191 protein-coding genes, 2 tRNA genes and 1 pseudogene (1 of these 194 cut by a window edge) are annotated in these 230,686 nt (G+C 58.8%); 84 read left to right on the top strand and 110 right to left on the bottom strand.

The window, feature by feature from the left end; translation table 11 throughout:
* Both XX99_RS27970 and XX99_RS06610 read right to left on the bottom strand, forming a co-directional pair.
* A protein-coding gene (locus XX99_RS27970) for a hypothetical protein (protein WP_231581177.1) crosses the window boundary here: on the bottom strand, positions 1 to 121 show its 5' portion. 422 nt of this gene lie to the left of the window's left edge; the window shows 121 of its 543 coding nt (coding positions 1-121); it begins with the start codon at positions 119 to 121; its stop codon lies off the left edge, out of view.
* 126 nt (positions 122 to 247) lie between these two features.
* Positions 248 to 946, bottom strand: a complete 699-nt coding sequence (locus tag XX99_RS06610; RefSeq protein ID WP_050058603.1) for a Crp/Fnr family transcriptional regulator — start codon at positions 944 to 946, stop codon at positions 248 to 250.
* Positions 947 to 1,324: 378 nt separating this feature from the next.
* On the opposite strand from XX99_RS06610, the gene XX99_RS06605 reads away from it, so the two are divergent.
* Positions 1,325 to 1,786 (top strand): hypothetical protein, encoded by a 462-nt coding sequence (locus tag XX99_RS06605; protein ID WP_050058602.1) that lies wholly within the window; start codon positions 1,325 to 1,327, stop codon positions 1,784 to 1,786.
* A 368-nt stretch (positions 1,787 to 2,154) separates the two neighbouring features.
* Positions 2,155 to 3,513, top strand: a complete 1,359-nt coding sequence (locus XX99_RS06600; protein WP_050058601.1) for an SAM-dependent methyltransferase — start codon at positions 2,155 to 2,157, stop codon at positions 3,511 to 3,513.
* Between the two features lie 145 nt (positions 3,514 to 3,658).
* On the opposite strand, the gene XX99_RS06595 is transcribed toward XX99_RS06600, so the two are convergent.
* The 3 genes from XX99_RS06595 to XX99_RS06585 all read right to left on the bottom strand — a co-directional run bounded on the left by XX99_RS06595 (position 3,659) and on the right by XX99_RS06585 (position 6,863).
* Positions 3,659 to 4,714, bottom strand: coding sequence for a HoxN/HupN/NixA family nickel/cobalt transporter (locus XX99_RS06595; RefSeq protein ID WP_050058600.1), 1,056 nt, complete (start codon positions 4,712 to 4,714; stop codon positions 3,659 to 3,661).
* 124 nt (positions 4,715 to 4,838) lie between these two features.
* On the bottom strand, positions 4,839 to 5,636 hold the full coding sequence (gene cybH, locus XX99_RS06590; protein WP_082125311.1) for a Ni/Fe-hydrogenase, b-type cytochrome subunit: 798 nt from the start codon (positions 5,634 to 5,636) through the stop codon (positions 4,839 to 4,841).
* Between the two features lie 93 nt (positions 5,637 to 5,729).
* The gene (locus tag XX99_RS06585; protein ID WP_050058598.1) at positions 5,730 to 6,863 is read right to left on the bottom strand and encodes a hydrogenase small subunit; all 1,134 of its coding nucleotides are present in this window, start codon (positions 6,861 to 6,863) and stop codon (positions 5,730 to 5,732) included.
* 737 nt (positions 6,864 to 7,600) lie between these two features.
* Between XX99_RS06585 and XX99_RS06575 the strand changes: the two genes are divergently transcribed.
* The 10 genes from XX99_RS06575 to hypF all read left to right on the top strand — a co-directional run bounded on the left by XX99_RS06575 (position 7,601) and on the right by hypF (position 17,133).
* Positions 7,601 to 8,341, top strand: a complete 741-nt coding sequence (locus XX99_RS06575; RefSeq protein ID WP_197081837.1) for a fatty acid desaturase family protein — start codon at positions 7,601 to 7,603, stop codon at positions 8,339 to 8,341.
* Between the two features lie 54 nt (positions 8,342 to 8,395).
* Complete coding sequence (locus XX99_RS06570; RefSeq protein ID WP_184084718.1) at positions 8,396 to 8,755, top strand: DoxX family protein; 360 nt, start codon at positions 8,396 to 8,398, stop codon at positions 8,753 to 8,755.
* Positions 8,756 to 9,012: 257 nt separating this feature from the next.
* On the top strand, positions 9,013 to 10,728 hold the full coding sequence (locus tag XX99_RS06565; RefSeq protein WP_050058595.1) for a nickel-dependent hydrogenase large subunit: 1,716 nt from the start codon (positions 9,013 to 9,015) through the stop codon (positions 10,726 to 10,728).
* 145 nt (positions 10,729 to 10,873) lie between these two features.
* Positions 10,874 to 11,392 (top strand): HyaD/HybD family hydrogenase maturation endopeptidase, encoded by a 519-nt coding sequence (locus XX99_RS06560; protein ID WP_050058594.1) that lies wholly within the window; start codon positions 10,874 to 10,876, stop codon positions 11,390 to 11,392.
* Positions 11,393 to 11,407: 15 nt separating this feature from the next.
* Positions 11,408 to 11,686 (top strand): HypC/HybG/HupF family hydrogenase formation chaperone, encoded by a 279-nt coding sequence (locus XX99_RS06555; protein WP_050058593.1) that lies wholly within the window; start codon positions 11,408 to 11,410, stop codon positions 11,684 to 11,686.
* The gene (gene hypD, locus XX99_RS06550; protein WP_050058592.1) at positions 11,683 to 12,786 is read left to right on the top strand and encodes a hydrogenase formation protein HypD; all 1,104 of its coding nucleotides are present in this window, start codon (positions 11,683 to 11,685) and stop codon (positions 12,784 to 12,786) included. The genes XX99_RS06555 and hypD overlap by 4 nt, the downstream gene beginning before the upstream one ends.
* Positions 12,783 to 13,823: a hydrogenase expression/formation protein HypE gene (gene hypE, locus XX99_RS06545; RefSeq protein ID WP_050058591.1), complete on the top strand. Its 1,041-nt coding sequence runs from the start codon at positions 12,783 to 12,785 to the stop codon at positions 13,821 to 13,823. Before hypD ends, hypE begins: the two co-directional genes overlap by 4 nt.
* Positions 13,824 to 13,827: 4 nt before the next feature.
* Positions 13,828 to 14,175, top strand: coding sequence for a hydrogenase maturation nickel metallochaperone HypA/HybF (locus XX99_RS06540; protein WP_050058590.1), 348 nt, complete (start codon positions 13,828 to 13,830; stop codon positions 14,173 to 14,175).
* Entirely contained in the window at positions 14,172 to 14,852 is a 681-nt protein-coding gene (gene hypB / locus XX99_RS06535) for a hydrogenase nickel incorporation protein HypB (protein ID WP_050058589.1), read from the top strand. The genes XX99_RS06540 and hypB overlap by 4 nt, the downstream gene beginning before the upstream one ends.
* Before the next feature lies 1 nt (position 14,853).
* Positions 14,854 to 17,133: a carbamoyltransferase HypF gene (gene hypF, locus XX99_RS06530; protein ID WP_050058588.1), complete on the top strand. Its 2,280-nt coding sequence runs from the start codon at positions 14,854 to 14,856 to the stop codon at positions 17,131 to 17,133.
* Positions 17,134 to 17,202: 69 nt separating this feature from the next.
* On the opposite strand, the gene XX99_RS06525 is transcribed toward hypF, so the two are convergent.
* From XX99_RS06525 to XX99_RS06510, 4 genes are read right to left on the bottom strand one after another with little or no spacing between them, the layout of a single operon-like run.
* Entirely contained in the window at positions 17,203 to 18,537 is a 1,335-nt protein-coding gene (locus XX99_RS06525; protein WP_050058587.1) for a two-component system sensor histidine kinase NtrB, read from the bottom strand.
* Positions 18,509 to 20,023, bottom strand: a complete 1,515-nt coding sequence (locus XX99_RS06520) for an ATPase domain-containing protein (RefSeq protein ID WP_050058586.1) — start codon at positions 20,021 to 20,023, stop codon at positions 18,509 to 18,511. The genes XX99_RS06525 and XX99_RS06520 overlap by 29 nt, the downstream gene beginning before the upstream one ends.
* Positions 20,020 to 20,580, bottom strand: coding sequence for a hypothetical protein (locus XX99_RS06515; protein ID WP_156185829.1), 561 nt, complete (start codon positions 20,578 to 20,580; stop codon positions 20,020 to 20,022). The genes XX99_RS06520 and XX99_RS06515 overlap by 4 nt, the downstream gene beginning before the upstream one ends.
* A gap of 46 nt (positions 20,581 to 20,626) precedes the next feature.
* Positions 20,627 to 21,349 (bottom strand): hypothetical protein, encoded by a 723-nt coding sequence (locus tag XX99_RS06510; RefSeq protein WP_156185828.1) that lies wholly within the window; start codon positions 21,347 to 21,349, stop codon positions 20,627 to 20,629.
* 827 nt (positions 21,350 to 22,176) lie between these two features.
* Between XX99_RS06510 and XX99_RS06500 the strand changes: the two genes are divergently transcribed.
* From XX99_RS06500 to XX99_RS06450, 10 genes are all read left to right on the top strand, one after another.
* The gene (locus XX99_RS06500) at positions 22,177 to 22,356 is read left to right on the top strand and encodes a CsbD family protein (RefSeq protein WP_050058582.1); all 180 of its coding nucleotides are present in this window, start codon (positions 22,177 to 22,179) and stop codon (positions 22,354 to 22,356) included.
* Between the two features lie 578 nt (positions 22,357 to 22,934).
* Positions 22,935 to 23,861 (top strand): DmsE family decaheme c-type cytochrome, encoded by a 927-nt coding sequence (locus XX99_RS06490; RefSeq protein ID WP_050058580.1) that lies wholly within the window; start codon positions 22,935 to 22,937, stop codon positions 23,859 to 23,861.
* 52 nt (positions 23,862 to 23,913) lie between these two features.
* On the top strand, positions 23,914 to 26,511 hold the full coding sequence (locus XX99_RS06485) for a hypothetical protein (RefSeq protein ID WP_050058579.1): 2,598 nt from the start codon (positions 23,914 to 23,916) through the stop codon (positions 26,509 to 26,511).
* A 243-nt stretch (positions 26,512 to 26,754) separates the two neighbouring features.
* Positions 26,755 to 27,078, top strand: coding sequence for a c-type cytochrome (locus XX99_RS06480; RefSeq protein ID WP_050058578.1), 324 nt, complete (start codon positions 26,755 to 26,757; stop codon positions 27,076 to 27,078).
* 8 nt (positions 27,079 to 27,086) lie between these two features.
* On the top strand, positions 27,087 to 28,526 hold the full coding sequence (locus XX99_RS06475; RefSeq protein WP_050058577.1) for a NapC/NirT family cytochrome c: 1,440 nt from the start codon (positions 27,087 to 27,089) through the stop codon (positions 28,524 to 28,526).
* A gap of 98 nt (positions 28,527 to 28,624) precedes the next feature.
* Positions 28,625 to 30,688, top strand: a complete 2,064-nt coding sequence (locus XX99_RS06470; RefSeq protein ID WP_050058576.1) for a heme lyase CcmF/NrfE family subunit — start codon at positions 28,625 to 28,627, stop codon at positions 30,686 to 30,688.
* Complete coding sequence (locus tag XX99_RS06465) at positions 30,688 to 31,149, top strand: cytochrome c-type biogenesis protein (protein ID WP_050058575.1); 462 nt, start codon at positions 30,688 to 30,690, stop codon at positions 31,147 to 31,149. Before XX99_RS06470 ends, XX99_RS06465 begins: the two co-directional genes overlap by 1 nt.
* Positions 31,146 to 31,421, top strand: coding sequence for a hypothetical protein (locus XX99_RS06460; protein ID WP_050058574.1), 276 nt, complete (start codon positions 31,146 to 31,148; stop codon positions 31,419 to 31,421). Before XX99_RS06465 ends, XX99_RS06460 begins: the two co-directional genes overlap by 4 nt.
* On the top strand, positions 31,418 to 32,782 hold the full coding sequence (locus tag XX99_RS06455; protein ID WP_050058573.1) for a peptidase associated/transthyretin-like domain-containing protein: 1,365 nt from the start codon (positions 31,418 to 31,420) through the stop codon (positions 32,780 to 32,782). Before XX99_RS06460 ends, XX99_RS06455 begins: the two co-directional genes overlap by 4 nt.
* A 193-nt stretch (positions 32,783 to 32,975) precedes the next feature.
* Positions 32,976 to 33,422, top strand: a complete 447-nt coding sequence (locus XX99_RS06450; RefSeq protein ID WP_050058572.1) for a cytochrome c maturation protein CcmE — start codon at positions 32,976 to 32,978, stop codon at positions 33,420 to 33,422.
* An 8-nt stretch (positions 33,423 to 33,430) separates the two neighbouring features.
* Here the strand turns inward: XX99_RS06450 and XX99_RS06445 are convergent, their stop codons facing one another.
* Positions 33,431 to 33,661: an alcohol dehydrogenase catalytic domain-containing protein gene (locus XX99_RS06445; RefSeq protein WP_050058571.1), complete on the bottom strand. Its 231-nt coding sequence runs from the start codon at positions 33,659 to 33,661 to the stop codon at positions 33,431 to 33,433.
* A gap of 16 nt (positions 33,662 to 33,677) precedes the next feature.
* Positions 33,678 to 34,574, bottom strand: a complete 897-nt coding sequence (locus XX99_RS06440) for an SDR family oxidoreductase (RefSeq protein ID WP_050058570.1) — start codon at positions 34,572 to 34,574, stop codon at positions 33,678 to 33,680.
* Between the two features lie 306 nt (positions 34,575 to 34,880).
* Here XX99_RS06440 and XX99_RS28545 point away from each other — a divergent pair.
* From XX99_RS28545 to XX99_RS06410, 6 genes and pseudogenes are all read left to right on the top strand, one after another.
* Positions 34,881 to 35,066: pseudogene (locus tag XX99_RS28545) on the top strand (helix-turn-helix domain-containing protein); the annotation flags it as partial.
* 69 nt (positions 35,067 to 35,135) lie between these two features.
* Entirely contained in the window at positions 35,136 to 35,837 is a 702-nt protein-coding gene (locus XX99_RS06435) for a substrate binding domain-containing protein (RefSeq protein ID WP_231581176.1), read from the top strand.
* Positions 35,838 to 35,992: 155 nt separating this feature from the next.
* A complete protein-coding gene (locus tag XX99_RS27095) occupies positions 35,993 to 36,676 on the top strand; it encodes a hypothetical protein (protein WP_156185827.1) in 684 nt (227 codons plus the stop codon).
* 82 nt (positions 36,677 to 36,758) lie between these two features.
* On the top strand, positions 36,759 to 37,223 hold the full coding sequence (locus XX99_RS06420; RefSeq protein WP_050058566.1) for a redoxin domain-containing protein: 465 nt from the start codon (positions 36,759 to 36,761) through the stop codon (positions 37,221 to 37,223).
* A 9-nt stretch (positions 37,224 to 37,232) separates the two neighbouring features.
* A complete protein-coding gene (locus XX99_RS06415) occupies positions 37,233 to 37,769 on the top strand; it encodes a DsbA family protein (RefSeq protein WP_050058565.1) in 537 nt (178 codons plus the stop codon).
* Positions 37,770 to 38,101: 332 nt separating this feature from the next.
* A complete protein-coding gene (locus XX99_RS06410; RefSeq protein ID WP_082125308.1) occupies positions 38,102 to 39,253 on the top strand; it encodes an NAD(P)-dependent oxidoreductase in 1,152 nt (383 codons plus the stop codon).
* Here XX99_RS06410 and XX99_RS28540 read toward each other — a convergent pair.
* Entirely contained in the window at positions 39,149 to 39,604 is a 456-nt protein-coding gene (locus XX99_RS28540; RefSeq protein WP_082125307.1) for an ATPase domain-containing protein, read from the bottom strand. The two genes, XX99_RS06410 and XX99_RS28540, sit on opposite strands and share 105 nt — an antisense overlap.
* A gap of 150 nt (positions 39,605 to 39,754) precedes the next feature.
* Between XX99_RS28540 and XX99_RS06395 the strand changes: the two genes are divergently transcribed.
* Positions 39,755 to 41,164, top strand: a complete 1,410-nt coding sequence (locus XX99_RS06395; protein ID WP_156185826.1) for an Acg family FMN-binding oxidoreductase — start codon at positions 39,755 to 39,757, stop codon at positions 41,162 to 41,164.
* Between the two features lie 263 nt (positions 41,165 to 41,427).
* Here XX99_RS06395 and XX99_RS06390 read toward each other — a convergent pair whose 3' ends face one another.
* Positions 41,428 to 43,026 carry a DHA2 family efflux MFS transporter permease subunit gene (locus XX99_RS06390; RefSeq protein WP_050058560.1) on the bottom strand — a complete coding sequence of 533 codons (1,599 nt, stop codon included), beginning with the start codon at positions 43,024 to 43,026 and terminating at the stop codon, positions 41,428 to 41,430.
* 90 nt (positions 43,027 to 43,116) lie between these two features.
* Between XX99_RS06390 and XX99_RS06385 the strand changes: the two genes are divergently transcribed.
* Entirely contained in the window at positions 43,117 to 43,749 is a 633-nt protein-coding gene (locus tag XX99_RS06385; protein ID WP_082125306.1) for a TetR/AcrR family transcriptional regulator, read from the top strand.
* Positions 43,750 to 43,871: 122 nt separating this feature from the next.
* Here the strand turns inward: XX99_RS06385 and XX99_RS06380 are convergent, their stop codons facing one another.
* The 5 genes from XX99_RS06380 to XX99_RS06360 form a co-directional block, all read right to left on the bottom strand.
* Positions 43,872 to 44,105 carry a hypothetical protein gene (locus tag XX99_RS06380; protein ID WP_050058558.1) on the bottom strand — a complete coding sequence of 78 codons (234 nt, stop codon included), beginning with the start codon at positions 44,103 to 44,105 and terminating at the stop codon, positions 43,872 to 43,874.
* Positions 44,106 to 44,112: 7 nt separating this feature from the next.
* The gene (locus XX99_RS06375; RefSeq protein ID WP_050058557.1) at positions 44,113 to 44,754 is read right to left on the bottom strand and encodes a thioredoxin family protein; all 642 of its coding nucleotides are present in this window, start codon (positions 44,752 to 44,754) and stop codon (positions 44,113 to 44,115) included.
* A 405-nt stretch (positions 44,755 to 45,159) separates the two neighbouring features.
* Complete coding sequence (locus XX99_RS06370) at positions 45,160 to 45,375, bottom strand: hypothetical protein (RefSeq protein ID WP_050058556.1); 216 nt, start codon at positions 45,373 to 45,375, stop codon at positions 45,160 to 45,162.
* Between the two features lie 43 nt (positions 45,376 to 45,418).
* Entirely contained in the window at positions 45,419 to 45,871 is a 453-nt protein-coding gene (locus tag XX99_RS06365) for a nuclear transport factor 2 family protein (RefSeq protein WP_050058555.1), read from the bottom strand.
* Between the two features lie 210 nt (positions 45,872 to 46,081).
* Positions 46,082 to 46,738 (bottom strand): Crp/Fnr family transcriptional regulator, encoded by a 657-nt coding sequence (locus tag XX99_RS06360; protein WP_050059307.1) that lies wholly within the window; start codon positions 46,736 to 46,738, stop codon positions 46,082 to 46,084.
* Positions 46,739 to 47,249: 511 nt separating this feature from the next.
* Between XX99_RS06360 and XX99_RS06355 the strand changes: the two genes are divergently transcribed.
* A complete protein-coding gene (locus XX99_RS06355; protein WP_197081835.1) occupies positions 47,250 to 48,665 on the top strand; it encodes an MmgE/PrpD family protein in 1,416 nt (471 codons plus the stop codon).
* Positions 48,666 to 48,788: 123 nt separating this feature from the next.
* Here the strand turns inward: XX99_RS06355 and tcuB are convergent, their stop codons facing one another.
* The 4 genes from tcuB to XX99_RS06335 all read right to left on the bottom strand — a co-directional run bounded on the left by tcuB (position 48,789) and on the right by XX99_RS06335 (position 54,059).
* Positions 48,789 to 49,922, bottom strand: a complete 1,134-nt coding sequence (gene tcuB / locus XX99_RS06350; RefSeq protein WP_050058554.1) for a tricarballylate utilization 4Fe-4S protein TcuB — start codon at positions 49,920 to 49,922, stop codon at positions 48,789 to 48,791.
* Complete coding sequence (tcuA, locus tag XX99_RS06345; protein ID WP_050058553.1) at positions 49,909 to 51,357, bottom strand: FAD-dependent tricarballylate dehydrogenase TcuA; 1,449 nt, start codon at positions 51,355 to 51,357, stop codon at positions 49,909 to 49,911. Before tcuA ends, tcuB begins: the two co-directional genes overlap by 14 nt.
* 51 nt (positions 51,358 to 51,408) lie before the next feature.
* Positions 51,409 to 52,764: an MFS transporter gene (locus XX99_RS06340; protein WP_050058552.1), complete on the bottom strand. Its 1,356-nt coding sequence runs from the start codon at positions 52,762 to 52,764 to the stop codon at positions 51,409 to 51,411.
* 206 nt (positions 52,765 to 52,970) lie between these two features.
* The gene (locus XX99_RS06335) at positions 52,971 to 54,059 is read right to left on the bottom strand and encodes a carbohydrate porin (protein ID WP_184084721.1); all 1,089 of its coding nucleotides are present in this window, start codon (positions 54,057 to 54,059) and stop codon (positions 52,971 to 52,973) included.
* 858 nt (positions 54,060 to 54,917) lie between these two features.
* Between XX99_RS06335 and XX99_RS06330 the strand changes: the two genes are divergently transcribed.
* From XX99_RS06330 to XX99_RS06315, 5 genes are read left to right on the top strand one after another with little or no spacing between them, the layout of a single operon-like run.
* Positions 54,918 to 55,649 carry an MlaE family ABC transporter permease gene (locus XX99_RS06330; protein ID WP_231581175.1) on the top strand — a complete coding sequence of 244 codons (732 nt, stop codon included), beginning with the start codon at positions 54,918 to 54,920 and terminating at the stop codon, positions 55,647 to 55,649.
* Positions 55,646 to 56,389 carry an ABC transporter ATP-binding protein gene (locus tag XX99_RS06325; RefSeq protein ID WP_050058549.1) on the top strand — a complete coding sequence of 248 codons (744 nt, stop codon included), beginning with the start codon at positions 55,646 to 55,648 and terminating at the stop codon, positions 56,387 to 56,389. The genes XX99_RS06330 and XX99_RS06325 overlap by 4 nt, the downstream gene beginning before the upstream one ends.
* Positions 56,390 to 57,547: an MlaD family protein gene (locus XX99_RS06320; RefSeq protein WP_231581174.1), complete on the top strand. Its 1,158-nt coding sequence runs from the start codon at positions 56,390 to 56,392 to the stop codon at positions 57,545 to 57,547.
* The gene (locus XX99_RS27965; protein WP_231581173.1) at positions 57,544 to 57,759 is read left to right on the top strand and encodes a hypothetical protein; all 216 of its coding nucleotides are present in this window, start codon (positions 57,544 to 57,546) and stop codon (positions 57,757 to 57,759) included. Before XX99_RS06320 ends, XX99_RS27965 begins: the two co-directional genes overlap by 4 nt.
* 13 nt (positions 57,760 to 57,772) lie before the next feature.
* Positions 57,773 to 58,909, top strand: a complete 1,137-nt coding sequence (locus tag XX99_RS06315) for a VTT domain-containing protein (protein ID WP_050058548.1) — start codon at positions 57,773 to 57,775, stop codon at positions 58,907 to 58,909.
* Positions 58,910 to 58,961: 52 nt separating this feature from the next.
* Here XX99_RS06315 and XX99_RS26560 read toward each other — a convergent pair whose 3' ends face one another.
* On the bottom strand, positions 58,962 to 59,120 hold the full coding sequence (locus XX99_RS26560) for a helix-turn-helix domain-containing protein (RefSeq protein ID WP_269430964.1): 159 nt from the start codon (positions 59,118 to 59,120) through the stop codon (positions 58,962 to 58,964).
* A 435-nt stretch (positions 59,121 to 59,555) separates the two neighbouring features.
* Positions 59,556 to 60,518: a Crp/Fnr family transcriptional regulator gene (locus XX99_RS06305; RefSeq protein WP_156185823.1), complete on the bottom strand. Its 963-nt coding sequence runs from the start codon at positions 60,516 to 60,518 to the stop codon at positions 59,556 to 59,558.
* Positions 60,519 to 61,994: 1,476 nt separating this feature from the next.
* Here XX99_RS06305 and XX99_RS28535 point away from each other — a divergent pair.
* Complete coding sequence (locus XX99_RS28535; RefSeq protein ID WP_408021476.1) at positions 61,995 to 62,339, top strand: helix-turn-helix transcriptional regulator; 345 nt, start codon at positions 61,995 to 61,997, stop codon at positions 62,337 to 62,339.
* 55 nt (positions 62,340 to 62,394) lie between these two features.
* Here the strand turns inward: XX99_RS28535 and XX99_RS06300 are convergent, their stop codons facing one another.
* A complete protein-coding gene (locus tag XX99_RS06300; RefSeq protein ID WP_050058545.1) occupies positions 62,395 to 63,621 on the bottom strand; it encodes a tyrosine-type recombinase/integrase in 1,227 nt (408 codons plus the stop codon).
* A gap of 197 nt (positions 63,622 to 63,818) precedes the next feature.
* Positions 63,819 to 63,892, bottom strand: a tRNA-Gln gene (locus XX99_RS06295).
* A gap of 181 nt (positions 63,893 to 64,073) precedes the next feature.
* On the opposite strand from XX99_RS06295, the gene XX99_RS06290 reads away from it, so the two are divergent.
* Entirely contained in the window at positions 64,074 to 64,517 is a 444-nt protein-coding gene (locus XX99_RS06290) for a DUF4260 domain-containing protein (protein ID WP_231581171.1), read from the top strand.
* Positions 64,518 to 64,519: 2 nt separating this feature from the next.
* Here the strand turns inward: XX99_RS06290 and menC are convergent, their stop codons facing one another.
* Genes menC through mazG form a run of 3 tightly spaced genes read right to left on the bottom strand, consistent with a single transcriptional unit; the run spans position 64,520 to position 67,406 of the window.
* Positions 64,520 to 65,641: an o-succinylbenzoate synthase gene (menC, locus tag XX99_RS06285; protein ID WP_050058543.1), complete on the bottom strand. Its 1,122-nt coding sequence runs from the start codon at positions 65,639 to 65,641 to the stop codon at positions 64,520 to 64,522.
* Entirely contained in the window at positions 65,638 to 66,501 is an 864-nt protein-coding gene (locus XX99_RS06280) for a GNAT family N-acetyltransferase (protein WP_231581170.1), read from the bottom strand. The genes menC and XX99_RS06280 overlap by 4 nt, the downstream gene beginning before the upstream one ends.
* Positions 66,498 to 67,406: a nucleoside triphosphate pyrophosphohydrolase gene (mazG, locus tag XX99_RS06275; RefSeq protein ID WP_082125304.1), complete on the bottom strand. Its 909-nt coding sequence runs from the start codon at positions 67,404 to 67,406 to the stop codon at positions 66,498 to 66,500. Before mazG ends, XX99_RS06280 begins: the two co-directional genes overlap by 4 nt.
* A gap of 27 nt (positions 67,407 to 67,433) precedes the next feature.
* Between mazG and XX99_RS06270 the strand changes: the two genes are divergently transcribed.
* The gene (locus XX99_RS06270) at positions 67,434 to 68,330 is read left to right on the top strand and encodes a prepilin peptidase (protein ID WP_050058542.1); all 897 of its coding nucleotides are present in this window, start codon (positions 67,434 to 67,436) and stop codon (positions 68,328 to 68,330) included.
* On the opposite strand, the gene XX99_RS06265 is transcribed toward XX99_RS06270, so the two are convergent.
* Positions 68,302 to 68,877 (bottom strand): DUF1569 domain-containing protein, encoded by a 576-nt coding sequence (locus XX99_RS06265; RefSeq protein WP_184084725.1) that lies wholly within the window; start codon positions 68,875 to 68,877, stop codon positions 68,302 to 68,304. The two genes, XX99_RS06270 and XX99_RS06265, sit on opposite strands and share 29 nt — an antisense overlap.
* Positions 68,878 to 68,957: 80 nt before the next feature.
* On the bottom strand, positions 68,958 to 69,656 hold the full coding sequence (locus XX99_RS06260) for an outer membrane protein assembly factor BamD (RefSeq protein WP_050058540.1): 699 nt from the start codon (positions 69,654 to 69,656) through the stop codon (positions 68,958 to 68,960).
* Positions 69,657 to 69,726: 70 nt separating this feature from the next.
* Between XX99_RS06260 and XX99_RS06255 the strand changes: the two genes are divergently transcribed.
* Positions 69,727 to 70,236 (top strand): SET domain-containing protein, encoded by a 510-nt coding sequence (locus XX99_RS06255; protein WP_050058539.1) that lies wholly within the window; start codon positions 69,727 to 69,729, stop codon positions 70,234 to 70,236.
* Positions 70,237 to 70,277: 41 nt separating this feature from the next.
* On the opposite strand, the gene XX99_RS06250 is transcribed toward XX99_RS06255, so the two are convergent.
* Positions 70,278 to 70,865 carry a GNAT family N-acetyltransferase gene (locus XX99_RS06250; protein WP_231581169.1) on the bottom strand — a complete coding sequence of 196 codons (588 nt, stop codon included), beginning with the start codon at positions 70,863 to 70,865 and terminating at the stop codon, positions 70,278 to 70,280.
* A 92-nt stretch (positions 70,866 to 70,957) separates the two neighbouring features.
* On the opposite strand from XX99_RS06250, the gene XX99_RS06245 reads away from it, so the two are divergent.
* From XX99_RS06245 to XX99_RS06225, 5 genes are all read left to right on the top strand, one after another.
* Positions 70,958 to 71,218, top strand: coding sequence for a ribbon-helix-helix domain-containing protein (locus tag XX99_RS06245; RefSeq protein WP_050058538.1), 261 nt, complete (start codon positions 70,958 to 70,960; stop codon positions 71,216 to 71,218).
* Positions 71,209 to 71,661, top strand: a complete 453-nt coding sequence (locus XX99_RS06240) for a TA system VapC family ribonuclease toxin (RefSeq protein WP_050058537.1) — start codon at positions 71,209 to 71,211, stop codon at positions 71,659 to 71,661. Before XX99_RS06245 ends, XX99_RS06240 begins: the two co-directional genes overlap by 10 nt.
* Before the next feature lie 55 nt (positions 71,662 to 71,716).
* Entirely contained in the window at positions 71,717 to 73,864 is a 2,148-nt protein-coding gene (dnaX, locus tag XX99_RS06235) for a DNA polymerase III subunit gamma/tau (protein WP_050058536.1), read from the top strand.
* A gap of 13 nt (positions 73,865 to 73,877) precedes the next feature.
* Positions 73,878 to 74,204: a YbaB/EbfC family nucleoid-associated protein gene (locus tag XX99_RS06230; RefSeq protein ID WP_050058535.1), complete on the top strand. Its 327-nt coding sequence runs from the start codon at positions 73,878 to 73,880 to the stop codon at positions 74,202 to 74,204.
* A 91-nt stretch (positions 74,205 to 74,295) separates the two neighbouring features.
* Positions 74,296 to 75,267, top strand: a complete 972-nt coding sequence (locus XX99_RS06225; protein ID WP_184084728.1) for an MBL fold metallo-hydrolase — start codon at positions 74,296 to 74,298, stop codon at positions 75,265 to 75,267.
* 164 nt (positions 75,268 to 75,431) lie between these two features.
* On the opposite strand, the gene XX99_RS06220 is transcribed toward XX99_RS06225, so the two are convergent.
* Positions 75,432 to 77,063 carry an amino acid permease gene (locus XX99_RS06220; protein ID WP_050058533.1) on the bottom strand — a complete coding sequence of 544 codons (1,632 nt, stop codon included), beginning with the start codon at positions 77,061 to 77,063 and terminating at the stop codon, positions 75,432 to 75,434.
* A gap of 49 nt (positions 77,064 to 77,112) precedes the next feature.
* Positions 77,113 to 78,669 (bottom strand): APC family permease, encoded by a 1,557-nt coding sequence (locus XX99_RS06215; protein WP_197081868.1) that lies wholly within the window; start codon positions 78,667 to 78,669, stop codon positions 77,113 to 77,115.
* A 332-nt stretch (positions 78,670 to 79,001) separates the two neighbouring features.
* Between XX99_RS06215 and XX99_RS06210 the strand changes: the two genes are divergently transcribed.
* Positions 79,002 to 80,657: a hypothetical protein gene (locus tag XX99_RS06210; RefSeq protein WP_050058531.1), complete on the top strand. Its 1,656-nt coding sequence runs from the start codon at positions 79,002 to 79,004 to the stop codon at positions 80,655 to 80,657.
* 21 nt (positions 80,658 to 80,678) lie between these two features.
* On the opposite strand, the gene XX99_RS06205 is transcribed toward XX99_RS06210, so the two are convergent.
* The 3 genes from XX99_RS06205 to XX99_RS06195 all read right to left on the bottom strand — a co-directional run bounded on the left by XX99_RS06205 (position 80,679) and on the right by XX99_RS06195 (position 86,598).
* Positions 80,679 to 81,983 carry a TolC family protein gene (locus XX99_RS06205; protein WP_050058530.1) on the bottom strand — a complete coding sequence of 435 codons (1,305 nt, stop codon included), beginning with the start codon at positions 81,981 to 81,983 and terminating at the stop codon, positions 80,679 to 80,681.
* A gap of 143 nt (positions 81,984 to 82,126) precedes the next feature.
* Positions 82,127 to 85,345 carry an efflux RND transporter permease subunit gene (locus tag XX99_RS06200; RefSeq protein WP_050058529.1) on the bottom strand — a complete coding sequence of 1,073 codons (3,219 nt, stop codon included), beginning with the start codon at positions 85,343 to 85,345 and terminating at the stop codon, positions 82,127 to 82,129.
* Between the two features lie 2 nt (positions 85,346 to 85,347).
* Positions 85,348 to 86,598, bottom strand: a complete 1,251-nt coding sequence (locus XX99_RS06195; protein WP_050058528.1) for an efflux RND transporter periplasmic adaptor subunit — start codon at positions 86,596 to 86,598, stop codon at positions 85,348 to 85,350.
* Positions 86,599 to 87,330: 732 nt separating this feature from the next.
* On the opposite strand from XX99_RS06195, the gene XX99_RS06185 reads away from it, so the two are divergent.
* Positions 87,331 to 89,829 carry an ABC transporter permease gene (locus tag XX99_RS06185; protein WP_082125300.1) on the top strand — a complete coding sequence of 833 codons (2,499 nt, stop codon included), beginning with the start codon at positions 87,331 to 87,333 and terminating at the stop codon, positions 89,827 to 89,829.
* A gap of 873 nt (positions 89,830 to 90,702) precedes the next feature.
* On the opposite strand, the gene thiE is transcribed toward XX99_RS06185, so the two are convergent.
* Positions 90,703 to 91,368, bottom strand: a complete 666-nt coding sequence (thiE, locus tag XX99_RS06180) for a thiamine phosphate synthase (protein ID WP_050059302.1) — start codon at positions 91,366 to 91,368, stop codon at positions 90,703 to 90,705.
* Positions 91,369 to 91,530: 162 nt separating this feature from the next.
* Here thiE and XX99_RS06175 point away from each other — a divergent pair, with 162 nt between their 5' ends.
* Positions 91,531 to 92,292, top strand: coding sequence for an alpha/beta fold hydrolase (locus XX99_RS06175; protein ID WP_184084733.1), 762 nt, complete (start codon positions 91,531 to 91,533; stop codon positions 92,290 to 92,292).
* Positions 92,293 to 92,345: 53 nt separating this feature from the next.
* On the opposite strand, the gene accC is transcribed toward XX99_RS06175, so the two are convergent.
* The 4 genes from accC to XX99_RS06155 form a co-directional block, all read right to left on the bottom strand.
* Positions 92,346 to 93,701 (bottom strand): acetyl-CoA carboxylase biotin carboxylase subunit, encoded by a 1,356-nt coding sequence (gene accC / locus XX99_RS06170; RefSeq protein WP_050058524.1) that lies wholly within the window; start codon positions 93,699 to 93,701, stop codon positions 92,346 to 92,348.
* 38 nt (positions 93,702 to 93,739) lie between these two features.
* On the bottom strand, positions 93,740 to 94,264 hold the full coding sequence (accB, locus tag XX99_RS06165) for an acetyl-CoA carboxylase biotin carboxyl carrier protein (protein WP_050059301.1): 525 nt from the start codon (positions 94,262 to 94,264) through the stop codon (positions 93,740 to 93,742).
* Between the two features lie 80 nt (positions 94,265 to 94,344).
* The gene (locus XX99_RS06160) at positions 94,345 to 95,430 is read right to left on the bottom strand and encodes a M24 family metallopeptidase (RefSeq protein ID WP_050058523.1); all 1,086 of its coding nucleotides are present in this window, start codon (positions 95,428 to 95,430) and stop codon (positions 94,345 to 94,347) included.
* Positions 95,431 to 95,575: 145 nt separating this feature from the next.
* Positions 95,576 to 95,878 (bottom strand): helix-turn-helix domain-containing protein, encoded by a 303-nt coding sequence (locus XX99_RS06155; protein WP_050058522.1) that lies wholly within the window; start codon positions 95,876 to 95,878, stop codon positions 95,576 to 95,578.
* 441 nt (positions 95,879 to 96,319) lie between these two features.
* Here XX99_RS06155 and XX99_RS27960 point away from each other — a divergent pair, with 441 nt between their 5' ends.
* Positions 96,320 to 96,577: a transposase gene (locus XX99_RS27960; RefSeq protein WP_231581168.1), complete on the top strand. Its 258-nt coding sequence runs from the start codon at positions 96,320 to 96,322 to the stop codon at positions 96,575 to 96,577.
* 258 nt (positions 96,578 to 96,835) lie between these two features.
* On the opposite strand, the gene XX99_RS06140 is transcribed toward XX99_RS27960, so the two are convergent.
* Positions 96,836 to 97,870, bottom strand: coding sequence for a 6-phosphofructokinase (locus XX99_RS06140; RefSeq protein WP_050058519.1), 1,035 nt, complete (start codon positions 97,868 to 97,870; stop codon positions 96,836 to 96,838).
* A 176-nt stretch (positions 97,871 to 98,046) separates the two neighbouring features.
* Here XX99_RS06140 and XX99_RS06135 point away from each other — a divergent pair, with 176 nt between their 5' ends.
* The 5 genes from XX99_RS06135 (at position 98,047) to XX99_RS06115 (ending at position 104,613) form a co-directional block, all read left to right on the top strand.
* Positions 98,047 to 99,000: a proline racemase family protein gene (locus XX99_RS06135; protein ID WP_050058518.1), complete on the top strand. Its 954-nt coding sequence runs from the start codon at positions 98,047 to 98,049 to the stop codon at positions 98,998 to 99,000.
* Positions 98,997 to 100,103 (top strand): NAD(P)/FAD-dependent oxidoreductase, encoded by a 1,107-nt coding sequence (locus XX99_RS06130; RefSeq protein ID WP_050058517.1) that lies wholly within the window; start codon positions 98,997 to 98,999, stop codon positions 100,101 to 100,103. Before XX99_RS06135 ends, XX99_RS06130 begins: the two co-directional genes overlap by 4 nt.
* Before the next feature lie 105 nt (positions 100,104 to 100,208).
* Entirely contained in the window at positions 100,209 to 101,132 is a 924-nt protein-coding gene (locus tag XX99_RS06125) for a dihydrodipicolinate synthase family protein (protein ID WP_050058516.1), read from the top strand.
* Positions 101,133 to 101,156: 24 nt separating this feature from the next.
* On the top strand, positions 101,157 to 102,743 hold the full coding sequence (locus XX99_RS06120) for an aldehyde dehydrogenase (NADP(+)) (RefSeq protein ID WP_050058515.1): 1,587 nt from the start codon (positions 101,157 to 101,159) through the stop codon (positions 102,741 to 102,743).
* Between the two features lie 112 nt (positions 102,744 to 102,855).
* Positions 102,856 to 104,613 carry a DUF885 domain-containing protein gene (locus XX99_RS06115; RefSeq protein WP_184084736.1) on the top strand — a complete coding sequence of 586 codons (1,758 nt, stop codon included), beginning with the start codon at positions 102,856 to 102,858 and terminating at the stop codon, positions 104,611 to 104,613.
* A 165-nt stretch (positions 104,614 to 104,778) separates the two neighbouring features.
* Here the strand turns inward: XX99_RS06115 and XX99_RS06110 are convergent, their stop codons facing one another.
* From XX99_RS06110 to XX99_RS06070, 9 genes are all read right to left on the bottom strand, one after another.
* The gene (locus XX99_RS06110) at positions 104,779 to 107,124 is read right to left on the bottom strand and encodes a DPP IV N-terminal domain-containing protein (protein ID WP_050058513.1); all 2,346 of its coding nucleotides are present in this window, start codon (positions 107,122 to 107,124) and stop codon (positions 104,779 to 104,781) included.
* Between the two features lie 87 nt (positions 107,125 to 107,211).
* On the bottom strand, positions 107,212 to 107,961 hold the full coding sequence (locus XX99_RS06105) for a copper homeostasis protein CutC (protein WP_050058512.1): 750 nt from the start codon (positions 107,959 to 107,961) through the stop codon (positions 107,212 to 107,214).
* Positions 107,962 to 108,070: 109 nt separating this feature from the next.
* On the bottom strand, positions 108,071 to 111,502 hold the full coding sequence (locus XX99_RS06100) for a TonB-dependent receptor (RefSeq protein ID WP_050058511.1): 3,432 nt from the start codon (positions 111,500 to 111,502) through the stop codon (positions 108,071 to 108,073).
* 387 nt (positions 111,503 to 111,889) lie between these two features.
* Positions 111,890 to 113,203 (bottom strand): nucleotide disphospho-sugar-binding domain-containing protein, encoded by a 1,314-nt coding sequence (locus tag XX99_RS06095; protein WP_184084739.1) that lies wholly within the window; start codon positions 113,201 to 113,203, stop codon positions 111,890 to 111,892.
* 208 nt (positions 113,204 to 113,411) lie between these two features.
* Positions 113,412 to 114,008 (bottom strand): porin family protein, encoded by a 597-nt coding sequence (locus tag XX99_RS06090; protein WP_156185821.1) that lies wholly within the window; start codon positions 114,006 to 114,008, stop codon positions 113,412 to 113,414.
* 6 nt (positions 114,009 to 114,014) lie between these two features.
* On the bottom strand, positions 114,015 to 119,891 hold the full coding sequence (locus XX99_RS06085; RefSeq protein WP_082125297.1) for an Ig-like domain repeat protein: 5,877 nt from the start codon (positions 119,889 to 119,891) through the stop codon (positions 114,015 to 114,017).
* A 382-nt stretch (positions 119,892 to 120,273) separates the two neighbouring features.
* Positions 120,274 to 121,068: an NIPSNAP family protein gene (locus XX99_RS06080; protein WP_050058507.1), complete on the bottom strand. Its 795-nt coding sequence runs from the start codon at positions 121,066 to 121,068 to the stop codon at positions 120,274 to 120,276.
* 30 nt (positions 121,069 to 121,098) lie between these two features.
* Complete coding sequence (locus tag XX99_RS06075) at positions 121,099 to 122,037, bottom strand: alpha/beta hydrolase (protein ID WP_050058506.1); 939 nt, start codon at positions 122,035 to 122,037, stop codon at positions 121,099 to 121,101.
* Positions 122,038 to 122,106: 69 nt separating this feature from the next.
* Positions 122,107 to 122,820, bottom strand: coding sequence for a UdgX family uracil-DNA binding protein (locus tag XX99_RS06070; RefSeq protein WP_231581167.1), 714 nt, complete (start codon positions 122,818 to 122,820; stop codon positions 122,107 to 122,109).
* A 68-nt stretch (positions 122,821 to 122,888) separates the two neighbouring features.
* Between XX99_RS06070 and XX99_RS06065 the strand changes: the two genes are divergently transcribed.
* On the top strand, positions 122,889 to 124,139 hold the full coding sequence (locus XX99_RS06065) for an acetate/propionate family kinase (RefSeq protein WP_050058505.1): 1,251 nt from the start codon (positions 122,889 to 122,891) through the stop codon (positions 124,137 to 124,139).
* Here XX99_RS06065 and XX99_RS06060 read toward each other — a convergent pair.
* The gene (locus XX99_RS06060; protein ID WP_050058504.1) at positions 124,123 to 124,818 is read right to left on the bottom strand and encodes an MgtC/SapB family protein; all 696 of its coding nucleotides are present in this window, start codon (positions 124,816 to 124,818) and stop codon (positions 124,123 to 124,125) included. The genes XX99_RS06065 and XX99_RS06060 overlap by 17 nt on opposite strands.
* A 130-nt stretch (positions 124,819 to 124,948) precedes the next feature.
* Positions 124,949 to 126,232 carry a tetratricopeptide repeat protein gene (locus XX99_RS06055; protein ID WP_050058503.1) on the bottom strand — a complete coding sequence of 428 codons (1,284 nt, stop codon included), beginning with the start codon at positions 126,230 to 126,232 and terminating at the stop codon, positions 124,949 to 124,951.
* Between the two features lie 422 nt (positions 126,233 to 126,654).
* Between XX99_RS06055 and XX99_RS06050 the strand changes: the two genes are divergently transcribed.
* From XX99_RS06050 to XX99_RS06015, 8 genes are all read left to right on the top strand, one after another.
* The gene (locus XX99_RS06050; protein WP_050058502.1) at positions 126,655 to 127,374 is read left to right on the top strand and encodes an SDR family oxidoreductase; all 720 of its coding nucleotides are present in this window, start codon (positions 126,655 to 126,657) and stop codon (positions 127,372 to 127,374) included.
* Positions 127,375 to 127,986: 612 nt separating this feature from the next.
* The gene (smc, locus tag XX99_RS06045; protein WP_050058501.1) at positions 127,987 to 131,919 is read left to right on the top strand and encodes a chromosome segregation protein SMC; all 3,933 of its coding nucleotides are present in this window, start codon (positions 127,987 to 127,989) and stop codon (positions 131,917 to 131,919) included.
* Positions 131,920 to 132,134: 215 nt separating this feature from the next.
* Positions 132,135 to 133,028 (top strand): phosphoribosylaminoimidazolesuccinocarboxamide synthase, encoded by an 894-nt coding sequence (locus XX99_RS06040; protein WP_050058500.1) that lies wholly within the window; start codon positions 132,135 to 132,137, stop codon positions 133,026 to 133,028.
* 13 nt (positions 133,029 to 133,041) lie between these two features.
* Complete coding sequence (locus tag XX99_RS06035; RefSeq protein ID WP_050058499.1) at positions 133,042 to 133,665, top strand: CvpA family protein; 624 nt, start codon at positions 133,042 to 133,044, stop codon at positions 133,663 to 133,665.
* 70 nt (positions 133,666 to 133,735) lie between these two features.
* Complete coding sequence (locus XX99_RS06030) at positions 133,736 to 134,014, top strand: helix-turn-helix domain-containing protein (protein ID WP_050058498.1); 279 nt, start codon at positions 133,736 to 133,738, stop codon at positions 134,012 to 134,014.
* Between the two features lie 122 nt (positions 134,015 to 134,136).
* Entirely contained in the window at positions 134,137 to 134,913 is a 777-nt protein-coding gene (locus XX99_RS06025; RefSeq protein WP_082125295.1) for an HAD family hydrolase, read from the top strand.
* Positions 134,910 to 136,871: a hypothetical protein gene (locus XX99_RS06020; protein WP_050058497.1), complete on the top strand. Its 1,962-nt coding sequence runs from the start codon at positions 134,910 to 134,912 to the stop codon at positions 136,869 to 136,871. The genes XX99_RS06025 and XX99_RS06020 overlap by 4 nt, the downstream gene beginning before the upstream one ends.
* A gap of 381 nt (positions 136,872 to 137,252) precedes the next feature.
* Positions 137,253 to 138,572 (top strand): alkaline phosphatase family protein, encoded by a 1,320-nt coding sequence (locus tag XX99_RS06015; protein ID WP_050058496.1) that lies wholly within the window; start codon positions 137,253 to 137,255, stop codon positions 138,570 to 138,572.
* 146 nt (positions 138,573 to 138,718) lie between these two features.
* Here XX99_RS06015 and XX99_RS06010 read toward each other — a convergent pair whose 3' ends face one another.
* On the bottom strand, positions 138,719 to 141,151 hold the full coding sequence (locus tag XX99_RS06010) for an ABC transporter permease (protein ID WP_050058495.1): 2,433 nt from the start codon (positions 141,149 to 141,151) through the stop codon (positions 138,719 to 138,721).
* Between the two features lie 357 nt (positions 141,152 to 141,508).
* On the bottom strand, positions 141,509 to 142,966 hold the full coding sequence (glgA, locus tag XX99_RS06005; RefSeq protein WP_050058494.1) for a glycogen synthase GlgA: 1,458 nt from the start codon (positions 142,964 to 142,966) through the stop codon (positions 141,509 to 141,511).
* Between the two features lie 73 nt (positions 142,967 to 143,039).
* Here glgA and rsmA point away from each other — a divergent pair, with 73 nt between their 5' ends.
* Positions 143,040 to 143,879, top strand: coding sequence for a 16S rRNA (adenine(1518)-N(6)/adenine(1519)-N(6))-dimethyltransferase RsmA (rsmA, locus tag XX99_RS06000; protein ID WP_331386717.1), 840 nt, complete (start codon positions 143,040 to 143,042; stop codon positions 143,877 to 143,879).
* 306 nt (positions 143,880 to 144,185) lie between these two features.
* On the opposite strand, the gene XX99_RS05995 is transcribed toward rsmA, so the two are convergent.
* The 13 genes from XX99_RS05995 to XX99_RS05935 all read right to left on the bottom strand — a co-directional run bounded on the left by XX99_RS05995 (position 144,186) and on the right by XX99_RS05935 (position 155,277).
* Positions 144,186 to 145,754, bottom strand: coding sequence for a DUF6600 domain-containing protein (locus XX99_RS05995; protein WP_050058492.1), 1,569 nt, complete (start codon positions 145,752 to 145,754; stop codon positions 144,186 to 144,188).
* A gap of 178 nt (positions 145,755 to 145,932) precedes the next feature.
* Positions 145,933 to 146,616 (bottom strand): hypothetical protein, encoded by a 684-nt coding sequence (locus tag XX99_RS05990; protein WP_050058491.1) that lies wholly within the window; start codon positions 146,614 to 146,616, stop codon positions 145,933 to 145,935.
* Positions 146,617 to 147,126: a crossover junction endodeoxyribonuclease RuvC gene (gene ruvC, locus XX99_RS05985; protein ID WP_050058490.1), complete on the bottom strand. Its 510-nt coding sequence runs from the start codon at positions 147,124 to 147,126 to the stop codon at positions 146,617 to 146,619.
* Between the two features lie 318 nt (positions 147,127 to 147,444).
* Positions 147,445 to 148,215 (bottom strand): thiazole synthase, encoded by a 771-nt coding sequence (locus XX99_RS05980; protein WP_050058489.1) that lies wholly within the window; start codon positions 148,213 to 148,215, stop codon positions 147,445 to 147,447.
* A 22-nt stretch (positions 148,216 to 148,237) separates the two neighbouring features.
* On the bottom strand, positions 148,238 to 148,630 hold the full coding sequence (locus XX99_RS05975; protein WP_050058488.1) for a type II toxin-antitoxin system VapC family toxin: 393 nt from the start codon (positions 148,628 to 148,630) through the stop codon (positions 148,238 to 148,240).
* Positions 148,627 to 148,890 (bottom strand): type II toxin-antitoxin system Phd/YefM family antitoxin, encoded by a 264-nt coding sequence (locus tag XX99_RS05970; RefSeq protein WP_050058487.1) that lies wholly within the window; start codon positions 148,888 to 148,890, stop codon positions 148,627 to 148,629. The genes XX99_RS05975 and XX99_RS05970 overlap by 4 nt, the downstream gene beginning before the upstream one ends.
* A 48-nt stretch (positions 148,891 to 148,938) precedes the next feature.
* Positions 148,939 to 149,640, bottom strand: a complete 702-nt coding sequence (locus XX99_RS05965; RefSeq protein WP_050058486.1) for a YdeI/OmpD-associated family protein — start codon at positions 149,638 to 149,640, stop codon at positions 148,939 to 148,941.
* A 553-nt stretch (positions 149,641 to 150,193) separates the two neighbouring features.
* A complete protein-coding gene (locus tag XX99_RS05960) occupies positions 150,194 to 150,907 on the bottom strand; it encodes a carbonic anhydrase (RefSeq protein ID WP_231581166.1) in 714 nt (237 codons plus the stop codon).
* 163 nt (positions 150,908 to 151,070) lie between these two features.
* Entirely contained in the window at positions 151,071 to 151,373 is a 303-nt protein-coding gene (secG, locus tag XX99_RS05955) for a preprotein translocase subunit SecG (RefSeq protein WP_050058484.1), read from the bottom strand.
* A gap of 61 nt (positions 151,374 to 151,434) precedes the next feature.
* Positions 151,435 to 151,518: transfer RNA gene (locus XX99_RS05950), tRNA-Leu, on the bottom strand.
* A gap of 58 nt (positions 151,519 to 151,576) precedes the next feature.
* On the bottom strand, positions 151,577 to 152,293 hold the full coding sequence (locus XX99_RS05945) for an HAD family hydrolase (RefSeq protein WP_050058483.1): 717 nt from the start codon (positions 152,291 to 152,293) through the stop codon (positions 151,577 to 151,579).
* 110 nt (positions 152,294 to 152,403) lie between these two features.
* Positions 152,404 to 152,829 (bottom strand): BrxA/BrxB family bacilliredoxin, encoded by a 426-nt coding sequence (locus XX99_RS05940; protein WP_050058482.1) that lies wholly within the window; start codon positions 152,827 to 152,829, stop codon positions 152,404 to 152,406.
* Between the two features lie 69 nt (positions 152,830 to 152,898).
* Positions 152,899 to 155,277, bottom strand: coding sequence for an alpha-L-rhamnosidase-related protein (locus tag XX99_RS05935; RefSeq protein WP_050058481.1), 2,379 nt, complete (start codon positions 155,275 to 155,277; stop codon positions 152,899 to 152,901).
* 222 nt (positions 155,278 to 155,499) lie between these two features.
* Here XX99_RS05935 and XX99_RS05930 point away from each other — a divergent pair, with 222 nt between their 5' ends.
* Positions 155,500 to 157,680, top strand: a complete 2,181-nt coding sequence (locus XX99_RS05930; protein WP_260315286.1) for a M28 family metallopeptidase — start codon at positions 155,500 to 155,502, stop codon at positions 157,678 to 157,680.
* 178 nt (positions 157,681 to 157,858) lie between these two features.
* Entirely contained in the window at positions 157,859 to 159,508 is a 1,650-nt protein-coding gene (locus tag XX99_RS05925; RefSeq protein ID WP_050058480.1) for a hypothetical protein, read from the top strand.
* Positions 159,509 to 159,603: 95 nt separating this feature from the next.
* On the opposite strand, the gene XX99_RS05920 is transcribed toward XX99_RS05925, so the two are convergent.
* The 7 genes from XX99_RS05920 to XX99_RS05890 form a co-directional block, all read right to left on the bottom strand.
* Positions 159,604 to 159,954, bottom strand: a complete 351-nt coding sequence (locus XX99_RS05920) for an STAS domain-containing protein (RefSeq protein ID WP_050058479.1) — start codon at positions 159,952 to 159,954, stop codon at positions 159,604 to 159,606.
* A gap of 201 nt (positions 159,955 to 160,155) precedes the next feature.
* Positions 160,156 to 160,896 (bottom strand): hypothetical protein, encoded by a 741-nt coding sequence (locus XX99_RS05915; RefSeq protein ID WP_050058478.1) that lies wholly within the window; start codon positions 160,894 to 160,896, stop codon positions 160,156 to 160,158.
* 322 nt (positions 160,897 to 161,218) lie between these two features.
* Complete coding sequence (locus XX99_RS05910; protein WP_050058477.1) at positions 161,219 to 162,952, bottom strand: VWA domain-containing protein; 1,734 nt, start codon at positions 162,950 to 162,952, stop codon at positions 161,219 to 161,221.
* A 207-nt stretch (positions 162,953 to 163,159) separates the two neighbouring features.
* A complete protein-coding gene (locus tag XX99_RS05905) occupies positions 163,160 to 165,055 on the bottom strand; it encodes an ABC transporter ATP-binding protein (RefSeq protein ID WP_050058476.1) in 1,896 nt (631 codons plus the stop codon).
* 26 nt (positions 165,056 to 165,081) lie between these two features.
* Positions 165,082 to 165,456: a hypothetical protein gene (locus XX99_RS05900; RefSeq protein WP_050058475.1), complete on the bottom strand. Its 375-nt coding sequence runs from the start codon at positions 165,454 to 165,456 to the stop codon at positions 165,082 to 165,084.
* Between the two features lie 96 nt (positions 165,457 to 165,552).
* Entirely contained in the window at positions 165,553 to 166,047 is a 495-nt protein-coding gene (locus XX99_RS05895) for a gluconokinase (RefSeq protein WP_050058474.1), read from the bottom strand.
* 23 nt (positions 166,048 to 166,070) lie between these two features.
* Positions 166,071 to 166,862: an SCO family protein gene (locus XX99_RS05890; RefSeq protein WP_231581165.1), complete on the bottom strand. Its 792-nt coding sequence runs from the start codon at positions 166,860 to 166,862 to the stop codon at positions 166,071 to 166,073.
* A 138-nt stretch (positions 166,863 to 167,000) separates the two neighbouring features.
* Here XX99_RS05890 and XX99_RS05885 point away from each other — a divergent pair, with 138 nt between their 5' ends.
* The 3 genes from XX99_RS05885 (at position 167,001) to XX99_RS05875 (ending at position 173,856) form a co-directional block, all read left to right on the top strand.
* Positions 167,001 to 169,742: a PD-(D/E)XK nuclease family protein gene (locus XX99_RS05885; RefSeq protein ID WP_050058472.1), complete on the top strand. Its 2,742-nt coding sequence runs from the start codon at positions 167,001 to 167,003 to the stop codon at positions 169,740 to 169,742.
* Complete coding sequence (locus tag XX99_RS05880) at positions 169,735 to 173,280, top strand: UvrD-helicase domain-containing protein (protein WP_050058471.1); 3,546 nt, start codon at positions 169,735 to 169,737, stop codon at positions 173,278 to 173,280. The genes XX99_RS05885 and XX99_RS05880 overlap by 8 nt, the downstream gene beginning before the upstream one ends.
* Before the next feature lie 108 nt (positions 173,281 to 173,388).
* Entirely contained in the window at positions 173,389 to 173,856 is a 468-nt protein-coding gene (locus XX99_RS05875) for a ferritin-like domain-containing protein (protein WP_050059297.1), read from the top strand.
* A 95-nt stretch (positions 173,857 to 173,951) separates the two neighbouring features.
* Here XX99_RS05875 and phoU read toward each other — a convergent pair whose 3' ends face one another.
* The 7 genes from phoU to XX99_RS05840 all read right to left on the bottom strand — a co-directional run bounded on the left by phoU (position 173,952) and on the right by XX99_RS05840 (position 181,310).
* A complete protein-coding gene (gene phoU / locus XX99_RS05870; RefSeq protein ID WP_050058470.1) occupies positions 173,952 to 174,629 on the bottom strand; it encodes a phosphate signaling complex protein PhoU in 678 nt (225 codons plus the stop codon).
* Entirely contained in the window at positions 174,629 to 175,387 is a 759-nt protein-coding gene (pstB, locus tag XX99_RS05865; RefSeq protein WP_050058469.1) for a phosphate ABC transporter ATP-binding protein PstB, read from the bottom strand. The genes phoU and pstB overlap by 1 nt, the downstream gene beginning before the upstream one ends.
* Positions 175,388 to 176,260 carry a phosphate ABC transporter permease PstA gene (gene pstA, locus XX99_RS05860; RefSeq protein WP_156185820.1) on the bottom strand — a complete coding sequence of 291 codons (873 nt, stop codon included), beginning with the start codon at positions 176,258 to 176,260 and terminating at the stop codon, positions 175,388 to 175,390.
* A gap of 13 nt (positions 176,261 to 176,273) precedes the next feature.
* Positions 176,274 to 177,308 (bottom strand): phosphate ABC transporter permease subunit PstC, encoded by a 1,035-nt coding sequence (gene pstC / locus XX99_RS05855; RefSeq protein WP_050059296.1) that lies wholly within the window; start codon positions 177,306 to 177,308, stop codon positions 176,274 to 176,276.
* Positions 177,309 to 177,591: 283 nt separating this feature from the next.
* Positions 177,592 to 178,602, bottom strand: a complete 1,011-nt coding sequence (gene pstS / locus XX99_RS05850; protein ID WP_311732217.1) for a phosphate ABC transporter substrate-binding protein PstS — start codon at positions 178,600 to 178,602, stop codon at positions 177,592 to 177,594.
* A gap of 128 nt (positions 178,603 to 178,730) precedes the next feature.
* The gene (locus XX99_RS05845) at positions 178,731 to 180,482 is read right to left on the bottom strand and encodes a HAMP domain-containing sensor histidine kinase (protein WP_050058467.1); all 1,752 of its coding nucleotides are present in this window, start codon (positions 180,480 to 180,482) and stop codon (positions 178,731 to 178,733) included.
* A 129-nt stretch (positions 180,483 to 180,611) separates the two neighbouring features.
* Positions 180,612 to 181,310, bottom strand: coding sequence for a winged helix-turn-helix domain-containing protein (locus XX99_RS05840; protein WP_050058466.1), 699 nt, complete (start codon positions 181,308 to 181,310; stop codon positions 180,612 to 180,614).
* A gap of 394 nt (positions 181,311 to 181,704) precedes the next feature.
* Here XX99_RS05840 and XX99_RS05835 point away from each other — a divergent pair, with 394 nt between their 5' ends.
* Together XX99_RS05835 and XX99_RS05830 are read left to right on the top strand one after the other, a co-directional pair.
* Entirely contained in the window at positions 181,705 to 182,088 is a 384-nt protein-coding gene (locus XX99_RS05835; protein ID WP_050058465.1) for a response regulator, read from the top strand.
* The gene (locus XX99_RS05830; protein WP_050058464.1) at positions 182,085 to 183,878 is read left to right on the top strand and encodes a CHASE3 domain-containing protein; all 1,794 of its coding nucleotides are present in this window, start codon (positions 182,085 to 182,087) and stop codon (positions 183,876 to 183,878) included. Before XX99_RS05835 ends, XX99_RS05830 begins: the two co-directional genes overlap by 4 nt.
* Before the next feature lie 18 nt (positions 183,879 to 183,896).
* Here XX99_RS05830 and bshB1 read toward each other — a convergent pair whose 3' ends face one another.
* Positions 183,897 to 184,643 (bottom strand): bacillithiol biosynthesis deacetylase BshB1, encoded by a 747-nt coding sequence (gene bshB1, locus XX99_RS05825; protein WP_231581164.1) that lies wholly within the window; start codon positions 184,641 to 184,643, stop codon positions 183,897 to 183,899.
* Positions 184,644 to 184,732: 89 nt separating this feature from the next.
* Positions 184,733 to 186,214 (bottom strand): hypothetical protein, encoded by a 1,482-nt coding sequence (locus XX99_RS05820; protein WP_050058463.1) that lies wholly within the window; start codon positions 186,212 to 186,214, stop codon positions 184,733 to 184,735.
* Between the two features lie 311 nt (positions 186,215 to 186,525).
* Between XX99_RS05820 and XX99_RS05815 the strand changes: the two genes are divergently transcribed.
* Both XX99_RS05815 and xseB read left to right on the top strand, forming a co-directional pair.
* Positions 186,526 to 188,478, top strand: coding sequence for a bifunctional homocysteine S-methyltransferase/methylenetetrahydrofolate reductase (locus tag XX99_RS05815; protein WP_082125287.1), 1,953 nt, complete (start codon positions 186,526 to 186,528; stop codon positions 188,476 to 188,478).
* Entirely contained in the window at positions 188,465 to 188,695 is a 231-nt protein-coding gene (xseB, locus tag XX99_RS05810; RefSeq protein WP_050058462.1) for an exodeoxyribonuclease VII small subunit, read from the top strand. The genes XX99_RS05815 and xseB overlap by 14 nt, the downstream gene beginning before the upstream one ends.
* A 1-nt stretch (position 188,696) precedes the next feature.
* Here xseB and XX99_RS05805 read toward each other — a convergent pair whose 3' ends face one another.
* From XX99_RS05805 to XX99_RS05785, 5 genes are all read right to left on the bottom strand, one after another.
* On the bottom strand, positions 188,697 to 189,161 hold the full coding sequence (locus XX99_RS05805) for a type II toxin-antitoxin system VapC family toxin (RefSeq protein ID WP_050058461.1): 465 nt from the start codon (positions 189,159 to 189,161) through the stop codon (positions 188,697 to 188,699).
* 9 nt (positions 189,162 to 189,170) lie between these two features.
* The gene (locus XX99_RS27090) at positions 189,171 to 189,587 is read right to left on the bottom strand and encodes a hypothetical protein (RefSeq protein WP_156185819.1); all 417 of its coding nucleotides are present in this window, start codon (positions 189,585 to 189,587) and stop codon (positions 189,171 to 189,173) included.
* Between the two features lie 666 nt (positions 189,588 to 190,253).
* The gene (locus XX99_RS05795) at positions 190,254 to 190,916 is read right to left on the bottom strand and encodes a hypothetical protein (protein WP_050058459.1); all 663 of its coding nucleotides are present in this window, start codon (positions 190,914 to 190,916) and stop codon (positions 190,254 to 190,256) included.
* Between the two features lie 2 nt (positions 190,917 to 190,918).
* The gene (gene lpxD, locus XX99_RS05790; protein WP_082125286.1) at positions 190,919 to 192,031 is read right to left on the bottom strand and encodes a UDP-3-O-(3-hydroxymyristoyl)glucosamine N-acyltransferase; all 1,113 of its coding nucleotides are present in this window, start codon (positions 192,029 to 192,031) and stop codon (positions 190,919 to 190,921) included.
* A gap of 27 nt (positions 192,032 to 192,058) precedes the next feature.
* A complete protein-coding gene (locus XX99_RS05785) occupies positions 192,059 to 192,952 on the bottom strand; it encodes a lysophospholipid acyltransferase family protein (protein WP_311732218.1) in 894 nt (297 codons plus the stop codon).
* Positions 192,953 to 193,151: 199 nt separating this feature from the next.
* On the opposite strand from XX99_RS05785, the gene XX99_RS05780 reads away from it, so the two are divergent.
* Complete coding sequence (locus XX99_RS05780) at positions 193,152 to 194,312, top strand: type IV pilus twitching motility protein PilT (protein WP_221302393.1); 1,161 nt, start codon at positions 193,152 to 193,154, stop codon at positions 194,310 to 194,312.
* A gap of 342 nt (positions 194,313 to 194,654) precedes the next feature.
* Here XX99_RS05780 and XX99_RS05775 read toward each other — a convergent pair whose 3' ends face one another.
* Positions 194,655 to 194,906 (bottom strand): DUF2934 domain-containing protein, encoded by a 252-nt coding sequence (locus XX99_RS05775; RefSeq protein WP_050058457.1) that lies wholly within the window; start codon positions 194,904 to 194,906, stop codon positions 194,655 to 194,657.
* Positions 194,907 to 195,208: 302 nt separating this feature from the next.
* On the opposite strand from XX99_RS05775, the gene zwf reads away from it, so the two are divergent.
* Positions 195,209 to 196,576 (top strand): glucose-6-phosphate dehydrogenase, encoded by a 1,368-nt coding sequence (gene zwf / locus XX99_RS05770; RefSeq protein WP_050058456.1) that lies wholly within the window; start codon positions 195,209 to 195,211, stop codon positions 196,574 to 196,576.
* A 206-nt stretch (positions 196,577 to 196,782) separates the two neighbouring features.
* Here the strand turns inward: zwf and XX99_RS05765 are convergent, their stop codons facing one another.
* The 3 genes from XX99_RS05765 to dcd all read right to left on the bottom strand — a co-directional run bounded on the left by XX99_RS05765 (position 196,783) and on the right by dcd (position 199,185).
* Positions 196,783 to 197,466 carry a lipid-binding SYLF domain-containing protein gene (locus XX99_RS05765; protein ID WP_050058455.1) on the bottom strand — a complete coding sequence of 228 codons (684 nt, stop codon included), beginning with the start codon at positions 197,464 to 197,466 and terminating at the stop codon, positions 196,783 to 196,785.
* A gap of 483 nt (positions 197,467 to 197,949) precedes the next feature.
* Positions 197,950 to 198,609 carry a LuxR C-terminal-related transcriptional regulator gene (locus XX99_RS05760; protein WP_050058454.1) on the bottom strand — a complete coding sequence of 220 codons (660 nt, stop codon included), beginning with the start codon at positions 198,607 to 198,609 and terminating at the stop codon, positions 197,950 to 197,952.
* 21 nt (positions 198,610 to 198,630) lie between these two features.
* A complete protein-coding gene (gene dcd / locus XX99_RS05755) occupies positions 198,631 to 199,185 on the bottom strand; it encodes a dCTP deaminase (protein ID WP_050058453.1) in 555 nt (184 codons plus the stop codon).
* A gap of 169 nt (positions 199,186 to 199,354) precedes the next feature.
* Here dcd and XX99_RS05750 point away from each other — a divergent pair, with 169 nt between their 5' ends.
* Complete coding sequence (locus XX99_RS05750; protein WP_050058452.1) at positions 199,355 to 199,630, top strand: HU family DNA-binding protein; 276 nt, start codon at positions 199,355 to 199,357, stop codon at positions 199,628 to 199,630.
* A 105-nt stretch (positions 199,631 to 199,735) separates the two neighbouring features.
* Here XX99_RS05750 and ligD read toward each other — a convergent pair whose 3' ends face one another.
* Positions 199,736 to 202,543 (bottom strand): DNA ligase D, encoded by a 2,808-nt coding sequence (gene ligD, locus XX99_RS05745; protein ID WP_050058451.1) that lies wholly within the window; start codon positions 202,541 to 202,543, stop codon positions 199,736 to 199,738.
* A 1-nt stretch (position 202,544) separates the two neighbouring features.
* Complete coding sequence (gene ku / locus XX99_RS05740) at positions 202,545 to 203,429, bottom strand: non-homologous end joining protein Ku (RefSeq protein WP_050058450.1); 885 nt, start codon at positions 203,427 to 203,429, stop codon at positions 202,545 to 202,547.
* Between the two features lie 296 nt (positions 203,430 to 203,725).
* On the opposite strand from ku, the gene XX99_RS05735 reads away from it, so the two are divergent.
* The 3 genes from XX99_RS05735 to XX99_RS05730 all read left to right on the top strand — a co-directional run bounded on the left by XX99_RS05735 (position 203,726) and on the right by XX99_RS05730 (position 205,436).
* The gene (locus XX99_RS05735) at positions 203,726 to 204,169 is read left to right on the top strand and encodes a hypothetical protein (RefSeq protein WP_156185818.1); all 444 of its coding nucleotides are present in this window, start codon (positions 203,726 to 203,728) and stop codon (positions 204,167 to 204,169) included.
* A gap of 1 nt (position 204,170) precedes the next feature.
* Positions 204,171 to 204,317, top strand: a complete 147-nt coding sequence (locus tag XX99_RS27085) for a hypothetical protein (protein WP_156185817.1) — start codon at positions 204,171 to 204,173, stop codon at positions 204,315 to 204,317.
* Between the two features lie 75 nt (positions 204,318 to 204,392).
* Positions 204,393 to 205,436, top strand: coding sequence for a Gfo/Idh/MocA family oxidoreductase (locus XX99_RS05730; protein ID WP_050058448.1), 1,044 nt, complete (start codon positions 204,393 to 204,395; stop codon positions 205,434 to 205,436).
* Positions 205,437 to 206,147: 711 nt separating this feature from the next.
* Here the strand turns inward: XX99_RS05730 and XX99_RS05725 are convergent.
* Together XX99_RS05725 and XX99_RS05720 are read right to left on the bottom strand one after the other, a co-directional pair.
* Positions 206,148 to 207,482, bottom strand: a complete 1,335-nt coding sequence (locus XX99_RS05725; protein WP_050058447.1) for a replication-associated recombination protein A — start codon at positions 207,480 to 207,482, stop codon at positions 206,148 to 206,150.
* On the bottom strand, positions 207,479 to 208,309 hold the full coding sequence (locus XX99_RS05720; RefSeq protein WP_231581163.1) for a TrmH family RNA methyltransferase: 831 nt from the start codon (positions 208,307 to 208,309) through the stop codon (positions 207,479 to 207,481). The genes XX99_RS05725 and XX99_RS05720 overlap by 4 nt, the downstream gene beginning before the upstream one ends.
* Positions 208,310 to 208,545: 236 nt before the next feature.
* Between XX99_RS05720 and XX99_RS05715 the strand changes: the two genes are divergently transcribed.
* Positions 208,546 to 209,190 carry an L-threonylcarbamoyladenylate synthase gene (locus tag XX99_RS05715; RefSeq protein WP_050058446.1) on the top strand — a complete coding sequence of 215 codons (645 nt, stop codon included), beginning with the start codon at positions 208,546 to 208,548 and terminating at the stop codon, positions 209,188 to 209,190.
* Positions 209,191 to 209,405: 215 nt separating this feature from the next.
* On the top strand, positions 209,406 to 210,041 hold the full coding sequence (locus XX99_RS05710) for a YdcF family protein (protein ID WP_231581162.1): 636 nt from the start codon (positions 209,406 to 209,408) through the stop codon (positions 210,039 to 210,041).
* A 10-nt stretch (positions 210,042 to 210,051) separates the two neighbouring features.
* Here XX99_RS05710 and XX99_RS05705 read toward each other — a convergent pair whose 3' ends face one another.
* On the bottom strand, positions 210,052 to 210,912 hold the full coding sequence (locus tag XX99_RS05705) for a DUF92 domain-containing protein (protein WP_184084745.1): 861 nt from the start codon (positions 210,910 to 210,912) through the stop codon (positions 210,052 to 210,054).
* A 126-nt stretch (positions 210,913 to 211,038) separates the two neighbouring features.
* Complete coding sequence (locus XX99_RS05700; protein WP_050058444.1) at positions 211,039 to 211,881, bottom strand: hypothetical protein; 843 nt, start codon at positions 211,879 to 211,881, stop codon at positions 211,039 to 211,041.
* Positions 211,882 to 212,197: 316 nt separating this feature from the next.
* Between XX99_RS05700 and XX99_RS05695 the strand changes: the two genes are divergently transcribed.
* Positions 212,198 to 213,655 carry a YncE family protein gene (locus XX99_RS05695; protein ID WP_050058443.1) on the top strand — a complete coding sequence of 486 codons (1,458 nt, stop codon included), beginning with the start codon at positions 212,198 to 212,200 and terminating at the stop codon, positions 213,653 to 213,655.
* Between the two features lie 61 nt (positions 213,656 to 213,716).
* On the opposite strand, the gene priA is transcribed toward XX99_RS05695, so the two are convergent.
* Positions 213,717 to 216,182: a replication restart helicase PriA gene (priA, locus tag XX99_RS05690; protein WP_050058442.1), complete on the bottom strand. Its 2,466-nt coding sequence runs from the start codon at positions 216,180 to 216,182 to the stop codon at positions 213,717 to 213,719.
* A gap of 164 nt (positions 216,183 to 216,346) precedes the next feature.
* Between priA and XX99_RS05685 the strand changes: the two genes are divergently transcribed.
* Both XX99_RS05685 and XX99_RS05680 read left to right on the top strand, forming a co-directional pair.
* Positions 216,347 to 216,922: a hypothetical protein gene (locus XX99_RS05685; RefSeq protein ID WP_156185816.1), complete on the top strand. Its 576-nt coding sequence runs from the start codon at positions 216,347 to 216,349 to the stop codon at positions 216,920 to 216,922.
* Positions 216,923 to 216,945: 23 nt separating this feature from the next.
* The gene (locus XX99_RS05680; RefSeq protein WP_050058440.1) at positions 216,946 to 218,331 is read left to right on the top strand and encodes a methyl-accepting chemotaxis protein; all 1,386 of its coding nucleotides are present in this window, start codon (positions 216,946 to 216,948) and stop codon (positions 218,329 to 218,331) included.
* A gap of 22 nt (positions 218,332 to 218,353) precedes the next feature.
* Here the strand turns inward: XX99_RS05680 and XX99_RS05675 are convergent, their stop codons facing one another.
* The 9 genes from XX99_RS05675 to XX99_RS05630 all read right to left on the bottom strand — a co-directional run bounded on the left by XX99_RS05675 (position 218,354) and on the right by XX99_RS05630 (position 230,565).
* On the bottom strand, positions 218,354 to 219,232 hold the full coding sequence (locus XX99_RS05675; RefSeq protein ID WP_050058439.1) for a uracil-DNA glycosylase: 879 nt from the start codon (positions 219,230 to 219,232) through the stop codon (positions 218,354 to 218,356).
* The gene (gene coaBC / locus XX99_RS05670) at positions 219,232 to 220,467 is read right to left on the bottom strand and encodes a bifunctional phosphopantothenoylcysteine decarboxylase/phosphopantothenate--cysteine ligase CoaBC (RefSeq protein WP_050058438.1); all 1,236 of its coding nucleotides are present in this window, start codon (positions 220,465 to 220,467) and stop codon (positions 219,232 to 219,234) included. Before coaBC ends, XX99_RS05675 begins: the two co-directional genes overlap by 1 nt.
* A 147-nt stretch (positions 220,468 to 220,614) precedes the next feature.
* Complete coding sequence (rpoZ, locus tag XX99_RS05665) at positions 220,615 to 220,848, bottom strand: DNA-directed RNA polymerase subunit omega (RefSeq protein WP_082125284.1); 234 nt, start codon at positions 220,846 to 220,848, stop codon at positions 220,615 to 220,617.
* Positions 220,849 to 220,879: 31 nt separating this feature from the next.
* On the bottom strand, positions 220,880 to 221,590 hold the full coding sequence (gene gmk, locus XX99_RS05660) for a guanylate kinase (protein WP_050059290.1): 711 nt from the start codon (positions 221,588 to 221,590) through the stop codon (positions 220,880 to 220,882).
* Between the two features lie 196 nt (positions 221,591 to 221,786).
* The gene (locus XX99_RS05655) at positions 221,787 to 222,761 is read right to left on the bottom strand and encodes a YicC/YloC family endoribonuclease (protein WP_082125283.1); all 975 of its coding nucleotides are present in this window, start codon (positions 222,759 to 222,761) and stop codon (positions 221,787 to 221,789) included.
* Positions 222,758 to 224,617 carry an ABC transporter ATP-binding protein gene (locus XX99_RS05650; RefSeq protein ID WP_050058437.1) on the bottom strand — a complete coding sequence of 620 codons (1,860 nt, stop codon included), beginning with the start codon at positions 224,615 to 224,617 and terminating at the stop codon, positions 222,758 to 222,760. Before XX99_RS05650 ends, XX99_RS05655 begins: the two co-directional genes overlap by 4 nt.
* 63 nt (positions 224,618 to 224,680) lie before the next feature.
* Complete coding sequence (locus XX99_RS05645; protein ID WP_231581161.1) at positions 224,681 to 225,343, bottom strand: TMEM175 family protein; 663 nt, start codon at positions 225,341 to 225,343, stop codon at positions 224,681 to 224,683.
* A gap of 139 nt (positions 225,344 to 225,482) precedes the next feature.
* Positions 225,483 to 226,262 carry an SDR family NAD(P)-dependent oxidoreductase gene (locus tag XX99_RS05640; RefSeq protein ID WP_050058436.1) on the bottom strand — a complete coding sequence of 260 codons (780 nt, stop codon included), beginning with the start codon at positions 226,260 to 226,262 and terminating at the stop codon, positions 225,483 to 225,485.
* Between the two features lie 742 nt (positions 226,263 to 227,004).
* The gene (locus XX99_RS05630; RefSeq protein ID WP_050058434.1) at positions 227,005 to 230,565 is read right to left on the bottom strand and encodes a DUF4020 domain-containing protein; all 3,561 of its coding nucleotides are present in this window, start codon (positions 230,563 to 230,565) and stop codon (positions 227,005 to 227,007) included.
* Between the last annotated feature and the right edge of the window lie 121 nt (positions 230,566 to 230,686).

Below are 230,686 nucleotides of genomic sequence, written 5' to 3'. Positions count from 1 at the left end.
GCCGGCCGGGGACCTCTTCATAGAACATGATCAAGTTCCAGGCCGTCTCCGGGCTCACTTCAAAGCGGACTCTAGTCGCGACCGTCTCGATCACCGCCTCCTGTGCGAATAGCCAGCTCACCACCCTGCGCCAACCCTCTGGATGCGATCTGACTCTCGCCGTTCCTGATCCGGCATTGCGGCCACTCATCATTTCACCTTCCTCAGTCGCAGGGCTCAACCAGATCCGGATCGCTCCGCCCCTGTTTTAATTGGCTAGCTTCTCCAGCTGCGATCGCTCGAGGATCGTAAGGTTCGAGTCATCTCTCGCGATGATTCCATCGCGTTCAAACTGGTTGAGCAGACGAGTGACAGTCTCTCGGGATGTGCCCGCAAGGTTGGCAAGTTCGGCATGAGTCAATTCCATCGGGAAGCGCGGCGCCGCCTCTTTTACTGCAAGTTCAATCAAGATCTGCGCAATGCGCGCGGAAGCGGTAGGCGAAAGCGCCAGACGGCGTGCTCCGAGAAATACTTCGCGGTGCTCTTTGGCGAGTGTCAGCGCAGTTAGGTAACCGGCTTCCGCATGCGACTCCAGAAACTTCAGAAAGAGACGCTCACCGATGTGTTTGAAGTTACAGGGGACAAGCGTCTGCGCCGTGACCTCATGGGGTAAGGCATTCAGCGTTGCGCTCAGTCCCAGCACGTCTCCCGGACCTGCAATCTTTAGAATCATCCTGTGGCCGTCGGAGGAAGTGGCAAAGAGCTTTACCCTGCCGAGGCAAACCAGATAAATTCCGTCTGCGGACGTACCCTCTTTGAAAATGATCGCGCCACCTGGATATGCAACCTGATGCGCGATATTGCTGAAGTGGACGAGCGCGCTGCTCTTAAGGTCAAGGAGGTTGGTCCTTCCACGCGGTTTGCGCCGAGAACTTCTCGTTCCGGTCTGTCGACTGAAAGGAGACATAGAAATCACCTCTTAATTCTCATTTGCGGCGAAAGCATAGGGCAGGTGATGTAAGTGCGATCATGTTGAAGGGACAACCTGGAGGTACGGCTCGATCTGCTCACCGATCACGTCGACCATGCCAAATGTGTTTATGAGGAGACCTCTCATTCACACTCCGACCTTCGCTTGAATATCGATCGCCCCGCCGGCTACCGTGGGGATTCTGTCGTGATCGGACTCTCCACCCAATAGTCTTCCGCGATTTCACAAGGAATGCTGTGTTTGCGGACACTGCGTAAAGTGATGGCCATCACATACACACTTCTTCGTGCGGAGGTAAAGTTTTGCCTTGCGGTCCGCCATCTAACAGCGTGAGCGTCGAAGCAGGAGGGCAAAATGGCAAGAACTGCGATCGGTCTATTTGAAAATGAGGCTTCAGCGGCTGCAGTGACCCGTGAGCTTACTGAAGTTGGATTTGCTCCGGCGGAGATACGCGTTCTTTTCGAGCCGCTTGACATGCCTCTTACCGGCGTTCTGAGCGCGCCTGGAACTGACTTTTCATTGGCCCTGGGCCAGGACCTTCAGGAGATTGGAGCAGCGGAGGCGGAGGCGCGTGCCTACGTCCTGGGTGTGCAACAAGGTGGGGTGCTTGAGTTCGCTACAGGTTCGGGCGCGCAGGCGGATGCTGCTGCCGAGACCATGAACCGTCACAAAGCCGTGCAGATCGACGAGCTGACCGGCTTCGAGCCAGTTTTTCCCGGCGTGACGCCAGGAAGCGAGGGTCTGACACATGGTGAATCGACACTGGCCGGACGGAACCATTCCTCCGGGGATGGTGCTCGTATCTTCGTGTGGTAGTCGGCGATGGCCGCATACGATCCGATGACTGCCCAGGGAGAATCCGGGCGGGGAGAATGTGTGACACGCCGCATGTGTCCCTGTCCCTGTAACGACCAAGGCCACTTTCCACAAGACCATTGCTGCCGAGTCCTTGTTACGTCTATCCGCCTTCCCGCTCGGCGCCAGCATCCGCTCACAACCCATCCGCGTCCAGCAGATTCGACCGAATTGAACTCTGCCGGGCACCGTTTCCTTCTAGCCGAAAGATCGATGAGTAACGAGCCTCATCCAAGGGTTCCAACATCTGCGGATTCGGAGAGTATGTCCGACGCGAAGCAGAATGAATAGCGCGTCTGACTTCATCAGAAAGAAAGAGTCGCGAAATTATGCTCAAGCCCACACAGTCGCGACAAGCCAGGACGCTCGATGATCTATTTCAAGGCTATGAGGGTGTTCCTTTCTCTATCCGCCTCTGGAATGGGTGGCAGTGGTCATCCGCCAGAGAGCAGCAAACAGCTTTTGCACTGGTTCTGAACACTCCCGCTGCATTGCAGGCTCTCATGGCCGAGCCTACCGAGCTCTCCATGGGGGAAGCATTCATTCACGGTGAATTGGATATCGAGGGAGACATCTTCTCTGCCTTCTCCGTCGCGGAACACATTCTCACTCGTCATCGGGGACTTCGACAACAAATCCTCGAGAGCGTCGCCAGCTCGCTGTTTGATTTGGGCCAATGGATCAAGCGCGGCTCTGAGCACTCTCTTCGCAGGGACAAGTCTTCGATTGCCCATCACTACGATCAGCCGATTGAATTCTATGCGCCATGGCTGGGGGAAACATTGGCATATTCCTGTGCTTACTTTCGGTCGAGCGGAGACTCTCTCGAAGTTGCTCAAAACCAGAAGTTTGAACTGATCTGCCAGAAGTTGAGATTAAAGCCTCTCGACTGCATGCTTGACCTCGGATGTGGCTGGGGAGGTCTCATTCTGTATGCGGCCGCGAAATACCGGGTGCTTGCCCGTGGGATCACTCTCAGCCGCGAACAGGCAAGATTGGCGAACGACCGGATTGAACAAGACAATTTGAGCCAGAGCTGCGCAGTGGAATTGCTGGATTACCGGGAACAGGCGAGGCTCGGAGCCTTGTTCGACAAGATAGCGAGTGTTGGCATGTTCGAACATGTCGGCGTGAAGTATCTCCCGCGGTATTTCCTGACGGTCCATCGGCTGCTCAAGCCTGGCGGCGTTTTTCTCAACCATGGGATTGCCCGGTCCTACGGATCGCCACCGCGAAAGAGCTCGTTTATCGACAAGTACGTATTTCCCGATGCGCGGCTCGCCACCCTCTCTCAGACGCTTCAGGCGGCCGAGTCCGCCGGCTTTGAAGTAAGAGACGTGGAGAATCTCCGCGAACACTATGAACTGACCTTACGGCGCTGGGTTGACGGACTACAGCGAAACGCGGATACGCTCTTGAGATCCGTTTCCGAAGTGACCTATCGCACCTGGCTGCTGTATATGGCAGGCTCGGCAGCAGCGTTCCGTAGAGCGGATCTCGGCGTTTATCAACTTTTGTTGAGCCGGCATGATCGAGGGCGTAGCGGCTTACCCCTCACTCGTGACGACTGGTATTCCGATCGTGCATCCGAGCAACAAACAGAATTCACGACAAGTGACGGCGGGGAAATCAGGAAAAGTGTCAAGAGCAGGCTTCGTCGCTCTGATTCTCTTGCCGGTGATAGCTGAATGCGTATGTGCTCAACCGCCCGAATGTATCCGGCAAGAATCGTGACCGGGGCAACCAGGCCTCAGCATTCCCCTGTCCAGTCTCCTCTCGAATGCCCAGAAGCAAACGAACTCAAATCCACCGACGATCCGTGTGCGCTCGAAGTTAGGCATTCAGTTCGAGGTAGTCGAAACGACGCCATTTATAAATTGCAATGGATAGTATCCAACTCACCGCAAAGAGTCCCATGATGACGTAGCCGATCACACCGAAGTTCTCGTTGAGATTGTTGATCAGATTCCACAATGCTCCGTTCAGATGGAAGTGCCGGGCCAACAGTCCGAGCGCCTCGATTCCGCCGACTACAAAGGCTACCAACACAGATATGAAGGTGATTGTGATGTTGTAGTAGAGCTTTCGAATGGGCTTTACAAACGCCCACCCGTAGGCGCCCACCATCAGGATATTGTCAGTGGTGTCGATCAGGGACATGCCAGCGGCAAAGAGAGCCGGGAATACGAGAATCGCCCACAGAGACAACCCCTTGGAGGCTTCGGCGGCGGAGATGCCGAGCAGCCCAATCTCTGTGGCGGTATCGAAGCCGAGACCGAACAAGATGCCTAGCGGATACATTTGCCAGCTGCATCGGATCAGCCTAAAGACTGGCCGAAAAAAGCGGCTAAGAAAGCCGCGGTTGCCCAACAGCAGATCAAAGTCCTCCTCCTCATATGACTCTCCACGCCGGACCCGCCTGAATGCCTGATATATCGACCGGAGAATGATCAAGTTCACGATCGCGATTCCGAACAGAAAAAGCGTCGATACCAGGGTGCCGATCACCTCTCCAATATTCTTGGCGCTATCGATGCGGTGCTGCAACGCAAACGCGGTGGCAGCAATTGCGACAGATCCCAACACCACGACTGTTGAATGCCCGAGTGAGAACATAAACCCCACCGTGACAGGACGTTGTCCCTCCTGCATCAACTTGCGAGTGACGTTGTCGATCGCGGCAATATGGTCGGCATCTACTGCGTGACGAAGCCCAAAACTGTAGGCGAGAAACGCAGTTCCGAACAACACTGGATACCGGTGGAATGCGCAGAGGGCACAGAGCCATGCCGACAGATTGAACACCAGCAATACCGCATAAATGCCAATTATCTTACTTCGAATGTTGCTCGATTCATCATCAAACAGGGTCCGCAGGAGAGATGCCATTGGATTCACTTTACGCGTCAAATGTCTGAGGTCGGTAGCGCGCATCCTGCGCGTCTATTGCCGAGTAGACGAGCGGAGGCTCGCGTGATCCGCCATTCCTCAGCAACAACCACAGCGGTGCAAGTCAGACCGCGGTGTGCGATTCCTCTTCCTCGACAGAGACTGCCTGAACTGTCTCCACATCTGGTTGCTGCTCTTCCACAGCCGGGTCTCTGAGCAACTCCTGCTTGGGAACGAACTTATACCCGCTGAAGATGCTGTCCATCAAGCCGTTTTCTTCTTCAACGGAAACGAGGATCGCCGTATAGATGTGGTGGATGAAGAACATCCAGAAGCCGAACATGATAAGGAAATGGATCTCGCGAAGCCATTGGATATCGATGAAGTGCGGAATCCAGCCCACAAAAAAGCTGAGCGTCTTACTTCCGAGGATCTGAGAGTAGAGCGCCAGACCGGTGATGATCTCGACGATCGCCATGGCGTAGACAACTGCATACGCGGCGCCCGCCATTGGGTTATGCCCGATATACCGGACCGGAGACCAGGCCATGAACCCGTAGTACTTGCCAACAGCAACCAGATTTGCCATGCGTTTCTTTGTAGTCGGGATGTACTGATTCCAGCGCGACCATCGGTTGGCGAAGAAGAACCAGTACATTCGTATCAGGATCGCCAGCATAAACGCGAAGCCGGAGACGATGTGCACAAAACGCATCGTGCCCATGACATAAGCAGTCCTGCCCCCGGCAGCGACGTAGGGGGCATGCATGTAGTAGCCGGTAATCGAGAGCGAAATAATGGTGATCACCATCACCCAATGGCTGAATCGAACGGGCCACTCCCAGACGTACACTCGTATCTGTCCTGGTGCCGGCACCTTCCAGGAGGCATTGCTTCCCGCCTTCCGAGTTGTTCTTTTCATCGACTGTCTCCGTTGATTCAGATCTCTATCTGAATGGAAGACCGCTCACTGGGATCCGACCGGTGAACGATAGGACATGCTTAGCAATCCGCCTCATGCCTGTGGACCTCCGCCCGCATCAGATGGCTTATTCTCAGCGGCGGGCTCATGCTTCGGCCTGATATTGTCTCGCACGATATTGCCCACGACCTGAGCCACCATCGCGACGCCAACCGCGCCTGTGGCGACCCACCCAATCTCCGACGCCTTAACGTCCACGCCGAATCCCGGTACTTTCGGCAACCGATCGTAGAAGGGCGATTTGGTATCCCAGAAACGTGGAGAAGCGCAGGCGATGCAGCCGTGCCCAGACTTTACCGGCCAACTAGTGCCCTCGTTCCAGCGAACTGTCGGACAGTTATAGGTCGCCTCGGGTCCTTTGCACCCCATCTTGTAAAGGCACCAACCCTTGCGGCTGCCTTCGTCTCCCCACTCCTCGACGTATCGGCCGGCATCGTAGTGCGCCCGGCGTTCGCACTGATCGTGGATGATGTTGCCATATGCAAACAGCGGGCGGTTGTATTGATCGAGCGCAGGCATCTCATGGAAGGTCAGGTAGTGGACAAGGACTGCGGCGGTATTGGCGGGATTATGGGGACAGCCCCCCAGATTGACCAGGTTTTTGATTCCAGGAACCGCCTTCTCAAGACCAACCGCTTCAGTTGGGTTTGGACCTGCACTGACGATTCCACCATCCCACGCACAGGCCCCGACTGCAATATTGACTGCGGCATTGGAGCAGACGCGCTGTGCGATGTCGAGCGCGGTCTTGCCCCCAATCGTGCAGTGCACTCCGCCATCCGCCGTTGGAATTGCGCCCTCGATCACGGCGATATATTCGCCCTTATGCTCGCTCAGGACACGTTCGAGTGTCTCCTCGGCCCGCTTCCCCGCTCCTGCCATGAGCAGTTCGTGATATTCCCAGGAGAACAGTTCAAGCACGAAGTCTCCGACCGTGGGATGTCCGGAGCGCAACATGGATTCAGAGTTCCCGGCGCAATCCTGAAATTCCAGCCAAACCAAAACAGGGCGCGTCCTCTGATCCAAAGCCTTCACGACAGCGCCCAAATACCGGGGAGGCAGCGCCAGGGTTGCAACCATGGTGCTGCAGAATTTCACAAATTGCCGGCGTGAGATCCCACGAGCCTCCAATGCCGATCGCAGATCGAGTTCAGGTAATGCATTCATCCTTCATTCCTCCGGATTTTGCGAGACATACACTATGCCGTTCGATCTGCAAATGCTCAGTGATCGAAATGCATTGCCTGAATTTGGGTACGGGCAGAGTTTCGCCAACATCTGCGGGGACTGAGTCTTTCGAAGAAGCGAACCCAACGAGCTCGCCGAGAAGCTTCGCCGCGCCCATGTTCTCGTGGAGCATGAAGTGAACCGCCTTTCTCGCCGGGCAGATTGTTCCACTCGCCTGAGGACGTCCAACCTGCCACATATTATTTTCTTCACCCCTCGCTTTATGCTGTGACAGCCATCACAGCTCTCAAAGTATTTCTTACTGCTTAATCAATAAGGAGCCATGACTATGTGTTCATCCGTTTGCGGCTAGAACCAAGACGAATTCACCAGAGGCAGGTCTAATGAAGCTGGCACAGAGCGTAAATTGGCGACGACCACAGCTTCGGAGCTTGTTGATTGTTCTGGGTTCGATTCAAGCGGCTTTTCTCCGGTTTTTCCGTTTCCGTATCTTCCGCGGCTTTGGAGTAATCCTGATTGGATCGAGAGTTTCTGCGTTCAGCTTGCCCTGCTCCTCTACCAGGTATGCAGCGGCGGAGCTAAGGAGGAAATGGACTGGAGACCGCCAGCGTGACTCGAAGAACAGCGTTGGTTCTTCGGTAATTCAACCCGGTCCCGAACCTCGGCCGGCTGTCTTTCATGACCCGAGACTTCAGTTTGTAGAGTGGCGCGACCTGGTGTCCGTGCGCCGGTTCGAGGTTTTCACTGAACCTCTGCTTCCAGCGGCGTGGCTCGCTGCCTCACTGGTACTTGCCGGGTTCGGTCACTTCGTACTCGCGCTCGGTTTCTCGTTCTTCTTCTTCCTCACAGGTCTTCGCGTGGTCCACAACGCCTTTCACTGCTCCCTTGGACTGTCTCGCCGCAGCACCGATATCGTGTTATGGATCATGAGTCTGGTGATGCTTGGTTCGATGCATGCTGTTCAATTCAATCACCTGCGTCACCATAAGCTCAACTTAGGCCAGGGCGATGTGGAAGGACGCAGCGCGGAGATGCCGGCGTGGCGTGCGCTGCTGTTCGGGCCGCTCTTTCCCATCCTTCTCCATGTCACTGCATTCCGGCATGGCAACAAAAGGCTGCGCAAGATCGTAGCGGCTGAACTTCTGTTGAGCGCGGTGTGGGTCTTCGTGGTATTCGGAGCATTACACAGCGGTGTCTTGCGGTACCACGTTGGCGCGATGCTGGTCGGTCAATGCATGACGGCCTTTTTCGCGGTGTGGACGGTACATCACCATTGCGACCGGACGCACCATCTTGCACGAACGCTGCATAACCGACTCAAGAACTGGATCACCTTCAACATGTTCCTGCACATCGAACATCATCTGTTTCCGCGTGTGCCAACGTGCCATCTGCCGGAACTCTCTCGGCGCATCGACCGGGTCGCGCCCGACCTGAGGAGCAAAATTGTTTTCTGAATGAGCGGCGGAACGTTGGACCGGCGCCCCATGGATGGAGCCTCTAGTATGCATGTGCCATTTTTGCTTCTGTTGCTGGGACGGATCCTGTTTGTTAGTTATTTCATCGCGATGGGAATGAGCCATCTCATCAACTTCCGCGAACATTCATTGCTGCTTAAGCGAAAGGGAGTGCCGCTCCCACGGGCTGCCACGGTCCTGACTGTTGTCATGATGGTTCTAGGTGGTGTTTTCGTGCTCTTCGATTGGCATGGATGGATTGGTTCGGTCCTGCTCTTCGGCATTATTTTCCCTGCTCCGTTCTTTCTGCATCGGTTCTGGAATGAAACGGACTCCTACATGCGGCTCAGCGAGTTCGCGCATATGTTGAAGGATTTATCGCTCGCCGGTGCCGCGATACTGCTGCTTTCCTGACGCCTGCACGTAACGGGCGTCGAGCAAGAATCAACTATCTCTCAATTCCCTTTTAGCTTCTACGCCTCGTAGTCGCAAGCGCACAGACTGTGATGGGTATCACATACAGAGGCTCTTTCCGGGAGTAAGTTGTTCGCTAGCGCGTCGTGGCGCTGCTCTTCGAGTCTTGTGAAACCAGCAACGGCAACCCTCGGCTCATGCTCCGAAACTGCGTCATTGGAGCGGATACGTAAACCGCACCTGCGGAGGAGATAGAGATGGCACGTGTTGTGATTGATCCTGTGACGCGGATTGAAGGACACCTCCGCATCGAAGTCGAGGTCGACGGCCATACAGTGAGCGATGCCTGGAGCTCGGGCACGATGTTCCGCGGTATTGAACTGATCCTGCGCGGACGCGATCCGCGCGAGGCCTGGATATGGGCCCAGCGCATCTGCGGGGTCTGCACCACGGTGCATGCTTTGGCTTCGGTCCGCGCTGTCGAAGATGCGCTTGGAATCGAGGTGCCGCAGAACGCAAACCTTGTTCGCAATATCATTGCCGGCACGCAGAATGTTCACGATCACATCATTCACTTCTACCATTTGCATGCGCTCGACTGGGTGGATGTAACGCTTGCGCTGAAAGCTGACCCGGTGAAGACTTCGCAGCTCGCCCAATCCATCTCCGACTGGCCTAAATCGAGTACAAGCTACTTCAAAGGCGTGCAGGATCGGATCAAGGTGTTGGTGGCGAGTAAGCAGTTAAGCCTCTTTAGTAGTGGGGACTGGGGACATCCGGCATATCTGCTGCCGCCCGAAGTAAATCTGCTGGCGGTTGCGCACTATATCGAGGCGCTCGATGTGCAGCGTGAGTTCGCTCGCGTTCAGGCCGTCCTGGGCGGCAAGAATCCACACCCGCAGACTTACCTGGTGGGAGGCATGGCGACGGCCATGGATGGGAATGAGCCGGATGCTGTCATCAATCCCGAGCGCATCACCTTACTGAACCAACTGGTAGCGAATGCTCAGGCTTTCGTGCAACAGGTGTACGTGCCCGACGTGCTCGCCATTGCCGGCTTCTACAAGGACTGGTTCCAGCACGGCGCAGGTCTCGGAAACTACATGGCATATGGCGACTATACGAATGGCAGCATCAAAGATCCGGCAGGATTCATGCTTCCGCGCGGCATCCTTCTTGGACGCGATCTCTCGACCGTACATCCTCTCGACCCCACCCACGTGTCGGAGTATGTCACGCACTCCTGGTACGCATACAAAGAGGGCGATCAGGTCGGGAAACACCCCTCACAAGGGGAGACCGACCCTAAATATTCTGGGCCAAAACCACCCTATGAGTTTCTGAAAACGGATGAAAAATATTCGTGGGTGAAGTCGCCGCGCTACGACGACACGCCGATGGAAACCGGACCGCTGGCGAGAACACTGATTGCATATGCGTCGGGCAAGCCAGATGTCAAAACGGCGGTCGACGGCGCGCTCGCTAAGCTCAATCTGCCGCTGTCTGCCCTCTATTCCACCATGGGCCGCATTGCCGCACGGGCACTTGAGGCAGAGATCATGGTTGGTCGCCTTTCGGGTTGGGTCGCTCAGTTGGACGACAACATGGCCCACGGAAATATTCGCATTCACAACGGGGAAAAGTGGAATCCGGATACGTGGCCGAAGTCCTGTCAGGGCTCCGGATTCCACGAAGCTCCCCGAGGCTCGCTGGGCCACTGGGTGGAAATCGAGAACAAGAAGATTGTGAACTACCAGGCGGTGGTTCCGTCGACCTGGAACGCAGGCCCTCGTGACGCGAAAGGCCAGCGCGGAGCTTATGAGGCTGCGCTCCAGGGAACCCCGCTGATCGATCCGGAGAGGCCCCTGGAAGTTCTCCGAACGGTGCATTCCTTCGATCCGTGCATGGCATGCGCGGTGCACGTCGTTCAGGCGGATGGACGAGCTTACGGCAGAAAGGCTCTGGTGATCTGAAAATGACCGGGGCACATATGGCAACCTGCGTAGACGCGACTTCTTCCTGTGGCGTTACGGCCAAGAAGTTGGAACGGACAGCGCCTGTGCATGTTAGTCCTAGTGACGCTCCGGCGCCTGGTCAGCAATCCTCGGAAGGCCGCTTATGAGTCGAACTGAGCTCCTGCAGATCGGCGTTCTCGGGCTTGGCAACCTGATGCGCACCGACGATGCTGCCGGCATGCTCGCGCTGCGCAGGCTGACCGAGAATGGCCGGTTGCCGCGTGGAATCGAGGCCATCGAAGGCGGAACCCTCGGTCTCGATCTCCTGCATGCGCTCCACGGCATCTCCCACTTGCTGGTGCTCGATGCTGTGGATACAGGCGCGGATCCGGGCACGTTGGTGCGGTTTCAGGGCCAGGAGCTGGCCAATCTCCCGACTTCCAAGAGCGTACACCTGCTTGGATTGGCGGACCTGATGGATGCTCTGCGCCTGATGGAGGCCTCGCCCACGGAGGTCGTTCTCCTCGGAGTGCAGCCCGAATCCACAGATTGGGGGACGGTTCTCACACCAGAAGTTGAGGCGGCCCAGAGCGGTCTGATCGAAGCTGCATTAAAACAGGTCGCACAGTGGGACGAAGATAGGTCTGCTCTCATGGCGATTCGGTCGTTGGTCGTCCCATAAAGGAGGCATCGCTCCATGTGTCTTGCAATTCCCGGCAAGGTCATCTCTATCGGAACCGAAAACGCCCTGCGTATCGGACGCGTGCAGTTCGGCGGCATCACGCAACCTGTGTCCCTCGACTTCGTCCCGGAAGTTGTCGTGGGCGATTACGTGATGGTGCATGTCGGGTTCGCGATCAGCCAAGTGAATGCGGAGGAAGCGGAGCTGACCTATATCGCCTTGGAACAGATGGGACTGTTGCAAGGTGAATTACCGTCTGGGGAAGAAGCCGAAGAGACAGAGGAGCGGCTATGAAATATCTGGATGAATACCGCGATGGCCGGCTGGCCGCGCGTCTGCTAAGAGAGATTGAACGCAAAGTGGCGCACCCGTGGGTGCTGATGGAGATATGCGGCGGTCAGACTCACACCATCATGCGCTACGGGCTCGATGAGCTGCTCCCGTCATCGATCGAGCTGGTGCATGGTCCAGGCTGCCCCGTTTGCGTAACGCCGGCGAGCATTCTGGATCGCGCTATTGAACTGGCGCAACGCGACGACGTGACCCTGGTCTCGTACGGAGACCTGCTGCGGGTGCCCGGCACAAAGATAGACCTTTTCTCCGCAAAGGCCCGCGGCGCCGATGTCCGCATGGTCTACTCTCCGCTCGATGCTCTGAGGATTGCCCGTCTCAACTCGAATCGCAAAGTAGTCTTTCTAGCGGTCGGATTCGAGACTACAGCCCCGGCCAATGCCATGGCGGTGTATCAGGCGCACCGCGAGGGGCTGGACAATTTCTTTCTGCTCGCTTCCCACGTTCTTGTACCTCCGGCCATCCGTGCCCTGGCGGCTTCGCCCGATAACCGGGTACAGGGCTTTATCGCTCCGGGACATGTCTGCACGGTCGTGGGCTGCTCGGACTACGAAGACCTGGTCCAGGAGTTCCATGTGCCGATTGTCGTCGGCGGATTTGAACCTGTCGACCTGTTGCAGGCCATCCTCGGATTGGTCACCCAACTGGAGGAGGGTCGCGCCGAGTTCGCCAACGAATACACGCGCTCCGTAAGCTACCGTGGCAATCTCGAAGCGCAGCGCATTCTCCGCGAAGTGTTTGAGGTCGCCGATCAGTCATGGCGCGGTCTGGGAGAAATCCCACAGAGCGGCCTACGGCTGCGGGGGAAGTTCGCAGCCTGGGATGCGGACAAAGTTTTCGACTTGCAAGTTCCGCAGGCGGAAGCGCCCTCTGCCTGCATCAGCGCCGAGATACTCAAGGGTCTGCAGAAGCCCACGGACTGTTCCGCATTCGGAAGTGTCTGCACACCGGAGAGCCCGCTCGGCGCGCCCATGGTTTCTTCCGAAGGAGCCTGTTCTGCCTACTACCAGTACCGCCGGCACAGTTTGGTGACCATCCAATGAACCCTCTTACCTGTCCTCTTCCTGTTTTCGACACGGAGACGATTCTGATGGGGCACGGCGGCGGCGGCAGGCTCTCGGCCGACCTGTTCCGGAACGTTTTCCTGCCCGCCTTCGGCAACTCGATCCTCGGTAGAGCCGATGATCAGGCTTTCCTCGAGATCGGCGGCGCCAGGCTCGCATTCACTACCGATTCCTTCGTAGTCAAACCGCTCTTCTTTCGCGGCGGCGACATCGGCTCGCTCGCCGTCCACGGTACGGTGAATGATCTTGCGGTCGGGGGCGCGACTCCGCTTTTTCTGAGTGCCGCGTTCATTCTCGAAGAAGGCTTTCCGCTCGAATGCCTGCGACGGATTGTCTCGTCAATGCGGGAGGCTGCCCAACGCGCCAGCGTGCAGATTGTTACGGGCGATACGAAGGTTGTCGAAAAGGGCAGCTGCGACGGGATGTTTATCAACACAGCCGGCATCGGGATCGTGGATACCCACCTGCATCTTTCAGCCGATCAGGCTCGGCCCGGAGATGTCGTGCTGCTCAGTGGACCGATTGGCGATCATGGGATCGCGATTCTCGCGGAACGCGAGGGGCTATCGTTCGAAGCGGACATTGTGAGTGATACCGCGCCGTTGCACTCGCTCGTCGCCGATCTATTGGCGACAGGTGCGACGATTCGCTGCATGCGGGATCCCACCCGGGGCGGCGTCGCCAGCTCCTGCAACGAAATCGCCCAAACCTCCGGAGTCGGCATCCAGCTGGAAGAGAAGGCCATTCCCCTACGGGAGGAGGTGCGCGGAGCCTGCGAGCTGCTGGGGCTCGATCCTCTTTACATTGCGAATGAGGGGAAGCTTCTCGCGATTTGTGCTCCTGAAGATGCCGAGCGCCTTTTAGCTGCAATGCAACGACATCCGCAGGGCGCGGGCGCAAGCAGGATTGGCAGCATCACCAGCGCGAACTCCGGCCTGCTCACGATGCGCACTGCCCTGGGGGCTACCAGGATCGTGGACATGCTCGCAAACGATCCTCTGCCTCGGATCTGCTGACGCCATGCATGAAATCGGGATTGCCAACGCGATTATCGAAGCCGGACAGGCAGAGGCCGCGCGCCGGACAGGCTCGAAGCTTGTCCGCATCGGCATTCGTATCGGGACGCTCGCGGGAGTGGATAGCGACGCGCTGCGCTTCGCGTTTACCGCGCTCACGCAGGGCACAGAACTGGATACGGTCGACTTTGAAATTCAAAGCTGCCCACGGCGCAATCGATGCCTCAATTGCGATCATCAGTTTGAAACCGCCGTCTACAGCGAGCCTTGTCCCCTCTGCGCGTCGGAAACGATTGCGCTGGTGGGCGGCGAGGAGTTGGATCTGACCTATGTCGAATTGGAGGAAGCATGACTGTCATCCCGGTTGAGAAGAAAGTGCTCAGTGAGAATCAGCGAATTGCCGCGTCCCTCCGAGATCGTTTTGAAGAGCAGGGCACGCTTTGCCTGAACCTCATCAGCTCGCCCGGCTCGGGTAAGACCACGCTGCTCGAAGAGACTCTCGGCGGCTTCCGGCCAGAGGAAAGAGTGGCTGTGCTGACGGGAGATCTGCAAACCGAGAATGACGCGAAGCGCTTGGCCCGCTATGGATTTCCGGTGCAGCAGATCACAACCGGCGGAGTCTGCCATCTCGATGGCAGGATGATTGAGCGCGCGCTCGAACGCTGGTCCCTTGATGAGATCGATTTGCTGTTCATCGAAAATGTGGGGAATCTGGTTTGCCCATCGAGCTATGACCTGGGAGAAGAAACAAAGGTCGTCCTTTTGAGCGTAACCGAAGGAGACGACAAGCCTCTCAAGTATCCATCGATCTTTGCCAAATCCGAGCTTCTCGTATTGACGAAGATCGACCTGCTGCCGCACGTTCCGTTCAACATGGAACAAGCGCGGGCCAACGCCAGACTTGTTCACCCGGGCATCGAGATTGTAGAGCTATCCTGCACAACCGGCCAGGGATTCGACGGGTGGCAGGCGTGGCTGTCGCGCCGCCGTGAAGCACGGTTGCGGCGCGCATCCACCGCACGGGTTTAGCATGAAGGCGCGCAAACGGATTTCGGTCTCCGGCATCGTGCAGGGCGTGGGATTTCGTCCGCACGTCTATCGCCTCGCCTATCGTTACGGGCTCAGCGGGCATGTGAGGAACACCGTCGCAGGTGTCACGATTGAAGTACAAGGTCCGGACGACACACTCGGGAGGTTTCTGCGGAGCCTTGAGTCCGAAGCCCCGCCGCTCGCGAGAATCGCGTCGCTTTCTGTCGAAGAGGTTGCATGCCTGCCGGGCACAGATTTCACGATCCATCGCAGCGAAGCCGGCGAGCACGCGGATACACTGATCGCTCCAGACATCGCCACCTGTGCGGACTGTTTGCGCGAATTACTCGATCCCGCCGACCGCCGTTATGGTTATCCATTCATCAACTGCACCAACTGCGGACCTCGATTTACGATTCTCAAACGCATTCCCTACGACCGCCCCAATACTTCGATGGCGGCATTTGGCATGTGCGCTCAATGCCAAGCCGAGTATGACGATCCATTCAGTCGCCGTTTTCATGCGCAGCCGAATGCCTGCTGGAATTGCGGCCCGCAGCTCGCCTTCCTGGATGCGGAGGGAAACGCTGTCGGCGGCGATCCTCTCGCCCAGACAATTGACTTTCTCAAGGCTGGTTGGATCGTCGCCATCAAGGGGCTCGGAGGATTTCATCTCTGTGTGGATGCGACCCAGTCTGCTGCTGTCGAAGAGCTGCGGCGATGCAAAAGACGCTTTGAAAAGCCGCTGGCGGTGATGGTTCCGGACGTTGCTCAAGCGGACAGCTTGTGCGTTGTCAGCGAAGCGGACCGGGCATTGCTCGAATCGCCCCAGCGGCCCATTGTGTTGATGAGAGCCAGGAGCTGCTCAGGTCTTCCAGAGAGCATCGCTCCACGAAGTCCCGACCTCGGGATCTTTCTCCCGTACACCCCAATACAACACTTGCTATTTGCGCGGGGGAGCTTCGCGGCACTGGTCATGACCAGCGCCAACCTGTGCGAGGAGCCAATCTGCATCGAGAATGACGAGGCCATCGATCGGCTGCGCGGCATCGCCGACTATTTTCTCTCCCACGATCGCGAGATCCTCCTGCGCTGCGATGACTCGGTGGTCCGCAACTTCCAGGGGCGCACTACGATGCTGCGCCGCTCTCGCGGTTTTGTTCCCGTGCCGGTCACCATCGAACGTGGGCTTCCCGGGGTGCTCGCTGTCGGCGGAGAGTTGAAAAGTGCCGTTTGCATGACCAAGGGAGAACACGCCTTTGTGGGACAACATATCGGCGATCTTGAGAGCCTGGCAGCCTACCAATTCTTTCAGGAGTCCATCGCCCACCTCGAAAACATCCTCGAATGGAAGCCATCGTTGATTGCCCACGATCTTCATCCAGGCTATCTCTCGACCCAGTGGGCTACCCAACAGCAGGACGTCCGAACCATCCCCGTGCAGCACCACCACGCGCACATCGCCAGTTGCATGGCAGAGAATCAGCTTGCAGGGCGGGTCATCGGCGTAGCGCTGGATGGCACCGGCTACGGCACGGACGGCCAGGTTTGGGGCGGGGAGATCCTGATCGCAGACTTCCGGGGTTTCGAGCGGGCCGCGCATCTGAATTACGTGCCGATGCCGGGAGGAGCGCAGGCCATTCGAGAGCCATGGCGCATGGCGGTTGCGTATCTCGATCACGCGGGTGGGAACTGCCTGGAAGAGGGCCTGCCGTTCCTCGGTTCGATACCGGCCGGTCATCTCGAAATGGTGCGGCGCATGGCGGTTCAACGCATTCGGTCTCCGCTCACATCAAGTTGCGGCCGGTTATTTGATGCTGTTGCTGCCCTGATCGGTCTGCGCACAGAGGTGAGCTTTGAAGCTCAGGCGGCGATCGAACTGGAGGCCTGCTGCCAGGACAGGATGGAGGACGGGGAGTACTGTTTTTTCGTCCAGGAGGGCGAGTGCCGCGCGATTGGGACAGCATCGCTTTTTGAACAAATTCTCGCTGACCTAAAGCATGGCGTCTCGCAGGCAACCATCAGCCGGCGGTTTCATCGGGGTCTTCTATCTACGCTCGCGGACGTCATTCACAGGATTTCTCTGAGTACCGGCATCCAGGATGTCTGTCTCAGTGGAGGGTGCTTTCTGAATACGCACCTCACAGTTGGCCTCGATCGCCTGCTGAGAACGGAAGGTCTAAAGGTTTACACACAGTCTCAGGTCCCTTGCGGCGATGGCGGCCTAAGTCTTGGGCAGGCCGCGATTGCTGGTCACCTGGGAGACGTCTCCTGGCGATGAATGTTCAAGGGTCGCTCTATAAAATCCGGCAGATGAGGTCACTCATCCTCCCAGTTTCCTGCTACTCTTTCACCGGTCTCGGCGAGCGCCTTGAACTTCCGTCGACTCTTTGCGGCGGCGGCGAAGCGGTGTAAAGATGGCTTGCTCGACGGGCAGGAAGAGTGAGAAACATGTGCCCGAGCGACCCGGTCGACGTGTGCTCCAGACACGTATCGAACCACCAATGCGGTCGAGGATACCCGCGCTTACCCATAAGCCGAGACCCGTTCCTCGTTCCCCTTTTGTGGTGAAGAAAGGCTGATAAATCCGTGCTCGATCTTGCGGCGCAATACCACTTCCAGAATCAGCAATCGAGAGGCAATAACCGCATGAAGCATGGATGTCACAGAGCCAGCGTGGAGCAGAATATAGATGAATGATGACCTGTCCGCCAGCGGGCGTGGCATCAAGCGCATTGAGCAACAGGTTCGTAATGACCTGTACAATTTCGCTTCTGAAGGCTGAAATGGCCCCATCCGTCTCTAATCGTTGATGAAGAACAATTCCTTGCCTCTCGGACTGCGGGCGGTAAAAGTCCGATACCTCGCGGAGCACCGCATTCAATTTGAATACTTCGGGCTTGTTGGCATCGCGGTGAAACTTGAGCGCCTGGGTAGCAATGCGACTCAGACCCTGTAACTGATCTTCTATTGTAGCGATGTAAGCCTCCGCTTCCGGACTGGTTTGGAGAGCAGCCAGCAGATATACCAGATTCGTCATTGCTTCTAAAGGATTGTTAATCTCATGCGCCATGGTTAAGGCGAATCTCGCCGTCACCGCCAGCTTTTCGCTGGTCACCAGGGCACGCTCCATCTTCTTCCGCTCGGCGATTTCAAGTTGTAGTTGCGCGTTCAGCTTCTCTGCCGTTTCTCTGAGTTCATGCTGGCGCACTCCCGACAACAGCAGTTGCTCATTCACGGCGATCGCCCGCTGATGGAATTGTGTAGTCTCCGTCACTTGCATCATGACTCCCACCGGGTGATCATCTGCATCAAGGATGGGCCACATCGTATACGACCAGCGCGCGGAATGAGCTTCTGTCTCTTTCGGTTCAATCTGGATTCTGACTTCGCCCGTGTCATATACGAGGTTCAGCAACGCAAGACAGCCCTCCCGGGGCACGACCTCTACGAAAGGCTTCCCCATCAATTCAGCTTCAGTCTTCGAGACCAGCCGGCAGAAGGCGGGATTCGCGTAGCGCAGGATGTGATCTGACCCCTCCAATGCAGCCATCGGTAGGGGCAAAGTGTCCAAAATTAAACGGTCGATATTTAACGCATCCGAATTCCAATCAAGGCGAAAGCTAGCGTCGATCTCTAGATTCTCAGATGATTCCCTAAGTTTGGTTCTTGCTTTCCGAATCATGGGAAGGATCTTCCTCTTGGGCGGATCGGTCCGAATGCACAGGAATCCCGGTGATAAGACCCTGATAGTTTATGAGGCGTTTACCAAGGATGACGACACCCTTGGATGTGATTTCATATTCGCGAATATCCTTCGCATGATTGCCACCGCGCATCTTGATAACCACCATGATCTTGCGAAGCTGGCCATCGATGGATACGTACCGCAGCCGGATGATGTCATCGCAAAGGAACGAGATTGAGTAGGTACTGAACGGGAATTCGGTGAATGACTCATCCACTTCAACCGTGCTTAGAATCGTCACCCCGATTCCCGTCAGGGCGAAGATCATCCGGTAGAGCGATTCGCGAAAGTCGGCGCGGAAGCCGGGCGACAGAGCCATCTCAAAGCCAGCCAGGGAATCGATCACCAGCCGCTTGGCGCCAATCTTCTGTACAGCGTCGAGAATCGACTGCATGGTTTCGTCCACCGAGAGATCCAAGGGGCGGAGATAGAGGATAGAGAGTTTCCCGTCTTTCTGCGGTGTCTCCAGATCCAGCCCTAAACTGGCGGCCCGCTCCGCATAGGCTTGCGGACGTTCTTCGAAGACAGCTACGATTCCCGGTTCCCCCTCCCGTATGCCTTCAGCAATGAATTGGGTTGCAAGGACGGATTTCCCGGTTCCCGAAGACCCAGCTACCAGGACGCTGTCGCCTTCGCGCACGCCCCCACCCAGCATCTTGTCCAACTCCGGAATACCGAAGGAAAGGCGACGCTGGCCGACGGGATTTTTCGCGCGCGCGGTCAACCCAAACGTGCGCGAGAAAGCCTGGATACCGGCTTCAGTTATGCGGAACGTGTGCAACCCGGGCACGGAAGCCTGTCCACGCAGCTTGATGATCTGCAACTTCCGCACAATGGAATTTCGTTCCGCAGTCTGGCGTAACCAGAACAGCCCATCGGCGACGGTAAAGATGGGATTATCACGAAGTTCCTCCTCTGCATATTCGCCGATCAGAAATGTTGTAGCCTGCCAACTTGCCAGAAACAGAGCCAACCGTTGAATGAAGGATTGCAGGTCCATGTCACTTTCCGGTTTCCGCACCATGGTGCGAAAGGAGTCAACGACGACGACAGCAGGGTTAGCCTTTTCAACTTCCTTGGTAATCTCCTCCAAAACCGCGCCCAGGTCCTTTTCCAGGACAACTTGGCTCAGATTGATAAAGCGGATGGAGTCCGGCAGCTTGGCCGGATCGAAGAACGTGTACTGTTGCTGGTATCGCAGCATTTTTATGGCGGATTCGCCGAGTACAGTGAAGTAGAGAGCAGGACGCTCCGGGGTGGCATTGGCAAACACGAACTGGTGTGCCAGCGTCGTCTTCCCGCTGCCGGGGGCCCCCGCGATGATGTTGAACGAGAATTCCGGGAGACCACCGCCCACTATTTCATCGAGCCCTGAAACTCCAGTCGGTAGTTTATTTATCTTCACTTTGTCTTGAGCGCTCACGCTTTTCTCCCGTCCTGCGAATTGCCATCATCAGATGCTGCATCCGGCCACACATCTCGTACCAGGTTCATCGTTAATGCTTCGCCAAGAAAGATAAGAAGCAGCCCGAGTAAGCGAGAAATGAGGATGACTCCCCCCTCGTGAACCCGATCCTTCTCGATGTCTGTCGGAAGCCCAATCGCACTCATCCCCTGCAGATTTCCATCCGCCGCCACCTGCACCGCGCTAAGGCTGGGAACTTCCGATCTCGCCAGCGTCAAAGCACGAGAGGCTAGCGACTGAAAACCGGCAGCTCCAGCCAATTCTCCAAGACTCTGGCGCAGCTTTTCATAGACGCGGAGGGTTGTAGACTCCACTGGCTCGGAGGTGTTGCCCGCATTGGCTTCGTAAGTAAGAAGCCGTTGAGCCAAATCTCGCATTTCCGGCAGAGTAGTCATGTTCAACGCCGCATCGCTCCAAGCGGAAGATTCCGATATCTGCCACACGCTTCGCAGAAGGATCAGGTCGACGATAGTCTCTTTTCGTAAACGATCCGCAGTTAAGTTGTTCGACATCAAGGTCCAAATCCAAACATTTCGGATCTGGGTGGAGCGCCGGCGGAATTCAATTCACATAACCTTTCGCTTGTGGGTTCGGAGCGTCTTCCTCTGAGTCGCCAGCCTTGCTTCGGATGAGTGTGAAAACGTCTAAAACCGTAGCAATATTGCGAATGTTTCCCGCAACACTCACGAGTCCATCTTCCATGCCGGGATGTTTATCCACCAGGCTTTCAATGCGTTCGCTCACGCTCCTCAACCGATCAATCTCTACCAAAAGGTCCTCGAAAGCCGCAGCCATTGCCGTTCCATCAGGCGCAGAGCCTGTCGTGCCCGCTGTGGTCGCGTCCGGCTCCGTCCTGACGTCGGCCTGAAGGCGTAAATCTTCGATCAAACGCAGCGTTGTCGCCTCGCCAAGGAAGGTAAGAAACAGTCCGAGTAACTGCGCAATCAGAACGATTCCGGCCTCGCCTGCCTCATCCGAGTCTGTTTGGGATTCAACCTCGTCGAGACCGCGCAAGTCTCCATTTGCGGTCAGCTGCACCGCGCTGAGCTGGGGAGATTCAGACTTGGCGAGAGCCAATGCACGAGAAGCGAGCGCCTGAAAACCATCAACTCCCACGGGTGCGCTGAGCTGTCGGCGCAGTCTCTCATAGACGCGTACAGTTGCAGGCTGTGTTTGCCTGGAGGCCGTACTTGGATCGGCCTCTGAAGCAACCAGGCTGAGCGCCAAATCACGTGTTTTCTTTGGTCGAGGGAGCATCGGTTCCATTCTTTCTTCGTACGCCACGCCTTGAGTGTGGGCGTCTTTCGCGATGACACTTCTTGCCGGTTGCCTCATCGATGAGATCCCTAACGCGCTTCACAGACCCCATTTTGGCATTACTACAATCGAACGATATTGAAAACATTTCCTAAAAGATGACCACAATTGAACAGTTCGATTCTACCCTTAAGGAGCTGATCGACCAGCTCGATTTCGCAAGCTCAGCTTGATCGACTAGAACGGCCACATCCTAGTTCATAAGTCTCGACTGAACTTTGTTCTGCGCAATCTACTACCGGAACACAATGCCGAACGGTCGTCTATTTGCGGGCAGTCCGGGCGATGATCCGAAGCTACCGATAATTCTCCGGCCACATCAATTCTGAAACAGGACGGTGCCCGCGAAAGCCTTCCAATTTCGCGTTCATTCTTGGTTATCGGGCTCCTGAGATACCGGCTACTTCCCCAGAATGAGGAACGATGGGTAAATGTCGCGGCTCAATGAGAGCCTCGGGCGCATTCTCGCTCTGTGGAGTTTCTGAGCATCTCTCAGAATTGTCGTCGGACGCATTGCGTACCCGATTCCCTGCACGTTTCAGAGGAAGCAAGCTGCTTCGGGGGCATCACTCCTGGGCATTCGTGAAAGATTGGCAGCACTGGCGACAGATTCGGTTGCTGAGGCAATCGAACTCCAACCTGAGCAATATTGGCCAGACGGGATGGAGAACCTGTTTCTACCTTTACTTGATTGGGCCTTCGCCCAAAAGCTCTTGGGTGGACTGCCAGCGCCTCGCAAGCTCACAACAGAGATGCTGACCCATACCGGTTGATCACAGAAGAAGGAGAACAAAATGAACACAGGGACCAAAGACGAATTAAAGGGCACGGCACATAAGGTGAAGGGCGCTGTCAAAGCGACGACAGGCAAACTGACCGGCAATTCGAAGCTCGAAGCCGAAGGCCACGCTGAACACGCGTTTGGAAAGGTTCAAAAGAAGGTCGGAGAGGCTGAGAAAAAGATAGGCAAATGAGTACTCCTCTGCCCCGTTGAAGTTCAGCGCGATTCGGTGACTCGAAAGGGCCCGAGGTCGCCCATCAATGCGCGATCTTGATGGAGCCATTTCTATGGCTCATGAATGGACAGCTATGACACATACCTCACGACCGAGGGGCCGGGACCTCTCATAGGATTCCTCTGAGTACCGGCATCCAGTATCTCTGTCTCAGCGGTAGACGCCTTCTGAATACGCACTTCGTGGTTGGCCTCGATCGCCTCCTGGAAACGGACGGTCTCGAGGTTACACGCCGTCTCAGGTTCCCTGCGACGGCGGCTTCAGCCTTGGGCAGGCCGCGATTGCTGGTCACCTTGGAGATGTTTCCAGGCAGTGACTGTTCAAGCGTGGCTCTATGGAATATGGCGGCTGAGGCTCGTCACTTCGCCAGGCTCCCTACTAAGTTGAAACGTATCGCCTACACCTGTGATAGCCATCACAGCCAAACTGACGAGGCTCGTCTTATGCTCCTTGCAAACTGGAGAAGAGTGCTCAAGGAGCAAGTAGCACATCTTCAAAATAAAAGTCTGTGCCGACCGTTTCCGCGGGGGACCTGAATGAAACGTGTGCTCTTTTGCGTGGCGCTGATTGCGTTGCTGCCCGGACTCTGGAAAACAGGGTGGGTGAATGCTGCGAGCGGTAGCGGGCAGCAAGGGACCACAGCTCAGAACCCAACCTCGACCAGTGCTCCAGCGTCCAGTTACGTTGGCTCCGATACCTGCATGACCTGCCACGCAGACGTCGCCAAGAGTTTTCCCACGAACCCTCATTCGCGTCTCGCGTTGATGCACGACGGCAAAGGAGTCACTTGCGAAAGCTGCCATGGACCAGGCTTGGCGCACGTCAGCTCTGGTGGGGACGTAACGAAGATCTTCCGGTTCGGGGCGGCGTCTACCAAGGAGATTGATGCCACCTGCCTTGGCTGTCACGCGGGGGCGCACCCCAATTTCAATCGCTCTCCTCACGCGAAGGCCGGCCTGAGCTGCCTCAGTTGCCATAGCATCCACGGCGTTGAGAACGAAGCGAGCCTGCTCAAAGTTTCGCAGCCGACGCTCTGCTATACCTGCCACACCGACGTGAAGGGCGCGTTCGCTATGCCTTTCCACCACCCGGTGGACGAAGGCACGGTCAAGTGCAGTGACTGCCACGACGTGCATGGCACCTTCGGGAGAAACAACCTGAAGTCCACGGTCGACCAGAACAGGATTTGCACCAAGTGCCATGTGGAAACGCGCGGGCCTTTTGTCTATGAGCACGCTGCGGTCAAGGCGGTGGGATGCCTGGGATGCCATACTCCGCACGGTTCTCAAAATGCCCGGCTACTGAACATGCCGAGTATCAACACGTTGTGCAACCAGTGCCATAGTCCGGTCGCTGGCGGCACGTTTCACACCATGAACGCTGGTTCGTCGGAGCTGACGCCCTGCACAAGCTGCCACACCATGATCCACGGGTCCAATCTCAATCAGGCATTCCTCAAATAACGGAAGCGGGTCCAAAGGTTTCAATGTGGCGGAGTTTTTCAAGTGAGGCTTCATGATGAAGAAGACAGGCTGGTTTTCCTGGCTGTCCAATCAACGACCCTCTCCACCGGTGGCCTGGCGTATCGCCGAGGGCACTGGAATCGCCATGTTCCTAATGATCACGGGCGTAGCTGCCGCTCAGATTCCGACGCCGGTCGCTCCGGTTCCGGCGCCGAGTACAGCGCCTGTTGTCCCGAATGGATATACGCTCCACGAGACCGTCGAGATGGGTGGGCACATGGCCAACATCACAGGCAGCGGGGCTATGTACGACACGCTGATCAATATGCAGTCCGGGCCACGCGTGCTTGGCGAGACCTTTGAGTTGCACGCGCTCCCGGGCAAAAAGCAGACCCTTGTCGATTCCCTCAAGGCCTTCACCACCGGCTTCGGCGGCGATCCGAACAACTTCTCCACGCTGGAGTTCTACAAGGGGAAGCTCTATGAATTCTCAGGAACGTTCCGCCGCGACCGTCAGTACTTTGATTACAACCTGCTGGGCAACCCCAACATCCCCTCGGGGCAGTCAATTCCGATCGGGCCGTCCAATGCGCCAACGGGCTCGCTGGCTTGGCCGCAGGCTCAACAATCGCCGTTCCTGTACAACACAGTACGTCGTATGACGGACACCAGCCTCACGATCTTTCCGCTGTCGAAAGTGACGTATCGTGTGGGGTATTCGCAGAATGTGATGGAAGGACCGAGCCTGAGTCCCGGTGAATCTGTCGGAGCCTACGACGCTCTTCTTGAGGAATATCAGCGCAACAGCACCGACGATTTTGTGGGAGCGATCGACTGGAAGCCCGCCCGGAACACAAAGCTAACCTTTGAAGAGGTAGTCGACCACATCAAGGAAGACTCCTATTTTTCTCTGGCTCCGGGCAGCTTCCTGGCGCAGGAGGCGGACGGAACGTCGGTGTCCCTTGGCAACTGGGACAGCCTGACCCCTTACGGTATCAGCGCCTGCAATACCGGCAGCATGGGCAGTGCATACACCAACGCAACGGCCTACACGATCCTCTCGGCGCCGCAAACCCCAGGCGGGCGGCCAATCATCAATCCAGCTTGCAATGTGGCGACAAGTTACCTGCGCTCACAGCCGACGCGCATTCTCTACCCCACAGAGATTTTCCGGTTCCAAAGCTCAAGCATTAAGAATGTCGCTATGAACGGGGATGTTCGCTACACCAACGCAAATATGAACCTCCCCAATTACTACGAGAATTTCCAGGGCCTGGATGGGACGATTCGCTCTACGACCTTTACGGGCAAAGCGACGGCCAGGCGGGAGGTAACCGCTGTCGACTACGGCATCGACTGGGATGCTAGTGAGAAGGTTAGTTTCTCCGATCAGTTTGAGTACTCCAACGTGCAGCAGCCCGGCACGGCCAACATCTCGAAAGGGATCACTGCAAATACTCCCGCGAATCCAAATGAAACCATCAACTACTCAGGTCCGCTGACCCCTGGAACTGTCACTGTTGAGGGCAGCCCCAACGGTACCCCGCTGCCTGACTACTTTGGCCAGAAGCTCCTGACCAATGACCTGACGGCGACCTGGGATGGCTGGTCTGGTGCCACGCTCTCGCTCACCTACCGCTACCGCTTGCAGACCATCGGCCAGGGCATTCCTCATAGCGAGCCATTGGCTGTGGGCGAAGATACAAACGGAACAGTCACCATTCATGAAAACGGCGGTATCTTCAACGTTGCCCTGCGTCCCAGCAGCCGTTGGGATGTCAATGGCAGCCTCGAGCTGCTCTATGCCGACAACGCATTCACCCCGGTCAACGCACGGCAAACGCAGCAGTACAGAGTGCATACCATGTTTAAGCCAAAGCCATGGATGACTTTCACTGGCGCCTTTAACGACCGGGAACGGCATAACAACACGAACAACAACCAGAGCGCCGTCGCAGCAGGCGATGTCGCCTACGCCGGGCCGATCGGTCACGTCGATCACAGCCGCGTTGTGAGCATAGGTGGACAGCTGGTTCCGAATGACCGCTATGGGTTCGATTTCAATTACGCCTATAGCGATGTCTATGCCTCGACCAACATCTGCTATGACGCCGCCGCCACCAGCACTCTGCCTGGCGCCGCTTCGGCCAGTGGTACGGCGTGCCCCGGCGCAACGGTAAGGGGGACCACCTACTATGAGTTCGGACCGGTCAGGGACTTCATGGATGCTCCTACGCAGTACGGATCAGTGGCTCTCAGTATCTCCCCTATCAACCGAATCCACTCCAGTATTGGCTATCGCATCAGCTCCGTGAGCGGTAGCCGGTTCTTCAACGACGCGCGGGATGTCAACGGCTCGCTGGTCTCTACGTATCAGTCTCCCTATGTGCGAGTTGCATGGACGGTTCGGAAGGGTTGGATTTGGAGAGCAGAATACAATTTCTATGGCTACGGCGAGGGTGGTCCTTCCGGCGCACCCTTCTGCAGCACTTCCAACCCCACACCTTCGTCTCCGGCGCCTGTTGTTCCCTGCAACTCTCCTACATTGGCCGGTCTTCAGACCGGTTTAACTATCTCGCCTGCCGGTGAGACCGCGCCCCGGAACTTCCACGCGAATAATGTGACCCTTGGAATGCACTATGAGTTTTGATCTGGAAACAAAGCGAAAAAGGAGGCCGGCAATTGACAACCCAATCAGATCGATGGCGATTGCCAGGAATGCGTTCGTATGAAGGTAACTCAGGGATAGGCAGACCAAAGTGCGCAATTGCCTATATCCCTACGCTGCAAAAGAGATAGGAAGCATCAGCTTGTTGCACCAATGAGATGGCCCACGAGCATTCATGATGATCTCGGCGAATGGGCATATCGAAGTTGAGAGGGAGACCGGACAATGAAAAATGGATTGATACTGACGGCTGTCGCCATTGTGGCGGCGTTTACGGCGACAACGGGATTCGCACAGGCTTCGGGTGCGGATACCTACAAGAGCAAGTGCATGATGTGTCACGCAGCGGATGGTTCGGGAAATACCCCTGCCGGAAAATCCATGCAGGTGCCGTCTCTCAGCTCCGCGGATATCGTGAAGATGTCGGATGTGGATCTGATCGCCGCTACAAAGAACGGGAAAGGAAAGATGCCGGCCTACGCAGGTAAGCTCACTGACCCACAAATCAAGGACGTCGTTGCCTACATCCGGACGTTACAGAAGAAATAGAGGTCAGGATGGCAAACTTCGATCAATTCAAGAAGAATTGGCTTCGACCCTTTCTCTTCTATGGAAATAATCCAATAAGCCTTATCGGCGGGGCCCTGACCACCGCTTCGGCCCTCGTTCTGATCGGCTTCTGGGTCGTGGAGTTCCTCGGGCACGGGGGATCCAATAATCCCTATCTTGGCATCATCTTCGACCTGATCCTGCCCGGACTTTTTGTTCTGGGACTGGTTCTCATTCCCATCGGCATTTTGTGGAGACGCAGCCGTCTGAAAGCCGCCGGAGAACTGCCTTCCATTTATCCGGAGATCGATCTTGGCGACCCTGTGTTTCGGCACGGGATCGAATTTGTCGTGATCGCCACTTTCATCAACTTCGTCATTGTAGGCACCGCGAGCTATCGAGGCGTCGCCTATATGGATACGCCAAATTTTTGTGGGCAGGCCTGCCACGTCATGGCTCCCGAGTGGGGCGCCTATCCTGTCTCCTCTCATGCCGGCGTAGCCTGCACGGAATGCCATATTGCCGCGGGCATCCCCGGGTTCGTGCACGCCAAAGTCAACGGGACAAAACAGCTTCTGATGGTAGTCGCGCACGACTATCCCAGGCCTATTATGGCGGGAGACAAACTCCCTCCCGCACGGACGACCTGCCTGAATTGCCATAACGCGGATAAAGAGATCGGCGACAAACTTCTGGTAGAAACCTCCTACGGCGATGACGAAAAGAACTCGATGACGCGGACGCTTGTTTTGCTGCACGTGGGCGGACGCGACCAGTTCGGCCATCTCAGCGGAATTCACGGCGCCCATCTGGGTCATATCGAATACATCTCCACGGATTCAAACCATCAGACGATTCCCTGGGTAGGCAAAACGAATGACGACGGCTCCGTAACGGAATTCGTCTCAGCGGACGCAAAAGGACCCGTTGCCGGCGAAAAGCACATCATGGATTGTATCGACTGCCACAACCGGGCAGCCCATTCCTTCGACACGCCCGAAAAAGCGCTCAACAAGGATATGGCGGAGGGCAGCCCAAGCGCATCCTTACCCTTTGTGCACAAGCAGGGACTTGTCCTGATGAAGGCGAGTTACACATCGCAGCAAGAGGCCGCCTCAAAGATCACTGCCGGACTCGAAAGCTACTATCGCTCGCAATATCCGCAGATATGGAACGGTCAACGGGCACAGATCGATCAGGCTGCGAAAACACTGGTCGCGATTTACAGCAGGAATGTCTTTCCCTTCATGAAGGTCACATGGGGAACACACCCCAACAACATCGGGCACAACGACTATCCCGGGTGCTTCCGCTGCCACGACGGCAATCACAACGCCAAAAATGGGAAGAGCGTCACCAGTGTCACCAATGACTGCTCCGTTTGCCACAATTTGCTGGCGGTGGATGAACCTAATCCAAAGCAACTGGCTGACCTTGGCATGCACTAGGCGCCGACAGCGATCACACGTGTTCAGAGCGATTCGGAGGGCGTGGATGAGAACCAGAGACTAGTAGCAGGAGAAGGCAAGGAGGGCAAACCTAGACGATGCCGGCATTTGGCAGTTTCGCTCTCCTGCTCGCACTTGCTCTTTGCGCTTATAACCTCTGCGCAGGCGCTGTCGCGCTCCGTCAGCTCTCCACTGAATCTGGAGGGCGCATCTCTCCGGAACGTTTGCTGGAAACGGCAAGACGAGCGGGCATTGCGAGCTTCTTCATCGTGAGCGGAGCGGCCTTCGCCTTGGTCTGGGCGGCGTTCGCCAACGACTTCTCCGTTGCTTACATCCTGCATCACTCGAACCGAGCGTTGCCGGGCGCTTACAAGTTCGCCGCGCTCTGGTCCGGACAGGAAGGCTCTTTGTTGTTGTGGGCGTGGCTGCTGGCAGCCTACGAGTTTGTGCTCAGGGTAAGGCACAAAGTCGATGTGCGATTGACCGCCTATGCTTCGATGATTCTGTCTGGAATCCAAGTCTTCTTTTTACTCCTGCTGAACTTTGCTGCGCCCCCGTTTGCGCTGGTTGCAGGGGCTATTCCGCAGGACGGTTTTGGACTCAATCCCCTGCTCCAATACCCGGAAATGGTCATCCATCCTCCGATGCTCTATCTGGGTTATGTCGGATTCAGCGTGCCCTTCGCGTTCGCACTCGGCGCCTTGATGATGCGCTACCCCGGCGAGAAATGGATCCACATCACCCGCCGCTGGACCATGGTGACCTGGCTCTTCCTTACATGCGGCATCTTTCTCGGCATGCACTGGGCGTATGCCGTGCTCGGCTGGGGCGGCTACTGGGGTTGGGATCCTGTCGAGAATGCTTCCCTGATGCCATGGCTCACCGGCACCGCATTCCTGCATTCGGTCATGATGCAGGAAAAACGGGGCATGATGAAGCACTGGAACATCTGGTTGATCTTTTCAACCTTTATGCTTTCCATTCTCGGCACGCTGCTCACGCGTTCCGGCCTGGTCAGCTCTGTACACGCGTTTGCTCAGTCGTCGATCGGCACTTGGTTCTGGGCCTTCCTCGTCCTCGTGTTCGCGGTCTGTCTCTTCACCTACATCCTGCAACGTGATCACCTTAAAAGCGAACATAAGCTGGAGTCGCTGGTCTCCCGCGAGTCGAGCTTCCTGTTCAATAATCTGGTGCTGCTGACGGCTTGCTTCACAATACTGTGGGGCACGCTCTTTCCCGTGCTTTCGGAATTTGTCCAGGGCAATAAAGTTACCGTAGGCGCCCCCTTCTACAATCGCGTGGCCATACCCATCGGATTGTTCCTGCTCTTCCTCACCGGTATCGGTCCCCTGCTGGCCTGGCGCAGCTCCTCTTTCAGGAGCATCCGTAAAAACTTCATCGTACCAATGGCAGCAGCCGGTCTCACTGCCCTGGTTCTGGTTATTCTCGGGGAGCGTCCATGGCAGGACCAGGGCGCCTTCTACGCGCTCGTTACCTGGGTGCTTGCCGCTTTTGTGGCGACCGCTGTCGGATCGGAATTTTTGCGGGGTGCAGGCGTCATCCGCCGCCACACGGGCCAGAACCTGTTGGCTTCCATGGTGCAGCTCACGCGCCGCAACACGCGCCGCTATGGCGGATACCTGGTCCACTTCGGCGTGGTCGTCATCTTTATCGGCTTTGCCGGCTCCGCCTTCAATCAAAGCAAAGAACAGGAGATGAACTTCCGCCAGAGCATGACGATAGGGCCATACCGGCTGGAGTGCCTCGACTATTCGCAGGACTCAAACCTTAACTACGACAGCGAGTATGCTCTGCTCGACGTTTACCGCGGCAGCAGGAAGGTCATGCAGCTTGCTCCGGAAAAACGTTTCTATGCGGCCAGCCAGCAGACATCGACGATCGTTGCGAACCACTCCACACTAGCGTGGGATCTCTACGTGGTCTATGCCGGCAGGGACCCGGATAGCCAACATCCGATCATCAAAGTGTTCCTGAACCCTCTGGTGGCCTGGATATGGATTGGCGTGGGTATCGTCGCTTTCGGAACCTGCGTTGCGCTCATGCCGAACATGGCCGCCGAATTCGCACTCAATCGCAGCCGCGTTCCTGCCGCCTTGTCTGGGCTGGCCCAGAGCGCAATTTCAAGCCGGGGTGGAGACTGATGCGCCTCTTGCGACTTTCGCAGATGGGCCTTGTCGCCCTGCTGGTCCTCGTCTCGACGGGAGCTTCGGATACCGCTGCTCGCTACAACGCCCTTGGCCATAGCATGATGTGCGTCTGTGGCTGTAACCAGGTCCTGATGGGGTGCAATCACGTAGGCTGTCCGGATTCGCATCAGATGCTGGCCGAACTTCGCGTTGACGTGAGCCGAGGAGATGCCAACACCCCGATCCTCAAAGCGTTTCAGGCGGAATATGGACCGACCGTGCTGGCGGCGCCCATGTTCACGCGTTTCAATGATGCAGCGTGGTTCGCGCCTCCCCTGGTTCTCCTGCTGGGAATTGCCGCGATCGTCATACTAGTCCGCAAGTGGAGACTACACACTGTCGCAACGCCGGCAGAGCCGGGGACTCCCGCTCTCATCCAGATTCGTGACCAGATTCGGAAGGAGACGGAACTATGAGCACGATTGCCAGCGCATTGATGCTGATCGGTGCCTTTGCCTATGTCTTCTATCCCGCCCATCTGGTTGAAACCCAAAAAGTCAAATCGTGGCTGGAATTTCTACGGGAGCGCCGGGAGGTTTTGTACGACAACCTGCGTGATCTCAACTTTGAATACCGCGCCGGAAAGTATCCCGAAGAAGACTACGTGGCGCAGCGGGCGACGCTCGAAAATGAAGCCGCAACCGTCGTTGCGGAAATCCATGATCTGGAAGATGCGAAGAGTCCATGATGCCAGCCGCGAAACATTTCGTTCTCAGCAATCCGCGCCGTCTGTTCGTTTGTGCCGGAGTTCTCCTCGCGTGCCTGCTTGCCGCTCCGTGTTTGTGCTTCGCCGCTACCGTTACGGGAACGGTACGAAACAAGACAACCAACAAGCCGGACGCAGGCGATGATGTCGTCCTGATCGCGTTGACGCAAAGCATGCAGGAGATCGCACGCGCCCGGACGGATGCCGCTGGCCGCTACAGCATCGAGCTACCCGACGCAGGTATGCACCTGATTCGCGTCGACCATCAGAAAGCCGCATACTTCTCGCCGCTCCCTTCCGGAACGACTCACGCAGATGTGGATGTATACGATGTCGCGGCGAAGGTCGAGGGTGTGACGACAGAAGCGGATATGCGGAGGATCGAGACCGACCAGCAAAGCCTGCAGATAGTGGAAACCTATTTCGTCAGCAACGCGTCCAGCCCTCCGCGCACCCAGTTCAGTTCGAAGGCATATGAGATCAATCTTCCGGCAGGCGCGCAGATCGAGGCGGCCGTGGCCATGGGACCCGGAGGAATGCCAGTCGCGGCGCATCCCATACCAGACGGCGATAAGGGACAGTACTCCTTCATCTTCCCGCTGCGTCCTGGCGAGACGCGTTTTCAGGTGAGTTACGACCTTCCCTACAACGGCACCTACACGTTTGAGACGCGCGTATCGTTGCCCACAGCGAACCTGGCCGTCGTGTTACCAAAAAGCATGAGTTTCACGGTCGGAAGCGCGACCCCTTTTCAACCAATGAGCAGCGGCGACCCTAACACCCAGACGTTGCTGGCAAAGAATGTACAGCCCTCACAGTCGCTCGCCTTTACCGTATCGGGCGATGGCGTTCTGCCGAAGGACGCACCACAAGGACAGAATGATGAAGCGCAGGCGACTCCAGCCGCGGCAGGACCTGCGGCTGACACGCGGCCTGGCATTGGATTGGGAGCGCCGATTGACACCCCCGACCCGTTGAACAAATACAAATGGTGGATGTTGAGCGGCCTCGGTCTGCTTTTAGTGATAGCGGCGGCGATTATGCTGCGCACGAAGCCGTCAGACACTCGAACGGCCCGGACTTCTGAGCCATCCTCTCCGCCTCCTGCAGTTACCACGCGAGGGATCTGGCTTGCTGTGCTCAAAGAGGAACTCTTCGCGCTCGAAACCGAGAGATTGGAAGGAAAGCTGACAGAAACAGAGTATCGGGAGCAGAAAGCTGCGTTCGAGACGGTTCTCAAGCGCGCTCTGGTTCGATACTCCTCACCGCCTTCTCAGAACGAACCGACGATCACAGCTGAGGCGCCTCCTGAGGGTGCAGGGCCGCTTGAGGCTTCGACATGAAACCGGTGAGTACCTCTCACAGAGCGAATGAAGGCCGCTTACACACGAGCTTGAGGATGGACCGGCTGCAACAGATGCGCGCTTCCCGCACGCGCAAAGCTGCAATGAGGTTGCCGCAGGACGAACCTCGGCGAATCACAGCCTTGTTATGTCGGATGGTCCACGCTCTTAGCTTTTGGGGAAGGAGAATGATATGAAGAGAAACTCGCAAACTCTGCGGGTTGCAGCCGCGGTAGTCATTATCCTGGGCACCGTTGTTTACCTGGCGGTCTCCGGAGCGAAATCGAATAAGAGCTATTACGTGACTATTGGGGAGATGCGAGCTATGGGCAGCAAGGCATATACGCGTCATCTGCGAGTCGCCGGCAACGTAGCTCCAGGTTCCGTTGAGCGCAGCGGCAGCAAAGTGAACTTCGTACTGGTCGAACAGGGGCATAGGCTCACCGTGAACTATCTCGGCGACGATCCCCCTCCCGACACATTCAAGGACGATGCCCAGGCGCTCGCGATCGGTACTCTCGGCCGGGACGGAGTCTTCCAGGCTACGCAGCTCCAAGCAAAGTGCGCCTCGAAGTACGCGCCGGCCAACAAGCCTGGCGCCAGCACTGCATCCCTGACGCCTCTGGCCGCATCGCAGTAGGAAATTTCTCAGCTTGCACCTTCGCCGACGCTCTCGACGATGCCAGACCCATCGCCGCCCGGCGTCCACGGAAACTGGAGTGGGAAGACCTGCCGCATGACTCCCGAAGCGCGCAGTGGATCGGGATTTAAGCTCGTCGCCCGATTGCGAACGACTACCTGACCAGCTGCGGCTATCGGTGACTGTATCTCTTCGAGCTGTAGTGTGCCGCCGTACCCGTGAAAGCGAAGGGCTTTCATCTCGTTTGTCCTGTTCCTATGCAGTCACTAGCTCGTGGCTTGTTGACACTTCTGACTTCCAAAGCTGGACGGTATCTGCCGCAAACTGCTCATAGCTACGAGGTGCGTGGCCGAGAAGCTTCGTGATCCGCGTGACCTCTGTCTCCGTGGAAGCGAATCCGCGATCAAAGTATCCCTGGAACATCATGCGGAGGTCGAATGCCATCCAGGCTGGCACTTTGCCGCGCATCGTCTGTTCCCACTGGTCGAAGTTATGACCGGTGTATTCGATGTTTTTACCCAGCAGCTTGCCCCATATTTCAGCGTTGCCTGGGCCGTTGATCAACGTGGGTCCGACGAGGTCGTAGGTCTGGCCATCGTGTCCGTCTGTGGTAAGTGAAATCGCACCAGCTTCCGCGATGTCGCGAATATCCACGGCAGCGATACCGGCCGTCCCGATCGGCATTGGATAGATGCCCGGTCCGGTCAGGGCAGCTTTCAGTGTCGCGTCATTTTGAATGTAATAGCCAGGGCGCAGGATGGTGTGAGGCACCCCGAATTCACGCAGCGCATTCTCGACGGCTAGCTTGGACGCAAAGTGAGGCACGTCCCGGAACTGCTCCACCTTGAATACCGAGAGGTACGTCATGTGTTTGAGTTTCAAGCGCCTGGCGAGACCAAAGGTGATCAGCGCCTGCGTCAGTTCATCCGCAGTGACCGCATTCACCAGGAACAGCTTATCCACACCTTGCATTGCCTGCTCTACCGACACGGGATCAAGCAAATCGCCGAGGACAACCTCAACAGTTGCCGGAAACTTCTTGGCTACGTCCGCTTTGCGAGTCAACGCGCGGACCTGTGCACCCTGCTTCAAGAGTTCCGCGACCACCGCAGAACCCACATTTCCCGTCGCTCCGGTTACCAAAACTTTCATCGTCTTTGTCGCTTTCTTCCTGAATGGTTTATCTCAGGATTGTTGCTTCTAGAGATTCCGCGTAAGTCGCTCGCTAGAGATCAGGTGAAAGCATCTCTTCTATAGGAGAGATGCGATACGATGGCATGTGGAACCCTTGATACACGCAAAGCTGCTTTGCACCAGCGCAATGAACGATAATGATCGTGTGGTCTCTCCAATACAGAATCGAAGCGCGCCTCGTTTGTAGACTTCTGAACGGCCGAGACTGTTCACCCAAAGAAACGCTAGTTTTTGGGGGACTAATTTCAACAATCTGCACACGCTATGCCCGATCATGTTGATCTGAATGATGTCCGGACGTTTGTCATCGCCGCGCAGGCAGGAACACTGAGCGCTGCCGCGAAGGCACTGCATCAACCGGCGTCGACAATCAGCAGATCGCTCACTCGTCTCGAAAAACACCTGGGCGTTCTTCTCGCTCGGAGGGGTGCGAAAGGATTGGTTTTGACGGACGCAGGGAGGGAGTATCTCCTCTCCTGCAGACGTGCTTTACGCACGATCCATGATGGAGGGGAGCTGTTGGAGGCTCGCCGCGCTAACCCAAGTGGCATTATCAAGATTGCTTGCCCGTTGACCATGGCTCGCGAGATACTCGCGCCCCTGCTTAAGGACTTCATCGCTCGCTTTCCGTCACTGAGAATGGAAATTGAGCCATACTCTTTCGGCTGGGACCAGGAACCCCGTGAAGACGTGGACGTGTTCTTCAAACTCAAGGCGCCGAAGGACTCCGTACGTCGGGTCCGTTCCTATCCTGGGACGGCCCGAGGGCTGTTCGCGAGCCCGGGATACGTGAACGCGGCCGGCAGCCCGGCCAAACCCGACGAACTCGCCGCCCATCGGTGCGCGGGCTCCGGAGTCTGGAAGCTGTCCCGCGGACGTAAAGAGGTCAGTCCGAACATTGCATTTCACGTCGTAACGAGCGATCCCGGCGTCAATCTGGCGTTTGCCCTGGATGGTCTCGGCATCACCGTTCTGCCGTTGTGGATGGCGAAGCACCCGAATAACAGAAGTGGACTGGTTCCGATTCTTCCCTTGTGGAGGCCGGAGCCGATCACATTGTGTGCGCTCTTCTCCGGTTCCTCTCGACTCACGCCAAAAGTGGAAGGGCTTCTCGACTTTCTTGCTGAATACATTGGAACGGACCGCGACCCACGAGTGAAATATGGTCGCGCAAAGGGATGCTTTACAGACCTGACGCTTTCCCCCACGTCTGGACCTTGAGCAAGCGAGCCAGAGCGTTACTCGCCTGACGGCTCCGCGAGGTCAAGGCAGTAAACGGCTTGAGCGCACTCGCCGTCATGAGCTGCTGCCGAAGGTTGCCATTAAGTGATCAAACCGATACAGTCATCCCTCCTGCGCGGTGCCATGCTGAGGGGATGGCCACCCCAATACGACACGATCTCGATCTTCTCCACACAAGCCTCCTCACTGGAAAACTGCCTCGGAATTTGAGTTGGGCGGACACCGTTGAACTGATCGGGCAAATTGGCGAGGTCCAGCCCCACGGAAGCGATGAATTCGTTTTTGTCGTCGGGACACAGCGAGCATTTTTCAAGCAGCCGCACACCCATGAACTCGACGTTGAGGAAGTCTCTCGACTTCGGAAGTTTCTCAGAGAGGCGGGGCCGACTCGAGTGGCTGGCGAACCTGGCCAACCCTGCCGCATGGTCGTCGTGATTGACCATCACGCGGCACACGTGTATCAGGACTTCAACAGAAAGGTTCCCGTGGCTGAAGACACAGTTCTTCCCTACGATCCCTTCGGCTTTCACCATCACCTGATCCACCGGAAGGAAGCTCACTACAAGGGCGACAGGGTTCCGGAAGAGACATCCTTTTATGAAGAAGTGGCCAAAGACCTTTTGCCAGCAAATGAGATCGTGCTCATCGGGCATGGAACAGGCAAGAGTAGTGCGGTGGATTCCTTAATTGAGTATTTGAAGACACATCACCACAACATCTCCCGGCATGTCATCGCAACAGAAACAGCCGATCTATCCGCCTTGACTGAACCAGAGATTGAAGCCATCGCAAAGCGCCACATGATTGTAGTTGTGTAGTCGAGAGCGATCGGCGCCTTGCCAGGCGAAGCGACGAATCGACCACGTTCGCAAAACCGACACGGAGCAAAATGGAGCAACCATGCCAATCCTCACCGCGGGCACGACAGCGCCAGAGTTCAGCCTTCATGTAACGCCAGACCAAAAGCTCTCGCTGAACGAGCTGCGAGGAAAGCCAGTAGTTCTTGTGTTCTATCCCGCAGATTGGAGTCCGGTCTGTGGGGACGAACTCAGCGTCTTTAACGAGATCCTGCCCGAATTGCTGAAGTACAAGGCGGCACTCGTGGCGATATCTGTGGACGGTGCCTGGTGCCACGATGCCTTTGCCAAGCATAAGCATCTGCACTTTCCCCTACTTTCCGATTTCGAGCCCAAAGGCGTGACGGCCCGCGCTTATGGTGCGTACCGAGAGGCCGACGGCGTTTGCGAACGGGCGCTCTTCGTCATCGACGGAAACGGAGTCATTGCCTGGAGTTATTGCTCCCCAGTTGCAGTGAGCCCCGGAGCGGATGGGATTTTGCAGGCGCTTGAAGCACTACCCAAATAGGAGAACGAAATGAGCAAGCTCGCTATCCCTGTTACAAAGCACGATCATATTCAGGGCGACCTGAGTGTAGCCTGCAATCTGGTGGAGTATGGCGACTACGAGTGCCCATCATGTGGAAGCGTCCAGCCGGTCATCCACCAACTGCAAAAGCGTTTCGGGGATCAACTCTCCTTCGTCTTTCGCAACTTCCCCTTGCGTGAAATTCACCCTTGGGCTGAGGCTGCGGCCGAGCTGGCCGAGTTCGCAGCAACTCAAGGTAAGTTCTGGGAAATGCATGATCTTCTCTTCGCGAATCAGGATAACCTTGGCGAAGCCACTTTCCGTGCCCTGTCCGAAGAGCTGGAATTGAAGGAGTCAGAAGTGCAACACGGGTTGTCGAGCGGCATTTATAAGAAGCGCATCGACGCAGATTTCTCAGGCGGGGTTCGAAGCGGTGTGAACGGAACGCCCACCTTCTTCCTCAACGGAGACCGGTATGACGCTTCCACCGATTTCGAATCCATCGCTGCTGTTATGGAGCAGGTCCTCATCTCGGATGGAGATTAGGGAACAATCCCGATCGACCCACGCTCATCTTCATTTTTTGCAGGCTTGAGAGTTTTGTTCGCGCCCTTTTGTATGGCACCGGCCCCGATGTCCCCATACCAGCTTACTTCGTGATCGACCTTTCCATTCCAGATGCTGCGAGGCTGAGGGAGTAAACGTGTGATCGAGGCATACAAGGCAAGAACTGCCGTCCTCTATCCCAGATAATTGGCACGGTTCGCCCTTGCTCCTATCACTAGATTGCACACGAACTGTTTGGTTTCGTAGAAGTGTGCTTGATTGCACAGAAAAGCATTCGCTAGAAGAACAAGGTAAGAAGAACATGCCTAGGCATGCGTGAGCGGTTGCGGGTGTGCTGTACTCAATTACTCTGGCTCTTCCTTCCAGCTGGAACACAAGCACACGCTGCCAAAGTTATTTGCCGGTATCGGCACAGGAGTCAGGTCGTCATGAAGATTGGTTATCTCGGTAAGCAGAATTCATTTGCGCTGGAGATGTTGAAGCGCCTTAAGTCAGAACACTCGCAAGACGAGTTTTTGACATGGCAGCCGGACGATAAGGCGCCATCGACAGAACTGGAGGTGATCATTGCTTTCGGTAAGGTCGACTCCAAGGAGATAGAGGCTCAGACGAAGCTTGGTCTGCTTCAGATGGCCTCCGCAGGTTACGAAGAAGTTGACGTTGAAGCAGCAACGAAGGCCGGTGTCTGGGTGGGCTCGGCTCCGACGACAAAGACGGGCAACGGTGAGTCAGTGGCGGAAGTTGCTGTGCTCCTGATGCTTGCAGCCTCTCGCCGGCTGAATGAAGAACTAGCCTTGACACACGGCATCGCGCAGAGCCCGTCGGAGAAGCTGGAAGTGAATAGGGCGCTTTCCGGTAAGACCGCTTGCATTGTGGGCTTGGGGGGAATCGGAGATTTGCTCATCGAAAGGCTCCGGGGATTCGGGATGATTTTGACTGGTGTGGATAACCATCCGGAACACGCGCCGAATGGAGTTAGAGGATATGGACACGATGAGTTGAAGGTGGCAGCGGCGCAGGCAGACTACTTGATTCTGGCAATCCCGGGAACGAAGGCAAACGAAAACATGATCGACGGGACGGTGCTGACCGCGATGAAGAAGGATGCGGTGTTGGTCAATGTAGCTCGGGGGACCCTGGTCGATGAACCGGCTCTGCTGGCAGCGGTGAAGAGTGGGCACCTCTTTGGGGCGGGGTTGGATGTGGTGAAAGATGAGCCCGTGAGCAATGGGAACCCGCTGCTGATGGAGCCACGTATCTTTGTTACGCCACATATCGCGGGGTCTACGGACCTGATGCTTGATGGCACTGCGAAGTTCCTGGGTGAGGTCTTGGCCAGGTATCGGAATGGGTTGCAATCAGAGTACATCGTCAATGAACCGAGGAAGCCGAGAGTGCCTTTGCGCAAATCTCCTAGCGGAGAGCATTTCTCGCAACAAATCTCTCGATCGACGGCAGCCTGAGCCGGAAAGCAGTTCCGCGGCGTCGTGTCGATTCGTCTTGAGCACGATGTTTGCCGCCGCCGCCGACTCGGGTGAGAGCGCATCGCTCACATCGACCCACGCGCAGGCCGCTCCGGACTGTGTAATCGAGGCAATGGAAGAAAGCGCAAAAGATGTCTTGCCTGTCGAGGCCGCGCCTGCAACCTCGGTAATGCTTCCGCGTGGAATGCCACCTCCCAGGACGGCATCAGCCTCTTCGATTCCCGTTGAAAAAAGTTCCGGGGCCTGCTTTATCTTCAGGGTGAGGGCGGCAGGCACTCGCTTGGCGAGTGCGGTTTCGACCTGAAGGCGGATTGTGGCGGAGGCAGACATATTGGCGTATTCGCTTTATGTTCGCCTACTCCTGCCGGTCGCTGTCAACTGAGATTTGACTCATTACTTATGCAATCTATGGCTAAGTGATTACAGGCAATAGTCTTTCCTAGCTTATTCTTTTGTCTCTTTGGCATACACTAGGCTCATGTGGGGCCCTACCGCCGCAAATCCAACAAGAAGCGCATTGCCGACGCTTTTGCGGTAACTGCCGGTCTCAATGAACTCGATCTCGGCCCTGACGACGATATTGCGCCTGGTTCCGTGCAGCCTGTCGTCACTATTAATAAGGATGGAGAGCGTCAGATCGAGTCTCATGCGTTGGGGATTCAAACTACCCGACCGCCTACTCTTCGAGGAACAATCGAGAGGTGCTTTATGCAGCGCAGATCATTTCTGAAGGGGGCAGGAGTTGTTACTGTCGTCGTTGTGGGCGGTGGAGTCTGGCGTGCCTACGATGAGGGCGTTTTCAGTGTGGGGCAAGGACCGGCCTACGAACCCTGGAGAGACTGGCGCGAGGGTTCTAACGAAGGAACTCTAGCTCTGGTGCGCGCCGCGATCCTAGCGGCGAGCCCTCACAACACGCAGCCTTGGCTCTTCAAGGTGACGAACTCGTCGATTGAGTTGTATATCGACACCAAGAGGAATGTCGGCGCGCTCGATCCCTATCTGCGGGAAGAGCACATCGGGATGGGCTGCGCTCTTGAGAACCTGATGCTGGCTGCGGCCGCCAATGGCTACCAAGCCACTCTCACGCTGTTTCCAGGAAAGCTTGGGCCGATTCCGGCCGATTCCAAACCGGAACTTCTGGCGCATGTAGATCTTGCTGCGGGCAACCGCGAGGAAAGCGAATTATATGATTCGATCCCACTGCGCCATACGAATCGAAGTGCCTATAGTCCCGAAAAGCCGATCCCGCCCCAATTTGTTGACGCCCTGGGCCGCTTGGCCAGCAACGAACCAAGCGTTGAGATTTTTCTCTTCACGAAAGAGGCGGAGCGAAAAAGGATCGTGGACATCAGCTCCGCGGCGAATGACGAAATCTATTCCGACCCAGAGGTTAAGCGTGGCAGCGAACGATGGATTAGAACTAGCTGGAGTTCGATGCAAACATTTCGCGATGGTCTTACGATTGATGCCTTCGGGCTATCTCCTGTTGCAACTGGAATCGCGAAAATGATGCCTCTGTCGATGCTGCGCTGGGCCGCGTCACGGAGTCCGAAGAATGGGTATTCGAACCTAATGCTGAGTGCGCCCCTGATTGGCATCCTTGCCGTCCCTGACCGTTATGACCGGGAGCACTGTCTGCGCGCGGGGAGGATTTGGCAGCGGGCGCATTTGCTGGCTACTGCCCGCGGCGTGGCCGGACGACCCTGCAACGAGGCAGTGGAAATGATAGACCACGAAAAAGCACGCGAAAAACAGGCAGCGCGAGCCGGCCTGCTTGGCGATGTCATCGGTAGCACTGCATGGCAGCCCACGTTTGTTTTCTATATGGGCTATCCGACTTGGACAGCCCACGCCAGCCCGCGTCGACCAATTGAGAATGTCGTTCTTTGACGCCAGCCCAAGAGGAGTTCTCCGTTTCTATCAGCCAACACGGTCCCGGGTATATCGTCGGCAATCCGGAAGTGAGCTACGGTTCTACAGTCAGTTGTCGCAAAGTCGCAAATACACTCATCGGGCAGTGATCGGTAACGGTAAGTCGGCCACTACTTACGAATTTGGCGCCTCCGAGATTGGCGCACCCTTGCGCTTAGTGGAAAACCAGCGCTGCTTAATGCTAGCGAGATGTCACCCGGCCAAAAGAGTCCATTGATCGCCTAATGAGCAAGCACCTGTGAATCTGCTTTGCGGGGATTATTCTTCCTGAGCAGAAAAGAGAGCACAAACATGGTTCCCGTCGCAACTCCCAGAATCCAGAATGTGTCGATGTACGAGAGTGCCGAGGCCTGACTCTGCATGGCTCCATAGAGCTGACCATAGGCCGCCATCTGGGCCTGGCTGCCTCCGTTTGTGCGGCCCAGATGGGCTGCAAGAGACGCTGTGGAGTTCTGAAAGTTCGGATCGCTGAGGGCTGTATGACTCGCCAACGCCACCTGATGGAACTGGGAGCGCCTGGCCAGTATGGTTGTTACGGCAGAGGTGCCGACGCTGCTGCCCATATTCCGCACAAAGTTGATCAACCCGGCTACGGCATTGCTCTTCTCCTGAGGCAATCCCACATATGCCACCATCGTTGCTGGAATAAAGATGAATCCCATCGGTACGTATTGTGCAATACGCAGCCATGTGGCCGAGGCGAAGCTCATTTCGAGGTCCACCCGGTGCGTGGAATAGAACATGGCAATCGTCAGCGCTCCCCATCCTAAGGCCATCAAGTAACGGGCCTGAATCCTGCCTGCTAATTGCCCGACCAGCGGCAGTTCGATGAGCAGAATCACCGCGGCTGCCGAAAGCACCATCCCGGCGCTTTCGGCCGTGTACCCCATTAGGTTCTGCAGAAACTGGGGCATCAAAACGGTGGTTGAAAACGACGCTGCTCCCACCATGAACATCATCAGGCTCGCAGTCGCAAAGTTGATGTTCTTGAATAGTCGAATATCAAGAATTGGCTCTTTGACGCGCAGTTCCCATATCACCAGGCTGACAAGACAAATGATGGAGATAATCGAGAGCGTGAGGATGAAATGGGAGCCAAACCAATCGTCTTCCTGCCCCTTATCGAGCACGATCTGCAGGAAGGCAATTCCCACGGCAAGAAGCCCAAAGCCAAAGTAGTCGATCTTGCTTTCGTGCAGAGTCGTCCGCTTGAGGAATGGAGGGTCTTCGACAAAGGTAAACACCAGGAATAACGCCAGAATCCCGACCGGCAGGTTCATCAGAAAAATCCATCGCCAGGTGTAGTTGTCCGTAATCCAGCCGCCAAGCGTCGGCCCGATAGCGGGGGCAACTACGGCGGTTACGCCATAGATCGAAAAAGCCAACCCTCTTAATTTAGGAGGAAAGGTGTCAGCAAGAATTGCTTGCGCCATCGGCTGCAGGCCGCCGCCGCCTGCGCCCTGAATGACGCGCGCCAGCAGCAGGAACGGCAGCGTAGGCGCTATGCCGCAGAGAAGAGAACTCACCGTAAATAGGGAGATACAGCCGAGAAAGAACCGCTTTCGCCCCACCAGCGATACGAGCCACCCCGTGATTGGCAGAACGATAGCATTGGATACCAGATAGGAAGTCAGCACCCAGGTGCTTTCGTCGCTGCTCGCCCCCAGATTTCCGGCGATATGCGGAAGCGCAACGTTTGCGATGCTGGTGTCGAGCACTTCCATGAAAGCAGCCAGCGATACTACAAAGGCAATCAGCCAGGGATTTGCCCTGGGAGTCCATGCTGCGGCCGGATTAGGAGAACTGGGCGCTGCGCTCACGGTTTTCCGTTTGCAATTACGAAACGATGATTTTCGTTTCTATTGTACCGGACTGGCAATGGATAATGGATTCGTATACTGACTTGCCCTGTGGGGTTTACGTATGGGAGTGATCCGTTGAAGGCGACGATAGTTCGTGCATCCGGATCGCCAAAACGAGCCGCAGGTCGTCCTCGGAGCGAAAAGACGCGCAGGGCCATCTTGAAAACAGCCTTTCGACTGCTGAAGCAGGATGGATTTGACGGAGTCTCCATGCAGCAGATCGCTGTCGAAGCCGGTGTCAGCACAGCGACCTTATATCGCTGGTGGGACAGCAAACAGGCCATTCTGCTGGATGCGTATCTGGAGACCACTCGTGAACTCTTGCCCTATGGAAAGCGCGGCAGTCCGCTGGCGCGATTGCAGAAATACACCCTGCGAATCGCCGAGTTTTTGAAGAGCGACGATGGCCGCGTATTTATACGTCTCTTAGTGGCGATTCAGGACAACCGTAATCTGGGCAAGGCATTTTATGAGAATGTTTTCCTGCCGCGTCGGGCCGAAGGCTGCGCTGTCGTTCAGGAAGCCGTGGCAGCCGGGGAACTGCCGGACACCGTCGACCCCGATTTCATCATCAATCTTCTGACAGCACCGCAGATCGTGCGCGCCTTGCTTGGGCTTGAGCTAAGCGCAAAATCTGCTCAGACTATTTTCGATTTCGTCGTCAAAGCCTCTTTGCAATGAACTCTACCCGGTTTCTCCCCGGCAAGAACTCCATGCATTAAAGGTCGCAAACAAGCATACGTTCTGGAGTAGCAGTTTCGGCCGGATCGAAGACGAATTACAACTTATACCGGCTCGCATTCTCAGATGAAACAGCCGAAACTGTCTCCGAACCCCTGCTCAACCCGGCCGTCCGGCCAAACGACAATGGGCACCAGCTTGCCATATTGACGCGCTTCATTCAATGTTGCCTGACTGAGCTCCACGCGGCGCTCGTCATAGACAATGCGCTCAGCGTCCCATTTCTTCAGCAACTTGGTGCAAGCATCACAGCCCCGGATGGTATACACGATTGGAATTTTACCTTCCCTCACCATTTCATCCTCAACGGTAGGAAGCATCCGGTAAGTGAAGGGCGGTCGCCAAACGCTGACGAATTTCCCTAACCGCATCTCTTCGCCACTGATCGGCATGCGGCTCGATCCTCGAAATGACTTCCTGAAGGAACAGTTGCCTCTCCGGATCGGGAAGGTTCCCGAAGGATGCTGACGCCGGCAGATTCAGTTTCAATTTCGCCTGTTCGATGGCGAGCGCCAGCCCGGCATGAGCACTCGCGGACCGTTCCGTGAAATGCGTGATGTACCTGGTATCGGCTGTATAGAAAACAAACACGGGAATGGCCCGTGACTTCCCGTTGTTGCTCAGAAATTCGCCCATGATGTCGGGATTTTCGTCACGGAGGAAGATTCGCAGGCCCATCCCAGCCGACTCCGCGATGTGTATGGCGGTGGGCAACTCACGGTAAACATCGCCACACCATGCCTCCGCTATGACAAGCAACTTTCTTGGGCCATTCGGGAGTTCACTGGTTTTCCGGAAGAAGCTCATGTCTTCCCCGGTGAGCACCGAGTTGCTGTAGTTCTGCTCGAACTTGTCACGATTGACGGTAGCGCTGACCAGGAAATCGGCCCAGCTAAGCCCCTGCTCAAATCGAGCTAGCGTAACGACCGTAGTTGCAGTTGTCATGCTGATTGCCCCTCTCAACAGATTCTCGTCCTAGACACAGTCAAATGCCGCCTAATTGATTCTAGGCTCGGGTGCAGCGTGATGGGGGCTTGGAATTTCGCTTCTTTATCGATGGAGAGGGATCGGTGGTCAAATCCTTCGTAAACAGACAAAGTACCTGCACGAAGCGCTTCTACTATCCTGGATCGTCCGCACTGCAAATCGGTATTGGACCCTCTAGCGGCCGACAGATTTGAACGCTAATCTCTACCTGTCAAAATCTGGGCTACCGCTAACTGGTGGATTTACAAGACCGTGGTCGCTCCCAAAAGTCCTGTAAGCGCCCATGGAAACGGGTTATTGTTCCTATATTGTTTCCCCAAATTGGTCATCTGCTCCCACACTCTAGCTCGCGCCTTCAATCTCCTATCGCGAGCGCACATTCAGATGGTCCACCGTGAGTGTGCCAATGGAGAGCTTCTCAATGCGAGCTTCCAGGACTCGCAAACGCCCGATCGCCATTGCACCTACCGCAAATGCCCCAATCGCCGCTGCGCCAAGAGCGAATGCACCGACCAACAGTGCGCGCATCGCGGTGCTGCCCATTCCGATTACGTCTGTGGCACCCTTCGTCTGCGTCATAAGTCCCTTTCTCCTTCGACCTTGTGCGATGCCGTGGTTCTTACTAGCTCAGGATGGGAGCGGCAAGAGCTTCGTTCACTCCATGCGCGGCCCATATCTGTAAGGATGCGGCAACAAGTTGAGAATCCTCGTTTGCATCGATATCGAACACCTTGCCCCAACGCATGCGAATGATGTGAACGCCGTGGTTGTTATAGGGTGAGCCGTCCGGGAGATCCTGTACAGCGGACCATCGCATGATGACGGTCGTATTCCAGGGGCCGCCTTTCACCCATACATCATGAACTGTCAGCAGCAAAGTTGGCGCCAGCCGGCCAAGGCGTTCGAACCATCGTCCCAGCGCTTCACGATCGTGCCGCTCGCCGCCCAGTGCATGATATCCGCCAAACTGATGATGGACATCAGGGGAACAGCCCTTCAGGATCGGAGCATAATCCTTCCGATTCACTCGCAGAAAGTTTTGCAGGGCAATCCGTTTGACGATCGCGTGATACATGCAAACTCCCGTCCGCACTTCGAAAGTGCGCTACTGCTGCCCATTGGATGCGTCGTCGCATGCGAATAGCCACATTGCCCTCAGATATCCGCTCACTCTGAGAGAGTGTGAACTCCGATCCTCGGCCCAGCGTTTGCCAGACCCGTCGGGACGGCATAGCAAGTCTCCCGCACTTCTGCAAGCGCATGGCGCCAGGATGGCGAAAATCATTCAGTCGTGCAGAATCACATTGAGCAACGACTTGTGAACCCGGATGCGACCGTTGTATTCAATGAAGCCGAGCTTGCGAAAGCGGTTCATGAAGAAACTGACTCGGGATCGGGTAGTTCCGATCATTTCTGCCAGAGTTTCCTGCGTGATCTCTGGAATCAATGTTTCGGGTTCTCCCGGCTTGCCAAACTCCGCCATCAATAAAAGAATTCTCGCCAACCGCTTTTCGCTTGAGTTGAAAAGCTGATCGACCAGATCGGCCTGGGTTCTCATGCTGCGTCCCAGCAGAAATCTCAGGAACAGGTCGGAGAAGGCGTGCTCCTCGTGCATCACGCGGACCATCTCCTCCTTCTCTATCTTCAGTGCTGTACAGGCGGTGATGGCAGTCGCAGTCGCCAGACGCAACCCACCCACGGTTGCGAGCGATTCCTCTCCGACGAATTCGCCTTCGGAGAGGAGCGCGATCGTTGCTTCTTTCCCGTTTTTTGAAACGACCGTGAGTTTTGCGCGCCCTTTCTGAAGATAGAAGATGGAGTCAGCTGGACCTCCTTGCGAGAAGAAGGTCCGCTTTGGCTTGAATTGGACGATTCTTCGTCCCAGTCCAGCCTGTTCGAGAAACGCAGCTGCGTCAAATACAGCTTCTGAGGTTTCAACCATCTGAACCATCCCTTCCCGAAGGCGGTCGTGCCAATGGCAATCAAACGAAGGCTCGATCGCTTCCGAGGCGAAGCAAGCAGGAGGGAATGCTGCAAACATTATAGATTCACCGCCGGAGTTCCTCCCTGCGTTTTCAGCTCTTTTCCCTAGCCATGTCAGTTCCGAGAGAATTCGACAAAATCGAGGCTCGCTCTGCTTTTCGCCGACATGCGCCACCATCGCAAAGCGCACCAGCTATCTGTCTCGCAACGGGCTTGGTCTCGAATCGGCAGGAGTGGGAAAATCTTGCGGCCTGTGCGACATCTGCCTTCACGCTTGCGAACTGCGAGATCTCACCATGAGCAAAAGGAAACAGATTGCCGCAAACCGATCTGGAACACTTAGGCAGTTTTTGTCGTACGCGTTTTAGGACGAATAACCACGCCAGAGGAAGCGGATTGAAAGTGCTGAAGAGCCGCACTCAGTCTGTAAAATCCATTCTCAACATTCACGTTTCTCAAGGAGCAGCACAATGCCTACGACAGTATCCGATGCAAAGAAGAAGATGACGTTAGCAGAACAACTCGCGGCCTTTGTCGTGCGTGTGCGTTATGAAGACATCTCTGCGGACGCACGGCAACAACTCAAGATTCACACCCTCGATGCGATCGGCTGCGCCATCGGAGCACTGGAAGCGCCGCCGGTCAAGGCATTGCACGCGCAACTGGACGAATTCGGCGGCAAGCCTCTGAGCAGCCTGATCGGCGGCGGAAAAAGCTCACCCGTCCTCGCAGCGTTCTATAACTCCACGCTCGAACGTTATTTGGACTTCATGGACTCCTATATCGCGAAACATGAAACCTGCCACCCGGCCGACAACGTGATGTCGATACTGGCGGCAAGCGAGTACGCGGGCAAGAGCGGCAAGGATTTCCTGACCGCGCTGGCGGTGGCGTACCAGGTCCAGTGCCGGCTGTCCGATGTCGCGCCGGTGCGTCCGAAGGGTTTTGATCACACGGTTCAAGGAGCATATGGTGTAGCCGCGGGCGTGGCAAAGGTACTGGGTCTGGATCAGGCGGGAGTCGCGAACGCCGTCGCGATAAGCGGCGCGTCGTATGTTGCCTTGCGCGTTACCCGGTCGGGTAATCTCTCCAATTGGAAGGGTTTAGCATATCCCAACATGGCTTACGGTGCGACCAGCGCGGCGTTCCTGGCCAAGCGCGGCGTGACGGGTCCACTGGAGGTCTTCGAAGGCAAGGGCGGCCTGATGGATGCCATCACGGGAAAGTTTGAGCTGGACTGGTCGAAAGAGGACCTCGAGATCGTTCTTAAGACCAACATCAAGAAGTACAACGCGGAGTTCCATGCGCAGACCGCAATGGAGGCCGCCCTGGAACTGCGCTCTACCCAGCACGTCAAAGCGTCAGATATCAAGACCGTGAGCGTTGATATCTTCGATGTTGCATACAACATCATCGGCGGCGGCAATGACGGAAACAAGCAGCATGTCCAGACCAAAGAAGAAGCGGATCATAGTCTGCCCTACATGATTGCAGTAGCGCTGATCGACGGTGAAGTCACTCCAGCGCAATACGATCCCAAACGCATTCTCAAGCAGGATGTCCAGGATCTCTTACAGAAGGTCACCATCCGTCCCGACAAGTCAATGAGCGATCGTTTTCCTGTGGAGATGCCGTGCCGGATCCAGGTTGAACTCAACGATGGGAAGAAGCTCACCATCGAGAAGCACGACTATGAAGGCTTTTACACTCATCCGATGCCGTGGGATACAGTCGTGGCTAAATTCAATAGCCTTGCGTCCTCCCACGCGAGCGCGGACCAGCGCGCAGCCATCGTCAACGCGGTCGCGCATCTGGACACACAAGAAGCAGTGAGCCTCTCCAAGGTCATCAATGTGGCTTTTGAAGAAGCACTCGCCCACGCTTAAAACGATGAGTGTTTAACAGCTGAGACAATCTGAGCGATACTCCGGAACTCCGGCGTATCGCTCATTTTCCGTGCAAACATCAAATGGCGCTTAACGGCGTTAGAGCCGGTGACCTTCCATTGATCAGGCAGCTACTTTGCTCTTGGTCTGGCGCGAGCGCTCCAGTGCCCACTTCACCAAAGCCCCCGAACGATAGATCCCATGGACGAATTTGCCATAAGGGATGGTCAGGAAGAGTGTCATAACCAGACTGAGATGGACTAACAACAGAGCACCCATTGCTGCGCTTTGGCGCAACACGAGCAGGAGGAATCCGGTGACAGCAATCAGCACCAACAGAAGGATAAACGCCACGTCCATACCGCTCTGGCTCTTGTCGACGATATCCCGATTGCGCCGCTGCATGAGGATGAGAAGACCGATCGGCCCGACTATGAGGCCGATGCCTCCCACGGTGCCGAAGATGACGGGCAGGCTCGTATAACCCGGGGGTCCGTGCTGTCCCAGGACGTAGTAATAAATCGCGCCCAGCGTGGTGGCGATGAAGCAGGACAGAAATCCGTAGAAGGTCAGGTGATGTAACCAGCGCAACGACTCAGAACTCGTCTGTGTCGGATAGCTGCAGCCGTCCCCATCGTTATCAAGGTTGGTCATGGTGAGCACATCTTTTGCGGCCCGGAGCAGCGCCCGAGGATTCGCAAGCGTGGAATACGATTCGCCCACGTTGCGCCAGAAGCGAAGGAAGCCGATAAGCAGAGCAACTGCCGCAAACGCTCCGACAACACCAAACGTCAAAGACATGACGGAATGAGGAATGATCTTGTAGAAGTTGCCGTCGTGGACAGGCTCAAACAGCCGACCGCCCATCATCAAGCTGCCGGCGGCCATAGATCCGGTGAGCAGCACCACGGTAAGTAGCGAGACCAGCAGGCCATTATTCTGAAAGGCTTTCGCCAGGGGTCCCGGCCACGCATACAGCTCGTAGGTATGGAGGCGGATCTTGGCCAAGGTCTTCGGGGGATTGATGGCAAACTCGTGCGGAGGGGCATACTGGCAGGAGTAGTAGCACTCACCGCAGTTGTGGCAGAGATTAGAAAGATAATTGAGATCGCTCTCCTTGAAAACGAGACGCGTCTCCATCGCCTTCCAAACCGCACAATATCCCTCGCAGTAGCGGCAGGCATTGCAAACCGTCATCAGGTGTTGGCCTTCTGCGAGTAATTCGGCAGGTAGCACGATTAATTCAGCTTGCGGCATAATGTGCGACCTCTTCCTTTGCAACGACCCTGTCTTCGCAGTTGAGGGCCTCCAGCGCTGCCTCCCGGCCGGCGATCCTGCCAAACACGGTACCGACGGTGACGCCGATGCCAGCCGCATAGCCTTTGCCAAGGACGTTGCCAACCATGATCTCTCCAGCAGCGAAGATATTCCGGGAGCGACCACCGCCCTTCATCAGTGCCATGGCGCGCTCGTTCACCTTTACCCCCAGATAGGTGAACGTAAGACCTGGGCGCAGTCCATAGGCATAGAACGGAGGCTTGTCGATGCGAAGAGCCCAGTGGGTCTTCTCGGGATGCAAGCCAACGGTCTTACAGTCGTCCAGGGTTTCGTGGTTGAACGTTCCCGGCTGAACCGCCGCGTTGTATGCCTTCACTGTGGCTTCCACGGCGTCTACAGGCAGCATCATCAGCTTTGCGAGTTCGCCGATGCTCTGCGCCTCCAGTGGTGGAAATACGGAGGGCATGAATTGCCCCATCGCCTTGGAGTCAATGATGCAATGACCGATCTGATCAGGCTGCTCTGCTACCAACCGGCCCCATATGGCATAGCGCTTCGGCCAGAAGTCCTCGCCTTCATCGTAAAAGCGCTCGCCTTTGTTATTCACCACAATCCCAAGGGAGACACAATCAAGCCGCGTGACGATGCCGCCGTCGAACTTCGGCGCGCGGGCGTCGATGGCCACCATGTGAGCAGCTTTGGCATCGCCGACGGAGTCCACCCCCAACGCCAGCAATCGCTTCAGGACTTTGCCCTTGTTATAAGGCGTGCCGCGTATCAGAAAATTGTCAGCTATCGGACCCCACGCTTCTTTTAGCCACTCGAGGTTTGCCTCAAAACCGCCAGAAGCCGCCACCACGGCTTTCGCGCTTACCTTAACAGTCCTGCCTCCAATGAGAACGGTGGCACTCCGAAATTCGCCGTCGACAACATCGAGGTCAACGACCTCGGCATCGTAAACAACTTTAATGTCCCTTTTCTCTGCGGCTGCATAATACGAGTTCATCATGGCCTTGCCGCCGCCCAGAAAGAACGCATTGGTGCGTCCCAGCTGCAGCGTGCCACCCAGCGCATGCTGGAACCGAACTCCATACTGTTTCATCCACTCGGTACACTCGGTCGAAGCTCGAATCGTCATGCGAGCCAGCTTTTCGTCTGTCTTGCCTCCGGTGACACTCAAAATATCTTTGTAAAACTCATCCTCTGTGTAGGCTCCGGACATCACCGGGGTCGGCGCGTCGTGCATGCAGCGCAGGTCTCTGGTGTGCCGGCTATTTCCTGCGCGGAAATCCTTCGGCGCACTCTCGAGGACCAGCACAGTGGCCCCGCCCTCTCGTGCGCTCAGGGCGGCAGCCATGGCTGCGTTGCCTCCGCCTATCACCAGAACATCGAATCCCGATAAACCGTCCGTCATGGTTGTCTCCAGAAAGCCAGGGCCGCCCGTAAACGGGAACAGCGTGTGCGGTTATGCGAGCACCCGATCTTTAGTCTTCGGCCCAAATGCGGTGATGATGACAGCGACCAGCAGCCACGTCGCGGCGATATAAACAAATACGCTCTTGTAGCCGTAGTGCGTAAATAGGAAAGCAATCAACATGGGTCCTAAACTGTTCGCCAGGCGGCCGGCGCCATACGCGACGCCGGAACCCGAGCTGCGAATCTCGGTCGGATAGCACTCGGGGGTGTAGGCGTACAGCAGCGGGGCAAAGGTCTGAATGAACATCGCCACGCAGAAGCCGAGGATCACGATTGGCACCATCGCGTTGCTGAGGCCATACACCACGCCGAAACCTGCAATGACAACCGAAGTGATCGCAATCAGGTACTTTCGCTCCCACTTATCGGAAATGATCGCCGCGATCAGTGCTCCGACCGGCGCGCCGAAGTACATGATGGAAACCCAAAGCAGTGACTTCACCACGGGAAAACCACGCGCCGCCAATAGCGTTGGAACCCAGGCCATGAATCCGAAAAGACCGAGAGTCTGGAAGACGTAGACGCCGATCAGCATCAGGGTGCGCTTCAGATAGGTTGGGGTAAACAAATCGCTGAACTTGCTGTGCTTGCCTGTCGTCGCCGGCTCATCGCCAAGGGGCGGCAGAGGCCCGGAATCAGCGATGCTGCGCGCTTCAATCCGATCCAGAGCCTTATCTGCCTCGGCGAACCGGCCCTGGTTCTCGTACCAGCGCGGCGACTCTTCGAGTCTCCGGGAGAACAACGGCATGAATAAGCCCAGTGCGCCGAAGACGAACACCAGCCGCCAGCCGTAATGGATCCTTGGAATCAGTTCTCCGGCCACAAGCGCGGAAAAGGGTATTCCAAAGAGGCCAATCGTCATGACCCAGCCCTGATACGTACCGCGCTTCTTGGCGGGGAACATCTCGCTGATATAGGTAATGGCGACGACTGTCATCGCGGAAAGCCCTACACCCGTCAAAAATCGTGTCACCAGCAGGCCAGGTACATTCCAGGCAAAGGCATTCAGGAGAGAAGAGATTGAGTAGCAAATCGTGGTTAGGATCAGGGCCTTTTTGCGCCCAACCTTGTCCGAAAACCAGCCTCCGGCTATCGCTCCCACAAACATGCCCATGAAGGCCGATGAAGTGATGAGGCCGATCGTGGCGATGGATAGCTTCCATTGAATACGAAGCTCCGGTGCCGCGAACCCAAAGTTGTTCAGGTCTCCTAACTCGAAGAAGAATACATAGGCAACCAGCCACATGATCTGTTTTTGAAATGACCCGATCGGGAGGCGGTCGATACGCGCTGCTGCCGAGTGCCGCGCACCCTGCGATTTGTCCAACAACGTTGTCGCCACCATCTCACCTCGCGTAGTGCTGGACCAGCCTAAATATCACGACTGTTGCGTGCCAAAAAGAGGCCAAAACGAATCAGTTTGCGGAAGTTAGGCTCCGTCTCGATTGGACCGGATCTCTGGGACACTAACCAGCACAAGCTAACAAGTTCAGCAGGACGTATCTGAGCAATATTGAACAGCGACCAAATGCACCGGGCCAACGAATGTACCTAGAACTCAACTCTGCCTCTCAGGCCAAGAACAACCGCCCTTTGCATGCCTCCTCCCACATTGGCGTAATACTGGATCACGGGCTGGAAGAGAATCATCGGTCTGATATTGAACAGAGCATTGAACTCAAGTCCATGCTCCGCCTTGTAGGGCGGAGTCCCGGGCGGAAGGAATAGCGGGTTGAGTTTGTTGCGCACGTATCCGAAAGACATCGTGTTATGAATCGGGAGAGGCAACGGTTCGTTGAATCGCAATCCTGCGGTGAGCACTCTGTTGTCGCTATTGACGTTCGCAGGACTCCAGTCATAGGCGGCTGTTACGTCTAAGCCCTTTCCTTCCGTCTTATCAACGCGCCAGAGAGCCTGGCTCGCCATCCAGTACAAGAGGTAGTCGCCCGAACTGATCGTGTGAGTGGCAGTCGTGAACTTTCCGGGATTGTACGATGCGCCGAATTTATAGACACCGGAGTACCCCTTGCGAGACACGACGTCATCGGCGGGGCGCATCACTAATCCCTTCTTGCCTGGAGTGAATCCGATCTCCGAGACGCTGACCGGAGCTCCACGGAACTGTGGAACAAGACCGGTGTGGTTATGAAAGAACGCAAGCCTGTCTCCAGCGAGCACCATGGAAGCGATATAAACATTGTGAAAGGGTGCGACGCTGACTTCGAACGCGGAGGTTGAGCCAGGACTGCCGGTCTCGAATGTTGTGGAGAGATTGCCCAAGGCGTATCCCATCGGCTCGAAGATGAAGGAGGTCCCATATTCCTGATCTCCGTAAAAGTCCTGGCCGGCGAATTGACCTATGCGAGAAGCGACCCGGTCATGGAACCATTGCTTCTCGACCCACCATGAATCCAGACGGAAGAGGTTGTAGCTGGACATGCCGCTCGGGCTCGTCTCGGTGCCGAGATATGTCCCGAGATTTCCGCCCCCTTGCCAAAGAGCAGTCGCATGGAAGTACAACCCCTGCGGACCGTCTAGTTTTCCGAAATCAATATCTATTGTCCCGCGAACTCGGTTCCAACTAGCAAGCCGTTCTTTCTGCTCACTCTTGATATTCCAGAGGGAGTCCGAGATGTACATAAAGTCGAAATTGACTCCTCGCTCTTGCAATTCGCTTCGTTTTCCGCCCCAGTCGCCGAAGAGATGACCATCCAGGCCTACTTCGGGAGCATCCGGACCTCTCAGTGATTTTCCCTGCGTGCTTTGGGAAAAGACCGGGGTAGCAAACAAGCAAAACCCACACAATAGAAACAGAAGCGGCAACTGTCGGATCTTCATGCGCAACCTCTCTCGTCACCGAGCGGTCACCCGCCTCAGACCGTCAGGATTGCATCGGAGGAAGTAGCGATCTGTTCTATTTTGCTCATCGTTCGTTCAAACAGCGAAGCAGATGATCTCCCCGCACTTGGTTGATGAAATTGACTAGCGTTGTCGAGATGTTGGCTCAGAGGGTACAGCGGCTAGGCAGATCGGACGGAAGCAAGTCGTAACACAAGCGGTATCGTTTAGGCCGAGATCGTTCGCGGCTGGCCTTAGGTTTCATTTTTCCTGCGGGGTTTGGATTACGGTGCTGGCGGACACGCGGTTGAAGACCAATCTCACAACGGAGTCATGGATCGACTCATGCCGAAGCAATGGCCTAATGATCATCGCCGAGGTCGTGATTTTAGCTTCCTGTATGCAGGTGCCCGATATCTGGGTTGCCAATGTGGCGCTGCCTCACCTGGCCGACAATCTGTGAGCAAATCAGGACAGAGTGCCTGCATAGCCGTCCCCTAGTCTGATAGCGAGCGCAATTCCAGGTAGATCCTGTGGATCGTGGCAGTCCGCTTTCATCCAAAGATGAGCGGACTGGTGGCTTTCCCCCCCAGCGTTCCACCGCTCACCGAGACGCGAAAGGATTAGTGGGCGGCGAGAATTCTCGAATTCGTTGGCAAGGTGACTCTCTTCGGCCTGAAGGTGATCGCGAATGTCTTCCGATTCCCTTTCGAACTGGATCAGATATGGAGTCAGATGGGTGAGGTGGGAGCGCGTTCCCTGCCCCTGGTCGCGGCGTCGGGTCTGGCGTTAGGAGTCGTCATGACGCTGCACACTCGCAGCACGCTGGTGACGTTTGGCGCAAGCTCCATGATTCCGGAGTTGCAGTCCCTCTCTTTTTTTGTCGAGATTGGCCCGCTCGTTGCCGCCCTGTTGGTATCCGGTCGGGTCGGAGCGAGCATCGGAGCCGTGCTGGCCAACATGCGAGCAACCGAACAGATCGACGCGATCGAGGCGCTGTCGATTGACTCCTTCAAGTTTCTGGTTGTCCCGCGTGTGGTTGCATGCGTTCTGGTCATGCCCCTGCTAACGACCTTCATGGATTTCTGTGGTCTTCTCGGCGGCTTCGTGTCCGAGTATGCCATGTCCCATCTCTCGCTCCAGCTCTACGTGACACGTGCCTTTACAGGCGTCGAGTGGTCCAATTTTATCCCTCCCACTTTGAAGACAGCGGTGTTCGGTTTCATCATCGGGACGGTCTCCTCCTTCTTCGGTTACAGCACGAATGAGGGCGCGGAGGGCATTGGCCGCGCGGCAACGAGCAGCGTCGTTGTCTCTTCGCTGTTAATCATCCTGGCGGACGTCATTTTGGTCAAAATCATATTCCTTGTATTTCCGGAGAGCGCGATATGAACGAGACCCAAGATACTGCCATTGCGCTCGATCACGTCTCGAAGTCGTTTGGAAAGAAACAGGTGCTGCGCGATGTTTCCTTTTCTGTTGCTCGCGGCGAAGCGATTTGCGTGCTGGGCCGCAGTGGAACCGGCAAGAGCGTCACACTCAAATTGATGATCGCGCTTCTGAAGCCGGATGCCGGCCGCATTTCCATCGACGAAGACGACATCACGCAGCTCGAACGCAAGGAGCTTTCGCGGGTGCGCCGTAAGATGGGTTTTCTCTTCCAAAGCGCGGCTCTTTTCGATTCGCTGACCCTGCATGACAATCTGGCTCTGCCGCTTCGGCGACTCACTGACAAATCGAAGCAGGAGATCGAGGTGATCATCGATCACGTCCTCGGCCAGGTCGGGCTCGCGGACGATAAAGGCAAGATGCCGGTCGAACTCTCGGGTGGAATGCAGAAGCGCGCCGGTCTCGCGCGAGCGCTGGTGTTTGAGCCGCAGATTCTCCTGATCGATGAACCTAGTAGCGGACTCGATCGCATTACCGCTTCCGAGATCGACGATCTGCTGCTCGAACAGAAGACCAAACACCACACCACCATGGTGATTGTCACGCATGACGTGCACTGCGCGAGACGTGTCGGTGATCGTTTCGCGGTCCTCGATCAGGGAAGGCTGGCGGCTCTGGGTACGCCCCAAGAGCTTGAGCACCATGAAAACGAGACCGTTCGGATGCTGGTTGGGGAGTCATAAATGTGGAATCGCAATATCACCATCGGAATATTCGTCGTGGCGGGCACGGCCCTGTTTACGCTGGCCATTTTTCTGATCGGGAACCAGCACACGGCTTTTGCCAGACACATCGAGCTTTATACGGAATTCGCGAACGTCGACGGGTTGGCGAAAGGCTCGAAGGTAAGTGTCGCGGGTTTCGATTCCGGCGAGGTTACAGATATCGCGGTTCCCAACTCCCCATCCTCGCGATTTCGCCTCAAGCTGAGAATCGAGCAGCGGGTTCGTGGTCTGGTCAGGACAGATTCGATGGTCACCATCGCCACGGAAGGCGTCGTGGGCGACAAATTCCTGCTGATCCATCAGGGTAGTGCCACGGCCCCCGAAGCTGCACCATCCTCTACACTCCCCAGCACGGAGCCGATCGATATGGCGGATCTTTTGGAGAAGAGCACAGGGTTGCTGAATAGTGCGAGTGGAACGATGAAAACCGTTGCAGACAAGCTCAATGGAACCCTCGATGCCGTGACGACTACCGTCGATAACGCCAATGATCTCGTCGTCGGACTGAAGCAGGGAAAGGGTACGATCGGAATGCTGCTGCGGGATGAAACAACAGCGACAAATGTCCGGCAGGCGGTCGTAAACGCGAAGCAAGCCACAACATCACTCAATCATGCCTCCGGACAGGCTGACGCCCTGGTCTCCGATCTGCAATCGCGTGGGCTTGGCCAGAGGGCCGATCAAACGATGTCGAACGTACAGAGCGCTGCCCGCAATCTCGATGCGACCTCGCAGCAGCTTCATCAGACCCTCACGACCGCTCTCGGTCCGGACGAGCAGGGCGTCGACGCCGCAGGCAACATCCAGGAGTCGCTCTCGAATTTGAATCAGGCCACGGGAAATATGGCTGAGGACACCGAGGCGCTGAAGCATGAGTTCTTCTTCCGGGGTTTCTTCAAACATCGCGGGTACTATTCGCTGGCGACTCTGGATCCGACCACGTACCGAACAGACAAGCTGTTCACCAATACTGGTAATCCTCGCGCTGGCTCTCGACGGCGGAACTCTTCGAGCGAGAGAAGGATGGAAGCGAAGTTCTATCTCCGGCGGGAAAGACACAGATCGATCGAGCGATCGCCCAGTTTGGCGATGCGGCGGTCGAAGGCCCTCTGGTGATCGAAGGGTATTCTACGGCTGGCGATCCGGGAAGCCAGCTCGCAGATTCCCGCACTCGCGCCATCCTGGTAAGCCACTACCTGCACACCCGGTTCCAACTCGACACTCAGAACATCGGGACGGTGCCGCTGCGCGCAGTGCCACCGCCTACGGTCCATAAGGCGAGCTGGGACGGGGTCTGCATCGTGTTGCTCAAGGCATCTTCACGATAGCCTGAAAGAGCACATGTCCATCAGCCATATTTCCTTTCTGACGTATCCGGTTATTCTTATCGCGGTCTTTGCCCGCCAGATGTGCCTGCCGGTACCTGCCGTCCTCCTTTTGATGATGGCTGGCGCCCTGGGGGAAAGCGGCAAACTGAGTCTTCCGGCAATCATTCTGACCGGAGTTGTAGGATGCCTGTTAGCGGATTTTGCGTGGTTTGAAGCCGGCCGCTTGTGGGGCAGTCGCATTCTGCGGATTCTGTGCAGCTTCAGCACGGACCGTCGCTACTGCGCCCAGAGGGCAAGAGACGTGTTTGCGCGATGGGGATTGCGCACTCTCATGGTGGCAAAATTCATCCCCGGGCTTGATGGAGTCATGCCTCCCCTGTCGGGAATGGAGGGCGCGGGGGCCATCGAGTTTCTCTTGTTCGATGCGGTCGGCGCGCTTCTCTGGTCTTCCGCCTATTGCCTGATTGGATATCTGTTTGCCGACCGCGTGAATGTCGTGGCCGCAGAGTTGAATCGTGCGAGTGGGGCACTGGCGATCGTCCTTGGTATTCCATTCGCCTGCTATTTGCTGTGGAGAGCCTGGGAGCTGTTTCTCATGGTGCATCAACTCCGTATCCGAACCATTTCACCGGCACTCCTCCAGGAAAAGCTTGCGGCCGGGAGGAAGGTCGCGGTTCTGGATCTCATACTCCTGGAGGCCGACGCCCTGCCGGACACGACCCCGGGCATACCCGGCGCGATTCGCATCAACCCGGCGCGATTGCGCACCTCCAGTAAAGTTCATGTTCCCGACGATGTCGATATTGTGTTGTACTGCTCGTCTTCGAAGGAAATGACCAGCGCACGCGCCGCTGTCTCGCTGCGCCACAAGGGAATATCCAAGGTGTGGGTGCTCGAGGGAGGACTCAAAGCCTGGCAGAAGCTGAATCTGCCGATGGCGACGGAACTCGGCAATCCTGAGGAGACGGCTGCCCGCTTCGGAATCGAAGTGGCGACTCGAAGGCACAAAGGTGAAGTATCGCTTCCCGATCTGCCGCATAACTCGGGTAATCGTCGCAAACCTGCACATCAACTCTGGTCTGTCCTTCGTACCCTCACGCCGCACAAAAATGGACGCACGGGTAAATTGCCACCAGGGGATGAAGAGTAAAGTCACTGCGGCTTTCGCGAAACGAATTAGTACCCACCGAGAATTTTGCAATTCAAGATCTGCCGCACACGGCCACAGCTCGGATGAACGCCGTATTTAACGCGCTCGAAGACTGGAAGCCAATGGCCAAGGCGATCTCGCCGACGCTCCGCGTCCCGCGGCGTAGCTCATCCTTGGCCAGGGTCATCCTCCAATGCAGCAGGTACTCGATCGGCCCGCATGCCCCCCAATCTTACGAAACTGTGACAAAGTTTGTGACAACAGTCACAGCCCATTCGTTCTCACCTGACAGATACTGTTGGCAGAGGAGAGAACGCCGATGACCTTCAGAGTTCAGCCTACGCCCGGCTCGAAAGCCTGCACCAATTGTCCCAGCGCCCCTATCCTTATCGGAAAGTGCAACGAGCACTCTGCCTGCCCTGGATACGGGACAAGAATCAACTGTCCTCCTCTGATCGTGCTGGCGATTATCGAGTGTTCCAGGCTTGCCCTCGTCGCTACAAGCTTGCCCGTGTTCGGCAGCATGAGCAACGCACACGCGTAAATATCGCAATCTGGCAGCTCTTGAGTAAACAAGACGCTCTGCGCCGACATAGACGCGCTCCGTCCGGGCAAGAACCGAATCCGGGAAGCGCCGGCGACTCAGTCAGGTTAGGGATTCAAGTGCATATTTCCGGAGTACCGTCGTCCTGGTTCCCGTTACCGCGATGATGCCTTTGTGCTTGAGGTCGCTCAAGACTCTTGAAACGGTTTCTCGTGAGCAAGCGAGCATGGAGGAAAGGTCTTCGTGTTTGAGTGACATGTGGATCGACGGTTCAGCATCCTGCCATGTGCCACTCTCGCTCGCCAGCTGTATTAGAAGATGGGCCATTCTCCCTGCAATTGAGCTCGAAAGCGCCAAGCGACAAGCGTCAATCAAAGCAGCACGATAATCCTTGTTGAGGCTCTCGGCAGCATGCAGACTACCTTCTACATGATGTTTCAGGAACTGAAGAAAATCCTCGCGACGAAATGTCTTTATCTGACAATATTCGAGGGTCTCCGCCGTGACCTCATAAGGAGTTTTCGAGAGGGCTGCACTCAATCCTAGAACGTCTCCGGATTTCGCAACCCTCACCAGCAATGTCTTACCATTCGGTGAGGATTTGGTGAGCTTGACTTGGCCAAAGCAGACGATGGAGACACCGAGTGAGGGCTGCCGTTCAGCGAACAGGGTGGTGCCGATTGGTGCCATGACATGCACACTCATCGCATCGTATTCTGCCAGAGCCAGAGGGGGAAGATCGCAAAACCAGCCTGGTTGCCTCACTTTGCATAACAGGCAGCTCTCAGCATGCAAGACCATGGGAAGCGATTGGGAAATGGCTCCTCCTTTCTCACTCGGGAGTGCATGGTTGCACCTCAAAGCACCAATGCTATATCCCATCTTCTCACTGAAATGTGCACTATGAGCCGAGCCAAGTCCAGGGTGCCGATGCTCAATTGAAAGGAGCTGGCGCTTTTGGCTCGGAATGGCGCGTCGAATGGCGTTGCCGGAGTCACGCATCGCCGGGATGTGTTGTGGCAGGTTGAACGCGCAGGCAAGCATGGAGGACCATTGCTCCGGCAACAGAGTTTCCGGCTACAGCGACCACGCAATCGTCATCACTTCGGGCGATGATGAGCGATGAAGAGCGCCTAGTCGCAGATTTTTCCAGTAACAACCTGACAGTGGACCAAACCCACGCTGGTCCAAATAAATGGAGTGTGTATTCTTTCCCGTTTCAGTCATCGTCCCTGGTCGAAATTCAGGAACGACTCAGGAGAGACAAAATGGGCCGGCGAAGAACGCAAAATCTAGCTGCCGTTAAACTGCCAATACGCGAAAAATGGTTGCTTAAAAGCTGGCTTTTGGGGATTTCACCCAGCGAAAGTACCCTGTTTTCATAACGACTTAGGCAAGATTCGGTAAACTCCGAGACCTTCATGCGTCGGGCCGATCCCGATCCACCTCCAACTTCCTCAAGACTCAAATCTGCAAGACCATGTGAGCCATTCGGAGCCCATTAAATCAGACGCATTGTGATCCCCTTCGGAGGACATGATCCGAAAGCACAGTGAGTCATTTGTGCCAATGATGGCTCAAACCTATACCAAAGAGAGCCTTCGATTTCCTCTACTCGACATGGACTCGCTTGCTCTCAAATCAAGGTAGATGGCACTCAGCCCCTCACCAACCGCGGACGAGGACGAGGTACAGGCATCCGCTTCTCGTCGGTCCCCCCTTGGGCAATTCTTCGACCCACAGGTCTAGAGCTTCGGGACGATAGCGCACGAGGGGGCCAACCTTGATAGACGGTGGCCCTGACGAAGGACTCGCCGACGTCTCAAACTCGTGACACTAATTTGCAGCTCTTCAGGGAACTCGTACCCATTTAGAAATGCTCCCATTCGTCCTTCAAGGCCCATGCATGGCCTATCTATATACCCATAATCTGCAAGGGACATGGCTCCCCAGCAGACTGGGACAAAGCGCTGTTGACCAAGGAATCACCCGAACATGTCCCCAATATCTCACCCATAGAGCAAGCCCGCATGGACTCAAGGACGGATATTGCCACGGCAACTGCGAGATGTTTTCGAGCGCCCCTCAAACGCGAAGTCAGCATACGGCTGACTTAAACATGATTAATCGATGTGAACGACAAGGTCAGTCAGAATCGGCGCCTCTCTCAGAACGGGATGACAAAAACCGGGTGACATTCCGCATGTCCCCTCCTCGTTCCACGGGTTTCGCCGTCATTCGCCAAAGGAAATTTTCCAACGCCACATCAAATTTGACCGAGTTTCGGAGCTGAGCTAAACCTTTGGTACGAATTGGAGGACCGACTTTTGGACTCCGAACCAGAGGGAAACAAATCGCAAGAAGTGAGGGGATTTATGACAAACGTGAAAATCAAGTACAAGAATCGCTGGAGAAGACGCTGCGACGCAATGACTAGGGTGGCTAATCTCGAAGCTCACCTCTGATGAGATTCTGATTCGAAGCTCTCGCTCTTTTTATGTGAAACCGTATAAACGTTCCCAGCAACCGAAGGGGTTAAGCATGCCAAGCGCTCTTACCAGAAACAGAACAATCCCCGGCCTGTCTCACGTGAAGCGTGATGATCCTTCGTTTCCATCGTCCTCGCCCCTAGTCATCACGAGGATGCTCCACTCCGAGAAGCCCGCGGAGGCTAGCCAAAATGGAAGCTCTAGCAGTCCCGACGAGGTGACATTCCTGCGTCTCTCCGGAGTCAAAGCAATGACAGGACTTTCGAAGTCCTGCCTTTACTTGTTGATTCGAGAAAAGAGCTTTCCGGCGCCCGTACGGATCGGAAACCGAGCTGTGGCCTGGGTCAGATCCGAGGTCAGACAGTGGGCGCTGGAGCGAATTGGCGCGCCCAGGTAGACAAGCGTTACCTGAGACACAGTCATATCGCCCCAGCGCCTTCACTGACTGAGGGTCATGCGGCCAACGACTTTCGACCGAGTGCAAGCTGAGCATCGAGATAATCAGCCCACCACTGCATCATGACTGTTCTCTGCTTCAGATATTTCGCATGATTGTAGGCGGCAGCGACTTTATTGCGCTTCAGGTGTGCAAGTTGCATCTCTACGTGCGCCTCGTCGAATTCATTCTCATTCAAAATCGTTGACGCTAGTCCACGAAAGCCGTGACCCGTCATGCGATCTTTGTATCCGAGACGGTACAGCGCGCCCAGGATTGTGTTGTTGCTCATTGGCTTGGTCTTGTCCATCGCTCCAGGAAACAGCAGACGCCCGTTTCCTGTCAGCAATTTGAGCGCCCGCAGTACTTCAACCGCCTGCCGAGACAATGGAACGATATGCGTCGTGCCCATCTTCATGCGTTCAGGCGGAATGACCCACACGGCGTTGTTCAGGTCGAACTCTGGCCAGGGCGCCTCGATGAGTTCGCTGGTACGCACAAAGGTGTATGCGACAAGCTTCAGGGCAAAGCGGGTGATCGCGTCCCCCCAATAATCGTCCATTTTGGCCAATAGTTCAGGTAGGTCCTTCACATCCACTCGAGCGAAGTTTTCCGACTTTGCCTGGAGCAGGATATCTCTGGGTTTGAAATCGGCCGCCGGATTACGCGTCGCCTTGCCATGGGCGATGGCGTACCGGAATATCTGGCCGGTTGTCTCGTGGATGCGTTTGGCTACGTCTCTTGATCCACGCCCTTCGACTCCCAACATCACATCCCGAATGTCCATGGGCGTGACCTTTTCCATGTCCTTGTGGCCGTAGGCGGGAAATACGTCGGCTTCCAAACGGAGCATGACAGTCTCTGCATGACGCGGAGACTTGCCAACATGCCACCACTTCCACCAATCGCGGGCGATGGATTCGAAGCTATTCTCCGCCTGACGTTGTTGCCCGCGCTCTTCGTTTTGTTTGGCCTCAACGACTGCCTTGCGTTCGGCCATTGGATCGATGCCAGCGGACCATTGCTTGCGCGCTTCACTATGGAGTTCCCGAGCCTCTTTGAGACCAACCTCTGGATACTCTCCGAACGCCATCATCTTCTCCTTGCCCTCGAAGCGATAGCGCCAGCGCCAGAGCTTCACCCCTGAAGGAACAACGAGAAGACAGAGACCTTTGCTGTCTGCCAGTTTGTACTGCTTGGTCGTCGGTCTTGCTGTGTCGATTTCCCTAATTGTCAGTGCCATAAAACTTCCCTCCAAATCGCTGGGTATTCTCGATACCCACATTTTTGGGAAGCTATACCCACATCCGTACCCACACAAACACTTGGCTCGGGTGGAACTGCAATGGACCTCCTGGGACGCAAAATCAGCTAACTTGCTGAAAATAAACAAGCGGCTGAGTGCGAGGAGGTGCTGGGAAGTGCCGGGAAATAGTGCATTGGTTGCCCCCCAGGGATTCGAACCCCGATACTCTGCTCCAGAGGCAGATGTCCTACCATTGAACGAGGGGGCAATGCTTGCGGTAGCGCGCATCGCTAATCTGTCCGACGCACTCTTGTGAGTTTAAAAGGAGATGGCGTTGCGGTCAATGTCTGCTCCCTTTGAAATGTTCGAGCTGCGACATTTCCAGTATTCGATCGGATACTCCACGGTTCCCAATTCCGCAGCGGCACCTAACGTGTACGCTGTGATGCATGACTGCAATTGACACGAAGACTGACGCTGGCCATCCCATGACACAGCCCATTGCAGGAGCGGCCACAGGATATGTACAAGTCTTGCTGCGCCTCGAAGGCTTCTCCGCCTTCATGCTCGCCATCTTTTTGTATGGCCATCAGCACGCGTCGTGGATCCTCTTCGCGATTCTCTTCCTCGCGCCCGATCTTTCGATGTTGGGATACCTGGCGGGTCCGCGTGTAGGAGCAGCCGCCTACAACGCTGTGCACAGCTATATTCTGCCGCTTCTGCTGGTGCCGCTCGCATTGCTGGTCCATCACCCGGACGTGTTGCCCTACGCACTGATCTGGATCGCGCACATCGGCCTCGACCGCGCACTTGGCTTTGGCCTGAAGTACAGCTCCGGCTTCGGGCACACGCATCTTGGATTTATTGGCAAACAGAAGATGGAGAGAATCTAGGCCTAGGCTAGCGCCAAGGCCCTGATCTCTTCCTTGCGCACCGTAAGCTTCTCGATGAGGTCTTCGCGGACTTCGAAGCCGCGACCCGGCGTGGTGGGCACCGCGATCTCGCCACGATTCGAGACCTCAACCGCGGGCTCGATGATGTCTTCTTTCCAATAGCGCTTTGAGGCGGAGACATCGCCGGGCAGGCTGAAGTTTTCGAGCGACGAAAGCGCGATGTTATGCGACCGTCCGATGCCGGTCTCAAGCATGCCGCCGCACCACACCGGGATGCCGCGCTCGTGCGCCGCATTGTGGACTGCGATGGCCTCGCTGAATCCACCCACGCGGCCGTTCTTGATGTTGATGATGCGGCAGGAGTCCATCTCGATGGCTGCCAGCGCGTCGCGGCGGTTGCGGATCGATTCGTCCAGGCAGATAGGCGTCGCCAGCTGCTTTTGCAGCATGGAGTGGTAATAGAAATCGTCGTACCAGAGCGGCTGCTCGATCATGAGCAGATGGAAGGCGTCCCAGCTGCGGATGTCGTCCGCATCCTTCAGGCGGTAGGCGGAATTGGCATCGCAGCTCAGCATGATATCCGGCCAGCGATTGCGCACCGCCTCAAAAATTTTCGTATCCCAGCCTGGCTTGCACTTCAGCTTGATCCGCTGGTAACCCGCCGCAAGCTCTTTCTCGACCTCCGCAAGCTGTCTCTCCAAAGTAGGCTGGATACCGATCGAGACGCCGCAGGGAATCGTCTCTCTGACTCCGCCCAAGAGATCGGCCAGAGAGATGCCGCGCATCTGCGCTTCGAGATCCCATACCGAGTTCTCGAGCGCGGCCTTGGCCATGCGGTGGCCGCGAACCTGCTTGAACAGGAGCGGAATCTTCCCGGCATGCTCAGGTTCGGCAGAGGCCAGTACCGGCGCGAGGTCGTTGATAATTACGTGCCAGGCGGTATCGACTGTCTCATCGGAGAAATAAGGATGCTCGCCGGCCACACACTCGCCCCAGCCGGTAAAGCCCTCGGCCTTCAATTCGACAAGCAGGACCCGGCGATCGGTGGTTACTCCAAAGCTGGTTTCGAAGGGCTGGACAAGCGGAATGTGGAGTTCCCGAAGAAAGATCGCGTCAATTCTCATAAACCTCTGGTCTCAAAAGGTTGGTCTTCAAAAGGTGCTAGTTCAAAGATGCCGTTGCCTTCCACATCCTTGCGAAAACCGATGACGGTCAGTCCGCGTGAAAACGCAGACTCGAAACGCTGGCGGTTTTCCCTCTGTACCGCGAGAGCGCGGCCTATATGTTCTTGCGAAGACTTCCATTCGCCGATCTGGTGAGGAATCAGAATGGTTTCTTCGATAGTGCCAGGTTGCGATGATTTCCCGGTAAGCGACGCTTCCACGCGCGCGGATCGCAGGTGCCACTCAGCGTGCAGGCGATCCGTAGGCAGTCCGCCCTGCAGACGAGAAGAGGATACACCATAAAAGTTTGGTGTATAACTGCGAACTATCGCGCCCAGCCTGTGGATATTGAGGAAAGAATTCTTGATCTCCAGAGGATCGAAGGTCCACTCCATCAACTCGATTCCCCGACGAAGCGCCTCAATCCGTTGGAAAAGCTTGAGCCGGCGGCCCACTCCATCATTGCGATAGGCCGCCCGCACCGCCAGCATGTGCGAGTGCAGATAAGGCATTGGAGAGGCATTTTCCCGGCTGCGAATCCCGGGCAGGGCCATGGCGAAGCCTATAAGGCTTCCATTCTCCGGATCGCTCTTTTCGGATGCGCTAACATTAAATGCACCAATGACTTGGCCGCCTATCCTTCGAGCAACAATAAAGGCCCGGCGCGGGATCACATCGCCATCGGCGTAGCCCCAGGTTTCTACCTGTAACTGGACGCAGGCGTCTAGCTCTTCAAAGCTTTCGCAGGTGCGAATCTGAATGGTGCGGCCGTCCCGGGTCTGGAACGTTTCTTCTGCAGTCAACGGACTTTCAGCAATCACGAGTGGCGCTCTCTTTGCTTGGCACTCGCCCACAGGGCTTCTAATTCATCGGCAGAAAGTTCTTCCAGCAACCTGGGACTCTCCGTCTCCATAGTGCGGAAACGGGAACGGAATTTCGCGTTCGCATCGCGCAGCGCCAGCTCCGGATCGATCTTCAAGTGGCGCGCCAGGTTTACAGCCGTAAATAGCAGATCTCCAAGCTCTTCCTTCGCTTGAGACGAATTCGGTTGCCCCTCGGGAACCTCGGCTTCGAGCTCGGCTGTCTCTTCCCGCAGCTTGTCGAACAGGCCTGCGACATCCGGCCAGTCGAAGCCGGCCTTGGCAGCCTTCGACCCCAGCTTCGCGGCTTCGCTGAGAGCGGGCATGGAGCGCGAAACACTCTCCAGCCGGCCTTCCTCAGATGGCGGCGCCTGGGATTTCTCCAGCTTCTTGATCTCGTCCCAGTTGCGCAGGACCTGCTTCGAATCGATGCCGTCTACGCTGAGACCTGTCGCAGAATTCCCTGCCGCCGCGGCGGCCTCTTCCCCAAAAACGTGGGGATGACGACGGACCAGCTTGCGGCTCAGGCCCCGCGTCACGTCATCGACGGAAAAATACCCGGCCTCTGAAGCCATCTGCGCGTAAAAGAGCACCTGCAGCAACAGATCGCCCAGCTCGTCCTGCAGTGCGGGCCAATCGCGGCGCTCGATGGCGTCGAAGACCTCATAGGTCTCTTCGAGCGTAAATTTTCGGATGGAATCGAAGTCCTGTTCGCGGTCCCAGGGGCAGCCGCCCGGCGCGCGCAGCCGCTCCATGATGCTTACCGCCTCGGCAAAACCGGGACCCGGATCGACTCGACTGAAATTGTGGGGGACAGGATCGCCAAGGCCAGAGCTATCTTGAATGGATTTCTCGCTCGGCCCCATTGCCTTTAGTCTAACCGACCTCTGCGGATGATCCAAGCCTGGAATCGGCAGCACGGCAATTCCAGCACGGCAATTCCCGAATCGCATCCCCGGACCCGGCCGCCGCGTATACTACCGCCGGTGCTGGTCCTCAATCTGCTCATCGGAATCTTCGTCGCGCTGCTGGGTCTGGCCTTCGGCAGCTTTCTCAATGTCTGCATCGCACGGCTGCCCCGGCATGAGTCCATCGTTCATCCGCCCTCTCATTGTCCGCGTTGCGGACGCTCCATCCAGCCTCGCGACAACATTCCCCTGCTTAGCTACGCGCTCCTGCGCGGGCGCTGCCGCAGCTGTGGAGACACAATCTCCTGGCGCTATCCGGCGGTGGAACTGGCGACTGCGCTCCTCTGGTTGCTGTGTTTTTTCGCCTTCGGAGCGACCCCCGCGGCGGTAGCGATGGCCATCCTCTGCTTTCTCGTCCTGGGACTCGCCGTTATGGATGCGGAGACCATGCTGCTCCCCGACGCGTTTACCCTCCCCGGCATTTTTCTCGGCATCCTGTGGGAGGCGGCAGGAACAGTCAACGGCTGGCCCGACCGTCTGCATGCGGCGGGGATGTCCCTGCTGTGGGCGGCGGCGGCGGCCGGGTTGATCCTGCTTATTCGAACGGTCTACTGGCTGGTACGCAGACGCGAAGGCATGGGGCTCGGCGACGCCAAGTTCTTCGCCATGCTCGCAGCCTGGTTGGGAGCTGCGGATGCGCTGCTCATCTTGTTTCTGGCGGTGATCCTGGGAGCTTTTTACGGGATCGTTCGCATGCGGCGCGGTCGCGGAACCGCCGGCAACATACGCGTTCCGCTTGGAGCATTCCTCGGCGTCGCCGCCATTTATGCCATCTTTGCCGGGCCGCAAACCATCAACTGGTACTTGAAGTTCTTCCCTTAACCTGAAGATCAACCTGCATCTTCTTTTCAGCCCGGAAGATCTGCGCCAGATGATGGCGGCCGTGCACGATGTGGAAGGTACTCCATTGAACGGTGGTCAGCGGACCGAAGCGGAAGTGGGAGGCGATGCGTCCTTTTCCGAAGAGTTCCTCGCATTGAATCAGGGCGGCATCGAGACGAGCCAGCTCGTTACGCAGAAGTTTCCCGAGCGCGTCGCCATCCATTGGAGCCAGGCCGCGGCGGCCGGGACAGACGAATTCCGGTGAAGCGGTGCCGCGAGGAAAGTAGCCTAAATCTATGACCAGAAGCCTCGCCGCCGTCTCCCTCCAGCGCGCCTTCCTGGTCGTCGGCAATCCCCGCTGGCTGTATTTCTCGACATGCGCGATGCTGCTCTGATAGGTCAGCGTCAGATGCTCAACGACATCCTGCGCAGACCACAAGGCAGGATCGCCGCCGGGATGGGCTCCGCATTCTGCGCAGCTTTTGCCGGCGAGTTTCCGGGCGTAGGCATCGGACAGCTTCTGAAATCCCGGGTTCACAGCAGACACTCTACTCGGACCATCGAAGCGTCGTCGATGTTTTGCGTGTGATCGCCGCATGGAGGCAGCAGTGACTTACCTGCTACGACCTACTTCGCGGCGTCGGCAGGCGCACCCAGAGAAGCCAAGGCCTTCCGGGCTTCCTTTGCCTTCTTGGCGTCGGGAAAGGCGTCGAGATAAATGCGGTAGTTCTGGATCGCTTCGTCCTTGTGATCCAGGCCGCGAGCCGCCTCGGCCAATCCGAAAACCGCGTCTGCGCTTTCGGGATTTACCAGGGTCGCCTCTTTGTAACGCACGTAGGCTCCCTTGTAATCGCGGCGGTCGAGATAGAACCCGCCAATCTTCACGTCATCAGCCGCGAGCTTGGGATTGAGCACATATCCGCCCGCTCCGTCCGAGGTGCGATCGCCATCGGCGACATCGCCCAGCCCCTGGAACTTGCTGCGGCTGGAGGAGGCATCGTCGCCGGGCGCAGCCGGCTTGTCCGATGAAGCTGGAGGCTTGTCGCCAGGCGAACTGGGGGATGACGGCGACGGAGCCGATGGAGCGTTAGGAGCAGAAGGATCGCCTCCTTCCGCAGCCTTGCGCGAGATGTCTTCCGGGAAGGGATTCTCTTCAGCCGTGCTCGGCTTCTTCGCCGGTGGCCCAGGAGTCTGATAGGGAGGCCTTGGCGGAGCGGTTTGTGGCGCTGGAGCCAGAGGCGGAGCGCTCTGCTGCAATCCGAAGACCGGCACAGTGCCCAGCAACAGTGGCAGCACCAACATTCGAAGATTTTTTGCAGCGGACATACGAAAGGCTCTCTTCTAGTTTAGACCGTCCACTCCTCAAAAGGGCTGTATACTCGGCGAGAAACGTCTCATGCCTCTGATCATTCGCTCGTCCGCCATTCATGCCGCCGGCTGCTACACCACCGGGCCGATCTCCAAGCGCACACGCATCGTCGAATACACCGGCCCGCACATCTCCAAAGAGCGCGCCGACGAAAAATATCAGGATTCCCCCACCACCTACCTCTTCGGCCTGGGCAACGGCGACAAAGTCATCGACGGCTTCGGTCTCGCCATGTTCATCAACCACTCCTGCGACCCGAACTGCGAGACGAAAGAGCTCAAAGGCCGCGTCTGGATCTCCTCGCTGCGCAATATCGCCGCGGGAGAAGAGCTGACCTACGACTACAACCTCTACGACGGCGACGACGACGCGGCTCTCTGCAACTGCGGCTCCGCCAACTGCCGCAAGTCGATGTACTCGCCCGACGAGATCAAGAAGCGTGCCCGTGCCGCCAAGCGAGCCGAGGCGAAGAAGGCCGCAAAGAAGCAGACACAAGCCAAGCCGGCGGGAAAGAAACGAGCGGTTGGCGGCAAGTAGCTCGCTTCGCAGGATACAGCGAAGACTTTGATCAGGACTTCCTAATCGCTTTTCGTCATGCGAACAATGGGCAGCGTTAATCCGTTCGCGAGGGGCGCCTCAACGCGCTCCACCTCCCGGTAGCCCCATCGGCGATAGAGCGGGACGCCGGTCAGCGTCGCGCCCATCTCGAAGCGGGTAAATCCTTCGCGGCGCGCCGCCTCTTCGCACAACTCCAGAATCCGGCTGCCGATTCCCTGCCGCGCCCATTCCGGATGAACGAAGAAGGCGCGAATCTTTGCTGCATCGACCTGAGGATCGAGCAGTGAGGCATCGCGATCCGGCCTTCGATCCGCGCCGAAGAGCGTCTTGCGGCGACTCCATCCCCCGCAGGCGACGAACGTTCCCGCTTCTGCCTCCACGGCGAAGTAGGTTCCGTCGGCGATCAGCTGCGAGTCCACGCCAAGATAGGTGCCGAGCGCCCCGTCGATCTGCTGCTGCGAATAATCACCGGCCTGCAGCTCCCTCACCGAAAGCTCGATCAGCTCCTGCAGCGCGGGAATGTCATCGCCCGTCGCGGTGCGATAGCGGAGAATTGGAGTCGAGGCGTCCATGCCGTCAGGATAGTGGATGGAGCGGGAAACAGGCATTCGCATCAAAACCCGGACTACGCATCAACAGACGGAAATGATGTGCAATCTCATTCTTGACATCAACTAATCGAAGTGATGACAATCAGAGGATGAGAACCACGCTTTCGCTCGACGACGACGTTTTAGAGCAAGTGAAGCAATTCGCCGAAGGCCGCAAAATCAGCCTCGGCCGCGCCGCCTCGGAGCTGATCCGGAGGGGCGCAAACCGGCCTGTGAAAACGAAAATCGTTCATGGCCTGCATGTATTCGATCCTCCGGCCGATAGCCCGGTCGTAACGCTGGAGCATATTCGCAAGATCCAGGACCAATTGGATGCGGAAGAAGTGGAAGATGCACTCAAGTGTCGATAGCGCTCCTGGACGTGAACACCCTCATCGCTCTGCTCTGGCGGCCTCATCGCCACCATCCCCCCGCGCTGGAGTGGTTCAAGGTCAATGAAAAGAAGGGCTGGGCGACATGTGCGATAACGCAGCTGGCCTTCGTTCGTATCGTCTCCAACCGAACCTTTGCCAATGAATCCCCGAGTCCGGCCGAAGCCACCGCGCTGCTCCGTCGGAATATCGAAAGTCCCTATCACCATTTCCTGATCGATGATCTAAGCTTTCCCGAAGCGGTTGCATCGATCGGACAATCCGTCTCCGGTCACCAGCAAACAACAGATGCATACCTTCTGGCGTTAGCGATCCATCATCAGGGACATCTCGTCACCTTCGATCGTGGAATAACTATTCTGCTGCCGGAACCAAGACGCAAATCGGGTCTGATCGTCACACTCTCCGATCATTCGAGCTGAGACGCCCCCGGCGTGCCACGATCCCCGCCTAGCCGATACAATCAGATTTTCGACAATGGCTTATCAGGTTCTAGCTCGCAAATATCGGCCGCAGCGTTTTTCCGACGTTGCCGGTCAGGATCACGTCACCCGCACGCTGTTGAATGCGCTGTCCCAGGGCCGCATCGCTCACGGATACATCTTCTCCGGCCATCGAGGGATCGGCAAAACCACCATCGCCCGCATCCTGGCCATGGCGCTCAACTGCCGCACCGAAATCGGTTCGGCCCAGCGCCCCACGCCCGAACCGTGCGCCATCTGCGAATCCTGCACCGAGATCCGCGCCGGCAACGCTGTCGATGTGATCGAGATCGACGCGGCCACCAATCGCGGCATTGATGAGATCCGCGAGCTGCGCGATGCCGCCCGCTATCGCCCAGCGCGCGACCGCTACAAGATCTACATCCTCGACGAAGCCCATCAGATCACCGATGCGGCCTTCAACGCGCTCCTGAAGACGCTCGAAGAGCCGCCCGACCATGTCGTCTTCATGATGGCGACCACGCAGCCTGAGGATATTCCGCAGACCATCCGCTCGCGCTGCCAGCATTTCAGCTTTCACGCCGTAAAGTTCGACGACATTCTGGCGCAGCTTCGCGATATCGCCGCCAAAGAGGGCATCACCGCGGAAGACGCGGCGCTCGCGCTGCTCGCCGAAGCGGGCGACGGATCGATGAGAGATGCCTTATCGATCATGGACCAGGCCATCGCCTCCGCTCCGGTTGAAGACGGCCAGCCGCGTCTGGATGCGGAGCAGATTCGCGAGCTGATGGGCACCGTTCCCAACGCCGTCTTCGAGCGTCTGATGGATGCCATCGGCGAAGGCCAGACCGCGACAGTCATCGAGGAGCTGAATCGCCTGCTGAATGCAGGCAACAGCCCGTCGCAGCTCGCCCGGCAGTTCGTCCGCTATCTGAGAAACGTTTTGATGGCGCGCATCGGCGGTGAAAACTCCGAGCTGCTGCAGATATCGCCAGACGAGCGGGCGCGAGCGGCGCGCTCCGCACTGCTCTTCTCCGAAGAAGATCTCACCCGCTTCCTGCAGATCATGCTGCGCACCTTCGATGAGCTGAACTATCGCCAGGAACAGCGCTTCCACCTCGAACTGGGGCTGATCAAGCTGGTTCACCTCACCCGCCTGCTGCCCATCGAAGAGCTGCTCAGCAAGCTGCCTGCGTCGCCGGCAAGATCGGCAACCGGCGGAGGCGCATTGCCTCAGCCGGCGCGTTCGCAGACGCCGTCTTCTGCGCCAAGAACATCGCCCGCAGCAGGCTCGACAGCGCAGCCAAGGACTACGACTGCTTCGCCAGCCGTATCCCCAGCGCCGCGCACACCGGAGCCATCAAAACCGGCCTTCTCGCCCTTCGACGCCGACCGCAATCGCAAGATCACGAGCGAGGCCGCGACACCAACTCCGGCAGCTCCATTGCCGACACCTGTCGCTGTTGCGATGACTTCTGAGCGCGTTTTGGATCGAGTCCCGGCATCTGTCGCGGTCGCCGACCCGATTGAAGATTTCCTCGAAGAACAAGCTCCGGCCCCAATTGCCGCCATATCCTCAACCCCGACATCGGCCCCAATTGCCGGCCGGCCGATTGCTGAAATTCGCGTGACCGAGACTGTCGTCGTGAGCGATCCGGTGAGCACCGTCTCATCGCTCGCCATGGCAGCGCCTCTCGAGCTCGCGACTTCGATCAAAGCTCCCGTCGCCTCTGAAACCACCTCGGGAGCTTTGGCTCTGGCAGCCGACCCAAGCGACTCGCTGGATCTCGACCTGATCCGCGATACCATCTCGACCGCTCTCGAAGCTCAGGGACACAGCACGGCCGCGGTTCTGCTCTCTGCCGGTCAGTGGCGCGAAAAGGGCGGCGGCATCGAGGTCGAAGTCGGTATCAAGAAGACCATGCTCGGCCTCACCATCAATGCGGAGGCGGATAAGATCTGTAAGAGCGCGCTGCGCGCCATCGGCGTAAACCGGAAGCTCACCTTCATTCCGGGCGAGGCCAGTGCGGCAAGCAGTTCCTCCGGCCCGCGATTGGCTGCGAAGCCTGCGGCAACCGGGAGCATCCAGGCGATGGCGCTCGCAAATCCGCTGGTCAAGCAGGCGCAGGAGCTGTTTGGGGCGGAAGTACGCAGCGTCCTCGATCTACGTGAAGGAAAGTAACAGGAGTCGACTCGTGAACCCATTCAAGATTCAGGAAATGCTCGGCCAGGCCAAAGAGATGCAGGAGCAGATGCAGCAGAAGCTGAGCCAGAGCATCGTCGAGGCCTCTTCCGGCGGCGGAGCCGTCACCGTCAAGATGAACGGCAAGAAAGAAGTGCTCAAGGTCACCATCGATCCCGCAGCCGTGGCCGGCCTCAGTGGAAGCAGCACCGACCTCGAAATGCTCGAAGACTTGATCGCCGCGGCCTTCAACGAAGCAGGACGCCGCGCCGAAGATCTCCTGAAATCGAGCATGCAGGGTATGCTGGGCGGCTTGAACCTGCCGCCCGGCCTGTTTTAGCCGGATATCGTCGAGACCCAGGGGCTGAAATTCGGCATCTATCTGAATCAGCACAGGGTCAGCACCGCTAGGTCAAACTCGAATGATGAATATGACCACCAGACGAAACTTCCTGAAGACTTCAGCCACCGCGGCTGGAGCGGCCCTCTTCGCCGCGAGGATGCCACGGCTCTTTGCTCAGCAGGCATCAACGCAGCAGGAACCAGCGGCTCAGCCCAGTCTCATTCAGAGCTTTCACGCCGCCGGTGCGACCACCCCGATCAAGACCACCAAGCTGACCGACACCGTTTTTCTCCTGCAGGGGGTGGGCGGCAACGTCGTGGTTCACATCGGACCTGACGGCAAGCTGATGATCGATTCCAGCGTAGCCACGGCCGCGCCGCGCATCCGCGAAGCGTTGGAAAAGCTGGATGCGCATCCTCTGAAGCTGCTCATCAATACCCACTGGCACTTCGATCACACCGATGGCAATGCGGCAATGCACGACGCCGGAGCTTTCATCGTCGCCCACGAAAATACCAGGCTCCGCCTGTCTACGACGCAGACTGTGAAGATCCTGAACGCGACCTTTCCGCCGTCGCCAACCGCCGCGCTGCCGCAGGCGACCTTCCTCGACAAGCAGAAGCTCTTCTACGACAACGATGAGATTCACCTGGCGCACACCCCGAACGCGCACACCGATTCCGACATCTATGTTCACTTCGCAAACGCGAATGTGATCCATGCGGGCGATCTCTGGTTCAACGGCACGTACCCGCTCATCGACGATAGCTCGGGAGGCACCATCAACGGCATGATCCGCGGGGTTGACGAAGTCATCGCGCTGGCCGACGACAAGACCAAGATCGTGCCCGGCCACGGCGAGCTAGGCGACAAAGCTGCTCTTTCGACTTATAGAGAGATGCTGGCCACCGTCGCCAACCGCGTCGAGAAGCTGAAGATTGCAGGGCAGTCGCTCGAACAGGCAATCGCACAAAAGCCCACGGCAGACCTCGATAGCACCTGGGGAAAAGGCAGAATGACGCCGGCAATGTTCGTCACCGTCGTCTATGACACGCTGTAGCGACTGAATTCCCGCAGATCTAGAATTAGATCCGCTCTGGCATCATGTGTGCGTCATTTTGAGCGAAGCGAAGAATCTCAGCGCTGCTGGTACGCCTGCCGCGCTGGGATTCTTCCTCCCGTTGGTCGTCAGAATGATGTTATCTAAAGAGGCAGGCGGTTGTCTTAAAACCCAGCCTCATTTGGATCGGCGAAGCCAGCCTTCTTCAGAATCGCATGCTGCACCTTGCTGTGATGGCGGCTGTAGAGGAAGTAGACGAACAGTCCTACGATCAGCCAGACGATCAGGCGAATCCAGTTCCACTTGCCCAGCGTGTACATCATGTAGCCGTTGAAGAGGATGCCCAGCACCGGCACGACCGGTATCGGCCAGGCCAGCGGTGTGCGGAAGGGACGTGGACGATCCTTGTCCTTCACGCGCAGCACCATGATCGCGATGCACACCATGACAAAGGCCAGCAGTGTTCCGATATTGACCATGTCGCCTATCTTGTCGATGGGCGTGACGCTGCCCACGATGGCGGCGACGATGCCGGCCATAATGGTTCCCTTCCACGGCGTACGAAAGCGCGGGTGGACATCGCCGAAGAACTTGCGCGGCAGCAATCCGTCATGCGCCATGGCAAAGAGCACGCGCGATTGCCCGAGAAGCATCACCAGCATCACGCTGGTGAGACCGGCCAGCGCGCCCAGGGTGATGATGTCCGAGGCCCAGGCCAGGTTGTGGTCGAGGAAGGCGCGCGCGATAGGCGCTTCGATATTCACTTCCTGCCACGGCACCATGCCGGTGAGCACCGCGGCCACTCCGATATAGAGCAGCGTGCAGATGGCCAGCGAAGCGATGATGCCGATAGGCAGATCGCGCTGCGGATTCTTGCACTCCTGCGCTGTGGTCGAGACGGCGTCGAAGCCGATGTAGGAGAAAAAGATCAGTCCCGCCGCCAGCCCGATGCCGCCCACGCCGAAGGGTGCGAAGCTATGCCAGTCCGAGCCCCAGTTCGACTTGGTGATGTAGTGCGAGCCGAGAGCCAGCACGAAGAGAACGACGAAGATTTTCAATCCGACGATCAGCGAGTTGAACTTCGCCGACTCTTCAATGCCGACGACCAGCACCGCGGTCACGACCAGCGCGATGAGAAAAGCAGGAAGGTTGAAGCCGAACTCGAGGCCGAAGATATGCGGCGCATTGAGCAGCGCGTGGGCCTGCGTGGTCAGAGCTGCCGGAGCCGCGGCTTTGAGCGCATCCAGCGCATTGCTGAAGGCCATGGTTCCGGGAACCAGCTCCGGATGAGAGGAGGCGAGCATCTGGCGGGCGACCATATCGGTGGCCCGGCGCAGTCCCGTCCAATGGTCATAGGCCAGCCACAGCGGAAAACGCAGATGAAAGATGTTCAGCAGCTCGACAAAATGATTCGACCATCCCGACGATACGGTGCTCGCGCCCATGGCGTACTCGAGCGTCAGATCCCATCCGATGATCCAGGCGAACAGCTCGCCCAGCGTGGCGTAGGCGTAGGTATAAGCGGAGCCGGCGAGGGGAATCATGGCGGCGAACTCCGCATAGCAGAGCCCGGCAAAGGCGCATCCGAAGCCGGAAAGCACAAAGGCCAGCATCAAGGCCGGCCCTGCTTTGTGCGCTCCCAGGCCGGACAGAACAAAAATGCCCGCGCCGATAACCGCGCCGATCCCCAACAGCGTCAGTTGGACAGGGCCCAGAACGCGGGCGAGAGTTTCGCCTCCGTCGTCGGCCTCGGCCATCAGCGCTTCGATTCGTTTCTTCGCCAGTAGTTGAGCCATGCTTAGGCTGTTCTCCACTCTTCCAAAAAAATTCTTAAATCTCGCAGCTTTATCCGGCGTTCCGGAGATTTCTTCTCCAGAGCAGAAAGACCGGCACTCCGAGCAGCACCAGCAACAGGCCGGGCCATGTGTACTGAGGCTTGTAACGCAATAGTACGATACATATCCAGGCAGCCATCAGGATATAGATCGCAGGCAGCACCGGATAACCGATCGCCTTATACGGCCTCTCCGCGTGGGGCCGTTTGCGGCGCAGAACGAACAGGCTTCCGATGGTAAGGATATAAAACAGCAGCGCCGCGAACATGGTGTAGTCGAGCAGCTGCCCGTAGGAACCGGATAAGCAGAGGAAGCAAGTCCACACCGCCTGCACGATCAACGCCGCGACCGGCGTTTTATATTTCGGATGCAGCTTGCCCACCGACTTGAAGAACAGGCCGTCCCGGCTCATCGCGTAGTAGACGCGCGCCCCGGCCAGCGCCAATCCATTGATGCAGCCGAAGGTCGAGACCAGGATTGCTGCGGCCATCAGCTGAGCGCCGCCGATTGGAAATATCTGCTGCAATACAGCGGTCGCCACGCGGTCTTCGGAGGCATATTGAATGCCGCGCGCAAAGACCGTCGCGCCATTGGGATCGCCGTGCAGAGGCAGCGCCACCAGATAGACGAAGTTAGACAGGATATACAGCGCCAGCACTAACCCGGTTCCGAGAGCCAAAGAGAGCGGCAGATTGCGGCGAGGATTCTTCACCTCGGCGCCGGCAAATGTCACGTTATTCCAGGAGTCCGCCGAGAAGAGCGAGCCGGTCTGCACCACGGCGACAATGGCGAAGAGCCCGACCATCGCGATGGGACCGCCCACGCCTACCTGCAAGGGATGCAGCGTGCCGAAGCCCGCGCCCTTCCAGAAATTCGCTCCGAAGTTAGCGTGAATCGCTACCGGGTTGCGGCCCAGCCAGAATCCGAAGATCACCAGCCCCAGCAGTGCCGCCGTCTTCGCCGTGGTGAAGACGTTCTGGACCAGGGCTCCCAGGCGCACGCCGAAGATATTTACGGCGGTGAGCAGAAGGATGACCACGATACCGGCCAGATTCGCAGTATTGAGGCCGATATCCATGTTGCCCAACACCATCGGACCGACGCGCAGTGCGGGCACGTGCGCGATATGCCAGAGCCAGTGCGATGCGGAGACGCCAGGAAAAAAGACGCCGAGAAATTTGCCGAAGGCCACGCCGACAGCGGCGATGGTGCCGCACTGAATGACGAGAAAGAGCGTCCAGCCGTAGAGAAAGCCCCACATCGGGCCTAAGGCTTCGCGTAGAAAGACATACTGGCCGCCGGCGCTGGGCATCATGGCGGCCATCTCGCCATAGCTGAGGGCGCCGATCAGGGTCATCGCCGCGGTCACCAGCCAGGCGGCGATGAGCAACGCCGGAGATCCCACGCCGCGGCTGATATCCGCCGGGACGATGAAGATTCCCGAGCCGATCATCGACCCCATCACGATGGCGGTAGCGCTGAAAAGACCAAGTCCCTGCACCAGATGAGGTTGGGCTGATTGGGACTTACCGGAAGCTGCTGGGGATTGAGGGGATGCGGTGCGGATAGCCACGTTTAAGTTTGTTCTACAAGAAAATATACAGCCGCGCCATATCTTTCTCGAAACCCTTCACTTCACGAAACACAATCCAAGCGCTTCGTGGAAAAGGAATTACCGCTCAACGCACCGGCGAAAGAGAACTTAGGATCTCCGCAATCAGGTCCTAACCAGCGGCTGATCCCCGTGATAGGATTCTCGTCTTCCGCTTACTGCTGTCTTTTCAGATCGACATGGGCCCAAGCAATCCGGCAAGGGAACCTGCGGTGTGCGGCAACCACTCCCCGAATGTAATTCCCTTCTGACGTACTTTTCGATTCTGCATTTTCGGAGGTGATCAGGTGGCTGGCGATCCTGATGAGAAGCGGGTAGGCAAAGAGCACCCAGTCGATAGAGAATTTCTGCTCAAAGAACATGCTATCGATGCAGGGCTTCTGGGCTGGGCCATCGGATTTGGCCTGGCGACGTTTGGAGTTGCAGCTTTGCTCGACGCGCTGCAAGTTCCCTGGAAGATCACGTTGGCCTGGACGCTGCTCTCCTGGGGCATACTGGTCAGCCTTGAGCCTGGGCTGATCTCGATCTTGCTCCGGCCACACGAAGCACTGACTCCGAGGAAGCGGCGTGCTAAAACGGCCTCGTCCTCGCCTGAAAAGTCCGGAGCCGAGGGGACTTCGAAAAGCGAGACACAAGATCCGACTCAAGATTCAGATACAGAGGGCTCAGCCAGGTCAGAACGGCCAGCTCCAGCCGATCGTCATGAGCCAGTCTTCTGGATAGAGGAGTTCCGGCTGCTTCGTAGAACGAGTTCACGGCGAATGCTGGAGCTGGTCCTGATGATCGCGCTGGCGGAACTGGGATTCGCCGGTTCGCGCGCAACACGTCCCATCACGCAGCCCACCGTGAAGCTTTCGGATGCCGGCAAGTCTGCGCTGTGCAAGTGTCTGGACCATCCCTGCGATAAAGCGAGCGGGGACCACGCCGGGAGTGGCGACGGACGAACGGCGGGCTGCGGAGATCGCGGCTTCGGACAGGGCGGTGATGTTGGCGGGAACTACGGGACGGGAAACGTGGCTCCATCGCAGACCACGCTTCGGATCGCTCCCGAACTGGAGAAGGCTCTACAGCAATTTTTGGAGAAGCAGCAGGATTCGCGCGGCTCTCCCTTCCCGTGGGGAGTTGCGGGAGTGGTGGTGGTGATCCTGATCGCAGCGGCGATCATCGTCGCCGGACGGGTGGCGAAGGAACATCCGGCCACTGCGGCGCCACTGGGCGCGGCAGGCCTGGCAGCCGCGGCAATCAAAGAGGCAGACCACTTATCCCGCTTGGATCCGTCCAGCTTCTACTTCGTGCTGGCGCTGTTCGCGGCGGCTGGCGCGTTTGCTGTGTTGTTCGGCTGGCGGGAGACGAGGCGCGGATCGAACGGCGCGGTAGATGCTACTGGAACCGGCGAGCAGAAAAAACATGAAGGCAGCAGCAAGCTGGTGGAGTCGCCAATGAACACCTTGTTCTCGGTTGCGATTCTGCTATGGGCTGTGATGGTGGTGTGTTACCGGGTATCGGCCCCGCCGAAAGTGACCGATACGAATCCGCCCGTACAGAAGACAAGCATCCAGGTGACAGCGATTCCGCTCCCGCCGATCAAAGACTTTTCAGCCTATTCCGATGATGTTCCGCAGCCCGGCAAGACGATCGCCGGTCTGGCCAGCAGCGCGGAGGGCCAGGGAGCCCGGACCGGAGACCTGCTGATCTTGCTGGGATCGGCAGACTGCCAGGCCATCCATGCCCCGGGAGACTCGAACGAAAAGCTTGCGGGCCGGCGCGCCAATGCCGTTCGCGATCTCCTCTTGCCCCGGAACCTGATGCCCCAAGAGAGCATTCTTGCGAAATCCCTGGAACAGTACAACAAGTGCAAAGAATCGGGCGATCTGCGAGCGGTATTCCCGATTCTGATCCATACGTCTGATGAGGGAACAGAGAAACACCCGACCACTGAGTGAAAACAGGAACGCATTCCGGACTCATGGAGAGATCTGCCCGCGCACATAGTCAAGGGTGCGCATCGCGAGCAGATAGTCGTAATGCGCGTTGACTGCTGACACAGCTGCCTGGGTGCTTTGCAGTTGCGCCTGGCTGAGTTCCACAATGGAGCTCAGTCCGAGCTTATATCTGGTCTGCGCGAAGGCCAGGGCCTGCGCGGTCTCTGTCCTGAACTGATCCGCCACACTGATACGCCGGAAGGCGGTTGCGGCATTAAGTGCTGCCACACGGACGTCGCGCCCGATGTTGTCAGACAAGTCCTGCGCCTGCTTCTCGGCAGCGTGCTGTCGTAGTCGTGCCTCCTCAGCTTGGGCGGTGATGCGCAGTCCGGTGAAGATGGGAACGGATAGGTTCACACCGCCGGCCGCGTACCAGTTGGGTACGAAAATCCCATCAGGACCCACTGGCGTGATGCCTCCAATCGCCAGAGCGGAGATGCTGGGCAGATGCTGCAGCTCCTGCGCTCGTGCGAATTTCTGGTCGGCCTGAACATTCAGGCGAGCCATCTGCAGGTCCGGCCGCTGTGACTGGGCTCCGGCATTCAGCGCAGCCGTGCTGCCCTGCACAGGAGGCAGTGGAAGAGCAGCGTCCGAATCTTCAATTGCCTGATAAAGCGTGTCCGGCGGAGCAGCCAGCACTGCGGCGAGCGCTGCGCTCGCGGACTGAACTGCATTTTCCGCATCGAGTTGAAGCAGCTGCGACTGCGATAGATCTGCCGATGCGACATTCAGATCGAGGTCGCTCTTCAATTGATTCTTGACCAGAGCCGCGGTGAGAGTTTGAACTTCCTGCCTGGCTTGCACGGTCGCGCTGGCCACATTGAGCAGAGACTGTGCATTCAGCAGGCGATAGAAAGCCTGATCGGTTGCGAGCAGCACATCCTGTTGCGTGGCCAGAGCCGCCTCGTCCTGCGCCTTCTGCTGCAGGCGATTGCTCGCCACCAAATTGCTTGTATGTCCGAAGTCAGTGATGAGCTGACTTAGGCCACCGCCTGTTCCTGCATGCGTGTAAAGGCGGGAGTCGGTGAGCTCTCCGGCTCCGATGCGGCTCCCATCCTCCGCTTTCTCCGCGGTGATGGCTGCAGTGATTTGCGGTAGTTCGGCGGACCGCGTTTCGCGCGTGACCTGTCCCGCTGCAAGCGCGACCAGGCGACTGGCGGTGATGCGCGGATTTTTCTGGATCGCCTCGCGCTCGGCATCGGCTCGGCTGATGCGTACGGCCGATGCATCCTGCGCAGAGACATTCGATTGGCCGGTGTTTTCTTCCGAACTATTTGTGGTTCGCATTGCCAGCGACGCAGGACCATCTGACAACCGGTTGAGGCTGAAGACAAGCGGAGCAGGGCCAGGTGCAGGTGGCAGTGAAACAGAGCTGTTTTGCGCGCCGCACACTGAAGGAGTCAAAACTAAAAGACCGATAAGAGCGCTCCTCATGCCGTGGCCTCGTTTTCCTGCGCAGGCATCTGGGGATGCTTTCCCTCGTCGCGCGCTTCCCTGCGCCGGTGAATCAGAAGGTAGGCGCTGGGCACCAGAAAGACGGTTACGATTCCGGATACGGTGAGACCGCCGAGGATGGCTCGCGCGAGCGGCGCATACTGTTCGCTCCCGGCCTCGAGAGCGAGGGCCATAGGGATCAGGCCCAGCACGGTTGCCAGCGTGGTCATCAGGATCGGCCTGAGGCGCACCTTGCACGCGGTGATAATCGCATCCTCCAGCTTGTAACCCTGCTCACGAAGCTGCCCGACGAACTCCACGATAAGAATGCTGTCCGACACGACGATGCCGGTCATCATGAGCACTCCCATAAGGCTCATGATGTTGAGCGTGGTGTGTGTGACCAGCAAAAAGAGAATCACACCGGATAGGCCTGGCGGGATAGCCAGCAGGATGATGAAGGGATCGACGAAGGAGGCAAATTGCGCCATGAGAATGAGAAAGACAAGAATGATGGAAAGGATCAGGCCGATGGCGAAGTCCTGAAAGGACTCTTTCATGTTATTTACCGATCCGCGAACGGTGAGGACTGTGCCTTTCGGTGGATGTATTCCTGCGACGATCCCGCTCACGCGGTCTCCGATGGTAGAGAGGTCCTCCGATTTCGGCATTACGTAGATATCGAAGACGCGACGAAGTTGATAGTGATCGACCTCGGTGGGAGTGTTGATCGACTTGATCGACGCCACCGTTTCCAGCGGTGTGGTGCTCTTCCCATCTGCCGATCGCAGCGGAATCTGCTTGAAGTCATTCAGTGTTTGTACCTGTGACTCCGGATATTGAACCGTAAGCATGTAGTTGTTCCCCGTCTTCGGATCGATCCAATAGCTCGGAGCTACCATGCCGTTCGAGGTCATCGCAGTAATCACGCTGTCGACGATGGTCTTCGGCGTCAGTCCTTCCAGGCTGGCCTGCTCCCGATTGATATTGAGAGCGAGTCCGGGATAATCGATATCCTGCGGGATAAGAACATCGTTGACCCCACGCAGGCCGCGCATCCTCTGAGTGATTTGCTGCGCAATCGCATAACCGCCTTCCATGTTGTTGCTGCTCACCTGGATGTCGAAAGGCGCCGGCAAGCCCTGGTTGACGATGGAATCGACCAGGCCGCCTGTCTGAAAGTAGGTCTGAACTTCAGGCAGATCGGCGGAGAGTTTTTTTCGTACGCGCTGCATATACGCAAAGCTGCTGAGGCTGTGGTCTTCGTTCAGACTCACCTGGACGAAGGCTGTGTGCATACCCGAGTTCGGCGTATAGATCGCGGAAAGATCCGGAGACACTCCGATATTCGAAACGATCATGTTGAGATCCTTCGCGGCAATGACAGAACGAACTTCGTCTTCAACGCGGCCGATGTATTGATCGGTGAGCTCGAGCCGTGTGCCGGTAGGCGCTTTCACACTGATGACGAATTGGCCGGGATCGGTTCGGGGAAAATAGGCCCGGCCAAGGAACGGTGAGAGCGCAAAGCTCACGACAACAAAGATGCTGAAGACAATCACCACCAGCGCTGGTCTTTCGAGGCAGTATCGAATCGCACCGTCGTAACGGCGCTGCAGCCCGCCAAAGCCCTGGTTGAAGAAATAGACGACCTTGGCGAACGGGTTCTTCTGCCCGCGACCGCCCTGCATATGTTCGGGTGCAGGATCGTCTTTCGTCGCAGCCTCATGTGCGTTTTCATGCCCGGTGTGCTTGATGAATTTGGAGCAGAAGAGCGGGACCACGGTCATCGCCACGACGTAAGAGCAGAAGAGCGCAATGACCACAGCCAGCGCCAGCGCGGTGAAGAGATATTTGCTGACCCCGGTGAGCAGCACCACCGGGAAGAATACAATCGCGGTGCTGAACGTAGCGGCCAGCACCGCAAGTTGTACTTCCTTGCCCCCTTCCTGGGATGCCTTCACGCTGTCGGAGCCCATCTCGAAATGACGAAAGATGTTTTCGAGCACGACCACCGAGTTGTCGATGAGGCGCGAAAGCACGAGTGCCATACCGCCTAAGACCATGGTGTTGATCGAGTCACCGAAGGCTTTGAGGATCAGGAATGTGGCGATGCAAGAGATCGGGATCGACAACATCACGGCGATGGTTGCGCGAAAATTGCCGAGGAAAAGCAGAATCATGATGCCGGTGAGGCAAAGCCCGATCGCTCCCTCGCTGATTACATTCTTGATGGCGGTTTTGACGAAGACTGATTGATCGAAAACCACACTGGTCTTCAACTGAGACGGGATATCGAGCAGATGCGCCGTGGCTTTGCGAATGCCGTTGACAATGGTGATGGTGTTCGAGTCTCCGCCCTGCTTGAGAACCGGGATGTACACCGAATGCTGTCCATCGACGCGCACGATATTGGTCTGCAGCTGGCCGCCGTCGACAGCATGTCCAACATCCCCGACAAGAATGGAAGCGTTGCCGACAGTTTTCAGTGGTATCGAGTTGACGTCGTTGGGAGCGGGCACCTGGCTGTTGGCGTAAATGTTGTAGTCTTTCGGACCGATGCGGACATCGCCGGCAGGCAGGATGAGATTCGACTCGTTGATGGCATGTACCACATCCATAACGCCGAGCTGCGACGCTTCCAGCTTGAGCGGATCGACGTACACCATGATCTGGCGATAAGTTCCGCCATAAGGCTGGGGAACAGAAGCGCCCGGGACGTTTGCCACCTGGTTGCGCACCGTGAACTGCGCCACGTCTTTAAGCTGCGTCTGACTCATTCCTGCGCCCTTAAGCGTGATGAGGCATACGGGAAGATTCGCAGCATCGAAGCTGAGAACAACAGGCGGCAAGGTCCCCGGCGGCAGGCGGCGCAGGTTAGCCATTGCGAGATTCGATATATTGCTCACTGCCGCTGTGGGATCTGTGCCGGGCTGAAAATAAATCTTGATCAGGCTGACGCCCGACATGGAGCGCGATTCAATGTGGTCGATATTGCTGCCCAGGGTGAAGAAGCGCTCGTCGCTATCTGTAATATCGGACTCGATCTGCTCCGGCGGCATGCCGGAATAGAACGTGGCGACAACTACGACGGGAATATTAATAGGCGGAAAGAGATCGACGGGCATACTGAGGATGGCAGCAACCCCGACCACGATGATGGTCAGGCAGACCATGAGAATGAAATAGGGATAACGGATCGCAAAGAAGGACATGGCTATTTACCACCCTTCTCTGGTGTCCCCTGATACTCGACCAGGTCGTTCGGCGCCTGCTGCGGATTGACTTTCTCGCCCGGCTGCAGCGTAGCCGATCCTCCAATAACAACTCGGTCGCCCGGGCTTAGGCCCGATGTCACCTCCTGCTGGTTCGATCCGCTGATGCCCAGTTCGACAGACCGCTTCTCGACTTGATTGCTGCTGTCGATGAGCATCACAGCCGGCTGATCGCCCGGTATGACTGCAACCGCGGGAACGATCAACGCATTCTTCTTCTCTTCAAGATTAAAAGTGACGTCCGCATACATTCCCGGAGTCAGCGTCAAGTCGGGATTCTTGACGTCGACCTCGGTCATCATGGTTCTCGTCGTGTTGGATACGTCGCGGGAGAAACGAACAACCGTGCCGGCAAACTGCTGTCCCGTGGCCTGGACGTGCACACTGACCACGGAACCGATATGCACCATCGGAACGTCGCGCTCCGGAACAGGCATCCGCAATCGAAGCAGGTCACTCTGCGCGAGACGGACAACCGCCTGGTTCAGTCCCTCCGCCGTCCCCGCTGGGATGAGTGCTCCCGTGTCCGCATAGCGCATGGTCACCACGCCGTTATATGGCGCAGTGATGGTTGCGTATTGCTCCATGCTGCTGACACGCTGGCTTTCGGCGCGCGAAACACCAAGCTGTCCCTGGCTCGCCGCGACGGCCGATTTTGCAGCGCTCACCTGCGCGGCGGCAGTCTGATCTTTGGCCAGCGCATCTTCAAGCTCCTGCGCGGCCACCAGTCCCGGCTGCTGATCGGATGCCTGCTTCAGACGCAGATAGTTGGCATGCACAGCCGCATAACCAGCCTGTTCTCGCGCTACTTCCTCCCGCAATCGCTGAATCGTCTCTTCCGTCTGCGTAACGCCGGCCTGCGCTCCCGCGACCTCGGCCTGCAACTCAGGAACTTCGAGAACCGCCAGCGTCTGTCCCTGCCTCACGCGGTCTCCGATGTCCACATAAATGTGGCGGATGTATCCGGAGACTTTGCCGTGGACATCGACCTCCTGAAACGGCTGGAAAACTCCCGCTACCGTCAGTTGACTCGCGATGAAGCCGGTGCGGACGGTGACGACGGAGACCGTTGGAGGCTGGGCAGAATTGTCGGCTGTGGAATCGTCAGACCGACGGTGACAGCCACACACAAACACAAAGAAAATCGCAAGCTGACAAAAGGCTGCGAGAGCAAGCCAACGCCGGGAGCGCATGAGATGAACCTTCCTTGAAGCGAGTCGTTCCGATTGAGAACAAAGCCGCTGAAGGAGAACTCAGCAGCTATGCGAGCAGAAGACGCGATTCGGCCGGAGGTGGTCGACGATTGACCGAGATTGTGGGATGGAACGAGCAGGGAACGAGAACAAGGTCGGATCGAGAGGAGAGGGGATGAGCGGCCCTTGATTCGCTGTCGGAAAAAGACAGAAGTTCGGATAATAGCTGCGCCTGAATGGCCCCATGGTCTGCGACTGCCGTGTCGACATCGCTTTTTGCAATATCACTCGAGCGAGTGCATAGTTTGGCGGGAGCTGAGGCGTTCGCGTCGGCCTTCACCTTATAGAGAGAAACCTTATATCCCGTCCCCCACAACAGGATCATCGCTCCCAGCAGGAGCGGCAAGACGATCGTCAGGATTTGCCGGAGATGACGACTGTCGCGAGGATACAAAGGAAGTCTCAAGGCCGAGGAAAGCTCTCATTGAGAGAGTACTGCCCTTGAACGCCGATTTCAATGCCTTGGCCTCGATACCCTTTTGGTGAAAAATCGTCAAACCACTCATGGATGGCTGACTCAAAGGGTCCTAAACCAATATCCAGGGGAAGAGAATTCGGCGTTTTCGCCGCGTTAGAGAGATGCATGAGTCGCGCTCGGAGGAACGAATTATCCCATAGACATTGGCTAGAAGTGCAGATACTGTAACCGTCGTTGGAGGTAGCGGCCGAACTATGCACTCACTTATGCAGGATATCCGGTATGGGTTTCGAGGGTTAGCTAAGACACCTGGATTTGTGGCCGTGGTTGTCATCTCGCTTGCCCTCGGCATTGGAGCCAACAGCACTATTTTCAGTGTGCTCAACGCAATCCTCTATCGTCCGTTGCCTTATGACCATCCCGAGCGGCTGATGGTGCTGTGGGAGACGGCTCCCGGGCATCCCGACTGGCGCGTTCCTCCTCCGATTGCCGAGCTGGAAGATTTCAAACATCACAACACCGTTTTCGACGACATCGCTCTCACCAGCAACACCGTCACCTCCAGCATCTCCGGCACCGGCCAGCCCGACCCGATCCGGATGCAATACGTCACGCCGACATTCTTCAATGTGCTGCAGGTGGGGCCGATCCTCGGGCGCGTCTTCGTCCAGAAGGATCTGCATGAGAATTCGCAAACCATCGTGATCAGCCACGCCTACTGGAAGCGCCGCTTCCATAGCGATCCTTCGGTGCTGGGAAAGACGTTCACGATCCAGGGCATTACTTCGACGATTGTGGGCGTGATGCCCGCCGGCTTTTCTCCGTTTTATGGAGATCATATCGACCTCTGGTGGCCGATCAATCCTTACGAGGATCGTTATATCCGTCGCGACGATCATTGGCTTATGCCGATAGCCCGGATGAAGCCCGGCGTATCGATCGAGCAGGCACAGCGGCAGATGGATGTGGTCGCAAAGCGACTCGAAGCGGCTTACCCAAAAACGAATAAAGGGGTAGGAGAGAGACTTGTTCCGCTGCAAAAGGAATTGTTCGGAGAGATGGGCAAGACGCTCTATCCACTCTTCGGCGCTGTGACCTTCGTTCTGCTCATCGCCTGCGTGAATGTCGCGAACCTCTTTCAATCGCGGACGGAAACGCGCAGGAAAGAATATGCCGTGCGTGCGGCGCTTGGAGCAGGACGCAGCCGCCTGGTGCGGCAGATGCTTACCGAAAGCGCACTGCTGGCTCTGGCGGGAGGCGCGCTGGGCGTCGGACTCACCATCGCCGGCATCGCTCTCTTCCGTACTCTCGCAGGTGATTTTCCCAACGCGCAAAGCATCAATTTAGACAGCCGCGTACTGCTGTTCACACTCACTGTTTCTCTCTGCACAGCATTTCTCTTCGGGTTAATGCCGGCCATCCAGGCGTCTCGTGCAGACCTCAATCTCGCCCTGCAGAAGGGAGATCGCCGAACCTCAACGGCCTCGCGAGGTTATAGCCGTCATGTACTCGCCGTGGCGGAGGTCGCTCTAGCCATGGTGTTGCTGGTCGGCGCCGGCCTTATGATTCGCAGCGTTCTCAGCCTGCAGCAGACCGATCCGGGATTCGATCCGAAACAGGTGCTGACCATGCAGGTGCAATTGCCTGCCGGAGGAAAGTACGTCGAAAACATTCCGGGAAGCGAAATGGGCAGGCTATCGCCGTTGGTTCCGGCTTTTTATAAACAGCTGATGGAGCGGATCGACGCAATCCCCGGCGTGCAATCTGCTGGATTTGTCAGCAATCTGCCGACCTACGGTGGAGCGGAACGAGGCTTCACGATTGAGGGTAGACCCGCACCTCCTGAAGACCAACGGCCATGGGCAGGCTCCTACATCGTCAGTCCCGGATTCTTCCAGGCGTTGACGATTCCGCTACTTCGCGGCCGCTACCTCGATGAGCACGATGTCAAAGACCGGCAGTGGAGTGTGGTCATCAGCCAGAAGTTTGCCCAGAGATATTTCCCGAATGAAAATCCGCTCGGGCATCAAATCACGGTGCGAGGCGCAGGCGATTCAGAGGCAGGACAGCAGCCGAGGCAGATTGTGGGTGTCGTCGGCGATATTGCCAATTACGGTGTGCAGCAAGAAGCGCTGCCCTTTATGTATTTCTCGTATCTTCAGCAACCGGATCTGTTTTTTGGCGGCTCGATAGAGCAACAGCTTCACCAGACTCTTCTGCTGCGCACGCCGCCGGGCTTTACCGGCGGCAATGCGCAGCTGGTGGCCGCTGTAAAAAAGGCCGTGACCGCACTCGATGCCGACCAGCCGGTGACCGATGTGATGACCATGCAGGATGCTCTCGCCGATTCCATCAGCGATTCTCGTTTCTATATGCGGCTTATGGGCCTGTTTGCCGCGGTCGCTGCTCTTCTGGCGGCCATGGGCATTTACGGGGTCATCTCGTACTTTGTGACCCAGCGCACACATGAGATCGGAATCCGCATGGCGCTGGGTGCGCAACCCGGCAGGATCATCGGCATGGTCTCCGGGCTGGGCTTGAAGCTTGCCGCGTTCGGTGTAGTGATTGGAGCGGGTATGGCCTTTGGGCTCACGCGCCTGATCAGCCGATTCCTCTACGGCGTAAAAGCCACCGATCCGGTTACATATGGATTGGTAGCGATTTGCCTGGTTGGCATCGCATGGCTGGCCTGTTATCTCCCTGCGAGAAGGGCCGCGCGTGTCGATCCGATCATCGCCCTGCGTGAGGATTAAATCTTTTGAAGCAAGGCCGCGAGTCTGAGAGATCCAAGCAAATTGAAAGAAGAACAAGCTCGACAGACCACTAACCAAAGAATAACGGATATGAATTTCCGTGGCCAGCTCGTCAGTGCCTCTTGATGTTCATATGCCGTCTCAGCCCGGTTCGCCCGCAACGCGCGAAAAGGATCAGATAGACCTTTGCTCAGGCGCGGATGTAACTACACTACGCCGCCGAGCGATGCATGGGTTTTAAGAGGTCTCAGCCGAAGCTGGGCTGCAGCGTGGTAGGTGATTGAATCTCGTTTCTACTCAGGACGGGGGTAGTTTGGCGAACGGCGTTCAAAGTACCTATCGGAAGCAGCGCCGCCAGAGATCGTGGAGACATACCTCGGGTACCCAGCGTGTAGGGGCCAGCCGCGCTCTCTGCAAGCGCGACTGGACACACGGCACGAGTTCCCTGCCACACCCTTCACTATCGAAAGGACGCAGGTGCCAGCGTAGTAGCGATCTGGCTACTCGCTATCTGCCATAAGGATGATGGTAGTGATGGTGATAATGGCGACGGTGATGATGGCGATGTACGACTACAACCACCTGAGCCTGGGATGCTATGGGTGCCAGGCAGCTAAATAGGATTAGTCCAAGCAGAACCTTTTTCATAGTGCTTGTAAGATGCTGTCGATTAGTCATCAGCCGTATCACAAAACAAAAAGGGCGCGATCTCTCCCGCGGCCAGGCTTACTCTCTGGGCTTCTTTCTGCACATCGGAGTACGCACAGCAGTTCCCGAACGGATGAGGACGCTACAGAAAAAGTATCTGTCAGCAAATAGTTTGTGATGGGATGCGCGGATCGAATGGGATGTCAAAGAATGTGCCTGAATGTTCTACAAAAGAATGTGAAGAAAATCTTTGGCTAATTTCGCGGGGTTTCCTCGCGGTGAGAAGATCGCCGAGATCAGTGCGATGGAATCCGCGCCTGCATCGCGAACCTGCGCCGCTGTCTCCAGCGTAATTCCACCGATGGCAATCAGCGGCTTGTGGGTGAGGCTGCGGGCCAGCCTTACGCCTTCAAGGCCAATCGCCGGGTCCGGATTGGCCTTGCTCTGCGTCGCAAAGACCGGCCCGACGGCAATGTAGTCGACCGGCTCCAGGTCAGCGTCGCGAAGCTGCGCCTCATTGTGCGTCGAGACACCCACGATGCGTTCGCTGCCCACGATCTCTCGCGCCAGCGCAGGCCCCATGTCGGTCTGGCCCACATGCACGCCATCGAAGCCTGCCTGCACCGCGATTGCCGGCCAATCATTGAGGATGAGCTTCAACCGCGAGCCTGCGGCGTCCCGCATGACGAGGGCGTCGGCCAGAATATCGGCCTCGCTTCCCTGCTTGTTTCGGTATTGCAGGATTCGCACTCCCGCATCGGCCAGCTCGCTGACCAGCCCGCGCAGCCGCGCATGCCTCTCGGCGACGGCGGCCGGAAGAAACGAGGCATCGAGAATGGGATAGAGCGCGGGGACGGGACGGAATGCGGAAGGAGCCGCCTGAAAAGACATCCCCTTCAGTTTATAGGCCGCTCCGTCCGGATGCACCTCCAGCCGCCGCAGCAAAGCCGCGGAATAAATCGGACAGCGCCGTGTCTTAAAAATACGGCGATGTTCATCCGTAAACTTCTTGGATGACGCCGGCGTAGACAGTTCACGATGGAGAAGAGACACTTGACGGAAGTAAATGTTAGGCCCGGCAAAGAGCAGCGAACGGCGAAGGATGAAAAGCGTACCTTCGTATTGGTTCATGGCGGATGGTGCGGGGGATGGTTATGGCATTATGTTGCACCGGCGCTTCAAGACCGTGGGCATGTGGTCACAACACCGACACTGACCGGCCTCGGAGAGCGGCGTCATGTGGGCAATGGAACGGCGGACCTATCGAACCATATTGAAGATATCGTCGCTCACATTGAGATGGAAGGTTTTCAGGATGTAACGCTCGTCTGTCAAAGCTACGGCGGCATGGTCGGCACCGGCGTTCTCGCGCGCATCCCCGATAAGATCCGATCGATCATCTACCTTGACGCCTTCGTTCCCGTAGATGGAGAGGGTCTGGTCGACATTCTTCCCGCGGAAAACCGCGCCTATTTCCAGGCCGCGAAAGACGAGGATCGCCCGGTTCCTCCGCTTCCCTTCGAGTATTTACAAATTACGGACCCCGCGCTGATCGAATTCATGTCGCCGCGGCTCGTCAATCAGCCGTGGCGGACGCTCTTCGAGCCGGCGAAAGTGATCCCGCGGCCGTCCCATGTCCGGATGAGCTACGTTCGTTGCATCGCCAATACCGGGGAGCCGTTTGACAGCATCATGAAGCGGCTGGCCTGGGACCCGGAGGTTCGGATCACCACACTCGACACAACGCACCTGTGCATGCTGACGGAGCCCGAGGCAACCGTCAAAATGATCTTGGATCTCGAAGGAATTTCCTAACTCCGGCTCTTCAGGTGAATCCCAGCGGTAATGGAGGCGGGGAGAGATCGGCCTTAGCTCTTTCCCTGCCGCTCGAAGAAGCGTTCCATGAACTTGGTATCGAACTGGCCGGAACGGAATTCTTCGTCGTCGAAGATCTTCCGGTGCAGCGGGATGGTGGTGTGAATTCCCTGCACCACAAACATATCCAGTGCGCGCTTCATGCGCTGCATGGCCTCTTCGCGATCGCTGCCATGGGTAATCAGCTTGGCGATCAACGAGTCGTAGTAAGGAGGCACCACGCCTTCGCCGTATTGCGCCGTATCCACGCGCACGCCGTTGCCGCCGGGCACGTTGAACGCGGTGATCTTGCCCGCAGAGGGAGTGAACTTCTCCGGATGCTCGGCGTTGATGCGGCACTCGATGGCATGGCCGCGAATCTGGATGGGGTTGGGCAATATCTCCGACAGCTTCTCGCCGCAGGCGATGCGCAGCTGCGCCTTCACCAGATCGATACCCGTAACCATCTCCGTCACCGGATGCTCCACTTGAATGCGGGTGTTCATCTCGATGAAGTAAAGCTTGCCGTCCTCATCCATCAGGAACTCGACGGTCCCAGCATTTTGATAGCCGACATTTTCGAGCGAGCGCTTCAGCGTCTTCGCAATATCCTCGCGCAGCTTCGGCGTGACCTGCAGTGACGGAGCTTCCTCAATGAGCTTCTGGTGGCGGCGCTGGATCGAGCATTCGCGTTCTCCGAGCGAGAGCACCGTGCCGTGCTGATCGGCCAGCACCTGAAACTCGATGTGGCGCGGACGCTCGATGAACTTCTCCATGTACAGGTCGCCGTTACCGAAGGCATTGGCTGCTTCGCTCGATGCGGCCTGAAAGAGCCCGGGCAGTTCGTCGGCCGAGCGGCATACGCGCATGCCTCGCCCGCCGCCGCCGGCAGTAGCTTTGAGAATCACGGGATAGCCGATCGACCTGGCCCACTCCAGCGCCTCGCCTTCAGACTGAATCACACCGTCGGAACCGGGAAGAATCGGCACCTTCGCGCGCTTCATCGCCTGCCGCGCTTTTTCTTTTTCGCCCATCAGTCGCGTCACTTCCGGCGGCGGACCGATGAACTTGATATTCGACGCGCGGCAGACCTCGGCGAAGTTGGCGTTCTCGCTCAACAGGCCGTATCCGGGATGAATGGCGTCGACATCGGCGATCTCGGCGGCGCTGATGACGGCAGGAACGTTGAGATAGCTCTCCGCGGAGCGCGGCGGCCCAATGCAGATAGCCTCATCGGCGAAGCGCACGTGCAGCGAGTGCCGGTCAGCCTCGCTGTAGACGGCGACAGTGCGAATTCCCATTTCTTTGCAGGCGCAGATGACGCGCAGTGCGATCTCGCCGCGATTGGCGATCAATACTTTTCGAAACATAATTTCCGATCAGATTCTTCGAAAAAACTGTGGCCGGCCTAGCGTACCCGCACGGCAAAGAGCGACTGCCCGTATTCGACGGGCTGCCCGCTTTCGACGAAGCGCTTCACGATCTCGCCGGCAGCGTCCGACTCGATCTCGTTCATGAGCTTCATGGCCTCGATGATGCAGAGAACCTGTCCGTTCTCCACCGTGTCGCCTACCTTGACGAAGGCCGGGGTTCCGGGCGAAGGCGACTCGTAAAATGTGCCGACAATCGGCGACTTCACAACATGCAGCGACGCGTCCTCGTCCGGCGCAGCCTGGGCCGGCGGTGCGGAAGCAGCCGGCGCCACAGCATGGGCAGCGGCATGAACCTGCGGCAGCGTAATCGGCGTGTGCACCGCAGGAGCTTGCGTAGCCAGCAGGCGGGCAATGGTGGCCAGATCGGGCTGAACTCCGCCCTCCTGTGCGAACTTGAGGCGGACCTTCAACTCGCCGCGCTCCAGCTCAAACTCGCCAATCTTGTTTTCTTTCAGGAACTCGATCAGTTCCCGCAGTTCCTTCATCTCTTCCGGATTCATTCTCTCGCGCTCTCGTTCGCTTGTGGCGGTTTGCTTCTCGCCCCGCGGTTTTTTCCCCGCGGTCGCAGTTTTTCCCGCGGTCATAGTTCGATCAGCTCTTTATTCACCGGTGTCAGCACCTTATGGCCGCGGTCAGTCACTACAACCATATCTTCGATGCGTATTCCGAACTTACCCGCCAGATAAATGCCGGGTTCGATGGTAATTACCATACCCGGTTTCAGTTCCAGCGTCTGCCCCGCGGCAATCCGCGGATACTCATGAATCTCCAGTCCGACACCGTGGCCGGTGGAGTGCGTAAAGTATCGTCCCAAACCCGCCTCATGCAGGATACTGCGGGCCGCCTCGTCGACCTCACCGCAGGTTACTCCCGGCCCAACAGCTGCAACTGCCGCCTGCTGCGCAGCGAGAACAGCGGCATACGCCCGCTTTTCTTCCCTGCCCGCTTTTCCCAGGTGCACGGTGCGGGTCATATCCGAACAATAACCTTTGAGGATAACACCGAAGTCCAATGTTACGAAGCCCTTGCGCGGCAGCTTGCGGGCGCTGGCGCGGCCGTGCGGCAGAGACGACCGAGGCCCCGAAGCCACAATGGTTTCAAACGACATGGCCTCAGCACCCATGCTGCGCGCAAAGAACTCCAGCCCCGCGGCGACTTCGGTCTCCGGCACACCGCTCTGGATGTGCGGCACAGTTGCCTCAAAGATACGATTGCCTAGGTCCGCAGCCTTGGCCATCGCCTTCTGCTCGTCCGCGTCCTTGACCATGCGCAACTCGGAGACGACCGGCTTTGCGAGTGGCGCGAAGAACGACCGCCGGCGTTTGCCGGTGAGCGCGCCCCGCATGGCCGCGAGCTGGGCCACCGTAGTATCCTGCGGGTCGAAGCTCGCACCCTGGGCAGACGCTTCGAGCAGCGCGCACGCTTCCTTGAGCGCCGACTGCTTGGCGATCACCACCCGCGCCGCCTGCGTCTCTTCCTTGGCCTGGACGATGTAGCGGCTGTCGGTGAACAGAACCGCCTTCGAAGCGGTAACGACCAGAGCCGCGTTCGAGCCCGTGAATCCGCTCAGATAGCGAACATCGGGGAGGTGGGTAACGATCAGAGCTTCAACCTGCAGCGCAGCCATGCTCTTGCGCAGCGCGCGCAGACGCAATCCTTCATTCATGGAAGACTTCTTTCTAACTTGATTGTTTCAGATTGCGCGGTTTTCGTGGCGGGAGCGCCCCAGAACCTGGGTTCCGCGAATCCTCGGCTTTCGATTGGGTCGAATGGAAACTGCTGTCCAGGGAAAAACTACGATGCGACAAGAATTACGAAGCCTTGAGCGCCCCGGCGCGGCGGCTGCCCACGCGCGTGGTGCCGCGCACCGGCTTTTTCTGGCGCGGGCGAGCCGGCTTCGGCTCAGGAACGGCCTGGACTCCGGACTGCCGGTCCATCCATTCATCGAGACGCGATTTCTTGAACCGCCAACGATTGCCCAGCTTGAACGCGGGGATAAAGGATTCGGAAGCATACTTGTAGAGCGTGTCCGGACTGATGCCCAGGTAGTCCGCCGCCTGCCGTATATCCATGACCTCGCGAATCTCGTTGGTGCGTGCCGTCGAAGACTTCATATGTCGCTCCCGCGGTGCTCGGAATCTTTAAGGTTCGCAGCCAGGTAACCGGATCTGGATCGAAGACGTTATAGGTTAGTTAACGCAGATACCGAATAGGCCAGCGACCTGCTTATACCGTGTTTTCACCCCCTTATTCAAGGATTTTCAGTAGCCGGTGGGAGTATTCGGGGAGACTCCAGCGTTTGCTGGAGCAAAAAGCAGAGACATCTTGCGGTAAGTAACCGACGGTTACCCAATATTTTGTGCAGGTTGGATAGCTGATTCCCCATACGAGACCCACCGCTGCCGCTAAGGCCTCGAGGCGGGAGCAGAAGCCTAGGCGGGAGGAAGAACCGAGGTTTACCAGGAAGGAGCAGGGGCCTTCAGGCCCCTGAATCAGGCGTAATTAAAAAGGGCTTCAGCCCTGGGCTTTCCGCGTATGCTGCCAGGATGCGCCTGGTGCCCCAGGAAACCCGGACCTATTTCGTCACCGCTGTCACCGCCCAACGCCGGCGTCTTTTTCAGGTCGAAACCAACGCGCGATTGTTCGAAGAAACGATCCTCGATTACCGCAAACAGGGAAAATTTCTTCTCCACGCGTTCATCATCATGCCCGATCATTTTCACGCATTACTCACGCCTGTCCCGGAAATCTCCTCGAAAAGGCAATGCAATTTATCAAAGGCGGATTTTCTTTCCGGCTCAAAAGCAAGCTAGACGTCTGGATGCGGAGCTTCAATGAGAGCCAAATTTCGAGCGAACAGAGATACACGGACTGCGTCCGCTATATCGAGGAAAATCCGATGCGGGCAGGGCTGGCGTTGAGGGCAGACGCCTATCCGTGTTCGTCAGCGGGAAGAGGCGGAATGGATCCTATGCCTCAATACTTCCGGGGCTGAAGTGTCTTCATGTCGATCAAGGATTCAGGGGCCTGAAGGCCCCTGCTCCCTCCGTTACTTCGTTTCGCTGATTGACCTAAACCTTCGGCTCCAAACCGCTCAGGATTTCGAGGAAGCTATCGTCCACCGTGCGGTTCTTGGAGATGGCTTCCGCCAGCGGAATGCTCTCGATCTTGGTCCCGTGCAGCACGACCAGTCGGCCGAACTCGCCCTTGTGAACCATGTCGATGGCGGCAAGGCCGTAGCGCGTAGCCAGCATGCGGTCGTACGCCGAGGGCGTGCCGCCGCGCTGGGTGTGGCCCAGATTGACGGAGCGCGTCTCGTAGCCGGTCCGCTTCTCGATCTCTTCCGCCAGCGCCTGGCCGATGCCGCTCAGCCGCGCGTGTCCGAAGGAGTCGACTTTCTCGCCGACCGTCGCCTGGGCACCGGTGGGCAGCTTCGCGCCTTCAGCCACAACCACGATGCCGTACTTCTTGCCGTGATCGTGGTTGTACTTGAGCAGCGCGCAGACGTGATCGAGATCGATCGGCTTCTCGGGAACCAGAACGACGTGGGCGTTCCCGGCGACTCCGGCAGTCAGGGCGATCCAGCCCGCGTCGCGGCCCATCACCTCGCACACGATGACGCGGTTGTGCGCTTCAGCCGTGGTATGCAGGCGATCGACGGCCTCGGTCGCGATGCTCACCGCGGTGTCGAAGCCGAAGCAGACATCGGTGCCGTTGAGATCGTTGTCGATGGTCTTCGGAACGCCCACTCCGGGCACGCCCGCCTGGATGAGCGCGTTGGTCACCGACTGCGTGTCGTCGCCACCGATGGCGATCAGCGCATCGAGTTTGTTGGCCTTGATAACCTCGACGCACTTCTGAATGCCGCCCTCGATCTTGCGCACGTTGGTGCGCGAGGTGCGCAGAATGGTGCCGCCCTCGGTCAGGATGCCGTCGACCTTTTCGAGCGTGAGCGGAATGGTGTTGTTGTCCAGCACGCCGCGCCAGCCTTCCAGAAATCCCACGAACTCGTCGCCGTAGTGGTTGATTCCCTTCTTTACCACCGCATGAATCACGGCATTCAGACCCGGACAGTCTCCGCCGCCCGTCAACAGACCAACTCGCATCGTTATGCTCTCCTCGGGAAAAGTTCTCCGCAGCGATGATAACGGCCCGGCGTCGCGATGCAAAATCCACGCGGTGATCTCGCGGCAGGGGGCTCTCCGCACCGTCGCGTGCGCCGGAAGCGGCCGGGTTAAGATCGAGGGGTGTCGCAAGTCTCCGGCAAAGAAGCTCTGTCACGATGAACAAACTATTGACGCAGCGAATCGAGGTGATCGATTCGCACACCGCTGGCGAACCGACACGGCTGGTGATTGCCGGAGGCCCTGATATCGGTGCCGGCCCACTGCAGCAGCGCCTGGAGCGGCTTCGCACGCACCATGACGACTTCCGGTCCGCAGTGGTAAACGAGCCGCGCGGCTCGGATGTGCTGGTGGGCGCGCTCCTCTGCGAGCCCGAAGATTCAAGCTGCGCCGCAGGTGTCATCTTCTTCAACAATGTCGGCTATCTGGGCATGTGCGGCCATGGAACTATCGGCTTGGTGGCCACGCTCGCTCACATGGGCAGGATCGGCGCCGGAACTCATCGCATCGAGACGCCGGTGGGCGTAGTCAGCTCCACGCTGCACAATTCCGGCAAAGTAACGGTGCGCAATGTGCCCAGTTACCGCAGCCGGAAAAATGTACCGGTGATGGTTCCGAATTGCGGCGAGGTACGCGGCGATATCGCCTGGGGCGGCAACTGGTTCTATCTGGTCGAAGACCACCCCCTGCCGCTGACCCTGCAAAATGTGGAGCAGCTCACCGCCTTCAGCTGGGCGGCGCGCAATGCTCTCGCAGCCAGTGGGGTCACCGGTGACGACGGGAAAGAGATCGACCACATCGAGTTGTTCGGGCCTCCATCGAATGGCAATGCGGACAGCCGCAATTTCGTCCTCTGCCCCGGCAAAGCCTACGATCGCTCCCCGTGCGGTACAGGAACCAGCGCCAAGATGGCCTGCATGGCCGCCGACGGCAAGTTGAAGCCAGGACAGCTCTGGCGGCAGGAGGGCATTCTCGGCACTGTATTTGAGGGCGAAATCCAGATCGTCGACGGCCGCATCCTGCCCAGCATCACAGGAACGGCATACGTCATCGCCGAGTCGTCGCTGATCTTCGACGCGAACGATCCGTTTCGTGCAGGTATCACAGCATGAGCGCAACTTATGATGTCGTAGTCATTGGCGCGGGAATCGTCGGCGCGGCGTGTGCCGCTCAGTTCGCAGCAGAAGGCTTGCGCGTGCTGGTCGTCGAACGAGACAGTCCTGCCAGCGGAGCAACTGGCGCGGCCATGGGCCACGTCGTGGTCATGGACAACTCCGTAGCTCAGCTCGCTCTCACCCGCTACTCGCAGCAGCTCTGGCATGCGCTCTCCGCGTCCCTTCCCAGCGACATTGAATACGATCGGTGCGGCACGCTATGGCTGGCAGCCGACGAAGCCGAGATGGAGGAAGTTCGCCGCAAACACAAGCTTTACGCGGATGCCGGCATTCCATCGCAGATTCTCGACACCGAGGCACTTGCCGAAGCCGAGCCGAACCTTCGTCCGCTGCATGGCGCGCTGCTCGCGCCCGAAGACGCGGTGCTCTCGCCGCCGCATGCGACGGCCTATCTGATCGCTACCGCGCAGCAGCATGGCGCGGAGATTCTTCCCGGCAAATCCGTCACGAGCGTAAGACGAGGCGAAGTCACTCTCGGTGAAGGAACGAAGATCTCCGCCGCGCACATCGTCATCGCCAATGGCGTAGCCGCTGTTTCTTTGTTGCCCAAGCTGCCCATCAAGCCGCGCAAAGGCCATCTGGTGCTCGCGGAATCTTATCCGGGCTATGCGCACCACCAGCTGGTCGAGCTTGGCTATCTGCAGAGCGCGCACTCTGTGGCAACCGACTCCGTTGCCTTCAACGTGCAGCCGCGCCGCTCGGGGCAGCTATTGATCGGCTCCTCGCGCCAGTACACGGCCATGCATCCGGAGATCGATGCCGAGATCCTCGATGCGATGCTGCAACGCGCTGACGAATACATGCCGGGTTTAAGCAAACTCTTACAAGTCCGCGCCTGGACCGGATTTCGTGCAGCCACGCCCGACAAGCTGCCGTTGATCGGACCTACAGAAGATGCCACGCTGCTCTTAGCCACCGGCCACGAGGGTCTGGGAATAACTACCTCCCTTGCGACCGCGCATTTGCTCGCCGACACAGTCTTGCAGCGGCCCTCCAAAATCGGCAGAGAACCCTATCTCCCATCGCGCTTCATGATCTAGAGCCCCGAGCATCGGATGGAACAGCAGGCCCCTCAATTTGGCCCTTTACCCACGCGACACACAGCAAGCTGATAATTTTGATACTGGAACTATTGGAGACCGACGATGAACTGGTTTGGCGTGATGCCGGCGATGACCACCGCCTTCGACGAAAAACTTGGCGTCGATCACACGTTCATGCGCCATCACGCCGAGTGGATGGTCGCGAACGGCTGCTCCGGGCTGGTGATGCTGGGCTCGCTGGGGGAAGCGGCTACGCTCACTTCCGGCGAAAAAGTTTCCATCCTGAAGAATATTGTCGCGACCGCGGGCAAAACGGTCCCCATCGTCTCCGCAATCTCCGCGCTCTCGACGGCAGACGCCATTAGCCTTGCGAAATCCGCGGCCGATGCGGGCTGCTCCGGGCTCATGGTGCTGCCGCCCTATGTTTATCGCGGCGACTGGCGCGAGATGAAGGCGCACATCGCTGCCATCTTTAAGGCCACGCCGCTCTCCTGCATGCTCTACAACAATCCCGTCGCTTATGGAACGGATTTTGTCCCGGAGCAGATCGTTGAGCTGGCCGGTGAGCATGAGAACTTCGCCGCGGTAAAAGAATCGAGCACCGATGTGCGGCGGGTCTCCGCGATTCGAGCGCTGCTCGGCGATCGCCTCAAGATTTTCGTCGGCGTGGACGACGCCATCGTGGAAGGCATCGCCATGGGCGCAACCGGATGGGTCGCGGGACTGGTGAATGCCTTTCCTGCTGAGTCGGTGGCCCTCTTCAATCTCGCTCTCGAAGGCAAATCGAAAGAAGCCTTCGACCTTTACAAGTGGTTTCTGCCGCTGCTGCGCATGGACACCGTGCCCAAGTTCATCCAGCTCATCAAATATGTTCAAGAGCAGGTGGGAGTGGGAAGCGCGCGCGTGCGGCCGCCTCGCCTGGAGATTACTGGTGACGAGTTGGCAGAGACGAAACGCATCGTCCTTCAAGCCCTCGAGAGTCGTCCTACCATCCACGAAGTTGCATTTGCGCACGCCGCGCGGTAACCCCCAAACCACGGAGAATCACGAATGTTTACCGGCTTATCTCTTCTCGGCAATAAATATGGTTCCGCATCGGGCGCGGAGTTTTACGGCATCAATCCAGCCACCGGCGAGAAGCTGGAAGCACGCTTCGTATCGGCCGGCCCTGAGGACGTGGATCGCGCGGCTCTGCTCGCGGAAGAGGCATTCCCGAGCTACCGCAAGCTCTCCGGCAAAGAACGCGCGCACTTTCTGCGCACCATCGCAGACAATATCCAGGCTATTGCCGATGCAGTGATCGAGCGTGCGAATCTCGAAACCGCTCTGCCGGTCGCACGCCTGCAAGGGGAGTTGGCCCGCACCGTCAATCAACTGCGGCTCTTTGCCGATGTGGCCGAAGAAGGCTCGTGGACAGGTCCGCGCATCGACACGGCTCTGCCCGACCGCAAACCGCTGCCCCGCCCCGATATTCGCTCGATGCTGCTGCCGATAGGCCCCGTAGCGGTCTTCGGCGTGAGCAATTTCCCTCTCGCATTTTCTGTTGCAGGCGGCGATACGGCTTCGGCGCTCGCGGCCGGCAACACGGTTGTCGTCAAGGCTCATCCGGCGCATCCCGGAACCAGCGAACTGGTAGGCAACGCGGTTCGCGACAGCGTGAAAGCATGCGGTCTGCACCCCGGCGTCTTCTCACTGCTTTTCGATTCGGGCATTCACGTAGGACAGCGGCTCGTTCAGCATCCGCTGATCAAAGCCGTGGGATTCACCGGCTCGCTCGCAGCGGGCAAGGCATTGATGCAGCTGTGCGCGAATCGCCCGGAGCCCATCCCCTGCTTCACTGAGATGAGCAGCTCCAATCCGGTCTTCATCCTTCCCGGTGCATTGCAGCAGTACGAAAAAGTCGCCGCCGAGCTCACCGCCTCTTACACGCTGGGCGCGGGGCAGTTCTGCACCAAGCCAGGATTGGTGCTTCTGCCCAAGTCTGAGAACGCAGACAAGCTCTCAGAACAGCTGCGCAAGCGCGCCGCCGAGCTGCCCGAGTTCTCTATGCTCACGCCGGGGATCGCGGCTCACTATCGGAGTGGTTTGGAACACAGAGCGGCGACTGCCGGTGTGCGGGTTGGATTCGAATCCGCCAATGCATCCGCTGGATCAAAGACCACTGCAGCGCTTCTCGAAACTGAAGCCGCTGACTTGCTGAGCAATCCCGCACTCACGGAAGAGATCTTCGGCCCCACCACCCTGCTCGTCACCTGCAAAGAGGAAAAACAGATGCTGGAAGCGGCGCGCGCGCTGCAGGGCCATCTCACCGCAACGCTGCTGGGCACAGAAGAGGACCTCGCCGCGCATCAGGAACTCATTGCCATCCTCGAACGCAAGGTGGGACGCGTGATCTTCAACGGCTATCCCACCGGCGTCGAGGTCTGCCATGCGATGGTTCACGGCGGGCCGTTCCCTGCGACCTCCGACAGCCGAGTCACGTCGGTCGGCAGCATGGCCATCTTCCGCTTCGCGCGACCGGTCTGCTATCAGAACCTGCCGCAGAGCGCGCTTCCCACAGAGCTGAAGAATGAAAATCCGCTCGGAGTACTGCGCATGGTCAACGGCGAGATGACGCGGGAGACCATCCCTTCATAAATATTCGTTAGAAGATGGGTTCGTTTCCTCAAGACGGGCGCGGCGCAACAGCTTCCCCTCTGTAGAATGCCTGCATCGCTTCTCGATGACTTGCAACTACGAAGGGAGCTTCGTGTTCCGCAGAATCGTCTCTGTCGCCTGTCTATCCGCAATTCTATTTTCGCCATCGTTCGCTCAATCTGTAGCCGCCACAAACGAGGATGCGCATCTCAACGATGCTCTCGACACCGAGTGGCAATATGAGCTGAAGACCAATCCCGAAACGGCTACCTACGTCGGCGATACGCGCTACAACGATCGATTGAACGACTACTCTCCCGCCGCCTTTGCGCGCGAGGTCGCGCATGCGAAGGAAGCGCTGCAGCAATTCGAAGCCATCGATCCCGCGACGCTGAGCGATGAAGGACGACTCAATCGCACCCTGATCCTGCGCACCCTGCAGCGCAGGATCGACGGCGCTCCGTTCAAGAATTGGGAGATGCCGGTGAACCAGATGAACGGGCCGCATCTCGATTACGCATCGATGCCATCGCAGATGCCGTTCGATACCGTCAAGGATTACGAGAACTACCTGTCGAGGCTGCGGCAGCTGCCTACAGCCTTCACCGACATCACCCACGACATGCACCTCGGTCTGCACGACCACCTGATGCCGCCGCGCTACCTGCTCGAAAAAGTCGCCGCCGAATGCCAGGATATTGCCGACAAGCCGGTGAGTGAGAGCCCGTTTGCTGAGCCAATCCAAAAATTTCCGGCAGCGATTTCAGCCACCGATCAGCGTCGATTGAAGCAGGTGATCGAGGACGCGATCCGCATCGACGTAATCCCTACCTATGCGAAATTCGCAACGTTTGTACGCGACGAATATGCGCCGCACGGACGCGCCGATTTCGGGGTGTGGGCGTTGCCCGATGGCGATGCGCGCTATCGCGAAGCGGTGAAGGAGATGACCACCACCGACCTCACGCCGGAGCAGATTCATGCGATGGGGCTGGCGCAGGTGAAGGAGCTCGACGCTCAGATGCTGGCGATCGCGAAGGCCCAGGGTTATGCCGATGTGAAGAGCTTCAACGAGCACATCCGCAAAGATCCCAAGCTCTATGGCAGCTCGGGGGCGCAGATCCTAGGCCTTTATCAGCACTATGCCGATCAGATGTATGCGAAGCTGCCGCAACTTTTTGCGCACCTGCCGGAGAACAAACTTGAAGTTGTGCCGATGGATGCCTTTCGCGCCCCGGATGCCGTGCCTGCCGACTATTCGCCCGGCGCGGCGAATCGTCCAGGCCGCATCAACGTCAACGAGTACGATCCGACACATCGCCTGCTGCTCAATGTGGAAGCCATCGCATACCACGAGGGCATTCCCGGACACCACATGCAGTTCTCGATCGCACAGGAGCGCAAAGACCTGCCGCCCTTCCGCAAGTTCGGCGACTATAACGCCTATTCAGAAGGATGGGCGCTGTATGCCGAGCGCCTCGGCAAAGAAGTCGGCTTCTACCGCGACCCGTACAGCGAATATGGCCGGTTAGGCAACGAGATGTGGCGCTCGATAAGGCTCGTCGTCGATACCGGCGTGCATCAGGATCACTGGACGCGCGATCAGATGATCCAGTTCTTTCGCGACCACACTGCGATGGATGAAAAGAACATCGAGAGTGAAGTGGATCGCTACATCGCATGGCCGGGCCAGGCGCTCGCCTACAAGATGGGCCAGATGAAGATTCTAGAAATGCGCTCACTCGCGCGAAAAGAATTAGGACCGAAGTTCAATATTCGGGGCTTCCACGACGCCGTGCTCGCCGAAGGCCCGTTGCCACTCGATGTCTTCGACACTCGCATGCGCGAGTGGATCGAGAAACAGCGATAGCGTTATGCGATCGACACAATCCCCATAACAAGCGTCATTCTGACGGACAAAGGGAGGAAGAATCTCGGCGATGCTTCATGATAAACATCGCTGAGATTCTTCACTACGTTCAGAATGACGGGATCTAAATTTGGAAAAAGTTTCAATGAGCCGCTGAAGGTAAGCCTACTTCGTGTCAGCCGCCTTCGTATCGCTTACCCTGCCGTCATCGGGATTATTCCAATCGGGAGGCGCCTGCCCCAGCACGTTCTGCACGAAGAAATCTTCAAGCATGCGCTGGCCGTAGTCGCCGCCTGCGCCATGTCCACCGCCTGGAACGACCAGCAGGCTAAAGGTCTTGTTAGCTTTGATCAATGCATTCACGACCTGAAAGGTGCTGGAGGGGTCGACATTCTTATCCATCTCGCCGACCACCAGCATGAGCTTGCCTTGCAACAGGTGCGCATTGTCGACATTGGAAGACGCCGCGTACTGCGGTCCTACCGGCCAGCCCATCCACTGCTCGTTCCACCAGATCTTGTCCATGCGATTGTCGTGGCAACCGCTGTTGGAGACAGCAACCTTGTAGAACTCGGGATGGAAGAGCAGCGCGCCCATCGAGCTTTGCCCACCGGATGAGGTGCCGAAGATGCCGACATTCGAGATGTCATACCACGGATATTTTTTCGCGGCTGCCTGGTGCCACAGGATGCGATCGGCGAATCCCGCGTCTTTCAGATTTTGGTACGTGACATCGTGAAAGGCGCGGGAGCGGTTGTTTGTGCCCATGCCGTCGATCTGCACCACCACGAATCCCAGCTCGGTCAGCGGCTGCGCGTACACTCCGAATTCCTTAGGAACAAACGACCCTTGCGGTCCGGCGTAGATCGATTCGATCACCGGATACTTCTTATGCGGATCAAAGTTCGCCGGCTTGTAGATCACTCCCCAGATATCCGTCTTGCCGTCGCGCCCTTTGGCAGTGAAGACCTCCGGCGGTCTCCATCCTGCTTCGAGAAGCCGGCGCACATCGGCCTGCTCAATCGTTGCCACAGGCTTGTCCGCAGCGGCGTTGTGCGAGTCCGTCTTATACAGCTCCAAAACCGGAGGGTTCTCCAGCGTGGAATAAAGATCGAGAGAATACTTGCCATCGGACGAGAAGACCACGCGATGGTCGGCATCCTGTGCCGATAGAGACGTAAGACCGGTGCCGTCGAAGTTAATGCGGTAGGGATGCGTGTAATACGGATCTTTCCCCGCATCCACACCGCTGGCCTCGAACCATATCTGCCGCTTCTCAGGATCGACATGATCGACGGCGCGAACCACCCAGGCGCCCTTGGTGATCTGATTCTTCACCTTGCCGGTGGCGGCGTCATAGAGATAGAGGTGCTCCCATCCATCGCGCTCCGACGCCCAGACTATCTCCTTGCCATCGGCTATATCCACGCGAACCTTCTTGCCGGTATCGAACTGGTCCGGAACCAGAGGCTCATAGTTGATGAAGGTTCCACTCAACTCCTCAACCAGCGTGCGTACTCGCCCGTTCGTAGCATCCACCTCGATCACGCGATAGACCTGGTGGCCGCGCTGGTTGTATTCGAAGGTGAATCCGCGGCTGTCCTTCCACCACACCGGGGTGGTCATTTCATACGGATTGGGAAACAGGTCGTTAGCGATTGAAAACTGCCGATTCGGCGCGATGCCGAACAACACCGGCTGGGGCAACGCAAGAACATCTCCCGGCTTGGGATAGACCATGGATGACGACTTCGGCTGCAACTGGTCGGCCGGCGACGACTCCACGTAGTGAATCTCGCGTTTATAGCCGGGGCGAATGCGATACGCCACCAGATGCGAAGAATCGGGGGACCAGGTGAGCGTGTCGAAGGCATAGTAGTTCCCTTCCGAGCCGTCCTGACTCAGGAAGACTTTGTCCGGCTGCCCCTTGGCGCGGATGCAGACGTTGTAGTTCTCGACGAAGGCCTCCCATTTGCCATCGGGAGATGGCTTGGTAACCTTGTCTCCATTGATGGCTTTGGGTGTGTCGTCGTAGCCATCGTCATCGTATTCGGGATCGCCAGGATGGGGCGCGCCAAGATTCGCGCATTCGTAACTATTTAAGTTGCAATTCCACAAGTTGTCATCGAGCAGGAATCGAATCGCAGCCTGTTTGTCGGTGTAGCGAAAGCGCTCAAACGGCAGCGTCACCGCCGTATACGGCTTCCCGGCAACCACAGAGAGAGATGCAGCCAGCTTTGCCTGATCGAAGGCCGGCTTCTTCTCCTGCGTCTCAGCATTCACCACGACGAACTCGTAGCCGCCTTCGACGCTGCGGCGATACCAGAACGTATCCGTTCCATCGAGCCACGCGGGCGTTTCGGCGACGTTCAGCGCCAACCCTTTGTATCGATCTTTTAGCTTCGCGGCGCGGTCGTAGTCATCGCGGGTGACCGGCGTGGGCGGTGCGGTCTTAGCAAACGAGATGGCGAAACTCAGAGAAAGGAGAAGAGAAAGGCAGAGCCTGCGCATTCAACCTCCGGGCACGCGGACCTTCAGAGGAAGTCCGCGCATCCCAGTTTTTAATTTTCCCTAAGTATACGGCCGGTGTGCCCGCCTTCAGGAAAAACGCAGCTCCGTAACCAGCGCGCGAACATCTTCGCTATCAATGACGCCCCTGGCGCGCAGGATAGAAGTCACTTCCGATGCGGCCCCAGTGATCGACGTGGATGCGTTGGCTTCCATCTGGCGCAGAGAGCCGTGGAAGTGAGTGGCATGAGTGACGCGGGCGATGTCGGCAGCCTGGTCGATCCGCAATCCCCCGCCGACGGCAATCTGCGCGCGGCCGGCTGCCTGTTCCACCAGACTCGCCAAGGCCACCGCGCCGGACACCACATCCGGCTCACCGCCTGCGGTGAGCACCCGCCGGCAGCCTGCGGCAATCACGTCTTCCAATGCCTGCCACAGCGAGGCGGTGTAATCGAAGGCCCGGTTGAAGGTGACTTCCAGCGGCGCTGCGAGCTCGACCAGCTCGCGGGTCCGCTCGATATCGACAGTCGCATCGGCGTGAAGAATGCCGATCACAAAACCGCTCACGCCCAGTTTTTTGAGATGAACCAGATCCTCTTTCATCACCGAGAACTCGGCGTCGGAATATTCGAAATCACCCGCTCGCGGACGCAACAAAATATGAATGGGCAGAGAGCAGCTATTCAATGCAACCTGCACCAGACCATGGCTTGGTGTCAGGCCGTCTTCGATCAGCGCCGTGCACAGCTCGATGCGGTCGGCACCGCCCCGCTGCCCTGCGACGCAGGCTTCTACGCTTTCCGCGCAAAGCTCAAAAACAATTTCACGTGTTCCAGCCACACAATCCTCAAAGCAATCGGTAAAACCCTCTTTTAGAAAAACAGGGTGTACTTATCAAGACGCAAGGCGAGCCGAGGGTCTCGGCTCGCCGCAATCGTTGCGTGTTGGGTTAGAAAGTGTAATGGAGCGAAAGCTGAAGTCTACGCTCCAGCGAGCGCGTAGGCCCATTTTGATTGGAGATGTTGCCGAATTGCGAATCGGTCACACCACTGTCCGGATTGCCATAGCTGGCAATGTTGAAGACATTGAAGGCATCCGCACGGAAACCGATCGTGTGTCCCTCGACGATGTGGAAGTCTTTGAAGATCGAGCTGTCGACCTGGGTGAAGGTCGGGGTCCGCTCCGTGCCGACGCGTGCCGAGCCGAAGCTGTTGGTGGCAGGAACGCCGTAGGCGCAGACTCCGTTGTCAACACCCGGCGTGGTGCAGGGAGTCGCCGATGGGTCAGTACCGAACCAGTTGTTGATGCTCCGGTTCACGATCTTCAGCTTACGATATTGGTTGGCACGCTCCTGCCCCAGGCTGTTGCTGTTGCTTCCTCCCTGCGGATCGGTCACAGTAATCGGGAATCCAGAATAGGCAATTAGCGAGCTCGAAAGCGACCAGCCACCCAGTACCTCATCCACACCACGGTTTACGTTCGAACCGAATTTCTGACCGCGGCCGAAGGGCAGCGCATAGACGCCAAGAGCAGTCAGGTTGTGCTTAATGTCGTAGCCTGACGGACCATAATCGGCAGCGCTGTCGTAGCCGTTCTGGAAGCCTTCCGCGCCATAGCTGTAACCCGGAGTGTTGAGGTTATAGTTGCCCAGGCTGTTGGTGAAGGAGCGGCCATAAGTGTAGTTCACCGTGTATTCGAGACCGTGATGAGCGCGGCCACGCACAACCGCCTGCAAGGCGTTGTAATTCATCTTCGCCTCGGGCTCGGTAACCAGAACGGTCCCGTTGCCAATTAGCGGATTGGCGGCAAGAGGAGCAGATGCCTGATTGCCATTAATGAGAAATTGGTTGGCATTGCGTGGATCGAGCAAGTGCTGTCCGACCTCGCCGATGTATCCGACCTGCATGGACGTGAAGGCATTGATCGCGTACTCCGTGGTCAGGTTCCACTCCTGGATATAAGCGGGGCGTTGATTCTTCGGCCATGCGCCGAAGCTGCCACCTGAGTTGATATCTCCGGGATTGACGCTGAAACCCTCTTCTACCGTGTACGGCAATCCAGGGCTGTAGGGGGTCGTGGGGGTGGCCGCAGCGGGAGAGACTGGCTGCCGCGTACTGGATTGGATGAATGGTGGCAGCGAGGTCAGACGCTGGTTGGAGGCACTGCCTTCGAAGAAGCTGGTAGCACCATAGCCGCCACGGACAACGAAGCGGTCTGTGGCCTGGTAAGCGAAGCCGAAGCGCGGCATCCACTGGTTATAGTCGGCGTCATAGCAGGCGCGGTTGCTGCAAAGCTGCGAGCCTGCGGGAGCGCCTGCAGGAATGCGGTCCGCGTAAAGGAAGGTCCCGGTGGTCAGGTCTATATTGCCGGTCTTGTTGTTGACCTCGTACCAAGGCTGATCCACTTCGTAACGGATGCCGAGGTTTAGGGTCAGGTTAGGAAGTACCTTCCAGTCGTCCTGGAAGAAGCCCGCCGTACGCCACTGGCGCTGCCCCACCAATACTCCTGCCTCTTGTACATTAGCGCTCGATACGCGATCGAGCACGAAGTCCGCGCCTGCATAGCCAGCGTTATTTACCGCCCCGGAGTTTGGGTTGCTGGTGAATGCCCCGGTGTAGTTGAACGTGCCGAGAAATCCGTCGTTGTTACTGGTGATGTAGTTGTTCTCGTAACGAATGGCCTCGATACCCATGCTGAGCAGGTGCTTGCCACGCTGCCATGTCAGGTTGTCGCCGTAGCTATAGGTATTGTCGGTGAGCGACGCGATAAGGGCGGTCGTACCAACGTTGCTGAAGTTCCCCAGTCCTTGATTGGAAAAGCCCACATACTGCTGCGTGGTTAAGCCGATGCCGACTTTGGCATTGCCGCTAAGACCGAACTGGCCGCTGGGGTCCGTGGGAACGTTCTGGTTCCAGACCACGCGGGTAAAGCCCACCCGTGCCGAGTTGACAATGCTCGGCGAGAAGACATGCACCCAGGTTGCGCCGCCCAGCTTGGTCGGGAAGACATTCTGCGACGGGAAGGTGATATCCAGCACCGGCTGGTTGCCGTCGAAGGCGTCGGACTGGCTGTAGAAGCCGGTGATCTTATCCGCCTGCCGCGGGTCCCATTCAATCTTGAGGTCGCCCTGATTGTTGACGGTAAACGTACGATTCGGTCCCTGGAAGTTGTTAGCCGCGACTCCATCCGTAGGGGCTGCATTGGGGAGGGGATAAAGGGCGGGATTGCTGAACAGGAACTTCGCGACCGGGTTCACGATCGGAATCTGGTTGTTGGCGTAGGGAGCAGAATTGTTCTGCGTATCGTAGAGCTGGATCGCGGCGTTCTGAGTGCCGTTGACTGAAGGAGGATTCAAGAGCTGAGAAAAATCGCCGGTGCGCATGGCGGGCGTAAAGACGCTGGCCGTTTTCGTTCCGCCCGTGTGCTCTCGGGCACCCTCGTAATCCGCAAAGAAAAATAGCTTGTCGCGCTTGATCGGTCCGCCGAAGGTGCCACCAAACTGCGTTTGCGTATACGGATTGATGGCAATGGCCGGATCGGCGTGATTGTTTTGCCAGGAATTGGCGTTGAGATTCTCGTTTTGCAGGTACGCGTAGGCTGAACCATGGAACTGGTTGGTGCCGCTCTTTAGAACGCTGACCACGTCGCCGCCATTGACGTTGCCGTATTCGGCCGGGGCGTTCGAAGTGATGACCTTGATCTCCTGGATCGCGTCGGGAGCCGGGTTGTAGGCGATCAGGTTGTTTTCGTTCTCGTTCAGGTCGATGCCGTCGAGGGTGTAGTTGTTGGCCTGCGCACGGTTGCCGTTGATGTTCGGAATATCGTCATTGTTCGTGCTGCGCTCGATGGCGTTATTGCCGACGAGGCCCTGCGGGCTGGTGGTGACCGAACCCGGGATGAGCAGCGTCACCGTCGAAAAATTGCGCCCATTCAGCGGGATGTTGTTGACCTCGTTGCTGGTCAGCGAAACACCCAGGCTGGCGTCATTGGTGTTCAGAATTGGAGCCACCGAACCCTCGACAACCGTGGTCGTCGTCGCCTGTCCCACTTGCAGCTTGGCGTCCAATTTCACCGTCTGATCGACTTCCAGCGCGAAGCTGGGAAATTTCGTCGTCGCAAATCCGTTTGCCGAAACCGTCAGTTCATACCGGCCGATGGGCAGGAAGCGGATGCTGTAGTCGCCGCTGCTGTTGGAAGTCGCTGGGGTATCCACGCTGGTCGCGATATTGTGAGCGACGACCTGTGCGCCGGAAATGACCGCACCGGTGTTATCGGTGACCTCACCGTTGATCGATCCTGTGACTGTTTGGGAGTAGGCAACGCCCGCGCCTAGAAGAACGGGGAGGATGGCAATACAGAAACACTCGAATATCTTTTTCATTTTTCTTTTACAGCTCCGGCTGCGTGGGCCGAGTTGAACGGGCTCTCTCTAAAATTTGTCGGACTTCCCGAGTCGAGGTGCGGGGAACGGGAAATGTTAAGGCGAGATGTGAATCTAGCGTCAATAGGAGGGAGCATAAGTATCCTGCACTACGGCTGTCAATCAGTTTTTTGCAGAATTGTGAATAATTATGCACCGTATAAGCCAATCTGATGAGTGTTCATGATTGGGTCTGTCGCGCAAGCAGCCAAACCTGTATGGAAAAAGACTCCTGCGACAGGGAGGGCGATCCATGAATTCCAAGAGAAGAGCGTAGGAAAAGGGGTCGATCAGGCGGGATCAACGGCCGGGTAAGCGTTTGGAACACCATCCCCGGCCATTGCTTTTTCAGGAGGCGGGCTGCAGGACTTCCGCGGCATCCGCCGTTTCGCTTGCACGGGCCAGCACAGCGTCAATATGACGGGAAATCTCCTTCAGCGCGTGGTGTTGGGCAATGTCCTTCTGGAGTCGCCGAGCCTGTTGGCGGTAGCCCTTATTCGCCAGGACGGCGTGAACCGCGGTGTGAAGCTGATCTACCGTTGGAAATCCTGTCTTCAGATTGACTCCGGCTCCGCTCCACTGCAGACGCGCCGCGGTGAATGCCTTATCTTCGGTCTCCCCGGAAATGACGATCGGAATTCCGAAGCTGAGGCACTGCTGGACCGCGCCGAACCCTCCATTGGTGACCATGAGATCGACTTTCGGCAGCAGATGGGTGAAAGGCACAAACGATTCCACTCTCGCATTCGCAGGAACAACGAGGTCGTCATGGTCGGGGCGGCCAGTAGCGGCGATAACCAGAACATCGTCGTTCGCCAGGGCATTCAGGGTCGGCTGAATCAGGTCGTTCAAGTTCCGATTCGCCAAAGTGCCCTGAGTCACCAGGATCACCGGTTTTGAGCCGTCTAACTCACTCCACCACGAAGGCTTCTTAAAATCGCCGGACGCCTCCGGCAACACCGGCCCCACAAAATGGAGATGAGAGGGCATATCGCTGCGCGGAAATTCGAACGCTTCTCCGCTGAATTGCAGAACCATGTCAGGCAGCTTATAGATTGCGTCGATCCAGAAGTCCGAGAGCGTCGGTACGCCACAATCACTGAGAGAGTCGTTGAGGCCCTCCTGCATCGGCCAGAATGCTTTTTGCGTCTGCAGATTTATCTCGCGGATCCGTTCGCGTCCTCCCGGCGTATTGTCCGGAGGGGAAAGGGGAGCGCAATCCACACTCCCCAACATGAGCGGATTGACGCCGCAACATATGACCGGAGGCCGCTTTTCGCCTGATCGCAACAGCAAGGGAAAGGTTCCAAAATACATCGAGGAGGTCAGGATCACATCCACTGAACTCTCTTCGAGAATCTGCTGCAGACCGCGATCCAGATCGGGAAGAGCTTCGATGATGGTCTTCTTCAGAGCGTAGTTGGTCAGCTCCAAAGTCGTCAGATTTTCCTGCCCTTCAGGGATGAATGAGCTTTGGTAGTCGAAATCGGCCTTTCCGATGGTCGGCACAAACAGAAGGCCTGCCTTCTCCACCTTTTGCCGAAATAGCTCCCCGGCATGAAATGTGACCTTGTGACCCTGTTTCGCCAGATAGGCCCCGACCGCCAATGTTGGAGTGACATGACCGGGGTTCGAGTGCGCACAAATAAGAATATGGCTCAAAATCTCTCCTGCGCGGTATGAGCTATGGGAGATTCGAGTCTCGCCCAGCCACCAGAACCTCAGTTCCGCTCTGCTGCAGAGCGCCCACACTCATAGCCGTTGCAGGTAGAACACGACGCCGCGCGAAGATATTCCCCAGCCGCTCGTGGCGTGCGAGCGCGTGTTCTCCAGGAATTTCGAGAGGATTGGGTCTACCTGTCCGGGTCTGTTATTTGCCCAGGCGCCGGGGCTCGCAGCTGGCGCATCCGAAGAGCTGATACTCCACGCCGAAGGTCACGCCGTAGGGCTTGATGGCTCCGAAGCTGAATTGCGGCCAGTATTCGTATTCGAAGTCGACCAGACGCAGGCGAATGCGCCGGGCCGCGTGATAATCCAATCCCCCGCCGGCGGCGAGGACGAAGTAGCTGCCGCGCGCGTAGTTGTAGGGGAAATTGAAGAGTCCTCCGCCGCCAAGTCCTTTGACGTATGGCCGCAGGTTGCCGTTGACATTGAAGTTTCGGCGCGGCCCGCCCAGGTAGGTGGAGAAATGCGTGTCGGCGAACTGATGCAGCCAGATCCAGTTGGCCTCGCCCTCCAGGCCCCAATGATCGTTGAGATCGCCATCGACATAGACCCCGGCACCGCCAAGGTAGCGTTTGCCGTAGTCGAGATGAAAGCCGGAGACCATTCCGCCCACGGCGAAGGTCTGATTTCCGCCATAGCTGGAAGGCGCCACTTGCGCGAAGCCGGCCGTGGCCAGCCCCGCAGTCAAGCAGGCAAACAGAATTGCACGGCGAACTGGAGCGAATAACTTGAGGAATTTCATCTGCACTTATTGATTGACCGTCACCGTTACATCAACGGCATGATCCATCCCGGTTTTCACTCCGTTGGCGGTCACCTCGATCTTGTAGGTTCCCGGCTGCGCGCTGCTCTCGTTCAATCCGCCGCAGCCGGTGACGGTAAAGGCTGCAGCGGAGAGCAAAATCAGCAGCAAGGTGCAGAAGATTCCGCTATATTTTTTGCGCGCTCGCCACCAGATCAGCCCGAAGAGAGCGCCGCCGGGAAATATCCAGGCCAGCTGGGTGGACGAAGGCCCTCCCGGCATCTCGTTCTTCGCCGAGCCGCCTGAAGTCAGCGGAGAAGCGGTGTCGATGGTCACTTGCGCGGTGACCGAGCCGTTGGCCGGAAGCGTGACCATCTGCTGCGAAAAATTGCAGGTGATCGAGGCCGGCAACGATCCGCAGCCCAGTCCCAGCTGATCGGTGAAGCCATCGGTCGAGGTAATGGTGAGCGTCACCGTCGTGTATTGCTTGGTCACCACCGTCACTGCCGGAGGGTTCAGCGACATCTGAAAGTCAATCGGCTCCGTGACGGTTACAGATACCGGAACGGAGGTCGAGACGGCGTTGTTCGCATCGCCGCTGTAGACGGCAACGATGCTATATGTCCCGGTCGTCAGAGTCGGCGTGAGAGTCGCAGTGCCGGCGCTGGTCAGCGTCGCCGAGCCAATCGCCGTCGTCCCGTTTTCGAAGGTGACCGTGCCGGTGAGAGGCGCCGATCCGGCGGAGAAGACCGAGGCCACCAGCGTAAGCGGCTGCTGGGTAGTCACGGCCGCAGCCGAGGCGCCCAGCGTCGTCTTGGTCGGAATCGCCTGGATAACCTGCGCCAGTGTGCCGGACTTAGCCGCAGCATCGTCCGTGTCGCCGCCATAGGCAGCGGTGATGGAATGCGTACCCACCGGCAATGTCGAGGTCGTGAAAGATACCGTTCCGTTGGCCGGCAGCGTAAGCTCCGCCAGAACGCTCGAGCCATCGTTGATGGTGACCGTCCCCGTCGGCACAGTGCCGTTCCCATTCGTCACTGTCGCGGTAAAGGTGACCGGAACCGCGGCCAGCGCCGGATTCAAGCTCGATGCCAATGCGACAGAGGTCTGCGACTGCACCGACTGGTTCACCACCGCGGATGTACTCTTCTGATCGTCGCTATCGCCGCTGTAGCTGGCGACGATCTGGTGAACGCCGATCGAGAGAGTAGTGGTCGAATAGCTGGCCACACCCGCGGTGTTGACGTTCACGGTGGCCAGCGGAGTCGAGCCATCGGTAAAGGTGATAGCCCCGGTCGGAACGATCCCGTTGCCGCTCACCGTTGCGGTAAAGGTCACGTTCTGCCCGAAGAGCGAAGGATTCTGATTCGACGCGAGCGTCGTGGTTGTGCCGGCCGATTGAACTGTCTGGGTCAATTCCGCGGAGGTGCTGGCGATATGAAGGGTGTCCCCGCTATAGACGGCCGTGAGCGCATCTGAACCCACTGCAAGCGCGGAGGTAGTAAGGCTCGCGACTCCGGCAGCGCTCAACGTCGCCGCACCGACGACCGAGTTGCCGCTCTTGTAAGTCACGGAACCGCTGATTGCGCCCGAACTTGCTCCGAGCACCGTCGCGGTGAGAGTAACCGGCGTTCCTCCGATGGAGGGATTCTTGCTCGACGCAAGTGAAGTGGTCGTCATTTCCTGGACGGTTTGCGTCAGCGGTGCGGAAATTGCCCCGGTATTGTTGGCATCGCCGCCATAGCTGGCCGTGATGGTGTGCTGCCCCACGCTGAGGCTCGAAGTGCTGAAGGTCGCTGCTCCCTGCGGCGACAGGCTCGCCGTGCCGATGGGCGCGCTGCCATCGCTAAACAAAACACTTCCGCTGGGCGTTCCCGCCGCTCCCGTCGGCGTGGCCGTGAAGGTTACCGAAGCGCCGGCCGAGCTGGGATTGAGATTGGAAGTCAGGCCAAGTGTCGGAGCCGCCTGAGTCACAGTCTGGACCAGGCTCGTCGATGATGCGGTGTTGTTCCCATCGCCCTGGTAAGCGGCGGTGATCGTATGCACTCCCGGCGCAAGGCCCGATGTAACGTAGTTGGCCACTCCGGCCGGAGTCAACGCGACCGTCGCCAGCGAAATTCCGCCATCGCTGAAGATCACGTTGCCGGTAGGCGTCACGCCCGATCCGGTCACGGTCGCTGTGAAACCAACCGCTCGCACGGCAACACTCGGGTTCTGACTCGACGTGAGGTTCACAGACGATGTAGCCTGGACCACGCTCAGCGCGTAGGTCGACGAAGTGCTGCCCGCGTCGTTCGGGTCTCCTACGTAGGTCGCATAAATCGAGTCCGATCCCACCGCCAGGCTGGAGATGGGCAGGCTGGCCGTGCCGCCGCTCAATGTCGCCGTGCCCACCTGAGTTCCCTGGCTGAAAAATCTGACCTGGCCGCCAGGCGTGGCGCCATTGCCGGTCACGGTGGCAATCAGCGAGATAGTCCTGCCGGCGGTAGCGGGATTGGCGCTCGCGCCGACCGTTGTGCTCGTAGTTGCCTGATTGACCGTCTGCACATACGCGGCCGACGTGGTGCCCGCATTGTTGGGATCGCCCGCATACGCGGCGGTCAGCGAATGCGGGCCCACCACCAGAGAGGTGGTCTGGTAATTCGCCACACCTCCAACCAGCGTTAACGTTGCCAGCGGCGTCGCGCCATCGCTCAGATTGACGTTGCCGGTCGGCGTCCCCGATGCTCCGCTAACTGTAACTGTGATGGATACGTTTGTTCCGGCAATCGAGGGATTGGCGCTCGACGAGAGAATCGCCGTGGTGTTGGGGAGAACCTTCTGGCTGATCACCAGAGACGTAGAGGTGAGATAGTTGCCATCGCCGCTATAAACCGCTGTGAGGGAATGCGTGCCCACAGATAAGGCGGAGACAGGAATGACCACCGTTCCATTTGCGCCAACATTCATGGTCGAGACGGTGGCGGTTCCATCCAACAGGCTCACTGTTCCAGTGGGCGCAGTTGTGCCGCCGTGCACCGTCACGGTGAAGGAAACGCTTTGCCCGGAGGCCGAGGGGGTGAGCGAGGAGCTGAGACTGGTGGTCGTCGAAGCCTTCTGCACGGTTTCGGCGAGGCCAGTGCTGGCGCTAGCCACGTCGTTCGCATCCCCGCTGTAAGTGGCCACGATCGAATGCGAGGCGACAGACAGAGCCGAGCTGGAAAGGGAGGCGGTAAAGCTACTGCCCACATTGATCAAGCTGCTGGAGCCCAGCAGCGCGTTTCCATTCGCGGCATCGGTGAAGGTGACGATTCCCGTGGGAGTGGCGCTCCCATTGCTCACAGTCGCGGTAAACCTGACCGAATCCCCGAACGACGCCGGATTCTCGCTGCTCTGCACCGAAGTCGATGTGATCGCCTTCACCACCTGCGAGAGCTGCGGAGAGGTGCTTCCGGCGTTGTCCGAGTCGCCCACATACGCAGCCGTGATCGAATGCGTGCCGGTCGTCAGCCCGGAGTAGGTGAATGACGCGGCGTTTCCGCTGAGGGTGCCGGTGCCGATCATCGCGCCGCCGCTCAAGAAATTCACCGTGCCGGTGGGTGCCGCGCCGCCATCCGGAGTCGCTGACACCGTAGCCGTGAAGGTCACCGAATCGCCCGAGACCGAGGGATTTTCGCCCGACGTGACGGCGACCGAGGTCTGCTCCTGAATGTCTTCGCTCACTGCGGGCGAAGTGCTGGCGCTATGCACGCCGTCGTCGCCGTTGTAGACAGCGGTGAGGCTATGGGTTCCAACCGTCAGCGCCGAAGTCGTGAAGCTGGCCGTCCCCGTAGTTCCGGGACTGGACGGGACAGTCAGGTTGACCGTGCCCAGAATCGCCGTCCCGTCCTTGAAGTTCACGCTGCCGCCCAGCGTGCCGGTGCCCGTGGTTACCGTGGCGCTCAGCGTCACCTGCGCGCCGAAGTTCGCCGGATTGGGCTCCGCCATGAGCGCGGTGGTCGTGGAATTCAGAGCCAGCGCATCGCCCGACACCTGGATATCGAGCGGACCGTTAGCGGGATTGCCCGTGACGCCCAGATCGATGTTGCCGGTGATCGGACTTCCCACCTCCGTCGGAGCAAACTCCGCAGCCACATTGCAAGTTCCGTCGATGATGACCGACGCCGTGGTGGAACAGGCATTTGTCGTGGTGCCAATCTGCGCATTTGAGTCGGGCGTGATGGCGGTGAGAGTCATCGCTGCGTTGCCGTCGTTTTCGATCGCCTGGATCTGCGCCGGGCTCACCTGGTCTTCGCGGAGCGAATCAAATGTGAGCGTGACCGTGCCGCTCTGCACCTCGCGAATGCGGTGATCGAAGTAGTCCGCGATGAAGAGGTCGCCCTGCCCATCCAGAGTGACTCCATAGGGACCGAAGATCTCCGCCGCGGTCGCGCTTCCCCCATCGCCGCCGTAGATCCCGATTCCTGTTCCGGCGACAGTGTTGATCACCAGTTGGCTGTTGACCGTGGTCACCTTACGGATGCGATTGTTCTGGGTGTCGCCGATATAGAGATTGCCCGCCGCATCGATCGCCACGGCCGAGGGCGCAAAGAGGTTGGCATTGGCCGGAGCTCCGCCATCGCCGCTGAAGCTTCCCGTGCCGGTGTGGCAGCTGCCGGCGAAGGTTTCAATCTTGCCCGCCTCCGCGCCGGTGACATAATCCACGCGGACGCAATTGTTGCCTGAATCCGGGATGTAAATGTTCTCAAGCGAGTCGAATGCGACGGCGTAAGGAAGATTCAGCTCAGCCAACTTTGCAGCGCCGCCGTCACCGGCGAATCCGGCGACTCCATCTCCGGCGATGGTGACGGCGTTATTGCTGGATGGCGCGACTGTGAGGATGCGCTGATCGCTCGTGTCGGCGATGTAAACATCCCCGGCAGCATCGACCGTGACTCCCAGTGGATTATTAAGCTCGACCGTAGCGGCATTTCCATCCAGATTGGCCGGAACTCCATTGCCGGCAATCGTGGCAATGTCGCCAGTCGCCTTGTTGATCTCGCGGATCGCATTGTTGCCGCTGTCCGCGATGTAGAGATTGCCCGCACCGTCGATGGCCACGCTGCGCGGAGTGTTGAGCGTCGCGTTGACAGCTGATTGACCGTCGCCGGTGGAACCGGGAGCTCCGGTTCCGCAGATGGTCGAGATGACATTGTCGGCAGCGGAAACCTCGCGGATGCGGTTGTGCGCGGAATCCGCGATGTACAGGTTGCCGGCTCCGTCCACCGCTACGCTGGAGGGAAGATCGAGGTCGGCTGCAAGCGGCGATCCGCCATCGTTCACCTCCGTCCACTGCCCGGTTCCAACCGCAGTTTGCATCGTGCCGGGTACCATCACCCCCAGCGAGCCCTGCCCTGTTCCCGTTAGATATTGCGTGGCCAGCACGTTTCCGCCTGAGCCTGTCAGGACAATCGCGCCGTTGCGCACGCCAGGATATTTCGGAGTGAAGGTGATCTCGATCTGACAGCTGCTCGTGCCTGCGGTGCTGAAACTGGCATTCGTGCAGCTGTTCGTACCGGAAACCGTCGGGTTGAAGTCGAGGCCGGATTGACCGAGAGTCAACACGCTGACCGCGCTCACCGCGCCTGTCGCCTGCGCGGTTACAGTGATGGTCTGGGGATTCGAGGACGCACCCACGGCAGTTTCCAGAAACGTCGTCTGCCCATGAGCCGCATGAAATGCGCCGATGCAGCCGAGTACGGCGAGTCCGAGCAAACGGAAGGCCCTGCGAAGACCAAGAGGCTCCGGACGATACCCGTCAGTCCCGGCATCGGCAACACCGGATAGACGACCGTCCGTCGCGCACGAACGAGAGAAACGGAGGCGAAGATTCTCCCCGGGGCCCCTCAACCAAGTACGGCTCATTGCAGTGTTCCCGTAAAAAGATTTTTTGCTCTCGTTCGCAGTAAGGTCGGCGATTGCCTTCTTCGAATCTCTTACGAGCCGCGGACCGGCACAGCAATCGCGTTGCGAACTGCTGCATGGCCCGACGCGGTCTGGGACCGAAAGTGTGCCACCCCGACACACTTATCGTCAGTTCTGGACAATCTTGTAACTTCTGGGGGATTTCTGTCTCAAAGTAACATCAATACAAGCCAAATAGATTACTTTTGTTACCAAAGTTTGGGTACTTGACATTGGCATTACTGAAATTTGGCTCTGCGAGGCTCTCTCAGCACATTCGCTGGCGCGAAGGCCGCACCCGGGATGAATCACCGGGTGCAGGACGAAAGCTATCTTGCGGGAACTAAATCTGGGAAAACGGGGTGGGCGTCAGGATGAGATTGGTGATGTTGCTGACGATGGGCTCGAAGGCGTACTGCGGCAGCGATTTCAGCTTTTGCCACTCCGGATCGGCGCCGAACTTCTCCCACTTGGCATCCAGATCGGCAAGATCGTTGAAGGTCAGCATGTAGGTGAGGTTGGGCAGGCGCGGCCCGATCAGGGTGTCGCCATAAAACACCTGGCCGAAGCCGGCTCGCGCAAAGATCTCGAACTCACCGTGATGAAACATCTCCACCTTGCGCACGTGATCCCGGTTGCTGGGGCTCTCGTAGGTGCGCAGTTGAAAGATTCTCTTCCCCTGCCGTGCTGCTGCAGCCGGAGGCGTGGGCTTGGGCCATCCCGAAAAGGCGGCCATCAGCGAGCTTTCCACGCGATCGAACGCCGGCTGCGCAGCAGGAGCACTCCAGAAGGGCTCGGCGGCCTTCATGAATGCGGCGTCGTTCGCCAGCTGCAGCTCGGCCGTGACCAGCGTCTGGAGATTGCTGCCGGGAATGAGCAGGTACAGAGTCGGCGTCTCCGGACCGATGGTGAGATAGAACGCGCCTACCGGAGCGAGGCCCAGCCGGTTCAGCGCCGGTATCAGCGCATTCGCAATGTAGTCTTCGGCGAGCTTCATCTGCGGACCGGAAGACAGCCGGTATTTGCGCAGCTCGTAATATTCGCGCGAGGGCGAGTCCCCGCTCTCAGCCTTGAGCATGGTGCCTCCGGCCGCAGCAACGGCGGCCAACGATGAGGTAACGAATTCCCGTCTTTGCACTGGCCCTCCTGAAGGCGTCCAACCGCGAGTCTACTGTACCGGGCCCGGTAACACGTGAATTGTATGCAGCCAGACCTCCGCGCTCTGCGGCCACGCGGTCACCGGAAGCTCGGTGCGCCGCAGCCCGTATCCGTGGCCGCCCTCGGCGTAAATATGCAGCTCGGCAGGAACCTTCGCCTTCTTCAGCTCCATGAAATACGTAATCGCGTTCTCCACGTGAACCGGATCGTCCTCGGCCTGCAAGATGAACGCCGGCGGCGTGTCAGCAGTGACGTGGATCTCCGGATTAGGCTCGAAGTCCTTCTCGGCAAGCGCCAGGTAACCGGGATAGATGATGACCGCGAAGTTCGGCCGGCAGCTGACTTCATCGGACGCGTCAATGGCATCATAGAGCCGCTTCTCAAAATGCGTGCTCAGAGCAGCGGCCAGGTGCGCGCCGGCCGAGAAACCCAGCACGCCGATGCGATTCGCGTCGATATGCCACTCGTCGGCATGAGCACGAACGATACTCATGGCTCGCTGCGCATCCTGAAGAGCGGCGGGAGATTTCGGATACGGCCCGGTGTTCGGCACCCGGTACTTAATCAGAATACAGGCGATCCCCACCGAGTTGAGCCAGTCGCACACCTCGGTACCTTCGAGACCGATGGCTAAAATCTGATATCCGCCTCCCGGAAAGACAATGACGGCCGCGCCGGTTCTCTTGCCCTTGGGCTCATAAAGAGTCAGGGTCGGCGTGGAAACGTTGCCCAGGCGAACGATCGGCTGCCCTGCGATCAGCCGGTCTTTCGCCGTCGTAGTATCGACCTCCGGACCGTTGCCGGACGCCGCACTGGACGGCGCACCCGGCGCGCCGTGCGGCCAGAGGGCAATGGTGAGGTGGCCCGGAGCCGGCTCCCATGCGGGCTTTTGTGCGAAGAGAGAGATTGAAACCAGAGTGACAGCAGTGAGCAGCAAAAGCTTTCGCATTCAGATTCCTTTGGGATTCGAAGAAATCATCGCAGCTTGAGCACCGCTCGGCAAGTCGCGCTTCCCTCTTCAGCCGGCACGTTTGCTCTGCGCTCCCGCAACATGACCGGCTACGATTTTCAGATCGGCGATAAATAACTCCGTCTCCTTCTTCCGCGTCTCGTCATCGGGAGCGCGAAGAATCGAAGAGGGATGAACGGTCGCCAGGATAGGAGGATATCCCTCCACCTTTTTGATCGTGCCGCGCTCCTGCGTAACCCGAAAGCTACTGCCGAGCAGAGCCTGCGCCGCAGTCGCCCCCAGGCAGACAATGAGCTTCGGAGAAACCGCCTCCACCTCGGCATCCAGCCACGGACGGCAGGCCGCAATCTCCCGCATGCTCGGCTTCTTGTGAATGCGCCGCTTGCCGCGCGGCTCCCATTTGAAATGCTTCACGGCATTGGTCACATACGCCGCTTTGCGGTCGATGCCCGCGGCCTCCATACAAGTATCCAGAAGCCTTCCCGCCGGTCCGACGAAGGGCTTGCCGGCAATATCCTCCTGATCGCCGGGCTGCTCGCCGATAAAGATGATCTCCGCGCCGCGTTGGCCCTCGCCGAAGACCGTCTGCGTGGCATCGCGATAGAGATCGCATCCACGGCAACCCTTCGCCGTTTCTTGCAGCGCGTGGAGCGTGATCTTTTCCGGCAGGTATTGCCGGGCCGATCGAGCCGGAGGCTTCGCTGGACACATATCGCGCTTGGATGCGTGAGACTGCTCTGAAGTGATCGTGAGTCGTGCCATCCAATCAGCTTCGGCTCCCGATCATGAAGCATCCCATCAGTCAGGTGCGAGTAGGCACGAGGAACATAATGAACATCCTGGTCATGAATCCCGGTGGCAACTCCCTCAAGGCGGAGATCATCGTCTGCCAGCCGCAGCAACAGCATGCCTTTGCCGGAACCAAGCTGATCAGCGTGATCATCGAGGGCATCGGCAAGAGCCCGAAGCTCTCGAAGTATCAGGGGAAGAAGATCGTGCACACCGAGTCCATCGAAGCCGCGGACTACGGCGACGCGGTCACCAGCCTTTTCCGATGGCTCGAAGGCCTGTTGCCGCTCGAAGGCCCTCTAACGGAAGACCTGCCCAGGCTCGACGAGATCGATTGCGTGGGCATCCGGGTGGTTCACGGCGGCCTTCATTTCACTGCGCCAGCGTTGGTCGACGCAGAAGTCGAGCGCCGCATCGTCGATCTCGAAAAGCTCGCTCCCCTGCACAACAAAAGCTCAGTCGAAATTCTCGATCCAATCCGGAAGAAGCTTGGCAACAAACCCATCTACGCGGTCTTCGATACGGCCTTTCACCGCACCATCCCCGACCATGCCTCACATTATGCGATTCCTCTCGACCTCGCCGGGAAGCATGCCATCCGCCGCTACGGCTTTCACGGTATCTCGCACCGCTACATGCTGGGGCGCTATGCAGAGCTGGTCCATAAGCCACAGGAGCAATGCACGCTGGTGACCATGCATCTCGAGAGCGGCTGTTCGGTGACTGCGATCCGCGACGGAAAATCGGTGGACAACACCATGGGGCTGACTCCGCTGGAGGGACTGATGATGGGCACGCGCTCCGGCGACATCGATCCCTCCGTCATTCCGTTGCTGATCCGCGAAGAGCATCTCGAACTCGATGAAGTCATGACGCTGCTCAACAAAAAATCCGGACTGCTCGGTGTCTCCGGCAAATCGCTCGATACCCGCGTGCTGATCAAGCACTACGACACCGATCCCAGGGTCAAGCTCGCGCTCGACATGTTTTCCTATCGCGTCTGCAAGGCGGTGGGCGGATATCTCGCAGCGCTGGGCGGCGCGGATGCTGTGATCTTCGGCGGCGGCATCGCGGAAAATACCACGCTGCTCCGCGACCGCGTGGGGGACAGCCTGCGCTGGTGCGGCCTGGAAGTCGATGCCGAGGCCAATCGCACGCTCATCGATATCGAAGGCCGGTTGTCGACGGAGAACTCGCCGCTGCAGGCATGGGTGATTCCGGTCGAAGAGGGATTGCAGATCGCGCACGAGTGCTGTGGCGCGAGGCTGGCTGAAATCAGCCCTGCCAGTTGACCTGCGTCACTCCCGAAGAGCGCTGCAGCTCGGGAACGATATCCGGCGGGAAGGGATCGCGCGACGGATGCTGCCAGCGCAGTTCACACTCGACCGTGGTTTCCTGCGCTTCGGGCGCGGCCAGGACCGACCAGGAATGAATGTGCAGTGCGCCGGCTCGCAACTGGTGGCGCAGGCGGTCTTCCGAAAAGATGTATCCGTTGAAGGTCACCGTCAGCTTGCCCCGATGCTGCTGATCCATCCGGTGCTCGAGCCACTTGAGACCCGACAGGGTCACCAGGGTCAGAGCCGCGGCGGCGCCCCCCAGCAACAGCTGTCCTCCGCCGAAGCAGAGGCCCATCACCGTAGCCATCCAGAGCGTGGCGGCGGTGGTGACTCCTAGCACTGTATCTCCGCGGCGAAGGATCGCGCCCGCGCCGATGAAGCCGATTCCAGTGAGGATGCCAAGTGGCAGGCGCATGAGATCGAGAACCACGAAGGAGTTTGGCGTCTTCCCCGTGCTGTTCATCAGCAGATTGGCCTGCAGCATGGCCACGCATGCGGCCAGGCAGACCAGCACCGTAGTACGCATGCCCGCCGGACGGCCCTTCCCGTCCCGGTTAACGCCGATGAGACCTCCTGCGAAAAATGCACACGCCATGCGAAGTGCAATTTGTTGCCAGGAAAGCGTAACAGGCATTTCACAGCTCCTGCGCGGTTAGGATGCAACCCGCGCGCGGAGCGCAAACAAATATGTACCTTAGAAGCCATACGCAAAAAACGAGAGGCAGCCGTTATGGCTGCCTCTCGCGGGTTGAGTTGAGACCGTCTTAGTTGCTGCTGGGACGGTGCGCGGGCCGACGTGCCGGTGGCTTCGCAGCGGGCTTCGCCTCGCCGTCCTTCATGATGATCATCGGAGGATTCTGCGTGTAAGAGTCGAAGGTGCCGATTAAGGTCACCGTCGAGCCTGTCGCCGGAACGTCCTTCAGCGAAGCCTTCATGTTGACGGTGAAGTCCGCCTTCTGCGACTGCTTGGCATCGTCCGAAACAGCAAGCTGTACGGAATCGGCCGTCGCCGAGATCACAACGCCAGGGATCTGCGTGGTCTTGCCCTGCAGAACGCCCCAGACCTTCTGGGCATCGTCCGTGCTGCCGTTCGACAGGATGTACTCCTGATCGCCCAGCGCGAGCTTGGAAGGATCAGGCGTGCCGACGATGGCCTGGTGAGCCAGCTCCTGCGGAGACGGCGGGGGCGGCGCGGGTACCGGCTTGTAGGAGGCAGGCGGGGTGACGTTGTCATGCGCCAGCTGCTTGACCTGGTCGAATCCGTCCATCTTGCCGGTGTACTTGGTGTACCAATATTCGGCTGCCTTCTCGGCCGTGGTCTTGTAGGGCTCAGGCAGATACTGCGCCGCGCGGGTAAGGTACCAGATACCGTTGACAAGATCCTTCGGATCTTCCTGGACATAGGCGTTGCCGAGATAATAGGTGTCGGCGAGCGCCGGGTTCTGCGTGGTCTGGGCCGGATCCTTATAGGCACCCAGCTCCGAGGTATATGCGGTGATCGCGTCCTTGTAATCCTTCTTGGCGACATCGTCGGCGCCGATAGCGTCGTAGAAAATCGGGGTGGCCAGATCTTTGAGCTTCTGGTAGTCGGCGTCGCTCATGCTGGCCGGCTTCGTCGAGGTCAGACCCTTCTGCGCATTGGCCGCGGCATCATCCAGCTTGGCCTGATCGCCGCTCGCCTGAGCTTTGCCGACATAGACCACGAAGGTCAGGGCGCGCAGATTGGTGGGGTCGACCTGCAGGAGACGCTTGGCAGCGTCGAAGGTCTTTGCGGCATCGCCGGTGGCCTGGTAGGCGCCCACCAGCTGCTCCAGCATCTCGGCCTTCACCACGCTATTGGGATACTGCTGGAGAAAACTCTCGATGGCCGCGGCCTTGGCTGCTGGGGCGGACTGCCCGATCGCATTGGTGTAGGCGTTGTATTCCGCCGGGTCTTTGATGGTGATCTGACCGGATTGAGAACCCGAATCTTGCGCCATAGCGACTGGCAACGAGGCAAGGGTGCTGGACGCAAACGCCAGCAGCGACGCAAAAACGACCTTCTTCATTCAACGCTCCTAAGGAGATTCCTAAAAAATATTGCATTCGCGAGTGCGAGCCACGTGCGGAAAAATTCTCTATCGGCGGAGGCCAATCATATTCCGACTATGGAGTGATACTTCACCAAAGCGATATTTGCTGGATTATAGAAACCAGCGGCTTCCTATGACAAGTAACAGTTTATTGGTGACTTCAAACGTCTTGGAATGTGCAGCAGCTCTCTTGCTATGAAACTTTCCTTCCGGATTCACGCGCTCCCAAATTTGCCCCAGGCCGGAAGCAACCTGCCAGGAATCACGAAGCATGGGATGCGATGTGAAACCGAACTGTTGACTGCGCCGGTTAAAAGTCTTCTAGAAGCTCTGCCGCACATCCTATCCCGCTTCACGCTTCCCCACTATAGAACAATAGTTTTGAAGAGGAGTAACGAATGAGCCATAGGAACACGCTTGACGGGCAAATCGCCCTGGTTACGGGAGCAGGAAAAGGCATTGGAGCCGCAGTCAGCAAGCGCCTCGCATCGATGGGCGCCATGATATTGCTGGCAGCGCGCGACCGCGAGCAGCTGGCCGCTGTGCAGCAGGAGATCGCCTCCGCCGGTGGCCGCGCCGAGCCTGCGCCGCTCGATCTGCGCGAGGAATCCTCCGTCGCCGCCCTGGCACAATCGGTAAAGGAGCGCTTCGGCCGCTGCGACATCCTGGTCAACAACGCCGGCATCGGCATTACCGGCCAGCCCCTGCACGAGACCTCGCCCGCGGCCTGGGACGAGATGATATCTACCAACCTCCGCGGCCCCTACCTCATGATCCGCGCTTTCGCGCCGCTGATGATCGAGGCGCGCGCCGGCCACATCGTCAACATCTCCTCGCTGGCGGGTCATAACCCGCTCAAGAACGGAGCCGCCTACTCCGCTTCGAAGTGGGGACTGAACGGCCTCACCTATTCCGTCGCCGAAGAGCTGCGCGAGTACGGAATCCGCGTCTCGGCGGTCGCTCCCGGTTCCGTTAACACCGAGTTTGGCGGAGGCAGCAAGGATGGAAGCTGGAAGGTCCAACCGGAGGATGTGGCCCATGTCGTCGCCATGATCGTCACTCAATCTCCGCAATCATTTGTAAGCGAAGTCAAGGTGAGACCGCTCCGAAAGCCCTGATTAACAGCCCGACCAGCAGCCCGAAACGGAAGCGTTGATCCAAACGTCTATCAGCCAGCGTCTACTAGCTAGGAGCATCTTGGTCGCATGGCGTTCGTTCGTAACGTTTCGGCGCAGAACGACACCATTTTTATATGAAACGGCTTTCCCCAACCATTTATCGGAATCGGCCTTCTCGAACCTCCCTTAGCTCTGGACGCCTGAGCCTGTCTCCCAAAACCGTCTTCCCCTGGGTCGCCAAAGTAACGATCTTCGCCGTCATCCTGATCGTGCTGTAGCGCCGTTCCCGGCCAGAAACTCCCCGGATTCCCTCTCGCCGTCCCCTTGCCGTTCCCCTTTTCGAGGACTAGGCTGAAAGTCTCTGGTGATTTCCTACGACAACCGAAGTGCAGAATGGCGTTTGCGTGCGGCGTAAATGCACCTGTTTGTGTGCAAATCGGGCCTGAATCCGCAAAGCGGAACTAATGGTTGAGTTAGGGACGGCTTATCCACAAGATGTTGGGGTGTCCATGTTGACCCCTTAGGGTGTGGCGGCTAGAGTTTCTTCATTGACGGCCTGAATTTTGGCCATCCAGGCAGACCTCCACTGCGGAAGGAAGGAGTCAAATCCGTATGCTGAAGCTGAAAAAAATCCAGATTCTGGGCTTCAAATCCTTTTGCGATCGCACCGAAGTGTCGCTTCCCGGCCAGGGCATCGCCGTGGTGGTTGGTCCCAACGGTTGCGGCAAATCGAACATCCTCGACGGCGTGAGCTGGGTGCTGGGCGAACAGAGCGCCAAGAGCCTGCGCGGCGGCAAGATGGAAGACGTCATCTTTGCCGGAACCCGCGACCGCAAGCAACTCGGCATGGCCGAGGTCACCATCACGCTGATCGATCCCGAAGCTTATGCCGGCGGCCCGCTGCTCGAAGAGCCCGAGATCGTCATCGAGAACGAGATGGACGCCGACTGGGACGAGGAGAAATTCCGCGCCGAGCGCGCCGCCGAAGTCGAAGAGATCATCGCCGAATCGCAGCCCGGGCAAGTCATCGAGGGCGAGGCGAAGGCCGAAGGCGAAGTTCATTCTAGAACCGAGGGCGATGTCCATCCCGGCCTAGCAGCCGCTGCGAACGGCGAAGCCGCTCCGCAAGCCGAGGCCTCTGCTTCTCCCGAAGCCGGCAGCGGTGTGGTGCTCAAGATTCGCCGCCGCAAGTTCCAGAAGACGCCGCAGCACGGTGAGATCGTCGTCACGCGCCGGCTCTTCCGCACCGGCGACAGCGAATACCTGCTCAACGGCAAGCTCTGCCGCCTCCGCGACATTCAGGACATCTTCATGGGCACGGGCCTTGGGCCGGAGTCCTACGCCATCATCGGCCAGGAGCGCATCGGCCAGCTGCTCAGCTCCAAGCCGCACGACCGCCGCTCCATCATCGAAGAGGCCGCGGGCATCACCCGCTTCAAGACCAAGAAACGCCTCGCCGAGCTGCGCCTTGAGCAATCGAAGCAGAACCTCGCTCGCGTCAACGACATCTTCGAAGAAGTAACGCGGCAGATGGGATCGCTGAAGCGCCAGGCCGCGAAGGCCGAGCGCTACGCCGCACTGCGCGACGAGATGCGCGCGCGATTGCGTGTGGTGCTGGCCAGCAAGATCACGCAGCTGGATACCGAGCAATCCGCAGTCACCGAAGCAATTACCACGCTGACCGCGCAGATCGACGAGCACGGGGCGAACATCGAACAGCTCGACGGCGAGCATGCGACGCAGGTTGCGCAGGGCTATGAGCTCGATACAGCAGCCAAAGCAGCGCAGGCCGGCGCCAGCCAATCCGCGGTCGAGCTGGAGCGCGCAGCCTCGCGCCAGCAAGCCAACCAGGAGCGCATCGCCGAACTCGAAGCACGCACCGCCGCGGGCAGCGCAGAGCTGGAGCAGGCGCGGCAGCACCTGGCCAGCCTCACCGCCGAGCGCGATTCGCACCGCAGCTTCCTCGAAACCGCGGCCTCAGAAGCAGCGGGCTTCCGCGAACAGGCGCAGGTCCGCCACCAACAGGCTCGCGAAGCGGTAGCAGCGGTCTCCGGCGCCGAACAGCGCGCCGAGGGCTCGCGCCGCCAGGCCATGCAGCTGCTCTCGCAGATGGGCATGATCCGCAACCAGGCCACGCAGGCCGAGGAATCGCTGGCTGCGCTGGAGCGCGACGCCGATCGCCTCTCGACTGAGATGAACGCGGCCCGGCGCGATCTCGAAGCGCTGGGTGCGGAGCGCGGACAGGCTTCGCTCACCTTCGAATCGGTCACCGAGCAGCTGAAGAGCCTCGAAGCCGAGATTGCGGCGCTGCGCAACCAGATCAACGTCAAGCGTGGAGAGGAGACCGAGGCCAAGCGCCGCGGCGATCAGCTGCGCGCCGAACAAGCCACCCTCACCGGGCGGCGCAACTCGCTCGATGCCTTGATCCGCGAGCACAGCTATTCGACCGACACCGTCCGCAAGCTCTTCCGCTCGAACTCGCTCGGCGGCGGCCTCGCCCCGGTGGGCACGCTCGCCGACTTCCTCGAAGTGAACGGTCAGTACGAAAACGTCGTCGACGAATTTTTGCGCGAAGAGCTGAATTACATCGTGGTGAAGAGCTGGGATGCTGCCCACGAAGGCATGCGCCTGCTCAAAACCGATGTCGATGGCCGCGCCACCTTCCTCGTTCATCCCGAAGACTCGCAGGCCAAGTTCTCGTTCGCCGGCGACAACACCATTCAGAGTTACGACCAGCAGCAGGGCGTGGTTCGCCTGAAAGAGTGCATCCGCGTGCTCGACGGCTTCGGCCGTTCGCTCGAAGTGATCCTGCCCAAACTGCGCGATGGCTACGTGACACCCGATTCGGATACGGCCCGGACACTGGCCCTGGAAAATCCGAATGCCTTCTTCCTCGCGCCCTCCGGCGAGTGCTTCCACAACGTCACCGTCACCGGAGGCAAACCGCGCGCCGGAGGTCCGCTGGCGATCAAGCGCGAACTTCGCGAGACGCAGCAGAAGCTGGAGAAAGTCGAGCAGGAGCTCGGGCAGGCGGAGATCACCGCGGCCACGCTGACCAAGGAACTCACCGACCTCACGCGCCAGCTCGATGTGCAGAGCGAAGAGCGCCGCAATACCGAGCGCGAAAGCGCGAACCAATCCGCTGCCCTGCGCCAGATGGACTCCGAAGTTCAGCGCCTCGAACGCCGCCTGCAGGACTGGACGCTGCAGAACGAGCGCAACAAGGACGCACGCGGGCAGAAGCAGTCCTTCATCGAGCAGAAGCAGGAAGAGGCGCAGAAGATCGAGGCCCAGCACCTGGCCGCTGAGGCCAGCCTCGAAGAGCTGCAGCGCGCGGTCGAAGGATTTCGCCAGGCGCGCGAGGCCGCGCAGCAACAGGCAGCACAGGTCTCGGCGGAACTGGCCGGTCTCGAAGAACGCCGCCGCGGTGCAGAGGCGGCCTTCGCCCGCATCGACCGGATGTATGTCGACCTCGCCAACCGCGTCAAGCAGACCGAGCAGCAGCTGGCCTCGGCCCTCGCCGAAAACGAACAGCGCACGCGCGAGAACGAGCAGCTGGCTGCCAATCGCGAGCAGCTGACGGCGGTTCGCGAGCAGGCGCTGGCAGAGATCGCCCGCATCAGCGAAGCAGCAAAGACGTTGCGTGAGAGCGTCTCTAAGATCGATCAGCAGCTCAAGACGCTGCGCGCCGAGACCGACACGCTGCGTGAGACGCGCAGTGCTCGCAGCTCGCGCGCTGCTACCCTGGCCGCCGAGCTCACCCACCTCGAAGAGACCTGCATCAACGATCTCGGAGCCGAGGCAGCGATCCTCCGCCAGGAGACCGAGCTGGTGCGCATCGAAGGCGAAGCATTATCGACGGAAGACGAGGCCTGCCGCGGCCTCAAGCAAAAGCTCGAAGCCATGGGACCGGTCAACATGATGGCCCTTGAGGAGTACAAGGAGACGGCGCAGCGCCACGAATTCCTGGAGACGCAGCGCAAGGATCTGCTCGACTCCATCGAGAACACGCACGCCACCATCAAGGAGATCGACCAGATCTCGCGCACCAAGTTCGATGAAGCCTTCGTCCGCATCAACGAAAACTTCAGCGTCACCTTCTCGCGCCTCTTCGGCGGCGGCCAGGCCTTCATGCGGCTGACCGACGAGGAGAACTCCATCGACAGCGGCATCGATATCGTCTCGCAGCCGCCTGGCAAGAAGCTGCAGAACGTGCTGCTGCTCTCCGGCGGAGAGAAAGCGTTGACTGCGCTGTCGCTGCTGGTCGGCATCTTCCAATACCAGCCCAGCCCCTTCTGCGTGCTGGACGAAGTGGATGCGCCGCTCGACGAAACCAACGTGGGCCGTCTTGCCGATCTTCTGCACAGCATGTCCGGCGATACGCAGTTCCTCATCGTGACCCACTCCAAGCGCATGATGACCGCCGCGGACCTGATCTACGGCGTCACCATGCAGGAGCCGGGTGTTTCGAAGCTGGTCAGCGTGCGCCTGGGCGGCCAGAGCCGCGATCAGAATCGGGAGCAGGAGCGCCGCGCTACCGCGTAGCCGCCACCTCCCAGGCCCGTTTTGGCAAGTGCGTTTCGGTAACCTGTGGAATTTTCGTCTTTCAGGGCGAAGCGCCTGCTTCGCTCTTGACAGCCCATAAGTCCGCGTGACAGGACGCCGAAACACCGCGTCAATCGCGCATTTATGTTGCGTTGACAAAGCGCGCCTCCCGATTCAGAATCGAAACTCAGTCTCATCTCAGGAAGGCCCCCACGTTGTCCGCTCTCATCGAAACCGAATTTGCCGATTTGGTGCTGCACGCACGCGGTAAAGTCCGCGATCTCTATTCTGTCGGCGAATATCTTCTGCTGGTTGCGACCGATCGCATCTCGGCCTTCGATCACGTACTGGGCAGCGGCATCCCCGGCAAAGGCAAGGTGCTCACCCAGCTCTCGCTCTTCTGGTTCGACTTCCTCAAAGACATGGTTCCAAACCATCTGGTGACGGCGGATGTGAATCAATACCCCGCCGAGCTGCGCGAGTACAAGGATGAGCTCGCCGGCCGCTCCATGCTGGTGAAGCGGGCGCAGATGTTCCCCGTCGAATGCGTGGTGCGCGGCTATCTTTCGGGTTCAGGATGGAAGGACTACCAGGCTACCGGCGCGGTGTGCGGCATTCCGCTGGCCGCCGGCCTCAGTGAAGGCGACCGCCTCCCCGAGCCCATCTTCACGCCGGCCACCAAGAGCCTGGACGGCGAGCATGACATCAACATCGGTTTCAATGAGATGGTGACGCGGGTCGGCGCGCAGAGCGCGGAGCGGCTGCGCAGCCTGAGTCTGGCCATCTACAGCAAGGCCTCGGCCTACGCCGAAGAGCGCGGATTGATTCTCGCCGACACAAAATTCGAGTTCGGCACCACCGCCGAAGGGATTATCCTTGCAGATGAAGTGCTGACGCCAGACTCCTCGCGGTTCTGGCCTCGCGACCAGCACCGGCCTGGCCAACAGCAGCCTTCCTTCGACAAGCAGTTCGTCCGCGACTATCTCGAAAGCATCCGTTGGAACAAGCAGGCCCCCGCGCCTGCACTGCCGTCCGAAGTCGTCGCGCGCACGCAGCAGAAGTATCTCGAGGCCTACCGGTTGCTGACCGGCAAGTCTCTCTCGATTTAGTTCAAGGATGGGGATGTCGCTGATCGACTGGTTGATCGTAATTATTCTTCTGGTTTCAGTGCTGTCGGCGGCAAAGAAGGGGTTTTTTCTCGAAGTATTTTCGCTGGCCGGCGTGGTGCTGGGGTTGTTGCTGGCAAGCTGGAATTACCAGAAGCTTTTACCCTGGGTGGCGCGTTGGATTCACAACACGCCGGCATCTGAGGCGATCAGTTTTATCGCCATCGCGATGGCCGTAATGATTTTGGCCGGCCTGCTGGGACGCTTGGTCCGCTGGTCGGTGCATTCGGTGGGATTGGGTTGGGCCGACCGCATAGTCGGCGCAGTTTTTGGATTCGTGAAGGGATGTGTCCTGATTACGGTCGCGGTGCTGATCGTCGCCGCCTTCCTTCCTCAGGCCACATGGTTTCGGCAGTCGCGGCTGGCGCCTTATTTTTTGACGGCCGCGCATCAGGCTTCGATAGTGACGCCGAGCGAATTTGGAGCGCGTATTCGCCAGGGCGTCACCATCATTCGTAATGCACAACCGCCATGGCTTCGGCCATCGGCGGAAGCGCTCCCTGGGCCCCCGCTCTACGCTCCACGGTTGTATTTAGACAAAAAAGAGCTGGCCGAAGCCAGTGCGCCGCCAGTTTCATAACAGCCCGGGGCAAGATGGTTTGTGTCACGGTAACACTCTGAATGAAAACTGACGCCAGAAAGAGGTATGTGTGAAGCGTGAATTGGATAACCTTGTGACCCAGATGCACGCCAACGGCGTAACCTACGCCGACGGTGTGCGCGAGTTCAAACGGCGCTTTCTGATGGAAGTGCTGGCGCATCACAGGGGAAACCAGTGCAAGGCCGCCAAGGAACTGGGCATGCACCGCAACACACTGAGCCGCACCATCGCCGAGCTGGAAATCGATCCGGCACAAATTCGCAGCGGGCTCAAGCGTCCGCCGCGCAGCGAACGTCCTGTATTCGAGACCAAGCAGATGGTCCGCTAGGGACCCGGGCCGTCCCGGAATTCGCGTTGCTTCAATCCAGCCCGGCGCCGGTACGGAGTTGATGCGAAAACCCTCGGGGGCGGCCAATCTGCTTTAGTCTAGTGAGTAAGGACGAACGCAGAGTGACCTCTTCATCGACGCAGCAAATTGTTCCGCCTCCCGCTTTCGCGTATGAAACCGCGGAAGACCGTGTCTTCATCCAGGACGGCTTTGCCTGGGACCGGCAGGGCGCTTATCTTTTCGACATCGACGGCACGCTCCTGCGCAGCCGCGACCGCATCCACTTCAACTCGTTTTATTCGAGCGTGCGCTCGGTGCTGGGTCATGATCTGGTGCTCGACGGGGTCATCGTCAGCGGCAATACCGATCCCGGCATCCTGCGCGATGCCTTCCGCCTGGCCAAGCTCGAAGACCAGCACTGGCAGCCGCACCTGGAGTCGATCCTCGAGCAGATGCGCATCGATGTAGCGGCCCGCCGCGCCGAGATGAAACTGGTGATGATGCCGGCCGTCGAAGAGACGCTCGCCTATCTCCAACGCCAGGGCGGCGCGCTCGGCGTCGCCACCGGCAACCTCGAATCCATCGGCTGGCTTAAGATCGAAGTCCTGGGCCTGCGCCACTGGTTCACCTTCGGCGGCTTTAGCGACCGCTACGATGTCCGCTCGCACATGATCGCTCATGCCATGGAAGTGGCGCGCGAGCATGCCGGTCCCGAGGCCACGGTTTGCGTCATCGGCGACACCCCGGCCGATATCTCCGCTGCGCGCGCCAACGGCCTGCCCACCATCGCCGTCGCGACCGGCAACTACAGCTTCGATCAGCTCATGGAGCACGAGCCGGAAGTCTGCTGCACCACGCTGAAAGCGCTGCTGGCCGCCGTCGAAACAAATCCCGAATGAAGCACCGCCGCCAGGTCGTCCTCGCGATCGCGCTCTCCGCGGGCTGCGGTCTCGCCAGCGCCCAGAACATTCCGCAAGACAGGCCGCAGCCTGCGACGATTCCTGTAACAACTCCTGCGGCAACTTCAGGAACGGCGGCTGCGGATACAGACAGGACCGCTCCGCAAAAGCCCCCCTCGGCACGCACCCGGCAGCAGGCCGAGAAACATTATCTTGACGGCGCGAAGGAGCTGGAGCGCGGCAATCTCAAGGCGGCGGAGGCCGAATTCGCGCGGGCCGTCGCACTCGATCCCGGCAACCAGCAATTTCAGGAATCCCACGAGATCGTCCTGCAGCATGAAGCCACGGAGATGATTCAGGCCGCCGACAAGGCGAAGATCCTCAACCATCCCGATGAGGCGCGCGCCGATCTGATCGAGGCCTTTCGCCTGGATCCCAAAAATCCCATGCTGGCGCAGCACCTCGATGAGATCGCGCGTGAATCCGTGCCCCAGACTGCGCAGCCTTATCCCCAGGAAGAAGAAAAAGAAGAGGCCGCGGCTCCGCCCATCGAATTTGCGCCGCAGCAGAAGCGCCTCAGCTTTCATCTCCACACCAATTCGAATGACTTGATCCGCCAGGTGCTGACGGCTTATGGCATCACGCCCAGCTTCGACAGCTCGGTGAAAAACCAGCAGACGCGCCTGGACGCCGATGACATCGACTTCAACCAGGCGCGGCACATGCTCAACCTGGTCACCAACACCTTCTTCGTGCCTCTCGATCCCAAACGGGCGCTGGTTGCCGCCGACACCAAGGAGAAGCGCGCCGAGTTCGAACGGCTGTCGGTCGAAACCGTCTATTTCCCCGGCCTCACCTCCGCCGAGACGACGGAAATGGTGAACGTGGCCAAGAACATCTTCGAGGCCCAGCAAGCCATCGCAGCTCCTGCCAGAGGCACGGTCACGCTGCGCGCCCCCGCAGTCAAGCTGGCGGCTCTCAATGCCACGCTCTCCGAGCTGCTGGAGGGACACAGCGAAGTCGCATTGGATATACGCCTCTACAGCATCGCCAAGATGCGCACTGTCAATGTCGGTGTGCAATTGCCAACGCAGACTTCGCTCTTCAACATTCCTACTGAGCTCAACAGCGTGCTGGCGGGCAATCAGAGCCTGGTGCAGCAGATCGTCTCCAGCGGTCTGGCCAGCGCTGGCGACTTTGAGGCGATCGCGGCGATTCTCATCGCCTCAGGACAAGTCGGCAGCACTGTACTGAGCCAGCCCTTCGCCACCTTTGGTAACGGTCTCTCTCTGACCGGTATCTCGCCGGGCTCGGTGAGCGGTAACCTGATGCTGAATTCCTCCGACTCGCGCGCTCTCGACCAGGTGAACCTGCGTGTGCTCGACCAGGAAGAGTCGACCATCAAGAGCGGCACCCGTTTCCCTATCGTCACCTCGACGTATTCGAGCCTGGCTGCCTCGCCGGTCAACATCCCAGGGCTCTCCTCGGCCGGCCTGTCCAGCACCCTGTCCGGTCTCGGCATAAGCTCTGCGGCGTTGAGCTCGGCCAGCAATCAGGTCATTCCGCAGGTGCAGTACCAGGACCTCGGCCTCACCTTCAAGGTCAAGCCGTATATTCAAAAAGATCGCGACGTTACCCTCAACCTCGACTTCACAATCACCTCGCTCGAGGGCGCCTCGCTCAACGGCATCCCGGTGCTTGAAAATCAGGAGTACAAGGCAATCATCACCCTCAAGGAAGACTCCAGCGCCGTGGTGGTCAGCAGCGTCTCAAAGACGCAGTCTGCTGCGATCGCCGGCCTGCCCGGACTCAGCGAGCTTCCCGGCTTCCAATCGACGACCAACAAGAACACCGAAAATGACGTCTCGGAGCTGATCGTCGTCATCACGCCACACGTCATCCGCCACACGCACCGGGAAGAGGCAGGCCGCATGATGATCCTGCCGGTTCATGAATAAGTCGGGTCGATTTGGAGTTCTCTTCGTGTTAAGCACCATATTGACGGGTGCCCCACATCTCGCCTTTGAGATGTGGGAGACCAACAGATCCCGCCCATAAACCAACCCCGTCATTCTGAAGACCAACGGGAGGAAGAATCTCAGCGCAGTCTGCGTACTAGCAGCGCTGAGATTCTTCGCTACGCTCAAAATGACGGCTATAAGGGGCTCATTGGAATAGCGGAATAGCATCCGCGCCGCCTCCGCCCATTTTCACCCCGCCCGCTTTTTACCCGGCATTGACCTGACATTCACACGCGTTCGCATCTCTTCACGGGAGCAGGCGCGGAGACTCGGCCTTCCGCCCTTCGCTCAGCGTCCGATTGCAGAGGAGGAGACGAGATGAGCGTGAACCGCAGGGATTTTTTGCGCAATGTAGCCGGGGCCGCATCCGCGGCAGCCCTCGCCGGAGCCGTTACCGGCGCCACCACCAGTGAAGCTCAGGAGCTGCCGTCGCCCTCCGCCTCGCAGATCGACCACATCATCGTAGTGATGATGGAAAACCGCAGCTTCGATCATCTGCTCGGCTGGCTGCCCGGAGCCAACGGCCGCCAGGCCGGGCTCAGCTATCTCGATAGTGAGGGCGTGGCCCATCCCACCCAGCAGCTCACCACTTACGTCGGCTGCGCGCACCCCGATCCCGACCACTCCTACGCCGGCGGCAGAAGCGAATACGACAACGGCAAGATGGATGGATGGCTGCGCACCACCACCAACGACACCTTCTCCATTGGCTATTACGTCGAAGACCAGCTTCCCTTCTTCAGCGCTCTGGCCCGCAACTTCACCACCTGCGATAACTACTTCGCCTCGATCCTCTCGTCGACCTTTCCGAATCGCGTCTTCCAGCACGCTGCGCAGACAGACCGCCTCACCAACACCCTCGACATCTCAACCCTACCTACGATCTGGGACAACCTTGCAGCGGCCGGCGTAAGCGGCAGGTATTACTACTCCAATGTGCCGTTCCTGGCGCTCTGGGGAGTGAAGTACCTGGGCATCTCCGCTCCCTTCGCGCAGTTTTTGACCGATGCCGCGGCCGGTACACTGCCTGCGGTCTCCTTTGTCGATCCCCGCTACACCATCCTCGATGACGGCGGCGGCAATGACGATCATCCTCACGCCGACCTGCGCGCCGGCGAAGCTTTCATGGGACAGATCTACCGCGCAGTAACGGGCGGACCGAAGTGGGCCAATACAGTCCTGATCTTCAATCGCGATGAATGGGGCGGATTCTACGACACGGTCACGCCGCCGCGCGTGGTCGCCGCCAACGACGTCGATACCGACATCGTGAACGGCAAGACGCTGCTCGGCTGCCGCGTGCCCACCATTGTCGTATCGCCCTTCACGCGCGGAAACACGGCCACGCCGCGAATCGATTCTACTGTCTACGATCACACCTCGGTGTTGAAGCTGATCGAGTGGCGCTACAACCTGCCGCCGCTCACCCCGCGCGATGCGTCGAACGAAATCGGCAACCTGGCGCAGGTGCTCAACTTCAGCAAGCCCGACACCTCGGTGCCGGCGCTGCCCGTCATCACGCCGCCCATCCCTACGCCCTGCGGACTATTCGAACTGGCCAGCGAGATCGACAACGAGAGCTACGACTTCTACAGGATGCTGATCTCGGATCTGATGGAAGGTTGGCAGACGCTCTAAGGCAATCACAACGACGGTCGAATTTGCTCGTCATTCTGAACAAAGCGAAGAATCTTGGCGATGCATTCGGCATCGCTTATACCGTCAGACTAGGGCAACCCCACACCTACGGCTACTGCTCAACTTCGGCGCGAAGCCGCTTTCGTTTACGACGCCCGTATTGCAGCAATGGGATCGACGCGCGACGCGCGTCGCGCGGGAAAGTAGCATGCGAGAACCGACATCGCCCCAAGCAATACCACTACCACGATGACCGTCAGAGGATCGTTGGCTCCCACCCCGTAGAGATACGCGGCAATGAAGTGCGTGACGCTGAGCGAGAGCGCCAAACCTAAACTAAGTCCGATAGCTGTGAGCGAAAGCCCTTGCCACAAAACAAGCCTCTGGACGTTGCCGGGTGAAGCGCCGAGTGCGACGCGGATGCCGATCTCGTGCGTGCGAAATGCGGTGCGATACGCCACCACACCATAGATGCCGGTCGTTGCGAGGAGCAGCGCGATCGCACCGAAGATGCCTGCAAACGTGCTCTGCATGACGGCGAAGAGCGTCGCCATCTGCGTGGTCACGCGCATGGTGCGCACGTCGAACACCGGTGCCTGCCCATTGATCTCGTGGATTGCGCGCTCCACCGCCGGAGCTATGTCGTTCGGATTGCCTTGCGTCCTCACCTGCACAATGGTCTCAGAACCTCGCTGGAAGTAGCTCATGTAGACCATCGGCGCAGGGCGTTCGTTCATAAACTCATGCTTCGTGTTCTTCACCACGCCAACGACCGCGGCAATGCCGTCCCCAATATGGAGCCTCTTCCCGACCGGGTCCTGCCCGGGCCAAAAGCGTTTCGCGGCTGTCTCGTCCACGATCGCAACCAGTGGAGCCTCTCTGTTGTCATACTGTGCGAAGTCGCGCCCTTCGAGGATAGGCACGCCCAGCGTCTCGAAGTATCGAGGCGTCACCTCGGCATGTTGCACCTCGAGCGATTCATGCGGGCGTGGCGCATAGCCCTCTGGATACATATCATCCGTCTTCCGCGTGAGGCTCATCGGCATCCAGTCGGTAAGCGACGCAACTGTTACGGTCGGCAATGCCGCTACTCGGTCGAGAATCTTGTGGCCGATCGCATCCACTTCGTCGCTGGAGTAGCCGGCGGTATACAGTCCCACAGACGCCGTCAACACATGGTCCTGCTCGAACCCGGGGTCGCCCGCTGCGAGATGGCGCAGCGTCTGCAGAAACAAGCCGGAAATCACCAGCAGCGCCAGCGAAAGTGCGATCTGCGCCACCACCAGGCCGCTGAGCAGCCGCCGGTTATGCGAACCTCCTGAGATGCTTGACGACTCATCCTTGAGCGCCTCAGACGCAGGGACGTGCGAAGACCGCCACGCCGGAAACACGCTGGATAGCACGCTGGCCAGAGCCGCCAATACCACGATGCCCAGCACCACGTTTTGATCCACGCTTCCGTTCAGCACAATGGGAATCGAGCTTGCAGGAAAAAATCGAGCGAATGTCTTCGCCGTCAACGACGTCAGCAACAGAGCCAGCGCTCCCGCACCAGCTGAGAGAATCACGCCTTCCAGCACCATCTGCCGCACCAGCTGCAAGCGTTGCGCCCCCAGCGACTGGCGAATCGCAATCTCCCTCCGCCGCGAGACGAACCGAACCAGCGTGAGCGTAGCTACGTTGGCGCACGTCAGCAGCAGCACCACTCCACCGATAGCCAGCAGGATGGGCAGCGTGGCGGCCATGTAGCCATTCGCGCCAAACGGCGATCGCCACATCGGGTCCAGCGTGATGGTGTTCGTTCCCAGGTGATCGTTCGGATAGGCGGCCACGATGCGCCGCATGATCGTTTCAAGGTCCTTCGTCGCCTGCTCGCGGCTCATTCCCGGCCGCAGCCTTCCCAACACAATCAGAAAGTCGATGCTGCGATGCGTGAGCCGATACTCGTTCGTCCCAAGCGGGTTCAGAGTCAGCCACGCATCGTCCCGAAGCCCCGGCGCCGCCCCGATAAACCCCTCCGGCGCTACGCCGATCACCGTCACAGGATGCCGGGCGATCTCGATCGTCTTACCCACAATCTGCGGGTCTGACGCATAGCGCGTCTTCCATATTGAATAGCCGAGAACGACATACGGCTGGGCGTCGGGCCGCGTCTCTTCCTCAGGCAAAAAGAACCGCCCCAGCAGAGGCTTCACTCCGAGCACGTCGAAGAAGTTCGCTGACACATTCCCGATATAAATGCGTTCCGGCGCAGCTCCCGCACCGGTCAACGTGATCCAGTCAGCGTGATAGGCAAGAAGCCCAGTCAGGCTCTGATTCTGCTCTCTCAGATCGCGATAGTCGAGATAAGAGAGGGGCGGCGGCGGCGAGATGCTCCACGCTCCTCGCATCACGCTCACCAGTTCACCGGTTTGCCGCGCTCCCTGAATCGGATGCAGCATGGTTCCGTTGATCCAGCTGAAGACCGTGCTGTTCGCGCAGATGGCAACAGCCAGCATCACCATAACCGCAATCGTGAATCCGGGATTCCTGCGCAGTTGCCTCAAGGCAAAGCGCGTATCCTGAAGCATTCCTGCCATAGCCGCCTCTCAGGGACAGTGCCTCAGGGAACGAGAACACTGTTTGGTACGCAAGCATGCAGTGTGCCAAACCGCGTCAAAGCCTAAGATATCGCTCATCAGTGATATAGCTTGTGCGAAAGCTCCCAGGTCAGGCTTACCGGTGATCACTCCTCCCCTTGCATGTCCGTTCTCGAACACTCGACACTGAACTTTATCTCGAGTGACCCGCGCCTTCGGGGCTTAACCATGCGATGGCGGGCATGATTCGGCCAGGTCACGGTTGCTTACTGAACTCCAGCCTTGCGGTTTGTTTCGTGAGAATTAAAGAGCCGAGACCAACGCTGCCCTCGGCTCTTTAGACGATTCCAAACCCAATCAGCTACGCCGCCGTGCGACCTCTTCGTAAAGCGCGGCGTATTCCTTCGCCGGCCCTGCCCAGGAGTAGTTCTGCTTCATGCCGTTGCGCATGAGTGCGGTCCAGGCTGCTTTGTCCGTGCGGAAGAGTGCGATGGCGCGGTGGATCGCAGAGTAAAACTGCTCCGCATCGTAGTTCGGGAACTTGAAGCCGGTTCCCTCTTTTGTTTCCGGATTCCATTCCTGGACCGTGTCGTCGAGTCCGCCCGTGGCATGCACCACCGGCACCGTCCCGTACTTCAGGCTGTAGATCTGGTTCAGCCCGCAAGGCTCGTAGCGCGAAGGCATGAGGAAGATGTCGGAGCCTGCCTCGACCTTGTGTGCGAGAGCGTCATCGTAGGCGATGCGCACCGAAATCTTGCCCGCGAACTGATCGTTGAGGCTGCGGAAGAGCCCCTCGTAGTAAGGCTCGCCGGTTCCCAGCGCCACCAGATAGACATCTTCGTTCAGCAGACGGTTGGCAATCTGCGCGATCAGGTCGAAGCCCTTCTGCGATGCGAAGCGCGACACGATGCCCAGCACCGGCGTCTCCGGCGAAATATGCGAGGCGCCGAAGGCATACAGCAGATCCTTGCGGCACTCGGCCTTGCCCGCCAGGTTTTCCGGCGTGTAGTGCGCGGCAATATTGTGGTCGGTCGCCGGATCCCATTCCTCGTAATCGACGCCGTTCAGAATTCCGTGCAGATCGGCGGCACGTTTGGTCAGCACGCTCTCCATGCCATTGCCATAGGCCGGAGTCTTGATCTCCTCGGCATATTTCTTGCTGACCGTGGTGATGGCGTCGGAGTAGACAATGCCGCCCTTCAGATAGTTGAAGGAGTCATAGTGCTCGACCTTGTCCATGGTGAAGACGTCCCACGGAAGCAGCAGCCGCTCCGTGGTCTGCGGCGGAAACCATCCCTGGTACCCGGCGTTGTGGATGGTCAGCACGGTTCCGGCGTTGCGCAGAACCGGATCGAAGTAATAGACCGTGCGCAGGTAGACGGACAACATCGACGCTTGCCAGTCATGTACATGAAAGATATCCGGTACGCCCAGCTGCTTGGTCGCCTCGAGCGTGGCGCGGCAGAAGAGCGCAAAACGCTCCCAGTTGTCGAGGTAGTCGCCCGTGGGCGTGGCGTAGAGCGACTCGCGGTCGAAGAGTTCGGGGCAATCGACGAAATAGAACTGCACACCCGCGTGTTTGCCGCCATCTAGAATCGTTGCGAAGCGATTGTAGTACGCGAAAGGAATGGTCAGGCTACGAATCACCGGCTTCTTCGCGGGCGCGCGCTCACGGACCTGCCGATAATAGGGCAGATACACGGTGGCCTGATGGCCGAGACGGGCAATCTCCCGAGGCACCGCTCCGACAACGTCGGCCAGGCCTCCTGTCTTCACGTAAGGAACGCATTCCGACGCAGCAAAAACTATGTGCATTTCGCGCTAACTCCAGTATTCGTCTTTATGATGCAAGGATGGCAGTTAAGTCGCATTCGTCCAACCAAAGTCTATACGCATTTCACACTTCTCGCGGCAAGTACGGTACGAGGCAACCCCGCTGAAGCACAAGCCCAAACTCGGACAGAATTTTCTGGTCGATCCCGCTGCCTGCATGGCCATTGCGCAAGCCCTGGGCGACCTGTCGCAACACACCGTGGTCGAGATCGGACCGGGCGCTGGAGCCATCACCGAAATTCTGGCGCCTCGCGCCCGGCGCCTCATCGCCATCGAGCTGGATCGCGATCTCGCCCCACGCCTGCGTGAGCAATTCTCGGCGCAGCCATCGGTCGAGATTCTCCAGGCCGATGTGCTGACCGTCGATTTCGACTCGCTCCGTGAAAGCACAAATGACCCGCTGATGGTCATCGGCAACCTGCCCTACTACATCACGTCGGATATTCTGCTGCGGCTCTTTCGCTTTCACGCAGCAATCGCACGCGCCGTCCTCATGGTGCAGCGCGAGGTCGCCGACCGCATCGCCGCAGTGCCGGGAACCCGCGATTATGGGCTGCTCTCCGCGACCGCACAGCTCTACGCGCGCGTCGAACGCGTGCTGACGCTGCCTCCCACGGCCTTCATGCCGCCGCCCGAGGTGCACTCTACGGTTCTTCGGCTGGAGATGCATCCGCGCTTCGAAGAGCTGGGCGTCGAGGCCGAACCCTTCTTCGCATTTCTCAAGCAGTCCTTCGCGCAGAAAAGAAAGACGCTGGCCAAGAATCTGCGCGCGGCGGGATTTGAAGCCGGCAGAATCACGCAGGCCATCGCATCGGCAGGAGTTTCTCCCATGGCGCGCGCCGAGGAGCTGGGACTGGAGTCCATGGCGCAAATCTGGCAGCAGCTTCGCAGATAAATGCCGGGCGTAAGCGGCAGTCCAAACAAGCAACATCAGAACAGCCGGTCATTACTCACGGCAAGTCACACTTTCCCGTAATTCCGACGACCAAAGGGAGGAAGAATCTCAGGAATATCTGCGCACAAGTGACGCTGAGATTCTTCACTACGTTCAGAATGACGGTCGTTGGAAGACCGGTATCTCAGATCTCGCTGACGACCAAAGGGAGGAAGAATCCGGCGACGTTCTCCTACCAACGTCGCCAGGGTTCTTCGCTTTGCTCAGAATGACGAACTCGCCGTCCTCCGCAGAGGAGAGACCACCTCAGTGCGGATGCCCACCACCACTGCCGCCGCTCGGCGTCGATGCGTGATACGCGGGCGCTGCGGGAGCTGAATAGTGCGGGCTCTCGCTGGGCCGTGACGCGCCGCTCCAGGCCGGTCTGCTGGTATAGGCGGGCGGCGAGTAGCTGCGACTCCCCGGCTGGTAGGCGTTGCGGACGGTATTGCCGAAGCCCGCACCCACGCTGCTTCCGAAGATCTCCGGATTGCTGCGCGCGGCCGAGGCGGTAAAGCTCTCGCCCACCGGGCCGCCGTCCTTGACATGAACGATCGCCTGCTCCGGATGAATCGTCTGCCCTTCGTAGTCGAAGGCGCGCGCCGCCGGTCTCGGCTGTCCCACCGCGCGGAACTGCTGCCCGTCGAGCGAATTTCTATTCACAGCAACCAGAGCCTGCGGATGCTGGATCGGTCCATGCGGTGGTAGTCCATGTACCGGACCAATCGGACGGATGGGAAGCCGGTATCCCGGTGGTATCCGCCAGACCGTCGCGTAGGGATACCATCCCGCGCCGACGCTGCCCCAGCCGCAATTTCCGGGAAACCACATCCATCCAAAGCTGTCGAAGTAGTTCCACGCGCCGCAGTGATAAGGCCACCAGCCCCAGGAGTTGCCCGAGATCCACGAGTAGCCGACGCCGGAGTAGTAGCCCCAGGAGCCGGAGGCGAAGGGGTCCCACCCTGCGCCTACGCCGGACGGCGCCCAGGCCTCGCCATACCCCGGCACGTTGTACCAGTCGCCGTAATAATCGAGATCGTTCCACGCCGGATCGTCAGGATTGCCCGAGCTTGCCCGGCCTGCTGTGGCGTTTTCTTCGAGCTGCGCCAGCGCCTGGTCGCGATCGGAGTTCCACTGATCCCAGCTATCCGCATTTACGCTCTGCGCCACGTCATACTGTCCGGGATTCTGTGCGTCGAAGCGAAGCGATTGGTTGGTGTGGATGTCGAGCGCCAGATTCTGGCCATCGCTCACGTGGATAGTCCCGTGAGTCACCGCAAGCTCCGGATTCTGATCGAGGTTTACGCGGAAGATGCTGCTGTCAGTGGGCGTGATGATGTCCGATCCAAAGCGGACAGAATATTGCCCGGCGCGACCGTTGAGCTCGTAATAGCTGAGGCCGCCGTTCGCATCGATGGCGGTAACCGTGCTGCCGTCGGCGGTGCGATGAAGCTGGCTCAGCGTGATCGAGCTGTTGGGGGTGACGCGCGCCACCGAGCCGTCTTCAAACTGAACTTCGACGCGGCCGTCGCCGCCGGTCACCAGGCGCATGCCTTCCATGACCGGCATATTCGTCTGTGCCTGGTCGAAGGCCTGTTCGCTGCCGTTCAAAACCTGTACTTTGCCCTCGACATCGCTGAGCCGCACGGCGCGGACATTGTTGGTCGCGGCAGCCGGCTGTTGAGCGTCGGGAGGAGGCGGTGGCGCGGTGTCCTGCGCGATAGCCCGGCCCGCAAAAAATACTGCGCCCGCCAGAACCAGTCCCGCGATCACAACGGAGAGAGAAACGCCGCTTTGCTTCCGGCTATCGAAAAAATTGCACTGTGGGTGCCCCATGGACACCTCCTTTAGCCCTGCCGGCTTTCGCTGATCGAAAACCGCTGAATCAAGCCCTACACGTTAACAACGTGTAAAGGCAAGGGAAAGTTTCGCCGGGGCGTTACCTTCCGTTTATTGGACGCAGCCAGGCCCTGAGCGATTCGTAAGCACAATTTTGCGTTTTGATGAGCCTGTTTTACCGGCCGTCCGCGCCGCCGCCGAGCAGCAGCTTCGCCCGCCTGCGAGCCCGCAGCAGGACTTCCTCGTCGTCTGCAATCGATTGGAGCTGAGGCGCGATGTTCTCGATCTCCAGAGCACGGCCGTTCTTGGCCGCATCCTGCAGCGTCTCCAGCTCGGCATCCAGCGCCAGGCGGCTGTGCTCGTGCTGCAGCACCATTCGCTGCCCCTCTTCGAGGGTGAAGGCGATGGCCTCCATCTGCTCGGCAAGCCGATTGAGCTGATCGTCTTTGGAGTAGTTGTAAGTGCAGGAGCCGCGACCGTCTGTCCCGGAATAGGTCAGCGTCTTCTTGCCGGTGAAGGCAACATGGAGCTTCGTCGCCTCGCACTCCATGGCAAAGAAACGATGGGAGCGGGCCGCGGCAAACAGCTGCGAGCGCAACGGCTCGCTCAGCTTGATCTCGCGATTCAGCGCTTGCGGAGTAATGTAGTCGGCAGGACCAGCATCGACGCCTGTTCCGGGAGTTGGATTACCCGGCGTCGACTTGTAATGCCCCGTGCCGTCTTCGTGGATTTCAAGCGAGTAGGAGGCCGGTTGAAGCTGCGCGTTCTCAAATTGGAAGGAAATCGTTGCAGAAGCCGGAGCATTCGCCGGTGTCTGCAGGAAAGCCAGCGCGAGCATTGCCAAGGTATTGAGCATCATCTATCGATTGACCGCCTGCAGTGCGGAAGTCTGGGCGTGGTGAATGTGGCAGATGGCGATGGCCAGCGCGTCGGCAGCATCGGCAGGCTGGGGAGGGGAGGCAAGATTCAGCAGGCGAGCCACCATGAACTGGACCTGCTCCTTTTGCGCCAACCCATAGCCGGTGACCGTGGATTTGATCTTTAGCGGCGCATATTCGGCAACGGGAAGTCCGGCGTTCGCAGCCGCTAACAGCGCCACTCCGCGCACCTGGCCCAGCTTGAGCGCCGACTTGGCGTTGACCGAGTAAAAGACCTCTTCAATGGCGACGATATCGGGACGATGCAGCTCGATGAGCGCGGTGAGCTGCGCATAGACCATAGCCAGACGCTGGGCGGTCGAGTCTTTCTTGACCAACCGGATACCACCCGCCCCCAGCCAGCAAAGCTCCGGATTGCGCGAAGTCTCATCCGACTCGACAACGCCGAAGCCGGTGCACTCCGTGCCGCAATCGATACCGAAGACACGCATGGATGGAGTTTAGCTGAAAGGCGGGTCGCTAAAAAGCCGGTAGCTAAGAAGCGGTCGGCTAAAGTCCGGTTAGCTTAAAGGCGGATTGCTGAAAACCGGATGGCGGAGAAGGCTGGTCGCTGAAAAGCGGTTGGCTGAAGCCCCGTTAGCTATGGAACGGTTCGCGAAAAGACTTATAGAGAAATCAACGCAGCTAAGAAAATAGCTCAAAGGAATTGGCGAGCGCCAATTGTGGCCCGCAAACCAGTATTACCGCCAACCGCTTCTTAGCCAACCGAACTTGAGCCACCCGCTTTCAAGCAACCCGCTTCACAGCCGCTACTTGGATATCCCCTCAAGCGGCGAGCTAGCCGTCGCATACAGCTTGCGTGGCATGCGTCCGGCAATGAACGCCTGGCGTCCGGCGAGAACCGCATGCTGCATGGCCTCCGCCATCAGGATGGGATTCGAGGCCCCGGCGATAGCAGTGTTCATAAGCACGCCGTCCGCGCCCATCTCCATAGCCAGCGCTGCATCGGACGCCGTACCCACGCCGGCATCCACGATCAGCGGAACTTCCGTGATTCTTTCGCGCAAGATGCGCAAAGTAGCGGTGTTCTGGATGCCAAGTCCGCTACCGATCGGCGCGGCCAGAGGCATCACCGCCGCTGCACCCACATCGATCAGCCGCCGTGCAAAAACAACATCGTCCGAAGTGTAGGGCAACACTGTGAATCCCTCTTTCACCAGAACGCGCGTGGCTTCAAGCGTCCCTTGCACATCGGGGTAGAGGGTAGCCTGGTCGCCGATCACCTCAATCTTCACCCAATCCGAGATGCCGACTTCCCTGCCTAGCCGCGCGGCGCGGATCGCCTCTTCGGCCGTGTAACAGCCGGCGGTGTTCGGAAGCAGGAAGTAGCGCTGGGGATCGATAAAGTCCAGCAGGGATTCCTTCGAGCGGTCGAGGTTGACGCGGCGCACCGCTACAGTGACCATCTCCGCGCCCGAGGCTTCGATGGCGGCCTGAGTTTCTTTGCCATCCTTGTACTTGCCGGTGCCGACGATGAGACGCGATTGAAAGGCTTTGCCTGCAATGACGAGGGGTTCCATAGCTCTATTGTAAGGCGGTTCGCTACCAGATGGTGTTCACAACGCCACTGCGCCGGATACGCTCATCAGCCGTGACCAGCGGAATGCCTTCCGTAAGAGCGGTAGCGGCGATGATGCGATCCATCGGGTCTCCAGGGAAGGGCGGCATGAACCCTGCGGCCGCAATTGCGATTCTGTGGTCGATCTCCCTGATGCGGAAGAACTCCCTCACTCGCTGAAGAAAAGCCGGGAGGGTGACGTCGAGTTCTATCCGATTTCGAGTCGATGCCACCGCGATCTCGTAGAGAGAAACGGTCGAAACAAGAATCTCCGCCTTCAGCTCGCGTGTTTGTGCGATAGTTTCCGCCGCCCGAGTAGAAACTCGATCAGGATGGAGCGCAAGCCAAAGAACGACGTGCGTATCGATCAAAATCACTTCGATTCATCTCGAAAGCCCGGAGGAAATACATCTTCATCCCACTCTTCTTCCTTGAAGATGGGGGAAACGATATCTCCTGTAATCCTCCCCTTGCCAAGCATAAAACCGAAGATGTCGTCGGGCTTTTCCTGATTTTCCGTCAGCGGCACCAGCCGAGCCATAGGTTTCCCATGCTTGGTGATCACAACTTCTTCACCCCGCTCGTGAACCTCATCGATCACGGCCAAACACTGCGCCTTGAACTTCCCTGCCGGCATGGTTTTCACGGAATCAGCTCCAATATGACTATGGTCATAATACCATGGTCATAATTCAGGATCTTCTTTAAAGCCGCCAGCCTGTCTCTTGGTCTTGGCAATCCGAACTGCCTCTGCAACCGCCTTGTCCGCCCGCTTCTGGCGGCTCTCCGGAGAGAGGTAATAGAAGATTCCCCACAGATGCCCGCGCCGCTGGACCTCGGTCATCTGCTTCCATCCCTGCGCAGCCAGGGGATTGCGAACGAAAGGCGCCTGCAGAATTGGCGGCGGTTCCTTCTCGCCCTCCAACATGGCCAGAAATATCTCCGCCAGCCGCTCGGCCTGCCGGGTGCGCGCTTCGGCGCTTTTCAGCTGCGTAATCATGCCGGACGAATACTTATGGAAGCTGTACGACTGCTTGTCGTAATACTTGCGCAGCGCCGCAGAAGCGGCCATCGCCCTCTTCAGCTCTGGAGGCATGGCCACGGCCCGCGCCTCCACATCCGGCTCCAGCCGAAATTCCGCCACGCTACCCAGCGTCACTCCCACTGCCTTCTGCATTTTCTTATTCACCAGCAGAGTGAAATCGCCCTTCCCGTTTGAGAAAAGAGAGGTTCGAAAAGAAAAGCCGTTGATTTCGCCTCTGACTCGTGGCCGTTTCCCCTCTCCCAGGCCGTCTATGACGGAGCGCGGCACCGAAACTACGGTCCAGTTCAGAGGCGTGCCGTCGGGTTTCAGCGTGGCCTTGAAGGTTTTGGCGGATTTGGCCATAAAAACAGCTCTTAGCCTCTAGCTCCTAGCTTTTAGCTGGTTTTCTGAGCGCAAGCCAGAGATTTCTCCGCGCCCATCGAAGCGCAAAGTCAAAGAGCAAATGGCTGGAAGCTAAAAGCTGTTCTCAAATGTGAAAGGCCCGCTGCCACATAGGGCAAAGCGGGCCTTGATCACCGGTGAGCTGTGGAGTTTGACCTGAGGCACCCTCGCTTTCCGGATGGGCCTCGACGACTATGCTGCGGACGTCAGGACTACGAGAGTGTTTCATCTACACCGGAAATTGACCGGGCCGCATGCGAGACCCGCCGTTAAAGCGGGGCTCGGGAAGCCTCCCGAAGCCTCAATCCCAGCGATGAAACACGCTCTAGAGCTAAGGGCGCGCTCTAAGCCTCAGTCACCTCACGTTGATGGGTGCAACTACTACCTTCAAAACTTGTCATAGGCTGGATCATCCTCCTTTCCCGTGTACCCGCAGATTAAGACAGAGGCGGAAGCTCGTCAAGGGGAGGCGATCCGCATTACGTATTATCCATCTCCACAAGGCTCGGCATTATCAAAGCAGCGTAACCTTCCCCGAAGCCAGATCGTAGTATCCAGCAACGATCTTGAGCTTGCCATCTTTCAGCATCTCCGACAGCACTGGCGATGCCTTGCTCAGCAGGTCGGCCTGAATCCTGGCGTTGATCCGGATGGCTGCGTCGAGATCGTGGTGAGACTGGTCGACTGCCGGTTGTATGTGTGGAAACAGCGAGCTGATCTGGCCCGGCACCAGGTTGCCGTACATCGCCGCCTTCACCGCGCCGCAGTTGGCGTGGCCGAGCACCAGGATGACCTTGGTTCCCAGCACCGCTGCCCCGTACTCCAGGCTGCCGATAATCTCCGAAGTCGCAACGTTGCCGGCCACGCGGGTCACGAAGATCTGTCCGATGCTCTTGTCGAAAACCAACTCCACCGGAACGCGCGAGTCGGCGCAGGCGAGCACGGCGGCAAACGGCTCCTGCTTGTCGACGGTATGCTCCCTCAGCTCCTTCAGGTCCGTGTAGGTGAGGCGGCCATCGACATACCGCGCATTGCCGTCCATCAGCTCCTTCAAAGCCTCATCGGGAGTAAGGCTGCTCTGCGCCAGCAGAACAGGAGACAACAGCTCTTCCGCCGCGCCAGCCGCCAGCAGCATCGCCGCACCGGAGGCAAGGCTCGAGGTCAGAAATCTCCGGCGCGAGACGCCGCCGTTCCCCACATTTTCCCTGCTGCCGCTTGGATCGATCACGGATGAGCTCCTTGGAGAGATGAAAGATGACTCGAAGAGAGGAGGAGTCGGAAAATCGAACCATCATACCCCCGATTCTTCGCGTCGCAAGGCGAAAGATTGCGCCCACAAAAAGAAAAGGCAGGCCCGAAGGCCTGCCTTTTCATAAATCGTCGCGCGCACGTTACTTCTTGGCGGGAACGCTCTCCGTCTGCGTGCCTTCGAGCACCGAGCGCTGATGGCCGACGTGCTTCTGCATCAGGATGGTGAGCCCGATCGAGGTGATCATAAAGACCACCGCCGCCCAGGTGGTGGTGCGGGAGAGCAGGTTGGCCGCCGAGCGCGGGCCAAAGGCGGTCTGCGATCCCTGTCCGCCGAAAGCACCAGCCAGATCGGCGCTCTTGCCCTGCTGCAGCAGGATGACACCAATCAGGAAGAGACAAACCAGAACGTGAATCACGATAAAGAGATAGAACAGAAAAGTCATTGCGTCGCGTTTCTGAGCGGGGTCAAAAAAACGCCGCTCACGTGAATTGTCGGACATTCATTGGTGCGGAAGAGGGGACTTGAACCCCTATGCCTCTCGGCGCCACCCCCTCAAGATGGTGTGTCTGCCATTTCACCACTTCCGCACTCGGTGAACTGTTGTCCTCTGAAGAGTATAGCAAAAGTGGAGGGTCAAACCACCCCTCAGAAATACCGGACCAGCGTGGAAAACGCTTCCAGTTCGAGCAGCTTCTGTTCATTCGAGGGCTGGCCGATGGCATCGTGCTCCAGCACCCATGTACTGGGGTGGTGAATGTAGATGGCGTGCAGCCCGGCAGCCAGCGCTGGATTAATGTCCGAGCGCGGGCTGTTGCCAATCATCCACGTCGTATGCGGAGCCAGCTCGTGCCGGACGCATACGTCACAATAGGCTTCGCAGTTTTTCTCCTTGGGAATCTCGACAGCCGCGAAATAGCTGGCCAGTCCCGAGCGCGCCAGCTTGTCCGCCTGCTCCGCCTGATTGCCCTTGGTCATCAAAATCAGCCGGTGGCGCGAAGCCAGCTCGGCCAGCGTCTCCGCCACTCCTGGCAACAGCTCGATATCCTGATCGGCAACCGATTCGGCGAAGCTCACGATGCGCTCATGCTTCTCAGGTGAAACTTTTTCCCCCGACAAACGCTCAAAGCAGATGACGAGTGAATTGCGAAAGCTGGAGAGCCCATAGCCATGCAGGCGGGTGTTTTCGCGCTCCACCTCATTGAGCTTCTCGCGAACCTCCTCGCGCGTGTATTCACGATGGTTTACATAGGAGATGAACGCTGCGATCGCCCGCTCGAAATAGATGTTGTTTTCCCAAAGCGTGTCGTCCGCATCGATCAACAGCGTCTGTCCCGGGGCGTAAGTCTGAACTTCGATCGACATAGTGCTCTGAGCCTATCAAAGGCGCTAGCCTTCGAAACGGACCGGAGGATTCTACCGCCGTCACCGCAACGCACGATAGAAATATGGGGACATTAGCTTTCGTTGAGGTATCAAACACTGGCTTTGGCGCAATACTCGTTAAAAGCGCGAGCCAGTTCTCCGGCAATCGCCTGAGCTGGATTCGACTCAATCACGAAGCGCTGCATGAGATAGACCAGCTTGCCGTCGCGCAAAATCGCAATCGCGGGCGAAGTCGGCGGATTGCCGTCGAAATAGGAGCGGGCGCGCTCCGTAGCTTCGCGGTCCTGACCGGCAAAGACGGCGATCGATTGATCGGGAACCACGCCGTTCTGCAGGGCCAGGCGAACGCCAGGACGCATCTTGCCGGCAGCGCATCCACAAATGGAGTTCACCACCAGCATGGTGGTGCCGGGTTGAGCCAGCGCCGCATCGACTTCCGCCGCGGTGCGGGCTTCCTTGATGCCTACGCGGGTCAATTCTTCGCGCATGGGAATGACCATTATTTCTGGATACATTCGGTGGGTTTCCTCCAGCCAGTAAAATACGACTGCTTCGATTGTACGGCATTTGCGATACATCTCGCCCTACGGCAGCGCAAACACCTGATTGCCCGCGTGCAGAGAGTAAACCTGCCCCCGCCATACGAAATCGCCATCGAGCCCGGACGGCAGTGTGACCGTCGCGATCCACTTTGTCCCGCGCAGCTCATAGTGAACGTGAATCTCCTCCGCGCCATGCGGCATGCTGGCATCGAGATGCTTGAGGTTGCCGAGGTGCGGCGCGATGCGGACGTGTTTGAATCCCACAGCATCCGGCGCAATGCCCGCCACCAGCGTCAGCAGGTCGTAGTTGGGGCTCGCGCTCCACGCATGGCAATCGGAGCGTGTGGGCTCGGGCGTCTCCGCCCAGGTGCTCAATCCCATACCTAGCATCTGACGCCACGGACCAAGCTGATCGAGATACAGATCGGCCACTCCAGCATGGTCCAACGCGCGGCTGAGATAGAAGCGAAAGTAAAAGCTCATCTGGGACAGGGGCGGAATCGACTCATCCCCTACTGTCGTCGCATGGGTCTCCGAAGACGCCAGCACCTTGCGTAGGATCGCGGCCTGTTCTTCCTTTGGAGCCACGTCCGTCAGCACGGCAAGCACATTCGCCTCCGTGCTGTAGGCCTTCTTGGCAGGTGTGTCCGCGTACAGATGAGAATGCTCATCCCAGTTTGATCGATTCAGTGCAGCCGATGCTGCCTGGATCATCTGCCGATAATGCGCCGCCCGCTCCGCGCTGCCGAACCTTGTCTCCAACTCCGCAGCATCGTGGAGCGCGTCGACGAATTGCAGCGTCAGAAACGTCGATCCGCCGTCGGCATCCTGCGGAGGCGCACCGCCCGCATATCCCGTCGTCCAATCGCCGAACTCCCACCACGGCATCTTGCCCAGCAGCCCATCGGGACGCAGCCGCGCGGCAAACCAATCGATCGCGGTGCGAGTATGCGGCAGCGTCTCGCGCACCAGCGGCTCATCGTCCACATACATCCAGTAGTCGTGAACCATCCCCACCCACAGCAGCGAAAACGGAGGAATGAACTGCGGCAGGCTCGATGGAAACCGGCTCTGCGTAATGCCCTCGATGCTGCGCGAGGCATCGATGTTGGTGATCGCCTGCCGCCCCAGCCGGCTATCCCCGCTCATCACATACGAAATAAGTGCCTGGATGCGCGTGTCGCCGACATACTGCATTTGCTCCCAGTAAGGCGCGTCCATGTAGGTCTCATGGGCGCAGAGCCGCGCCGTGCGCCAGCCGGTGCTCCACAGGCCATCGAGATCGGGAATATCGCCGCCGATCTTTGCCCGCTCTTCAAAGGGATAGGCGCTGAACCACGCCTTCAGATTCTCAAGATGCAGCGGCTCGTCCTTGGTCGCCACATCGATCTGCAGATAGCGCCAGGTGCGCCACCAGAGCGGCTGAAAGGTCCTCTGCTGGCCGCCATCGGCGATGAATTCGTCGGTGATGCCCTCGATGTGCCGTCCGGCAATCTCATTGCGATTGCCTTTGTTGCCCTGCGCGTCGTAAAGAGCCTCCGCATACGTTACGCGGATCGTCGCATTGCGCCCGCCGCTCAAAGTCAACGCGGGATAAGCCGTCTGCAGAACGCGGTTATCGAGCAGCAGCGTGACGTGAGAGTTCGCCGCAACCTCCAGCGGCTGCAGAGGAAACGGCGGCAAGCCGGCGATGCCCGAGGCGCGCACCGGCTGGCCCGCTTCCACTAACCGATGTTCCATCGGCGGCAATTGATCCTGTGTCAGCTCCCAGGCATTGTCCGCATCCGAGGCGTCGCGAGCCGCGGCATGCGCGATTATCTTTGCCTGCTCCCAACCTTCCGATGCGGCAGCCTGATCCCAGCTCCAATCCATCGCGCGCCCGTCGATACGCTCCGATGGACCGGCCGCATAGTAGTCGCGCAAGCCTTCATGGCCGGTAGCCTCGCGGCCGCGCTCCAGCCGCGCCTGCCAGCTGTCGTTGGTGTCCGCAATATCTTCGGCGGCGGAATTCCCTTGCAGCATAAAGCCGCTGCGGCTACTCATCTGCGCAACCGGAGCGTGATAGCCGAAGTTCCACACCACCGCGGCCAGAACATTCTTGCCGGAATGCAGCAGCGGAGCGAGATCGATGGTCTCGAAGCGCCAGTGGAAGAGATCGCCCCGTGCCGGACCCTCGCCGGCATAGGCTCCGTTCACATGCAGCAGAAAGCGATTGTCCGCGCTCACATGAACCCAGAAATGCTCGGGCACCGCCGCCAGCGTCAGCTCCTTGCGGAAATAAAAAACACCGGGATCGCGTTCCGCCGCACCGGGACAGGCGATCCACGCCGCCGGCCAATGAGTCGCCTCAAGCCGCGCATCGAGCGGACGGGACGTTTGCGCGCCTGCCGCGCAGACAGAGAGAGAAATCAGCGATGCCAATAAAAATCCCGGGAGAATCAGACGTGCTCGAAAAGAATGCATGACCCGCTAATGCTAATACGGCAGGCGAGTCCGGGAATCAGGAGGCAGAATTGAGCCAACCGCATTTCAGCAACCCGCCTTACCAGCCGACCGGATTTTAGCGACCCGCTTCTTAGCGAAAGAGCCTCGTGTAATCTGGGTTATCTCGAATTCCATCCCGACTGCATGAGGAAACGCCACTTGGTTCGTCCCCTGGTTGATCTCCTGGCCCGCCACCGTTCGATTTCTCTTTATTGCGCCGCGTCCCTCCTTCCCTTTGCTTTAGCCGCCCAGACAGCGCCCACCCCGCAGAATGTCTTCGGCTACAAGGATTTTTCCGCCCAGGCCAAGATCGATCAGACATTCCTGGCGGTTCCCGACGCCAAGCTGGCCGGCGACGAGCTGAAGATGTTGACGGCCGCGCCCCACATCGCTGGGTCCAAGGAAGATCACGACACGGCAGAGTATGTGGCGGCGAAGTTCAAGGCCGCGGGGCTCGAGACATCCATCGTCCCCTACAAGGTGTGGATTAACCTGCCCGTCGAGATGAAGATCGTCGCCACTTCCGCGAACGGCACGCAGCTGATGAGCGGGCCGACCCGCGAGCATGTCGAAGGCGATCCCTATCAGGATGATCCGCGTGTGGTCATGCCTTTCAACGGGTCGTCGCCGTCGGGCGATGTTACTGGGGACGTAGTCTATGCCAACTACGGACGTCCCGAAGATTTCCAGAAGCTCTCCCAGCAAGGCGTCAACGTCAGTGGCAAGATCGTGCTGGTCCGCTACGGCGGAAACTTCCGCGGCGTGAAGGTGTACATCGCACAGCAGAAGGGCGCGGCCGGCGTCATCATCTACTCCGATCCCTGGGATGACGGCTACTATCGCGGCGATAAGTATCCCAACGGCCCCTATCGTCCGGAGACGGGAGTGCAGCGCGGCGCGGTGCAGTATCTGTTCAAGTATCCGGGAGACGCAACCACGCCGGGCATCGCCTCAACGCTGGACCTGCCCATGTCCAAGCGCACCCCGCCGGAACAGGCCGCCAGCCAGCCAACCATCCCGTCGATTCCCATCTCTTATCACGACGCCGCGCCCATCCTCGAAAACCTGAAGGGAGCGCAGGTGCCGCGCGAATGGCAGGGCGCGCTTCCCTTCACCTATCACATGGGCGGCGACGGCGCGGTGAAGGTCCACCTGGTCGCCAAGCAGGATTACCAGTACCGCGTGATCTGGGATGTGATCGGCAGGATCAAAGGCACGGATTTTCCCGATGAGTGGGTGGTTGCCGGCAATCATCGCGACGCCTGGGTCTATGGAGCCGTCGATCCCAACAGCGGCACCGCGGCCATGCTGGAAGCGGTGCACGGTATCGGCGCGCTTCTACAGCAGGGATGGAAGCCGAAGCGGACCATCGTCTTCGGCAGCTGGGATGCGGAAGAAGAAGGCCTCATCGGATCGACCGAGTGGGCTGAGGACAACGCGCAGCCGCTCGAACATGCCGTGGCCTACTTCAATACCGATGTCGGCGTAGGTGGTCCCAGCTTCGAGGCCAGCGCCGTGCCCTCGCTCAAAGAGTTCGTGCGCGACGTAACCAAGGAAGTTCCCAGCCCCAAGGGCGGGACAGTCTATCAGCAGTGGAAGAAAGCACAGGCTGATTCCGACAGCCAGCGCCACGTCAACAACGGCTTCAACGAACATGGACGCGCCAATGCGCACGTCAATGACGATGTAATGGTCGGAGACCTGGGCAGCGGATCGGACTACACGCCTTTCATTCAGCACCTCGGCGTGCCATCCACCGATATCGGATCGAGCGGCCCCTACGGCGTCTATCACTCCGTCTTCGACAACTACAAATGGTTCGTGATGAATGCCGATCCCACCTTCGTCTACGAACAGCAGCAGGCGCGCGTCTTCGGGCTCGAAGTACTGCACATGGCCGACACTGATGTGCTTCCCTACGACTATGTGAACTACGGTAAAGAGATCTCGGAGTATCTGGAAGCCGCGCAGAAGAAGGCTCAAACCGATGGCGTAACCCTGGACGTGAACGCTGCCGAGACCGCCGCCAAACGCTTCGCCGACGCAGCCGCCGCCGTGAAGCAGAAACAGGATCGCCCGGAAGGCAACGAGGTGCAGCTCAACAACCAGCTTCGCGCCACCGAGGGAGATTTCCTCTCCGCCGCCGGCCTGCCCGGCCGCTCCTGGTTCAAGCACACCGTCTATGCGCCCGGAGAATACACCGGCTACGCAGCAGTGGTGATTCCGGGAGTGAACGAGGCCATCGACGCCAAGAACGCAGCACAAGCGCAATCCCAGCTCGCCACGCTCACCGAAGCTATCAATCGCGCGGCGGAGACGCTGGAAAAAGCTGCGAAGTAGCGAAGGTCTGACTGCCGCAAGTCCTGGCGCACTCATTGACTGAGTGCGCCATATTTTTCATTGCGCAAAATCGGTTTATTGCTATACTTCACCCCGCGGTTCGTTTCTCCGGGTTCCCTCCCCATAAATACTCAATGGCAAAAAGTATCTCAGCCTGAAGCTGAAGGATTCTCGACCCATGCTTACGAAACAGGACCTGGAAAAGTTCTTTCGCTCCCGTCTGTTCAGTTATATTTTTGGATCGGTAGCCTGCGCCTTGAGCATCATCGCCGCTCTGATCGGCCTTCCCAGGTCAGTATTCCTCGGCTTCACTGTCGCCTCCATTTTGACAACATTTTTGAGCATAGCGTCGTTCTTATATGTGCTTCACAGCACCATCGACGACACCAAAGAGTCCGGGGAGCAGCTCAAAGATGAAGTCAAGCAGTTATCGGATGAAGTACATCAGTTCACTGACGGTGTGAAATGCTTTCCTGTCGGAAGCAACGAAGATGCAGTTCGTTACGTTCTAGACCTCTGCAATACCAACAAGATTAAATCCATTCGCGACACCCATGCCCGGCACGGAGATAGACCGGATCCATATCAGGATAAGACTTATGAAGAACTAGAACGGGGGTTGCGGGCGTTCCTGAGTAGAGATCCCGATGCACACCTTTTTTTGATTGTCGGTTCTTCCTTCGACTTGGAATTCATGAAGGTACTCGCATCTCTGGCCAAAGATAAAGAAATGAATGAGAGGAAGTTGTGCCTTCGGAAGCTTCGCGGCAATGTACCGATGATGAGCGCTCTGATCTTGGAGTACAAAGACAAAACAGAAGAGGTGCTGTTTGGATGGGGGAATCGGATGGACGGAGACAAAGAGTCCGTATTTCGTTCCAGCCACAAGGATCTAGTGGCCCAATTCAAAAGCTACTATCAGGTTCTCGAAAATACATCAGATAGAGTAGCCGTCGCAGAAGTACTATCGGCGGCATCTACGACCAGCCTCTTCGTCCCCAAACACTTCTGGCATCGGCATACCAGCAACACGTACAAGAACACTATCGTTTATACAGAACCGCTCTGTTTCCGGCTTTTCGATGGAGACACAAGAATATTCATTCGCGACGTAGATCTGAACGGCAGCGCCACACCAAAAGACCTCAAAGATAAAATCCCGTGGCTTGCAAATCACGACTTAAAGCCATCGCGGGCATATATACCCGGCGGGGAGTCTTTCGCCAAAGATGACTTACAGGAATGGCTGCAAAAAAACGGGCTTCCCCTTTGCTTCACGATGGTTTCACGGAATATCCATTGGGACCCCAACGGGCCTGTCACGAATAGCAATCTCATCGTGATGGGCAGCGTCCGCACAAACTCTGCCGTCATGCATTTACGAGAGGATGCAGGATATGGAGATCGATTTCGGTATTGGCATGAACCGAATGGCGTGAGTATCTTGGACCCGACACCTGCTGAAAATGAGCGACTTCTCCGTCGCAAGAAAACTATTACGCCCCTCGGGCGAACTCTTCTGTCGGAAGACTGGAGCACCGAATCGCTCGTCCTGGTAACGCGCGGAAAATTTATTGACTCATCTAGAACAATGACCCTCATCCTCGCAAACCAGGGACGAGGGATTCAATGCGTCATGTCGAAGTGCCTCACCAACGAGACGTATCGCTGGGATGCGTGGGCACGTGAATTCAAAGATTGCAATTTTCCTGATAGCCTTCCCGATGAATTTCAAATGCTCTTTCACGTCAAGTTAGACCCCGACGAGGAAGAATCCCGCTGTATCAGGATGACTCCTTTACTCTACTCGGGTGTTTCCCAGCCTTAAGCGGATTGCCGACCTTGCCGGACTAGGTATATGCAGAACAAGAAAGTCCTCTTTTTGGCTATCGCCGCTGACGATTCCGCTAGCCGTTCCGCTACTCAGCCAAATCGAATATTGTGCTCCCCAATCAGAGCCAATACCGACATCAGATTCGTAAGCCCCAGCAGCTCTCGCACCTGCTTCCCCATGTTGATGAGTTCCAGGCTGCAGCCGGCTGACCGGGCGGAAACGTAGAGGCGAACCACCCCGCCCAGGCCGGTGCTGTCCATGCGGGCAACGTCGGTCAGATCTAGGATGATTCTCTTGTTGTCCGGAATCAGTTGCTTGATGCGGTCGGAGAAAGCGGCGATCGCGCCTGCGATCAGCTGGCCATGGCATCGCACCACGGCGGTAGTGCCGATGCGCTCGATCTCAAACGTCAAAACACTTGCAGCCGATGGGTCGGACATGCCTCGTTCCCTCGCCGCCATTCTTGCACAGGGCGGCAAAAGAAGGTCAGACATTTGTTGAGGCGCTTGAGGACGAGGCCAGCTTGCAATCGAGAGCATCCCGCGTCCTCGTTCGAAGACGCGGGAGAGCTCAGACGCGCGGGAGGTGCATCCCGCGCCGCGCAAAGAAGCCTGGATTGCGACCAACTACAGCAAACTCATCTACGGAATGGTGACGCGATACGCGTATCCGTTCCGATACATCCATACAGTCCGGGCAGGAGCCGGATAGTAATACACCGGCGGCGCTGGAATGTAGGACATGGCGACAGGGCTAGGCGCCGGCTCCGGCGGTGGAGGAGGCGTGTACGAGGTCGGCTGACGCCGCAGAAGGCCGGACGGCTCCTGCTGCGGAGCTTCGGTGGTGGGAACCGCAAGGTCGTCCATCACCTTCAGCGTGAGTCGCGTCTCTTCCTTCAATGTAGGCCGGGGACCGCGCATGGGCAGCATGATCAAGTCGATCGGCCAGAGCACTGGAATCGACCAGGTCACGATATCGCGCGTCTCGTGGCCTTTTCCGACGATCCGTCCATCCCGGTCGACGTTGTAGCCGGGTACAGCCACCACCTTGGCGTCGATGGGAATCGTGGTGTCGGGCTCGATCACCATGCGATCGAAGCGCAGCTCCATCCAGCCTTTCCCGACGAAGTGACCTGGATCCTTATAGTCCTCGAAGCGTCCCACCAGGTAGCTGTTGTAGGGGAGAACCGAGCGTCCGTACCGTTCCGAATGGCCGATCTGGCACAGAACCGGATCGCCGATCGCTGTGGTTTTTGAAGAGAGTTTCGGCTCTGAGACCGTGCAAGAGATCAGAGATCCGGCTGGAATGATGTGCTCGCCGGACTGACTATAAGCCGACGCGGCACACATCAGGACGAGCAAAGCAGGCACAATGCGCTTCATGGTTCCTCCAACGAAAGTGGGCTCTTGGGGGGAGGGCCGACGACTTGTATCTGGTAATTGCTGTATTGCGGAGCGGGTACGAATTAGAGCGGGAAACCCCGGCCGCACCAGGAAGTCGCGCCGCGGGAGAAATAAATTATTACGAAAGTGCGGATCTCAACACGGCATGTAGCCATCGAGATCAACGCATCCCGAAGTTCGTGAAAGGAGTGTTACAGCAGGCTGGACGCGTTAGACAAATTCCTCCGGCTACGACCACCTGATTCTCTAAACGCTCGTAGCAACTGGAAACAATCGTCTCGATGTAATGCGTATGCGTTTTCTAAGGATTTACCACCACGGGCATATCCAGGGTGCCCAGTCGATGACTCCCCGGGTCTGCAACTCCCAGCCGCAGTCGGTAGTGCCCCGGAACCAGCTTCAGCTGTTGCGTGAATGACACGCCGTTACTCAGCGCTTCCTGATACCGCGCCGCGTCGAAGTCCAGATCGAGGACCGCTGAGCCCTGTGAAACGACCACTCGATTTGCATGGTCAGCCGCAGCCTGACTATCCGGAAACACTACCAGCCGCACCAGCAATCGCCCGCGCCGGTGTCCATCATCCGCGGAATTCAGCCCCAGACTCGCTGCATCAAGGGCCGATTTTACACTCACCATGCGCCCCGTTATCTCCACCTTGGAATGCAACAGCAGCATTGTCCACTCATGCGTCTCCGGTTGGAGCGCCGCATTCAACTCCTCGACACTGCTGGCCGAATCCGTGTTGTCCAAGGCAAAATACCCGCGCCGGTAAGAAAGCGAACAGCCCTTCCGCACCACCTCCAGGTGAATTCTCCTGAAGCGCCCATCCCACTTCTGGTTCTGCGGACGATAAACCAGCGTGTAATAGTTCGATCCATCCTCCATGCTTAGCTGTAACGCCCTTGTGAAGTCATTCGTGTTCGTAAATGGCTCGCCGCCTGTCTGGCCGGCCAGTTCTTCCATCTGGTCTCGTAGAATGGCGCGAGCGGTGAACTGCGTCCGCAACGTATCCCCCTTCTGCGGCTTCAGAAGTGATCCCTGCGGTGCTCCCATAGCGGATACGCTCGACGCCCCACTCACATTACTTCCCACAGCGCCTGTATCCAGCCCCAGCAGGTTAATCGGATACACCGCAATCTGGGCGTCGGCAATCAGATTGGCCGTCTCCCGTGCCTCCAGCAAGTTGCTCCTGCTCTCAACTTTGCTCCGCTCCAATTGCGCACCGGCTGCTAAAGGAAAGCTCTCCGCCAGCCAGAGCAGGTTTTTTCTTCCAGGATAGCCGCTCGTCGCCCGCGCCAACTCGCTCAGAGCGGCAATCGTGATTCGCGCCCGGATAGCCTCGTCGCCTGCCTTCTCGTCGCGCTCCGCCTGTTCCACCTGCGTCAATAGCGCGCCAGCGCCGACGGCCTTGGCGAATCCTGCAAACATATCCACATCCTGCATCGACTCACCGTCCGATTTGATCAGACCGAAGTTTCGCGGGTCGATGTGGCGCGCAGCCTCGATCAGGCGATCTGAACTGCCTGTAAAGCTTTGCACCATCTGCAGTCGGTTGGTCAGGACAAAGAGCGCAACCTTCTGCTCACGCGGAAGGCTCCCGAGAAAGTTGAGCAGATGTCTGCGCGCAGATTCCTGATCTGTCGCAACCGTATTTAAGAGATCGAAGAGGATGATGCTAACTGAGTCGGAAGCCGCACCTGCAGCAGGAACGTTGGTGAACTCCGAAGTCGGGGATGGTCGCAAGCCTGGCTCGCTCACAGGAGACCCGGCACTGCCCGAGCCATGCTCCTCCCCTGGCGGATATCGCCGCTCATCGAAGTAGTCGATGGACTGTAACGCGCCATCCTCCGTCAGCCGGAAATCGCGCTGCGCAAGCCCGTGGACTACGTGTCCCTGCCGGTCACGGACCACCACGTTTACATAAACGATGCGAGAAGTAATCCGGAAAGCGGTATCAGACGTGGAAGTTTGTGCTAGGCACAGTAGCGGCCATACCGCCAGGGAGAGCAGGCATCCAGCCACGGAACGGACCATGCGTCTTACCTCAAGCGCAGAAGACGAATGCTACCGGAGACGGATGAGGTCGGCAAAGTAGCTATCGTGCAAATATCAAAAATCTAAAATAATTTGGCCTCGTACATCCGAAAGAACAGGATTGCGTTGAAACGCCGGTTACCGATGATGAAGGAGCGGACACATTCACTTGCATCTCCGCTCACGAATATGTGGCTCTGCGAGATGCTACTGGGCTTCTTCCACAACGTCACCCTCGCCGGGTGCCAGGAACAAGTTGGTCTCCAGGCCATGCTGGCGGGTGTAGAGGTCGTAGTATCGGCCGCCCAGCGCGTAGAGGCTGTCGTGCGTTCCGCGTTCGACGATGTTGCCCGCCTCGACCACCAGGATCTGATCGGCTTTGCGGATGGTCGAGAGCCGGTGCGCGATGACGAAGGTCGTCCGCCCCTGCATCAGGAAGCCTAGCCCCTGCTGGATCATCGCCTCGGACTCGGAATCGAGGGACGAAGTTGCTTCGTCCAGGATCAGGATGCGCGGATTCGCGAGAATTGCCCGCGCAATCGACAGCCGCTGTCGCTGGCCTCCCGAAAGCTTCACGCCGCGCTCGCCCACGATGGTTTCATACCCGTCAGGAAAGCGCTCCGCAAATTCATCGACGCGGGCGATGCGGCAGGCATTGAGAAACTGCTCCTCGGTCGCATCGGGATAGGAGAAGAGCACGTTGTCGCGAATGCTTCCGTCGAAGAGGAATGACTCCTGCAGCACCACGCCGAGCTGCGAGCGATAGTCGTCGAGCCGCACCGTGGAGAGATCGATGCCGTCGATCAGCACGGCGCCCGAATCCGGATTGTGGAAGGCGCAGACCAGACTGATGATCGTCGACTTGCCCGACCCCGAGGAGCCAACCAGCGCCGTCATGGTTCCTGGCTTCGATTCGAAGGAGACGCCGTGCAGCACCGGCTTATCCGGCTCATAGGCGAAGACCACGTTGTCGAAGGTCACATCGCCGCGAATGGGCCCGAGCTTGTGGGTGCGTGCCGGATCGCTGAACTCATCGCGCTCATTCAGGATTTCGACGGTGCGATCCAGCCCGGCCATCGCTTCGGTGAGCTGGGTGCCGATATTCACGATCTGGAAGACGGGCGCGATCATGAACGCCAGCAGCGCGGTGAACTGAAAGTATCCGCCGACCGTCATGTGATGATTGAGCACGCTGTGCCCGCCGATTAGCATCACCATGCCGCCGACCACGCCGAGCACCGTGGTCGCCGCGAAGGACAGTGCGCTGGTCGCCGTAAGCGAGCGCATCACGTTGTCCAGCAGCCGCTGCACGCCCACGCCGAAGACCGATGCCTCGCGCTCCTCGGCGTGATAGCCCTTGATCACGCGGACGCCGCCCAGCGATTCGGTGAGCCGCCCTGAGACCTCCGCGCTGATCTTGTTGCGCTCCCGGAAAATAGGACGGATCACCTTGAGCGCCTTCTGCAGCACCAGCACAAAGGCCAGGATCACCACGAAGACGATCAGCGTCATCCGTGCGTAGTTGTACACCAGATAGCAGAAAACGATGACCGCGGTGAGCATGCCGCCGACAAACTCCACCAGGCCCGTGCCGATCAGGTTGCGGACGCCCTCGACGTCATTCATGATGCGCGAGACCAGCACGCCGGTGCGGTTGCTGTCGTAAAAACTCACCGACAGCCGGCCGATGTGCTGCTGCACCTGCTTGCGCAGGTCGGCGATCATGCGCTGCGCAGCCTTGGACATCAGCTGCGTAAGCGAGAAGGATGTCGCTGCCTGAATCGCCGTGGCGGCGAAGACCACCCCCACCAGCGGCAGCAGCTTTCCGGCATGGGGATTGCGCGGACTGAGCACGCCGTCGATCAGATACTTCGTCGACAGCGGCAGGATCAGTCCGGAGATGCGATTGATGGCTACCAGCACCAGCCCGAAGACCAGCAGCCCGCGGCGCGGGCTTACCAGCCGCCAGATCTCCGGCATCACCTTGCGCAGCTCCGTCTTGCGCTTGGGCTGGTCGCCAGCTGCTGCGCGGATAGCACCGCGACCGGAGCCCGATCGCTCTGCTTTGCCCGCCACCGGATTTCCCATCGATCCTGCCCGCATGCTGGCTCCCTAATATCCGATTCGACTTACGCTCGCGCGCGGCGCGCAGCGATAAACGAGCGCACGCAGAGCACGACAAATACCAGCAGCACTCCCGCCATCGCCGCCTTTTCCTCGACGGCGATGGGGTGCGGGAACTGCCGCCCGTTCAGCATCTGAATGTAATCCACAATGCTCTTGGCCGTGCCCAGAAATCCAAGCAGGCCGAGTGTGACGGCGATGTGCATATAGAGCATGCGCTTCTTCGCGTCCTCCGTATTCGCCAGTGCTCCAAGAGCAGCCAGGATGACACCGACAATCGCCGGAATCAGCGAAGTGGGCGCATGATGCCCGGTGGCAACAAAGCCCAGCAGACCCAAAAGAATAAGAACCACGCCAAACATGATGGTAAGTTTTGCCATGCTAACGAAACCTTTCAACCACGAAGTAAATAAAAATCGATTGTCATCCCGAGCGAGTACCGCTAGCCGAAGGACCTGCATTTCCCCCGGCGATAATCAGACTCCTTGAAGCTGCTGCAAAACTCTCTCCGCAATCTCCTGCGGCTCGCCGGTCGCATCCACCCGGATCGCATCCCGCGGCTCCTCCAGCGTCTGAATCTGGCTCTGCAGCAGGTTGGGATTCATGTAATGCCCGGCCCGATGCTCCAGCCGCCGCTTCAACTCCTCCACAGGCACCTGCAACAGCACAAAGCGCCACACATCTGGAAGCAAACCGCCTACCAAGGCATCCCGGTACGCCTGCTTTAACGCCGAGCAGGTGAGGACGCCGCTCTTTCCTGCCTTGTGCCATCCCTCCAGCACCTCATGCAGGCTGGCCAGCCACGGCGCGCGATCTTCATCGGTCAGCGGAATGCCCGCGTGCATCTTCGCGCGGTTGGCCTCGCTGTGGTAGTCGTCGCCCTCAGCGTATTCCCATCCGGTAAGCTTCTTCAGCTCCAGGGCAATCGTAGTCTTCCCCGAAGCCGTGACCCCCATTAGTATTGCGATCATGCCTTGAAGTTCCTTGCGCGGATTTACCTGGCCGCCACCAATTGTTTCACGTCGGCGAAGAGTTCCTCTGGCGTCCAGTCATTGGTGGGATACCACTTGTAGATTTTCCCATCCGGCGTGATGGCGACGGTAGAAAGCGAATGGGTAAGCGTCTTATCGTTTTCCGGCGTCACTCCCACCAGAAAGAAGTTCAGCATCTTATCCAGCTCCGCCTGCGGAGGAGCCGCAAAATCCCAGTGGTGAAAGGTCTCATTGGTGAAGTTGCCGGTGTAGGCTCCGCCATAGCTGCGCAGCACCGCCGGAGTATCGTACTTCGGATCGAAGCTCACGCTCAGCAGGTGGGTCTTGCTGTAGAGAACAGGATCGGCCTCCAGCATCTTGTCCAGCTTGGCGAAGTTCCGGCTCATGCGCGGGCAAAAATCGGACAGCGGACAGCGCGTGTAGATAAACGTCATGAGCAGGACCTTGCCATGGAATTGGCTGATGCGGATCACCTTGCCGCTCTGGTTCAGCAGCTTGAAATCAGGCACCGGGTCACCCGGATTGAGCGGGCGATACTCCACCGGCGGCTTGTAGTCGGCCTTGGCCTGCGCAAGGACATCGATCTCATCGAGTTGGCTGCCATCGCCAGACACCAGCAGCGTAGCCGTGACGGTGTCGCCCGGGTGCAGCTCAGTGAGGATGTTCGGCTGCTTGAGCGCGTAGGGCATGATCATCGCATCCATGAAGCCCGGAATAGCCTCGGAATCGACCGTCACCTGCCCCTTGGCCGCGTCGGTGGAAACGATCACCCCGCGAACCTTGTATTGCTTCAAGCTGCTGCTGGATTCAGTTTTAGCGGGCGCGCTCTTGCGGCAGCCAGTGACATCGGCGGCACTTCCCAAGAGGCAGAGTAGGAACAGCAGAACCGGAGCGCGTTTCACTCCTCAGTTTACACTTGGCATATCGCCCCCATGAGCCGCCTGTCTGCTGAAATCGAGAGCGCCCTTCGCAGCGGAGCGCTGATTCTGACCGCCAACCCGCGCGCCGCCCGCTGGCTCCGACAGGAGTACGCGCTGCACATGCGCGCCAATGACCGCCAGGCCTGGGCCACACCTCCTATTGAAGACTGGGACAGCTGGGTTCGCCGCCTGTGGCAGAATGCGAGCCTGCTCGAAGAAGACGCTCCGCTGCTGCTTACCGACCTGCAGGAACAACAGATCTGGCTGCGCATGCAGCGCGACGACGCCAACCTGCTGGTTTCGCCGCGCGGGATGGCCAAACTCGCGGCCGGCGCTTACGCCCTGCTCTGCGGCTACGAAGCGCACGCGGAGCGCAACCGTTCGTGGGACCAGACCGACGCCGAGCGCTTCCAGCAGTGGGCAAACGCCTTCGACCGTGAATGCCAGCGGCAAGGTTGGATGAGCAACAGCCGCCTCGAAGACAAGATCGCCTCCGCGCTTGGAGCAAAAGCAGATGAATCGCTCCTCATCCCCGAAAACATCCTGCTTCTCGGCTTCGACCGCCTGACACCTGCCCAGGAGACACTGGTCGGCGCATTGCGAGGTCGGGGAGCGGTCTTGACGACGATTCAATCGCAGAACAATTCGCCGATGCGCCTGCTGCGCGCCGACGATCTTCGCGACGAGATCGCCGTCTGCGCCTGGTGGACGCGGCAGCTTCTCGAGAACGGGGAAAACATGCGCATCGGCATTGTCGCTCCCGATGCCGCCGCAGTGCGCGGAGAGATGGAGCGCATCTTCCGCCGCGTGCTGATGCCGGAGACCGACGACATCTCCGCTTCCACGGCGAGGATGCCCTTCGAATTTTCGCTAGGGCAACCGCTCGCTGACGTCCCGGTGATGAAAGCAGCGCTGCTGCTGCTGCGCTGGATCGCGGCACCGCTGCGCGAAGAAGAGATATCGTGGCTCCTGCTCTCCGGCTTCCTCACCCGCTCCAGCGCCGAAACTCTGGCCGCGGCGCGTTTCGATGCCGCGCTGCGCGAAGCTCGCTCGCTCTCGATGGAGATCTCCCTGGCCAGCTTGCGTCAGCAGCTTCATCCAGCGCGCTGGCCGATGTTGAGCGATTTGTACGAGCATCTGTTACAGATAGAAAAAATCGTCGACGCCAACGATTTCCAGAATGAAAGACGCGAGCCCAGCCGATGGGTCGATCTCGCCCAGAGCGTTCTGAAAGAGGCCGGATGGCCCGGCGGCCGCCGCGCCGATACTGCGCAGTTTCAAGCCATGGCTAAGTGGGAGCGCGCGCTCGAAGATGTCGCCCTGCTCGACTTCGACGGTCGGCTGATCTCGTTTTCCGATTTCCTACATATCCTCACCTCGCATGCCGAAGAGACCCTCTTCGCCGTCGAGTCGCAGGGTGCTCCGGTGCAGATCATGGGAGCCCTCGAGGCCTCCGGTCAGCGCTTCGACGCGCTCTGGTTTCTCGGCGCGGACGATCAGAGCTGGCCGTTGCGCGGCCGCATGCATGCCTTGCTTCCCTATGACGTGCAGCAAAAGACGAAGATGCCGCACGCCACCCCCGAGGCCGACTTCGAGCTGTCGCGCGCCGTCACCGCCAGCCTCGCAGCCAGCGCGCCTGTCGTGGTCATCAGCCACGCCGCGCGCAATAAAGACGGAGAGCTGCGCCCCTCGCCGCTGATCGGTGTCGTTACTCCTGAACTCGAGTGGGAAAGCACCTCTGACTGGCGAGCGGAGCTGTCACTTCCATCCCAGGAGCACGCGTCCGCGGAGATAGAAGAGATCGCCGATGCCTCCGGGGTCATTCCCTGGCCGCAGGAGCAGAGTGCCGGCGGTTCCGAGGTGCTTGCCCACCAGGCCGCGTGCCCCTTCCGCGCATTCGCCACCAAACGATTAGCCGCCGCACCGCTGAACAGCAGCGATTGGGGACTCAGCGCCGCAGAGCGCGGCGAGCTGCTGCACAAAGTCTTGGAAGGAATCTGGTCGCCGGAATCGGGACAGCTGCACAAGCTCGACGATCTTCTCGCCGCCAAACGTGAGAACCGCCTGCATGGCATCGTCGAAGATGTAATCGCCGAAGTCTTCGCCAAAGAAATTCGCTTTCCCGAAGACGACCCGTGGATGCAGGCCTACCTGAAGAGCGAGCGCCGAACGCTATGCAGACGCATCGAAGAATGGCTGGAGATCGAGGCCGCGCGCGTTCCCTTCACCGTGATCGCGTGCGAAGAGCAGCTGAAAGACGTAAGCGTGGGCGGATTGAAGCTGCGCCTGCGCGCCGACCGCATCGATGAAGTATCGGAGTACGCGCGGCTGCTCATCGATTACAAAACCGGCCTTGAGGTGAGCACCGCCGATTGGAACCCGCCGCGACCCAGCCAGCCGCAGCTTCCGTTATATGCGGCCTTCGGCAATGTCGACGATGTGCGCGGACTTCTCTTCGCGCGCCTCCGCGCCGGTGAGACCTGTTTCATCGGCAAGGTGCAGGATGCGAAGACGCAGCTCTTCGCTGATGCGAAAGCAACATCGTCGCTGGTGAAATATCCCTACTCCGACGCCGACCGCGACAGCTGGACGGAGGCGCTTCTTAATCTCGCGCAGGAATTTCTCGAAGGTCACGCCGCAGTCGATCCCAAAGACGGTCGCGAGACCTGCAAACATTGCCCGCTTCCCGGATTGTGCCGCGTCGCCGAACGTCCTGCCGTCCTCGAAAACGATACGGAGTCCAACGATGTCTGAGACTCCTCTCATACAAGACCTCGCCGAACGCGCCCGGGCGCTCGCGCTCGAAACCTCTTTCGTCGTGCGCGCGCCGGCTGGTTCGGGTAAAACCGATCTGCTCACGCGACGGCTGCTCAAGCTGCTTGCGGCTGTCGACGAGCCCGAAGAGATTCTTGCCATCACCTTCACCCGCGCAGCCACCGCCGAGATGCGCTCGCGCGTGCTGCATCATCTCGAAAAGGCGGCGCATTCGAGCAACGAGAGCCTCGTATCCGCCGAAGACGAGCGCTTGACGCTCGCCCGCGCAGCCCTCGCGAACTCAGAACGCCGCGGATGGCGTCTGCTCGAGCAGCCGCATCGCCTCAACATCGAGACCATCGATTCGCTCTGCCTGCGCATCGCTCACGCCCAGCCGCGTCTCTCGCGCCTCGGCGGCCAGCTCAACCCGACCGAACGTGGAACCGCGCTCTACGCGCAAGCCGCACGACAGACGCTGGGAAGGCTGGGCGGCGGCAACGCGGCGTTGAACGAATCGCTGATCCATCTGCTGGAGTTGCGCGACAACAATCTGCCTGACTGCGAAGCGCTGCTCTCCGGAATGCTGGCCCAGCGCGACCAGTGGGTGCGCGCTTTTCCTCTGGCCAACTTCCGCGATGACGAAGCCGATTGGGATCTGACGCGCTCGCATCTCGAAGCGCCCTTTCGCCGCGCGGTCAAATCCACTCTCAGCGACGCGCACGAGCTGTTGATGGCCGAGCCCCTGCTGGCGCAGCAGTTGCTCGAGCTTGCCAACTACGCCTGCGCCAACGGAAACGCCAAGGTCGCGTTGCTCGCCGGCGTGAAGTCCTTGCCTTCGCCGGATGCGCTGCCCGTCGAGCACTGGCGCTGCTTGTCAGACTTCCTCCTGACGCTGGAGGGCGAATGGCGCAAGCGGGTGCAGGTCACCGAAGGCTTCCCTCCGGGCAGCGCCGGTTCAGAGAGCAAGCGCGCCAAGGATGCGATGACTTCGCTGCTCTCGCGTTTTGCGCAAATGCCCGATCTGCTCGCGGCATTGCGCGCCATCCGCGGTTTGCCCAAGCCACGCTATGACGAAGACCAGTGGCGAACGCTGCGCCATCTCTTCACCGCGCTGCGCCACGCCGTCGCCGAGCTGCGTGTCATCTTCGCCGAGCAGAACGCCGTCGACTTCACTGAGCTCGGCATCGCGGCGCGCGCTGTCCTCTCCGATGAAGAGGCAGGTCCCGACCGCCTGCTCGCGCTCAGCGGCAACATCCGCCATCTGCTCATCGACGAGTTTCAGGATACGTCGCGCAGCCAGCATGAACTCGTCCGGCGGCTGGTGCGCGCCTGGGATGAGGGCGACGACCGCACTTGTTTTCTGGTCGGCGATCCCATGCAGTCGATCTATATGTTCCGTCAGGCCGAGGTCGAGCTCTTCTATCGCGTCGAGAGCGAAGGCCTTCTCTCCGAGGATCACTGCGTCGCCTGCGAGCCGCTGCAGCTGTCGACGAACTTTCGCTCGCACGCCGGCCTCACCGAGCGCTGGAACGATATCTTCGCCGCGGTCTTCGGCGAGCGCAGCGAAGGCAGCACCGTTGCTGTTCCCTTCTCGCCATCCTTCGCCGCCGAGCTCGCCATGCAAGGCGATGCGGTGCATATTCACCCGCAGATCATCGGTGCAGCGGACCGCAGGCCCACACCTGAAGAAAAGCAGCATGCGCACCAGCAGGAAGCGCAGCAGATTCTCGACATCATCGAACGTCATCTGCCGGCAATCGAACGAGCCGAGGAGAATGGCGAGGAATATCGCGTAGCCGTGCTCGTACGTGCGCGGCAACACCTCGCGGAGATCGTACGGCTGCTGCGCGAACGCGCGATTCCCTTCCGCGCCGTTGAACTGGAGACTCTTGCCGAACGCCAGGAGCTACTGGACCTGCTCTCGCTCACCCGCGCCCTGCTGCATCCCATGGATCGCATTGCATGGCTCTCGGTCCTGCGCGCGCCGTGGTGCGGACTTAGACTCGCCGACCTGCATCTTCTCACTGGCCGCGATGATCGCGACCAGAAGCGCATACCGATGCTCGATCTCATCGAGCGGCATCTGCCTTTGCTGGAGACCGAGCCGCGCCGGCGCGCTTCACGCGTCGTCGAGATCCTCAAGCAGGCCATGGCTTCACGCTTCGTTGGATTGCATGCCGCATCCTTCTCGCAGTGGATCGAGCGCACCTGGCGCAGCCTGGGCGGTCCGGAGTGCGTGGATGCGGCGGGATACGAGAACGCGCACGTTTACTTCCGCATGCTCGATGCTATCGCTCCGGACGGCCTCGCCTGTCTCACTGAGGACTTCGAGTCCGAGCTGGCGCGCCTCTTCGCACAGCCCGATCCCACGGTAAGCGAGCGCGCCGGCGTGCAATTGATGACCATCCACAAGGCCAAGGGCCTTGGCTTCGATGTGGTTGTCGTGCCCGGCCTCGATCGCAAGCCGGCGTCCGATCGACAATCACTCATCGTGTCGCTCGAACAAACCGATCCCGACGGTAACGACGAGATGCTCGTCGCTCCGATCGGATCGAAGGGCGGCGAGAAGCATCCGACCTACGCCTGGGTGCAGAGACAGCGCGACCTGCGCGTCGATGAAGAGCGCAAACGCCTGCTCTACGTGGCCTGCACACGCGCGCGCCGCGAGCTTCACCTGCTGGGCACAGCGACCATGACAGCGTCCGGACTGCAGCCCGGAGATCGCAAAAGCCTGCTATGCGCGGCATGGCCGGCTGTACAGCAGGAATTCGCAGCAGCCATGCAAGCTGCACAGGCCGCCACCGAGAATCTGCTTCCTTTTCCTGAACCCGTCGCCACAGAGGCAGGCTTGGAGCTGGCCGCAGCAGCCCAAAGTACGCCTGCACTCAAGCTGAGACGTCTGAAAAACATCGCAGATACTCGTCCTGATCTCAAAAATGTAACCGTAACCGGCACGAATAGACCAGATCCCCTAGCAGCAGCGGAATTCGCTCGGCCGGAGGGCACACGTCGCGCGCGAATCATCGGCAGCACCGTGCATGCCCTCCTCGACGCAGCAAGCGGAGGCGCAGGATCTGCCTCGCTGCGACAGCGAGCCCATCTGTTATTGCGGGCAGCAGCATTCTCCGGAAAAGCGCTGCAGGAAGCCGTACAAGAGGCGGTCGCCGCAGTAGAGAATTCTCTGCGCGATCCGCATGGCAGCTGGATTCTCCGCCAGCGTGCAGACGCCGAATCGGAAGCGTCGTGGACTGGATACTTTGAGGGCGCGCTGCAGACCCTGCGAGCCGACCGCGTCTTCAACGCCGGCGCGGAGCCTCTGAGCGACGGCTCCGGCTTCACCTGGATCGTCGACTACAAGCACAGCGATCCTTCAGGAAAACCAGTTGCGGATTTCCTCACCCACCAGCGCGAGCAATACGCGCCGCAGCTCGCCCGTTATGCCGGTGCCCTGCGCGCGATACGCGGCAACCACCTCCGCTTCCGCTTCGGCCTGTATTATCCTCGCATCCCCCGGCTAGATTGGTGGGCGGAAGACTGATCCGGAAGACCGTGAAAAGTTTCTTCTCCATTGCCGCAGGATCGCTTTTCCGCATCCTAGCCAATGCACCATTAAGGGAGAACCGAATTGGCAAAGGTTGGAGAAGACATGAGCAAGACTGCCCCCGAAAAAATTACGCGTGAAACACTCATCGACGCCCTGAACGAAGATCTCTCACGCGAATATCAAGCCATCATCGCCTATGTGAATTATTCGCAGGTGCTCAAGGGCGCCGCTTACATGAACATCGCAGATGAACTGGCGGTTCATGCGAAGGAAGAGCTGGACCACGCGCTGCAGATTGCGAACCACATCGATTATCTCGGCGGCATGCCGTCGGTTGTGCCCAAACCGGTGAAGACATCGGAGAAGGCCGAGGAGATGCTGCAGTTCGACCTCGATAACGAGAAGGAGACCATCCGCAACTATCGCCGCCGCGTCAAGCAGGCCGATGAATTGAACGAGTTCGCGATTGCGGAAAGCCTGCGCAATATCCTGGTGCAGGAGCAGGATCATCTCATCGCCCTGGCAACAGCCCTGGGCATCGATCCACCGAATCCCGGCATCGCCGACTAGGGCAAGATGAATTGCGGGAAGCGTTGGCGAAGAACAGCCACGCCATTTCCAGTCCAGGCAAATCTTACAGCGTATAGGGACGAACAATCTCGTCCCTACGCGCCTTTGTTCTCATTGGCCAGCATGTGGTGGCGGACATCCGCTCCTCGTACCCAGAAGATTACGTCTTCCGCGACGTTGGTCGCGTGGTCGGCGACGCGCTCCAAGTTTCTCGAGATCATGATGGCGTTCAACGCCTGCGGCGCGAGATGAGGCTGGGTCTTCATCACATTCAGCAATGTGAAGTAAGCCGTGTCGTTCAGCTTGTCGACGCTGTCGTCCATGGAGAGAACAGATTCCGCAATGCTGGCGTCGGCTTCGATGAAGGACTGCAACGCTTTGCGAACCATGGCAGCAGCGAGTGACGCCATCTTCGGCGTGTCCACTGGTAAATCTGCGACTGGAAACGCCTGTAGATCGCGTACTCGATCGCTGATGCTGGTAGCTGCATCGCCCACGCGCTCCAGGTCGGCGTTGATCTTGATGACCGCCAGGATAAAGCGCAGATCGATGGCCATCGGCTGCTCCATGGCAAGCAGGTCCAACGCCATCTGGTCGATCTCCCGCTCGAAGCGGTTGATGGCCAGCTCTCCATGATCCACTAGATCGCAGATGGAGAGGTCGCGCGTGCGATAGGCCTCGACGGCACGCTGAATCGACTGCTCTGCCATGCCGGCCATCACCAGAAGCTTTTCTTTTAGATCATCCAGACTGCGCTGAAAACGAAGCCTCATCATCCAAACCTGCCCGTGATGTAATCTTCCGTCCGCTTGTCGCCGGGGTTTGTGAATATCTTGTGAGTTGAATCAAACTCGACAAGTTTTCCGTTCAAAAAGAAGCCGGTGCGCTCCGCGACGCGAGCAGCCTGCTGCATGTTGTGGGTCACGATGACGATCGTGTACTGCGACTTCAGCTGGAAAATCAGATCCTCGATCTTTGCCGTCGACACCGGATCGAGCGCCGACGCCGGTTCGTCCATCAGCAAAACCTCGGGATCGACCGCCAGCGCGCGCGCAATGCAGAGGCGCTGCTGCTGGCCGCCGGAAAGGCTGGCTCCGGATTTCTTCTTCAGATCGTTTTTGACCTCATCCCACAACGCCGCATGCTTCAGCGAGCGTTCCACCGTCTCGTCCAGCACGCGCCGGTTGCGAAAGCCATTCAGGCGCAGGCCCGACGCCACGTTGTCGTAAATGGACATGGTAGGAAAGGGATTCGGCCGCTGAAAGACCATGCCGATGCGACGGCGGATTTCGACCGGCGAAGCATCGGCGTAGATATCCACTTCCCCGATCTGCACCGAGCCCGACACCTTGGCGATGGGGTTGGTCTCGTGCATCCGGTTCAGGCAGCGGACGAAGGTCGACTTGCCGCAGCCCGACGGGCCAATCAGCGCCGTGGCCTGGTTCGCGGGGATATGAAGGTTGATGTCCAGCAGGGTATGGTTTGTGCCATACCACGCGTTCAGATTCGTTACCTGAATTCCGACACCCACTTAGCTTGCCCCTTTCAAAACACCGCGTGTTGTAACGTAGCGCACCAGCGAAACCGAAACCACGATGAGCACGATCAGTACCAGCGATCCTGCCCAAGCCAGCCGATGCCATTCGTCGTAGGGGGAAAGCGCGTACACATAGATTTGCAGCGGAAGCGCGGCGATCGGTTCATTCAGATTCGCGCTCCAGAAGTTATTGCCGAAGGCGGTAAACAGCAGCGGCGCCGTCTCGCCGGCCACGCGCGCGAAGGCCAGCATGCACCCGGTAATGACTCCGGGCGATGCGGTGCGCAGCGTAATCGACAGCACCGCGCGCCACGTAGGCACGCCCAGCCCCAGCGCTGCTTCGCGTACCGCGTGCGGCACCATCAGGAGCATCTCTTCGGTGGTGCGGGTGATAGTCGGAATCATCATGATGCCCAGCGCGATGCCGCCGGAGAGCGCCGAAAAATGCTTCTGCGGCAGCACGATCAGCGAGTAGATGGCAATGCCCATCACGATGGAGGGCACGCCGTTCAGCACATCCGCGGTGAAGCGGACGATATTCGCGAGCTTGCTTCCGCGGCCGTATTCGGCAAGGAAGATGCCCGCGGCAATTCCGATCGGCACGCCCAGCAGGCTTCCGATGATCAGCAAGATGCCGGAGCCCAGAATGGCGTTGGCCATGCCGCCGCCGCTCTCGCCCACCGGCTTCGGCGCCTGGGTAAAGAAGGCCAGGTTCAGCGAGCTCGCACCCTTGTAAAGAAGGTAGATGAAGATGGCGATCAGCGGCGCCACCACCAGAATCGTGCTCAGCACCGCCAGCCCGCTCGCCAGATGATTCACGACGGTCCGGCGGAAACGATTCGCTGCACTGAATTTTGTTTGAGTCATGCTCATTATCCTGTTAGGCCACACGCGCCGGTGCGCCGCGCGTCACCGCCCACACCAGAATGCGGGCGAGCGCGTTGACGATGATGGTCACGATGAAGAGCGCCAGCCCAATCTCAATCAGCGCGCTCCGGTACATATCATCGGAGGCCTCGCTGAACTCGTTGGCGATTACGCTGGCCATGCTGTAGCCCGGCGCCAGCAGATTCTTCACGATCTGCGGATTGTTGCCGATCACCATGGTCACGGCGATGGTCTCTCCCAGCGCACGCCCCAGGCCGAGGATGATCGAACCCACGATGCCGATACGCGCATTGCGCAGTACGCCCATCCGGATCATCTCCCAGCGCGTCGCGCCCAATGCCAGCACGGCTTCGCGCTGCGAGTGCGGCACAGAGGTCATTACCTCGCGCGTCAGCGAAGAGATGATGGGCAGGATCATGATGGAGAGAATCACGCCTGCAGACAGCATGTGAACCCCGAAATCCGGCGCCACAAACAGGCCCGACCAGCCCAGCACACGCATGAGGATGGGATCGACATGCTCGCGGAGCAGTGGAACCAGGATGAAGACCGCCCAAAGCCCGTAAACCACGCTCGGAATCGCCGCCAGCAGCTCGGTAAGAAACGACAACGGCCCGCGCAGAAAGCCGGGGCACATCTCGGTGATGAAGATCGAAACGCCCACCGCCAGCGGCACAGCGATGACCAGCGCCACCAGTGAAGACATCAGCGTACCGTAGACAAAAGGCAGGGCTCCGAAATTGCCGTTAACTGGATCCCACGCGCTGTCGAAGAAGAACTTGAGGCCGAATTTCGAGATGGTCATCTGAGAGCGCAGGATCAGCTCGGTGGCGATCAGCGCCACAATCCCGAAGATGCTGAAGGCGCACAGCAACATCAGCCATCCGAATCCCTTGTCCGCCATTGCCGAGCTGCCGCGGCCGAGCAGAAACTTGCGGATCGCCGATGGCTCGCCGGAGCCGGCGGGTAGCGCTACGGATAGCGCGTCTGGGGACGCATGTAAAGGTGCATCAGAGGGTGCTGGCACTCGAACGTCCTGAATCTTGAAATTCACCAGCTTCTACCCTAATGGCGAATAATGAAAGGACGGTTAAAACCGTTGAAAGATAAGGCTCAAGGATGGATAATATCCGATTGCTTTTCCACAAATTTCTTGTTGGTTAGGACTCGGTTCCCTAAGGGAACGCCCTGGCGCCGGCTTTCATCGGAGCCGGTACGGCTGAGATGCACGCGGCCGCACGCTCAGACAGCCATGGCCTGAAAATTAAAAAGGAGCGCACGCATGCGCTCCTTTTCGTTTGCAACCCGAGCTACTTAAGCTGAGCGACCGTCGCCTTCACCTTGGCGATGACCGAATCCGGCAGCGGAGCGTAATACAGGGCTTCCACTTCCGACTCGCCATGGTCCAGCATCCAGTTCAGGAAATCCTTGATGACCTTCCCCTTGGCCTGGTCCGGTGACGGGTTCGGAATCAGCAGCCAGGTAAAGCTGGAGATGGGATAGGCATTCTTCCCCGGCGCATTGGTGATCGAGACGCGGTAGTCCGAAGGCATGGACTTGACCGACGCAGCAGCCTCGGTCACGCCCGCGATGCTGCCCTTGACCCAGGCCCCGGCCGCATTCTTGACGTAGCCGAAGGGAATCTTATTCTGCAGCGCATAGATCAGCTCGACGTAGCCGATAGTGCCCGGCAGCTGGCGAACCATTCCCGCAACCGCTTCATTGCCCTTGGCGCCGATGCCCTTGGGCCAGCTCACTGCTGTGTTCTTTCCCGGACCGTTCTTCCAGTCGTTGCTGACCTTCGAGAGGTAGTCGGTAAAGATATAGGTGGTGCCGCTGCCATCCGAACGATGCACGACGTTGATGGTCGAGCTGGGCAGATTGACGCCGGGATTGTCCTTCGCGATGCGGCCATCGTTCCAGGTGGAGATTTTGCCCAGATAGATATCCGCCAGCACGTCGGGCGAGAACTTCAGCTCGGCACTGACGCCGGGCAGATTGTAGATCGGAACCACAGCGCCAAGCACCGTCGGGATGTGGATGATCTTGACCTTCGACTCCGAAAGCTGCTGATCGGTCATGGGACCGTCGCTCGCGCCGAAATCAGCAACGCCCGCCGTCACCTGCCGGATACCGCCGCCGGAGCCGATGGACTGATAGTTGATCTGCACGCCAGAGTGCGCCGCGCTGTATTCGCTGAACCATTTGGAGTAGATGGGATAGGGGAAAGAGGCTCCCGCTCCGTTGAGCTTCTGCGCCATGCTGGGCAACGCCGTGCAGGCGAAGAGAGCTGCAGTCAGAAAGATCGCTTTATTTTTCAAGAAACTCCACCTCGTGGGATATGCCTGGATTCTGCGGTTGAATTGTTACAGTTATTTAACTGGGGGATGAAAAGGATAACAAACGCTTTTGTCATACCACCGTAAAACTATTGGATGCAATCACTTAGCTACGCTGTTGCGGGAGCGGCCTTTCCCGCGTCGTGCGCCGGCTGAACAACTGGAGAAGAGTTAACCACAGGCAGCGTAAAGAGAAAGGTCGCTCCGGAGCCCAACTCACTTTCCACCCGGATGCCTCCACCGTGCGCCAGCACGATATGTTTGGCGATGGCCAATCCCAATCCCGTCCCACCCGAGTCGCGCGAGCGCGCCTTGTCTACGCGATAGAAGCGCTCGAAGATGCGGCTGAGATGTTCCGAGCCGATGCCCGGCCCAAAGTCCTGCACCGAAAACTCCACGAAACCCTCAACCTCCCGTGCGCCGACCACCACCGACTTTCCGCCCTTGCCGTACTTCATCGCATTTTCAATAAGATTGCCGAAGACCTGCGTCAGAGCGTCCTCGTCGGCCAGCACCACCGCGTTGGTCGTGTGTCCGGCCTCCAGGGTCACATCGGAATCGAGCACCATGCCGGTGAGCGAGTCTATGGCGTCCTGCATCAGGGCCGCCGCTGTCACTGGACGCGGCTTCACCTTGTAATCGCCGGATTCGACGCTGGCCAGCGCCAGCAGGTCCTCGGTGAGCCGGTTCATGCGCGACGCATTGCGCAGGATGATGGCCATGAACTCCCGTGCATGCGTAGGCAGCTCCATCGTATCTTCGAGCAGCGTCTCCACATAGCCGGAGATGGAGGTTAGCGGCGTGCGCAGCTCGTGCGAGACGTTGGCGACAAAATCCCGCCGCGTCTTCTCGGCGCGCTCGATCTCCGTCACATCGTGCAGAACAGCCACGGCGCCGCCGCCCGGAGTGGGCGCGGCATTGACTTCAAAAATTCGTGCCGGAACCACCGAAGTCGCTTTGCCGCTGCGCAGCTCCCGATTCTCAAGCGCCGCCTGCACACAGGCCAGTACCTCAGGATCGCGCACCGCGTGAACCAGCGCCTGTCCCTGGCGAACCGCTCCCGGGGCGATGCGCTGCATCACGGCATTCGACCAGCTGATGCGGCCGCCGGCATCGACGGCGATGACACCCTCCTGCATGCTGTCCAGCAGCGCGGCCAGCTCGCGCTGCTTCGTCTCCTGGGCATGAAAACTGGCCTCGAGACGCGCCGCCGTCGAGTCCAGAGCGTGAGCGACCTCGGATATCTCGTCGAGGTTGCCCTCTTCGATGCGCGCCTTGAAGTCGCCTGCCGATATTCTTCCCGCAAATGTCACGATGCGCCCCAGGCGCTGCGCCGCGCGATGGGCGAAGAACGCCGCCAGTAGCGTAGCCAGTCCCGTGGCCAGAAGCGATGCCAGCAGCAGGTCGCGGCGAAGCACGTGCATCGTGTCGCGAATGCTGGTCAGCGGATAGGCTAGCCGAACCACCAGGCCGTTCCCGGCGACGGCGACATAGAGCATGCCGTCCCGCTCCGACTGCCTCGCATCGCGAGGATCGGCCAACGCCGCCCGCACCTCGTCAGGAATGGTATTGAGCGAATCGGCCGGAGAAGAGCTGGCCAGCACCGCTCCGTCGCGAGAATAAAAGGTGACCTGCGCGCCGGCGTCAAAGGCTCCGCGATCGGCCGCCTGGTGTAGCTGGGCCGAATCGCCCAGCCGGGCCTCGCTGGCCAGCAGCCGCGCCTTGCCCACCAGAGACTGCGCCGCCTCGGCGCGCAGCGAGTGCTCGACGATTCCACGCAAGGTGAAATCAAGGATCGCCGCACTGATAGACAGCACGAGAACAAAGGCGAGAAGGAGTTTGGTGAATACGCGGCCGGTCATAGGAAGGGACAGTTTTCAGTTCCCAGTTTTCAGTTCCCAGTCATCAGTCATAGGCATCGGTCGAACCTGCAACCTCGGCCTCTGGCAACTGAAAACTAACAACTGGCCACTGAAGACTGGCAGCTATAACTAAGCCTGCTTAGGAACCTCAAACCGGTAACCCGCGCCTCGCACCGTCTTCAGATAGCGGGGGTTCTCCGGATCCACCTCGATCTTCTCACGGATGCGGCGGACGTAGACATCCACCGATCGCGGCGTCACGAAGCGAGCATCGCCCCACACCGCGTCCAGCAGATGGTCGCGGCTGAAGACGCGCCCCGGATGCCGGGCCAGATAATCCAGCAGCCTGAATTCAGTAGCCGTGGTGGTGGTCAACTCGCCGCGCACCTTGAGTTGCATCGCGCTGGCATCGATGACCACATCCTCGAAGCTGATAAGCGACGGCGTGGTCGGCCGCTCGAAGCGGCGCAGAACCGCCTTCACCCGCGCCAGCAGCTCGCGAGTCGCGAAAGGCTTGGTGATGTAATCGTCCGCGCCCAGCTCCAGACCCAGAACGCGCTCGTTCTCGCCGGCCCGGGCGGTCAGAAAGATGATTGGAATGGTAGCCAGCGCCGGATGGCTGCGCAGACGGCGGCAAACATCCAGGCCGTCGCCTCCCGGCACCATGATGTCGAGCAGAAAAAGAGCGGGTGGCTGGCGCTCGGCGTCGGGAACCAGGTTCGCGGGAGTGCCGAAAACCTTCACGCCAAAACCGGCGACTTCGAGATGGTGCTGGATAAGACGGGAAATGTCGGAATCGTCTTCAAGAACAAATACTGTTTGGCTCAACCGGTTCTTCCTCAGGGGATCTGGAGCGCAGTCGTGACAGTAGCTGCACCCTGTCCGCCTACAAGGCTAGCGCAAAAGGGCAAAGAGAATGCAAAAGGATTGTTAATTCGAAAATTATCGGCTCGTGCAGAGAAAATGCATGAGATTCATTTGTCCATTGACGCGGCTCGCATGAACTCGATCAACGTAATCGCCTATCCATCTCCCCGCTTTTCTCCGTCACATGCGCCGTCATCAACAATTCCTGCCGAAAGTGCGCATAAACGGAAAGCCCAGCAAGGCAAAACCCTCATGCCTACAGACTTTTACGGCGGCAATTGCTATACTCGCTTCGTCCCGTCCGATTCGCGCCCCTTTTTTACGCGTCGCAAACTCCGGGAGTCGTGAGTCCGGCTTGGCCACCAATTCGTTAATCCTCTGCATCGACGACGAAGTACTGGGCCTGCAGATCCGAAAGGTCGTCCTGGAGCGCGCAGGTTATCAGGTCCTGACGGCAGCCGACGGCGAAAGCGGCCTCAATCTCTTCGAAAAATATGCCGTCGATGCGGTGATCCTCGATTACTTCATGCCGGGAATGAACGGGGGCGAAGTTGCCGTCCAGATGCGCCGCGCCCGGGCCAACGTCCCCATCGTCCTTCTTTCTGCATATATCGACCTTCCCACCGATGTCGTTCGGTCGGTAGACTCTATCCTGATGAAAGGCGACGGCCCGGGGATATTGATGGAAAAGGTTCAGGAATTGCTCGCTTCACCAGGATATGAGGGGAAGGGACGGTGAATCTGGCTGAATTCAGGCACATCCTTCGCCAGACGCTGTTCTTTCCGGTCCTCCTGGTTCTCATCCTCGGTTGCTTTGTTCTCTGGCAGCTCCGTCAGTCTTCAAATGCCTTTCGCGCGCTCGACCTGAGCGACCAGATCAACAACCAGATCACCGAAATCCTGAAGGAAATCATCGATCAGGAGACCGGCCTGCGCGGTTACCAGCTGACCGGCAATCCGGTGATGCTCGACCCGTATCATCAAGCGTCCAAAGTGCTTCCGCAGGAATTCACCGCACTCGATTCCCTGCTTCCCAAGCGCCCCAAGCAACATCAGAGGCTGGAAGTGCTGAGAGATCGCTATCAGATATGGCTTGCCTTTGCCGAGAGCACCCTCGCCAAGCCGAAGAACTCCCTGATCGACGCCGCCTCCGATGAGCGCGGCAAGGGCCTGATGGACGCGGTTCGCGCCACCAGCTCCGAGATGCTGGATGCCGAGAAACGTGCCCGGCGCATCCGCCTGGCTGCCATCTTCGCCGTGGAGCGGCAGGAGTTCGTCACCATCGTCAGCGCGTCGCTGGTGATCGGCCTCTTCCTGGGACTCTTCACCCGCAATCGCCTGCACCTGGTGTCGCGAACCTATAACAATGCTTTGCAGGAGCTGCACCAGCGATCCGACGAGCTCTACATCAGCCGGCAGCGCTATCTCACGACGCTCGAATCCATAGGCGACGCGGTGATCGCCTGCGACGTCAGCGGGCGCGTGCAGTTCATGAACGTCATCGCCCAGACCCTAACCGGCTGGACCAGCGCCGAGGCCATGGGCCAGCTGCTGCAGGATGTCTTCTACATCGTCCATGAGGAAACGCGGGAGATCGCCGAAAACCCCGTCGACAAGGTGCGCCGTCTGAATCATGTGATCGGACTGGCCAACCACACCGCGCTGATCTCGCGCCAGGGCAAGGAATACATCATCGACGACAGCGCCGCGCCCATCCGCAATCCGGAAGGCGAGATGACCGGCATCGTTCTGGTCTTCCGCGACGTCACGGAGCAGAAGAAGACCCAGGCCGCGCTGGTCGCCGGAGAGAAGCTGGCCGTCGCCGGCCGGCTCGCTGCCAGCATCGCCCACGAGATTCACAATCCGCTGGATTCAGTCGCCAACCTGCTCTTTCTCCTGGCCGGCGATACCGACCCCGCGATGCGCGCCGAACACCTGCAGCTCGCCCAGCAGGAGCTGGGTCGCACCATGCAGATCAGCCGCACCATGCTCAGCCTCTATCGCGAGCCGAAGGCCCCGATTCTGGTCGATCTCAAAGAGCTGATCGATGGCGTACTGCTGCTTCTGGACCGTCGACTGGCACTGCAGAAGATCGAGGTGGAGCGGGACTTCACCGCGCCGCTCATCGTTCAGGGCTTCCCCGCGGAGCTTCGCCAGGTCTTTACCAACCTGATCGTGAATGCCCTCGAAGCGGCGGGCAATGGCGGACGCATCCGCATCCGCACGGAGCAATCCCCGTCCGAGGAACTGCGTCCGGCGGGCGCGATGGTGGAAGTTGCAGATAGCGGCCCCGGAGTGCCGGACGACATCGCGCACAACCTCTTCCAGCCCTTCTATACCACCAAGGGCGAGCAAGGCACTGGGCTGGGACTCTGGGTCAGCATGGGCATCGTGCAGAAGCACGGAGGCATGATTCAGATCGACAACGGAACTCCCGGCGACGCCCTCACCGGTGCTCACGTCCGCGTCTATCTGCCCAATCAGACCCTGGCCAACGCCGCTCGCCGCTCGACGGCTCATCTGGACTAAAGCAAGGCGCGAGACCAGCTACATCGACTGCACAGGAAGCAGAGTCAGGTCCTCGACCAGTCCGATTTCCTTTTGCACGAACGGTTCGGCATAGCGAACCCCGGCCAGTAATCCGTAATGCCGGGCGACCGAGAAGGTTCGCTCGCGAATCTCTTCCTCTGGAACGAAGAGACCGCTCCCCGTCTGCTGATCTTTATATTGCGATGTGTACGCCATCAGGGATTTGTGGCGATCCTCGATATGCGCCGAGATATCGACTACAAAGCTCGGCCGGACGTCGGCATACAAACTGGCGTACAGGATTTTAAACGGCCGATGCGGCGCAGTCCCCGTCTCCAGCTTGGCCAGACCGCTAAGAAAACAAGCCTCGTAACCTAGCGTCGCTGAGTTGTAGTGGTCGGGATGGCGCCCCGCCCAATACGGTAGGATCACGACGCGCGGCCGCACCCGCCGCAGCACTTCGACGATCTTAAGACGGTTGTCGTAGGTGTTCTCCACACGGCCGTCCGGAATATCCAGCGCGCCGCGCCAGCTCACGCCGAGAATCTCCGCCGCCCGCTTGGCTTCGGCTTCGCGGTCGGCAGCGCTCCCGCGGGTTCCCGCTTCTCCCCGGGTAAGATCAAGGATCGCAGTCCGAATCCCCATCGATTTCATCTTGAGCAGCGTGCCGCCGCAGGTCTGCTCCACATCGTCGCGATGAGCGGCGATGGCCAGAATATGAATATTGATATCGGCGGTCGGCGGCTCGGTAATCTTTGTGGTCACCGTCTGTTCCTTGTGCAGAAGTAAGGTGCAGAGAAAAGGCGCGACCGCAGTAAACGATCGCGCCCGGGAATTGCCGTTACTGAGAAGACTCAGTAGGTCGTGTTGTCGCTGTCGCTTGCGCCGTCCATATAAGCCACATCCGCGGCCGTACCGCTCACCGAAACGTTGGCGTTGCTGCGCTCCGAGCCGTCGGCGGTGTTGTAGATGTAGACCTGCCCGCCTTCGGCCGTATAGACCTTATCCAGGCCGGTGATCGCGGCAATGCCGGTCGCGTCTCCCTTATAGGAATCGAGCAACACAGAGTTGGTCGACGTGTTGAACATGGTGAGACAGCCGTAAGCAATGTTTGCACCCGCCTGCACCTGCTTGTAGCGCTCGCCCAGCTGGCACTGCGCGGAGCCGATCCACAAAGTATTCTCGTCGGCGAAGACCATCTTGTTATGGGCACCGTCGCTGATCGAGTAAGTCCCGGTGAGCTGGCCATTCTCGGTGTTCAAAACACTCAGGTTTCCCGCGAAGAGGCCATCGCTCTGCAGCTGCTGCCCGGCAAGATACAGGGTGTTGCCACTGAAGTTGCCGTTGGTCACCCCGCCCGGAATCGCAATGTTGCTTTGCGCTACCAGCGCAATGCCGCTGCCGCCAGTGACACCGGTATTCAGTGCTGCGGGGAGGAGCGGAATGGTGGTTACGCTGGCAGTCGTGCCGCCGCACTCGGGTCCGCAATTGAGTATGTATGCCGTCGAACCATCCGGCGAGAAGAGCGCCTTCACGGGATGATCGAAGCTCGCCGAAGCGCCGGTGCTCACCGGGAAGAGGCAGAACTGGGGCAGATTCTGCGGTTCGCAATCCTGCGCGCCCAGGTAGTAAGGGTTATTGATGGCTGCGGTGCTCTGCGCTGCGGTCAAATGGACCACGCTGAAGACACTGAATTGGCCATTGGGAGCTCCGCACGGAACCGGAGGAGTTCCGCTGGGATCTTCGCCAGGATTGTCCGTCGGATTAGCCACGATGCAGGACGAAGTGCCGGCCGCCTGCGTCGAATTCTGCACAAAGACCAGCGCGACCGAGCCGCCCGGATTCACAGACACCGTATAGGCGTTCGGCAGGTACAAGAGCGCCGACCTGCCGCCGGCGATGTTAACCACCGACACAAAGTGAGTCTGATCGTTGGCGGCGTAAACGAAGTCTCGCGCGCGATCGATGAAGACGCTGGTCGAGAGTCCCCCGGGAATCGCGACCGGAGAGCCGGTCTTCTCCGTCGCGTAGTTCACCAGCGTGTAGCTGCCGTCGCCCGCGCCATACACCGCGCCCGTTTGTTCTTCAGGCATGTTCTGGATGGTCAGCGGCAAAGCCCCCGAAAATCCGCTGATCGAAAATGCCGGAATCAGATTGTTGAAGCTATGGCGGATATCGTAGAAGGCATCCACGAAGGGCAGTGCGCCCTTGCTGGCGATGCTGGGATTCTGCTCAGCAATGAGCACCCGGTTGAGCAGGCCGCTGGGAGGCAGGTTACGCCCGGCAAAGAATTGGTTCTGACCGCAGGAGATGATTAAGGATGCTGCGCAAAACATTGCTGGAATAGCAAATAAAGCCGATAGACTTCTTCTCTTCAAAACGCAAAACCTCTCGAACCTTGGGAATGGCCAGTATAGCAAAGCGCCCAACTTGCCCGGTTATCAATTGTCCCGCATGAACGACGCAGACGCGCCACCGCCGTCGTCTTTGCACTCTTCTTCCTATATAGACTGAGACCCGCTTTTTTTAGATAGTTTCGCGCCCTGCGATTCTTGCGAATCTCCCGCGCAATGTGCCGGTTGCGAAACCCCGGCAACTGGCAATCGATCATTCCCTGGCATACCATGAAGGAAAGGATTCCCAGTTCATGACCGACCGTATCCGAGCAATGTTTGGCGAACGCACCATCCTCTGCGACGGTGCGATGGGCACCACGCTGTACGCTCGCGGTGTCTTCATCAACCGTTGCTACGACGAGCTCAACCTCTCGCAACCGGACCTGATTCGCTCCGTCCACGACGAATATCTGCAGGCCGGCGCCGAAGTGATCGAAACCAACACCTTCGGAGCCAACTCCTTTCGCCTGCTGCGCTACGGTCTGCAGGACCAGGTCTTCGACATCAACAAGGCGGGAGCTCAGATCGCGCGGCAGGCCGTCGAGCAGCTGGCCGACAAGCAGGCCGGCAAAGCCTGGGTCGCCGGCGCCATCGGCCCGCTGGGGGTTCACCTCGAGCCGCTCGGCAAAACCGGGCTCGACGAAGCCCGCGCCGCCTTCGCGGAGCAGGTCCGCGGCCTTAAGGCCGGCGGAGTCGACCTGCTGGTCATCGAAACCATCGTCGCGTTGAACGAAGCCGAGCAGGCCATCAAGGCCGCGAAGGAAGTCGCGCCCGAACTGCCCATCCTGGCCATGATCACCGTCGACGAGGAGTCCAATTGCCTCGACGGAGCGTCCCCCGAAGTCGCCGCAGCCCGCCTGACCGCCTGGGGCGCAGACATCGTCGGCACCAATTGCAGCACCGGACCCGCCACCATTCTCACCACCCTCGAAAAGCTCGCCGCCGCCACCAGCCTGCCCCTGGCCGCCATGCCCAACGCCGGCATGCCCCGCGCCGTCGACGGCCGCAACATCTATTTATGCTCGCCGGAGTACATGGCCAACTTCGCGCGCAAGTTCCTGAAGGCCGGCGCGCAGTTCATCGGAGGCTGTTGCGGCACCACGCCCAACCACATCCGCGCCATGAAGTCCGCCCTGCGTGCAGTCGATGCGCAAAAGGTCAGCGCGCACGGCACAGCCAAGGTCTCGCTGGTCAGCGAAACACCGCCTCCGCCCATCGAGCAGCGCTCCAAGATCGGCAAGCTGATTCATGAAGGAACCTTCGTCACCATGGTGGAGATCGTGCCGCCGCGCGGCATCGATTGCAAGAAGGAGCTGGAAGGCGCAGCGCTGCTCGCCGCCCGCGGCATCCACGCCATCAACGTGCCGGATTCGCCGCGCGCCTCGGCGCGCATGAGCGGGCAGAGCCTCTGCATCCAGATTCAGCAGAGCATCGGCGTCGAGACCATCCTCCACTACACCTGCCGCGACCGCAACGTGCTCAGCATTCAGAGCGATCTGCTGGGCGCGTCGTCGCTCGGCCTAAAAAATATTCTCTGCCTCACCGGCGATCCGCCCAAGCTGGGCAACTATCCCGATGCCACGGCGGTCTTCGATGTCGACGCCATCGGCCTCACGAATATCGTGCAGCGCCTGAATCACGGGCTCGATATCGGCGGCAACTCCATCGGCGCATCTACGGGATTCACCATCGCCGTCGCCGCCAACCCCGGCGTGCCCGACATCGATAACGAGGTTCGCCGCTTTGCCTACAAGGTGGAAGCCGGAGCCGAATACGCCATCACCCAGCCCGTCTTCGATCTCCGCATCCTCGAAGCCTTCCTCAAGCGCATCGAAAGCTTCCGCATCCCGGTTGTCGCCGGCATCTGGCCGCTGACCAGCCTGCGCAATGCCGAGTTCATGAAGAACGATTTGCGCGTCAGCGTGCCCGACAGCATTCTGTTACGCATGCAGCAGGCCTCGACACCCGATCTGGCGCGCGCCGAAGGCGTGAAGATCGCGCAGGAGATGCTCGCCGCCGCGATTCCCATGGTGCAGGGCGTTCAGGTAAGCGCCCCCTTCGGACGCTACGCGCTCGCCGCCGAAGTCATCGCCGACGTGCTGCCGAAGCAGCAGAACGCCGCAACCGCCAACCCAACAGTCGCCGGAGCATCGGTCACCGTAGCGACAACAGAAGTCAGTGGAGCAGCCGTTGGCAACGTTTGAAGATTCTCTGAAGCAACTCGAAACCATCGTCGGTCAGCTGGAGCGCGGCGACCTGCCCCTGGAGGATTCGGTAAAGCTCTTCGAGCAGGGCATGCAACTCTCCTCCGATTGCAAGAAGCAGCTCGAAGAAGCAGAAGGCAAAGTCGAAATCCTGATCAAGCAGCGGGACGGCTCCATGAAACGCGAAGCCTTCGCCCCGCTGGCCGCGCCTAAATAGGTCAGTTGATCGAGCGGCCCTTTTGCGAGCCAGCGCCCGAATCGACCCAATAAACCTGGATCAAGCGTCCATCTAGAAAACGAAAATCCTTGTCAGCTGTGATGAGAGGCAGACCGGCATGGAGCGCTGTTGCCGCTATCCACATATCGTTTTGTCCCATGTTGTGCTCGCCACCCGGAGCGCTGCTACAACTCTCCTCCACTCGAACATACGCCTCAATCATCGCGCTGTTATCGATATTCACGGTAACAACCTCGCCAAGTGCAATAGCCAGCGCGGCTAATTTTGATTCTTGCCATTCGTGCCGGCGAGCCAACACGCGCAGTTCTCCATGGGAAACAATCGATACTAGGTGGCGGTAGTACGCTGCCCTCAAACCGAAGGCGCGATCAATCGATTCGCCGAGTTCTCGCCCGCGGATCAAATTCAATATGATGCTTGTATCCAGCACATAGCTCTGAGGCATAGGGAATGATTAGTGTCTTAACTCTTCCAGCGCCGCAAGCAATTCCTGGTCTGTCTCAGTTCCGGGCCAGCTTCCGAAAAAAGCACTCACCCCGTTCTTAGAGGTCTGCGTTTTGCGATCTTGTCTCGGCTGATGGGTAAGGGCAAGCGGGACATGCGAAAAAGCTGTGCGCCCTTCGACGGTATCGACTATTTCCTGAGCATCAATGCGCAGCAGCGTGCCGGATGGTCTATAAACAGCTTTGCCGAATATCGTGATCTCTCCGCCGAAATATCGCTGCAGCAAATCAGGATCCCCATCGCTGAGAATTCCCCGAACTTCCGTACCATCGGCCAACAATAACCCAAATGAGCGTGTACTGTGACGCACCATGTCCAGTTTGCCGACTACTCGAACCTGCCGCGGAGTCGGAGTCTGGTCGCTCAACACGAGAGCATTCTTGGAAACCTGCTCATCGAATATGTCTGAGTCATCGCCTACAGGAGATCTCGTCGGAAATCGTATCGAGCGAACATCTCTCCGGAATAGCTTGTCCCAATGGCTCAGATGCCTGAGCAACGGACGGTCGTAGAGATCGCTAGTTGTTTCCTGTCTGCGAACCACTTGGCTCACTTTTCCGATCAACTGGATTGCTGTATCCTCGGGCGACGCGACTCCGGGCCAAAGCGGGGGTTGATCGAAGATCTCCGGTACGGCATCTCCGAGCCGCGGGGCCTTCACGTGCAAAATCGCTCTTCCACCACGGTCACTGAATCCGAGGGTCCGGACATCAGAAGCCCGCTCGAGCCAAGCGGGAGGAGCCCCCACAGACGCACTCGTGCCTTGCAGCGCCATACGCACACATGGACGCGCGGTTTCTTCTAATCTCCGCAACAGGGACGCGCTAATTGGTAACGGAATATCCGCGCCATAGGGAATTGCGGTGTCCACAGCAATCTCTTGTTCAATGTAATTCAGCACCGGGAACCTCCCTGGATGGCGTGCGGATATTATGTAGGCATTTCAGCATACGCCTTGCGGTATAACGTATATGCAATTTCCAGTTGAATCTTATATCTAACCCTACTCCGGTTACCGGCAATATCTACGCTATCAAGGATCGACGACCGGTTGCCACTCATCCGCTGCGGCGCCTCTTCCCCTATTCGCATTCTCAACCGCCCCGCGAACAAACGCCACAATCTCCTCGGTCAACGACTCGGAAGGCCCCATAACAAACTGGGGCTTGCCTTCGAGCAGCTTGAGGCTCACGCTAGCCCAGCGAGGCACTAGCTCCACACCCGATCCGCGCAGCAGCACCGCATCGGCGCGATCCAGAAACAACCGTGCGGAATCTTTGAAATCCGCCGTCCCGTAATCGAGCACAGTGAGATAAAGATCCGGCTGCAGAAACTGGATCAGGCTGTTCGATTCGAGGATGGCATTCTCCGCCGTGGCCAGCTCTTTGCGAATGCGCGGCATGGCCTCGGCCAGCATTCCCTGCCGCGTCCGCACCCACAGCGAGCGAGCCGCACCGGCCGCGAGAAAGCGGGCGCTATCCGTGCCGGTATTGGGGTCGCGCTCCGCGCTGATGGCGATGGTGTGGTCGTCGGTCTGGCAGTCGCAGGGCGCGCCGTCAGCGGTGCAGAAGCCGTGGCCGTACTGCGTAATTTTGAAGGCCGTCCAGTTCAAGTCCCGGAGCCGCGAGATCAGGCTCGACACCACCGAGGTCTTCCCGATGTTGCGCGAGTGACCGCCGATGACGACGATAGCCACAGCTACTCCTGTTTCCCCGTTTTGTCAGTCACAGGCTTGCTCGCCGTCGCTTTACGCGCCGCGCTCTTACGCGGACGGGACTTCGACGCCGCTTCAACCGGCAGCGATTCTTCTTTGCGGCGGCGGGTGAGCCGCGACAACGTCGCCAGCTCCTTCAAATAATCCTGCAGCGGCCTCGCCGGTCGCCCCCAGAAGACCACACCCGGTCCCTTCACCTTCTTGTGCGTAAGCACACCCGACCCCGATCCGAGAATGACGTTCTCGCCCACGACTGCGTGATCGCCGATTCCCACCTGTCCGCCGACAATCGCATAATCGCCGATCACGCTCGATCCCGAGATCCCCGTCTGCGCCGCGATCACCACATGTTTACCGACCTGCACGTTATGCCCGATGTGCACCAGGTTATCGATCTTCACACCCTTAGCCAGACGCGTCTCTTCGAGTGCGCCGCGATCGACGGTGGTGTTTGCGCCGATCTCCACATCGTCTTCGAGGATCAGTCTTCCCTGCTGCGGAAACTGCGTGTACTCACCGCTCGCATGGTCGCGAACATAGCCGAAGCCGTCCGCACCCAGCACCGCTCCCGCATGCACCACCACTCGTTCGCCCAGCTCGACGCCGCTGTAGATCACCACGCGGGGATAGATGTGGCATCCACGTCCCAACTCCACCCCTGCTCCGACAATCGCACCCGCGCCAATGATCGTATCGTCGCCGATCTTCACTCCCGCTTCGATGACCGCATAAGCGCCAACCGAGATGCGGCGTCCCCGCACCACGCTGCCGTCGATGATCGCGGTCGGATGAACGCCGGTAGCATCTTGTGCTCCACGCAATTCGCGCGCGGCCAGAGCAAAGGCCAGGCGCGGCTGCTTCACCACCAGCAGCGGCTTGCCTGCCGCGCCTTCGGGAGCAATCTTCGCGGCCACAATCACCGCCGCAGCCTGCGAGGCAAGCGCATCGGAGAAGGCATTCGCATCTTCGGCAAAGACCAGGTCGCTCTTCGATGCGGTCTTCGCGCTGGCAACTCCGGTGATCTCCGGCAATGGCTCCGCGGGAGGCATACGAAGCTCGGCATCGAGCAGTTCAGCAAGTTGCATCAATCGCGCCATAGAATTTTCTCTGTCTGCCTATGCTCATTAACGAGGATAAAGTGTCGGCTCGCCTTCCGGCCGTGTCTTCCAGCGTCGATGAACCCAGAGCCATTGGTCGGGATATCGCCGGATATAACTCTCGATCACCGCCGTAAAGCGCGCCGTGTTTTCGGTTGCGTCCCTTTCGTCATCTCCGGTGGCGATCAATTCGATTTCGGGACCGAAGTGCAGCACATACTTCTGCTCCCGCTCCTCCCATAGCATGAACCCCGGCAGCACCGCCGCGCCGGTCTTGAGCGCTACCCGCGCCAGCCCGGACGCAGTACACGCCTGATGCGCGAAGAAGGGCACAAACACCCCCTGCGGAGGAGTCATGTTCGTATCCATTAGGATGCCGACCGTCTCGCCCTGGCGCATCGCACCCAGCAGTCCGCGCGCGAAATCGTCCTTGTGCAGCACCCGGTTGCCGTGCAGGCAGCGGATATGGTTCACCAGCCGGTCGACGCGCGCATTGTCCAGCCGCCGGATCACCATGCTCATCGGATAGCCCATCAGCGAGTGATAGTAGCTCGACAACTCCCACGCCCCGAGGTGCCCGGTGACGATCAGCACGCCCTTGCCTTTGGCTTTCGCCGCGAGGTAGTGCTCCAGCCCCTCATAGCGGACAAGATTCGCGGTATTTGCCTGCGTATAGCGCGGCATCTGGCAGAATTCGGCGAGCAGCCATCCCAAGTTGCGAAAGAGCCCGCGGAGAATAATTTCCCGCTCATCGGGTTTCTTGTCAGGAAAAGCCAACTCGAGATTGCGAAGCCCGGCCTGACGCAGCCGCCCCAGCAGAGACAGCGCCGCCGCACCCACTCCGGCGCCGAGCGCCCGCGCCCAGGAGCGAGGCAGCGCGCCCAGAAGCTTCACCAATAACCAGACAACCGCGTATTCCAATCTTTCTCGCATTACGGGAGGCAGCAACCCCCAGTGTAAACGCCAAACTTCGAGCCGAAGGGGACAGCATTTTCTTCACGCGACGAAAGACGCCTTTCTGCCTCGACGAGCGAGGGCTTCCGCTGGGCCGTCTTACTCTGAAGAAGCCTGAGATACTTTCCCAAGTACAGCTTCGCAGCAGCGAGGATGAGGGAGTGGGATGGTGGCAGCACACGACGACGAGTTGTCGCGGCTGGTAGAACAGCTGAATCGGAAGACAGTCGCAGCCAAGAGCAGCGACAGCACATCGCTCGATCAACTCCTGGCCATGGCCGTGCAGAGAAACGCATCGGACATTCTGCTCGTCGCCGGCTCGTCCGTCACACTCCGCGTCAAAGGCGCACTGGCTCAGGCTTCGGGAGCCCCGATGTCACCGGAGGACATTCGCGGCCTGCTGCTGCCTCTTCTCACCACTACTCAAGCTGAAGAACTGGCTAAAAACAAATCCCTCGACTTCTGTTTTCTTCACGGCTCGATCGGACGCTTTCGAGCGAACTTTCACTACCAGCGGGGCACGCTCGCGGCCAGCATACGGGTATTGCCGACGCAGATTCCCACGCTCGAGTCGCTGCATCTGCCGCCCAGCCTTGCCCACCTCGCCGAGCGGCGACAGGGTCTGGTGCTGCTCACCGGCCCCACCGGCTGCGGCAAGACCTCTACCCTGGCTGCGCTCATCGATCTCATCAATAGCCGCCGCCGCGATCACATCATCACCATTGAAGATCCCATCGAATATCAACATGCCAATCGCAGCTCGATCGTCGAGCAGATTCAAGTAGGTCAGGATACGCCGTCCTTTGCCCATGCGGTGCGCGCCGTACTGCGTCAAGACCCCGACGTGATCCTGGTGGGAGAGATGCGCGACAGGGAAACCATGGCCGCAGCTCTCACCGCCGCAGAAACCGGCCACCTGGTGCTGTCATCGCTGCACACCAACGATGCTTCGCAGACCATGTCGCGCATCCTCGACCTGCTGCCTACCGGCCACGGATCGCAGCAGCCATCGCAGATGCGGCAACAATTGTCGCTGGCGCTCGTGGCCGTGATCTCGCAGCAGCTGGTGGCCGCCGCCGACAGTGCGAACCGCTATCCCGCGCTCGAAATCATGATGGCAACTAGCGCCGTTCGTAATTTGATTCGCTCCGGCCAGGATCACCAGATCCGGTCCCATATCTCGACCGGACGCGCTGAAGGAATGATGACCATGGAGCAGTCTTTAGCGGAGTTGGTCCGTTCGGGAAGAATTCAGCGGGAGACGGCCATCGATCACTGCTACCACGTAGCCGAACTCAACCAATATCTAAGCGACTCCCCCCGATAGCCGCAGTCCGCGCTCGAGAAATACAGCCGCGATGCCACCCACAAATAGCTTTTAAGAGGCGGAGATGGCCTTCATATGCGGGGCGGTTTTACGGAGGGAGGGACTGGCTTCAGCCCGTCCATATCAGCCAAAAATGAAGTGCGGCTTTAGCCGCGGGCCAGGAAAGTTCCGCATCGCCAACCTGCTGGCGCAAGCTCGAGCCGGCAGACCCCTTACCCCGTCATTCTGACCACCAAAGAGAGGAAGAATCTCAGCGCTGTTCACCCTCCAACAGGGCTAAGATTCTTCGCTGAGCTCAAAATCACGCCTCAACAATAACGCCCTTCTGAAAGCAACTCCGCCTTACGAAGCCATTCCCCGCAGTTCCTGCTCGGCCCGCAGCCAATCCTGCTCCGCAAACCCGTCCTGCCATCCGCGCTCTGCCCAATACTTCCGGGCCAGCTCCGTTATCTCTTCGCGGGTAGGCTCAACGAACGAAGGCGCTGCCTTAATCTCCTCGACGTTATCCTTCTTGATAGCCTTCGTTTCGACCGCTTTCTCTGCGGTCTTGCGCGGCTTTGCGGGCGCCTTAGCTTTCTTTTCCTTGTCCGCCATTCCAAAAATCTCCTTCGTGGGTTCGCCGCCAACCTTGCAGGGGCCTCCCTCTTAGGATACGAAATCTAGTATCTAGATGGGAACCCCAAACCACTGTTGCGTATCTATCTGCGCAATCCCAGACGAGCGAATGCAACGCTCCGGAGAAGCAAGCGCATATCGCGCGGCCATTCCGATCGGTCGCTCGTCCATTGAGAGTGGCGGCCATCCTCGCCCAGGTGGAAGCCGGCTTTTACCCTGTAGCATCCAAACAATACAGAGCGAATACAATTCGCAAAGATAGAAAGGTCGGTATAGATCGAATGGATCAGCCAAAGTCTGACGCATTAGTATTTTTCGGAGCCACTGGCGACCTCGCGTATAAGCAAATCTTCCCCGCCCTGCAACGCCTGGCAAAACGCGGCAAGCTCAATGGGCCGGTCATCGGCGTCGCCAAGGCCGGATGGAACCTGGAGCAACTGAAGGCCCGCGCCAAGGACAGTGTCGAAAAGCACGGCGGCGTCGATCCCGAGGGCCTTAATTTGCTCCTTCAGCGTCTTTGTTACGTGGACGGAGACTACTCCGATCCCGAGACGTTCAAACATGTGCGCCGTGAATTAGGCAACGCTAAGCATCCGCTACACTACCTTGCCATCCCCCCCAGCCTCTTCATCGAGGTCATCGAGAAGCTGCGAGACTCAGGATCGGCGGAAGGCGCGCGTGTCGTGGTGGAGAAGCCCTTCGGGCATGACTCGGCCTCGGCGCATGAGCTGAACGAGGCTATTCACAATATCTTCGACGAGCCGGATATCTTCCGTATCGACCACTATCTGGGCAAGAATGCCGTACAAAATCTCATCTTCTTTCGCTTCTCGAACGCATTTCTCGAACCCGTCTGGAATCGCCAATACATCGAGAGCGTGCAGATCACTATGGCCGAGCAGTTCGGCATCCAGGGTCGCGGAGCGTTTTATGACGCCGTCGGCGCCTTGCGCGACGTGGTGCAGAATCACCTCATGCAGCTGCTGAGCAACATCGCCATGGAGCCGCCGCCTGGCCCGGACGTCGAAGCGCTGCGCGAAGAGCGCGTAAAGGTGCTGAAGAGCGTTCAGACGTTGCGGCCCGAAGACGTCGTACTGGGGCAGTTCGAGGGCTACCATGATGAGCCGGGCGTTAAGCCCGATTCCAATGTGGAGACCTACGCCGCACTCCGCCTGCACATCAATTCCTGGCGCTGGCGCGATGTTCCCTTTTATATCCGGGCGGGCAAGCTCATGCCCCAGACGGCAACCGAAGTCGTCGCAAAGTTCCGCGGAACTCCTCCGGTCTTCTCCGAAAACGTGCCCCCGCAGAACTACGTTCGCTTCCGCCTGAGCGGCGAGCCGGTGATTGCGATCGGCGGCTCGGTCAAGGAAGCCGGAGAGCGGCTGCGCGGCTGCATGGTCGAGCTGGTGGCCAACCAGGAGTGCGGCACATCCACCCTGCTGCCCTACGAGGAATTGCTCGAAGACGCAATGGAAGGCAACCAGACCTGGTTCGCCCGCGAGGATTATGTCAGAGAGTCGTGGCGCATCATCGATCCGCTGCTGCACGGAAACCTGCAGCCCACGATTTATAAGCCGGGAAGCTGGGGCCCACCCGAAGCAGCTCAACTCACATCCCGCGAAGGCGGCTGGTGCGATCCGAAATAGCCCTTAGAAAACGACTCCTTCCGCTTCTTTGCTCCCCTTCTGAATTGTCATCCTGAGTGAGCAAAGCGAGTCGAAGGATTTGGAGTTTCTTGCGCAATCGCCATTTTGTGGTCACAGCCCGACGCTGAAATCTCAACAGCGCACAAAAGTAGCTAAAAAAAGGTCCGGCCCGAAGGCCGGACCTTTTCGTTTGAGACAAGCCCTAATTAGTCCTGAACAGAGTGGAAGTACTTAGCAACTGTGCGCAGGAACGGACGAGCCGAATCCGGGGGAAGCACATTGCCCTTCAGGATCTGCTCGAAGGGATGCGGCGAACCGTAAAAGGTATCGGTGTCGTCAGTATTCTGGCTAACCGATGTGCCGTCCAGGTCGATGCCCGCGAACAGGCCCTTGCTGCGCGAGTAGGTAAGCAGCTCGGAGTTCAGCTTCCAGTCCGTCGAAGCCTGCGAGTTCCGGCCCACCGGACCCGCGGCTGCTGCAGCGTCCGCACCGATCTTGAACTTGTTCTTGAGCAGGTCCTGCAGGCCGTGGTCGTTGATAGCTACCAGGACCAGGTCAGTTCCCTGGCCGCCGATCTGGAATCCGAACGAACCGCCCGCCATGCGGATGAACGCCGGAGCGCTCCAGCCATGCGAAGTGCGGCAGGTCACGACTCCCTGGCCATACTGGCCCCCGATGACGAACGCCGCCTTCTTCAAGCTCGGAACCACCGCGACACAGGTCGCCTGCTTCACGATGCCGTCCGGAATTCCCTTATCGGGTGTCCGTGAAAGTTCATCGATGATGATGCGCGACTTCTCCAGCCGATCGTTCAACGTCGCCATATCGGTGGCAGCAAATGCGGAGAGTGACATACCCGCGACACAGAAAAGAGCCAGTACTTTCTTCATAAACAATCTTTCTCCTTGCAAAGATATCTCGCGTCGATAGCGGCATCGCCACGGCGCGGAACTCCCGCGTGGCAAGTTAGCACACTATTTGCTTCCACTTCAATTGATACGCGTAGATAGATGCAAAGGAGTGAAGGAAGGTTGAAGATGCGGGAGATTAACCCGAAAGATTGTGGAAGAGGACTCCAGGGAGTCAACCGCTGAAGATGCCCCAGAAGTTTTTTAAAAATCGGAAAGGAGTGAGGATGTATGCAAACCGGTTACTGAAGGAGGGTAAAAAAGAGGGGCTTTAGATCACAGTCTCCTGCGCCACCAGCCCCGTTCCCCAGATCTGCGTTGTTGCTAGTAATGTTGTAATACGTTACCAACTCGCGCGCAAGGTAACTAGAGTTGCAGGATGGAAAGTAATACCCAATAGTAATAGCACCAAAGTGCTACAGAAGTTGGGTTTTTGGGGCAAAACCCTTCCAAGATATTGAAAAATCAGGATTTATCCGTTCCGAGAACGCGACTGGCGGCATGGATCGAAAGCGCGATGCGATTCTGCACCCCCACCTTGCGCATCAGTCTGGCGATATAGGCCTTGACTGTGCGCTCCTCGATTCCCAGGCTCTCCGCGATCTCGCGATTCGAGCGCGCCGCCACCAGCAGACGCAGCACTTCCTGCTCCCGCCCCGTGAAATTGAAGTTGTGGCGCAGAACGCGGCGCTCCGTGGCATGCAGCATGCGGTCGACGAATTTGGACAGCACCTTGCGCGGCGCCCAGATCGAGCCGCTATCCACCACCGCGATGCACTGCGTCACCAGCTCCGGCGAAGCCGTCTCTTCGAGATATCCCTTCGCGCCCGCCGCGATCGCACTGATGATGGTCTCTTCGTTGGCATGGGAGCCCATCACAATCAGCTTCAGGCTCGGCCTCTGCGTCTTGAGCTTGGCCAGGGTCTCGAAGGAATCCAGGGGATTCTGAAGACTCACCAGCACCATGTCCAGAGTCGTATCGGCCATGGCTTCCGAAAGAGTGGTCGTTACCGCATCGACGCTGGGGACCTCGGAGAACACCGTCTCGAATCCCGCCACGCGGATCGGCTCAAAGTCGAGCAGTCCGATCCGGAGAGGGACGTCGCGTTGAAAAACTGGGTTCATCTGGGAGGCTCTTGCTTAAGCTTACAGCTTAGGCAGGACAATTCCCTGCTGTTTTTGATACTTGCCCCGTCGGTCGGCATAACTGATCTCGCACGGCTCGTCGGATTGAAAGAAGAGAATCTGGCACAGCCCCTCATTGGCATAGACCCGCGCCGGCAGGGGCGTGGTGTTCGATATCTCCAGGGTGACGAAGCCCTCCCACTCCGGCTCAAAGGGAGTGACGTTGACGATGATGCCGCAGCGGGCGTAAGTCGATTTGCCTACGCAGATGGTCAGCACGTCCCGCGGGATCTTGAAGTATTCGATCGACCGCGCCAGCGCAAACGAGTTCGGAGGAACGATCACCGAATCCGACTCGACCGTGACGAACGACCGCTCGTCGAAGTTTTTGGGGTCGATGATGGCGCTGTTCACATTGGTGAAGATCTTGAATTCGTTGGATACGCGCAGGTCGTAGCCATAAGACGAGAGGCCATAGGAAATAACCCCCTCGCGCACCTGCTTTTCGCTGAATGGCGAAATCATGCCATGCTGCATGGCCTGTTCGCGAATCCAGCGGTCACTCTTGATTGCCAAGAAATCTCCTTGCCGGGGCGGGCTTGCCAATTTGCCCCGAAATACATTTATTTGGTTCAAAAATTGCATCTTACGAGACGCCCGATGCGTTGACAATGTTCAAAAAGCTTTCTAGCATCACACCAGCATTCGGGCAGCAGCAGCAAACTCTCGTATCGGGGTGAAGACATTGATTAAACAGGACATCATCCACCACGTGATTGAACGCACCGGCCTACCCAGGGTGAAGGCCGAAGCCGCTGTGGATACCGTCTTCGAGACTCTGAAGAAGGCCCTGGCCAATGGCGAGAGGATCGAGCTGCGCGGCTTTGGCGTCTTCAACGTCCGCCCCCGCAAGACCGGAATCGGCCGCAACCCAAGAACCGGAGCCGAGGTGACCATCACCCCAGGCAAAGCCGTCCGCTTCAAACCCGGGAAAGAACTCCACCTGCTCGACGGCCAATAGATCCACTCGAAGCAAGTTATTACGGGTGCCCCGCATCTCGCTTTTGAGATGTGGAATATTCACGGGCCTTGAGATTTTTCACTCAAGCTCGAATGATTCAGCGATCTACTTATCGCTCACCATCGCCACGGCCTCATCCGTCAACGGCTGCTTCAAATCCCACATCCTGGCCCAGGGATCGCGGGCTAGGCGCGTCTTCCAGTCATCGAAATTTGCGACTGAGAACTCCGGTTTCGTCTTGAGATCGTTCCAGCTCAGCGGCAGCGCCACATGCACTCCCGGACGCGCGCGGGGAGAAAATGGCGCAACAGCCGTCGCACCCCGCTCGTTGCGCAGATAGTCGAGGAAGATCTTTCCCTTGCGCGCCGCCTTGGTCATCTTGATGAGATAAAGATCGGGATCGCTCTTCTCCACCTGTTCCGCGAATCCTCGCGCGAAGGCCTTGATCGCAGTCCAATCGTGCTTTGGAACAATAGGCGCGACGACGTGCAGACCCTTGCCGCCCGTGGTCTTCACAAAGCTCTCCAGGCCAAGCTTCTTGAGCCGCTTGCGTATCTCCTGCGCAGCCGCCGTCAGCGTCTCCCAGCCGATCGCCTCATCGGGATCGAGATCGAAGATGAGCATGTCGGGAGTTTCTAGCGTAACGCTCCGCGATCCCCACGGATGCACTTCGAGCACGCCCATCTGCGCCAGACCCACCAATCCCTCGGGAGCGGTGAGCGTGAGATATTCCTCCGTCGCGCCCTTCTTGTCCTTGATCGGAACGCTGCCGATGCCGTCGGGAACTCCCTGCCCGATGTGCTTCTGAAAGAAGCAGGGATGCCCAACGCCTTCCGGGCACCGCACCAGGCTCAGCGGACGGTCGGCCAGGTGCGGCATCATGTGATCGACGACGGCAGCATAGTAGTCAGCCAGCTGCTGCTTGGTGACGCCGGTTGCCGCGTCGATGATCTTGTCGGGATGCGTGAGGCGGATATTCGCGCTCAACGTTCCTGCGCTTTTCGCAGCGCTCTTCTTTGACGCCGTCTTCGCCACGGCCTTTGCATGAACTCTCTGCCGCGCGGACTCTTGCGGCGCTGCCTCTTCGGCCTCCTGCTGCACCTCTGCCGTGTCGCGTGGCAGCTCAATCGTGACTTCCTTCGGCTTCTTGTCCTCGCGCAGGCCTTTGAATGCCGCCTGCCTCACCAGCTTGTCCGCCGTCCATGTGGCGAAGGCAACTTCGGCCACCAGATCGGGACGAACCCAGATGGCGCCCTTGCGCCCCTCAGCCGGAACGCTTGCATAGGCGGGATCTTTGACCTTCATCTTCTCCAGCCGCCGCCGCAGGTCGCGCTGGAATTGATGCGTAAAGCCGGTACCGGTTCGTCCCGCATAGACCAGCTTGCCGTTCTCGTAATAGCCGAGGAGCAGCGAGCCTAGGCCGTCGCCTTTGTCGCCCGGAAGCGTGAAGCCTCCGACCACAAACTCCTGCTGGCGAACGCACTTGATCTTGATCCAATTGGGACTGCGGCCGCTGGTATAGGCCGCATCGGCGCGCTTGGAGATAATGCCCTCTGCGCCCAGCCTGCAGGCATTGTCGAAGACCGTGCTTCCCTGTTGCTCGAAGTGCTCGCTGAAGCGCAGCGTCTCGTCCGGTTCCCCTGGCAGAATCCCGGCCAGCAGTTCTTTACGTTCGAGCAAAGGCAGGCTGCGCAGATTGTGGCCGTCGAGGTGAAGCAGGTCGAAGGCAAAGTACGTCATCGGATGCGGGGCGTGGTCCTGAAAGGCAGCCTGCAGATCGGCAAAGCTGGTGCTGCCGTCGGGGCGAAGCACCACCACCTCGCCATCGAGTAGCGCGCTGGTCACGGGAAGGCGCGCTGCCGATTCCGCGACCGCCGGCATGCGCCGTGTCCAATCGAGGCCGCTCCGCGTGTACAGGCGGACGTCTTTGCCCTTCTTATCGATGTGAATCTGGATGCGGTAGCCGTCGAGCTTGAGCTCGTGAATCCAGCCCTCGCCGCGCGGAGCTTCCTTGGTCTGGATCGTCAGCTGCGGAGGAATGAACTTCGGCATCGCCTCGCGCGGAAGCTCATTTATGCGGGAAGAGATAGCCGATAAAGCTTTTGTCGCCGCTGTTGTTACTTTTTTTTTACCGGCCTTCGCGGACGGCGATGACTTCTCCGGCTTGGTCACAGGTGCGGGCGTCTTATCGTCGATGGTCGCAGTGTCTTTGGAATTCCAGATGTGGTCTTCGTCGCTGGCGATCTGATCCAGGTTGCGGCCGGTAACCACGCTATCCGGCGCTTCCTCGGTGATAGGCTTGTCCTCCGCGGGACGCTCGAACTCGTCGTGTTCCTTGATGAGCAGCCAGTTCGGCTTGCGCTCCTCGGCAGCCTTGCCGCCCATGCGAACCAGCGTCCAGTTCCCTTTCATCTTCTTGCCATGCAGCTCGAACTTCAGGCGGCCTGTGCGGAAGCCCTCATCGGCATCGCCGTGCGGAGCCCAGGTGCCGTTATCCCACAGCATCACCGTGCCGCCGCCGTATTGGCCCTTGGGGATGGTGCCCTCGAAGCCTCCATACTCGATGGGATGATCCTCCACTTGCACCGCCAGACGCTTGTCGCCGGTGAAATAGCTTGGCCCTTTCGCTACCGCCCAGCTCTTGAGCACCCCGCGCCAGCCCAGGCGAAAGTCATAGTGCAGACGCGTCGCCGCATGCTTCTGGATGACGAAGGGCAGGTCATTCGTTTGCGCCGGAGGCTTAGGCTTTCCGCCAGACGGTTCAGCCGTCACCTCGAAGTCGCGCATCGAGCGATACATCTCCAGCTGCTCGTCGACTGCCAACGACGCCGATTTGCCCTTTTGCTGCGGCGGGGCAGTCTTGCCCGTGCCTGCCTTCTTCTTCGCCGGCTTGCTTGATTTCTTCGTAGCCATCTCAGGCGCTCTTCAGCTTGCGCGATGCGGATGCGGCCTTATTCGCCGGCTTCTTGGGAGCGGATTGGGTGCGCGACGCAGTCTTCGTGCGGGCGCGCGGCCCCGATGCCTTGAGGCTGGCCTTCAACGCATCCATCAGGTCGATGACCTTGGCGTGTTTCGGAGCCTTCTCCTCAAGCGGCAGAGGCTGCTTGTTCACCTTGGCTTCCACCAGCTTGCGCAGCGCGTCTTCGTAATCGTCCTTGAACGCATCGATATCGAACGGCTGCGTGTAATGCTCGATAAGCTCGTTGGCCATGGTGAGCTGGCGCGCGTCGACAGTCTGCGCCTTGATGCTGCCGAAATACTCCTCCGTCTTACGCAGCTCGCTGCCATAGCGAAGCGTATAGGCCATGAGCCCCAGGGCCTTGTCGTCATGCGGAGCCGTCACCGCCATCAGATGCTCGCGGCCGGCGAAGACAATCTCCCCCAGCCCGGCCTTGCCGCTCTTAGCCAGTGCCTTCTGCACCACGGCAAAGGCCGCCGCCTGCTTGTCGCCATCGGGAAGAACGAAGTAGGGCTTCTCGAAGAGCTCCAGCGGCAGCTCGTCGAGACTGACAAACTGCGCGATCTCCAGCGTCTTCTTGCTCTCGATGCGCAGCCGGTCGACCTCCTCGGGCTCGACGACCACATACTTGCCGGGCCGGTACTCGTAGCCTTTGACGATCTCCGCCTTGTCCACCGGATCGTTGCCGTCGATCACCTTGAGGTGATGCACCCGCTCCCCGGTCTTGCGATCGATCTGGTGAAAGGAGATCTCGCTCGCCGTACTCACGGCAGGAAAGAGCTGGATCCCAAAGGAAACCAGCGAAATTTGCAGTTGCCCCGACCAATATGGACGCGCCATCCTATCGAACCTCCGATGAACACAAACCGAAGCTAGTCTCCTGAGCCGGCGGTCACCGCATCCTTGTCATCCCGACCGTAGCGAAGCGAAGCGGAGGGACCTGCAGTTTCCTAACGGCGGACGCCACGGCCAACTTATGAAAACATGCCCGGCGCTTCCGACTCAGCAGACTAGTTGGATTCAAGAAATTCTATCCGGGGTGCCAATGGTTTCACCAAAATGGCCCCGGGAGTCCAACAATAGCGCCGTTGCCAACAACATCCGCGCTATAGTGTTTCGGACAAGATTCAATCAACGTGAAAAGCCGCTTGAAAATCAGACTTTTTCTCATGGCCGGAACGATTCTGTTTGCCATTCTGCCGCTCTATCTCACTTCGTGGAGAGACGCAGTGTATGACGGCGCTCTGCTGGTGATTTCCTTCGCATTTTCATCCGACGCCGTCTTCCGCTGCCTGGATCCGGCAAACAAGAAAAGAAGAGACAGCTTGACCGTGTTTTTCGCGGTGGCCTCGATGGCCATTCTGGCCCTGGGGTTACTTCAATACGGCCCCATCGCCAACGACCTGCGAAAAGAAAAGCTGTATACGCAAAGAAGTCTCGAGTCAGGTTCGATTCTGCCGTTAGCACTCTTCGAAAAAGAGCGGAGCGAGGATGAAAACGCCATACCGAACAACTCCACGGTATTGCTGATTTGCAGCCTACTAGCCGAATTCAGCGTTATCATATTTGAGGAGAGCTGATATGCCATTGTCTTGGCAGGCCGTGTCTGGAATCATCATCGCCGCCGCGATGTTCGGCACCGCGCTCTATCGCCACCTTCGCGGCGAAGGCAGAAGCATCCACACCACCGAAGATTCATCGTCCAATCGACCCTCCGCGCATTATTGATCCATCCCGCGCCACGCGAACGCTGAAAGCATCCACGTTTCAGCTACTCCTCCTCGTCTCTGCGACAATTCGTTTATGGCAGAGAACATTCGCACAGGGGTTATCGGCTTCGGCATGGCGGGACGCATCTTTCACACGGCAGTCATCGCCGAGACTTCAGGCCTGGAGCTGGCCTGCATCGTCCAGCGCAGCGGCGATGAAGCCGCCAAGGCCCATCCCGGCGTCAAGATCGCGCGGTCCATCGAAGAGATGCTGGCCGATGAGTCTATCCCGCTAATCGTCGTAGCCACGCCCAGCGCCGATCACTACGCTCACGCCGCGCAGTGCCTCAAAGCGAAGCGCAACGTGGTCGTCGACAAGCCCTTCACCTTGACCTCCGGCGACGCGCAGCACCTCATCGATCTCGCGAAAGAAAATGGCGTGCTGCTCACCGTCTATCAGAATCGCAGATGGGACGGCGACTCGGTCACCATGAAGCAGGTCGTCGAATCCGGCGAGTTGGGCCGCATCGTGACTTACGAGGCGCACATCGACCGCTACCGCGCCGCTCCGCGCCTGCACGCGTGGCGTGAGAGCGGCGGTCCGGGCGGCGGCATCCTCTTCGACATCGGCGCGCACCTCATCGATCAGGCCGCCATGCTCTTCGGCGATCCTGACAGTGTCTGGGCCGACGTGCGCATCGAACGCGAAGGATCGCTCATCGACGATGCCTTCGATATTCAGCTCAAGTTTGGACCCGTGACCGCGCTCCTGCGCTCGACGCTCACTGCCGTCACTCCCGGACCGCGCTTCACCATCCACGGCACCCAAGGCAGCTTCGTGAAGTACGGCATCGATCCGCAGGAAGACGCGCTGAAGGCCGGCGGCAGGTATTCCGATCCAGGATTCGGTGAAGAGCCGGAGCACCAGTGGGGCGAGCTGCAGATCGCCGGCGAGCCGGCGAGGAAGATCAAGACCGCCCGCGGAGATTATCGCGGCCTCTACGCCAACGTGCGCGATGCGCTCCTCGGCGCAGGCAAACTGGAAGTCAAGCCGGAACAGGCATGGCGCACCACGCGCATCATCGAGCTATGCCGCGAGTCCAGCGCATCGGGCTGCGCAATAAAGTATCCCGGCTGATGAAACCTTCCGTCATTCTAACGACCAGCGGGAGGAAAAAATCCCGGCGATGCTGCACCCACGCAACTGTTATCCCTCGCTCGAGATAACACAGCGTCATTGACGAAGCATTTAGCGGACCCTGTTTGAGGGTCCGCCTGAATCGACTTAATAAGTCATCCGCGTAAGTTACTGCGACGCGACTAACTAAGTAGACGTATAAAATACGCAACGAGCAAAAGAGAATACTCCCTGAACAAATGACGCTTCAGCTCAATACTGCATCCGATAATCAGCATATAAGAGGACGCATCTTCCACTTACCAAATACTAATGCCATTGCCCACAAATAGCTTACGGAAGCATTGCTAGACTTGGGTCAAATATCTTGCTTGCTCAAGCGGATATTTAATCAACAGCACCTAAGGACCCCAAATGAAAATCAAAACGATTGCAACTAGCGTCATGATGGCCATGGCACTTACTATTTCTACTGCTGCGACTAACTCCTATGCACAGCCAGCTACTTCCTCTGTGCAGCCAGAGCCATCCAACATTCAGCAGTCGCCATTCTCCCCGCCCATGCCTCTGGGCTGCGGAGATGGACCCTGCTTCGTAATCTAACGTGATCCCGGGAAGCTTACGCGGGGAGTTCGGACCACCGGAGTCCAACTCCCCATAGTTGAACGGGCAGGCGCGGTACTTTCCGCCGCTCGATCGACGAACGCCCTCTTAGCTCCGCTTCCCCTCGCGAATCCTGCGAATCTCTTCCATCCTTTGCGCCAGTATCTTTTCGCGGCCTTCGGCAGTGGGCTGGTAATATTTGCGCCCACGCAGGCTATCGGGGAGGCAGTCCATGTCCGCGACCTTGCCCTCTTCATCGTGCGCATAGCGATAGCCTTTGCCGTAGCCGATGGACTTCATCAGCCCGGTCGGGGCATTGCGCAGATGCAGCGGCACCGGTTCCGCGCGCGTCGCTTCAATATCGCCCAGCACCTCGCCGTAAGCGGTATAGAGGGCATTCGACTTCGGAGCCAGCGCCAGATAGACCACAGCCTGAGCCAGCGCCAGGTCGCCCTCTGGCGATCCCAGAAAATCCATCGCATCGCGTGCCGAGAGAGTCAGATTCAGCGCCTCGGGCGAGGCCAGCCCGATGTCCTCGACAGCAATGCGCACCACGCGGCGCGCCACGTACATCGGATCTTCTCCAGCCTTGAGCATGCGCCCCAGCCAGTAGAGCGCCGCATCGGCGTCGGAGTTGCGCACCGACTTATGCAGCGCCGAGATGAGGTTGTAATGCTCTTCGCCCTTCTTGTCGTAGAGCAGCACCCGCTGCTGCAGCGCCTCGACTGCGAGATCTTTGGTGATGACCTTCTCCGCGCGCGCCTCGGCCAGCTTGGCCGCGACTTCGAGCGCGTTGAGCGCGTTTCGTGCGTCGCCGCTCGAATAAGAAGCCAGCGTGAGAAGCACCTCGTCCTCGGCGGAGATTTGCATCTTGCCCAGGCCGCGCTCCGCATCGGTGAGCGCGCGGCGCAGCAGCGTGAGGAGCGCCTCGTCGCCCAGCGCCTGCAGGGTGTACACGCGGCAGCGGGAGAGCAGCGCGCCAATAATTTCGAAGGAAGGATTTTCCGTCGTCGCGCCGATCAGCCGGATCGTCCCGTGCTCCACATATGGCAGGAACGCATCCTGCTGCGCCTTGTTGAAGCGATGGATCTCGTCAATGAACAGGATGGTCCGCGAGCCGAACTTGGCTGCCTTCTCCGCGTCCACCATCACCTGCTTGATCTCCTTGATGCCGGAGAGGACAGCCGAAAATTCGATGAAGCTGGCGTGTGTGGCGTTGGCGATGATCTTGGCCAGCGTGGTCTTGCCCACGCCCGGAGGCCCCCAGAAGATCATCGAGGCCGGATCGTCGCGCTCGATCTGCACGCGCAGCGGCTTGCCCGGAGCCAGCAGGTGGACCTGCCCGACATACTCTTCCAGATTGCGCGGCCGCATGCGCTCCGCCAGCGGAGCCGACAGGTTCGCCGTGGTATGCAGATCGGGAGTGGGATTGAAAAGGCTCATCGCAACCCTCGCTGCCGCGCGGCTTCATACAACAGGATGGACCCGGCGACCGCCGCATTCAGCGATTCCACCGGCCCGGGCGTGGGAATCGTCACCCGTTTTTCAATCAATGCCAGAACTTCTTTCGGAATTCCATTTCCCTCGTTGCCTAAAATCAGCGCCGACGGCTGCGTGAGGTCATACCGCGCAATCGGCTCGCCCTCCGTCGCCACGGCAGCCAATGCCGTGATCGTCCGTGCCGGCAGTGCAGCAAACAATTCCTCCGCCTTCGCGGCCACGCATGGCAGGCGGAAGGCCGATCCCGCGGAAGCACGCAGCGTCTTCTGATTAAACAAACTCACCGTCCCCGGGAGCAGAACGAAGCCGGTCGCTCCGAAGGCCTCGGCGGATCGAATCAGAGTCCCAAGATTGCCAGGATCCTGCAGTCCGGCCGACACCACCACCAGCGCGGCAGCCTTCGCAGCCAGCACCTGATCCAGGGTGAACGTGGGCGGCGAAACCAGCGCGGCAATCCCCTGCGGGGCCTCGGTCGGAACGGCGCTGGCAAAAATATCGGGAGGCAGCGCCAGGACATCGACAGAGTCCGGCAGGTCGAGCCGGTCTAAGAGCGATTCTTTCCCCGTCTCGACAAACACCGCCGCCAGCAGCAGGCCGCTGGCGATCGCCTCCCCGACCAGGTGCTCGCCCTCGATGGCGATATGTCCCTCGTCAGTGACGCCGGCGCGCGCGAAGCCGGAGCGCAGCTCCTTGACCCGCGCATTCTGCCGGCTCTGTACGATCCTTGAAACCGGGCGGGGCGCTCGCCCGCGCATGGAAACAGTCGGCATGGGTGCGATTTTAGTTGGTTTTTAATGTGCGCGCAGTGTGGAGCGATCGCGGAAAGACTCAAGGGAGCCACCCGCAATTCGATGTAGCTCGGCGTGGTCGCCATGCCTTGGCATAAAATTGAGCAGTCTGGCTCGCTCCGGCCGAAGAACTCCCTCTTGCGCATCTATCCCACGGCGCAGGGTCAGGGAAATCTCGAACGCCGCTTCGCGAGTATGTTTCGAAAATTGGAGTGACCTTGTCTGCAGAGATTCTGCGTATTCATCCGGACGAACCCGAGCCGGATCGGGTGCAATTCGTTGTTTCATGCCTGAGAAGCGGCAAAGTCGCGGCGTTGCCGACCGACACGTTCTACGGCCTGGCCGTCGACCCGGTGAACCTGCGCGCCGTCGAGCGCATTTATGAGATCAAGCATCGCCTGAAGCATAAGCCGCTCTCGCTGCTCATCGCCGACGTCTCCCAGGCCTACGAGCTGGCGCGCGAAACCGGTTCCACCCTGGATCGCCTCGCCGAGCGCTTCTGGCCCGGCCCGCTGACCCTGATCGTGAAGGCCAGCTCACGCCTGCCCCTGCGCAGCACGGCCAATACCGGCAACGTCGCCATCCGCGTTCCCGACGCCGCGATTCCGCGCGCGGTCGTGGAGGCCTTCGGCCTGCCCATCACCGCAACCTCGGCCAATCTGCAAGGCATGCCGGAGTGCACCTACGCTGCCGCCGTGCGCGACCAGATAGGCGACCGCATCCCATTGATCGTGGATGGAGGACCGACGGCGCGCAGCCTGCCAACCACCATCGTCGACCTCACCGGAGGCGAAAATTCATGGCAGATTCTGCGCGAAGGAGCCATTCCGACCCACGAGATCGCGCTCGCATTGCAGTCGTGAATTGCGCTCGAAACGAAGATGGCGCCGACTCCTCGCATACCGTATCGTCATCTCTTGCGAGAGAGAGGCAAATTTGATGAGAGGGGCAAAGTCCCGCTGAGCATCGCGGCTCTATCCCGGGCATTCTCGCCTGCCGCACTCCGGCAGGATGGGTCCCGGGTTCGCTACGCTTTGCCTTTCCACCCATGATTGTCCCGGAGAACAATCTACGCTCCATGCGCCGCCAGTTCGCCCGCTCCGGGCAGCCGGGGAAGTCTCCCGTCTGGATCGCGTTGTCGATCCTCCTGCTGCTCGGCCTCGGTTGGGTGGCCTGGGTCAACACCCAGATTGAAGCCTATGCCGAACACGATGAGGCCCGGCCCTCCGATGCCATCGCCGTCTTCGGTGCAGCCGAGTATGACGGGCGGCCCTCCCCCGTACTGCGCGCGCGCCTGGATCACGGCCTCACCCTCTACCAGGAGAAACTCGCCCCAGTCATCATCACTCTCGGCGGCGGCGACCCGGCAGATCAACACTCCGAGGGCGGAGTGGGGCACGACTACCTGCTCGCCCACGGCGTCCCGGAAAAAGCCATCATTGCTGAAACCGAGAGCAAGAACACCGAGGAATCAGCCAGGCGGCTGGCAGTCATCGCCAGCGCCAATGGCCTCAAGAAGATTCTGGTGGTCAGCGATGGCACCCATCTCTTCCGCATTCATGCCCTCTGCTCCAGCCTGGGGCTGGACGTGGTCACATCCCCGCGCCCACCGGGCAAAGGAATCTCCCGCACCGACGCCTTCCAGCGCAAAACGCACGAGATTATGAGTTATTCGGTATGGCGCTTCCGCCGCATGCTCGGCATGGGTCGCTAGCAGTCCATCCTCAGCTCCGCGCCATCATGACGATCGCCCCGCAGACCGCAGCAGCGCAGGTCGAGAGAAAATTCACCGCGTCATTGTTCAGCCAGCCGCGCCGTTCCATGGTCGCGCCCAGCAGGCTGTCGAAAAATAGCCCGAAGACTCCGGCGGCCAGCGCGATCAGACCCTCAGCCCAGGACAGCGGCAGAATCAGGACAGAAAGCAGCACGATCGCACCAGCGCCCACGCATCCGGCCAGCGTCCCTGCCATGCTGATCGCCCCGTCGGTTCCCGGAGAGACCCGTCGCAGCGTCGTCAGCAGCAGCGGTTCCCCGCCCAACACCTCGCCCAATTCCGATGACAAGGTATCGGCGGTGGCCTCGGCCAGAGCGGCGACCAGGGCAATCAACATCGCGCGGCCGAGAATCGGTGCAAGCACCGCGAAATGGGCGAGGCTCATCGCAACGCCGGCCAGCGCAGCGGCTCCCAGGTTGGCGGCCACCTGATAGGCCGAGCGGCCGCGGCGCTGCTCGGCAACCAGCAGCTGCTCCTTGCGAGCCCGTCCAAAACGGGTCGCCGAGACGGTGAGGAAAAATAATGCGAACAGCGGCCACAACACTGTCCGCCAGCCGGGGACGGCGTAATAAAAGCCTGCTGTGAAGAGGGGGCCGGTGAGCGCCGCGCCCGGAGTAGCCGCCCGCAGCCCCCACGCCAGCAGCCCGAATCCGGCTCCGATGGCCGCCCCCTCCAGCAGCAGAGAAGGTGCGATCCAGGAAAATCCAAGCGTCTGCACCAGGAGCGCCGCGAAAACCGGCAGCACCGTGAACGCCAGCACCAGCTGCGATTGCCAGCGCAGAACTTCGCCGCGATGAGGGTTGGAAGCCATGAGGAATCTTGTTTGAAGGTAAACGATTGGGACGGAGGAGAGGCGATGGTCCGGCGCCATCCCCTACCGCAAGCATCGTTGCCCCCAGCTGACGAGGAATGTTTATTTCTTTGCTGGAGCGCTGAATTAGTCGTCCGCTTTGAATTCGCCCTCAAACCGGCTAATAACATAAGCGATCGCTTCACACAGATTGCTCAACCGTTCTCCAGAGGGCATGCCTTGCAGGGGCGGAATGTCTTCAAAAAATATCTCGAACTTCGCGCCAGTTATGATCCTTATCTTTTGGGGCGGATTCCCGGTCGCGCTTTCGACCTTGAACCTTAGGCGGTCGTACTGACCGCCGAGAATGTCACAGGGAAGGCCCTCTCTGTCGATGTCTTTGAACCCTTCAGGGGGATCAAAAACGATGTCTGCGAAGAGTTCCGTGGGAAATGCGGCGATGATTCGCAATCTCCTGTGCCTATCGAGCCGCGCGAGGTTATGAACATCTTCGAGAGCGCCCGAGAGTCCCCTATCAGGGTGACCCAGAGGTTTTTCGGCACTGTCAGGCTGTATCGACTCGAGCCAAATCCTGAGATTATCTGGGAATGGAAATTTGTGGAATCCACACTTCTTGAAATCCCGATTCCTACCGTTGAGGATGGGAAAATAGAGACTATTTGCGTCGGCTGGAGGCTCGGCTCCCTGCGTGTAGGTAATGGCGTCCCAGATCAACCCATCAAGAGCCGCTCGAAGCTGATGAGCAAACTCGCCGAGTATGAGTGGCAGGATGGTATCGGCAATCCTTTTTTGGGTGGTCTCGCTGGCAGTAAGGCTTGCGACATAGCAACTGCTGTCTTCGTCATATCGAACGACAGACCCAAAGGGGTTATTGGCAAGCACTGCATTCCATTCACATTGGAATGCGACGAGGTGGTCTCTCGCTCTCTTGATCCGGCTCCAGCTATTTTTAAATCTTCGCTCACCCATGCGAGATAGATAATATCCACCTGCCGAGATCGCCGGGCACCAAACCCGACAGAAAATGCAATTTTCGGTCACGCGAATAGAATGCAGCTCCCTGAACCCTGTTCCCCGGCGCGAACCCCGTCCGGAAGAGCCGCCGGGATGACTATGTTTGGGCATCGGGAGGCGGCAATCGGCTTTCCTTTCCCTCCCGGAGAAAGTCAAACGCTGCGGTGATTTACAATCGTACTTCCGTCAGGATGCGCGATCTGGATTCACCAGTCTTGTTTCCGGGATGAGCGGTTTTGAGCGGATCGATTGTGAAGTGAGGTAATTGCGAGTGCAGAGTCTGAAATGGCTGGCAGCCGGAGCGCTGCTGGTTCTGGCCGGTGTCACGGGTTGTGGAAGCCAATATCGCCCCGTTATTACTCCCGTATTGCCAACCGGCCCTGCGGCGCAACCCACGGCCTTCGCCGTTGTCTTTTCGCAGCCGGATCTGGTCCCGCCGTCTTCCCTGCCGGCCAACGCGCCACCGTGCCCGGCAACGGCCTACGCCAATCCCGGCGTGGTCACCCTTCTCGACTTCTCCGGTGACAGCATCACGGCGCAAGCGCAGATCGGCACCGGTCCCATCACCTTTGCCCTCGACGCGGCCGGGGCCAACGCCTATAGCCTGAATTGCGATAACACCATCAGCACCGTTCCGATTACCGAGACTCTGCAGACCAAGAACGTGGCCAGCAGCACCCTCTTCAGCGGAGCCGCTCCGTTCAATGCCCTGGCCATCACCGCCGGACAGTATGTCGTTGAGCAGGGCCGGAACTCGGTAGGCGCCTACATCGGCAGTCCTCCGGCTCTCAAGCAGGAGGTCGCGGTGGCGCCCAGCGTGGTCAGCGTTACCGGCATCCCTGCCTCGCAGCGGGTTTATTCCATCAGCCAGGGCAACAGCAACGGCGGTAGCGTCACCTGGGGACAATGCGCCAATCCATCCTCGGTGACGGTGCCCGGCGAAGCCGACGCCATCGAAGTCTCCACCAATACCGTCTCATCTCAGCTGCGACTCGGTATCTGCCCGGTCTACGGCGTCACCTCGGCTGACGGACTGCGTTCCTACATCATGAACCGCACCAGCGGTACTGTGACGGTCATCAATGATCAGCTCAACATGGTCGATCCCAATACGAGGCTCGGCGCCAACGGAACCATCAATCTCTGCGCCGGCGTAACGCCCTGCAACGCCGGGCCGGTCTTCGCACAGATTTACGGAACGAAAAACCTGCTGGTGACCTCGAACTTCGACAACAACACCGTCAGCGTTATCGATGTAAGTTTGGATCCTTACGGCAACGACAGTCCAACCTTCGGCAATGTCCTGGCCACGGTGCCCGTCGGAGCCAACCCCGCCTCCCTCACCGTCCTCCAGGATGGCAGCCGCGTCTACACCGCGAACGAGGGTGACGGCACGGTCACGGTAGTGAACCTGACCAGCTTTACGCCGCAGTCGACGATCCTGTTGTCGGGAACTCCGCTGTCGCCCAACACCATAACCGGCACGATGATTCCCCAGCCCCGCACCATCGACTCGGCATACAACTATCCCACTGGAAAGGTCTACGTGACCGCGCAGAACAGCGCATTCGTAACCATCATTCGCACCGATACCGATGTAGTCTCGGCGGCGATCCAGGTGCAGGGTGCAGTGGTCGACCTCCACACCACGGCGCAATATACGGGAACAACAGCCACCAGCACCAACAGCAACACGCAGAGCCGTGCCGTCGGGTCTGGCGCACCATAATCGCAACCGCGCTCAAATAACAAGGGCAGCCATCGCGGCTGCCCTTCCTTTTTCTAACCGGCTACATCAGGCTGACCGCATCCACATCCACGATCAGATTTCTCCGCGGAATGCCCACCGCATCGGCATGAGCCAAAGCCATGCGTAGAGTACGAGCCAGGACCCCGCGCTTTTCCGCCTTCAATACTAGATGAAACCGATAGATGCGCTTGATGCGGGCCAGCGGAGCCGTTGCCGGTCCGAGCACGCGCACGCCGTCCAGCTGTGTGGATTGAAACCAGCGACCCAGCGTAGCCGACCAGCCGGCTGCTTCCTCCAGATGCGGGCTCTGAATGATCAGATTCGCGAGCGAAGCGAAAGGCGGATAGTGCATCCACTTGCGGTACTTCATCTCGCGCTCGACGAAGGCATGGAAGTCGTGCTCCGCGGCGCAGGTGATCGCATAGTGGTCGGGATGATAAGTCTGCACCAGCACGGTGCCCGGCAGCTCACCGCGTCCGGCGCGGCCTGAAACCTGCGTGAGCAGTTGAAAGACACGCTCCGCCGCACGAAAGTCAGGAAGTCCCAACGCAAAATCGGCTCCAACCACGCCCACCAGCGTGACGCCGTGAATATCGTGCCCCTTGGCGATCATCTGCGTGCCCACCAGCAGATTGATCTCGCCGGAGTGCAGACGCATGAGCAGCCGCTCCATATCGCCGCGGCCGCGCACGGTGTCGCGATCCATGCGTCCGATGCGCGCGCCGGGAAAGATCTCCTGCAGCCGCTCTTCGCCCTGCTGCGAGCCGGCGCCGAGAAAATACAGGTGCTCGCTGTCGCACTTGGGGCAGCGCGCGGGGACATTTCTTTTGTAACCGCAGTAGTGACATTCCAGCCGCTGGCCAGCAGGCGCGCGGCCATCCGATAAAGTCACCGGCTTGTGATAGGTCAGGGAGATGGAGCAGTTCTCGCATTCCAGCTTCTCGCCGCATGCGCGGCACATGACCACGAACGAATAGCCGCGCCGGTTGAGCAGGATAATCGCCTGCTCGCCGCGATCGAGCGTCGCCTGCGTCCGCTCGATCAGCGCACGCGAGAAGAGATGCTCCTGTCCCGTCTCCTGAAATTCGCGGCGCATGTCCACCAGCTCGACCTTGGGCATGGGCCGCTCCATCACCCGGCGATGCATCTCGATCTGCGCATACCTGCCCTGGCGCGCGTTGTGCCAGGATTCGAGCGACGGCGTGGCCGAGCCCAGCACAATGGCCGCGCCGGCCAGCTTGGCGCGCATCACCGCCGTATCGCGCGCGTGATAGCGAGGCATCGACTCCTGCTTGTAGCTCGAATCGTGCTCTTCATCCACAACGATCAGTCCGAGATGATCCACGGGCGCGAAGACCGCCGAGCGCGTGCCCACCACCACTCGCGCCTCGCCGCGCCGGATGCGATGCCACTGCTCGCTGCGCTCCTCCGGAGTGAGAGCCGAGTGCAGCAGCGCCACCTCCGCGCCGAAGGCATGATGCAGCTGCGCAGCCATGGCCGGCGTAAGCCCGATCTCAGGGACGAGCAAGATCGCCGACTTGCCGCGATCCAGAGCACGCTGCATGGCCGCAAGATAAACCGCCGTCTTTCCCGAGCCGGTAATTCCATGCAGCAGATGCGGCCGGAACTCGTTGGTCTCGACAGCCGCCGTGATGGTATCCAGAGCCGCCTGCTGCGCGGGATTCAGCGTATGTGCAGGCCGATGCATCTTGGAGAGATGAGTGAGGTGGAACTCCGCAGGCCGCTCCTCGATGCGCACCAGCTCGCGTTTCACCAGCGTTCCCAGGGTCGACGCAGGAACCTCGAGACGGCGCAGCTCCGCAACCGGCAATTCTCCACCGCTGCCCGCCAGTTCGGCCAGAATCGCCTGCTGATTCTCGTTCAGCTTGGGCAGCCGCGCATCTGCCACCAGCACCGCATAGCGGACCATGCGCCGCGCATCGCGGGCGGCAGCCGTGGTCTCGCGCGCGATCCACTTCTTGCGCAGCATTCCGGCCAGCAGCTCGCGCGTGACGCCGGTAGCCGAGCGCAACGTCGCGGTGCGCACCGCCTCGCCCGGTTCGAGATAGTTGAGCGCCTTGTATTCGATATCCTGCTCTTCCGGTGAGCGCCGCGATCGTCGCGACGAACCCTGCTCCGCGCCTTCGAAGAGCGCCGCGCGGCCCGCATCGGTGATGCGATAGAGCTCCTGCTTCTTCACCTCGCTCATCAGCGGCAGCATGGCGCGCAGCACCTCGCCCACCGGGGCGACGTAATACTGCGCGATCCACTGGGCAAGGTCCAGAAGCTGCGGCGAGAGGATCGACTCCTCATCGAGAATGGTGAGGACCGGCTTGGCTTCGACCGGAGGCGGCTCATCGTGCAGACGAAGCACGATCCCGGCCAGCTTCTCGTTGCGAAAGGGCACCAGCACCCGTCCACCGATCGGGGGAATCCTCTCCGCAAGCGCATAGGTAAAGGCGCGATCGAGAGGGACAGGCAAAGCAACATCGCAGAAGGCAGGCACTTTGATTAGGGTACAAGAACCCGGCAATTCTCCGCGCGGCGTCAAACGTACAGCGATTAAATGCCACAAAACCCATTTGCCGTTGAACAAACTCCTCCCTGCTGTCGATAAGAGAGGGGCTGCCCCTATGCTCCGTTCCCGCTGAAACAATTGAGGTCTTTTGCGTGAAGAAGTTCACCAGAACATCATGCTTGCTCGCCGTCTGGGCTGCTGCCGTAGTGCTTATCGGCGCGGCGCTGATGTCTTACCATCAGCCTTTTCGGAGCCCTTCAAACACCGTCCTCGCGCTCGTGAAACGACCCGATGGCCAGCGATGGAGAGTTCTTCACGTCCTATCGGGAAGCTGTGGCTGTTCGCAAAAAGTGATGCTGCATCTGCTCAAGCGCGGACCATTCACAGGAGTCGCCGAACAAATATTGGTCGTTGACGGCGACGAAGATTATCTGCCCGGCAGCCACATGCTACTGGCCCGGCTCGATCAGGAAGGCTTCGCGGTAACGCACGTCGCGGCCAAAGATCTTCCACAAGCCGCCGGACTTTATGGCGTGCCTCTTCTCGTGCTCGCCTCGCCCGGGAACAAAATCGCCTACATGGGCGGATACGGCACACGCGGAGATCAGGATGGAAACATCCTGCAACAGATTCGTTTCGGAAAATCACCGGAAGTCCTCGCCGTTCGCGGCTGTGCGGTAGGCGCGCGGCTCAGGCGCAAGGCAGACCCGTTTCACTTGAAGTATTAGCCGGCCATTTTTGGAGGATTCCTATGAATCATGAGATGACACAACACGAACTGTCCTACAACGCGAAGGTGAACACCGGCGGCTTTCTTCTGCTGCTCGCACATCTGCCCGTCCTGTGCGGCGTGGCCTTGATGAACAATGTCAGCCTCGTACTGGTTGCGGGCGTCATGATCGTTCTCCTTGCCGGCCCGGCGGCCATCCTGTTTCGCGACCGCAGCTCGGAGCTGGGCGCAATCGCCATCGCTATCGCCGCCATGGGCGTGAGCGCCCTCGCCATCTACGTCTCCGGAGGCATGATCGAAGCGCACTTCGAGATCTTCGTCCTGCTCGCAATGTTGACGGTCTTCGGCCGCGTCGCCCCGTTGCTGTGTGCCGCAGCGACCATCTCCTTGCATCACATAATTTTCTGGCTGTGGCTGCCCACCGGCATTTTCAACTACAAAGCATCTTTCAGCATCGTTCTCATTCACGCGTTTTTCGTCGTGCTGGAAGTGATTCCCGCCTGCTGGATCGCGCAGCAGTTTGGAAGATCGATTCAGGCGCAGGGGCTCGTGATGCAGCACCTCAGCGGCGCTGCCGATCAGATCGCGTCAGCCGCCGCGCAGGTCTCGTCCTCCAGCCAAAGCCTCGCGCAGGGCGCGACCGAGCAGGCCGCATCCATCGAAGAGACATCGGCAGCCACCACCGAGATGAGCGCCGTCTCGCAGCGCAACCAGGAAAACTCCCGATCGGCTGCAAGCCTGGTCTCGGCGGCCGCTCATCGCTTTGAGGGCACCAATGTCACGCTCAACAGCATGGTCACTGCGATGAGCGACATCAACGCCTCCAGCCAGCAGGTGTCGCGCATCATCAAGGTCATCGAGCAGATCGCCTTCCAGACGAACATCCTCGCCCTCAACGCCGCCGTAGAGGCCGCTCGCGCAGGTGAAGCCGGGATGGGCTTTGCCGTAGTCGCCGACGAAGTTCGCAGCCTGGCTCAGCGCTCCGCGCAGGCGGCCAAGGACACGGCCTCGCTGATCGAAGACGGCATCGCAAAATCTTCTTCCGGAGTGGCCCTGGTCAATCAGGTAGCCGAGGAGATCCGCTCCATCACCGCCGAGTCGGCCAAGATGAAGAGCATGGTCGACGAGATCAGCACCGGCAGCCAGGAGCAATCCAGAGGAATCGATCAGGTATCGCGGTCGATTCACCAGATGGAGCAAGTAACGCAGACTAACGCCGCCGCAGCCGAAGAAACCGCCGGCGCAGCCGAAGAGCTGACCGCCCAAGCAGAGTTCCTCAAGAGCATCGTCGAACAGCTGGCGGCGCTGAGCGGAGGAAGAGAGTCGCATGCTTTTGGCCATGTGGGCGCTTCCGTCCGAGACGCTTCAATGAACCAGGCAACGCAGCGCCTGGGCGTCTCGTACTAGAAGCCGTTCGGATGATCTTGTCTCAGCTCGGAGAAGAACCCTTCAGTCCCAGCTCGCGCATGGCGATCTGCAGATCCTTCCACGCTTCCTTCTTCTGCGTGGGATCGCGGAGCAGATAAGCCGGGTGATAGGTGACGATCAGCTTGCTGCCGCGGAGATCGTGAATCTGTCCGCGCAGGCTGACCAGCGACGCCTTGCGGCCCAGCAGATATGTCGCCGCCGTGGCGCCCAGCGCCACCAGCACCTCGGGGCGCACCACGTCGATCTGCTGCCACAGAAACTGCATGCAGGTGTTGGCCTCGTCGGGCTCCGGGGTGCGGTTTTGCGGGGGACGGCACTTCACTACGTTCGCGATGTAGACCTGCTCGCGCGTCACTCCCATGGCGTTGATCATGTTGTTGAGCAGCTGTCCGGCGCGCCCCACAAACGGCAGTCCCTGCGCGTCTTCGTCGGCTCCCGGACCTTCGCCCACGAACATCAATCGTGCATTGGCATCGCCGTCGGCGAAGACGATCTTGTGGCGTCCCTGGAAGGCCAGCGGACAGCGAGTGCAGTCGCCAATCTCGGCGCGAATGGCTTCAAGCGCGCCGGGGCGCTGGGCTGCGGGCAGGATATCGGGAACGAGCGCGGGCGGAAGAACGATTGGCTTGCGTGGAGGAATAGCTGGCTCCGGATCGAGAGAGGTAGTTACGGCGAGCGCGGGCAGATCGAGCTTCGATAGCTCGACCGGCGCTGGTTCTACAGGCGCGAGTTCTAGAGGCGCAGTTTCTGTTAAGGATTGCGGCTCGGCGGTTAGAAGTTCAGCTTCGCCGCGGCGGTAAAAATCATAGACGCCGAGGTCGCGGTAGTAACGCAAACGCGCGGTAACAATCTCTTCGATCTCGGGAAGCAGCCTGGACATTACTCAAACATCGTACCCGTTTCGGAGACCACATGCTGTGGACGACGCAGCCCGAGAATCTCCTCGAGGATGCGGTCGGCCAGATCGCGCTTGGTCATCTCCGGCAGGTCGAGCGATGTCTGCGCGGTGAGGAAGGTCACCGCATTGCGATCCGAGTCGAAGCCGATGCCTTCGCGCGAAACGTCGTTGAGCACAATCGCATCCGCGCCCTTGCGCAGCAGCTTGTCGCGGCCATGAGCGACGGCGTTTTCCGTCTCCGCCGCGAAACCGACGATCAGCTGTCCCGGATGCCGCCGTGCGACCACCTCGGAGAGGATATCCGCGGTCGGTTCCAGATCGAGCGTCAGCGGCCCTTGCCGCTTCATCTTCTGCCCGGACTGGCGGATGGGACGGTAGTCGGCAACTGCTGCAGCCTTGATGACAATCGAGGCCTGGTCCACGCGGTTGATCACTTCCCCGCGCATCTCTTCAGTCGTGATCACCGGAACGATCTCGACATTTGCGGGCGGCCGCAATGCTGTCGGCGCGCTGACCAGAATCACCCGCGCTCCGCGGCGCTCCGCGGCCTCGGCCAGTGCATAACCCATCTTTCCGCTGGAGCGGTTGCCAAGAAAGCGGACCGGGTCGAGAGCCTCACGGGTCCCGCCGGCGGTGATGAGCACGGTCTCGCCGCTGAGGTCGTTGCGATGATGCAGTACGCCGAGTACGGCATCGACGATGCTCGGAATCTCCGCCAGCCGTCCGCTACCCGTCATGCCGCAGGCCAGGTAGCCGCTGGCCGGCTGCACGATGCGCACATTGCGCGAGGCGAGAACATCCAGATTGTGCTGCGTGGCGGCGTGCTGCCACATGTTCACGTTCATCGCCGGCGCAACAATGACCGGAGCCGTAGTGGCCAGATAAAGCGTAGTGAGAAAATCGTCGGCGATGCCGTGGGCAAACTTGGCCAGGATATTCGCGGTAGCCGGCGCAATCACCAGCGCATCCGTGGACTGGGCGGCGTCGATGTGCTCGATAGCGGATGAAAAATTATCGTCGGGAACATCAGGGAGGGTCCACAGGCTGGTAATCACCTTGTGGCCGCTGAGCGCCGCGAAGGTAACCGGCTGCACAAATTGCTGCGCCGATTCCGTCATCACCACGTGGACGTCAAGAGCTTGTTGTTGCAACGCGCGAACCAGCTCTGCCGCCTTGTAGGCCGCTATGCCACCGGATACACCAACGGTAACCTTCATACCCAAGATTCTATCGGCAAAAACCGGAGCAGCGCACGAAAAAGTAGACACAGCCCCGCGATTGTCCTGAGAGGGGAAAACGGACAGGCATTCCCCGCGAGTTCCAGCTGCTCCTATTGAAGCAGCTGGAGCTTGATCGCGGAATCTTTAGGAAGCGACGAACTTGGGAATGTCGGGGGCTGCGACTTCCGGTTTGAAGACCGGAGTTGCAGGTTTGACATAGCCCACCTTGCCCGCGGCGATCTCGTCCTGGGCTACTCGGCAGGCCTTGCGTGAGTGGGAATCTACCAACGGCTGCGAACCATTTTGAAGCTGGCGGGCCCGGCGTGCGGCGACCATCACGTAACGAAAATTGCTATCGAATCCCTGTTCAACGCTCATGGCTTCTCCTGAATCGAATTGCTTCGACCGCTCAGACAGGGGCGGTTTCGGCATTGAGCACGCCGAACGCCTGAAGCACCGGTTTGATCCGCGCCTCAGAGTTTCGCTGGCGGCATCGTTCCGCTATTTCTATGAGTCGTCGCTCTTCCGCGGTACGGGAACCGGGGGTGCGGTTCAATCGTTCTGCAGAAACGATCGCTGACATCTCTTCTACGGCTCGATCAAGGATGTCGTTGACCAGAATATAACCGTATTGCCGGTAATTCTCAATCTCCTGCCGTGCTTTCGCCAGCCGCCGGCTGATAACTGCTTCGTCCACAGAGCCTTCCGCCCGGCTGCGGCCGCGCAGCCGATAGGCCAGATCCTCCGGCGAAGGCGGCATCAGGAAGATGCTCACCCCCTCCGGCATCCTCTTGCGCACCTGCGATGCGCCCTGTACATCGATATCGAGGAGCAAATCCTTGCCCTGAATAAACGCGTCGGTCAAGGAGTGGAGAGCCGTCCCATAGTAGTTGCCGAAGACATCGGCATGCTCCAGAAACTCGTCGTTCTCGATCATCTCCTCGAACTTCTCGCGCGAGATGAAATGGTATTCGCGCGCCTCTTGTTCGGCGCCGCGCGGAGGACGGGTGGTGTAAGAGACGGAAAAAGCCAGATCCTTCTCGAGAGAGCGAAGTCGGTCGACTAAGGTGGATTTGCCCGAACCCGAGGGCGCCGAGATGAGAAATAAAATGCCGGCCAAAACGCTGCTCTTCTCCTTTGTGGCGAACGCAATGCTGATGCGGTGTGTCGTCTTTCTAACGGCGGAACGAATCGGGAATTTCAGCGATGTATTCGATTCACCGCCGCTCAACAATCCAGCTTCGCTTACGACATCCGCGCTCCGCAACAGCCTGCGTGTGTTCTTCTATCGCCGGGCTTCGAATTTCACCCGGCATTTACTCAAGATTTTGTATCTGCTCGCGAGCTTTTTCTATTTCCGACTTCATACCCAGGCCCAGTTCCGTGACGCGAGGACCGTTTCCGGCCACGCCTCCCGTCTTCGAAAGCAAAGTGTTCGCCTCGCGGTTCATCTCCTGCAGCAGGAAGTCCAGCTTCTTGCCGATCTCGCCGCCCTGTTCGAGCAGCGCGCGGAAGTGGTCGATGTGCGCGTGCAGGCGCGTTACTTCTTCTTCGACGTCGCTGCGCTCAGCCAGCATCGCCGCCTCCTGCAGAACGCGGTCGGGCTCGAACGATCCGTTGAGCATGGCCTTCAATCGCTGCGCAATGCGCTCGAAGTAAGCCTGCTGTACATCTTTGCGCAGCAGCGCCGCCTCGTGCACTAACGCTTGCAGGCGGCCCAGGCCGGCGTTCAACTCCCCTGCCAGCACTCCGCCCTCGCGGGCTCGCATGGTGTTCAGGGCTTCGACCAGCGCCGGTAGCTCCCGTAGCACCGCTGCTTCGAGCGCCTGCAATTCCTCGTCGGAGCCGCGTTCCGCGCTGCGCCCCTCACTGCGTTCGCCATTGAAGATTCCGGGCAGGCGGAAGATCAGGTTGAGATCCGGCTCTCCCTTGAGTTCGTGCTCGGCAGCAGCCGAGCGAAAGGCCGCGATGTACAGCGCAACCTGCGCGGCATCGTAGGAGCTATCGGTCTTCTGGCTGCGTTCGAGGTTGAGAATCACCTCGACATGCCCGCGGGAGAGCTTCTCTTTCAGCACGCGGCGCAGCTCCATCTCCAGCGCGTCCGTGCCTGAGGGCAGACGCAGATGAAGATCGAGAAAGCGGTGGTTCACGCTCTTCAGGGTGAGGCTGAACCCGAGGGTATCGGAGACCCGCGCCGAGGTCCGGGCGAAGCCGGTCATGGAAAAAACCGGACGCGGAGAACGGGCTTCATCCTTGGCTGCGGGGGCCTTCAGAGAGGCAGGGGCGGTCATGCATCCGCCTTGACGGTGAGCGCGGTTTCGAAGGAATCCAGATCCGACGCATTCATAAACTGCAGTCTGTAGAGTTTCTGGTATGTAGGTGAAATTTGCAAGAGTACCTCGTGCGAGCCGATAGCTGTAATGCGTCCGCGCTCCAGGACGGCGATGCGTGTGGCTCGCCGAACGGTCGAGAGCCGGTGAGCGATCACCACGCTGGTGCGGCCCGACATCAGATTGTTGAGCGCCGTCTGCACTAGCGATTCGCTCTCCGAATCGAGCGCTGACGTGGCCTCGTCGAGAATCAGGATCGGCGCGTCCTTCAGGATCGCCCGCGCGATGGCCAACCGCTGGCGTTCACCGCCCGACAGGCGAAAGCCCTTCTCGCCAATCACCGTATCGTACCCTTCCGGCATGCGCAGGATAAACTCATGCGCCAGCGCGGCCTTGGCCGCATCGACCACCTTCGACAGCGGCACGTCGGGCTGCCCATAGGCGATGTTGTTGCGCACCGTGTCGTTGAACAGTATGGTCTCCTGCGTCACCTTGCCGATCTGCTCACGCAGCGAGCGCAGGCTCACATCGCGGATGTCGTGGCCATCGACCAGCACCCGGCCCGAGGTCACGTCGAAGAACCGTGGAACCAGATTCACCAGCGTCGACTTCCCTGCGCCACTGGGCCCGACCAGCGCGATCATCTCGCCGCGCGGAATCTCCAGGTTGATCTCGTGCAGCACCTGCCCGCCCTCATCCGCGCCGTAGTTAAAGCCGACATTCTCGAAGCGGATGCTCTCCTTGAAGCCCTTCAGCTGATAAGGATGCTTCTTCTCGATCACCTCGTCCTGATCGTCCATGAAGTCGAAGATGGCCTGCGAAGCGCCCAGCGCCTGCTGGAAGCTGTTGTAGTACACCGCGAATCGCCGCACCGGGTCATACATCTTGAAGAGCGCCACGATAAACGCGAAGAAGATGCCCTCGGTCATCGCCTGGCCGCGGATCGCGTTGCGCCCCAGCAACAGCAGCAGCGCGATGGCCACGGCGCCGATCAGGTCCATGAGCGGCGAGCTGATGGCCTGCGCGCGCACCGAGCTGAGGTTGGCGCGAAAAAGTTTCCGGGCCGCCTTGCGGAAGCGCAGCAGCTCCCAGAACTCCATGTTGAAGGCCTTGACGATGCGGTTGCCGGTAATGGTCTCGTGCAGAATGTTCTGGATCTCGGCCAGCTTGTCCTGGCCCTTGCGCGTTGTCTTGCGAACACCACGCCCGATCTTGCGGATCGACCCGATCACCACCGGCACAAAGATCAGCAGAATCCACGCCATCTTGCCGCCCAGCATGATGACCACGACCATGGTGAAGAGCAGCGTGAAGATCTGCTGCAGAAAATCCGAAAGCACCGACGACATGGCGTACTGCACGCGCTCGATGTCATTGATGAGCGCCGAGAGCAGAGTTCCGGTCGCGTGCTTTTGAAAAAACGAGATCGACCGGCGCAGGATGGCCTCATAAAGGTCGTCGCGCATATCGGTGATCATGCCGAAGCCGGCATAGTTTGCAAGATAGGTTCCGGCGTAGTCGCAGATACCTTTGAGGAAGGTCGAACCTACAAAAGCGAAGGCCACCACCGTCCACGGATTATGGAAGTGCGAAGGCACCAGCTTGGTCAAGTCGATGTGGAAGCGGGGCCCCAGCATCGAGGACAGGGTTAAATCCTTATGAACAGCATCGGGGTGCAGAACGTTGTCGAAGATCGGCCCCACCAGCAGCACGCGGAAGGCATCGAAGAGTCCAACTCCGGCAGCCAGAACTACGGACGAGATCGCTTGAAGCCAATAGCGGCGCGAGTAGTGCAGAAGGCGCCAGACACGCTTCATTCCCGCTCCGACAGGGGCGCGGGGGTTCGCCCGGGAGATTGCCAGCCGTACAAGACCATCCCCTTATTTTAGACTGTCCGGCGTCGAGGCGGAGGGAGATTCGTGGTCCTTCACGCCGGCCCCCGGCACGATCCATACCACGGTCACCAGTGCCGTAATGGCCAGCGAGAGCCACGGCCGATAAAACGCGACGGCAATAGAAAGCAGATAGATTCCCAGGCTGACCGCATGCCTCCATTGCTCGGCCTCATCGCTATGCCGCAACGATCCCGCCTTCCACTGCAGCCGCATCACCGTCCAGCGCAACACAAAAAAAGACAGCCCCGAAACCAGCATCGTGCAGTTGTAGAGAATCGTAGAGAAAGTATCGAACAACTTTTCGTCCAGGTAATCGACGAAGTAAGGAATCAGCGACAGAACAAACAGAAATATCAGGTTCGCCCACAGGATGCCGTAGTCCACAACTTCGGTGCGGCGTATCAGCTCGTGATGGTTGATCCAATAGATGCCCACCATCAGGAAACTGAGCAGATAGATGCCCAGCCGCGGCGCAACCGACCACAAACCGGCCAGCCCGTCGGCACGCGGAACATGCAGCTCCAGCACCATGATGGTGATGATGACGGCAATGACGCCGTCAGAGAAAGCCTCCAGCCGCGAAGACTTCATCTCAGAGCTGCTTTTCGTCTCAAAGCGATCTTTCGTCTCGGACCGGTCTGGGGACATAAGAGTCTCTGTGCTTCCTCCGTCTCAAATGGAAGCAACAGATTACCCGAATCCCCGCGGGCGTCCCACATCTCGCTTCTGAGATGTGGGATCACGGAACCTAAGGCGCCAAAGGCGCAATCGCCTGGACGGCCAGTCCTCAGGCGATCGACTTAACCACGCCGCCCTCGACGCGAACCGAAGCTCCCGTCGTCGCCGAGGCCTGCTGGCTGCACAGGTAGACCACCATCGACGCGATCTCGTCGATGGTCTCCCAGCGCTTCAGCAGGCTGCTGGGCCGCGCGTGCTCAAAGAACTCCTTCGTCAGCTCTTCCTTGGTCTTGCCCTGCTGCCGCGCCAGGCCTTCGACGAACGTGGCCACGCCCTCGCTGTCAGTGGGACCGGCGAGCACCGAGTTCACCGTGACGCCGCTTGCCGGAAACGACTCGGCGATGCCGCGCGCCACAGCGAGCTGCGCCGTCTTGGTCATGCCATAATGCACCATCTCCGCCGGAATCTGCAGCGCCGATTCACTGGAGATGAACAGCACCCGCCCCCACTTCTGCGCCAGCATCTGCGGCAGATAGTGCCTCGTCACGCGCACCCCGGAGAGCACATTCGTATCGAAAAACCGCCGCCACTCCGCATCTTCGATCTCCAGAAACGGCTTGGCCTCGAAGATGCCCATGTTGTTCACCAGGATGTCGAGCTTCGGCACGCGGGCGAAGAGCTTCTTCGCACCCTCTTCGGTGGCCAGATCAGCGGCAACGCCATCGACCTTGCCCTCGATCTCGCCGACCGCGCGATTCACGCGCTCCTCGGTGCGTCCATTTACGTAGACAAACGCGCCCTCGGCGGCCAGCTGCCGGGCAATCGCAAAACCAATCCCTGCCGTCGAGCCCGTAACCAGCGCCCGCTTCCCTTTCAATCCCAGATCCATTGTTGCTCCCGCGCAGGAAAAATCGTCTGCGAACTACGAGGATAGATTCGGCTGCAGGGGCGGAGGATTCCTGCCCGAAGCGGCGCGCAAGATACCGAGCTACGCTGCGAACTCTCGTCCCTCGCGGAAGGCAGTGCCCTTTTCGGCAGAACGATAACGATTTAAGGTGGGTCGGCTGCAGGCGCCTTACGGTTCGGAATTTCCGTGAAAAAAATTGGTGGGTTCCTAGCTCGTCATTGATTTCATTGGGTTTTCATGGGCCCTCGTGGCTGTAACTCATTCACTGCATGAGGCCTTCCAAGATGTCCCCGGGAATGTGCTACATAAACTGCGGTGATTGATTCCGTTCGGGTTGGGGTTTGGTCATTGCAGGCGTTCAACTTGGGTTCTGTGAAGACGGCGGCGAGATTGCGTCTGAAGACGCGGCTGGAATGCGTTCGTCGGGCAGAGAGTATCCGCAGAAGCGAAGTTGGTCTTTGGTTTTTCTTTTTCGACGAACTGCTGAAAATGGGAAAGGAGCGCGCCGGGTTGGTTGAGCAGCTCGCGGAGCGGTCCCTTTGTTCCCTCTCTCTATTTTAGAGAGTTAGCGCCTAGTTATGCGCCAAGTATTTTGACTCCTGCGAGGCGTTATGTGGTCTACCTTTTCGGTCGCTCTTATCTCCTGCGTGAATGCGTTTTGGGTGTGGAAGGGCGTTCATCGGGAGCTATCGAGGTTGTACGTAAATCCTTCGCATGAGGGTAGCTATGCCTGTAAACGACCCTGGAATTCCAATGCGCGCGGCGATCCAATACGTCCCAGTTGTTCACAAAGTGGGCGTAGTGCAGGCTCGGTGGCTTTGAGATCGATCAAATCCGAAACCATTATATGAACCTGTTCTAAATCCCATAACTGCTGGCCGTCTTCCTGAGAAAGCAGAGCTGTCAAAAGGCGGGCAGTCAGCGCCGGAGCACGATCGAGCAGCGCCGCCTCTTGGAGCCGATAGTAGAACATGCCTCGTTTTAAGTTCGGCGCTGGACTTGCCAGAAGCAGCTCAAGAATCTCCGCGTAGTGCGATTTCAAAACGAGAGTCCACTCACACATCGCGCCGGACTCATCCGCGTCAAGCGCAATCGGGTTTGATTGGACACGGGCCTCCAGATAACGTCGTATCCAGCGATCCCATGCCGACTCTTTCGCCTGGTCATCGGCGTCACGCAGAATATCGGTAACACTTCCGACCCAATGCATTCGCTCACGATTTTGAGCCCGAGTAAGAAATTCGTCGAGCCATCCACTGTCAAGTGGATCGATGGCTCCGAAGACTGCTAAGCCAGCCAGGTGGCTGCAGAACATGCGAGAACGTTCGTCGGAAGCCCCCGTGATATCCGGTAAATGATGTAGAAAGGCCGGAATCAAACCGGGAAGCATTGTTTGCGACCAAGTGCCCCAAACCAGATATCCGTCCCAAGCCTGCTCTGACTGTCTTGAGTTGGTCGGAGCCGCGAGCAACGGCAACACATGCTCGGTGTACCAGTCCTGTGAGACCTCTTCCAGCAAAGCGGCCTTCGCCGTCACTAGGATTCCCGCAATTTCCGATGCTGGCCCGTCTCCGCCGATAGCAACTTCCAGTGCTTGCAGCACCGAGTCAATGCGTCCCTGTTCCTCTTGCCGCTTAGGCCACAGAAGCCGAAACGACTCGAAGTAAAAGTCTAGGAGATATCCGGAGGTCCGGTTGATGGCTACCGTAACCCAGTTGTCCGTAGTCTCCGGAAGAGCTTGTTCGTGGACGACACAGGCAGCCCATACGGCGTTCGCTCGCGCAAGGGCTGAATCGAAGAGTGAGACGGGGAGACCGTCTTCTTTCCGTTCCACTGCGCCTTTGAGAAGCGATGACATCTCATACAGGACGGTGTCATAGATCGGTTCAAGCCGCTCAACGATGGTGAGCACCGATGCCCATTGCTCCGGTGTATGGTGGGTGGACCACCCGCGCACCAGCGCTGACCATATCTCAGCGGGTACGTCCTTCCGTTCCAATGCCTCGGCGGCGACGCCCTCTGACCACGCGAAGTTTCCTTCGGCTGTTCGTGCAATCTCCTGGAGAAATCCCGCTTGAAACGGCTCCCCGAATGTGTCCTTCACTTTCGCGAGACGAGCGCTCTCTTCAAGGAGAGCATCGAGCTTCATTGCTTCAATTTGGGAAGCCTCAACGGGGCTGTCCGGTACGGGTTGCACGGCCCCGCCGCTAACCCAAGAGTTGAAATCTGGGTGATCACGCATCTTCCATTCTGGATGCCGTTGCTGAACGGAACCAAGCTTCTCCGTGACCAGAGTGCAATCCGGCGCGTGCTTGTGTAGCCAGGAAAGGAGATTGAAGAATTCGTATCGTTCGTAGTCCTCGCCTTCCGGATTCATTGCCGCTTCTGCCTGATTCAGGAGTTCCGTCCGCACCATTTCTCCAGCTTCGGCGTAGACCGCGGCAAGCAATGCAAAAGTCTCATTCTTGAGGCCAAAATTCTCAACGATTCGGTTTGAGATTACCCAAGAAAGCTTTTCATCTGAAGTCAAGGGCTGATATCGTGCCATTCCACTAATAGCAAGCCGCCGAAGGATGAGCGATTCGGATTCGATCCATTGCCCTATCAAGCTGAAGGCAAATTTCGAGTCGTGTTCATCGGCCCACTGGAGCACGTCTGCGCCAGCCTCGATCAAGACCGAGAAACCATTGTGCAGGAAATCTTGCGCACGCGAAGTTACAGAACCGCGTGACCCGCTGATGGGATCCCATTTGGGGCCTGCCTTCCCGTACATCACAAGAAGGGCGTTGGCCTCTTCAAAGGTGATCGTTACGATAAGGGCTATCCCTTTGGCAAAAACGTCGAGGCGAGGTTGGATTTTCGCTTGGTAGGCGCGTCCCATTGTGTAGTCATGCGCAATGGGCTCGACCTCTGCGTCCGGCACTACAGGTTTGCCGTCTTCGGGAGGAAAGAAGCGGCGTTTCAGGTTGAGCTTCGGCGCGCTCAGTGCTCGGAAGAGCTGAAGGATCGTCTGCTCGTCGGCGGGCACGGTGCAATGGTCAATCATGTACGCCAGAAAATCCGAATGGCCATTTGCCGGAATCGTTTTCAGCAAGATCGGAACCCAAAAGCGCAGAGGATCACCAGCCGCAGCATGGGCATGGAAACGTTGTGCCACTGAATGCCATAGAGCCGGAGACAGCGTTTGGTTCTTGCGCCGCACCATTTCGAGAGCCAAGCCGAAATGAGGAATCGCAAACTCTTCTGCAAACCAAAATGCGAGTTGCGCAGATCGTTCGTTCAGAGAACCACCAGGCACAAAGATTGCGCTGAATTCGGGATGTTCTTCAATCCAATCCAGCCAGCGTGGATCTTTTGCATGGCGGACGAAGTAACGCAGCGTGCCGAGGTCGAGCAAAGCTTGCTTCAAGAAATCATCTTCTTCGAGACCGAGCGGACGGTCCGAAGTGACGAGCCCTTTGATCCTTGCTTCTGTTCCGAGGGAACCGAGATTAGCGGTCTCGGCCCAAACTGACAGACAATCGCCGAGAGCTCCGTGTTTCGCCAGTGGTGCTACGCGCAAAGGATAGTGAGCCGGTGTGATTCCGAGGTTGTCCCAAAACGTGTCGTTTCCCGAGGGCGTGATCGCGTACCGGCCAGGTCCATCCTCGGCTGCTGAAATACCTCGCGCGAGGTAGAGTAGCGGAAGATCTTGGTGACTGTAGCCGACGAACAGGACGACGAATTTGGAGAACAACTGCTGCACGAATCGCCTTGCCCAGCCTTGCGTCAGATAGGCACGACCAAAATCCGCATCGGTCAGCACAAGCCTCTTCGCATCATCCAACACTGAGCCATGAAGATGCACGATGCCTTTAAAGTCATCGCCGAGAGGAAGAGCTGGAGCACGATAGATTTCCGGTGCAGCGCCATAGACAGCCTGCGCAGCGCCGCGGAAATGATCGTCGAAGTTGGTTGTGACGATCCGAATGTTATCCGCGCCACCAAATAGACGGACGATGGACTCGTGGAGGTGATTCGGTCGAGACGCAGGATCGGAGAGGCGGGTCTTCACGCGCTCATGAACCGGGATTCCTCTTTCAACCAAACGCCCGAGGTAGCGGTCGATCAGCTCGTGCTCTTCGATCGGATAGGCAGTACCGCCTAATTCCGTGGCCAGATTAAGGAAGTTTGGATAGCTGGAGGGCGCATCCATCGAAATGCCTGCGCCGGCGAACAGAACGAGGTTGCCTCGCTTCTGAGCGTCGATCACTACTTGCGGCAGGTCTACTCCGTGGAAACGCATTTAGCCTCTCAAACAGCCATTGTAAGGAACTCGTTGAATCCTGATAAGTCGGCTAATGAGATGGTCCGCCGCTGTAAGTCTCCGCTAAGGCGGAGGATGGTAGCAGCGGTTTCAGAGGAGG

Origin of the sequence: Silvibacterium bohemicum (genome assembly GCF_001006305.1) — a bacterium.
Lineage (GTDB): Bacteria > Acidobacteriota > Terriglobia > Terriglobales > Acidobacteriaceae > Silvibacterium > Silvibacterium bohemicum.
The sequence above is the reverse complement of the archived record's forward strand: the minus strand, read 5'-3'. Positions and strand labels throughout refer to the sequence as shown.

Excerpts from the sequence above, each read along its gene's own strand:
- XX99_RS05700 (WP_050058444.1), bottom strand. The coding sequence starts at position 211,881 with ATGGGTGAGCGAAGATTTAAAAATAGCTGGAGCCGGATCAAGAGAGCG.
- phoU (WP_050058470.1), bottom strand. The coding sequence starts at position 174,629 with ATGAGGCTTCGTTTTCAGCGCAGTCTGGATGATCTAAAAGAAAAGCTT.
- XX99_RS06290 (WP_231581171.1), top strand. The coding sequence starts at position 64,074 with ATGACTGCAATTGACACGAAGACTGACGCTGGCCATCCCATGACACAG.
- menC (WP_050058543.1), bottom strand. The coding sequence starts at position 65,641 with ATGAGAATTGACGCGATCTTTCTTCGGGAACTCCACATTCCGCTTGTC.
- thiE (WP_050059302.1), bottom strand. The coding sequence starts at position 91,368 with ATGTCTTTTCAGGCGGCTCCTTCCGCATTCCGTCCCGTCCCCGCGCTC.
- XX99_RS06475 (WP_050058577.1), top strand. The coding sequence starts at position 27,087 with ATGGCAAACTTCGATCAATTCAAGAAGAATTGGCTTCGACCCTTTCTC.
- XX99_RS06370 (WP_050058556.1), bottom strand. The coding sequence starts at position 45,375 with ATGACGCAGACGAAGGGTGCCACAGACGTAATCGGAATGGGCAGCACC.
- XX99_RS05705 (WP_184084745.1), bottom strand. The coding sequence starts at position 210,912 with ATGGCTTCCAACCCTCATCGCGGCGAAGTTCTGCGCTGGCAATCGCAG.
- XX99_RS05710 (WP_231581162.1), top strand. The coding sequence starts at position 209,406 with ATGCGCCGCCAGTTCGCCCGCTCCGGGCAGCCGGGGAAGTCTCCCGTC.
- XX99_RS06055 (WP_050058503.1), bottom strand. The coding sequence starts at position 126,232 with ATGAAGAAGGTCGTTTTTGCGTCGCTGCTGGCGTTTGCGTCCAGCACC.
- XX99_RS05900 (WP_050058475.1), bottom strand. The coding sequence starts at position 165,456 with ATGGCAAAACTTACCATCATGTTTGGCGTGGTTCTTATTCTTTTGGGT.
- glgA (WP_050058494.1), bottom strand. The coding sequence starts at position 142,966 with ATGCACATAGTTTTTGCTGCGTCGGAATGCGTTCCTTACGTGAAGACA.
- lpxD (WP_082125286.1), bottom strand. The coding sequence starts at position 192,031 with ATGGCGCGATTGATGCAACTTGCTGAACTGCTCGATGCCGAGCTTCGT.
- XX99_RS06445 (WP_050058571.1), bottom strand. The coding sequence starts at position 33,661 with ATGAAAGCCCTTCGCTTTCACGGGTACGGCGGCACACTACAGCTCGAA.
- XX99_RS06410 (WP_082125308.1), top strand. The coding sequence starts at position 38,102 with ATGCGTGAGCGGTTGCGGGTGTGCTGTACTCAATTACTCTGGCTCTTC.
- XX99_RS06605 (WP_050058602.1), top strand. The coding sequence starts at position 1,325 with ATGGCAAGAACTGCGATCGGTCTATTTGAAAATGAGGCTTCAGCGGCT.
- XX99_RS06365 (WP_050058555.1), bottom strand. The coding sequence starts at position 45,871 with ATGTATCACGCGATCGTCAAACGGATTGCCCTGCAAAACTTTCTGCGA.
- XX99_RS06020 (WP_050058497.1), top strand. The coding sequence starts at position 134,910 with ATGAAGCACCGCCGCCAGGTCGTCCTCGCGATCGCGCTCTCCGCGGGC.
- XX99_RS28535 (WP_408021476.1), top strand. The coding sequence starts at position 61,995 with ATGCCAAGCGCTCTTACCAGAAACAGAACAATCCCCGGCCTGTCTCAC.
- XX99_RS06300 (WP_050058545.1), bottom strand. The coding sequence starts at position 63,621 with ATGGCACTGACAATTAGGGAAATCGACACAGCAAGACCGACGACCAAG.
- ligD (WP_050058451.1), bottom strand. The coding sequence starts at position 202,543 with ATGGCTACGAAGAAATCAAGCAAGCCGGCGAAGAAGAAGGCAGGCACG.
- XX99_RS06360 (WP_050059307.1), bottom strand. The coding sequence starts at position 46,738 with ATGGTTGAAACCTCAGAAGCTGTATTTGACGCAGCTGCGTTTCTCGAA.
- XX99_RS27095 (WP_156185827.1), top strand. The coding sequence starts at position 35,993 with ATGGCCACCCCAATACGACACGATCTCGATCTTCTCCACACAAGCCTC.
- XX99_RS06355 (WP_197081835.1), top strand. The coding sequence starts at position 47,250 with ATGCCTACGACAGTATCCGATGCAAAGAAGAAGATGACGTTAGCAGAA.
- XX99_RS05645 (WP_231581161.1), bottom strand. The coding sequence starts at position 225,343 with ATGTCCCCAGACCGGTCCGAGACGAAAGATCGCTTTGAGACGAAAAGC.
- XX99_RS05820 (WP_050058463.1), bottom strand. The coding sequence starts at position 186,214 with ATGTTTTGCGCAGCATCCTTAATCATCTCCTGCGGTCAGAACCAATTC.
- XX99_RS06335 (WP_184084721.1), bottom strand. The coding sequence starts at position 54,059 with ATGTACATCTCGGACTCCCTCTGGAATATCAAGAGTGAGCAGAAAGAA.
- hypD (WP_050058592.1), top strand. The coding sequence starts at position 11,683 with ATGAAATATCTGGATGAATACCGCGATGGCCGGCTGGCCGCGCGTCTG.
- XX99_RS05925 (WP_050058480.1), top strand. The coding sequence starts at position 157,859 with ATGCTTACGAAACAGGACCTGGAAAAGTTCTTTCGCTCCCGTCTGTTC.
- zwf (WP_050058456.1), top strand. The coding sequence starts at position 195,209 with ATGGATCAGCCAAAGTCTGACGCATTAGTATTTTTCGGAGCCACTGGC.
- XX99_RS06600 (WP_050058601.1), top strand. The coding sequence starts at position 2,155 with ATGCTCAAGCCCACACAGTCGCGACAAGCCAGGACGCTCGATGATCTA.
- XX99_RS06035 (WP_050058499.1), top strand. The coding sequence starts at position 133,042 with ATGTCGCTGATCGACTGGTTGATCGTAATTATTCTTCTGGTTTCAGTG.
- XX99_RS05905 (WP_050058476.1), bottom strand. The coding sequence starts at position 165,055 with ATGCGGGCAGGATCGATGGGAAATCCGGTGGCGGGCAAAGCAGAGCGA.
- XX99_RS05805 (WP_050058461.1), bottom strand. The coding sequence starts at position 189,161 with ATGCCTCAGAGCTATGTGCTGGATACAAGCATCATATTGAATTTGATC.
- XX99_RS06480 (WP_050058578.1), top strand. The coding sequence starts at position 26,755 with ATGAAAAATGGATTGATACTGACGGCTGTCGCCATTGTGGCGGCGTTT.
- XX99_RS05815 (WP_082125287.1), top strand. The coding sequence starts at position 186,526 with ATGACCGACCGTATCCGAGCAATGTTTGGCGAACGCACCATCCTCTGC.
- XX99_RS06075 (WP_050058506.1), bottom strand. The coding sequence starts at position 122,037 with ATGCGAAAGCTTTTGCTGCTCACTGCTGTCACTCTGGTTTCAATCTCT.
- XX99_RS27085 (WP_156185817.1), top strand. The coding sequence starts at position 204,171 with ATGCCATTGTCTTGGCAGGCCGTGTCTGGAATCATCATCGCCGCCGCG.
- XX99_RS06525 (WP_050058587.1), bottom strand. The coding sequence starts at position 18,537 with ATGATTCGGAAAGCAAGAACCAAACTTAGGGAATCATCTGAGAATCTA.
- XX99_RS05915 (WP_050058478.1), bottom strand. The coding sequence starts at position 160,896 with ATGAAGCGCATTGTGCCTGCTTTGCTCGTCCTGATGTGTGCCGCGTCG.
- XX99_RS06205 (WP_050058530.1), bottom strand. The coding sequence starts at position 81,983 with ATGCGAACCACAAATAGTTCGGAAGAAAACACCGGCCAATCGAATGTC.
- cybH (WP_082125311.1), bottom strand. The coding sequence starts at position 5,636 with ATGAAAAGAACAACTCGGAAGGCGGGAAGCAATGCCTCCTGGAAGGTG.
- XX99_RS05630 (WP_050058434.1), bottom strand. The coding sequence starts at position 230,565 with ATGCGTTTCCACGGAGTAGACCTGCCGCAAGTAGTGATCGACGCTCAG.
- XX99_RS06375 (WP_050058557.1), bottom strand. The coding sequence starts at position 44,754 with ATGACAACTGCAACTACGGTCGTTACGCTAGCTCGATTTGAGCAGGGG.
- XX99_RS06110 (WP_050058513.1), bottom strand. The coding sequence starts at position 107,124 with ATGCGCAGGCTCTGCCTTTCTCTTCTCCTTTCTCTGAGTTTCGCCATC.
- XX99_RS06130 (WP_050058517.1), top strand. The coding sequence starts at position 98,997 with ATGAGCGCAACTTATGATGTCGTAGTCATTGGCGCGGGAATCGTCGGC.
- XX99_RS06540 (WP_050058590.1), top strand. The coding sequence starts at position 13,828 with ATGCATGAAATCGGGATTGCCAACGCGATTATCGAAGCCGGACAGGCA.
- XX99_RS05775 (WP_050058457.1), bottom strand. The coding sequence starts at position 194,906 with ATGGCGGACAAGGAAAAGAAAGCTAAGGCGCCCGCAAAGCCGCGCAAG.
- XX99_RS05760 (WP_050058454.1), bottom strand. The coding sequence starts at position 198,609 with ATGAACCCAGTTTTTCAACGCGACGTCCCTCTCCGGATCGGACTGCTC.
- tcuB (WP_050058554.1), bottom strand. The coding sequence starts at position 49,922 with ATGCCGCAAGCTGAATTAATCGTGCTACCTGCCGAATTACTCGCAGAA.
- accC (WP_050058524.1), bottom strand. The coding sequence starts at position 93,701 with ATGTTTCGAAAAGTATTGATCGCCAATCGCGGCGAGATCGCACTGCGC.
- XX99_RS06315 (WP_050058548.1), top strand. The coding sequence starts at position 57,773 with ATGTCCATCAGCCATATTTCCTTTCTGACGTATCCGGTTATTCTTATC.
- XX99_RS05675 (WP_050058439.1), bottom strand. The coding sequence starts at position 219,232 with ATGTCCAGGCTGCTTCCCGAGATCGAAGAGATTGTTACCGCGCGTTTG.
- XX99_RS06500 (WP_050058582.1), top strand. The coding sequence starts at position 22,177 with ATGAACACAGGGACCAAAGACGAATTAAAGGGCACGGCACATAAGGTG.
- XX99_RS06135 (WP_050058518.1), top strand. The coding sequence starts at position 98,047 with ATGAACAAACTATTGACGCAGCGAATCGAGGTGATCGATTCGCACACC.
- XX99_RS06270 (WP_050058542.1), top strand. The coding sequence starts at position 67,434 with ATGATCCAAGCCTGGAATCGGCAGCACGGCAATTCCAGCACGGCAATT.
- XX99_RS05920 (WP_050058479.1), bottom strand. The coding sequence starts at position 159,954 with ATGTCCGACCCATCGGCTGCAAGTGTTTTGACGTTTGAGATCGAGCGC.
- XX99_RS05995 (WP_050058492.1), bottom strand. The coding sequence starts at position 145,754 with ATGGGGCACCCACAGTGCAATTTTTTCGATAGCCGGAAGCAAAGCGGC.
- XX99_RS05720 (WP_231581163.1), bottom strand. The coding sequence starts at position 208,309 with ATGCCGACTGTTTCCATGCGCGGGCGAGCGCCCCGCCCGGTTTCAAGG.
- XX99_RS06255 (WP_050058539.1), top strand. The coding sequence starts at position 69,727 with ATGCCTCTGATCATTCGCTCGTCCGCCATTCATGCCGCCGGCTGCTAC.
- XX99_RS06490 (WP_050058580.1), top strand. The coding sequence starts at position 22,935 with ATGAAACGTGTGCTCTTTTGCGTGGCGCTGATTGCGTTGCTGCCCGGA.
- XX99_RS06450 (WP_050058572.1), top strand. The coding sequence starts at position 32,976 with ATGAAGAGAAACTCGCAAACTCTGCGGGTTGCAGCCGCGGTAGTCATT.
- XX99_RS06220 (WP_050058533.1), bottom strand. The coding sequence starts at position 77,063 with ATGGCTCAACTACTGGCGAAGAAACGAATCGAAGCGCTGATGGCCGAG.
- XX99_RS06420 (WP_050058566.1), top strand. The coding sequence starts at position 36,759 with ATGCCAATCCTCACCGCGGGCACGACAGCGCCAGAGTTCAGCCTTCAT.
- XX99_RS06455 (WP_050058573.1), top strand. The coding sequence starts at position 31,418 with ATGATGCCAGCCGCGAAACATTTCGTTCTCAGCAATCCGCGCCGTCTG.
- XX99_RS05945 (WP_050058483.1), bottom strand. The coding sequence starts at position 152,293 with ATGTCGATCGAAGTTCAGACTTACGCCCCGGGACAGACGCTGTTGATC.
- XX99_RS06470 (WP_050058576.1), top strand. The coding sequence starts at position 28,625 with ATGCCGGCATTTGGCAGTTTCGCTCTCCTGCTCGCACTTGCTCTTTGC.
- hypB (WP_050058589.1), top strand. The coding sequence starts at position 14,172 with ATGACTGTCATCCCGGTTGAGAAGAAAGTGCTCAGTGAGAATCAGCGA.
- rpoZ (WP_082125284.1), bottom strand. The coding sequence starts at position 220,848 with ATGAGCGTTGAACAGGGATTCGATAGCAATTTTCGTTACGTGATGGTC.
- XX99_RS05680 (WP_050058440.1), top strand. The coding sequence starts at position 216,946 with ATGAATCATGAGATGACACAACACGAACTGTCCTACAACGCGAAGGTG.
- XX99_RS05970 (WP_050058487.1), bottom strand. The coding sequence starts at position 148,890 with ATGCCGGCAGGGAAGTTCAAGGCGCAGTGTTTGGCCGTGATCGATGAG.
- XX99_RS06085 (WP_082125297.1), bottom strand. The coding sequence starts at position 119,891 with ATGAGCCGTACTTGGTTGAGGGGCCCCGGGGAGAATCTTCGCCTCCGT.
- dnaX (WP_050058536.1), top strand. The coding sequence starts at position 71,717 with ATGGCTTATCAGGTTCTAGCTCGCAAATATCGGCCGCAGCGTTTTTCC.
- hypF (WP_050058588.1), top strand. The coding sequence starts at position 14,854 with ATGAAGGCGCGCAAACGGATTTCGGTCTCCGGCATCGTGCAGGGCGTG.
- XX99_RS06465 (WP_050058575.1), top strand. The coding sequence starts at position 30,688 with ATGCGCCTCTTGCGACTTTCGCAGATGGGCCTTGTCGCCCTGCTGGTC.
- tcuA (WP_050058553.1), bottom strand. The coding sequence starts at position 51,357 with ATGACGGACGGTTTATCGGGATTCGATGTTCTGGTGATAGGCGGAGGC.
- XX99_RS06060 (WP_050058504.1), bottom strand. The coding sequence starts at position 124,818 with ATGCCTGTTACGCTTTCCTGGCAACAAATTGCACTTCGCATGGCGTGT.
- XX99_RS06415 (WP_050058565.1), top strand. The coding sequence starts at position 37,233 with ATGAGCAAGCTCGCTATCCCTGTTACAAAGCACGATCATATTCAGGGC.
- XX99_RS06225 (WP_184084728.1), top strand. The coding sequence starts at position 74,296 with ATGACCACCAGACGAAACTTCCTGAAGACTTCAGCCACCGCGGCTGGA.
- XX99_RS06485 (WP_050058579.1), top strand. The coding sequence starts at position 23,914 with ATGATGAAGAAGACAGGCTGGTTTTCCTGGCTGTCCAATCAACGACCC.
- XX99_RS06140 (WP_050058519.1), bottom strand. The coding sequence starts at position 97,870 with ATGCGAGTTGGTCTGTTGACGGGCGGCGGAGACTGTCCGGGTCTGAAT.
- XX99_RS05725 (WP_050058447.1), bottom strand. The coding sequence starts at position 207,482 with ATGAGCCTTTTCAATCCCACTCCCGATCTGCATACCACGGCGAACCTG.
- pstA (WP_156185820.1), bottom strand. The coding sequence starts at position 176,260 with ATGACTCAAACAAAATTCAGTGCAGCGAATCGTTTCCGCCGGACCGTC.
- XX99_RS06250 (WP_231581169.1), bottom strand. The coding sequence starts at position 70,865 with ATGCCTGTTTCCCGCTCCATCCACTATCCTGACGGCATGGACGCCTCG.
- XX99_RS05655 (WP_082125283.1), bottom strand. The coding sequence starts at position 222,761 with ATGACCGCCCCTGCCTCTCTGAAGGCCCCCGCAGCCAAGGATGAAGCC.
- XX99_RS06460 (WP_050058574.1), top strand. The coding sequence starts at position 31,146 with ATGAGCACGATTGCCAGCGCATTGATGCTGATCGGTGCCTTTGCCTAT.
- XX99_RS06440 (WP_050058570.1), bottom strand. The coding sequence starts at position 34,574 with ATGAAAGTTTTGGTAACCGGAGCGACGGGAAATGTGGGTTCTGCGGTG.
- XX99_RS06090 (WP_156185821.1), bottom strand. The coding sequence starts at position 114,008 with ATGAAATTCCTCAAGTTATTCGCTCCAGTTCGCCGTGCAATTCTGTTT.
- XX99_RS05940 (WP_050058482.1), bottom strand. The coding sequence starts at position 152,829 with ATGTATCCAGAAATAATGGTCATTCCCATGCGCGAAGAATTGACCCGC.
- XX99_RS05780 (WP_221302393.1), top strand. The coding sequence starts at position 193,152 with ATGGTGGCAGCACACGACGACGAGTTGTCGCGGCTGGTAGAACAGCTG.
- XX99_RS05910 (WP_050058477.1), bottom strand. The coding sequence starts at position 162,952 with ATGGTCCGTTCCGTGGCTGGATGCCTGCTCTCCCTGGCGGTATGGCCG.
- XX99_RS06245 (WP_050058538.1), top strand. The coding sequence starts at position 70,958 with ATGAGAACCACGCTTTCGCTCGACGACGACGTTTTAGAGCAAGTGAAG.
- XX99_RS05965 (WP_050058486.1), bottom strand. The coding sequence starts at position 149,640 with ATGGCCAAATCCGCCAAAACCTTCAAGGCCACGCTGAAACCCGACGGC.
- XX99_RS05880 (WP_050058471.1), top strand. The coding sequence starts at position 169,735 with ATGTCTGAGACTCCTCTCATACAAGACCTCGCCGAACGCGCCCGGGCG.
- XX99_RS06565 (WP_050058595.1), top strand. The coding sequence starts at position 9,013 with ATGGCACGTGTTGTGATTGATCCTGTGACGCGGATTGAAGGACACCTC.
- XX99_RS06585 (WP_050058598.1), bottom strand. The coding sequence starts at position 6,863 with ATGAATGCATTACCTGAACTCGATCTGCGATCGGCATTGGAGGCTCGT.
- XX99_RS05765 (WP_050058455.1), bottom strand. The coding sequence starts at position 197,466 with ATGAAGAAAGTACTGGCTCTTTTCTGTGTCGCGGGTATGTCACTCTCC.
- XX99_RS06325 (WP_050058549.1), top strand. The coding sequence starts at position 55,646 with ATGAACGAGACCCAAGATACTGCCATTGCGCTCGATCACGTCTCGAAG.
- XX99_RS06065 (WP_050058505.1), top strand. The coding sequence starts at position 122,889 with ATGAACATCCTGGTCATGAATCCCGGTGGCAACTCCCTCAAGGCGGAG.
- smc (WP_050058501.1), top strand. The coding sequence starts at position 127,987 with ATGCTGAAGCTGAAAAAAATCCAGATTCTGGGCTTCAAATCCTTTTGC.
- XX99_RS06555 (WP_050058593.1), top strand. The coding sequence starts at position 11,408 with ATGTGTCTTGCAATTCCCGGCAAGGTCATCTCTATCGGAACCGAAAAC.
- XX99_RS05875 (WP_050059297.1), top strand. The coding sequence starts at position 173,389 with ATGAGCAAGACTGCCCCCGAAAAAATTACGCGTGAAACACTCATCGAC.
- XX99_RS06185 (WP_082125300.1), top strand. The coding sequence starts at position 87,331 with ATGCACTCACTTATGCAGGATATCCGGTATGGGTTTCGAGGGTTAGCT.
- XX99_RS06380 (WP_050058558.1), bottom strand. The coding sequence starts at position 44,105 with ATGGTGAGGGAAGGTAAAATTCCAATCGTGTATACCATCCGGGGCTGT.
- XX99_RS06320 (WP_231581174.1), top strand. The coding sequence starts at position 56,390 with ATGTGGAATCGCAATATCACCATCGGAATATTCGTCGTGGCGGGCACG.
- XX99_RS06200 (WP_050058529.1), bottom strand. The coding sequence starts at position 85,345 with ATGTCCTTCTTTGCGATCCGTTATCCCTATTTCATTCTCATGGTCTGC.
- XX99_RS05885 (WP_050058472.1), top strand. The coding sequence starts at position 167,001 with ATGAGCCGCCTGTCTGCTGAAATCGAGAGCGCCCTTCGCAGCGGAGCG.
- XX99_RS06120 (WP_050058515.1), top strand. The coding sequence starts at position 101,157 with ATGTTTACCGGCTTATCTCTTCTCGGCAATAAATATGGTTCCGCATCG.
- XX99_RS06155 (WP_050058522.1), bottom strand. The coding sequence starts at position 95,878 with ATGAAGTCTTCGACGGCACGCACCAACGAGATTCGCGAGGTCATGGAT.
- XX99_RS05640 (WP_050058436.1), bottom strand. The coding sequence starts at position 226,262 with ATGGATCTGGGATTGAAAGGGAAGCGGGCGCTGGTTACGGGCTCGACG.
- accB (WP_050059301.1), bottom strand. The coding sequence starts at position 94,264 with ATGAATCCGGAAGAGATGAAGGAACTGCGGGAACTGATCGAGTTCCTG.
- XX99_RS06595 (WP_050058600.1), bottom strand. The coding sequence starts at position 4,714 with ATGGCATCTCTCCTGCGGACCCTGTTTGATGATGAATCGAGCAACATT.
- XX99_RS05730 (WP_050058448.1), top strand. The coding sequence starts at position 204,393 with ATGGCAGAGAACATTCGCACAGGGGTTATCGGCTTCGGCATGGCGGGA.
- XX99_RS06195 (WP_050058528.1), bottom strand. The coding sequence starts at position 86,598 with ATGCGCTCCCGGCGTTGGCTTGCTCTCGCAGCCTTTTGTCAGCTTGCG.
- XX99_RS06050 (WP_050058502.1), top strand. The coding sequence starts at position 126,655 with ATGAGCCATAGGAACACGCTTGACGGGCAAATCGCCCTGGTTACGGGA.
- XX99_RS05990 (WP_050058491.1), bottom strand. The coding sequence starts at position 146,616 with ATGATGCTCAATACCTTGGCAATGCTCGCGCTGGCTTTCCTGCAGACA.
- mazG (WP_082125304.1), bottom strand. The coding sequence starts at position 67,406 with ATGGGGCCGAGCGAGAAATCCATTCAAGATAGCTCTGGCCTTGGCGAT.
- XX99_RS06070 (WP_231581167.1), bottom strand. The coding sequence starts at position 122,820 with ATGGCACGACTCACGATCACTTCAGAGCAGTCTCACGCATCCAAGCGC.
- XX99_RS06100 (WP_050058511.1), bottom strand. The coding sequence starts at position 111,502 with ATGAAAAAGATATTCGAGTGTTTCTGTATTGCCATCCTCCCCGTTCTT.
- XX99_RS06125 (WP_050058516.1), top strand. The coding sequence starts at position 100,209 with ATGAACTGGTTTGGCGTGATGCCGGCGATGACCACCGCCTTCGACGAA.
- XX99_RS06560 (WP_050058594.1), top strand. The coding sequence starts at position 10,874 with ATGAGTCGAACTGAGCTCCTGCAGATCGGCGTTCTCGGGCTTGGCAAC.
- ku (WP_050058450.1), bottom strand. The coding sequence starts at position 203,429 with ATGGCGCGTCCATATTGGTCGGGGCAACTGCAAATTTCGCTGGTTTCC.
- ruvC (WP_050058490.1), bottom strand. The coding sequence starts at position 147,126 with ATGCGTGTCTTCGGTATCGATTGCGGCACGGAGTGCACCGGCTTCGGC.
- hypE (WP_050058591.1), top strand. The coding sequence starts at position 12,783 with ATGAACCCTCTTACCTGTCCTCTTCCTGTTTTCGACACGGAGACGATT.
- XX99_RS05980 (WP_050058489.1), bottom strand. The coding sequence starts at position 148,215 with ATGGAACCCCTCGTCATTGCAGGCAAAGCCTTTCAATCGCGTCTCATC.
- secG (WP_050058484.1), bottom strand. The coding sequence starts at position 151,373 with ATGACTTTTCTGTTCTATCTCTTTATCGTGATTCACGTTCTGGTTTGT.
- XX99_RS06610 (WP_050058603.1), bottom strand. The coding sequence starts at position 946 with ATGTCTCCTTTCAGTCGACAGACCGGAACGAGAAGTTCTCGGCGCAAA.
- XX99_RS06160 (WP_050058523.1), bottom strand. The coding sequence starts at position 95,430 with ATGAATGAAGGATTGCGTCTGCGCGCGCTGCGCAAGAGCATGGCTGCG.
- XX99_RS06015 (WP_050058496.1), top strand. The coding sequence starts at position 137,253 with ATGAGCGTGAACCGCAGGGATTTTTTGCGCAATGTAGCCGGGGCCGCA.
- XX99_RS06260 (WP_050058540.1), bottom strand. The coding sequence starts at position 69,656 with ATGTCCGCTGCAAAAAATCTTCGAATGTTGGTGCTGCCACTGTTGCTG.
- XX99_RS05650 (WP_050058437.1), bottom strand. The coding sequence starts at position 224,617 with ATGAAGCGTGTCTGGCGCCTTCTGCACTACTCGCGCCGCTATTGGCTT.
- XX99_RS05895 (WP_050058474.1), bottom strand. The coding sequence starts at position 166,047 with ATGATCGCAATACTAATGGGGGTCACGGCTTCGGGGAAGACTACGATT.
- XX99_RS28540 (WP_082125307.1), bottom strand. The coding sequence starts at position 39,604 with ATGTCTGCCTCCGCCACAATCCGCCTTCAGGTCGAAACCGCACTCGCC.
- XX99_RS06340 (WP_050058552.1), bottom strand. The coding sequence starts at position 52,764 with ATGGTGGCGACAACGTTGTTGGACAAATCGCAGGGTGCGCGGCACTCG.
- coaBC (WP_050058438.1), bottom strand. The coding sequence starts at position 220,467 with ATGAAGGTTACCGTTGGTGTATCCGGTGGCATAGCGGCCTACAAGGCG.
- XX99_RS05845 (WP_050058467.1), bottom strand. The coding sequence starts at position 180,482 with ATGACCGGCCGCGTATTCACCAAACTCCTTCTCGCCTTTGTTCTCGTG.
- XX99_RS06010 (WP_050058495.1), bottom strand. The coding sequence starts at position 141,151 with ATGGCAGGAATGCTTCAGGATACGCGCTTTGCCTTGAGGCAACTGCGC.